Below are 222,847 nucleotides of genomic sequence, written 5' to 3'. Positions count from 1 at the left end.
TCGCGGTGCGCACGATGCGGCGCAGCACCGCGGGCAGCTCCAGCTCGCCGGTGATGTTCACGACCGCCTGGAGCAGCTCCTGCAGGGTCCGCTGGGCGCGGGCCAGGGCGTGCAGCTGCTCGCCGATCCGGTTCAGGTCGGAGCTGAGCGGCAGGTCGAGGAGCGAGGCGTACGGCTCGTCGGCGCCGCCTTGGCCGGGGGCCGCTGCGGGACCTTCCCCGGAGCCCTCCCCGGAGGCCGCTGCGGGCCCCTCCCCGGGGTCCACGCCGGGCCCCTCGCCGGGGTCCGCGCCGGCCGGGGCCGGCTCGTTCGGCGAGCGCTGCCGTTCCTCCGCCATCACGCGTGCCTCGCCTCCCGCCGTGCGGTTCGCCCTCCGCCCACCCTCGCCCATCGGTGCGGGGCGTGCCGCCCGTCCACAGCCGGTCGGAGTAACCCGGCACCGCCCCGGTGCGACCGGGTTCGTCCCGGCGGATTCGGCCTGGCGGGTGGCTCGGGCGAGGATGGGCGGCATGCTGATGAGGACGGGACGGGCGCGACGCGCCCAGGGCGGGCCGACCGGGCCGCGCCGCCGCGGCGCGAGGAAGGCGAAGGCACGATGAGCACGCCGCTGTACCAGTTGAAGGCCGAGTTCTTCAAGACGCTCGGCCATCCGGCGCGCATCCGCGTCCTGGAACTGCTGAGCGAGCGCGAGCACGCGGTGGCGGAGATGCTCCCCGAGGTGGGGATCGAGCCGGCCCATCTGTCCCAGCAGCTCGCGGTGTTGCGCCGGGCGAACCTGGTGGTGTCCCGCAAGGAGGGATCGACCGTGTACTACTCCCTGACCAGCCCGCAGGTCGCCGAGTTGCTCAGGGTCGCGCGCGGCATCCTGTCCGGCGTGCTCGCCGGACAGGCCGAACTGCTCGCGGACCTCCGGGCCGGGCAGCCCGAGCCGGGGCCCGAGCGGGCGTAGGCCCGCGCGGCCGGTCACTTGTGGGCGTGTTCACCCACGTAGAAGAGCAGCCAGATGAAACCGGCGAGGACGTGCGTGCCGAAGATGTAGAAGCCCGCCCGGAGGGCGACACCGCGCTCGAACCGGCGCTCGTCGTTGCCGCGCCCGCTCATCGGACGGGCTCCGCGGTCCGCAGCTCTTCCAGCAGTCGCCCCTGGCCCGTGAGCAGCTCGGAGAGGATCCGCCGTGCGGTGGCCGGCAGCTCGGCGGCCTCCCCGCCGGCCGGTTCGTACACGACGTGGAGCCGGTACGGGGGGCGGTACGGGATCGGCATCTCGGTCACCTCTCGTCCGTCCGTGCGGTCCGTGGAGGATGTATGAATCAAGGCAACTGATGAATTGCGTAAGTCTGCAAGTCCTTCCCCACTCTATCGCCTGCCCGTCGTTCCGCCGTCGGGCCAGTACCGTGCACCCATGCCTGATCTGACCCCTTCCTCCCCCGCCGAGGCCTACGCGGCGCTGCTGCAGGGCAACGCCCGCTTCGTGAGCGGGGACCGTCTGCACCCCAACCAGGACGCCGACCGCCGGTCGGAACTGGCCCCGCGCCAGCATCCGTTCGCGGTGCTGTTCGGCTGCTCGGACTCGCGGCTCGCGGCCGAGATCATCTTCGACCGGGGGCTGGGCGACCTGTTCGTGGTGCGGACGGCCGGCCATGTGGCGGGCGCGGAGGTGCTGGGCAGCGTGGAGTACGGCGTCGCCGTGCTGGGCGCACCGCTCGTGGTGGTGCTCGGGCACGACTCCTGCGGCGCGGTCACCGCGGCCGCCGAGGCGGAGCGCGGCGGCACCGCACCGGCCGGATACCTGGGGGACGTGGTGGAGCGGGTGATCCCGAGCGTGCTCGCCGCGCGCGCCCTGGGCCGCACCCAGGTCGACGAGTTCGTGGACGAACACATCCGCCGGAGCGTCGACGGGCTGGTGGGCCGCTCGGCGCTGCTGGCGGCCGAGGTGGCCGCCGGCCGGTGCGCCGTCGTCGGCCTGTCCTACCGGCTGGCCGACGGAACGGTGAAGCGCGTGGCGGCCCACGGGCTCGTCGAGTAGCCGACGGACACCTGTGCCTCCGTGGCGCCACTCGTGGCACCACGGGGGCGCAGATTTTTTCTGCGGCGTTTCCGCAGGTCGGGGGCCTGCGGTTCACGGCCTCGGGGTCGTGATGTCGTTGTGCCTTGCGCGTGGCACCATCGTGGTGCCATCATGGCGTCATGGACCTCACCCCGTATGTCGACACACTTCGCCGTGAACTCGCGGTGGCCGCCGAAGCCGGGGGCGACGAAGCCCGCGAGCTGGCCGAGCGGCTCATCGCTCCGCTGGAGTCGGCGACCCGGCTGACCATGCTCAACGTGCTCTCCGCCGCGATGGACGAGATCACCCGCGAACTGGCCCCCGGTTCGGTCGACGTACGGCTGCGCGGGCTCGAGCCCGACTTCGTGGTGACGCCGCCGCCCACCGACGGCGGTGGTGCCACGGAGCAGGCCGCGCCCGTAGAGACGCTCAGGGCGCCGGCGCCCGCCGACGGCGACGAGGGCGGTACCGCCCGCGTCAACCTGCGCCTGCCGGCCCACCTCAAGACGCGGGCCGAGGAGGCCGCGAGCCGCGAGGGGCTGTCGGTCAACGCCTGGCTGGTGCGGGCCGTGTCGGCCGCCGTCGACGGCGGTGGCACCCCGCCCGCGCCGGAGCGGGCGCGCAACGTCGGACAGAGCTTCACCGGCTGGGTGCGCTAGCCACCCGTACCCGCACCGGCAGCCACCGGTACCCGCACCAACCCACACCACGTCCCACCAGCGGGGACGCCCCACGGACTCAAGAGGACGGTACAGCCATGCCTTCTTTCGACACTCCCCGACCGATCGCGGTGAACGCCCACGTGGGCGCCGGCTCCATCCGGTTCACCGCGAGCGACCGGTCCGACACGGTCGTCGAGGTGCGCCCCGGCGACCCCGGGCGGGACAAGGACGTACGGGCCGCCGAACAGACCGAGGTCTCCTACGCGAGCGGCGTCCTGACGATCAGTACGAAGGAGCGCCGTTTCATCGGCCCCACCGGCGCGGTCGAGGTGACGGTGGAACTGCCCGCGGGGTCGCGGGTGGACACGGTCGGCTCCTGGACCCAGGTCCTCGGCGAGGGCCGGCTGGGCGAGGTCCGGGTGAAGACCCCGGGCGGTGACGTGCGCCTGGACACCACCGGACCGGTCGAGCTCAACGCCTCCCACGGCTCGGTCACCGTGGACCGGGTCGAGGGCTCGGCCGAGATCACCACCAGCTCCGGCAGCGTGCGCGTCGGCGCCCTCGAGGGCCCCGCCGTCCTGAAGAACTCGCACGGCTCCACCACCGTGGGCGTCGCACTGGCCGACCTGAGGGTGAAGAACGCCAACGGTGACATCAACGTCGCCCGCGCCGAGGCATCGCTCACCGCCACCACCGCCCACGGCACCCTGCGGGTGGACGAGGTGGTCCGCGGCGAGATCCGGCTGGAGACCTCCTACGGCGCCATCGAGGTCGGCGTCCGCGAGGGCACGGCCGCCTGGCTCGACGTCCAGTCCAGCGGCGGGCTGGTGCGCAACACGCTCACCGCGTCCGGCAGCCCCGCCGGGACCGAGGAGACCGTCAAGGTCCACGCCCGCACCCGGTACGGCAACATCGACGTCCGCCGCGCCAAGGCCTGAGAGCCCGCCGACTCCGTCACCCCGGATCCGTCCCGCGAAACACCGGATCAGTCCCGCGAATCCGTCACCCCCGGATCCGTCCCCCGAATCCGTCATCCCCTCGAACGGGAGGGCTCCATGCCTTCGTCTGTCATGCCCACGACCACCTCGGGAGCCGGTCCGCAGGCCCCCGCCGCCGTCTCCGCCGCGAATCTGCGCAAGTCGTACGGCGCCAAGACCGTCCTCGACGGCATCGACCTGCGCATCCCGGCCGGGTCCGTGTTCGCGCTGCTCGGCCCGAACGGCGCCGGCAAGACCACCACCGTGCAGATCCTCTCCACCCTCATCTCCGCCGACGGCGGGCAGGCCCAGGTGGCGGGCCACGACCTCGCCACCGCCCCGCAGGCGGTCCGCGGCGCCATCGGTGTCACCGGACAGTTCTCGGCGGTGGACGGTCTGATCACCGGCGAGGAGAACATGCTCCTCATGGCGGACCTGCATCTGCTGCCCCGGCGCGAGGGGAAGCGGATCGCCGCCGAACTGCTGGAGCGCTTCGGCCTCACCGAGGCCGCGAAGAAGCCCGCCTCCACCTACTCCGGCGGCATGAAGCGCCGCCTCGACATCGCCATGACCCTCGTCGGCAGCCCCCGGGTCATCTTCCTCGACGAGCCCACCACCGGCCTCGACCCCCGCTCCCGCCACAACATGTGGCAGATCATCCGCGAACTCGTCACCGGCGGTGTCACCGTCTTCCTCACCACCCAGTACCTGACGGAGGCCGACGAACTCGCCGACCGCATCGCCGTGCTCCACGACGGCAGGATCGCCGCCGAAGGCACCGCCGAGGAACTGAAGCGGCTCGTCCCCGGCGGACACGTCCGGCTCCGCTTCACCGACCCGGACGCCTACCGCGACGCCGCCACCGCCCTGCCCGGCGGCACCGGGGACGACGACTCCCTCACCCTCCAGATCCCCAGCGACGGCAGCCAGCGCGACCTGCGCTCCGTCCTCGACCGCCTGGACGGCGCGGGCATCGAGGCGGACGAGCTGACCGTGCACACCCCCGACCTCGACGACGTCTTCTTCGCCCTGACCGGCGGCGCCGGCGTCCCCGCCCAAACCGACCGGACCGGCCAGTCCGACGCGACCAAGGAGACGGTCCGATGAGCACCCTCACCCTCGCCGTGCGCAACTCCTCCACCATGCTGCGCCGCAACCTCCTGCACGCCCGGCGCTACCCCTCCCTCACCCTCAACCTCCTGCTCACGCCGATCATGCTGCTGCTCCTCTTCGTCTACATCTTCGGAGACACGATGAGCGCCGGCATCGGTGGCGGCGGCGCCGACCGGTCCGCCTACATCGCGTTCATCGTGCCGGGCCTGGTGCTGATGACCATCGGCAGCACCACGGTCGGCACCGCGGTCTCCGTCTCCAACGACATGAGCGAGGGCATCGTCGCCCGCTTCCGCACCATGCCCATCCACCGCGGCTCGGTGATCACCGGGCACGTCATCGGCAGCGTGCTGCAGTCGGTGATCAGCGTGGTCCTCGTCGGTGGCGTCGCCGCGGCCATCGGCTTCCGCTCCACCGACGCCACCGTCCTGGAGTGGCTCGCCGCCTTCGCGCTGGTCGCCCTGTTCGCCACGGCGCTCACCTGGATCGCCGTCGGCATGGGCCTGATCAGCCCGAACGCCGAGGCCGCCAGCAACAACGCGCTGCCGCTGATCTTCCTCCCGCTCATCTCCAGCACCTTCGTGCCGATCGACGCCATGCCGGGCTGGTTCCAGCCGATCGCCGAGTACCAGCCGTTCACCCCCGCCATCGAGACCCTGCGCGGCCTGCTCCTCGGCACCGAGATCGGCCACAACGGCTGGCTCGCCCTCGGCTGGTGCCTGGCCCTCTGCGCGCTCGGCTACTTCTGGTCCAAGTCGGTCTTCAACCGCGAGTCGAAGTAGGCCGCCACGTCCGCGGGCGGCACCCGCGACCCGTTCCTCCCAGGGCGGCGCACCCGGCACCTCGTCGGATGCGCCGCCCTCGCCGTTGCCCTGCCGCCGGGCAACGGCGCGCATGGCGCCAGAAAATGGCTCCACATGGTGCCAGGTGTGTGCCATAGTGATGTCATCAACGGCACTACGGAGGGGGACGGTCCGACCATGGACGCAGTGCAGAGCCGTCGACAGGCCACGCCCGGCGCGCTCGCGGCCTTCGCCCGCTTCGTGCTCTGCGGGGGCGGCGTGGGCCTCGCCGCCGGCTTCGCGGTGGCCGGCCTCGCCTCCTGGATGCCCTGGGCCCTGGCCAACGCCCTGGCCACCGCGGCCTCCACCCTCCTCGGCACCGAGCTGCACGCCCGCTTCACCTTCGGCACGGGCGGGCGTACGACCTGGCGCCAGCACACCCAGTCCGCCGGATCGGCGGCGGCCGCGTACGCGGTGACGTGTGCGGCGATGCTCGCCCTGCACCAGGTGGTGGCGGCGCCCGGCGCGGTGCTCGAACAGGCCGTCTACCTGTCCGCCTCCGCGCTCGCCGGCATCGCTCGCTTCGTGGTCCTGCGCCTGGTCGTCTTCGCGCGGGGCGGGCGGCCCGCCGTCGCGGGAGACGCGGGGTCTCCCCTCGTCAGAGACGTGTCAAAGGCGCTCACGCCGCCGTATGGAAGCCGTCAACGGTGGCCGAATCCGGTCGGAACGGGGCTCTCATCTCCCTGTCAGCCTCTTTTCCGAACCTCACTAGGAGCCAGCGATGGCCGACCTGGCCTTCGTCGTCACCACGATCGCGGTGTTCGCGTTCGTGGCCCTTGTCGCCAAGGGGGTGACGAAGCTGTGACCGCGGAGAACATCGTCGGCCTGATCGTGGCCGTCGCCCTGCTCGGTTACCTCGTCCTCGCCCTGATCCACCCGGAGAGGTTCTGAGCACCGCATGAGCCCCGTCCTCGCCGGCGTGCTCCAGCTGCTCGCGCTCATGGCCGCGCTGGCGCTCGCCTACGTCCCCCTCGGCAATTACCTGGCCAGGGTCTACTCCTCGCCCAAGCACCTGCGGATCGAGAAATGGATCTACCGGGGCATCGGCGCGGACCCGGACACGGAGATGCGCTGGCCCGCCTACCTGCGCGGTGTCCTCGCCTTCTCCGTCGCCGGGGTCCTCTTCCTCTACCTGCTCCAGCGGCTCCAGGGCGTGCTGCCCGGCTCGCTCGGCTTCGCCTCCATCGACCCGGACCAGGCGTTCAACACCGCCGCGTCCTTCGTGGCCAACACCAACTGGCAGTCGTACTACGGCGAGCAGGCCATGGGCCACGTCGTGCAGACCGCCGGTCTCGCCGTGCAGAACTTCGTCTCGGCGGCCGTCGGTATCGCCGTCGCCGTCGCTCTCGTCCGCGGCTTCGCCCGGTCCCGCACCGGTGAACTCGGCAACTTCTGGGCCGACCTGGTCCGCGGTGTCGTCCGCGTCCTGGTGCCCATCGCCGTGGTCGGCGCGGTGATCCTGGTGGCCTGCGGTGTCATCCAGAACTTCTCCGGCATCCACGAGGTCGGCCAGTTCATGGGCGGCTCGCAGCAGTGGAACGGGGGCGCGGTCGCCTCCCAGGAGGTCATCAAGGAGCTGGGCACCAACGGCGGCGGCTACTTCAACGCCAACTCCGCCCACCCCTTCGAGAACCCGACGCCGTTCACCAACCTGTTCGAGATCTTCCTGATCCTGCTCATCCCGGTCGCGCTGACCCGCACCTTCGGCGTCATGACCGGCTCGGTGCGCCAGGGCTACGCGATCCTCGCCACGATGGCCACCATCTGGCTCTCCTTCGTCGCCCTGATGATGTGGACCGAGTTCGCCCACCACGGCCCGGCGCTGCAGGCGGCCGGCGGCGCGATGGAGGGCAAGGAGGTCCGCTTCGGCATCGGCGGCTCGTCGATCTTCGCGGTGTCGACCACCCTGACCTCCACCGGCGCGGTGGACTCCTTCCACTCCTCCTACACCGGCCTGGGCGGCGGCATCACCATGCTCGGCATGATGCTGGGCGAGATCGCGCCCGGCGGTGTCGGATCCGGTCTCTACGGCATGCTGGTCATGGCGGTCATCGCGGTGTTCATCGCGGGACTCATGGTCGGGCGCACGCCCGAGTACCTGGGCAAGAAGATCGGCACCCGCGAGATCAAGTTCGCCGCCTGCTACATCCTCATCACCCCGGCCCTGGTCCTGGTGTTCACGGCCGCCGCGATGGCCCTGCCCACGCCGGGCGACTCGATGACCAACAGCGGGGCGCACGGCTTCTCCGAGATCCTGTACGCCTACACCTCCGCCGCGAACAACAACGGCTCCGCCTTCGCGGGTCTGAACGCCGACACCCAGTGGTTCAACACCACCCTCGGCCTCGCCATGCTGCTCGGCCGGTTCCTGCCGATGGTGTTCGTCCTGGCCCTCGCGGGCTCGCTGGCCCGGCAGCAGCCGGTGCCCGTCACCAAGGGCACCCTGCGCACCGAGAAGCCCCTGTTCAGCGGGTTGCTGGTGGGCGCCGTACTGATCATCACCGGGCTGACCTACTTCCCGGCCCTCGCCCTGGGCCCGCTCGCCGAGGGGCTGGCATGACCACTCACACGCGGAAACAACAAGAGGACGCCATGTCCACCGTCACCACCCCGGACCGGGCGCCGCACGACGACGCGTCCACCGGGCACAAGCCCGACCAGGGCCGCGTCGGCGCGGGCCTCTTCGATCCGAAGCAGCTGGCCACATCGCTGCCCGACGCGTTCCGCAAGCTCGACCCGCGGGTGATGGTGAAGTCGCCCGTCATGTTCGTCGTCCTCGTCGGATCCGTCCTGACCACGGCCTTCTCCCTCACGGACCCCGGTGACTGGTTCGGCTGGACGATCAGCGCCTGGCTCTGGCTGACCGTGCTCTTCGCCAACCTGGCGGAGGCGGTCGCCGAGGGCCGCGGCAAGGCGCAGGCCGACACCCTGCGCAAGGCCAAGACCGACACCGTCGCCCGCCGGCTGGTCGACGGGCGCGAGGAACGGGTGCCCGGCACCGGGCTGGGCGTCGGCGACCTGGTGGTCTGCGAGGCCGGCGACATCGTCCCCGGCGACGGCGACGTCGTCGAGGGCGTCGCCTCGGTCGACGAGTCCGCGATCACCGGCGAGTCGGCGCCCGTCATCCGGGAGTCCGGCGGCGACCGGTCCGCGGTCACCGGCGGGACGAAGGTGCTCTCCGACCGGGTCGTCGTCCGGATCACCACGAAGCCGGGCGAGACCTTCATCGACCGGATGATCAACCTGGTCGAGGGGGCGGCCCGGCAGAAGACGCCGAACGAGATCGCGCTCAACATCCTGCTGGCCTCGCTGACCGTCGTCTTCCTGCTGGCCTGTGTCACCCTCCCGCCGTTCGCCGACTACGCGGGCACCGAGCTGACGACGGTCGTGCTGGTGGCCCTGCTGGTCTGCCTCATCCCGACCACGATCGGCGCCCTGCTCTCCGCGATCGGCATCGCGGGCATGGACCGCCTGGTGCAGCGCAACGTACTGGCGATGTCGGGCCGCGCGGTCGAGGCGGCGGGCGACGTCTCCACGCTGCTCCTCGACAAGACCGGCACCATCACCCTCGGCAACCGGCAGGCCGCCGAGTTCGTGCCCGTGCGCGGGGTGCCGGAGGCCGAGGTCGCCGACGCCGCCCAGCTCTCCTCGCTCGCCGACGAGACCCCCGAGGGCCGCTCCGTCGTCGTCCTCGCGAAGGAGAGGTACGGGCTGCGCGAGCGGCACCAAGGCGAACTCGTCGGCGCCGAATGGATCGAGTTCACCGCCCAGACCCGTATGTCGGGCGTGGACGTGGACGGCCGCAGGGTGCGCAAGGGCGCGGCCGGTTCGGTCGCCGCCTGGGTCCGGGAGCGCGGCGGCACGGTCGCCGACGACGCGGACACCGCCACCGCCCGCATCTCCGAGGCGGGTGGTACGCCGCTGCTGGTGGCCGTCGAGGACGACCGCGGCGCGCGCGTCCTCGGGGTGATCCACCTCAAGGACGTCGTCAAGGACGGCATGCGGGAGCGGTTCGAGGAGCTGCGCCGCATGGGCATCAAGACCGTCATGATCACGGGCGACAACCCGCTGACCGCCAAGGCGATCGCGGACGAGGCCGGCGTCGACGACTTCCTCGCCGAGGCCACGCCCGAGGACAAGATGGCGCTGATCAAACGGGAGCAGGCCGGCGGCAAGCTGGTGGCGATGACCGGCGACGGCACCAACGACGCCCCCGCGCTGGCCCAGGCGGACGTCGGCGTGGCCATGAACACCGGAACGTCGGCCGCCAAGGAGGCCGGCAACATGGTCGACCTCGACTCCAACCCGACCAAGCTCATCGAGATCGTCGAGATCGGCAAGCAGCTGCTGATCACCCGGGGGGCGCTCACGACGTTCTCCATCGCCAACGACGTCGCCAAGTACTTCGCGATCATCCCGGCGCTCTTCGCGGCCGTCCACCCGGGCCTGGACAAGCTCAACATCATGGGCCTGTCCTCCCCGTCCTCCGCGATCCTGTCCGCGGTGGTCTTCAACGCGCTGATCATCGTGGTGCTGGTCCCGCTCGCGCTGAAGGGCGTGCGCTACCGGCCCATGAGCGCCGACCGGATGCTGCGCCGCAACCTCGCCGTCTACGGACTGGGCGGCCTGGTCGCCCCGTTCGTCGGCATCAAGCTCATCGACCTGATCGTCTCGCTCATCCCCGGAATCGGTTGACCGCCATGAACACCTCCGTAAGCAACGCCGCCCGCCTCCTCGCGGCGGGACTGCGCGCCCTCCTCGTCCTGACCGTGGTCACCGGCATCGTCTACCCGCTCGCCGTCACCGGCGTCGCCCAGGGGCTGTTCCCCGGGAAGGCGAACGGCTCGGAGATCGAGGCGGACGGGAAGGTCGTCGGCTCCTCCCTCATTGGCCAGTCCTACAACCTGCCGCTGAAGGAAGGCCAGGAGACCCCGGAACCGGACCTGAAATGGTTCCAGGGCCGCCCGGCCAACGGCCTCGGCAGCAACAGCGTCAACACCCAGTACGAGCTGATCCTGTCCGGAGCCACCAACCGCTCCGCCGACAACCCGGAACTCCTCCAGTGGGTGAAGGACGCCAAGGCCGCCGTGGTGAAGGACAACTCCGTGCCCGGCCACCCCGTGCGGCCGTCCGACGTGCCCGCGGACGCCGTCACCTCCTCCGGCTCCGGCCTGGACCCGGACATCTCCCCGCGGTACGCCGACCTCCAGGTGCACCGGGTCGCCGAGAAGAACGGCCTGCCCGCCGACCGGGTCCAGAAGCTCGTCGACGAGCACACCACCCCCCGCACCCTCGGCTTCATCGGCGAACCGCGGGTGAACGTCCTGGAACTGAACATCGCGCTCAAGGACCTGGTGGCCCCGGCGGCCGGGCACTGAGGCACCGTTACAATCCGGGACATGGCCCTCACGGTGAGCGACGTGGAACGGTTCGAGGCCTCCAGGCACCGTCTGGAGGCCATCGCCTACCGCCTCCTCGGCTCCGCGAGCGAGGCGGAGGACGCCGTGCAGGAGACGTTCCTGCGCTGGCAGGCGGCCGACGTCGCACGCGTCGAGGTGCCCGAGGCATGGCTGACCAAGGTCCTCACCAACCTCTGCCTCAACCAGCTCACCTCGGCCCGCGCCCGGCGGGAGACCTACGTCGGCCAGTGGCTGCCCGAGCCGCTGCTCGCCGGCGACCCGATGCTCGGCCCCGCCGAGACGGCCGAGCAGCGCGAGTCGGTCTCCCTGGCGGTCCTCGCCCTGCTGGAGCGCCTCTCACCGGCCGAGCGGGCGGTGTACGTCCTGCGTGAGGCGTTCGCGTACGCGCACCGGGAGATCGCCGCGATCCTCGACATCACGGAGGACGCCAGCCAGCAGACCCTGCACCGGGCCAGGAAGCACGTCGCGCAGGGCAGGGCGCGTACGGAGGTCGACGGGGCCGAGGCCCGGCGGATCATCGACGAGTTCCTCGCGGCGGCCACCAGCGGCCGGACCGAACCGCTGGTCCGGCTGCTCACCGAGGACGCCGTGTCGATCGGCGACGGCGGCGGGAAGGTCCCGGCCCGCGCCAAGGCGTTCGAGGGCGCCCGCGCCGTGGCCACGTTCATGCGGGGCCTGTTCAAGCCCGGCAAGGCCAAGCGCGAGCTGACCGGCGGTCCCGCCGAGATCTACGCCGTCACCGCCAACGGCGACCCCGCCGTCGTGGCCGTCGTGCACGGCCGGGTCATCGGGATCATGTGCCTGGAGGTCACGCCCGAGGGGCTCGCGGGCTTCCGCAACCAGGTCAACCCCGACAAGCTCGAACGCGCCACCCGCCGGTGGGCGGCCACCGACCACGGGGAACCCCTGTTCCAGGTCTTCTGACCCTGCTGTGACGCAGGTCACCTCCTGCTCCTGTCAGGAATCCGCGGGCTGCCCGGTTCAAGGGGCGAGTCCCGCTGGAGAGAGCCCTCAGCGGCCGGACACAAGGGAGCACGTCATGCAGCACACCCCGCGGCACCGCATCGTCGTCCTGGGCGCCGGATATGCCGGAGCCGTCGCCGCCGGCCGTCTCGCCAGGCGGCTGCGGAGCGAGGACGCGGCCATCACCCTCGTCAACGCCGAGCCCCACTTCGTCGAACGGGTGCGGATGCACCAGCTCGCGGTCGGCCAGGACCTCAGGGCCCGGCCGCTCGACGAGATGTTCGCGCGCACCGGCGTCGACGTGCGGATCGCCAAGGTCACCGGCGTGGACGCCGACCGGAAGACCGTCTCCGTGACCGATGCGGACGGCACCGGTGAGCTGGCGTACGACACCCTCGTCTACGCGCTCGGCAGCGCCTGGAACCCCCAGGACGTCCCCGGTGTCGCCGAGCACGCCCACGAGCTCGCGGGCCGGCCGGGAGCGCTGCGGCTGCGCGAACGCCTGGCGTCTCTCGAGGCCGGCCGGTCCGTGGTCGTGGTCGGCGGCGGGCTCACCGGCCTGGAGGCCGCGTCCGAGATCGCCGAGGCCCGCCCGGACCTGGAGGTGTCGCTCACGGCGAGCGGCGGCCTCGGTGACTGGCTCTCCCACAAGGGCCGCCGCCACCTGCGGAAGGTCTTCGCCGCCCTCGGCATCACGGCGTACGAGGACGCCGCCGTCACGGCCGTGGCCGCGGACCGCGTCGTCACCGCCGACGGCACGGCCGTACCGGCCGACGTCACGGTGTGGACCGCCGGGTTCGCCGTCCACCCGCTGGCGGGAGCCACCACGCTGGAGGTCACGGACACGGGCCGGATCGTGGTCGACGGGACCATGCGCTCGGTGTCGCACCCGGACGTGTACGCCGTCGGCGACGCGGCGCTGGCCGCGGGCCCCGGCGACAAGCCGCTCAGGATGTCCTGCGCCTCGGGCGTCCCCACCGCCTGGCAGGCCGCCGACGCCATCGCGGCCCGGCTGACCGGCGGGAAGCTGCCGAACGTGACGCCGCGCTACTTCAACCAGTGCATCTCGCTGGGCCGCGGCCAGGGCCTGATCCAGTACGTGACCGCCGACGACCGGGCCGTGCGCGGGGCGCTGACCGGACGGCTCGCCGCCCTCTACAAGGAACTCGTCTGCAAGTCCGCGGCCTGGGGCGTCGCCAACCCGACCCTGGGCATGCCGACCCGGCGCCGTCCGGTGGTGGCCCGTACGCCGGAGCCCGCCCCGACGGTCTGAGCGGCGGTCACGCTCAGCGCACCGGGAACCCGAAGGTGCGGCCCTGCTCCTTCAGCCAGGGCAGGACCTGCCGCAGCGCCTCGACGGTCTGGGTGCGGTCGCCGCCGGCGTCGTGGAAGAGGATCGTCGGCCCGTTGGGCAGCTCCCGCTGGACGGTGGTGACGATGGCGTCCGTGCCCGGCCGCTCGAAGTCCTTGGTGTCCACGTTCCAGCCCAGCGGGCGCATGCCGTGGGAGGCGGCGAGCTTGCGGCTGTAGGGGGTGAACGCCCCACCGGGGGCCCGGTAGTACATCGGCCGGACGCCCCCGGACGCCTCGGTGATCATGCGCTCGGCGTCGAGGATCTCCTTGGACTGGTACGCCTCGGACTTCTTGTCCATGGCGGTGTCGTGCGAGACCGAGTGGTCGCACAGCCGGTGCCCGGCGGCGACGACGTCCTTCACGAGGTCCGGGTGGGCCTTGGCCTGAACGCCCGTCATGCAGAAGGTGGCCCTCACCCCGTACTCGTCCAGCAGGTCGAGCACCTGGGGTGTCCACGCCGGGTCGGGACCGTCGTCGATGGTGATGTTCACGCCGCTCGGCCCCGCGTCCGAGGCGTGCGCGATGCTGATGTCGACCGGCTTGGCATCGCCGCCCGGCGTGGCCGACGCGGAGGACGCGGGCTTCGCGCCGCCGCCGGAGGGATCGGCCTGCGCGGTCCACACCGAGGCGCCGACGGCGAGCATCGTCACACCGAGCGCCGCCCCGACGACCTTGCCGTACCAGCCCCGTCCACCACTGTGCCGCGCCATCTCCGCCGCCCCGCCTTCGCGTAGTCCCTCACCGCCGGCCCCCGATCACGTCGGGGACCACATGGCAGGACGGGAAAAGGCCCCGCGGGGATCCGTCCGTTACGGATCACGGACAATCCCGGGGGAGTTCGCGGACAACCGGGCTACGGCTCACCCCTGGGCGAGGTACTGCCAGAGGTAGGCCCCGACTCCCGTGCAAGCCGTGCCCGACCCTGCCATCCAGTACAGGGAGAAGGTGTTGAGGGGGACCTTGTCCCAGGGCTTCTCCTCCTGTTCCCGGATGTCGGCCGCGACCTTCCTGGCGATCGGCGCCAGCATGACGACGAACGTGAGCAGGACACCGCTGTAGATGAAGAGGGTGTGCGGGACGGAGTAGCCCTTCACCGTGGCGTTGGGCAGCAGGAACAGCCAGCCGGCCAGCGGGGCGGCGAACATGCGCAGCCGGGCCTTGCGCGTCGGCATGCACCAATACATCACGGCGGTGTAGACGACGGTGGCGCCGAAGGCGATGAGCCACCAGTCGTCCGTGCTCAGTCGGGCAGACATGATCGCGGCCCCCTTCCGGACGGAAGCCTAGGCAACCCGCCCGCCCCGGCGTGAGTGTGCCTTCCGGTACGGCAGACCGGCCGAAGCTGCCGTGTTCCGGCAACTTCAGGCGTTGTCCGCGCCGGTGGCCGTCTCGACGGCGTCGAGGGAACGCAGGATGCGGGCCAGGTCGGCCGGGGCCGCCGTGAGGCGGACCGGCTCGCCCGCGTCGTCGAGTTCGGCGACGTGCCAGCCGCGGGGCACGCCGTCGCCGTCGCCGCCGCGCGGACGCCGTACGCCCTTGACGGTGAGCCGGTGCGCGGGAACGGCCTTCGCCGCGAACCGCCCGGGCCCGGGGTGGGGGACGACGGCGGGCGGACCGTCGCCGAGCACGACATGGGTGCCGAAGTGGTTCGGGTTGTAGTCGGTGCTCTCCAGGAAGCGGGCGGCGAGGAACACGTCCTCTCCGGCGGCCTCCCGGGGCACCGCCCCGGTCGCCGCGGCCGTCGCGGCGACCTGCGGCGTACGGATCCGGGTCGCGCGCCACGCCAGGACGAGGAGGCCCAGCGTGACCAGGGACCCCGCGGCCGCCCAGGCGAGCGGCCCGGGGGAAGCCGGCGGGCCCATGGGGTGGACGTAGCAGAACGGCAGCAGCCACAGCGCGGTGACGACCAGGGCACCCGCGAACGGCAGCGCCGACGGCAGCACCTCGTCGTCGGGAAGCCGGCGCCCGCGCCGGCGCAGCAGCACCCGGGCACCGGGATACCCGGCCGCGAGTGCGAGCCCGGCCGCCACGACGGCCACCGAACCGGCGTCGGTGAAGTGCTCGCGCCACACGTGGTGTTCCCCGGCGACGACCCTCACCTGACGGCGCCACACGGTGAGTTCGACGCGGTCACCGGCCCGGAACCCCCGGGCGCCCTCCCGCGAGACGGTCACCCGGTCCACGGGCCGGCCGTCGGCGAAGTACAGCCTGCTGGGCCCCTTCCCGCTGTTCACCTCGGTCCGTGCGATCACGGCCGGCAGGGTGGTCAGGCACTCCGCGCGATCCGCGGGCGGCGCCTCGGCCGCGCACGGTGCGGCCGACTCCCACGCGTCCTTCGTCGCTCCCGTGACCGGCACCAACCACGCGGCGAGCCCCGCGCCCGCGAGCAGCAGCACGCAGAGGATCAGCGGCACGGCGGCGCCGCGCCCCGCGGTGCGTCTGGAGATGACGGCGAGGTGGTCCGACTCAGGTGCTCCGTGTCGACGGTGCAGGGCCCGCAGCTCGTCCAGTCTCGCGTCGAAGTCCGGCCGGTCGTCCCGGGACACGGACAGCGGCAGGGGCAGCCGCCGGGTCCGCCCGTCGCGCAGCAGCACGCCGACGCGGAAGTACTCCTCCCCGTGCCGCCCGTACTGGATGTGGACGCGCAGGTCGGCGATGTCCCCCCAGGGCAGGCTCCGGCGGCGGCGCACCAGCGAGCCGTACCGCACGCCGTACGCGTCGGCGCCCACCTCCAGGGTGACCGCGTGGAGGAACGCGACGCCCACGAGAGCGGCCGGCAGCCCTCCGCCCACCCACCAGTCCAGCTCACCCGTGTACGCCAGGCGCCCCGCGGCCAGGACGGCCCCGGTCGCGCCCAGCGCGACGAAGACCCACAGGGGCCGCGTGCGCAGGGGACGGACACTCACTTCCCGGCCGGTGTTCATGCCCGCATGGTGCCAGCGCCCACCCGGCCCCCGCCTGTACCGCATCCGGCAGTCTCCCGGCCCGCGAGACTGCCGGGACCCGTGGGCGGTCCGCCGCCGCAGACCACGCCCCTTGTACCGGAGGGCGGTCGGGTGGCACCGTGCAGCCCGACGGGGGAGACATGCGACCACCAGACGAACCGAGCACCGGCCAGGGTGCGGACGCGCGCGAGTTCGACGCCTTCTACGCCGAGAGCGTCGGTCGGCTGATCGGTCACCTGTACGCGATGACGGGCGACCTCGCCGAGGCGCAGGACGTGGTCCAGGAGGCCTTCGCCCGGGCTTGGGAACGGCGGGCCGAGCTGGACCTGAACGGCGCCCCCGAGGCGTGGGTGCGCACGGTCGCCTGGCGGCTGGCGGTCAGCCGATGGCGCAAGGTGCGCACCGCGCTCGCCTTCGCCCGGCGCCAGGGCCCGCCGGCCGCCGTACTGCCGCCGGAACCGCACCACGTGGTGCTGGTCCAGGCGCTGCGGCGGATACCCGAGACGCAGCGCCGGGCCGTGGTGCTCCACCACTTGTGCGACCTGACGGTCGAGCAGGTGGCTGCCGAGGTCGGTTGCCCGGTCGGTACGGTCAAGGCGCAGCTGAGCCGGGGTCGGGCGGCACTGGCACGGCTGCTGACCGACACGGAGCTGGACCCGCGGACGAGCCGCCCGCCGGAGGTGCGTCATGGCTGACAGGCCCGGACTGGTGCCCGGACCGGATGGGGGACTGGAGGAGTGCCTGGCCGACCTCGCCGAGTCGGGCCGCCGGCGGGCGGTGCCGCCGGCCGCGGAGCGGATCCGGGCTCGCGGTGAGCAGCGAGTACGCCGCAGGCGGGCCGCGCTGGCGTCCGGCGGCGCGCTCCTGATCGCGGCGGTGGCGCTGGGCGGGATCTCGCTGGTCCGGGCCGCCCGGGGCCCCGAGCCGCCGGCCGTCCACCCGACGGCGACGGCCTCGCGGTTCGTGCCGCCGGCTCCCGCTCCGGGGGAGGAGTACGCCGAGGAACTGGCCCATGTGTACGACCCGGTGGTGCGGGGCGACACGGTGCGGGTCACCGTCGAGCCGCTGCGCGCCGTAGGGGGGACCGCGACGCCCGCGGGTGAGGCGCACACGCTGACCCTGTCGCGGGGGACGCCGGTCGAAGCGCGGCGGCTGTCCGGCGGGGACCCGGCGGACGTGCGACTGGACGAGCTGCTGGACCGCCTGACCGCCGACCGGAAGTGGGCGTTCGTCATCGACTACGACGGCGAGGGCCGCGTGCACTCGCTGCGGGAGGCGTACTGGCTCGCGGACTGAGCCCCGGGGGTACTGGAAACCGGACGGGCGGTGGGCAAGCATTTCGCATCGCGGTGCAACCTGCCGGGTGGGGTGGCGCGTAGAGAGTGCGTATCCAGAACGCACCAGGTCCTTGGGGGGACTTCACCATGCGCGTCGTACACCGTCGGCCGGCCACCGTCCGCTGCCTCACCGCCCTCACCCTCGGCATGCTGGCCCTGACCGGGTGCGGCACCGACGACGGTCCGGCGGCCGCCACCGCGTCCGGGACGTCGGCGGCGCCCGCCCCGTCGCCGGACGGAACGGCCCCGAGCACCGCGCCGACCGACACCGCGCCGACCGACACCGCGCCGAGCGGGACCAAGCCGATCGGCACCGGGGCTCGTTGGGCGGGCACCAAGCAGTTCGTGCAGATCGACGACGCCCGGACCGCCGACGGACGGACCCACCTGTCGGTGCGGCCTGCCCAGAAGAAGCCCCACCCGCAGTTCGAGGCGTGGGTGATCGTCCCGGGCGAGGGCCCGTACACCGAGGTGAGCATGACCGAGGACGCCCAGGTGCTCCTGTCGGTCCCGCTCGGCGACGCCAAGCACCCCGCGTCGTACTCCCAGGCCGACTTCGTCGGCCGCCTGACGGCCCGGCCCTCCTCGGACCGCGCGCTCCTCGGCTACGACCTGAGCTTCGACGGCGAGGGGCGGGTCACAAGGGTGCAGTCGCTGTACACGCCCTGAGCCGGCTCGGCGGCGACGGTGCCGGCCGTGTTCACCGACGAGCGGCCAGCACCGCCCCGAGCCCGGCCCGCAGATCCTCGACGAAGTACTCGGGAACCTCCAGCGACGGGAAGTGTCCCCCGCGTTCGGCCACCGTCCAGTGGACGATGTTCCGGTACCGCTCCCGTGCCCAGGGGAGCGGGCACTTCTCGACGTCGCGGGGGTACATGCCGAGCGCCGACGGGACGTCGACCCGGAGTCCTGGGTCCAGCGAGTTGTGGCTCTCGTAGTAGATGCGGGCCGCCGACGCGCCGGTCCGCGTCAGCCAGTACAGGGTGACGTCGTCGAGGACCCGGTCCCTGGAGATCGTCTCGAACGGGCTGTCCTCGGTGTCCGACCACTCGGCGAACTTGTCGAGGATCCAGGCGAGGAGCCCGACGGGGGAGTCGACGAGCGAGTAGCCGATGGTCTGGGGCCGGGTGGCCTGCTGCTTCGCGTACGCCGCCCGGTGGCGCCAGAAGTCGCGGGTCTCCTCGACCCACCCGCGCTCGGCCGCGGTCAGCCCGTCCGTGGTCAGGCCGGGCGGCGCCTCGGCGAACGTGGTGTGGATGCCGAGCACGTGCGCCGGGAACCTGCCGCCGAGGACCGTGGTGATGTTGCCGCCCCAGTCGCCCCCGTGGGCCAGGAACTCGCCGTACCCGAGCCGCCCCATCAGCTCCACCCACGCGGCGGCGACCTGCTCGGTCCCCCACCCGGTGGTGGCCGGCCGGTCGCTGTGACCGAAGCCCGGCAGCGACGGGACCACGACGTGGAACGCCGGTGCGTCCGCGTCCCGCGGGTCAGCGAGCTCGTCCACCACGTCGACGAACCGGGCGACGCTGTCCGGCCAGCCGTGGGTCATGAGCAGCGGGGTGGCGTCCGCGCGCGCGGAGCGCCGGTGCAGGAAGTGGATGCCCAGACCGTCGACGGTCGTGCGGAACTGGCCGATCCGGTCGAGGCGCGCCTCGAACGCCCGCCAGTCGTAGCCGGTGCGCCAGTACTCCACGACGTCGGCGAGGTCGGCGAGCGGTACGCCCTGCTCCCAACGGCGCCGGCCGGGTGCGCCGGGTGGGACCGTCTCGGCCTCCGGCAGTCGCGCCGCGGCCAGTCGAGCGCGCAGATCGGCGAGGTCGGCGTCGGCCGCGCGGGCCTCGAAAGCATGCACATCGGCGTGCACCTCGCTGGTGGGGCGGGGCATGTTGCCTCCTCGGCATGGCGGAACCGTCTTAGCCGGTTCTACCAGCCTCCCGAGTCACGTGGCAACCGGCTATGGTGGTTCCATGCGTGCTGAGTTCCCCGACTTCCGCCTCGGTCAGGTGCTGGCGACGAGCTTCACGGGGACCTTGTCGGAGCGGCACGGCACCGCCGTGGAGCGCATCCCCACCCCACGGCGACTCGTCGACTGGCTGGCGGTGTACGGCCTCGTCGTGGACGCCTGCACCCCCGCCCAGCTCGGCCTCGCCCGGGAGCTGAGGGAGGCGATCCACGCCGCCGCGACGGCGGCCGCGACCGAGGACGCGCTGCCCGCGTCCGCCGTCCGGGTCATCAACGACCACAGCGCCCGGGGCGGGGCCGTGGCCGTCCTGACGCCCGGGGGCGAGCGGCGCTGGCGGCTCCGCCCGGCCTCCGGCGTGGCGGACGCCCTGGGCGTGATCGCGGCCGACGCGATCAGCGTCATCTCGGGCGAACGGGACGGCAGACTCGCCCTGTGTGCCTCACCGACCTGCCGAGCCGCCTTCTTCGACACCAGCCGCAGCCGCACCCGCAGGTGGTGCGACATGAACACCTGCGGGAACCGCGAGAAGAAGGCCCGCTTCCACGCCAACCGGCGCGGGAACCCGGGATCGGCGCTCTAGGACTGATCGCCGCCGACGAGGACGTGCTCCTTGAGGAACGCGCCCGCGTGGGCCGCCGCTTCCTCCGCGGTCGCGTACGGCGCCCCGTCGGGGGCCGTGCCGGCCGTCCCGTCGGCGCCCCGGCCGGTCCAGCCCCAGCCGCCGGAAGTCGACCGCACCAGCTCCGCGGTCCCTCCGAACAGTGCGAGCGTGCTGGTGCCCACGGTCGCGGGTGCGGTGCGGCTGACGGCGTCGGGCCACTTCTTGCGGGCACCCTGCCGGGTGATGCCCCAGACGGCGCCCAACTGCTCGTAGCTCGCGCCGTAGGAGCCGGCGGTGACCGCCGCCCGCTCCGTGAGCCGCTTGACCTCGCCGTCCATCACCTTCCACGCGGCCAGGACGGACAGGGCCACGTCGACCGGACTCGCGTCCCACATCCGCTCGGCGGACACCCCGCCCTCCCGGGAGCGGATGGCCGAGGCCAGCGGGTTCAGGGCGTCGTACAGGGCCTTGTCCAGCTCCGCCTGCTCTTCTGGGCTGATCTCAGGGGCTGTCATGCGACAACTGTAGTTTACTTAAAGATTCATGTAAACTAAAGTTTCCGTGCCGTGGTTCCTCGAAGTACGCGGCGCTCTCCGCGTCCGCGGGGTAGTACGACTCGACCGCGACCTCGTCCAGGGTGATGTCCATGGGAGTGCCGAACGTGGTGATGGTCGAGAACAGCCGGACCTCACGTCCGCCGAGACGAAGGACCATCGGGATCAGGACGTCGGATGCGACGGACGGGTCCGACGCGTCGGCGGAGCCGGGCTCCAGCAGTTCGTCGTAGAGCGCGGCGAGTTCGGCGTCGTGCGTGAGGGCGAGCTGGCGCGTGATGCGGGAGCGGAACACCGCACGCACGTCGGCCAGGTTGACGACCAGCGGGGCGAACCCGCGCGGGTCCAGCCCCAGCCGCACCAAGTTGACCGGCGGCCGCAGCAGATCGGGATCGACGTCCGCGAAGAACGGCTCGACCGCACGATTGGTCATCACGATGTTCCACCGGCGATCGAACGCCAACGCCGGGTACGGCTCATGCGCGCGGAGCACCCGCTCGACCGCGGCCCGGGCCGCCGACAGCGCGTCGTCGTCCAGTGGCCGCTCGGTGTACCGGGGTGCGAAGCCGGCCGCGAGCAACAGCGCGTTGCGCTCACGCAACGGCACGTCGAGCTGGTCCGCGAGCCGGAGGACCATGTCGGCGCTCGGGTTGGACCTGCCCGTCTCGACCAGGCTGACGTGACGGGCCGAGACGTCGGCCGCGAGCGCGAGATCGAGTTGGCTCAGTCGTCGGCGATGCCGCCACTGCCGCAAGAGCTCCCCAACGGTGTGCACGGTCGTCGACAGTACTCATCGTGGAGCCGTACGCCATGAAATCCGACTTCATCGACAAGCGGCACGCCCGCGGAAACACTGCGTCCATGACCACGGAGAACAAGACCTCGGAGAACAAGACCCTCGTCGGACGGGCACTGGCGGAACTGATCACGACGGGCGGCGTCGACGCGCTCGAACCGCTGCTGAGCGACGACTTCGTCCATCACCGGCCGGACTCGACCTCCTCGACGAAGGCACAGTGGCTCGCCGCCGTGCGGGAGGCACTCGTGCCGCTCGCCGGGATGCAGGTCGAGGTCGTCCACCTGCTGTCCGAGGGGGACCACGTCGTGATGCACTCGCGGCGACGGCTCCCCGCTGCCGGCCCGGAGATCGCGGTCGTCGACATCTGGCGCATCGAGGACGGGCTGATCGCCGAGGGCTGGGAGATCATCGAGCCGACGGCGCGGGCGGCCGCCAACCTGGTGTGGTGGGAGCCTGCCGAGCGCTGACCGGCCGTCACGACGACCGCCTCCGGAGGCGAGGTCGGGCGACGGCTCGCGATCAGTGGCAGTGACCGGGCTCGGTCGCCGGGCCGGTGCCGGTGCCGGTGCCGGTGTCGGTGCTTGTGCCTGCGCCGGTGGCGCCCAGGTCGTCGGAGTGTCCGGCGTCGATGCGGGGCCACTGTGCTGTGGGACGTCCGCCCGGCCACTCCCGCAGCGGGGGCCAGTCGGGAGCCCCGCCCAGGGTCCGTGTGGCGTGCCCGAGGCGCGGCCGGCCTGCCGGTGAGTCCTCCCAGTCCTCCTGACGCCCGAACGCCGTGAGATCCATGAGCGCGTAGCTGTAGTCCACCGCCTCGGCCCCGCGACGCTTGGTCCAGTACGTCTCGAAGACGCGGTCGCCGTCGCGCAGGTAGCAGACCAGGTGGAACAGGCCGAGCTCCCGGCCGACGAGGAGCGACTCGAGCGAGGGCTGGGCGGAGTACCACGGCATCGTCCAGCCCATGAAGGCGCGGTAGCGCAGGCTCTCCTCGTACGACGTCTGCGCGTCCCCGAAGCCGTAGGCCGTGTTCCGCCCCTGGCAGAACACGGCGAAGGTGATGTCGCGGGAGTGCAGATAGGACAGCTCGCCCACGTGGCTCATCACCCAGGTGCAGCCTTCGCACTGCTCGGCGGCAGGTCGGCCGGGCCACCACATGAAGTAGTAGGCGATCATCTGGCGTCGCCCTTCGAACGCGTCCAGGAGCGTCGTGGGGCCGTCCGGCCCCAGCAACGGGCTGTCCGCGGCCACCTCGACCATCGGGAGTCCGCGGCGCGCCGCGGCGATCGCGTCGCCCTCGCGGGTGTGGGCCTTCTCCCTCGCCCGCAGCCCGTCCAACCGCTGCTCGAAGGTCGCGCGGTCGACGACCGGGGGTTGCGCCGTGCTCGGGTTCTCGGACATCAGCGGCTCCTGGAATCGCTTCGGCCTGTTTCCATTCTCGCCGAGCACGCCCACGAACGCCGGGTGGGCCGATGTACCAAAACCGACGACAGGCGCGGGATCGTGAGGCAGGCTGCCGGGATGAAATCCCGAACCGACGGTATGTGGTGGGGAACGGCGATCGAGGCGCCGAACCCCGGCGGCCTGGCGAGGTTCTACGCCGAACTCCTCGGCTGGCACATCGAACACGAGGAAGCCGCAAACGTCGTCGTCGCCGCCTCACCACAAGGGCCGTTCTTCGTGTTCCAGCAGGCCGAAGGCTACCGGGCTCCGGTCTGGCCACCTGCCGACGGCGAACAGCGCCCGATGATGCACTTCGACTTCCAGGTCGGCGACCTGGACTCGGCGGTCGCCGAGGCGGTCGCCCTGGGCGCCACGTTGGCCGACGACCAGCCGCAGGAGAACGTGAGAGTGCTCCTCGACCCTGCCGGCCATCCCTTCTGCCTCTGTCTCGACGAAGGGTGACCGGCCCGCGCACCCGTCACGCGACGCACTGACGCAGGCACCGCTCCTCTTCTCCCCCGCCTGACGCGTGGACTCGCCCACGGGCACTGATGGACGCGGCCGCCTCGCGCGGCGTGTGCACCTCCGGCACCGTGGCCGTAGCACTGCCTCCGGGGGTGGCCACGCTTCCGGCTCAGCGGGAACGGAGCGGCGGATGGGTTCGACGCGGGGCACGGGCGGGACAGCGTCTGCCGGCGGGCTCCTCGACGTACGGGTCGGGGGGCGTGGGCGAGACCTCCCGGGTGGAGGCATCGGGTGAGCGGCTTCACTGCCGCGCCGGCCTTGCTGGGCCTGGCCCTGCTGGCGGTGGCCGGAGCATACGGAGCGGCCCGGGCGCTTCGGCTCTCGTCCGGTCCGCTGCCCGCGCAGCCGTTCGGGTCGGGACTGGAGCCGACGGAACACGCGGTCAGCCGCTTCCACCTGCGCTGGTACACCGTGACGATGCTCTTCCTGGCCTTCGACATGGAGATGGTCTTCATGTACCCGTGGACGCTGGTGATCTCGGCGATGGGGCCCGGTGCGGTGATCGAGATGTTCGTCTTCCTCGCCGTCCTGCTCACCGGTGTGGTCTACGCATGGCGGGAGGGAGCGCTGCGGTGGGCCTGACCGCCGTCCTGGCGCGTGCGGCGGCCGCCCGGCCTCGGGTCCTGCTGGTGACCACGCCGGGCGGTACCGGGGTGCGCCTCGCCGCCGAGCAGGAGCTGCGGTCCCGGGACTGGCCCTCGGCGTCGACCCCGGCCGGAGCCGACCTGATGCTGGTGGCGGCCCTGTCCCTCGTGCTGGGCATCGCCGGACAGGCCGTCCTCACCGTCGCCGAGCCGGACCTCCTTGCCGCGGACCGTACGCAACTCGCGTGAGGGGAAAGGGGATTGGACTACAGTTGGCCGTCCCATGCCTGATCTGTGCGGAATAAACCATCTGACCGTGTCCACGAGCGACCTCGACCGGCTCGTGACGTACTACGAGGAACTGCTCGGAGCGAGGCTCGCGTTCGAGCGCGCCGCGACCTCGACGGATCCGCGGATCGCGGTCGTCGACGTCGGCGGGGACGACCACCTGATGATCGTCGAAACCGCCACCGCCCCCCACACCGATCTCGACCCTCTGGGCCGGGCGGGATGGGGACTCCGCGTGGGAACCTACGCGCAGCTGCGTGAGGTCCGCGAACGCGTCCTCGGTGCCGGATGGCCGGCCGGAGAGATCGAGACACTGCCCACGCAGTGGACGCTGACCGTGCGCGATCCCGACGGCCGACCGGTGGACGTCCGAGCCCACCGTCCCCGCACAGCACCGTCGCCCACCGGCGGGCGCGCAGCCGGAAGCTGAGACCCCCGAGCCGCACGCCCACGCCCACTACCGGTACGAGGACGCCGGCGAGCCGGAGACGGTCGGCGGCGGGCAGCCCGAGTCACCGGACACAAGCAGCGGCCGGGTCCTCGATCCGTCAAGGGGTGACGACGGCGAAGTCCGGGTCGAAGTCGTCGAGGAGTCCGGCCAGGGTCGTCAGGGCGGTCTCGTCGCCGTCGAGGGTGATCTTCCCGGCCTCGACGAGGTGTTCCGCGTCGGCCGGCTTCAGGAGGCAGGCGACGAGGGCGGGCTTGGGGCCGCTGACCGTCAGGCGGGTGTCGGGCGAGGCGCCGCGACGGGCGTTGAGGACGCCTCGGCGGACCCACATCGTCCAGGTCTCGTCGGTGTCGGCGAAGCGGAAGTCGATCCGCAGGTCGGCCGTGGCGGCCTTGTCGCCGACGAGGTGGACGGCGGCGAAGTCGAAGAGGATGTCGATCGGCATGGCCAGGATCGAGTCCGGGCTGGCGGTGGCGAAGGCGGCCGGCGCGACGCCCTCGCGCAGTTCCTTGGCGGCGGTCAGGAAGATGCCGCGCCACTGCGGGCCCTCGGCCTGGTAACCCATCTGCTCGTAGGCGTCGGCCTGGAGGTCACGCGCCGCTTGGTGGTCCGGCTGGGCGAAGACCAGGGCGTGCAGGATCTGCGCCGCCCAGCGGTAGTCGCCGGCGTCGAAGGCCCGGCGCCCCTCGGTGAGGATCGCGTCGGGCCCGATCAGGTCGGTCAGACGGCGGGCGGTCTCCACTGACGGGTGCGGGTGGAGGGAGACCGGGTCGCCGTCCCACAGGCCGAGTTCCTTGGTGAAGACGGCGCGCACGTCGTGGTGGAGCGTGCCGTGGTAACCGCGGTTGAACCACTTGCGGCCCAGCTCATCGGGCAGCTCGACGACCTCGGCGGCCTCCAGCGGGGTGTATCCCTTGTTCGCCAGCCGCAGTGCCTGGTCGTGGATGTACTTGTAGGTGTCGCGCTGCGACTCCAGGAACGCGGTGATGTTCTCGTTGCCGAAGACGGGCCAGGTGTGCGGGCCGTAGTGCAGTTCCGCCTCGTCGCCCCACCGCTGGAGGGTCTCGTCCAGGTAGCGGGCGAAGTTGCGGGCGTCGCGGGTGCGGGCGCCGCGCAGGGTCTGGATGTTGTGCAGGGTGTGGTTGGCGTTCTCGGCGCAGGTGAGGGCCTTCAGCTCCGGGATCCAGATGTGCATCTCCTCGGGCGCCTCGGTGTCCGGCGCGTACAGGAACTCGAACTCCAGCCCGGCGAGTTCGCGCCGGGCGCCGGTCTCGGTGATCGGGTCCGTGGGGGAGAGGTACGACACGGTGGCACCGGAGGTGGTCGTGATGCCGATGCCGCTGGTGACGCAGCCGCAGGCGTTCTTGCCGAGGAGGCTGCCGAAGGCGTAACCGGCCCGCCGGGACATGGCGTTGCCGGCGATGACGTTCTCGCCGATGGCGTACTTGTCGAACGAGGCGATCGTGCCGGGCGCCAGGATCGGGACCCGGCCCGAGGCCACGTCGTCGGCGCTCACCACGCCCTTGACGCCGCCGTAGTGGTCTACGTGCGTGTGGGTGTAGACGACGGCGGCCACGGGCTGGTCGGAGACGTGCTCGCGGATCATGGACATGGACTGGGCGGCGGACTCGACGGAGCCCGTGCAGTCGATGACGACGAGGCCCGTGTGGCCCTCGATCACGGTGAGGTTGGCGATGTCGTTGTTGCGCACCTGGAAGACGCGCTCGGCGATCCGGTAGAGCCCGCTCTTGGCCATGAGCTGCGACTGGCGCCACAGGCTGGGATGCACGGAGTCGGGTGCCGGAGCGTCCTCCGCGAGGTAGTCGAACCAGCCCGGGTCGAAGATGATCCGGCCGTCGGCCGCCTCGACCTGTCCCGGCAGCGGGGCGATGAAGCCGTGGTCGTTGTCGGCGAAGTCCTGTCGGTCGTCCATGGCGTACCGGCTCACCGCGGCCCGGTTCGCCGCGACGGTGGCGGGGGTGGGGAGCTTCGCGTTGTCGGCCATGGCGACCTGACCTCTCCTGCGGCGACGGGTCGGGACAGCCACTCAAGGCTTTCCCGGAGCGGAGCGGTCGGCAACTCGGCGCCGAGGAGACCCCGGCGGGTCCGGCTCACGTACCGGGACCGGCTCACGTACCGGGTCCGGCGGCCTGCCGGTGGCCGGCCGGGGTCCGCGACGTCCGCGCCCGCGCCTGCGCGTGTGCTGCCTCCGGAGACAGCGCCTCCCCCTTCGTGAAGGCGTCCGTGAAGGCCGCCGCCCCCAGCGCGGCGGTCGCCGCGGCGGTGGTGCGGCCGACGTCCAGTCGCTCCGCGGCCGGCAGCGGCGCGCCCGTGGCGGCGCGCGCGGCGGAGGCGGCGCCGAGAAGGAGCGCCGCGGTCCCGGGGCCGTCCGCGAGGGCGTGAGCGGCGGCGAGGCCCTCCAGGGCCAGGGCGACCGCCCGGGGGTCGTCGGTGGTGAGGGCCGTTTCGTAGCCCTCCTCATGGTGGGCCAACGCACCGCGCGCGTCGCCGCGCAGCTCCGCGATGAAGCCCAGCTCGGCCAGGATCAGCGCGTTCGCCCCGTCGAGCCCGACCTGGCGGTGCCATTCCAGGACCGTACGCATCCGGGCCTCCGCCTCGTCGAGGAGCCCTTCGCGGCGCGCGCCGAGACCGAGCCCCAGCTCCGCGTTGATCTCGCCCGCGCGGAAGCCCAGTTCGGCGGCGAGGCGCCGGGACCGCTCGTGGTACTCCCGCGCCCTGCCGAGGTCGCCGGTGAGCAGTGCCGTCCGTCCGAGCCCGGACAGCAGGTCCGCGGCCAGGGTGGAGAGGCCGAACTTCTCGGCGCTGTCCAGCCCGGCCTGTCGCAGCCGGGCCGCGCGCTCGTAGTCGCCGTGGATCTCGGCGACCGACGCCAGCGGGTACACCGACCACAACTGGCCGCACGTGTCCCCGACGTCCCCGAACAGCCCCGCGCTGCGCTCCGCGTCCTCCCGCGCAGCGGCCAGGTCGCCCCGCAGCAGGCGCTGGACGGACCGGTCCGCCAACGCGGCCGCCTCTCCCCATGCTCGCGCTGGTCACGGCCCGGGCGCTGCTGCCCGAGTACCGTGACCCGGCCCCTGGCCGTCTGGACCCGGCGAGCGTCGCCCTGTTCCTGCTGGCCGTCCTGCCCGTGGTGTACGCCATCAAGAGCCTGGCCTCGGGTTCCCCCGCCTGGCAGCCCGCCCTCGCCTTCGCGGCCGGGGCGGTCTGCACCGCCGCGTTCGTACGTCGGCAGAACCGGCTGGCCACGCCGCTGCTGGAGCTGCGGCTCTTTCACGACCGGGCCTTCACGGGGGCGCTGCTCACGCTGCTGATCGGGATGACGGCCCTCAACGGCGTCGAGTATCTCGTCCCGCAGTATCTGCAGGCCGTGGCGGGACAGTCGCCGCTGGAGGCCGGGCTGTGGCTGTTGCCCGGAGCCGCGGGACTGATCGCCGGCTCCCAGCTCACCTCGGTCCTCGCCCGCCGGTTCCGTCCGGCGTACGTCCTGGCCGGCGGCCTGCTGCTCTCACTCCCCGGCTACGCGGTGATCGCCCTGTACGAGGGAGTCCTGACCGCTTCACTGGGCCTGACGGTGATCATGTTCGGCGTCGCCCCTATCAGCGTCCTCGGCACGGCCCTGGCGGTCGGCGCCGCGCCCGCGGAGAAGGCGGGTGCCGCCGCGGCGACCGGTCAGACCGCATACGACCTGGGCCTCGCCCTGGGTATCGCGATCACTGGCACTCTCGCGGTCGCGGCCTACCGCGGAGAGATCCCCGACGACGCACCCGCCGAGGCCAAGGACACCGTAGGCGGTGCGATCGCCGCCGCGGAACGCCTCCCGGACGGCGCCTCACTGCTGGCCACGGCGAAGGACGCCTTCACCACAGGGCTGCAGACGGCAGCCACCGTGAGTGCGGCTCTCATCCTCGTGACGACGGTCCTGGTGACGACACTGCTGCGCCACGTCCCGGCGATCGCGGCCACCCCCGCCGCGTCGGGTACGGAACCGCACCCGGAGGCCGCCGAACCGGTCACGGCGGCCAACTGATCACCAGGGGCACGGCGTTGCGCCCGGCCATCTCCCGACCGGTGGCCGGGCCGAGGAAGCTCAGTGAGCGGGGCGGGGCAGTACGGCGAGGGCCGTCCGGGCTATATCTGTCAGCGTTTCCTCGCTCGCTCCGGCCTTGCCCAGCGCTTCGATGCCGCGCAGTACGGCGAGCACCAGCGCAGCCAGCCTTCCCGGATCCGTGTCCGCGGCGATGTCGCCATTGCGCTGACAGGCTGCGATGTCGCTCTCCAGTAGCGCCTGCAGCGCCTCGATGGCCGCGCGCGCCCGCCCGGCCACCGTCTCGTCGTGTTCGGCCAGCTCGGCGGCGCCCTTGGCCAACAGGCATCCGCGGTGGGCGGTGTCCGCGGCAGTCGCGGCCGCCACCGCGTACACGTGGGCGGACAGCCGCGCGTAGGCGTCCTCGTCGTTGCCGCACAGCTGCCGGCTCACGGCCTCGACGACGGAGCCGCAGTAATCGTCGAACACCCGGTGGAACAGTGCCTGTTTTCCGCCGAAGGCGCCGTACAGGCTGCCTTTGCCGAGCCCTGTCGCCTCGGCGATGTCTTCCATGCGCGTGGCGGCGTACCCACCCGACCAGAACCGCTCCCGGGCAGCGTCCAGTACCTGCCGCTCGTCGAATTTCCTGGGGCGTGCCATGGCGGCAGTCTACCCATTCTTGACTGGTCCGTCCATAACGGCTAGCGTTATGGACGGACCAGTCAAGAACTGAGGAGTGGGTGCGCTATGGCGGGAGTACTCGCAGGCAAGGTGGCGGTGGTCACCGGAGCCAACAGCGGCATCGGGCTTGCCATCGCCAAGCGGTTCGCCGCGGAGGGGGCACGGGTGTTCCTGGCCGGTCGCCGTCAGGAGCCGCTCGACGCGGCCGTCGCCGAGATCGGTTCGGCGGCCACCGGTGTGCGGGCCGACGTTTCGGTACAGGCCGACCTCGATGATCTGTACTCGGTCGTGCGCGAGGAGGCGGGCCGCATCGACGTGCTTGTCGCCAACGCCGGCAGCGCTGTCCCGCAGCAACTCGGTGAGATCACCGAGGAAGCCATCGACGCCACCTTCGGTACGAACGTGAAGGGCACGGTCTTCACCGTGCAGAAGGCGTTGCCCCTGCTGTCGGACGGCGCCTCGATCGTGGTGACAGGGTCGACCAGCACCCTCCGCCCCGGACCGAGCCTGGAAATCTACGGCGCGTCGAAGGCGGCGGTGCGCAACCTGGTGCGCAGCTGGGCGCTCGGCGCGCGGGAACGCAAGTTCCGGGTGAACGTGCTGAGCCCCGGCCCGACCGAGACCCCGGGCCTGGTCGGCGCCGTGGGCCCGGACCACCAACTCGCCTCGCAGGTGCCGCTCGGCAGGATCGGCCGCCCGGACGAGATCGCCGCCGTGGCGACGTTCCTGGCCTCGGACGCCTCCAGCTTCGTCAACGGCGTCGACTGGTTCGTCGACGGAGGCCAGGCGCAGGTCTGACAGCGTCCCCGATTCGGTGGGCCTACCGGGCACCCCGGTCCACCGGACGACCTTGCGGGCATGGGGCCGGACCGCGAGGTCCCATCCTGGGTGCGAGGGCTGTCAGGCCACTCGCCGGCGGATCCACCAGGCGCAGAAGCCGGTCAGGGCCAGGGCGAGGCCGAGGTACAGCCCGGTCTCGGCCCACTGAAGGGCCCAGAAGTTGTCGGCGGGCTGGTACGTCACCTGCTGCTTGTAACCCAGGGCGCCGAGGTCGGCGACGCAGCCGTCGATCTGCTGCAGTGCGGGAGGACCGGACTCGGTGCGCAGGCAGTCGGCGAAGGACGACGGCACGGGGGCCGGTTGACCGGCGGCGTTCAGTGTCTGCTGGGAAGTGACCCAGGCCCCGGGTACGTCTTCGAGGTGCGCGACGATCTGCTTGGCGCCGTCCTGGATGCTGATGGGGCCACCGTCGGGTTCGATCGCCACGGTGGTCCGGCTCGCGGCGGCCAGGTGAGGCCGGAGCCACATCGGCACGGCGACCTGGACGACGGCGTAGAGGGTGAACGTGGTGGCCATCGCGGGCAGGGTGCGGCGGACGACCAGGCCGAGGGCGACGCCCAGGACGAAGGCGAAGGCGGCATGGGCCATGGGGACGACCCCCCGGGCGGCGAAGGCCACCGGGTCGAGCCGCGCGAAGTACGTGTCCGTCGCGCCGCCGCCGTTGACGGCCCGGTCGATGGGGCTGCTCCACCAGCTCACCGCGAGGCTGGTCAGTCCGGCAGCGGTCATGGAGGCAGCCGCACCGAGGCCGAGCCTGGTCGCCAGCCAGCGGGTGCGGGTGACGCCCTGGTTCCAGGCCAGGTAGTGGGTGCCGGTCTCCAGTTCCCGGGCGATCAGCGGCGCACCCCAGAACATCCCGATGACCGCCGGCACGGCATACACGACCAGCAGTCCGGTGTAGTAGAGCGTCTGGTCCGCACTGGAGACCTGGTCCACCAGGCCGCTGCCGGCCGTCCGGTAGAGATCGGCCAGCTGCGGTCCGGTGCCGGCGAGGATGACGGCGAGGACGGCCACCGCGGCGAACACCACGGCGGCCTGGGTGCGGAACTGGCGCCAGCTCAGCCAGATCATCGGAGTACCTCCAGGGCGGGCCGGGTGTCACGTACCGCGTCGGCGGGCCGGGTCATGTAGGCCAGGACGATGTCCTCCAGGCCAAGGGGAGTCACGGTCCAGGACGGATCGTGGACCGCGGTGTCGGTGCGCACCAGGAGGGTGGTCTGCCGTTCGGTGTGGCTGGCCGTGATGACGTGCTGGCCGGCCGGGAGCGTGGCCGGGTCGCGGCGCGGTCCGGTGAGCCGGTGGTGGCAGGCGACCAGGTCGTCGATGTCGCCGGCCACCTGCACCCGGGAGTCGACCAGGACGATGACGTAGTCGCAGGTCCGTTCCACGTCGGAGACGAGGTGGGAGGAGAGCACGACGCTCAGTTCGTGTTCGGCGACGGCCTCCATCAGGTCCTGCATGAACTCCCGTCGGGCGAGCGGGTCCAGGGCCGCGACCGGCTCGTCCAGGATCAGCAGTTCCGGGCGCTTGGCGATGCCCAGGGTGAGAGCGAGCTGCGCGCGCTGGCCGCCGGACAGCTTGCCGGCCTTCTGCTTGGGATCCAGGCCGAGGCGACGGATCCGGTCGCGAGCCAGGCCCTCGTCCCAGTTCGGGTTGAGGCGTTTGCCGAAGTCGAGGTGGTCGGCGACGCTCAGCGCGGCGTAGACCGGGGTGTCCTGGGCGACGAAGCCGACCTTGGCCAGCTGTTCCACACCCTCGGCAGGACGGCCACCGCACACCTCGATGGTCCCGGCCGACGGCCGCAGCATGCCGGAGGCCAGGTTCAACAGAGTCGACTTGCCCGCTCCGTTGGGGCCGACCAGGCCCACCACCCGGCCGGAAGGGATGTCCAGGTCGCAGTTCTGCAGCGCCCAGCGCTGCTTGTACCTCTTGCCCAGGCCCTGGGCGCGCAAGACGGCACTCACGCTACGTCCTCCCCGGCAGCGTTGCGGAACGTGCTCACGAACAGCGCCTCGATGCTCTCGTCGTCGAGCCCGGCCAGACGGGCTTTGGTCAGCCAGCGCTGCAGGTCCTTGCGCAGCGGTCCGTGCGCGGCGAGCGTGCCGTCGGCCAGCGTCCGGGTCACGAACGTCCCGACACCGGGACGAGCGGCCACCAGACCGTCGTGCTCCAGCTCCCGGTACGCCTTGAGCACCGTGTTCGGATTGACCGCCATCTGCCTCGCTACGTCCTTGACGGTCGGCAGCCGGTCCCCCTCGTTCAGCAGGCCGAGCCGCAACGCGTGCCTCACCTGCTGGACCAGCTGCTGATACGGGGGCAGCCCGGACCGGCTGTTCAGATGGAACTCAATCACCGGCTCCTCCATTTATCTAGCTTCCTAGCACTATAGCTTCATGCGGTAGCCCTTCGGCAAGGTGCGCGCTGCGAACGCCGGCTGCCCGGGCCCACGGGGAGTCAGCGCCTAGACATCAAGTAAGGCCCAGGTCGATGACCTGGGCCCTCTTCATGGAGACAGGTATCGGCGCCACCGAGGGGACGGCTGCACACGGTCCTCCAGTGCGGGGTTCAGCTGTTGAACGAGGCGTTGCGACCGCACTGCATTCACGAGCGCCTGACGCCGGGCCTCTGTCATTCGATCAGGGCCGCGCGGCGCCACTTTCCACCTGCTGTGCTATTTCGAATGGCATACTCGAAGTGTGACTGACGACGACGTTGACTTCCCGCCCGGCGACGGCCCCACCAGCGGTATCTCCGTCACCTTGGCCGCCGGAACCCTGCAGGCCATCCGTGAGCGGGTCGGCAAGCGAGGTGTCTCGGCCTACCTGGAGAAGGCGGCCCAGCGGCAGATCGAGCGCGACAATCTGGACGAGCTGATCGCAGACTTCGACAAGGTGCACGGTCCGGCCGATCCCGAGGCCGTGGCGGCCAAGCGTGCCCGGCTGACCGGAGGCGCCACGAACACCGGGGCGGCCGCGTGAGCGGTGCCCTGGTCCTGGACAGCGAGGGTCTGGCGAAGGCAGTACACCGGGATCGGGAAGTCCACGAGTGGCTGACGGCGGCTCGCGACGCGGATCTGCCCGTGATCACCTCGGCGGCCGTGTTGGTCGAGGTGATCCATCCGAAGATCGACGACGCCGCACTGAAGTGGACCCTGTCCCGCCTGAGCGTCGAGCCGGTGACCCAAGCCGTCGCGCAATCCGCTGCCGCCTTGCTGCGGGCAGCGGGGCTGCACGGCCACAAGTACGCCATCGACGCCATGCTGTGCGCGACCGCCTTGCAGCATCCCGGCCGGGTGACGATTCTGACGTCGGACGTGGAGGACATCGGGCTGCTCACTGCCGAACATCCGCGCCTGAGTGCGGAGAAGGTCTGAGCCGCGACGCCTTGTAGGGGCGGTGCTCGCCGTGCGGACTCGGCCGCCGCTCAGCGGTCTCCTGCCCAGCCGGCAGGCCGGCTGGGAGGACATACCCTCTCGGAAACGACTGAGGCCCAGGTCGGTAACCTGGGCCTTGTGGAGCGGGTGACGAGAATCGAACTCGCGCTCTCAGCTTGGGAAGCTGATGTTCTACCATTAAACTACACCCGCCTAAGACGCCGACCGAGGTCGGTGCCTGGACGCTCGCTCACTCTACCCCATGCCCGGCCCCCGGTGTTCGCACCGTGGGGCCGGTGGTCGTTCGGGGGTGGGGGACGAGGCTGCGGAGGCTCGGAGTTGGGGCGTACGGTGGGGGCCCTGAAGAGGGTGTGCGTGAGGGCGGAGTGCCGCCTGGAGAGTCGTCTCTTTCATCCCGTACTGTGGCTTTTGTCGTCAGGGTAGTAAGCCAGACGCGGCTCTTGGGGAAGGGACTTGAAGGACTTGATGGAGCGCACCGTCGTCCGCTGTGCCGATGGGCACGTGTTCACCGCCACCTCGTTCCCGATGCAGCAGGCCGAGCGACTCGGCCCCGGTCGGCTCGTCCGATGTCCGCGGTGTGCGCGGCTGCGGAGCGCCGTGCCCGTGGGCGCGGAGAAGCGGTAGCACAGACGCAGAGCGGGATCGGGCGCGCGGCGCGGCGGCGGTTGTCGCTGCTCCGCGCGCCTTGCGTATCCTCGGTGCGTGCTTCTCTCAGACAAGGACATCCGGGCCGAGATCGACAACGGGCGGGTGCGGATCGATCCGTTCGACGACTCCATGGTGCAGCCGTCGAGCATCGACGTGCGTCTCGACCGCTACTTCCGGGTGTTCGAGAATCACCGGTACCCGCACATCGACCCCTCCGTCGAGCAGGTGGATCTGACCCGGCTCGTGGAGCCGGAGGGCGACGAGCCGTTCATCCTGCACCCCGGCGAGTTCGTGCTGGCCAGTACGTACGAGGTCATCACCCTCCCCGACGATCTGGCGTCCCGGCTCGAGGGGAAGAGCTCGCTCGGGCGGCTCGGACTGGTCACGCACTCCACCGCCGGGTTCATCGACCCGGGCTTCTCGGGGCACGTGACGCTGGAGCTGAGCAATCTCGCGACCCTCCCGATCAAGCTGTGGCCGGGGATGAAGATCGGGCAGCTCTGCATGTTCCGGCTCACCTCGCCGGCCGAGCACCCGTACGGGAGCGAGCGCTACGGGTCCCGTTACCAGGGGCAGCGGGGGCCGACCGCCTCCCGGTCCTTCCTCAATTTCCATCGGACCCAGGTCTGAACCCAGTGACGAGCAGGATGAGCAGGGCGCGCGCATGAGTGATGTTCGGGAGAACCTGACCTACGAGCAGTTCGGCGTCGCCGTGCGGGAACTCGCACAGGCCGTCGCCGACGACGGGTACGAGCCGGACATAGTGCTGTCCATCGCCCGCGGCGGCGTCTTCGTGGCGGGCGGGCTGGCGTACGCGCTCGACTGCAAGAACATCCACCTCGTGAACGTGGAGTTCTACACCGGGGTCGGGACCACGCTCGACATGCCCGTCATGCTCGCGCCGGTCCCGAACGTCATCGACTTCTCCGACAAGAAGGTCCTGATCACCGACGACGTCGCGGACACCGGCAAGACGCTCAAGCTGGTGCGCGACTTCTGCCTCGACACGGTCGCCGAGGTCCGCAGCGCGGTGATCTATGAGAAGTCCCACTCCCTCGTCCAGTGCGAGTACGTGTGGAAGCGGACGGATGACTGGATCAACTTCCCGTGGTCCGTGCAGGAGCCCGTCGTGCGGCGGGCCGGGCAGGTCCTCGACGCCTGAGCGCCGTGAAGGACATGGTGTGTGAAGGGCCCCCGGCGTCGCGCCGGGGGCCCTTCACACACCATGCCGTCCCGTCAGAACGTGCCGAGCTTCACGATCGACAGCAGGGCGATCAGCTGGATGGCGGAGGCGCCGAGTGCCTTGGGCCAGGGCAGGTCGTGGGAGCGGCTGACCATCAGGGTGAGGAGGGCGCCGGCCGCGATCCAGGTGGCCCAGCCGAGGATCTGGACGAAGGGCGCGTCGCCGCCGGCGAACATCGCGACGACCAGGCGCGGGGCGTCCGTGAGGGACATGATCAGCATGGAGAGGCCGACCGTGGGCTGCCAGGCGCCGTCGCCGCCGAGCTGGCGGGCCAGGGTGTGGGTGACCACGCCCAGCACGAAGGCGCTCAGCACCAGCGCCACGGCCGTGGTCAGGACGATCGGGATGGCGTTCGAGAGGGTGGCGTTGATCGCCTCCTCGCGGGCGCCGTCGAAGCCGAAGACCGCCAGCAGGCCGTAGAGGAACGTCACGATGAGCGCCGGGACCCACATCGCGTAGTCCCGCATCTGGAGGAAGGTCTGGTTGGGGGCGAGGACGACGCCCCTCAGCAGGTCCTTCCAGTGCAGGCGGGGGCCGACCGGGCCGGGGGCCGGGGCGGAACCGGCACGGTAGGTGTCGCCCTGGTTGTAGGGGTCGTCCACCGTGAACGCCTGGGTGTGGCCCGGGTTGTTGGCCGCGTACGGGTCGTACGGTGCCTGCTGGGGGTGGCCGCCGGGGCCGCCCTGTCCGTAGCCGCCGTCGCCGAAGTACTCCGGCTCACCGTGCCCGCCTCTGTGACCTCCGTGTCCGCCGCCGGGTGCCTGCGGCCACGGGGAGCCGCCGGGCGCGGGGGCGCCACCCCCGTACGGCTGCTGCGGGTACGGGGGCTGAGGCGCCGCGGGACCGCCGTACGACGGTCCCTGGGGCGCCTGCTGTCCGTACGGGGGGCGTTGCGGTCGCGCGTTTGGAGCGCCGTTGTCCCGGCCGCGTCCGATCCTGAATCCAGCCACGCCTTCGAACGTACCTGGTCCCGGAGAGTGACGGGCGGGGCCCGGCCATTCGGGGGGTCCTTTGCGGCCGAGCTGTGACATCCCTTACGGGTGCTCCCTGAGGAGTCCCCGAGGCCCGACCGGTGGACCGGCGGTGGGTGCCCTCCGGCTCCCCACGGGGTCAGGAGCGGGTCAGGAACTGCGACGTCGAGAAGGTGACCGCGGCCCGTGCCGTCACGACGTCCTTCGGCGCGCCCCGGTGGACCTCGACGGAGTCCTCCGTGTCGCCCCGATGGGTGCGCAGCACCAGGTCCGCGAGGCCGTCGCCGTCGAAGTCGCCGACCGTCAGCACCCGCGTCGTGCCCGTCGCCGCGGGTCGCACCGTGACCGGGGCCCTGGTCGTGAGCCCGGACTCGCGGCCCGGGTGGACGCGTACTCCGGAGCCGCTGGAGACCAGGTCGCTCAGGCCGTCGCCGTCGAAGTCGGCGGCGTCGAGCATCGAACCGGGGGTGTCGAGGGCGCTGCGGGTCGCGGTGGGCAGGTCGTAGCGCATCGCGGTGTCGTCCAGGGTGCCCACGGCCGCGTCCAGCGCCTTGCCCTTGCCGAAGGCGCCCAGGGCGATGTCGACGCCGGCGGGGAGGGTGACCCCGGTGCGGGTCGGGCCGTCGGGGCCGCCCAGGACGAGGGCCGCCTTGCCGGGGCCCGCGGAGGTGCGGACGACCAGGTCGTCGTACCCGTCGCGGTTCACGTCGGCGGCGGGGCCGGTCGGGGCCTCGCCGGGGGACGGGACGGGCGCGCCGGCCTGGTGCGGGTCGCCCTTGCGGGTGAAGGGGCCGCGCAGGTAGCTGAGGCGGCCGGCGGAGGCGTGGACGACCAGGTCCTGGGCGCCGTCGCCGTCGAAGTCGCCGCAGACCGGCCGCTCGGGCCAGTCGTTGCCGTAGCGGGCCTTGTCGGGGACGGTCAGCGGGACCGCGCGGTCGGTCGGTCCCGCCGGGGAGCCGAAGAGGAGCTGGAGGGGGACCGGGGGGCGGCCCTGGCCGTCGTAGGGCGGGTCGGTGGTGACCACCAGGTCGGTGAAGCCGTCGCCGTCGAGGTCGCAGCTCGCCTCCGCCTCGAAGACGGCCGGCAACTGGCCGTCGACGCGTGCCGCGTGCTGCTTCGGCGTGAGCAACTGCCGGGCTCCCGGCACCAGTCCGCGGGACGAGCCGTAGACGATCCCGATGCCGGCGTCGTCGGCGTGGCTCTCCGCCTTGACCAGGTCGTCGAGGATCAGGTCGCGGTGGCCGTCGCCGTTGAAGTCGTCGGGGACCTCGCTGCCCTCGCCGTGCGGGACGGGGAGCAGGGCGGGCGCCTGGGCGGCGCGTACGGGGGTGGGGGCGGCGGCGTCCTCGGCGGCGGGCGCCTGGCCGTGGCCGCAGGCGGCGAGCAGCAGCAGGCAGCCGACGGCGGCTGTGCCGGTCAGGGTGGTGCTTCTGCGCAGGCGCACCGTTCACCTCGTCCGTATCGACCCGTATCACCATTACCGACAACGACCGGGTAATGATGCACGTGTTCGACATACGGCGACACCCCCGGGTCCGGGCGGACCTGGGGGTGTCGGCGGAGCGCCGGGTGCCGGGCGGCTGCTACTTCACCGGCTCCGGTGTCGGCTCGCTCTCCGGCTCCGGGTCGCCGGTCGGGTCGGCCGGGGTCTTGACGGAGTCCAGCAGGAGCTGGGCGACGTCGACGACCTGGATGGACTCCTTCGCCTTGCCGTCGTTCTTCTTGCCGTTCACGGAGTCCGTGAGCATGACGAGGCAGAAGGGGCAGGCGGTCGAGACGATGTCGGGGTTGACCGAGAGGGCCTCGTCGACGCGCTCGTTGTTGATGCGCTTGCCGATCCGCTCCTCCATCCACATCCGCGCGCCGCCCGCGCCGCAGCAGAAGCCGCGCTCCTTGTGGCGGTGCATCTCCTCGTTGCGGACGCCCGGGACGGCGGCGATGATCTCGCGCGGCGGCGTGTAGATCTTGTTGTGGCGGCCCAGGTAGCAGGGGTCGTGGTAGGTGATGATGCCCTCGACCGGGGTGACCGGGAGCAGCTTGCCCTCGTCGACGAGGTGCTGGAGCAGCTGGGTGTGGTGGATGACCTCATAGTCGCCGCCGAGCTGCGGGTACTCGTTGCCGAGGGTGTTGAGGCAGTGCGGGCAGGTGGCGACGATCTTCTTGGCCGACTTGGGCTTCGCCGACTCGGGCGTCACCTTGCCGTCGTCGTCCATCTCCTCGCCGAAGGCGGCGTTGAGGGTCATGACGTTCTCCATGCCGAGCTCCTGGAACAGGGGCTCGTTGCCCAGGCGGCGGGCGGAGTCGCCGGTGCACTTCTCGTCGCCGCCCATGATCGCGAACTTGACGCCCGCGATGTGCAGCAGCTCGGCGAAGGCCTTGGTGGTCTTCTTGGCGCGGTCCTCCAGGGCGCCGGCGCAGCCGACCCAGTACAGGTACTCGACCTCGGTGAGGTCCTCGATGTCCTTGCCGACGACCGGGACCTCGAAGTCCAGCTCCTTGAGCCACTCCAGGCGCTGCTTCTTGGCCAGGCCCCAGGGGTTGCCCTTCTTCTCCAGGTTCTTGAGCATCGTGCCGGCCTCGGAGGGGAACGCCGACTCGATCATGACCTGGTAGCGGCGCATGTCGACGATGTGGTCGACGTGCTCGATGTCGACCGGGCACTGCTCGACGCAGGCGCCGCAGGTGGTGCAGGACCACAGGACGTCGGGGTCGATGACGCCGTTCTCCTCGAGGGTGCCGATCAGCGGGCGCTCGGCCTCCGCGAGCGCGGCCGCGGGCACGCCGGCCAGCTGCTCCTCGGACGCCTTCTCCTCGCCCTCCATGGTCTTGCCGCCGCCGGCCAGCAGGTAGGGGGCCTTGGCGTGCGCGTGGTCGCGCAGGGACATGATCAGGAGCTTGGGGGAGAGCGGCTTGCCGGTGTTCCAGGCGGGGCACTGCGACTGGCAGCGGCCGCACTCGGTGCAGGTGGAGAAGTCCAGCAGGCCCTTCCAGGAGAACTGCTCGACCTGGGAGACGCCGAAGACGTCGTCGTCGCCGGGGTCGGTGAAGTCGATCGGCTTGCCGCCCGAGGTCATCGGGAGCAGCGGGCCGAGGGCGGTGCCGCCCTTGGCGTCGCGCTTGAACCAGATGTTCGGGAAGGCCAGGAAGCGGTGCCAGGCCACGCCCATGTCGGTCTTCAGGGCGACCGTGATCATCCAGATGAAGGAGGTCGCGATCTTCAGTCCGGCGAAGAAGTAGACGAGGTTCTGGAGCGTGCCGAGGTCCACGTCATGGAGCGCGGAGACGACCGGGTACGAGATGAAGAACGACGCCTCGTAGCCGTCCACGTGGTGGAGAGCGCCCTCCAGCGCGTGCAGCATGAAGATGCAGACGCCGACGACGAGGATGACGGCCTCGACGAAGTACGCCTGGCCGAAGTTGGAGCCCCCGAAGCGGGACTTGCGGCCCGGCCTGCGCGGGTGGCTGAGCTGCCGGATCACGATCAGGACCAGGATGCCGAGCACCGTCATCGTGCCGATGAACTCGACGAAGACGTTGTACGGCGCCCAGTCGCCGATGACCGGCAGGATCCAGTCGGCCTGGAAGAGCTGGCCGACGGCGTTGACGATGGTCAGCAGCAGGGAGAAGAAGCCCACCGCGACGAACCAGTGCGCCACCCCGACGATGCCCCAGCGGTTCATCCGGGTGTGGCCGAGGAACTCCCTGACCACGGTGACGGTGCGGTCGACGGGGTCGTTGGTCCGCGTTCCGGCCGGCACCGGCTGGCCCAGCCGCATGTAGTTGACGATCTGCAGGACGGCGCGGCCGAACAGTGCGACGCCGACCACGATCAGGACCAGCGACACGATGATCGCGGCGAGTTGCATTTGGGGGCTCCTCGGGCCTGCGAGGTTACGAGGGGGGCGGTGGTACTCGGTACTACTGGTATGGCTCGGTACTACTGGGTGGTGCTCGGTGGTGCTTGGTGGGACTCGTATTACTAAGCGGTAACTTAATCAGTCCGTTTGAGACTACCCCCATCCTCCGCCGCACTGTAGTCGGACGTGCGGTGATCTGCGTCGCTGAGGCAACCCTGGCCGCGACGCGCCGCACCCGCCCCCATTGCGCGTAAGGAACGGATAAGAGTTGAGCCTGGCCGACTCACCTCTGTTGACCCGTTGCCGGGTGTCGTGCACACTTGAGCCTGTTCCACTCAAGTCAGCTGGAGGTTATTCACCATGGCACGTGCGGTCGGCATCGACCTGGGCACGACTAACTCCGTCGTCAGCGTTCTGGAGGGCGGCGAGCCCACCGTCATCACCAACGCCGAGGGCGCCAGGACCACGCCGTCCGTCGTCGCCTTCGCCAAGAACGGCGAGGTGCTCGTCGGCGAGGTGGCCAAGCGTCAGGCGGTCACGAACGTCGACAGGACCATCCGCTCGGTCAAGCGCCACATGGGCACCGACTGGAAGGTCAACCTCGACGGCAAGGACTTCAACCCGCAGCAGATCAGCGCCTTCGTGCTGCAGAAGCTGAAGCGGGACGCCGAGTCCTACCTGGGCGAGAAGGTGACCGACGCGGTCATCACCGTCCCGGCGTACTTCAACGACGCCGAGCGCCAGGCCACCAAGGAGGCCGGTGAGATCGCGGGCCTCAACGTCCTGCGCATCGTCAACGAGCCGACCGCCGCCGCGCTGGCGTACGGCCTGGACAAGGACGAGCAGGTCATCCTGGTCTTCGACCTCGGTGGCGGTACGTTCGACGTCTCGCTGCTCGAGATCGGCGACGGCGTCGTCGAGGTGAAGGCCACCAACGGTGACAACAACCTCGGTGGTGACGACTGGGACCAGCGCGTCGTCGACTACCTGGTCAAGCAGTTCCAGTCCGGCCACGGCGTGGACCTGGCCAAGGACAAGATGGCGCTGCAGCGCCTGCGCGAGGCCGCCGAGAAGGCGAAGATCGAGCTGTCCTCGTCCACCGAGACCACGATCAACCTCCCCTACATCACGGCGTCCGCCGAGGGCCCGCTGCACCTGGACGAGAAGCTCACCCGCGCCCAGTTCCAGCAGCTGACCTCCGACCTGCTGGAGCGCTGCAAGACGCCGTTCCACAACGTCATCAAGGACGCCGGCATCCAGCTGTCCGAGATCGACCACGTCGTTCTCGTCGGTGGCTCCACCCGTATGCCCGCCGTCGCCGAGCTCGTCAAGGAGCTGACCGGCGGCAAGGACGCGAACAAGGGCGTCAACCCGGACGAGGTCGTCGCCATCGGTGCCGCCCTGCAGGCCGGTGTCCTCAAGGGCGAGGTCAAGGACGTCCTGCTGCTCGACGTCACCCCGCTGTCCCTCGGCATCGAGACCAAGGGCGGCATCATGACCAAGCTGATCGAGCGGAACACGACGATCCCGACCAAGCGCTCGGAGATCTTCACCACCGCCGAGGACAACCAGCCCTCCGTGCAGATCCAGGTCTACCAGGGCGAGCGAGAGATCGCGGCGTACAACAAGAAGCTCGGGATGTTCGAGCTGACCGGTCTGCCGCCGGCGCCGCGCGGCGTCCCGCAGATCGAGGTCGCCTTCGACATCGACGCCAACGGCATCATGCACGTGACCGCGAAGGACCTGGGCACGGGCAAGGAGCAGAAGATGACCGTCACCGGCGGCTCCTCGCTGCCGAAGGACGAGGTCGACCGGATGCGCCAGGAGGCCGAGAAGTACGCGGAGGAGGACCACGCCCGCCGCGAGGCCGCCGAGTCCCGCAACCAGGGCGAGCAGCTCGTCTACCAGACGGAGAAGTTCCTCAAGGACAACGAGGACAAGGTCCCCGGCGAGGTGAAGACCGAGGTCGAGGGTGCCGTCGCCGAGCTGAAGGAGAAGCTCAAGGGCGAGGACACCGCCGAGATCCGCACCGCCACCGAGAAGGTCGCCGCCGTCTCGCAGAAGCTGGGCCAGGCCATGTACGCCGACGCCCAGGCCGCGCAGGCCGCCGGCGGCGAGGCCCCGGGCGCCGACGCGGGTGCCGCCTCCGGTGACAAGGCCGACGACGACGTCGTCGACGCCGAGATCGTGGACGACGAGCGCAAGGACGGTGCCGCGTGACGGAGGAGACCCCGGGTTTCGACGAGAAGCCCGACGTCCCCTCCGGCGCCACCCCTGACGACGCCGAGCCGCAGGCCGCCTCCGAAGAGGGGGCGGCCCCGGCCGGGGACGCGAGCGAGAACGCGGGTCTGGTGGCCCAGCTGGACCAGGTGCGCACCGCGCTGAACGAGCGCACCGCGGACCTCCAGCGCCTCCAGGCCGAGTACCAGAACTACCGCCGCCGGGTGGAGCGGGACCGCGTCGCGGTCAAGGAGGTCGCCGTCGCGAACCTCCTGTCCGAGCTGCTTCCCGTGCTCGACGACGTCGGGCGCGCCCGGGAGCACGGCGAACTGGTCGGCGGCTTCAAGTCCGTCGCGGAGTCGCTGGAGACGGTCATCGCCAAGATGGGCCTCCAGCAGTTCGGCAAGGAGGGCGAGCCCTTCGACCCGACGATCCACGAGGCCCTGATGCACTCCTACGCACCGGACGTCACCGAGACGACCTGCGTGGCGATCCTGCAGCCCGGGTACCGGATCGGCGAACGCACCATCCGCCCCGCGCGGGTGGCGGTCGCCGAGCCGCAGCCGGGCGCCCAGACGGTCAAGCCGGCCGAGGCCGGCGCCGAGGGACAGGACGCCTCCGACGCGGAGGACAACGCCGGGACCAAGGAGAGCGGTGGCCCGGACGAGGGCTGAGCTTGAAGTGACGACACAGGCGCGAGAGGAGGGACGTCGGGGATGAGCACGAAGGACTTCATCGAGAAGGACTACTACAAGGTTCTCGGCGTCCCCAAGGACGCCACCGAGGCCGAGATCAAGAAGGCGTACCGGAAGCTCGCCCGCGAGAACCACCCGGACGCCAACAAGGGAAACGTCAAGGCGGAGGAGCGCTTCAAGGAGATCTCCGAGGCCAACGACATCCTCGGTGACCCCAAGAAGCGCAAGGAGTACGACGAGGCCCGCGCCCTCTTCGGCAACGGCGGGTTCCGCCCGGGGCCGGGCGCGGGCGGCGGCACCTTCAACTTCGACCTGGGCGACCTCTTCGGAGGCGGCGCCCAGGGCGGGGGAGGCCAGGGCGGCGCCGGCGGCTTCGGCGGCGGCCTCGGGGACGTCTTCGGCGGCCTGTTCAACCGCACCGGCGGCGGACCGGGCACCGGCACGCGCACGCAGCCGCGGCGCGGGCAGGACATCGAGTCCGAGGTCACCCTGAGCTTCACCGAGGCCATCGAGGGCGCGACCGTGCCGCTCAGGATGTCCTCGCAGGCGCCCTGCAAGGCATGTTCGGGCACCGGCGACAAGAACGGCACACCGCGCGTGTGCCCGACCTGCGTCGGCACCGGCCAGGTCGCGCGGGGTTCGGGCGGCGGCTTCTCGCTCACCGACCCGTGCCCCGACTGCAAGGGCCGCGGCCTGATCGCCGAGGACCCCTGCGAGGTCTGCAAGGGTTCCGGACGCGCCAAGTCCTCGCGGACGATGCAGGTCCGGATCCCGGCCGGGGTCCTGGACGGGCAGCGCATCCGGCTGCGCGGCAAGGGCACGCCGGGCGAGCGGGGCGGTCCGGCGGGCGACCTGTACGTGGTCGTGCACGTCAAGGAGCACCCCGTCTTCGGCCGCCGGGGAGACAACCTCACCGTCACCGTCCCGGTCACCTACGCCGAGGCGGGCCTCGGCGGCGAGGTCCGGGTCCCGACCCTGGGCGGTCCGCCCGTCACGCTGAAGCTGCCGGCGGGCACGCCCAACGGCCGCACCATGCGGGCCAGGGGCAAGGGCGCGGTCCGCAAGGACGGCACCCGCGGCGACCTCCTGGTCACCGTGGAGGTGAGTGTTCCGAAGGACCTGACGGGGAAGGCTCGTGACGCGCTTGAGGCGTATCGCGAGGCGACCGCGGACGAGGATCCGCGGGCGGAGTTGTTCCAGGCCGCGAAGGGAGCTTGACGGGAATGGACGGTCGTCGACGCAACCCGTACGAACTGACCGAGGACACCCCGGTCTACGTCATCTCGGTGGCGGCCCAGCTCTCCGGCCTGCACCCGCAGACGCTGCGCCAGTACGACCGTCTCGGCCTGGTCTCCCCGGACCGCACGGCCGGCCGGGGCCGGCGCTACTCGGCCCGCGACATCGAACTGCTCCGGCAGGTCCAGCAGTTGTCGCAGGACGAGGGCATCAACCTGGCCGGAATCAAGCGCATCATCGAACTGGAGAACCAGGTCGCCGAGCTGCAGGCCCGCGCGGCCGAGCTGGCCGCCGCGCTCGACGGCGCCGCCACGGCGATGCGTCAGCGCGAGGCCGCGGTGCACGCGTCGTACCGCCGTGACCTGGTTCCTTACCAAGAGGTACAGCAGACCAGCGCCCTGGTGGTCTGGCGTCCCAAGCGCCACGGCCAGTCCTCGGACTGACCCGGGCCGGCAGGCGGCACAAGGGAAGAACGGCAGCGACAGCCCCGGAGGACCATCCCGTCCTCCGGGGCTGGTTCACAACGGTGCTGTCTCATTGGTCTAGTACTTCTTGACGATTTGGTGAAGACAGCGTTGGCTTCCTTCACCGGGGTCACCTGGGTCACCTGGATACCAACTACTCCCGTGTGTCGGAAGGTCTAGCGCAGTGAGCAGCCGTGCCCGTCGTACCGCCATATCCGTGGCCGCGTGCCTGATGACCTTCTCGCTCGCCTCCTGTGGCGTGCTGGGCGCCTCGGAGAGCAGCGACGACGCGAGCCCGACCAAGGGCAACGACATCACCGTCGGCCTGCTGCTGCCGGAGAAGGAGAACACGCGCTACGAGCAGTTCGACTACCCCTTCTTCAAGGCGAAGGTCGGTGACCTCACGCGCGACGAGGGCAACGTCAAGTACGCCAACGCCGAGGCCAGCGCCGCCAAGCAGGCCGAGCAGATGCAGCAGATGGTCGACGACAAGGTCGACGTGATCGTGCTGGACGCGGTGGACTCGCACGCCATCGCGGACGGAGTGCAGAAGGCCAAGGACGCCGGCATCCCGGTGATCGCCTACGACCGGCTGGCCGAGGGCCCGATCGAGGCGTACATCTCCTTCGACAACGAACTGGTCGGCGAGGTCCAGGGCCGCTCCCTCATCGAGGCGCTGGGCGGTGACCCGGAGAGCTCCGACAAGGTCGTCATGATGAACGGCTCGTCCACCGACCCGAACGCCAAGCAGTTCAAGGCGGGCGCGCTGTCCGAGCTGAACGGCAAGGTGACGATCGCCCAGTCCTTCGACACCAAGGACTGGAAGCCGGAGAACGCCGAGGCCAACATGACCGAGGCGATCGAGAAGATCGGCAAGAACAAGATCGCGGGCGTCTACTCCGCCAACGACGGCATGGCGGGCGGCATCATCAAGGCCCTGGAGGACGCGGGCGTCACCGACCTGCCGCCGATCACCGGCCAGGACGCGGAACTCGCGGCGGTGCAGCGGATCGTCACCGGCGAGCAGTACATGAGCGTGTACAAGTCCTACCCGCAGGAGGCCGAGAACGCCGCGGAGATGGCCGTGGCGCGGGTCCAGGGCCGGGACATCCAGTTCGACGCGCTCGCCCGCGACAAGGTCGACAGCCCCACCCACAAGGGCATCCCCGCGCAGCTCGTCCCCGTCGTCGCCCTCACCAAGGCCAACATCGAGGAGACGGTCATCGCGGAGGGCTTCTACAAGGTCAGCGACATCTGCACCGCCAAGTACGCGGACGCGTGCGCGGAGCTCGGGCTGAAGTAGCCCGGGTGTCCCCCCGGTTCCACCTCTCGGGCATTACGGCTGAAACCGGCCCTTCTCGTTCCCTGTACGGGGCGGAGCCGTGTTGCGGAGCCGGTCCGGGCCGCGCATAGTTGCGCTGCGGAAGAGCCGGAACCGGGGGTGGGATGGGCGATGGCCGGGCACGGGGCTCAGGAGCACCCGCACGGGGCCGACCGGCTGTGCGCTGCCGGGGACCGCGTGTACTCCCGGGCCGTACGGCGGGGCCGCGTGCCGCGCCGGGACGCCGAGCAGGTCCCCTGCCTCCTGGAACTGGCCCTGCTGCACCCCGATCCCGACGACATGGACTGGCTGGTGCCGACCTCCCCGCAGGAGGTCATGACGCGGCTGCTGCGCGGGGTCCACGACGAGGTCAGCGCCAGTCAGCGGCGGGTGGGCTCGGCCGTGGAGGCCTTCGAGTGGTACGCGGACCTCGGCCGGCTGCTCCAGGCCCCGGCCGGCCCGGAGAGTACGGCGATCCGGGTCCTCGACGGGCTGTCCCGCATCCAGGCCGCGATGGACGAGGCGACGCAGGCGTGCACGACGGAGGTGCTCACCGTCCAGCCGGGCGGCATCCGGCGCGAGCACGAACTGTCCGAGGGCCTGCACCGGGCGCTGGCGCTGCGCGGGCGCGGGGTGCGGATGAGGGACCTGTACACGCACGTGGCCCGGCACGGGCAGGGCCTGCTCAACTACCTGGAGCTCATGGGTGACGCGGTGGAGGCCCGCACCCTCGACGAGGTCATCGACCGGCTCATCCTCTTCGACCGCACGGTCGCCTTCATCCCCGCCAACACCGACCGCACGATGGCCCTGGAACTGCGCCATCCCGCGCTGATCGCCTACCTGGTCACGGTCTTCGAACGCCTGTGGCGCCTGGCGATCCCCCTCACCGCCCCCCTCCCCGACACGGGCATCGAGGGCATCTCCCACCGGGAGCAGTCCATCGCGGCGCTCCTGGCGGAGGGCCACCAGGACGCGGTGATCGCGGAACGCCTCGGCATCAGCGTCCGCACGGCCCGCGCGCACATCGCCCGCCTCTCGGAAACCCTCGGCGCGGCCAGCCGCACCCAGCTGGGCGTCCGCATCGCCCAGGCCGGCCTGGACGGCTCCCCGCGCAGCGCCCCGGCCCCCGTCATCCTCCCTGATCGAGAATCCCCGACTGCCCGATGAGGTAGCCGAGCTGGGCCCGGCTTTCGCTGCCGAGGGTGGCGGCGAGTTTGGCGATGTGGACGCGGGCGGTGCGGACGTTCATGCCGAGGCGGTCGGCGATGTCGGAGTCGGTGTGGCCCTCGATGAGAAGGGCGGCTATGGCGCGTTGGCGGGGCGTGATGCCGTTGAGGGTGGGCTGGTGGACGGCTTGGGGGTGCATGGGAGTGGCGAGGTGCCAGAGGCGGTCGAAGGTGTTGGCGAAGTAGGCGATGAGGGCCGGGTGGCGGACTTCGAGGGCGAGTGAGCGGTCGGCGCTTGCGGGGATGAAGGCGACGGTGCGGTCGACGATGATGAGCCGTTCGGTGACCTCGTCGAGCGTGCGTGCCTCCACGTCGCCGCGCAGGAGCTCGTAGCGGGCCCGTGTGTAGGGGGCGTGACGGTTGGTGTGCTGGTAGAGGGTGCGGATGCGGGCGCCGCGGTCGAGGAAGGCCTGGTCCCGTTTCATGGCCCCTTCGAGTATGTCGGGGCGCTTGGTGACGTGTGAGTCGTGCGGCTGGATCGCGAGGAGTTCTTTCCTGCCCTCGGCCATGGCTTCCTCGATGGCCTGGCCGGTGCGCTCCTTGCTGCTGAGGATTCTGAGGGCCGGAGTGTCCTCGGTGGGGACATCGCGGCGGCCCAGACGCATGAGGGGCTCGAAGACATCGGCCATCCGCTGCCCGCGCCGTCTCTCGTCGGCGATGCGGTCCTCCGAGGACCGGAGCAGGCGTTGGAGCACGACGGTGGGCGGTACGGGCTCGAGGCGGTCCAGGTCCTCGACGGCCGGGTGGAGCACGCCGTTGTCGATCAGGCAGGGAGCCGCGGCTGCCTCGGCGCTGGGAAGGTGTCCTTCCCGCAGTGCACGGGCGTAGATCTCCAGGCCCGCATCACACAGCTCCTCCGTTCCGTGGTGATGCATCTCTCGGGTCACGTGTGGCTCTCTTCGTCGACCGGGATCAGTGATCCGTCTCCAGGATCCCCGACTGGGCTATGAGGTAGCCGAGTTGGGCGCGACTGCCACTACCGAGGGACTGTGCCAGTTTGGCTATGTGCGCTCGGCAGGTGCGTACGTTCATGCCCAGGCGCCGGGCGATGGCCTCGTCGACGTGTCCTTCGACCAGCAGCTTGGCTATGGAGTACTGGATGTCGGTGATACCACCCGGTGCGGGTTCGTAGGGCGCGCCGGCGTTCAGCGGGACGGACCGGCTCCACATGAATTCGAAGACCTTGATCAGGTAACGGACCAGGCCGGGATTACGGATCTCGAGGGCAACCTGCTGGTCGTCGCGCGTCGGGATGAACGCCACGGTCTCGTCGCAGACGATGAGGCGCTCCACGACCTCGTCTATCGTGCGGTACTCCGCCTTGCCGTTGGACAGCTGGGCGACGTAGGCGATCTTCTGTGGGCTGTACCGGGCCGTGTGCTGGTAGAGCGTGCGGATCCGCACGCCGCGCTCCGTCAGTGGCTTGTCCCGCTCAAGTCCCTGAATGAGGCTGCGTTCGGAGAACTGGTCGTCACTCGGCTGTACCGTGAGCATCTCCGTCTGGCACTGGGTGGTGGCCAGGTTGAGGGCCGCGTTGATGCGGTCACCGCCCTCCAGCACCGTGATGGAGTGCTCGCTCCGCGCCGGCTGGGTGCCGATGGCCATGAAAGGTTCGAACGCGTCCGCCAGCTCGATCGAGAGCCGCCGCCGTTCCGTGATCTCCCGCTCGAGGGGGTGCAGGCGCTGAGCCAGAGCGGCAGACGGAGGCACGGGGCGCAACCAGTCGGCATCGTCCGGATCCGGGTGTATCAGCGCGAGTTCCATCAGGCAGGGAGCGGATTCCACGTCCGCCCTCGCGATCCGTCCCAGGCGTAGGGCGTTCGCGTAGAGCCGGGTACCTTCGTCGCACAGTTCGGTCACCGCATGGGGATGCGACGCCTTAGTCTGATTTGCCACCAAATCTCCACCCCCCAGGGTCCTGAACATGCAGGAACATGATGCACCGATTGTGTGGCCATGAGGTGTTGGAATGAGCCATCGTCTTATCTGACGGGGGAAGAGGAGACTTACGAGTGAGGACGAAGCCGACCATGCGCAACAGACTGGTTCGCTCGGTGCTTGCTGGCGCCCTCTTCGCCGCCGCCATCTTCGGAGCGCTGAGCTTTCACTCCGATACGGAGGGCGATGTTCGGGCGGACAGTCACTGGCCATCGGGCGTTGCGAACTCGGGGGGCTGAAGTGACCACGCCACCCGACGACCGCTCCTTCCGTCGTGAAATGGCCACCGCCTACCGCTCCGGCTGGCACTTCATCGACCTGGTCACCGCGATCCCGCACGCCGGTGACTCCCTGATGGTGACCGTCTTCGGTGAGCCGGTCGTCGTCACGCTGGACGAGGACGGCGACGTGCGTGCGTACCGGTGTCTGCGGCGGCCTCGGGGGGCGCCGCAGCCCGTCCGGTGTGCCATCCGGTACGGAATGATCTTTGTGAACCTGGACCAGCGGGACCACCGGCTCGAGCAGCCGGAGATCCCCGAAGTGAGGACCATCTCGGCCACCCCCCGCAGTGCCTGACGCGATTCCCCCGTCGTAACAAATCGCTCAGGTGCTTCCCCCCGGCAGCGGCGTCACCGTGACCTGAACACGGTGACGCCGCTGTCGCATGTGCGGACATGTTGCGAAACCGGCCGGGTCCGCGTGTGGCCGAAAAGTGTCTCGTGCGGCGCGGTTCGCTCCCTCCGCGCTCCCCTCACGCCCTCCGTGCGACCACCCTGGTGTCCCCGGGCGGGCACACGTGTCCGGCTTCCTTGAGTGGAATAGGCTCAACTTTGTGTAGGTTGTATGAGTCAGCACTGGGAGACTGGAGACAGGCCGGACCGCCGACGGCCGACGCGAGGAGGAGAGCCAGAACGTGGACGCCGAGCTGACCAACCGGAGCCGGGACGCGATCAACGCGGCCAGCAACCGGGCCGTGACCGAGGGAAACGCCGACCTCACCCCCGCCCACCTGCTCCTCGCGCTGCTCCAGGGGCAGGACAACGAGAACATCACCGACCTGCTCGTCGCCGTCGAGGCCGACCTCGCCGCCGTGCGCACCGGCGCCGAGCGCATCGTCGCCGGGCTGCCCAGCGTGACCGGGTCCACCGTCGCGCCCCCGCAACCCAGCCGTGAGATGCTCGCCGTGGTCGCCGACGCCCAGGCACGCGCCAAGGAACTCGGGGACGAGTACCTCTCCACCGAGCACCTGCTCCTCGGCATCGCCGCGAAGGGCGGCGCGGCCGGTGAGGTACTGGAGGGGCAGGGAGCCAGTGCGAAGAAGCTGCAGGAGGCCTTCCGCAAGGCGAGGGGAGGGCGCCGGGTGACCACGCCCGACCCCGAGGGCCAGTACAAGGCCCTGGAGAAGTTCGGCACCGACCTCACGGCCGCCGCGCGGGACGGAAAGCTCGACCCCGTCATCGGGCGCGACCAGGAGATCCGGCGGGTGGTCCAGGTACTCAGCCGGCGGACCAAGAACAACCCCGTCCTCATCGGCGAGCCCGGCGTCGGCAAGACCGCCGTCGTCGAGGGGCTCGCCCAGCGCATCGTCAAGGGGGACGTGCCCGAGTCGCTGAAGGACAAGCGGCTGGTGGCGCTGGACCTCGGCGCCATGGTCGCCGGGGCGAAGTACCGCGGCGAGTTCGAGGAGCGGCTGAAGACCGTCCTCGCCGAGATCAAGGACTCCGACGGCCAGGTCGTCACCTTCATCGACGAGCTGCACACCGTCGTCGGCGCCGGCGCCGGCGGGGACTCCGCCATGGACGCCGGGAACATGCTCAAGCCCATGCTCGCGCGCGGCGAGCTGCGCATGGTCGGCGCGACGACGCTCGACGAGTACCGGGAGCGGATCGAGAAGGACCCCGCCCTGGAGCGGCGCTTCCAGCAGGTGCTGGTCGCCGAGCCGACCGTCGAGGACTCCATCGCCATCCTGCGCGGCCTCAAGGGACGGTACGAGGCGCACCACAAGGTGCAGATCGCCGACAGCGCCCTGGTGGCCGCCGCGAGCCTGTCCGACCGGTACATCACCTCCCGCTTCCTGCCCGACAAGGCCATCGACCTGGTCGACGAGGCCGCCTCCCGGCTGCGCATGGAGATCGACTCCTCGCCCGTCGAGATCGACGAGCTCCAGCGCGCCGTCGACCGGCTGAAGATGGAGGAGCTGGCGATCGGCAAGGAGACCGACGCCGCCTCCCTGGAGCGCCTGGAGCGGCTGCGGCGCGACCTCGCCGACAAGGAGGAGGAGCTGCGCGGCCTCACCGCCCGCTGGGAGAAGGAGAAGAAGTCCCTCAACCGGGTCGGCGAGCTGAAGGAGAAGCTCGACGAACTGCGCGGGCAGGCCGAGCGCGCCCAGCGCGACGGCGACTTCGACACCGCCAGCAAGCTGCTGTACGGCGAGATCCCGGACCTGGAGCGCGACCTGGAGGCCGCGTCCGAGGCGGAGGAAGAGGTCGCCCGGGACACCATGGTCAAGGAGGAGGTCGGCGCCGACGACATCGCCGACGTCGTCGCCTCCTGGACCGGCATCCCCGCCGGGCGCCTGCTCGAAGGGGAGACGCAGAAGCTGCTGCGCATGGAGGACGAGCTGGGCAAGCGGCTCATCGGCCAGACCGAGGCCGTACGCGCCGTCTCGGACGCCGTACGGCGCAGCCGGGCCGGCATCGCCGACCCGGACCGCCCGACCGGTTCCTTCCTCTTCCTCGGCCCCACCGGCGTCGGCAAGACCGAGCTGGCCAAGGCGCTCGCCGACTTCCTCTTCGACGACGAGCGGGCCATGGTCCGCATCGACATGTCGGAGTACAGCGAGAAGCACAGCGTCGCCCGGCTGGTCGGCGCCCCGCCCGGATACGTCGGGTACGAGGAAGGCGGCCAGCTCACCGAGGCCGTGCGGCGGCGGCCGTACACCGTCGTGCTGCTCGACGAGGTGGAGAAGGCGCACCCCGAGGTCTTCGACATCCTGCTCCAGGTGCTGGACGACGGCCGCCTCACCGACGGCCAGGGCCGCACCGTCGACTTCCGCAACACCATCCTGGTGCTCACCTCCAACCTGGGCAGCCAGTACCTGGTCGACCCGACGACCGGCGAGGCGGAGAAGAAGCAGCAGGTCCTGGAGGTGGTCCGGTCCTCCTTCAAGCCGGAGTTCCTCAACCGGCTCGACGACCTGGTGGTCTTCTCGGCCCTCAGCAAGGAGGAGCTGAGCCGGATCGCACGGCTCCAGATCAACGGCCTGGCCCGTCGGCTCGCCGAACGCCGCCTCACCCTGGAGGTCACCGACGAGGCCCTCGCCTGGCTGGCAGAGGAGGGCAACGATCCGGCCTACGGCGCCCGCCCGCTGCGCCGCCTGGTGCAGACCGCGATCGGCGACCGGCTCGCCCGGGAGATCCTCTCCGGCGAGATCAAGGACGGCGACACGGTCCGCGTGGACCGCTTCGGCGACGACCTGATCGTGGGGCCGGCGAGCGGCAAGACGCTGTAGCGGACCGCACGGCAACGTCCCGGCGACCCGTCCCACGGGTTGCCGGGGCCCCGCGCGGGTACCCGACTGGCCGGATCAAGTCAGCCCAGGGCTGACAGGCCCCCGACGGGCTTGCCACCCCCCTCCCCGCATGGGGGAGGATGGCCGGATCCGTACGAAGGGAAATTCACGGTGAGCATCGACCCGTCCTCGATTCCGAACTTCGGGGGCAAGCAGCCCGAGCCGCAGCCCCAAGGACCGGCGGGCCCCGTCGTCCCGGATCAGGATCTTGTGAAGCAGCTCCTCGAACAGATGGAGCTGAAGTACGTCGTCGACGACGAGGGCGACCTCGCGGCGCCGTGGGAGCAGTTCCGTACGTACTTCATGTTCCGCGGCGAGGGTGACCAGCAGGTCTTCTCGGTGCGGACGTTCTACGACCGGCCCCACCAGATCGACGAGAAGCCGCAGCTGCTCGAGTCGGTCGACGACTGGAACCGGCGCACCCTGTGGCCCAAGGTGTACTCCCACACCCACGACGACGGCACGGTCCGCCTGATCGGCGAGGCGCAGATGCTGATCGGCATGGGCGTCAGCCTGGAGCACTTCGTCTCCTCGACGGTCAGCTGGGTGCGGGCCGCCATCGAGTTCGACCGGTGGCTCGTGGAGCAGCTCGGCCTGGAGCAGGACGTCAACGAGGCGGAGAAGCCGACCGACGAGGACGGCGAGTAGTCCGCCCCCGCGGCTGAATCCACAAGAGCCCGGCACCCGCGACAGCGGGGGCCGGGTTTTCTCCTTCCCGCCCGGCTCACCCCGCCAGGGTCTTGAGCCGCTGTACCGCCTCCTGGAGCACCGGCAGCCGCTTGCAGAACGCGAACCGCACGAAGGGCGCGCCCTCCTCCCGGTGGTCGTAGAAGACCGCGTTGGGGACGGCGACGACGCCCGCGCGCTCGGGCAGGGAGCGGCAGAAGGCGAAGCCGTCGCGCTCGCCGAGCGGGCGGATGTCGGTGGTGACGAAGTACGTCCCGGCGGGCCGGTACACCCCGAAGCCCGCCTCGGCCAGCCCCGCCGCCAGCAGGTCCCGCTTCGCCTCCATGTCCTGCCGGTAGGCGGCGAAGTACGACTCCGGCAGCGCGAGCGCCTCGGCGACCGCGTACTGGAAGGGTCCCGAGGCCACGTACGTCAGGTACTGCTTGGCCGAGCGGACCGCAGTGAGCAGGGCGGGCGCGGCGGTGGCCCAGCCGACCTTCCAGCCGGTGAACGAGAACGTCTTGCCGGCCGACCCGATGGTCACCGTGCGCTCCCGCATCCCCGGGAAGGACGCCAGGGGGATGTGCTCGGCGGTGTCGAAGACCAGGTGCTCGTAGACCTCGTCGGTCACCACCAGCAGGTCCCGCTCCACCGCCAGCTCGGCGATCGCCGCCAGCTCCGGGCGGCTCAGGACCGTGCCCGTCGGGTTGTGCGGGGTGTTCAGCAGCAGGAGCCGGGTGCGGTCGGTGACGGCGTCGCGCAGCTCGTCCAGGTCCAGGCGGAACGCGCCTTCGTGCGGCCGCAGGGTCACCGGCACGCGTGTGCCGCCCGCCATCGCGACGCAGGCCGCGTACGAGTCGTAGTACGGCTCCAGCGCGACGACCTCGTCGCCGGGCTCCACCAGGGCCAGCAGGGCCGCGGCGATGGCCTCCGTGGCGCCGGCGGTGACCAGGACCTCGGTGTCGGGGTCGTAGGACAGGCCGTAGCGGCGCAGCTGGTGGTCGGCGACGGCGGCGCGCAGCTCCGGGACACCCGGGCCCGGCGGGTACTGGTTGCCGCGCCCGTCGCGCAGCGCCCGTACGGCGGCCTCGCGGATCTCCTCGGGGCCGTCGGTGTCGGGGAAGCCCTGACCGAGGTTGATCGCCCCGGTCCGCACCGCCAGGGCGGACATCTCGGCGAAGATCGTCGTCCCGAACTCGGCGAGCCGGCGGTTCAGGAGGGGACGGGCGCTGGAGCTCATCGAGGTCATACGAGTCATCCTGCGCCGAAGCTCTGGACTTCCTCAACTCTGCTTTGGGGCGTGGCGGCGAAGGGCATCTCCCGTGCACGCCGGTGAGCTTCACGGCGCGATCCACAGGCAAGCGACAGGCAATCGACACGCAGCGAGGCGTCCGACGGGGGATTGCTTCGGGGGACTTCCGGGCGCGGGCCCGGGAACGGAAGGAGGGTGGAGCCGTGGTCACAGGCATCATCCTGTTCGTGATCGCAGCCCTGGTGATCAGGGGACTCGTGGCGGGCCGGCGCACCTCGGGCGCGGCCCGGACCCGGGCCGGGCGGGGGCCGCGCCGGTCGAGCACCGGCGGGGGCGGCGACAGCGGCGGCAGCACCAACAGCTGGTGGGCGGGCGACGGGGACGGTTCGTCCTCCGGCGGCCACCACTCGGGCCACTCCTGCGGTGGCGGCTCGTCCTGCGGAGGCGGGTCGTCCTGCGGGGGAGGGGGCGGCGGCGGATGCGGCGGAGGCGGCGGCTGACACGGGGCAGCTGAGCCTGCGACCAGGGGGAACCGCATCCCCGCCACGGGGCCCGACCCTGGGACCGGGCCCCACGCCCCACCAGAGCGCCCGCCGGGCCACACTCCCGGTGGGCGCTCCCACGCCCCGGCGCACGCTGAACGGGCGGGGTGTGCGCCCTGGTTGAACAGTTGAGCTGTGGAGCCCCCTGAGGGATGGAAACGTCACGAAGTTGGGTAAAAACGCTGTGGCGGCGCCATCGTTCATGATTCGCTCTCCCTCATCAACGCAGCTCCTCGGACGACCTGTTGACCCCCCTCCTGACCGGCCGACTGGGCTGAGCGGGCCGCATCCCCGGCAGCGCCACGGATGCGCGGACCCCACACCTTCCTCTCCTTGTCTGCTTGCGGAGCCGATCCATGCTCACGACCCTCAAAACCGCCTACACCGACACCCGCGCCGCCGACCTGGCCTGGGCACTGGGGCGCGAGCCGCTGCCCGCGCTCGCCTGTCTCGACGTCGAACTGACGGACGCCCGGCTCCAGTTGAGGCTGCTCGGCGCCTCCCACCAAGTCCTGCTCGAGGAGGAGCGGGGCAGCTGCTCGGAGACGGTGGCGTGCATCCCCGGCAGCAGCACACCCCTTCCGCTGGGCGTCGCAAAGCGGGTGGGGGACTGGGAGTACGAGTTCGCCGCCCGGGTGGAGGTGCTGACGCCGGGCTCCTTCGCCGGACGCGCCCAGGAACTGCTGGCCCTGGTCTCCGACCACCCGCACGGCCTGGTCGGCGTCTTCCCCGGCAGTCCGCACGCCTTCACCGCGCTGCTGGCCCAGCGGCACGAGGGGCAGGTGCACTGGCGGACCTGGCACGCCTATCCGCAGGACGGCCAGCTGGTGGCGACCCGCACCCGGGTGGGCGTGCGGGTGCCGACGGCCCGGCTCAGCCCGTCCGCGGTGTGAGCGGGTGGGGCCGGATAAACCTGTGGTGCCCGGGCGGCCCGGAGTTTCACACGTGTGGGTGACGAAGCGCAGTGCTGGAGTGACGTAACGTCACTGCGTGATCGAACCGCACGCGCCCGCCCCGCCCGGCTCACCGCCGTCCTGGGGCGGCCCCTGCGGTCCCGAAGCGCCCGCACGGCTGCCCGTGCGCCCGGCCGTCGGGCGGTTCCTGGTGCTGGCCGGGGTCTTCGTCTGTGCGGCCTGCGGGCTCGTGTACGAACTCGAACTCGTCGCGCTCGCCTCGTACCTGATCGGCGACTCGGTCACCCAGGCGTCCGTCGTCCTGTCCGTCATGGTCTTCGCCATGGGCCTCGGCTCGCTGGCCGCCAAACGGCTGCGCGGCCTGGCGGCGGCCGGCTTCGGCGCGCTGGAGGCCGCGCTCGCCCTGGTCGGCGGCTCCAGCGCCATGCTGCTGTACGCGGTCTTCGCCTGGACCGGCGGCTGGGGCGGCCTGTGGGCCGACGGTCCGCGCCTCCTGCTGGTCGCCTTCTCGCTCGCCATCGGCGTGCTGATCGGCGCCGAGGTGCCGCTGCTCATGGAGCTGATCCAGCGGGTGCGCAGGCAGGACCCGGGCGGCGCCGTCGCCGACCTGTTCGCCGCGGACTACGTCGGCGCGCTCGTCGGCGGCCTCGCCTTCCCGTTCGTCCTGCTGCCCTTCCTCGGCCAGCTCACCGGCGCCCTGCTCACCGGCACCGTCAACGCGGTCGTCGGCGCCGCCCTGGTCCTCGGCCTGTTCCGGCGCGACCTGACCCGCCGGGCGCGCTGGCTGCTGCTGACCGCCAACGCGGTCGTCCTCGCCCTGCTCGCCACGGCGACCGTCCTCGCCGACGACTTCGAACGCGCGGCCCGGCACGCCGTCTACGGTCAGGACGTCCGCGTGGCCGTACGGACCGACGTGCAGGAGGTCGTCCTCACCGGCGACACCGACGGCCGGCCCCTCGACCTGTTCCTCGACGGGCGGCTGCGGGTGCGCGGCAGCGACGAGCGGCGCTACCACGAGGCGCTGGTGCACCCCGCGATGAGCGGCCCGCACGCGCGCGTGCTGATCCTCGGCGGCGGCGACGGCCTCGCCGCCCGGGAGGTGCTGCGCCACCCCGGCACGGTCCGCGTCGACCTGCTCGAAGCCGACCCGGGACTGGCCCGGCTGGCCCGGCACGACCCCGGCCTGTCCGCCCTCAACGAGCACGCCTACGGCGACGCGCGCGTCCACGTCCTCACCGGCGACGCCTTCCGCCGGCTGCGCTCGACACCGTCCGCGACGTACGACGTGGTGATCTCGGACCTGCCCGACCCGGGCCTCACGGCGAGCACGAAGCTGTACTCGCAGGAGTTCTACGGCCTGCTGCGGCGGGTGCTCGCGCCCGACGGGAGGCTGGCCGTCCACGCGGGCCCGGTCGCCGCGAGCCCCCGCGCCTTCTGGACCGTGGACGCCACCCTCCGCGCGGCCGGCCTGCCGGCCACCGCCTACCGTGTCGGCGCCCGCCACCCCGGCTCCGCGCCCGGCACCCACCGCGCGGCCGCCGACCGCCGCGCCCCCAGCGGCTGGGGCTTCCTCCTGGCCGCGCGCACCGCTCCCGCACTGCGCCTGGACCCGGCGGCGCCCCGCCCGCACACCCTCACGCCGGACGCGCTGGCCCGGGACGCCCGCGCCGCGGCCCGCACCCGGATCCCCGGTCTGCCGCCGTCCACGCTCCCGCACCCGCGGTACTGAGCCCGCGAGGGCGCCGCGACCGCGCCCCTCCCGCGTCCGTCCCGAGGTGGTGGCCCCCCGAGGTTGCCGCGAGTGTCGTCCCGCAGGTCCCCGTGCGGCGGCCCGACCCTCCCCCCGGGTGCGGGGCGGACCGCCACATCCCCCTGATCCCCCTGTGGATCGCCCGCACCGAGAACCTACGGCCGCACCGCGCGGCCCCGAATCCCGCGGTAGGTGGAGAACGGCGCCAACCCGGCGTGGTAGCCGCCCGGTTCCTGCAACTTCCGCGGTACCGCGGAAGGATGACGCCGACGCCGGGCGGGCGGACCTACGCTGCGGGAATGCGCCTGCACCCCTTGGCGGCCGACGGCCTGATCGCCGCGGCGCTGACGACCGTGGCGGTCCTGCTGGGCACCGAGGCCGTCGCCCAGGGGTGGCCCGCGCTCGACCCGCTCGCCTGGACGCTCGTCGGCCTGCTGACCCTCCCCCTCGTACTGCGCACCCGGGCCCCCGTCACCGTCTGCCTCGTCGTCCATGCCTGCTGGGCGGCCTACGTCACCCTCGACTACTGGCCCGTCGTCGGTTCCTTCGGCCCCATGCTCGCCGTCTACACCGTCGCCTCCCTGCGCCCCACCCGCACCGCGGCCGCCTGCGCCGCCCTCCTCGCCGTGGTCTGGATCTACGCCGGGCTGCGCAGCGAGTCCGGGGCGATGGCCTCGGTCGCGGGCCAGGCCGTGGGCTTCCCGCTGGTGCTGTGGCGGTTCGGGTACGTGGCCCGCAGGACCGGCGAACTGACGCTGCGGCTGCGGGCCGAACAGGCCGACCGGGCGCGGCGCGAGGTCGCCGAGGAACGCGTGCGGATCGCCCGCGAACTGCACGACGTGGTCGCCCACCACATCGCCGTCATCAACGTCCAGGCGGGCCTCGCCCGCTTCGTGTTCCACTCCGACGCCCGCACCGCGCGCGAGGCCCTGGACACCATCGAGGGCGCCAGCGGCGAGGCCCTGGCCGAACTGCGCCGCATGCTGGGCCTGTTGCGCGCCGACGGCGTGCAGGGCGCGGACGGCGCCCCCGCTCCCGGCCTCGGCCAGCTCGACGAGATGGTCACCCGGGTGCGCACCGGCGGCGTGGGCGTCGAACTGCGCGTCACGGGCACCCCGCGGCCGCTGCCGCCCGGCGTCCAGCTGTGCGTCTACCGGGTGGTGCAGGAGGCCCTCACCAACGTGCTCAAGCACGCGCCCGGCGCCGACGCCGCCGTCGAACTCTCCTACCGCGCGGGCGAGGTGACGGTGTCCGTGACCGACGACGGACCCGCCGAGGGACCGATTCCGGACACACCCGCCGAACGCGGCGGCCACGGCTTGATCGGGATGCGGGAGAGGGCCAAGCTCTACGGCGGGACGATCGCCGTCGGCCCGCGCGGCGAGGGTGGATTCGGCGTGCGCCTGACCCTGCCGACGCCGGTACAAGCCGCACGCCGAGGAGACACCGCCCGGGAATGAGCGACGCAGACCGAGACCGCCCGACGGACGGGCCGATACGCCTGCTCGTCGTCGATGACCAGTACCTCGTCCGCAGCGGCCTCGCCACGCTGCTGCGCGCCGCGCCCGGCATGGAGGTCGTCGGCGAGGCCGCCGACGGCTCCGAGGCGGTGGAGCTGGCCGCGCGGATCCGGCCGGACGTGGTCCTGATGGACATCCGCATGCCCGGCCTCACCGGCATCCAGGCCACAGAGCGGATCCTCGCCGAGGCGGTGGACCCCGCACCCCGCGTCCTCGTCCTGACCACCTTCGACCTCGACGAGTACGTGTACGGCGCCCTGCGGGCGGGCGCGTCCGGCTTCCTGCTCAAGGACGCGGGCCCCGAACGGCTGCTGGCCGCGATCACCGCGGTGCACGGCGGCGACGCGCTGTTCGCCCCCGCGGTCACCCGGCGCCTGGTGGAGGCGTTCACGCGGATGACGGACACGGGGCCCGGGACGGAGCGGGACGCCGGTCCGCCGCCCGCGCTGACGACGCTGACCGGGCGCGAGGCCGAGGTCCTGCGCCTGGTCGCCCGCGGCCTGAGCAACGCCGAGGCCGCCGACCGGCTGTTCATCAGCGAGGCCACCGTGAAGACCCACCTCAACCGCACGATGACCAAGCTGGGCCTGACCAGCAGGGCCCAGGCGGTGGTCGTGGCGTACGAGACGGGACTGGTGACGCCGGGGAGCGCGGGCGGCGGGTGACTTTGCCTCGACGGGGGGTGCGCCGGGCGCCCGCTGGGTAGGGTGCCGTGACATGGAGCATGAGGTGTTCGTTCCGGTTCCGGCCGAGCGGCTCAGGGACGTGCTGGCCGACCCCGTCCGGGTCGCCCGCGCGGTTCCGGGGCTCCAGCAGGACGCCGGGGCCGAGCCCGTCGCGGGCCGGCTGAAGGTGCGCATCGGCAGTCACTCCATCACCTACCGCGGCTCCCTGCGCCTGTCCGCGCGCCAGGACGGCACGTACGCCGTCGAGGGCGACGCCACCGAGTCGCGCGGCACCGGCGCGGTCACGCTCGCGCTGACGCTGCGCGCGGCCGATGCCGACGGCGGCGCCACCCTCACGTTCACCGGGACCGCCACCGCCGACGGGCGGGTCACGGAGCTGCCGCCCGAGTCGGTGACCTCGGCCACCACCCGGCTGCTGACCCGGTTCGCCGAGAACCTGGGCACGGCGGCGCGGACACCCCCCGCGGCGGACCCCGCACCGCGACCCGAACCGGATCCGCGGACGGAACCGGAGCCGGGGAGAGAGGGGAGAGAACCGGCGCCGGGGACGGAACCGGAGTCCGGGACGGATTCTGAGTCGGGGACCGAACCGGAGGCAGGGACCGAACCCGAGCCGGGGCGGGAATCCGAGGCGCACCCCGCCTCCGTCTTCGACACCGAGGTCCCCCCGCCCTCCCTCATGAACACGGACGAGGACGACGACACGGACGACGACGGCACGGACGCCGGGCCGGCCGTCCCGCCCCCCGCCGAGGCCGCGCACGCGCGCCGCACGATGATCGGCCGCAGCGCCGAGGAGGTGGACCACGCCCCGCCGCGCGGCCGGTACGCCCCCGTGCCCACCCCGCAGGCGAGCGGTGTCGGTGCCCCCTTGCGCTGGGCCGCACCCGCGGCGGCGCTGGTCGTGGCGTCGGCGATCGTGGTGGGCCGCGCGCTCCGCAAACGCCGCTGACCGCCGCCGGGTGGGGCGCCCTTGATCGCCCCAGTAGGGTCGTGGCGTGAGTAACGAACCCATCACGCTGACCGCGGGCGACGCGGAGGCGACCGTGCTGCCGGGCAACGGCGGCCGGATCGGCGGACTCCGCGTCGGCGGCACGGAGCTGCTCCGCCAGGGCGAGCGCTACGGCTGCTTCCCGATGGTCCCCTGGTGCGGACGCATCCGCGACGGCCGCTTCCGCGACGGCGCCGTGGTCCACCAGATGCCGCTGAACTCCCCGCCGCACGCCATCCACGGCACCGCCCGCGACGCCGCCTGGCGCACCGCCCGCGTCACCGCCGACGAGGCCGTCATCACCTACGACCTCGTCGATCCCTGGCCGTACCCCGGACGCGTCACCCAGGTGGTCGCGCTCGCCGAGGACGGGCTCACGCTGTCGATGTCCGTAGAGACGTACGAGTCGTCCTTCCCGGCGCAGATCGGCTGGCACCCCTGGTTCAACCGGACCCTCGACGGCGAGAACGGCACCGGCGTGGAGATCGCCTTCGACCCCGCCTGGCAGGAGGAGCGTGGCGACGACCACCTCCCCACCGGCAACCGGGTCGAGCCGAAGCCGGGCCCCTGGGACGACTGCTTCGGCATGCCGGACGGCGTCGACGTCACGCTGACCTGGCCGGGGCGGCTGGAGCTGAAGGTGACCAGCCGGGAGCAGTGGGCCGTGGTGTACGACGAGCAGGAGGCCGCCGTCTGCGTGGAACCGCAGACCGGCCCGCCCAACGGCCTGAACACCCTCCCCCGCCTGGTCACCCCCCTGGAGCCGCTGGAGGCCACGACGACCTGGGCCTGGCGCCGCCTTTAAGCTGGCGTACATGACGGATGTACGCGGCGAGCTGCTGCAGCAGATCAAGGACAAGGCCGTGGTGCACGGCAGGGTGACCCTCTCCTCGGGTCTGGAGGCGGACTACTACGTCGACCTGCGCCGCATCACCCTGGACGGCGAGGCCGCGCCGCTGGTCGGGCAGGTGCTGCTCGACCTGACCGCCGACCTGGAGTTCGACGCCGTGGGCGGCCTGACCATGGGCGCGGACCCGGTCGCCGCGAGCATGCTGCACGCCGCCGCCGCGCGGGGCCGGAAGCTGGACGCGTTCGTCGTCCGCAAGGCCGCCAAGGCGCACGGGCTGCAGCGCCGCGTCGAGGGCCCGGAGATCAAGGGCCGCCGCGTCGTGGTCGTCGAGGACACCTCCACCACCGGAGGCTCCCCGCTCACCGCCGTCGAGGCCGTGCGCGAGGCCGGCGCCGAGGTGGTCGCCGTCGTGACCATCGTGGACCGGGCGACGGGCGCCGCGGAGAAGATCCAGGACGGCGCGGGAGTGCCGTACCTGTACGCGTACGACAAGGACGAGCTGGGCCTGGACTGACACCAGGGGTACCAGGGGGTACCAGGGGATACCAGGGGCCGAGACGGGACCGGGGTCCGCTCGGGTATTCCCGTTCCGTCTGGAAGGATGGGGCCGACGATGACGTCGCCCCCCAGTCCTAGGTCAGGGCCATAAGCAGCAACACGCCCACCCGCACATACAAGGAGCGGACAGATGCCCATCGCAACTCCCGAGGTCTACAACGAGATGCTGGACCGGGCGAAGGCAGGAAAGTTCGCCTACCCGGCCATCAACGTGACCTCCTCCCAGACGCTGCACGCGGCCCTGCGCGGTTTCGCGGAGGCGGAGAGCGACGGCATCGTCCAGATCTCCACCGGCGGCGCCGAGTTCCTGGGCGGCCAGCACAACAAGGACATGGTGACCGGCGCCGTCGCCCTCGCCGAGTTCGCGCACATCGTCGCCGAGAAGTACGACGTCACCGTCGCGCTGCACACCGACCACTGCCCGAAGGACAAGCTCGACGGGTACGTCCGCCCGCTGCTGGCGGTCTCCGAGGAGCGGGTGAAGGCCGGCCGCAACCCGCTCTTCCAGTCGCACATGTGGGACGGTTCGGCCGAGACCCTGGCCGACAACCTCTCCATCGCCACCGAGCTGCTGGAGCGCGCCCGCGCCGCCAAGATCATCCTTGAGGTCGAGATCACCCCGACCGGCGGCGAGGAGGACGGCGTCTCCCACGAGATCAACGACTCCCTCTACACCACGGTCGACGACGCGCTCCGCACCGTCGAGGCACTCGGCCTGGGCGAGAAGGGCCGCTACCTGCTCGCCGCGTCCTTCGGCAACGTGCACGGCGTCTACAAGCCGGGCAACGTCGTCCTCCGCCCCGAGCTGCTGAAGGAGCTGAACGAGGGCGTCGCCGCCAAGTACGGTCAGCCGGCCGGCAGCAAGCCGTTCAACTTCGTCTTCCACGGCGGCTCCGGCTCCACCGCCGAGGAGATCGCGACCGCCCTGGAGAACGGCGTGGTCAAGATGAACATCGACACGGACACCCAGTACGCCTTCACCCGTCCGGTCGCCGACCACGTGTTCCGCAACTACGACGGCGTCCTGAAGGTCGACGGCGAGGTCGGCAACAAGAAGACGTACGACCCGCGCACCTGGGGCAAGCTGGCCGAGGCCGGCATGGCCGCGCGCGTCGTCGAGGCCTGCGGCCACCTGAGGTCCGCCGGTACGAAGATCAAGTAACGCTGAGCAGCACCCGGGGGAAGCCCCGGTCGTAGGACCGCTTCGCACGAGCCCGGCGCCGAACGCGCCGGGCTCGCCGCGTTCCCCGGTGTACACCCGGGTGTATATGTGGGGCCATGCCCGACGTCCGGCTGGCCTCACCGCAAGGCAGATGGATCCTGCTCACCACCGTCCTCGGATCCAGCATGGCCCTGCTCGACTCGACCGTCGTCAACGTCGCGCTGCCCCACATCGGGCGCGACCTCGGCGCGGACCTCGCCGCCCTCCAGTGGACCGTCAACGCCTACATGGTGACGCTGGCCGGCCTGATCCTCCTCGGCGGCGCCCTCGGCGACCGGTTCGGCCGCCGCCGGATCTTCGTCCTCGGCGTGCTGTGGTTCGCCGCCGCGTCCCTGCTGTGCGGTCTCGCGCCGAACGCCGGAGTGCTGATCGCGGCCCGTGCCCTCCAGGGCGTCGGCGGCGCGCTGCTCACGCCCGGTTCGCTCGCCCTCATCCAGGCGTCCTTCCACGCCGACGACCGGGGGAGGGCGGTGGGCCTGTGGTCGGGGTTCGGGGGCGTCGGCGCGGCGGTGGGGCCCTTCCTCGGGGGCTGGCTGGTGGACGGCGCGGGCTGGCGCTGGGTGTTCCTGCTCAACGTCCCGCTGGCGCTGCTGTGCGCCCCGATCGCGCTGCGGCACGTCCCCGAGTCCTCGGACGAGCGCGCCCACACCCGGTTCGACGTGCTCGGTGCGGCCCTGTGCGCGGCGGCCCTCGCACTGCTCACGTACGCGCTGATCGAGGCCCGTACGGCGTCCTGGGCGGTGGCGCTCAGCGCGGTGGCCGGGGTGGTGGCCGCCGTGGCCTTCGTCGCCGTCGAGCGGCGCGGCAAGGACCCGATGATGCCGCTGGACGTCTTCTCCTCCCGCCAGTTCACGGCGGTCAACCTGGTCACGCTGTGCGTGTACGCGGCCTTCGGCGGCTTCTTCTTCCTCGCCGCGCTCCAGCTCCAGGTCGTGGTCGGCTGGTCCGCGCTGGCCGCCGGTACGGCACTGCTGCCGACCACCGTCCTGATGCTGCTGCTCTCCGCGCGCTCCGGCGAACTCGCCGAGCGCCTCGGCCCGCGCCTCCAGCTCACCGTGGGGCCCCTGCTCTGCGCGGCCGGGATGGTGCTGATGCTGCGGGTCGGCCCGGGCGCCTCGTACCTCGCCGACGTGCTGCCCGCCCTGCTGGTGCTCGGCCTCGGCATGGTCACGCTGGTGGCGCCCCTGACGGCGAGCGTGCTGGCCGCGGTGGACACCGCGCGCGCCGGTCTGGCCAGCGGCATCAACAACGCGGCGGCCCGCGCGGCGGGGCTGGTCGCGGTCGCCGCGCTGCCACTGTTCACCGGCATGGGCGAGGAGGCGTACCGGTCGGCCGACGCGTTCGACGACGCGTTCGGACCGGCGATGCTGATCTGCGCGGGCGTCCTGGTGGCGGGCTCCGTGATCGCCTTCACCACCGTACGCCGCCCAGCCCCGGGCTGCCCCCGCCCCGAGTGCCGCACCCACGGCTCGGTACTGACACCCCCACTGGAGCAAGGGGCGCGAGGAACCGCGCACGGAAGGTGACGCAGGGCCCCGCCATGGCCGACGCCGAGGTCATGCCCTCAAGGGGCGCGAGGAACCGCGCACGGGAGGTGACACAGGGCACCTCCCCGGCCGACGCCGGGGTCATGCCCTCAAGGGGCGCGGGGAACTGCGCGCCCAGCCACAACGCACCCGCACCCGACAACGCACCCCACCCCACCTCACCGCACCCACAGCCCCGTCCAGCTGCCGCCGGCGATGCCGCAGACTTGTCCCATGGCCATTCACGAGAACCTCCTCGGGGGACCGCCCCCGACCCACCTCCCCGACGACCCCGGCCCGCGCGAGCTGCTGGCCGGCGGCACCACCCCCGCCGACGTCGCCGCGAAGTACCCGACGTCCTCGCTCGCCTGGGCCCGCCTGGCCGACGAGGCGTTCGAGCGGGGCAGCGTCGTGGAGTCGTACGCGTACGCCCGTACGGGCTACCACCGCGGTCTCGACGCCCTGCGCCGCAGCGGCTGGAAGGGGCACGGCCCGGTCCCCTGGGAGCACGAGCCGAACCGCGGCTTCCTGCGCGCCCTGCACGCCCTCGCCCGCGCCGCCCAGGCGATCGGCGAGAAGGAGGAGTACGAGCGCTGCAGCCAGTTCCTCAAGGACTCCTCGCCGGCCGCGGCCGAGGTGCTGGGCTGACCGGCCCCGACGCCTCCAGGCCCGTCCGCCGTGCGCGGGCGGGCCTTGCGGTTTCCTGCGACGATTGCGGAGGATGCCGTTGGGGACCGGGGCCCCGTGCCGGTAACGGCAGGGCGGACCGCTACCCGTGCACATCAGGAGACAGCGATGTCCCACGACGCCCCGAATCTCGACTTCGAGGGCAGCACGCCGTACGAGGACTACGTCAAGGCGGACGTGCTCACCCACCTCCAGCACACCCTCTCCGACGATCCCGGAGAGATGGTCTTCCTGGTCACGACCCAGGTCATGGAGCTGTGGTTCACCGTCATCGTCCACGAATGGGAGACCGCCGCCCGCGCCCTGCGCGAGGACCGGATCCCGGTGGCGACCGACGCGCTCAAGCGCTCCGTGCGGGAGCTGGAGGCGCTGAACGCCTCCTGGACGCCCCTGGCCCAGCTCACCCCGGCCCAGTTCAACTCCTACCGGTCCGCCCTCGGCGAGGGCTCCGGCTTCCAGTCGGCGATGTACCGTCGCCTGGAGTTCCTGCTCGGCGACAAGTCCGCGTCCATGCTCGTCCCGCACCGCGGCGCCCCGCGCGTCCACGCGGAACTGGAGAAGGCGCTGCACGAGCCGAGTCTGTACGACGAGGTGGTCCGGCTGCTCGCCCGGCGCGGGTACGACATCCCGGACGCCGTGCTCCAGCGTGACGTCACCCAGAAGTACGAGGCGGCACCCGAGGTGGAGGCGGCCTGGACGGCCGTCTACTCCGGCGACCAGAACGGCGAGCTGGCCCGCCTCGGCGAGGCCCTTACCGACGTCGCGGAGCTGGTCTGGCGCTGGCGCAACGACCACCTGGTCGCCACCCGCCGCGCGATGGGCTCCAAGACCGGCACGGGCGGCTCCGCCGGGGTGGCCTGGCTGGAGAAGCGGGCCCGGAACAACGTGTTCCCCGAACTGTGGACGGCACGGTCCTATGTCTGAACTCCAGCGGATCGCCGAGGAACTGGACGCCGCCGACCCGCTGGCCGGGGTGCGGGGGTCGTTCGTCCTGGACGACGTGACGTACCTCGACGGCAACTCCCTCGGCGCCCTCCCCGCGCACGTCCCCGCACGCGTCGAGGACGTCGTACGGCGCCAGTGGGGCGAGCTGCGCATCCGGTCCTGGGAGGAGAGCGGCTGGTGGACCGCGCCCGAGCGGATCGGCGACCGGATCGCCCCGCTGGTCGGCGCGGCCGCCGGGCAGGTCGTGGTCGGCGACTCGACCAGCGTCAACGTCTTCAAGGCGCTCGTCGCGGCGGTGCGCATGGCGCAGGAGGACGGTCGTAGCGGTGCGGGGGCCGGTCGAGTCCGGGACGAGATCCTGGTCGACGCCACCACCTTCCCCACGGACGGGTACATCGCCGAGTCGGCGGCCCGGATGACGGGGTGCGCCCTGCGGCCCGTGGCCCCGGCCGAGGTCCCCGGCGCCCTGGGCGACCGCACCGCCGCGGTGCTGCTCAACCACGTCGACTACCGCACGGGCCGGCTGCACGACCTGCCCGGACTCACGGCCGCGGTGCACGCGGCGGGGGCGTACGCGGTCTGGGACCTGTGCCACAGCGCGGGCGCGCTGCCGGTCGGACTCGACGAGCACGGCGTGGACCTGGCGGTCGGCTGCACCTACAAGTACCTCAACGGCGGCCCCGGCTCGCCCGCGTACCTGTACGTGCGCCGTGACCTCCAGCCCCGCTTCGACTCCCCGCTGCCGGGCTGGAACTCGCACGCCGAGCCGTTCGGCATGCGGTCCGACTACGCCCCGGCCTCCGGCGCGTTGCGCGGGCGGGTGGGCACGCCGGACATCCTCTCCCTGCTGGCCCTGGAGGCGGCGCTGGACGTGTGGGACGAGGACGGGGTCTCGGTGGCGGCGGTGCGGGCCAAGTCGCTGGCGCTGACGGACTTCTTCCTGCGCTGCGTCGAGGCGTACGTCCCGGACGGCCGCGTGGAGTCCGTGACCCCGGCGGCGCACGCCGAGCGGGGCAGCCAGGTCGCGCTGCGCTGCTCCCCCACTCTCGGCTCCGCTCGAGCGGGAGGGGCCCCCACCGCGGGCGAGGTGATGAAGCGGCTGATCGAGCGCGGGGTGGTCGGCGACTACCGCGCGCCCGACGTGCTGCGCTTCGGCTTCACCCCGCTGTACGTCGGTTTCGCGGACGTGGAGCGGGCGGCGCGCGTGCTGGCGCGGACGCTGGCGGGCTGAACCGCGGACCGGTGGCCCGGCCGCCGGGTGGGGGCCGGACGCGTCGTTCCGGCCCTCACCCAGCGTCACATCCCCATGTCCGCGCACGTCATCGGCCTGATAACGTCCCGCCAACGGCCGATTTCCTTCCCCGGTCCGCCAACACCGTTTCGTCGCTGAGAGGTTGAGCATGCCGGACGCCGCCGCAGAACCGGGCACCGCTGCCGCGAGGAACGCGGCGGAGGAGAAATCGGCCTTCTCCCACCCGGCGGTCGAGCCCGACTCCACCGCCGGTTACGGCGACCACCCCGACCAGGTGATCGACTTCTACGCGCCGCGCGGCGCCACGGGCCCGGGCGAGGCCGCTCCCGTCGTGGTGGTGCTGCACGGCGGCTCGTGGCGCGCCCCGTACGACCGGCGGCACATCAGCCCGTTCGCCGGCTTCCTCGCCGAACGGGGCTTCGCCGTGGCCAGTGTGGAGTACCGGCGCGGGGCGGAGGGGCCCGGTCTCGACGGTTCCGGGGAGCCCGTCGCGGGGCGCTGGCCCGACACGTTCGACGACGTGGCCGCCGCGCTGGACGCGCTGCCGGAACTGGTCCGGCAGCACCTGCCGCGGGCGGACGCGCGGCGCGTGGTGCTCACCGGCCACTCCGCCGGCGGCCACCTCGCCCTGTGGGCGGCCGCCAGGCACCTGCTGCCCGCCGACGCTCCGTGGCGGACCGACCGCCCGACGCCGCTGCGCGGCGTGGTCGCCCTCGCGCCGATCGCCGACTTCGAGGTCGCCGACAAGCTCGACGTGTGCGGTGGTGCGGCACGGCAACTGCTCGGCGACGGCGAGCTGTTCGCCGAGCGCCGCCCGTACGCGGACCCCGCCCTGCTGCTGCCCACCGGGATCGCCACGACCCTCGTGCAGGGCCGCGCCGACGTGGACGTCCCGCAGGCGGTCGCCGAGGCGTACGCCGACGCGGCGGCGAAGGCCGGGGAGGTGGTCGGGGTGACGCTGCTGGAGGACGTCGGCCACTACCCGCTGATCGACCCGGCGGCGGACGCGTGTGCGGTGGTGGCGGAGGAGATCGCGCAGTTGGCGTGGTAAGCGGGCGGCGGGTGTCGTCGTACCTGTAGTAGTCGTCGTACCCGTAGCAGTCGTCGTACCCGTAGTAGCGGATGTCGTCGTACCCGTAATACCTGAGAGCTACCCGCCAGGTGAGTTCCCTGGCGGGACGCGGGTTACCCAGCCCGATCCATAACTTCCCCTGTTGACGCACCCGGTGGGCGGGCGCGCTGGAGGGGGGCGGCCATGGGGCCCGGGACGAAGGTACGTTGGCGGCGGCGGGTGGGCGGATGGCGCCGCGCCGGTTGTGCCGCCCTCATCGCGGGTGCCGTGGCGCTTCCCCTCTCCGGGGCCGCGCGGCCCGAGATCCCCGCCCCGCCGCCCGCCGCGCTCGCGGCCCCGACGGCCGCCACGCTGGACGACGCGTACGCCGCCAACCGGGCCAACGCGGCCGAGGCATCCCGGATGGCCGCCGACCACGGCGACCGCCACCGCGCGGCGGCGGACCGCGCGATGGCCGACCGCTCCCGCCACCTCCTCGCCTTCGACGGCCGGGGCGCCGGACTGGCCACCGAGGTCCTCGGCGACCTGGCGCACGCCGACCGCGTCGCCGTCCTGGTCCCGGGCTCCGACACCGGCCTCGACACCTACGGCCGGTTCCGTGCCGCCGCCCTCGCCCTGCACCGGCAGCTCGCCGCCGAGGCTCCCGAGGGGACCCGCACGGCCGTTGTGGCCTGGCTGGGCTACGAGACGCCGGGCACCGTCAGCACCACCGTCGCCACCACCGACCGCGCCGACCGGGCCGCACCCGAGCTGCGCGACCTGGTCGACGACCTGCGCCGGATCACAGGCCCCGACACGGGCGTCGCCCTGCTCTGCCACTCCTACGGCTCGGTGGTCTGCGCCCGCGCCGCCGACGGCCTGGACGTCGCCGACATCGCCCTGGTCGGCAGCCCCGGCACCGGAGCCGACACCGCCGCGGGTCTGCACTCCGAGGCCCGGATATGGGCGGGGCGGGGCGCCGACGACTGGGTGGAGCACGTGCCGCACGTCAGCGCCGACCTGTTCGGCACCACCGTCGGCTTCGGCACGGACCCGGTCTCCCCGGGCTTCGGCGCCCGGGTCTTCGACGCCGGCGACGGCGGCCACAGCGACTACTTCGACACCGGCTCCCTCTCCTTGACGAACCTGGCCCGGATCGCCCTGGGCGAGACCACGGAGGTGACCCATGCCTGACCTCACCCCGACCCCGACCGTCATACCGGCGCTCCCGCGCGGCACCCTGCGCGAGGCCGCCGCCCGCATCGACGCGGCCACGCCCAGGGACCGCGACCGGGCCGTCGACGCCCTGCGTGCCTTCGCCATCCTCGGCGTGGTCCTCGGGCACTGGCTGGTGACGGCCCTGGTCGCCGACGGCACCAGCCTGCGTGCGGCCAGCCCCCTGGGGGACATGCCCTGGCTGGCCCCGGTCTCCTGGGCCTTCCAGACCCTCGCCGTGTTCTTCCTGGTCGGCGGTCACGTCGCCACGCGCGGCTATGCGTCGGCCCGGGCCCGCGGCGAGTCCTACGGCGGCTGGCTGAGAGCCCGGCTGTCCCGGCTGTTCCGACCGGTCGCGGCCGTCCTCGCCCTGTGGACGGTGACGGCGGCGCTGCTCCTGCTCACGGGCGCGGACTTCGGGACCGTCCACACACTGGTGAAGCTGGCGCTGTCCCCGATGTGGTTCCTGCTGGTCTTCGCCGCGCTGACCGCGGCGACACCGCTGCTGACCCGGCTGCACCCGCTGTGGCCGCTCGTCGTCGTCCTGCACGTGGACCTGCTGCGGTTCGGTCTCGGCGCCCCGGCCTGGCTCGGCTGGCTCAACCTCGCGGCCGGCTGGCTGGTCCCCTACGCCCTCGGCGCCGCCTGGACCCGCGGCGAGCTGGACCGGCGCCGCGCGGGCTGGATCCTGCTGACCGGCGGCACCGCCGCGACCGCTGCTCTCGTCGCCTGGGCGGGTTACCCGGCGTCGATGGTCGGCGTCCCCGGCGCGTCCGTGTCGAACCTCAACCCGCCGACCCTGGCCGCCGTCACCTTCGGCCTGGCCCAGTGCGGGCTCGCGCTGCTGCTGCGCGAGCGGCTGCGCCGCGGGATGCGGCGGCCCGTGGCCTGGGCCGCGATCGCGCTGGTCAACCTCTCCGCGATGACCATCTTCCTCTGGCACCAGACGGCCCTGATGGCGACCACGGCCACCGGCCTCCTCGCGGGCCGACTGCCCGGCCTGCACACGCGTCCCGACGGCCTGGACTGGGTGGCGGCCCGGCTCGCCTGGCTCCCGGTGTTCGCGCTGGTCCTGGCCGGCTGCTGGGCCACGTTCCGCTCCTGCGAGCAGCGCGGCCGACGACGGCGCCGTACCCGCGCTCGCGTCGTGCGCGCGCACCGCCCGCAGCGCCGGGCGACCACGACGGGAGTACGTCATGTCTAGGGTGGAGCCCGTGAAGCGATGGGGGAAACGGCAAGGGGCCTGGTTGTGGGCCCGGGCCGAGCGCATGCTGCGCGTGCTCCACGACGACCTGTGGACCTGGCGCGCCGATCCGCTGCCGCCCTCGGTGTGGCTGCGCTGGTTCCCGCACGGGGTCGTCCTCCTCGCCGCGTTCGGTGTGCTGGTCGGGGACGCCGCACAACTCGGGGACAACGGCGGGATCGAACCGGGGTTCGCCTTCCTCATCGCCGTCGCCCAGGCGGGCGCGATGGCGCTCGCGCTGTGGCGACCGGTCGCGGCGTGGTGGCTGTCGATGGCGGGCATGCTGGTCGGGGCCTTCGCCGTGCGGGCCGAGATGGTTCCGGGCGGCTACGAGTTCACCTGGCCGTGGACGGCCGCGGGGCTCATCGGGCACCTGTTCGTGATGCTGCTGCTCGCCCTGCGGGTGCGTACGCGTGTGTCCCTGGAGGCGCTGGCCCTGACCGCGCTCACCACCTACCTGGTGCAGGGCGTGATGGGCGCCGCGAACTACCTGCCGACCGGTCAGCTCGCCGTCATCCTGTTCACGGTCGTCGTCGTCCTCGGCACCGCCCTGCGAGGCCGCCGTGAAGCTCGCGACGAGCTGGCCGAGCAGACCACGCTCACGGCCGAGGAGCGGGCCCGGCGCACCCTGCTGGAGGAGCGCGGCCGCATCGCGCGGGAGCTGCACGACGTGGTCGCCCACCACATGTCGGTGATCTCCATCCAGGCCCAGGTCGCTCCCCTCCTCGTCGAGAACCCGTCGGACGAGCTGAAGGAGAACCTCGCCGGCATCCGGCAGAACGCCTTGGAGGCGCTCACCGAGCTGCGCCGGGTGCTGGGCGTGCTGCGTGCCGAGCACCCGGAGGTGCCGGTGGCCTCCGAGGCGGGCGACGGTGCCGCGCCGCACGCCCCGCAGCCGACGCTCGACCGGCTCGACGCGCTGGTGGACAACATCAGGGCGGCCGGCCTGATCGTGACCACTGACAGCAGCGGCACGCGTCGACCGCTGCCGCCCGGCGTGGAGCTGTCGGCGTACCGAATCGTGCAGGAGGCGCTCAGCAACGTGTTGCGGCACGCGCCGGGCGCGACTGCCCGGGTCCGCCTCGTCCACCTTCCGATCGGGCTGCGCGTGGAGGTCACCAACACCCGCCCGAAGCGTGTCCCGGCGCCCTCGCAGGGTGCCGGGCACGGGCTGCTCGGCATGCGGGAGCGGGTGGCGATGCTCGACGGCACGCTGACGGCCCACCCGACGCCCGACGGCGGCTACCAGGTGGCGGCGCTCCTGCCGGCCGACGGCCCGGACATGTCCAGCGCCTCCTTCCCTGCCCCTTCCACCGAGGACGACGCCCCATGACGACCAGCAGCAACGGCCGCGTGATCCGCGTGCTGATCGCCGACGACCAGCAGATGGTCCGGCAGGGTTTCACCGTGCTGCTCAACACCCAGCCCGACATCGAGGTGATCGGGCAGGCGGTGGACGGCCTGGACGCGGTCGCCAAGGTCGCCGAGCTGGCCCCGGAGGTCGTCCTGATGGACATCCGGATGCCCGAGCTGGGCGGCATCGAGGCCACCCGGCGGATCACCACGGCCACCCCGGAGATCCGGGTACTGGTGCTGACCACCTTCGACCTCGACGAGTACGTCTACGAGGCGCTGCGGGCGGGCGCCTCCGGCTTCCTGCTCAAGGACGCGTCCGCCGACCAGCTCGCCGAGGCGGTCCGGGTGGTGGCCGCCGGGGACGCCCTGCTCGCGCCGGGGATCACGCGACGGCTGATCGCGGAGTTCTCCCGGCTGGACGACCGCCCGCGGGCCCCGCTCAAGGTCCGCGTCGGCGAGCTGACCGAGCGGGAGACGGAGGTGCTCGCGCTCATCGCGCAGGGCCTGTCGAACGCGGAGATCGCCCAGCGTCTGGTGGTCGCCGAGCAGACGGTGAAGACCCATGTGGGCAGGATCCTGGTGAAGCTGGGCCTCAGGGACCGCACGCAGGCGGCGGTGTTCGCATACGAGTCGGGGCTGGTGCGCCCCGCGGGATACTGAGCGCCGTCGTCGTCTCCGTAGTACCTGAGACGGATGCCGCAGGACCCCTCTCACTGGTGACGACGTCGTACCTCGGCTGCGCCTACGGTTGCCAACGTGACCGAGACGACCCAGATCCGGACCGCGCCTCCCGGAGGCGGAAGCGGATCGCGCAGCCCCGAGTACCGGCTGGCGATGAACGCCCTGAGCGGGCTGCGCGAGGACCTCTTCCACGACGCCTTCGCCTACCGACCGCTGCCCCGCATGGGCACGGACGGCCCGGTGGCCCGCAGCCTGCCGGCCAGGCTGAAGCCCCACGCCGCCCGCATCCCGCACGCGGTGGTGGTGGCCCTCGCTCTCCTGTGCTTCTACGCCGGGACGGTCGAAGGAGTGCCCGACGGCCCGCTCAGCCTGCTGAGCGGGTTGGTGTGCGCGGTTCCGGTGCTGACCACACTGGTCCGGCCCGTCGGTGCCTTCTGGATGTCCATGGCGGCCACCCCCGTGGTCGCTCTGCTCGGCAGCAGCTATGCGAACTGGCCGTGGCTGCCCGGCGCGTTCCTGTGCCACACCGTGGTCATGCTGATCGTGGCGATACGCACCCGGCCTCGGACGGCCGCGTGGATGTGGGCCCTGACCGCGGCGTACGGATTCGTCAACGACTCCTTCTGGGGTGCCGGCCACTTCGGGAGCAATGCCACCCCGCTGCTGGTCCTCAACGCCTTCGGCCTGCTCCTGATATCGGTGTGGCACATCCGGCGTGAAGCCCGGCAGCAGGTCACCGCCGAGCAGACGGTCACCGCGCACGAGCGCTCCCGCCGCACCCTGCTGGAGGAGCGCACCACCATCGCCCGCGAGCTGCACGACGTGGTCGCCCACCACATGTCGGTGGTCGCCATCCAGGCGGAGGCCGCGCCCTACCGGGTGGAGAATCCGCCGGAGGAGCTGGAGCGGGCCTTCGCCACCATCAGGGAGAACGCGGTGGCGGCCCTCACCGAACTGCGCCGCGTCCTGGGCGTCGTCCGCGCCGAGGACTACGAGGCGCCGGACGCCCCGCAGCCGACGCTCGCCGACCTGGACGCCCTGCTCGCCAACGTGCGCGACGCGGGTCTGGCCGTGGACAAGGCGGTGACCGGCGCGGTGCGCGAGCTGCCGCCCGGCGTGGAGCTGTCGGCGTACCGGATCGTGCAGGAGGCGTTGAGCAACAGCCTGCGCCACGCGCCCGGCGCGACGGCCCGCGTCGAGGTCTCCTACGTCCTGGGCGGCCTGGGCCTGCGCGTGGTCAACACCGCCATCCCCCAAAACACCCTGGTCAAGCCGTCGCCCGGCGCCGGGCACGGGATCACCGGTATGCGCGAGCGCGTCTCGATGCTGAACGGCGAGATGACGGCGGGCCCGACGGACGACGGAGGGTACGAGGTGGCGGTGTTCCTGCCGGTCACCGTGCAGACCGAGGACGAGGCATGACGATCCGCGTACTGATCGCCGACGACCAGATGATGGTGCGCGAGGGCTTCTCGGTCCTGCTGAACGCGATGCCGGACATCGAGGTCGCGGGCGAGGCGGTCAACGGCCGCGAGGCGGTGGCGAAGGTCCGTGAGCTGGCCCCGGACGTCGTCCTGATGGACATCCGCATGCCCGAGCTGAACGGCATCGAGGCGACCCGGGAGATCGTCGCGGCGGACACCACGTCGAAGGTGCTGGTCCTCACCACCTTCGACCTCGACGAGTACGTGTACCAGGCGTTGCGCGCGGGCGCTTCCGGCTTCCTCCTCAAGGACGCCTCGGCCCGTCAGCTCGCGGACGGCGTCCGGGTGGTGGCGTCCGGGGAAGCCCTCCTCGCGCCCTCGGTCACCAAGCGCCTGATCACCGAGTTCTCCAAGCTGTCCGACGCCCCGCGCCTGATGCCCTCGGCCCAGGCGGCGTACGGCGACCTGACCGAGCGCGAGACGGAGGTCCTGGTGCTGATCGCGCAGGGCCTGTCCAACTCGGAGATCGCCGAGCGGCTGGTGGTCGCCGAGTCGACGATCAAGACCCACGTCAGCCGGATCCTGGTGAAGCTGGGCCTGCGCGACCGCACCCAGGCGGCCGTCTTCGCCTACGAGGCCCGACTGGTGACGCCGGGCTGACCGGTACCGACCTCGCACCACACGTATTTGCCCCGGTTGCCGAACCGGGAGAGCGGCTGCCACCCCCACAGGTCGGAGCAGGCTCTGACAAGGGCGAGCCCCCGGCCGCTCTCGCTGTCGGTCACGTCCGCCAACCGGGCAGGAGCGTCGGGCGGCCCGGGATCCGCGTCCCACGCGCCGATCCGCAGCGTCCCCGGCGGCGACCAGCGCACCCGCAACGCAGCCGGCCCCTTGGTGTGCAGCACGGCGTTGCCGATCAGCTCCGCCGCGAGGAGCTCCGCGACATCGACGAGGCGGATCAGTCCGTGCATGGTGAGAATCAGGCGCAGGGTGCGGCGACTGATCGTGACTGCGCGCGGGTCGTTGGGGATGTACAGGGAGTACTCCCAGGACTCGTCTTCGGGCATGCGTCGACTCCGTTCAGGTGAGGGGAGGGCGGTGAGAGAGGGCGCGGCCTCCGGGCGGTGTCCATGCCGCAGCCGTCATGGCAGGACGGTGCGGTGCGCTTCCGGTGCCCCGGGGCCCCGCAGCGTGTGCGTCGCGTCACTGACGGTAGGGCAACAATTATTGCCAGCGCAACTGGTTCCCGTAGTCTGACACTCGAATGAGGTGCGCCGACAAGGGTGTTGAGGAGGGCGGATGCCGCCGAGAAGTCATGCCACCGGGCGCCAAGTGCGCCTGGGCGTTGAGCTGCGACGTCTGCGTGAGGCGGCTGGGCTGAAGGCGCGCGAGGTAGCCGGTTTGCTGAATTCGACGTCGGCACAGATCAGCCAGATGGAGCTGGGCTTTGCCGGCGTCAGCGCAGAACGAGTGCGGCGGCTTGCGGCTCACTATGCGTGTACAGACGAGGCGTTGATCGATGCGCTCGTCGCTATGGCGACAGACCGCACGCGCGGTTGGTGGGAAGAGTACCGGGGAGTGCTGCCGCCCGTTTTCCAGGACACCGCTGAAGTCGAACACCATGCGACGTACCTACGTGAGGTCGTGATCACGCACGTTCCAGGGCTGTTGCAGACCGCCGACTACGCACGTGCGCTCTATACCTACGTGCATCCCGGCTTGCCCGAGAGCGAACTGATCCCTCGGGTGGAACACCGGATGAAGCGAAGCGCTGTTGTCACAGGTGACAATCCAACCCCCTATGAGACGCTGATCCACGAGTGCGCTCTTCGCGTTCGGGTGGCAGATCGCAGTGTTTGCCGCGCCCAACTCCAGCAGATTCTCAACCGGATCGAACAAGGGCACTCCAGGGTGAGGGTCATCCCGTTTGATCAGGACGGCTTTGGCGGTGCCGGGATCTCGATGATGTACGCGAGCGGTTCGGTGCCTCAATTGGACACTGGTCTCCGGGATGCTCCCACCGGAGTTGCCTTCATCGACGCGGGTGCGCAGCTGAAGCAGCTTCGAACGCTCTTTCTTAGAATGCAGGGCGCGTCGCTGGATCCCACCGCGTCGCGGGACTTTGTCCACCGCTTGACGAAGGAGCTGTGAAGCGAGACATGACCGAGAGCAAGCATTGGCGTAAGTCCACCTACTCGGGCGGCGGCGACGGCGACACCTGCGTCGAGATAGCGGAGTCGGTCACCCACATAGCCATCCGCGACTCGAAGGCGCCCGCCCGCGCCACCCTCTCCGTCCCTGTGACCTCCTTCGCCGCCTTCGTCGAGGGCATCAAGCGGCACTCCGGGGTGGTCCGTCCATGACGCCTCCGTCCGACCTCGCGTTCGACCCCTGGGACCCGGCGTTCGTCGCCGACCCCTACCCCGCCTTCGCCGAGCTGCGGGCCCGGGGGCGGGTGCTCTACTACGCGCCGAGCGACCAGTGGCTGGTCCCGCACCACGCGGACGTGTCGGCGCTGCTGCGCGACCGCCGGCTCGGCCGGACCTACCAGCACCGTTTCAGCCACGAGGACTTCGGCCGTACCCCGCCCCCGCCGGAGCAGGAGCCCTTCCACACGCTGAACGACCACGGCATGCTCGACCTGGAGCCGCCGGACCACACCCGTATCCGGCGTCTGGTGTCGAAGGCGTTCACGCCGCGCACGGTGGAGCGGCTGAAGCCGTACGTGCACGCGCTGGCCGACGACCTGGTGTCCCGGCTGGTCGAGGCGGGCGGCGGCGATCTGCTCACCGACGTGGCCGAGCCGCTGCCGGTCGCCGTGATCGCCGAGATGCTGGGCATCCCGGAGTCCGACCGGGCACCGCTGCGCCCCTGGTCGGCGGAGATCTGCGGGATGTACGAGCTGAACCCGTCCGAGGAGACGGCGGCGAAGGCAGTCCGGGCCTCGCTCGACTTCTCGGAGTACCTGCGCACCCTCATCGCGGCCCGTCGCAAGGAGCCCGGCGACGACCTGATCTCCGGTCTGATCGCGGCGCACGACGAGGACGACGACCGCCTCACCGAGCAGGAGATGATCTCGACCTGCGTCCTGCTCCTGAACGCCGGTCACGAGGCCACGGTGAACGCCACGACCAACGGCTGGCTGGCCCTCTTCCGCAACCCCGGCCAGCTGGCGGCGCTGCGCGCCGACCACTCCCTCGTCCCGTCCGCCGTGGAGGAGCTGATGCGCTACGACACCCCGCTCCAGCTCTTCGAACGCTGGGTCCTGGACGAGATCGAGATCGACGGGACGACCCTCCCGCGCGGAGTGGAGGTGGCGTTGCTGTTCGGCTCGGCCAACCACGACCCGGCGGTCTTCACCGACCCGGAACGCCTCGACCTCACCCGCCGCGACAACCCCCACATCTCCTTCAGCGCCGGCATCCACTACTGCATCGGCGCCCCGCTGGCCCGCATCGAGCTGGCGGCGTCCATGACGTCCCTGCTGGAGCGGGCCCCGGGCCTGCGCCCGGCGGCGGAACCGGAACGCAGGCCGAACTTCGTGATGCGCGGGCTGAAGGAGCTACGCGTGGAACTCTGAAGCCCTCGAAGACTCCGAGCGCCCCCGGCGCCGCCCCAGCAGCCAGACCCCGAGCCCCCACACCGCGGCGGGTACGACGGCCCCGGCGAGGAAGACGAACGGCAGCTCGGTGAGGACGGCGCCGAAGTCCTGCCCGTTGTTCTCGAACTCGTTGCCCAGGTGGCGCTGCGTGCGGTCCGAGGCCCCCCACAGCCATACGGCGCCCACGACACCCGCCGCCGACACCAGGCACCCGCCACCCGTCACCGCGTCTCGCTTCATGTCCGTCAGGACGTCCACGCCCCCCGCGCCGGTTTCACGTGGGGCGGAAGCGGCACGCGCGACGCCCTATGCCTGGGGCGGATCGTCCAGGAGGGCCACTCCGTACTCGGCGAGTGCGTCGACGTGCTCCGCGTCGTTACGCGCGTCGGCGAGCCCGACCGAGCGGAAGTAGCCTTCGATCGCCCCGGGGTTGTTGATGACCAGGACCTCCGCCGTCGTGGTGATCGGCTGGAGCGTGTGCGGCACCGACCGGGGACCGAAGACGTAGGTGCCCGGCCCGGCGTCGTGGACCTCGCACGTGTCGAGCGAGGAGGAGCCGATCCAGAAGCGGACGCGGCCGGACAGCACCACCCAGCTCTCGTCCTCACGGCTGTGGACGTGCAGGGGCGGTGCGTCCGCGCGGCGCATGGTCAGCCGCGCGACGCTGACCACTCCCTGCGTCTCGTTGGTCGACACGACCTGTTCCTGGACGCTGTCGTAGTAGCGGTAGTGGGTGCCTTCGCCGGGGTTGCGTACGAGCGCGACGCTCATGCGGGTGCTCCCTCTCTAAGTACACGTACGGGCGATGGCAGGGCGGGCCAGCCGGGGGTGCCGGCCGACGAGCTCTGTAGTTCATCGTTCAACTATTTCCGTACGGGCACCTCCGCGCAAGGCACCGCGGCGATCTGTCCGGATCTCGCGGGTCGCACCACCCCGGAGGCGTCAGGTCGTCAGGTCCCGCCGCCGCAGTCCCGCCAGCCCCGACCCGACCAGCGCGGCCGCGATCAGCACCAGCACCACCACCGGCGACCAGCTCATCTCCCCGCCCGGCAGCTTCGGCAGGTGCCCGTACGGGGACACGTCCAGGACGGTCTGCGGCACGTCCAGCGCCGGTCCGACCCACCCGAGCAGCAGCACCCCGCCCGCGACGGCCCACCCGGCCACCGCCGCCCGGGGCAGCAGCCCGTGCAGCAGCACCGCCGCCCCGCCGATCACCCACACCGCCGGCAGCTGCACCAGGCACGCACCCATGATCGCCCCGAAGTCCTGCCGGTACCCGGCGGCGAAACCGAGCCCGGCGAGCAGCATGATGAGCGCCGCGCCGCCGAAGGCGATCACCAGGTGGCCCGCGGCCCACCGCAGCCGGCCCACCGCACCCGCGAGCACCGGTTCCGCGCGTCCGGACGTCTCCTCGCCGCCGAGCCGCAGCACCGACGCCACGACGTACAGCGCGGCGATCAGTCCGAGCATCCCGATCATCGCCGACACGAACGCGTCGGTCAGCCCGGCCTGTCCGCCCATCCGCTCGATGATCTCGCGGGCCTGCTCGTTGTCCCCGACCAGATCGGCCGCGCCCTCCGTCATCCCGCCGTAGACGACCCCGGCGGCGAAGAAGCCGATGCTCCAGCCGAGGACGCTGCCGCGCTGCAGGCGCCAGGCCAGCGCACCGGCCGTCCGCAGGCGCCCGTCGGCCGGTCCCGGCCGGGTCGGCAGGAAGCTCATGCCGAGGTCCCGGCGCCCGGCGAGAGCGTAGGCCACGAACCCCTGCGCCACCGTGGCGCCCGCGATCAGCAGCAGCACCCACCACCGCTCGTCGGCGAAGGCCCGCAGGTTCTCCAGCCAGCCGAGCGGCGACACCCAGGTGAGGACGGAGGAACCGTCGTCCGTCGCGGAGTCGCCCGCCGCCCGCAGCACGAAGGCCCCGCCCAGCACCGCCGCCGTCAGGCCCCGGGCCAGCCGGGCGCTCTCGGTGAGCTGGGCGACGATCGCCGCCATGGTCGCGAAGAGCATCCCGGCGCCCGCGACCCCGAGGCCGAGGGCCAGCGCGCCGGCCGCCCCCTGCCCGGCCAGTCCGACGGCGATCAGCAGGGCCAGTACGGCGTTGGCGACCGCGGCCGCCAGCAGCGCCGCCGTGAGCGAGGCCCGGCGGCCGACCATTCCGGAGGCGACGACCTCCTGCCGCCCGCTCTCCTCCTCGTCCCGGGTGTGCCGTACGACGATCAGCAGGCTCATCACGGCGGCGAGCGCACCGGCGTACAGGCCGACGCGCCAGGCGGTGAGCGCGCCGAGACCGTCGTCGAAGACGGGGCCGACCAGGGCGCGCAGCGAGGCGTTGGTCTCCATCTGCCGCATCAGGTCGGCGCGTTCGGCGGCGGTGCCGTACAGGCCCTTGATGGTGCCCGGCATGGACAGCACCATCAGCGCGTTCACCGCGACCCAGACGGGGATCAGCACCCGGTCGCGGCGCAGGGCGAAGCGCAGCAGCGTGCCGGTGCCGGCCAGTTGGCGCGAGCCACCGGACCGGGCGGCGAAGGCGGGCGCGGCGGTGCCGGCGGTGGCGGTCATCGCGCCGTCACCTCCGCCCCGGACTCCGTGCCCTCGGCGTCCTCGGCCTGGTAGTGCCGCAGGAACAGCTCCTCCAGCGTCGGCGGCGTCGAGGTCAGCGACCGCACGCCCGTCTCGCTCAGCGACCTGAGGACGGCGTCCAGCTTGTCGGTGTCGACCTGGAGCCGGACCCGGTGGCCCTGGACGTCGAGGTCGTGCACGCCGGGCAGGCGGGTGAGGCCGTTCGGGGCGCCCGCGAGTTCGGCGGTGACGCTGGTCCGGGTCAGGTGGCGCAGGTCGGCGAGCGAGCCGCTCTCGACGGTCCGTCCCTTGCGGATGATGCTGACCCGGTCGCACAGCTCCTCGACCTCGCTGAGGATGTGGGAGGAGAGCAGCACCGTCCGGCCGCGTCCGCGCTCCTCCTCGACGCACCGCTGGAAGACCTCCTCCATCAGCGGGTCGAGCCCGGAGGTGGGTTCGTCGAGGATCAGCAGGTCGACGTCCGAGGCGAAGGCGGCCACCAGGGCCACCTTCTGCCGGTTGCCCTTGGAGTACGTGCGGCCCTTCTTGGTCGGGTCGAGTTCGAACCGCTCGACCAGCTCCGCGCGCCGCCGGGTGTCGAGCCCGCCGCGCAGCCGGCCGTAGAGGTCGATGACCTCGCCGCCGGAGAGGTTGCGCCACAGCGTCACGTCACCGGGGACGTACGCGATCCGCCGGTGCACCTGAACGGCGTCCGTCCACGGGTCGCGGCCGAGCACCTGCGCGGCACCGGCGTCGGCGCGCAGCAGTCCGAGCAGGACGCGGATGGTGGTGGACTTGCCGGCCCCGTTCGGCCCGAGGAATCCGTGGACCTCGCCGGTCTCGACCTCCAGGTCGAGCCCGTCCAGAGCGTGCGTGCGTCCGAACGACTTGTGGAGTCCGGAGACGCTGATTGCCTTCGTCATGATTTGGAAAGTACGCTTCTTTCAGAAACTTGTGAAGTTAAGAAACCGTCAGGATGATGGGCGACGCCGGGTGAGAGATGATCGACGGATGACGACGGAACCAGCGGAAGCGGGGCGCGACCCCGAGGCGGTGTCGAAGTTCGTGGAGGGCTTCGCGGCACAGCTCGTCGAGGCCGGGATGCAGCGCATGCCCGCCCGGGTCTTCGCCGCCCTGCTGGCCTCCGACTCGGGTTCGCTGACCTCCGCGGAACTGGGCGAGACCCTCCGGGTCAGCCCGGCCGCCGTCTCCGGCGCCGTGCGCTACCTCTCCCAGCAGCACATGGTCGCGCGCGAGCGGGAGCCCGGTTCGCGCCGGGAGCGCTACCGGGTGCACAGCAACCAGTGGTACGAGGCGCTCACCAACCGCGAGGCCGTCCTCAAGCGCTGGGAGAACGCGCTGAGCGAGGGCGTCACCAGCCTCGGCGCCGACACCCCGGCGGGCCGCCGCATGGCCGAGACGCTCGCCTTCTTCGAGTTCGTCGACGGCGAGATCGTCGCGATGATGGAACGCTGGCGGGTGCACCGGGAGGAGCGGTTCGGGCGGGGGTGAGCCACCGGCCGGTCCGGGCTGGGACGAACCACCGGCGGTCCGGGCGGGGACGGACGAACCCCTGACGAGGGCACCTATCCCGCCGGCAGCGTCAGCCCCCACGCACCCTCGCGCGCCACCCACGTCCGCGTCCCCACCGGCCCGCACACCACCGCGTCGGCCCGGTACCGGAAGTGCGCCCCCGACACGGTCACCGTCCGTCCGCTCGCCGTCAGCGGCGACGCCTGCGCGCCCACCGACAGCGGCCGCACCTCCACCACGGCCACCCCTCCGGCGCCCGGCATCACCGTCACCGCGTCCACGGGCTGGTCCAGGTCCACCAGCGTCGCCCCGTCGACCTCCACCCGCAGCCGGGCCGGACCGGCCGCCCCCGGCGTCACGGCGGTCCTGGCCGGACGCGAGGACGCCAGCGTCCGTACGAACGACTGACAGGTTCGCAGCCAGGGCCGGACCGTCCCCGGCCCGCCCGGTCCCGCGCCTGAACCGGTCCCCGCGTCCGACTCCGCCTCCGCCTGCCCCCGCGCCGGCACCGGCACGGGAGCAGGCGGGATCCCCACCGCCCCCAGCACCACCCCGTCGCTGTCGTCCACGAGCAGGTCCAGGCGCCGCTCCGCGCCGTCCAGCACGGCCCGCGCCGCCGCCACCGCACCCGTCGGCAGCCCCAGGGACCGGGCGAGGCCGAGCGCCGACCCCACCGGCACCACGGACAGCGCGCAGCCCGCCAGCTCCCGCTGCCGGTGCAGCAGGGCCACGGCCCGCAGCAGCGCGCTGTCGTCACCGACCACCACCGGGCGCCGCGAGCCGCGCCGCCGAAGCGCCCGCGCGAACTCCTCCGGGCCGTCCGGCAGGCACACCTTCGTATGCGCCGCGCCCGCGCTGAGCACGTCTTTCGCGATCCGGACGGACTCCCCGTCGAGCCGTCGGGCGACCGGATCGACGACCACCAGAAGCGAAACGGACCTCGCGGAAGAGTTCGCGGAAGAGCTCGCGGAAGTCGCCACCTCGGCCATGCCTCGCTTCCTCGGGTAGCATCTTTGTGCAAGAGCCCCTTGCGCTGTTGCGCCAGGGGCTTCGTCTATTCCGGGGCACCCGGTCCGACGGTTGGCGGCCAACGACGGTCGCGGTGTACGTGGCGGAAACCCGTCGCATACGCCCTCGACCATGGACATGCCCCGCCCGGAAGGGGTGTACGCGCGTGCCCGCACTTGTGCTGCTCGGTGCTCAGTGGGGTGACGAAGGCAAGGGAAAGGCGACGGACCTGCTCGGTGGTTCCGTCGACTATGTGGTGCGCTACCAGGGCGGCAACAACGCCGGCCACACGGTGGTCGTGGGCGACCAGAAGTACGCCCTGCACCTGCTCCCTTCCGGGATTCTCTCCCCCGGCTGCACGCCGGTCATCGGAAACGGCGTCGTCGTCGACCCGTCGGTCCTGTTCTCCGAGCTGAGCGGGCTGAACGAGCGCGGCGTCGACACGTCCAAGCTCCTGATCAGCGGCAACGCTCACATCATCACGCCGTACAACGTCACCGTCGACAAGGTGACGGAACGCTTCCTCGGCAAGCGCAAGATCGGCACCACCGGGCGCGGCATCGGCCCGACCTACGCCGACAAGATCAACCGCGTGGGCATCCGGGTCCAGGACCTCTACGACGAGTCGATCCTCACCCAGAAGGTCGAGGCGGCGCTCGACGTCAAGAACCAGATGCTCACCAAGCTCTACAACCGCCGCGCCATCGCCACCGGCCAGGTCGTCGAGGAGCTGCTCGGCTACGCGGACAAGCTCGCCCCGTACGTCGCCGACACCGTCCTGGTCCTCAACCAGGCCCTCGACGACGACAAGGTGGTCCTCTTCGAGGGCGGCCAGGGCACGCTCCTGGACATCGACCACGGCACGTACCCCTTCGTGACCTCGTCGAACCCGACCGCGGGCGGCGCCTGCACCGGCGCCGGCGTGGGCCCGACGAAGATCAGCCGGGTCATCGGCATCCTCAAGGCGTACACGACCCGCGTCGGCGCCGGACCCTTCCCGACCGAGCTGTTCGACGAGGACGGCGAGGCCCTGCGCCGCATCGGCGGCGAGCGCGGCGTCACCACCGGCCGCGACCGGCGCTGCGGCTGGTTCGACGCGGTGATCGCCCGCTACGCCACCCGCGTCAACGGCCTCACCGACTTCTTCCTCACCAAGCTCGACGTCCTCACCGGCTGGGAGCAGATCCCGGTCTGCGTGGCCTACGAGATCGACGGCAAGCGCGTCGAGGAGCTGCCGTACTCGCAGTCCGACTTCCACCACGCGAAGCCGGTCTACGAGACGCTGCCCGGCTGGAGCGAGGACATCACCAAGGCGAAGTCCTTCTCCGACCTGCCGAAGAACGCCCAGGCGTACGTCAGGGCCCTGGAGGAGATGTCCGGCGCCCCGATCTCCGCGATCGGCGTCGGCCCGGGCCGGGACGAGACGATCGAGGTCAACTCGTTCCTGTAGGAGCCGCACCGCGCACCGCGCACCGCGCACCGCGCACGCACACCGACGGCCGGGACCCCGCACGGGGCCCCGGCCGTCGGCGTGGGGGCGGCGGATACGCTGGCCGAACCAGCAGGGGCCGGGGCAACCCGGTCACCACGGACAGCACGGAGCGAGCGGAACATGCGGAAGCCCACCACCCGGACGTGGATCTGGCTGACCGTGGCGGTCGTCGCCGTGACCGGCGGCCTCTTCTACGTCGACGGCCACCGGGTCTCCGCCGCGCCGCACGCCGAGGACCCCAAGTGCGACAAGGTGATCTCCCGCCTCCCGGACGACATACCCGGCGCCTCCCGCGACTGGGCCCTGGGCGACGGAGTCGCCTCCTGGGGCGGCCAGAAGGCCGTGTTCCGCTGCGGTGCCGAGGAACTGCAGCCCAACGTCAACCTCTGCGTCACCGCGGACGGCGTCGACTGGGTCCTGGACGAGGCCCGGCTCAAGCGCGACGGCGTGAGCGTCCTGCGCACGTACGGCCGCTCACCGGCCGTGGAGTTCACGTACTCCGGTCCGCGCGAGGAGGTGGGCGGCATCCTCGCCGCACTGGATCCGGCCGTGAAGTGGATCCCGCAGCAGCGCAAGTGCATCGGCCTCGACGACGCCGCCACCGTCCTGTAGCCCTTCGTTCGGCCCCCTCCGCCGGGCGCCGGCGTGTCCGGTGGTGTCGGATCGGGGGCATGACCGACCGTGACCGCGCCGCCGTCTGCCAGGGCCCGTACGGCGGCGAGAACGGGGTCGACGACTGCGGCGACCCGGTCCGCTTCGAGGTCGCCCGGCACCTGCGGGCGCCGCTGCGGGTGTGCCCCGTGCACCTCGGGCCGTCGCTGCTGCTGGCCGCCGGGGTGCTGTGGCCGCCGGTGATCGTCCTGGTGCGGTGAGGGGCCGTCGCGGGGGCGCGGACGCCGGGATGGTTCACTGGGGCCGACACGCCCCGAAGGCGTGCGGAGGCGGAAGGAAGCCGTACGGTGCCCGCACGATCCGACGACATGGCCCGGCGGTTCGAGCGGGAGAGGCCCAGGCTGCGGGCGGTCGCGTACCGGATCCTCGGCTCGCTCGGCGAGGCCGACGACGCCCTCCAGGACGCCTGGCTGCGGGCCGACCGCGCGGACACCTCCGAGGTGGACAATCCCTCGGGCTGGCTCACCACGGTCGTGGCCCGGGTCTGCCTCAACCTGCTCCGCGCCCGGGACACCCGTCGCGAGGAGCCGCTGGACGACGGGGCCCGCAGGCAACCGACGGTCACCGGCACCGCGGCCGATCCCGCCGAGGAGGCGCAGCTCGGCGACGAGGTCGGTATCGCACTGCTGATCGTCCTGGACACCCTCGGCCCCGCCGAGCGGCTCGCGTTCGTCCTGCACGACATGTTCGACGTGCCCTTCGACGACATCGCCGCGATGCTCGACAAGACCCCCGCCGCCACCCGCCAGCTGGCCAGCCGGGCCCGCCGCCGGGTCCGGGGCGTCCCCGCGCCCGAGGCCGACCTGCCCCGCAGGCGCCGCGCGGTCGACGCCTACATGGCGGCCACCCGCGGCGGCGACTTCGACGCGCTGGTGGCTCTCCTCCACCCGGACGTCGTCCTGAGTGCGGACGCGGCGGTCGTCCCGACGTCCGAGCCCGTCACCGTCAGCGGTGTGGAGCGGGTGGCCAGGGGTGCGATGGCCTCGATGGCCCGGGCCAGGGCCGCCGCGGTCGTGCTCGTCGACGGCCGGGTGGGCATGGCGATGGCCGAGCACGGCAGGCTGCGCGTCGTGCTCCGCTTCGACTTCGCCGCCGACGGCCGCATCACCGGCATCGACGTGGTCGCGGAACCTGCTCGCCTGAACGAACTGGACATCACGGGCATAAGCTGAATACGTACACGTCGCGTCGGCAGAAGAAGGTGAGTGCGATGCGCGTGCTGCTCAAGGCGACGCTGGACACGGACCGGGCGAACGAGGCGATCCGCAGCGGGAAGCTGCCCGAGGTGATCAGCCGGACGCTGGACCACCTCAAGCCGGAGGCCGCCTACTTCGGTCCCCTCGGCGGACGCCGGACGGCCCTGTTGGTCTTCGACATGCAGGACAGCTCGGAACTGCCGCCCACCGGTGAGCCGTTCTTCACCGAGCTGGGCGCCGAGGTCGAGGTCTCCCCGATCATGAACGCGGACGATCTGCGCAAGGGCCTGTCCCAGCTCGGCTGACCGGCGCAGAAGAGCGGGTCAGCTGAAGACGATCATCGACCCCTGGGCCAGGCTCCGCGTCGCCGCCGCGTGCAGCCCCAGCCACACGTGCCGCTCCCGGGCGAACGGACTGGAGTCGTACGGCGCGGGCACCGCGGGCTCCTCCAGCTCGGTCGGAGCGAGCGGCGGTGCCGGGGGAGCCGGGGGGTTGGCCGGGTCGATGCCGAGCGCCGGGGCGACCGCCTCCAGTTCCCGCAGCAGGGTGTGCGAGGAACCCAACGGGCCGCCGCCCGCCAGGAGTTCGTCGTTGGCGAGCGGGTGCGGGAAGTCGACCGGGACGTAGGCGCCCGCGTGGTCGTAGTGCCAGACCAGGTGGGACTGCTGGGCCGTCGACTCGAACATCTCCAGCAACTGCTCGTAGTCGCCGCCGAGTTCGTCCACCGGCGTCACCGGGAGGCCGCACACCTGGAGGAGGTGTGCCCGGCGCAGGAAGTGCAGCGCGTCGTAGTCGAAGCCCGCCACCGGAGCGACCTCGCCGGAGAGCCCCGGCATGTACTGGTACACGGGCACCGGCGGCAGCCCGGCCTCGGCCAGTACCTTGTCGTATTGCGCGAGTTCCTCGGCGAACGGGTTGTCCGGCGTGTGGCACAAGACGTCGACGAGCGGTACCAGCCACAGGTCACAGGCCAAAAGAGGGCTCCTCACACAGCACGGTGGTCAGGGCAGCGTAGTCGGTGGTGGGCGGTGTGCGCCCACGTGCAGGACCCATACCCATCTGGGGGCGGGCAACGACACGTCCGGCGTTGGTCATCCGCCGGCGAGCCCCTCGACGAGGGCGAGCGAGTGGGCGTTGTAGGCGTCGACGAGTGAACGCGCGCCCGGGACGTCGCGCCGGGCCAGGGCGTCGACCAGTTCGGTGTGCCCGCACCACAGCGCGCCGCGCAGTTCGCTGAGCCGGCGCAAGTGCTGCACCGTGCACACCCAGCTCTGCACGCGCAGCCGGTGCAGGAAGTCGCAGAGGTAGGGGTTGCCGAAGAGGGTGGCCAGCTCCCGCCAGTAGCGCAGGTCGTAGCCGATCAGGACGGTCAGGTCCCCGGCCGCGGCGGCGCGCTGGGCCTCCTCGCCGCGCCGCCGGACCCCGGCGAGGGCGGCGGCGATGCGCGGATCGGCCGGGTCGGGACCGCCCGGCAGGTCGGCGGCCAGGGAGAGGAACATGCCGTCGGTCACCAGGCTGCGGGCCTCGATCATGCCGCGGAAGTCGTCGACCGAGTACTCGTGGACGCGGAAGCCGCGGTGGTGGTCGGCGTCCAGGAGCCCCTGCGCGGACAGGTCGACCAGGGCCTCGCGCACCGGCGTCGCGGAGACGCCGTACTGCTCGGCGATCTCCTTGACCGTGAACTCCTGCCCCGGCTGGAGCCGCCCGGCCAGCACCTCGTCGCGCAGGGCGTCGGCGATCTGCTGCCGCAGGGTGCTGCGCGTGACGGCACCGGTACCGCTGGGGCCGGGCATGGGCGGGTGTCTCCTCGTCGCGTCGGGGCGTCGCCGGAGGGCGCCGTCCGGGGGCGTGCTCGTACACGTGTCTACCGCTTGGCACATGTGTACCGCGTACGAGCACGCAACCCTACGCGCTCGGGGCCCGCGCCCCGCTCCGCCTACTGCGTGTACTCGTCCGCCACGGACAGTGCCGTGTCCAGGGCCGCCAGGCCCTCCTTCAGCTCCGCCTCGGAGACGTTGCACGGCGGGACCACGTGGGTCCGGTTCATGTTCACGAACGGCCACAGGCCGTGCGCCTTGGCCGAGGCGGCGAACGCGGACATGGGCGTGGCCGCCTGCCCGGTCGCGTTGTAGGGCACCAGCGGCTCCCGGGTCTCCCGGTTCCGCACCAGCTCCAGCGCCCAGAACATGCCGGTCCCGCGCACCTCGCCCACGCTCGGGTGGCGCTCGGCCAGCTCCCGCAGCGCCGGCTCGACGACCTCGGCGCCGAGCCGTGCCGCGTGCTCGACGACGCCCTCCTCCGCCATCACGTTGATCGTGGCGACGGCGGCGGCGCAGGCCAGCGGGTGCCCGGAGTACGTCAGCCCGCCGGGGTAGGGCCGCTCGGCGAAGGTCGCGGCGATCTCCGCCGAGATCGCGACGCCGCCGAGGGGCACATAGCCCGAGTTCACGCCCTTGGCGAAGGTCATCAGGTCGGGCACGACGTCGTACAGGTCGGCCGCGAACCAGGTACCGGTGCGGCCGAACCCGGCCATCACCTCGTCGAGCACGAACACGATGCCGTACTTGTCGCAGATCTCGCGCACCCCGGCCAGGTAGCCGGCCGGCGGCATCATGATCCCCGCGGTGCCCGGGATCGTCTCCAGGACGATCGCGGCGACGGTCCCCGGGCCCTCGAAGGCGATCGTCGTCTCCAGGTGCTCAAGGGCGCGCGCACACTCCTGCTCCTCGGTCTCGGCGTAGAAGCGCGAGCGGTAGAGGAACGGCGCCCAGAAGTGCACGACACCGGCGGTGCCGCTGTCGGAGGCCCAGCGGCGCGGGTCACCGGTGACGTTGACCGCCTGCTGGGTGCCGCCGTGGTACGAGCGGTAGGCGGACAGCACCTTGGGGCGGCCGGTGTGCAGCCGGGCCATGCGCAGGGCGTGCTCGACGGCGTCGGCGCCGCCGTTGGTGAAGAAGATCTTGTTCAGGTCGCCGGGCGTGCGCTCGGCGATCAGCCGGGCCGCCTCCGAACGCGCCTCGACGGCGAACGCGGGCGCGAACGTCGTCATCCGCGCCGCCTGCTCCTGGATCGCGGTGACGACCTTGGGGTGCTGGTAGCCGATGTTGGTGTAGACGAGGCCGCTGGAGAAGTCGAGGTAGCGCTTGCCTTCGTAGTCCCAGAAGTACGACCCCTCGGCGCCGGCGACGGCGAGCGGGTCGATCAGCTCTTGCGCTGACCAGGAGTGGAAGACGTGCGCGCGGTCCGCGGCCTTCACGGCGGCGCCGGCCTGGGGGGAGGGCTGAGGGGTCATGCGGCCGAGGGTAGATGTCCGCGATGCGGAAACGGAATCGGCGTCCTGTCTGCGGTCGGAGGCTTTCCACGACAGGTTGTCGACGCGTCGCCCCGCGGTGGGACCGCCGCCGTTACGCAACCGTGGACAAGCGGCGACTCACCGCGGGACCGCCCGCACTATCCTCACCGTGTTGTTGATGTTCGGGGGCGGGGAAGGCGGCGCGGCATGCGGACACTGGGGGACGGGGACCCACAGCACGTTGGGGTCTACCGGCTCTTGGGCCGGCTGGGTGCGGGCGGCATGGGACACGTCTACCTGGCCCGCTCGGACCGCGGGCGGATGGCCGCCGTGAAACTGGTGCGCGAGGAGCTGGCCGCGCTGGAGGAGTTCCGCGAGAGGTTCCGGCAGGAGGTCGAGTCCGCGCGCCGGGTCGGCGGGTACTGGACGGCGCCCGTCCTGGACGCGGACACCGAGGCCGCCGTGCCGTGGGTGGCCACCGGGTACGTCGCGGGGCCCAGCCTCCAGCAGGTCGTCGGGCACGACCACGGAGCGCTGCCGGAACGCTCGGTACGCACGCTGGGCGCCGGCCTCGCCCACGCGCTCCAGGACATCCACGCCGCCGGGATCGTCCACCGCGACCTCAAGCCGTCCAACATCCTGGTCACCATCGACGGCCCCCGCGTCATCGACTTCGGCATCGCCCGCGCCCTGCAGACGGTGACCGACGGCGGCCTCACCCGCACCGGCGCGCTCGTCGGCTCGCCCGGCTTCATGGCACCCGAGCAGGTGCGCGGCGACCGCGTCACGCCCGCCTGCGACGTCTTCTGCCTCGGCTCGGTCCTCACCTACGCCGCCACCGGCAAGCTGCCCTTCGGCCCCGCGAACAGCGGCGCGCACGCCCTGATGTTCCGCATCGCGCAGGAGGATCCCGACCTGACGGGCGTGCCCGAGGGCATCGCCGACCTCGTACGCGACTGCCTGAGGAAGGACCCCGCCGCGCGGCCGGGCCTCGCCGAGGTCCTGGAACGCACGGGCGCCCAGGACACGGTCACCGACGGCCGCTCCCGCGAACCCTGGCTGCCCAGCGCCCTGGTCGCCCAGCTCGGCCGGCACGCGGTCCAACTCCTGGACACGGAGACCCCGGAACCCCCCACCCACCCCGCGACCCCGGCCCAGCCGGACGCACGGGGGGCCGCAGCGACGGCCGCCGAGGGCATGGGCCCCGGCCTTGGCACGGGGTCCGGTGGTGCCGTGTCCGGTGGTGGAGCGCCCGGGGGAGCGGGGCCTGACGGCGCCGGGAGCGGTGATGCCGGGTCTGGTGGTGTGGGCATTGGCGGCTCGGGGCCTGGTGGTGTGGGCTCTGATGGTGCGGGGCCTGGAGGTGTGGGCCCAGGTGGCGCGGGCCCTGCTGGTGGTGCGGTGCCTGGAGCCGGGTGGCCCGGGGGCGCGGGGTCTGGTGCTGCCGGGCCCGGTGACTGGGGTCCCGGCGGTGCTGGTGCTGCCCCGGGTGGCGGCCCGGCGCCCGACCCGGCGCTCCACGACTCGGCGTCCGGCGACCGGGCGTCCGGCGGCCCGGCGTTCGGCGGCCCGCCGGCCGAGGGTCCGCCGCCCCCGCGTGAGCCGGGCCGGGGTGACGGTGACCCGGTGAACCACATCCCCACCCGGGTCGCGGGCCAGGACCCGCCCACGCCCCCGGCCACCGCCCCCGGGTATGCCCCGGGCCCGGCGTGGCACGCCTCGCAGCCCGGGAACCAGCCCCCGTACGGCGGCGGCTACGGCGACGGCTACGGCGGCGGCCTCGGCACCACCCCGCCCCAGGGGCCCCCGCCCCCGTACGGCGTGCCGTACGGGCCTCCTCACGAGCCGGCCCGGACCGGCCGCTCCACCGCGCTGCTGATCGTCGTCGCGCTGGTCGTCGCGCTGGGCGCGGGAGGCGCGGTCTACGCCCTGATGAGCGGCGACGGCGACGACCGTGCGGGCGGCGACCCCACACCCACGCGGTCCACCGGCGCGCCCCAGGACCCGGGGTCGGGCTCGCCGGGGGCCTCGGATCCGACGGCGGGCCCGTCGAGCGGTTCGACCGCTCCGGCCGCCGACGACGGCACCGTCCCGACCGGGTACGTCGGTGACTGGGCGACCGCCATCGACAACGCCTCCGGCACGCACCCCCGCAAGCTGACCATCACGCAGGGCGAGGTCGGCGACACGGTGCTGACCCTCGTGGCGGACGGGCCGACGGACACCGGCACGTACCACTGCGTTTTCGACGCCGCACTCACCGGCGAGCCGGGCGCCGACGGGCCGCTGCGGCTCGGCCCGTCCCAGGTCAGCGCGGGCCCCGCCAGCAGCTGCTCCCCGGGCGGGTCCAGCACGGTCACCCTGCTGCCGGACGGGAACCTGGAACGCACCAACGACGACACCGGCGAGTCCCTGGTCTACACCCGTCAGTGAGGGGACGTGATCCCGTCGCCGGGGTCACCGCGGCTCCGGCGGGCGCTGGCGGGGCATGTTCGGCCGGGTGCCGTTCTGCGGGGGGACCGCGAACCGGCTCGAGGCGCCCGCGCCCCCGCCGTCCGGGCGGGGCCCGTCGGCCGCCGCCGCGGCGTGCCGCCCCAGCGGCCCCGGCCCCGGGCGGAAGCACACCATCCAGTCCGCCGTCTCCGCCCGCACCAGCTCCGTCACGTCCTCCGAGAACCGCCGCAGCACCAGCAGGCACCGCTCCGCCGCCTCGCTCGCCGTCCCGTCCGCCGGCCCCAGCACCTCCCGCACGCTCTCCGACGCCCAGTCGAACTGGAGCGCCTGCAGCCGCCGCTGCACCGCCTGCGCCGTGGCCACGTCCCGCATCCACCCGGACGTGACCCCGAAATACCGGTCGCCCGCCACGCACGCCACCGCCCACAGCAGCGCCAGATACCCCCAGGGCGAGGCCCCGCCCACCGCCCCGGCCAGGTCGAGCAGCGGCAGCGCCGCCCCGGCGGCCGCCCCCGCCGCGGCCCCGCCCCGCAGCAGCACGGCGCCGCGCCGCTTCCACACCCGGTCCGCGAGATACCAGGCCGCCGTGTCCAGCGCACCCCGCTCCACCCACCGGTACAGCTCGTCGAGGCGCTCGGCGGGCAGCGCCCAGTCCCCGAGGGGAAACGCCCGCCCGGTCAGGTCGCCCGGCCGCGGCCCGCCCGTCCTCCCGCCGTCCCGCCCGTCCCGCGGCGGCCTCTCGGGCTGCATCTCCGGCTGACCCACCCGGCACTCCCTACTGCTCGCCACTGCTCGCCGCACCGCTCGCCGTCCGCGAGGACCCGTGCGCCGGAACCCCGCGCCGGAACCCTTCCTACCGCCCAATGGGTGGCGAAGAGCCGGGTTCCGCCGCTTTTCCGCCCGGAAGAGGGCGTTGATCAGGTATAGGGCTCCCGGGGTGTCACTCGAAAGAGTGCTGGAGCGAGGGCCGCCCGGACCACGTAGGCTCGTGCCGAACGGCAAAACCTCGTGACCGGACGTGATGGGAGCTGAACGTGATCCCCGGTGGTGGCCAGCCCAACATGCAGCAGCTGCTCCAGCAGGCCCAGAAGATGCAGCAGGACCTGGCGAAGGCCCAGGAGGAACTGGCGCAGACCGAGGTCGACGGCCAGGCGGGCGGCGGCCTGGTGAAGGCCACGGTCACCGGCTCCGGCGAGCTGCGCGGCCTGAAGATCGACCCGAAGGCGGTGGACCCGGAGGACACCGAGACCCTCGCCGACCTGATCGTCGCGGCCGTCCAGGCGGCCAACGAGAACGCGCAGAACCTCCAGCAGCAGAAGCTCGGCCCGCTGGCCCAGGGTCTGGGCGGTGGCGGCACCGGCATCCCCGGCCTGCCGTTCTGATCCAGGAGGGCCGCTCCGGGAGGACCGATCCGGCCCTTTCCCGGTTCGCCTTCCTCAGACCGGGCGAAGCCATCTACCGTACGTAGTGCACGAACCTCAGGAAGGACGGCAGTCCGTTGTACGAAGGCGTGGTCCAGGACCTCATCGACGAACTCGGGCGGCTGCCCGGCGTCGGTCCCAAGAGCGCGCAGCGGATCGCCTTCCACGTCCTGCAGGCGGAGCCGACCGACGTACGGCGGCTCGCCCAGGCCCTCATGGAAGTGAAGGCCAAGGTCCGCTTCTGCGCGACCTGCGGGAACGTCGCGCAGGAGGAGCAGTGCAACATCTGCCGTGACGCCCGGCGCGATCCCTCCGTCATCTGCGTGGTGGAGGAGCCGAAGGACGTCGTCGCCATCGAGCGCACCCGCGAGTTCCGCGGGCGCTACCACGTGCTCGGCGGCGCGATCAGCCCGATCGACGGGGTCGGCCCCGACGACCTCCGCATCCGTGAGCTGCTGGCCCGCCTGGCGGACGGCACGGTCACGGAGCTGATCCTGGCCACGGACCCGAATCTGGAGGGCGAGGCCACGGCCACGTACCTCGCCCGCATGATCAAGCCCATGGGCCTCAAGGTCACCCGCCTGGCCAGCGGCCTCCCGGTGGGCGGCGACCTGGAATACGCGGACGAGGTGACCCTCGGCCGCGCCTTCGAGGGGAGACGACTCCTAGATGTCTGACGCCACGCTGCACGCGACCGATCAGAACCCGGACGACTTCGCGGTCCAGATCGCCGACCAGATCGAGAGCTTCCTGGTGGCCGTCACCGAGGTGGCGAAGGGCGACGAGCCCGACTCGGCCGTCCCCTTCCTCCTCCTGGAGGTCTCCCAGCTGATGCTGGCCGGAGGCCGTCTGGGCGCCCACGAGGACATCGTCCCGGACGAGCGCTACGAGCCCGACCCGGGCCCGGAGCTGGACGTGGACGAGATCCGGGAGAACCTGGCCCGCATCCTCGACCCGATCGACGTCTACTCCGAGGTCTTCGACCCCTACGAGCCGCGCAAGGCCCCGGTCCCGGCCCGCATCTCCGACGACCTCACCGACGTCATCACCGACCTCCGCCACGGCATGGTCCACTACAAGGCCGGCCGCACCACGGAAGCCCTGTGGTGGTGGCAGTTCTCCTACTTCTCCAACTGGGGTTCCACCGCCTCCGCGACCCTGCGCGCACTCCAGTCCGTCGTCGCCCACGTCCGCCTCAACCAGCCCCTGGAGGAGCTGGACGGCCTCGACACCGACCAGGACCTCGGCGACGACGCCCTGGAGTCGGAGGCCGGCCGCGTCATGGTCCAGGAGATCGCGGGCCCGCTGGGGCTGCGCCCGGTCACCTGAGGGCACCGCTCGTCTCAGGTCTCCTCGCGGACGTCCGGTACGTCGAGCAGGCGGAGGAACGCGGTCGCCGCGGGTGTGCGGCCCCCCGTCGGCCAGACGACGTACTCGACGCGGGCCGGTGCGTCGGTGACCTCGAGCGTGGTCACACCGCTGAGCTGGGCCACGTACGCGTACGGCAGCATCGCGACGCCCAGGCCCTGACCGACCAGCCGGGCCAGGAAGTGGGTGTTGGTCACTTCGAAGGCGACGTCACGGGTGAGGCCGGCGGCGGCGAAGGCCAGGTCGGACTGGGCTCGGCCGGCGGTCTTCGCGGGCAGGTCCACGAACTCCTCCTCGGCGAGCCGCCGCAGATCGACCGTTTCCGCGCGGGCCAGCGGGTGATCGGGGGAGACCACTGCGACGAGCCGGTCACGCCCGAGCGCATGGGCCTCGACCCCCTGGGGCCGCGCCGTGGTCGGAAGCCCGAGGAAGGCGACCTCGATGTCACCCTCCCCGACCCGCTCGACGAGTTCCTCGCTGGCACCCACGCGCAGGCTGACGCGCACCTTCGGATACCGCCGCCGGAAGTCCCGCAGGGCGCGCGGGATGTCGACGGCGGCGACGGACGAGATCACGCCGACACGGAGCTGCCCGCGGACTTCACCGACGGCGGCGGCGACCTCGGCGACCGCGCGTTCGGCGGCGGCCAGGCACTGGCGGGCCGCCGGAAGGAACGCCTCTCCGGCCGGCGTCAGCCGCACCCGGCGGGTGGTGCGCTCGAACAGCCTGCTGCCCAGCTCCTGCTCCAGCCGCGCGACCTGGTGACTGAGGGCGGACTGCACGACGTGACACCGCTCGGCGGCCCGGGTGAAGCTCATGGTCTCGGCGACCGCGAGCACATAGCGCATCTGCTGGAGCTCCATGAGATCCATCGTGAATCACGATGAACGAGATGACAAACATGTGTTGGACTCATTGATCGGGCGCCAGCAGACTTCGTTGACATGTCCGCACACGTGCAAGAGACCTCGTCCTCGTCCCTGAAGGGATGGCTGGGTGTCGCCGCCATCACGGCCAGTCTCTTCGTCTTCCTGACCACTGAGCTGATGCCCGTGGGCCTGCTCACTCCGCTGAGCGAGGACCTGGACATCTCCGTCGGCGTCGCCGGTCTCATGGTCACCGCTCAGGGTGTGGCGGCGGGTCTCGGCGTGCCGTTCATCGTCGCCTGGACCCGGCGCGTCGACCGACGCCCGCTGCTCACCACGCTGCTCGCGGTGCTCGCCGTGGGCAACGTCATCACCGCCGTCTCGCCGAACTACGCGCTGATCCTCGGCACCCGGCTCGGCATGGGCTTCGCCAGCGGCGTCTTCTGGGCCATCGGCGTGAGCATGGCCATGCGGATCGTGCCCGAACGGCACGCGAACCGGGCCGCCGCGGTGGTGATGTCCGGCATCGCCATCGCCACGGTCGTCGGCATACCCCTCGGCACCGTCATCGAGGCGCAGACGGACTGGCGGACCACCTTCGGCATCTGGGCCGGCCTCAGCGTGCTCGTCCTGGTCGCGGTCGCGGCCCTCGTCCCGTCGATGCCGTCGCAGAACGCGGTGTCCGTCCGCGAGGTCTTCCGACTGCCGGTCAGGAACGGGCAGTTGCGCACGGTGCTGGTCATGGTCGTCTTCTTCGTGCTCGGCCACTTCGGCGCCTACACGTTCGTGCGCCCCTACCTGGAGGACACCGCGGGCGCGTCGTCCGGCTTCATCACCACCGTCCTGATCATCTTCGGTGTCGGCGGTGCGGTCGGTAACTTCATCGCCGGACACACGGTGAACAAGAGCCTGCGCGGCACCTTCGTCACCGGTCTCGTGGGGCTCCTGGCGGCCCTGTTGCTGTTGCGCTTCGTCGGGAACGGGGAACTCGGCGCCGTCGTCGCGCTGGTCCTGTGGGGGCTCTCCTTCGGTGCCGTGCAGCTGTCCCAGATCAACATGACGCTCGCCTCCGCACCCGACACCTTCGAAGCCGCCATGTCGCTCAACACCATGGCGTACAACACCTGCATCGCGCTCGGCGCGCTCTTCGGCGGCCTGCTCGTCGACCACGTCGGAGTCACGAGCGTCCTCTGGTTCGGCGTGACCCTGGCCGCGGCCTCCCTGCTGCTGCGGCTGGCCACCGGCCGGGGGACGAAGACCCCGGCCAACGCGCCCGACGACGACCTCGCCCCCACTGCCCGATGAGGAAGGGAAGACGCGGGGCAGGAGAACGCCCGGAGGACTGAGGACCGATGCCTGACGAAACGGCTCCGCTTCACTCGGCCGCCCGGCGCGCGGCCGGTGGAGCGGCGGTGCCCGCCGCCCGGGCACGCGCGTAACGCAGCGCCCTGACGACCCGCCCGTAGCGCTCCCTCTCCTCCTCGCCCCGGTCGGCGTGCCGCAGCGCGCAGCGCAGGGCCGTGTCCGTGGCCTCGGCCCCCCGCCGCAGCAGCACGACCACCGACTCGACGGACCCGCGGCAGGCAGCCCATTCGAGCGCCGTCCGTCCCTTCATGGCCCGGTCCTCCGGATCGGCCCCCCGGTCGATCAACAGAGCGACGGTCTCGGGATGGTTGTCGCCCGCGGCCAGCACCAGCGGCGTGTACGGGATCCGGTCCTGCGCCCCCATGGACACCCCGGCGTCCAGCAGCGCCGCGACGGCATCCGTGCTCCCGACCATCGCCGCGCAGGTCAGCGGGGTCAGGTCGTGGTACGGCCCGGCATGCGCCGCCGCGTCCGCACCGGCCGCGAGCAGCACCCGCACGACGTCGGCGTGGTTCTCCTGGGCGGCCAGGTCCAGCGCCGTACGCGCGTCGTCGTCGAGGGCGTCCACGGGCACCCCGGCGTCCAGCAGCCGGACTACTTCAGCCGCGTCCCCGCCTCGGGCAGCCCGCACCAGTTCGTTCGATCTCTCCACTCGCGCATCATTCCGGCGCGGCCGAAGTTGCGTGGCCCAATTACCTCAACCTTCCTGACGATTGGTGTCCGTCGAAGTGCACGCCGGTGAGGTGCAGTTGGTGCCGGGTCGGCGGGACCCATGAGGGGCGGTGAATTGTCTCCGTCATGGTCACAAGCTGGCACCGACAAAGCTACGCTCGGTAGTCAACGAGCAGTCGGAGGTGGGCGCCGTGCCGAAGCCGAACAGCAACTCCCAGCCACCCGCGGCCTGGTGCTACAGCGGCAACCAGATCAAACGCTGGCGCTCCATGGCCAACGTCAGTCGCGAGGCCCTGGCCACCGCCGCCAACTACGCCCCCGAGACCATCGCGTCCATGGAGCGCGGCGTACGCATGCCGTCGCCCCGCCTCCTGGACATCGCGGACGAACTGTGCGGCGCGCAGGGCATGCTGAGCGCGGCGAAGGAGTACGTGCGCAGGGAGCGGTACTCGGCTCGGGCGGTGGACTTCATCGAGCGGGAGCGGGAGGCGACGAGTCTGTGGACGTACGAAGTCGCCCTGATCCCCGGACTGTTGCAGACGAGGGCCTACGCGCAGGCGCTCATCGACAACCGCATCCCGCCCCTGGACGAGGAGACGGTGGAGGAGCGGGTCGCCGCCCGAATGGAGCGACAGGCGATCCTCACAGATCGGAAGCCGCCGGTGGGGTTGAGCTTCGTTCTGTACGAGGCGGTCCTGCGAAACCCGTGGGTGGACGAGGCGCAGTTGCAACGCCTGCTGGAGGTGGCAGGGCTGCGCAACGTGGTGTTGCAGGTACTTCCCTTCGGGCAGGCGATCGGCAATGCGCTGGAGGGCCCCATGGTCTTGGTGGAGGGGCAGGATCACGAGCGACTTGCCTTCATGGAGGGCGCGTTCGCCAGTGAGCTTTCGGCCGATGCGGGTGTTGTCAGCCGCGTGACTGAGCGGCTAAGCATGATCCGCACGCGGGCGCTCGATCCCGACGAGACTGCCCGTTTCATCGAGCGGATGGTGAGCCAGTCGTGAGCGACCAGTTGAAGTGGGTCAAGTCGAGCTACAGCGACAGCGAAGGCGGCAACTGCGTCGAGGTCGCGCGCTGCGGCGCGATACACGTCCGCGACTCCAAGACCGCCCCCGCGGGGCCCGAGTTTCAGGTCTCGGCCCCCGCCTGGTCGGCGTTCATCGCCGCAGTTCAGCCCGAAGCTTGAGCCCAGCCCCGGGACCCGAGCTCTTCCCTTGGGTTTCTGGTCTGGTCGAAATACCCAACTACTCAAGTCTGTAAGTGGGTTGAGACGCCGTACCTCGTAAAGGTGCTCCCGGCGGAGCACCCGCGCTACGGCCAGCAGGCGATGCGCACGTCGCTGACCCGCATCACCGAAGCCGGCCACCTGCGCTGGATCAGGGAACACCTCACAGTCGAGGGCAGCACCATGCGGTGGGTCACGCGGACGTACTGGTCGCGTACGCGCAGGTCGGCGGACTGGTGGGCGGAGTTCGCGCGGCAGCGCAACGGCCGGATCGTGCCCGGTGACCTCCGCCCCGGCCTGGCCCGCACCGACGAGCCCGAGCTGCCCGAACCGGAGCCCGAGCCGCGTCCCGGGACCGAGGCGGACCCGGAGTCCAGGACCTCGTACCTCGCCCTCGCAGCGATCCGCGACACAGAACCCCGCATGCGCCTGTCCGAGGCGGACTGCCGGTCCCTCGCATCCCTGGCCGAGGAATTGCTGACGCGGGGCGCGACACCCCAGGACATCACCCGCGCGGTGACCGACGGCCTTCCCGCGACCGTGAACAACCCGGGCGGACTCGCCCGCAACCGACTGGAGAACAGGATGCCCGCCACGGCCGCCTCGTACTCGGCGCGGCAGTCGGGGCACATGCCGTCCCTGATCTCCGTCGTCCGCTCGTCCGCGTCGCAGCTCATGCAGGCCATGACGGCGCGGGTCACCCGAGCCCGGCGCGGGGCTGCCTTCTGACGGATCTTCGCCTTCTTCGGGCGGCTGCCGGGATCCCGGTCTACCTCCTCATCGACCGGGAAAGCTGCTCTGTCGTCGTGTTCGATCAACCGGAGAACGGCAGCTACCAGCACGAGGAGAGGTTGCCCTTCGGCGCGACCGTGCACCTCCCCGCCCCCGTCGACATCACCCTCGACACCGAGCCCCTCAAGGAACTGGCGGACTGAGCACGGCCGGGGCGACGAGCCCCGGCCGGTCCGGTCAGGAAACCGACGTGACGTTCTGCTGGGCCGGAAACAGAGTGGAGATCTCGCGGGGGGCGAAGGGGGCGTGCCAGTCGCCGGTGCCCGCGTAGAAGTACCTCGTACCGTGGCTGCCGTAGGCGAACAGGTCGGCACGTCCGTCACGGTTGGCGTCGCCGATGCCGACGGTCTCCTGGTAGGCGCCCCAGCCGCCGCCGATGCGGGTGCGGGCGGCGAAGGTGCCGTCGTCCAGGCCCCGGTAGAGCCACAGCACGCCGGACTTGTCGCGGGCGACCATGTCGCCGGTCATGGCGCCGTCGAGCCCGATCGCGGTGAGCTGGTCGTAGATCCCCCAGCCGCCGCCGACGCGGGTGCGGTCGGTGAAGGGTGCCCGCCAGTTGCCGGTACCCCGGTAGAGCCACAGGACGCCGCTCTTGTCGGCAGCCAGCAGGTCGGCCTTGCCGTCGTTGTCGAGGTCGCTGCCCGCGGTGATCTTGTCGTAGACGCCCCAGCCGCCGCCGATGCGGCTGCGGCCGGCGAAGGTGCCGTCGCCCTTGCCGAGGTAGAGCCAGAGGACGCCGTCCTTGTCGCGGGCGACCAGGTCGCCGGTCGGGGCACCGCCGAGGTTGGCGGCCGCTTCGATCCGGTCGTAGACGTTCCAGCCGCCGCCCACGAGGGCGGTGTGTCCCGTGTGGTTCAGTACGCCCTCGCGGGAGAAGTGCGAGTCCTCGCGCCACAGGTGGCCCGAGGAGTCGCGCGCGAGAAGATCCGGGCTGCCGTTGTCGTTGAAGTCGTGCGGGGCGGCTCGCCAGCGGGCCACCTTGAACGTGCCGGTCCGGGTCAGTACCGGGCCGATGCCGTTGACCGGCCGGGCCGACAGCTCCCACGTGTAGTCGCCGTTGTAGGCGCTCAACGTCCCTCGGTCGAGGTCGCCCGGCCAGGCGATGGAGAACCTTGCCGGCTGCTCTCGGGGCCCCAGGGTGAACTCGGCGCTCTCTCCCGTGCGCTCATGGCGCAGGATCACCTTCACCTCGGCGTTGCCCCGCGACAGGTACCAGACCATGGCCTCAGAAGTGTCGGAGCTGAGGTCGACCACGGGGAGGACGTCGGACCGGCGGAGGGTGAGCTCGGTCGGCTCGCCGGTGCTCGCGACGAGCGCCGCGGTCGGTGTGCCGTCCGCGCCGGAGTCGACGCGGTAGACGCCTTCGCCCTCCGCGACCGTTCCGCCGCGGACGTAGAGCACGCCGGAGGGAGACGTGTCGGCCGAGACCACGTGGTCCAGGAGCTTGGTAGTGGTTCCGTCCTTGAGGCCGTAGGCGGTCAGGGCGTGGAGCGGATCCGATCCGCCGGCGGTGAGGCCGCCCTTCCGGGCGTAGGTCAGGTAGTCGCCCTGAAGGCCGATCTCGAGAGTCGTGGACAGGTTGTCACCCACCGGGATTCGTTGGGTCTCTCCGGTGTCGTGGGCGCGCACCACCACGCTGGTTCTGGCGCCGTCGCGTTCCACCCAGGCGGCGTGGGTCCGGGAGAGGGCCATGTCACCGGCAAGGTTGGCTCCGTTCGACAGGTCGGGCACTGTCGCGGCGCCGGTGGCCAGGTCCAGCAGGGCCAGGCTCCTTCCTGGCGTGTCCGTCTTGTACCTGACCAGCGCGTGGTCGGCCGTGCTGTTCAGGACGAAGTGATCGCGCGCGTCGTCCGGCAGTCCCGTCACCGCCACCGTGGTGCCGTTCGCCGTGTGCATCCACAGCTCGGCTCCGGCCGTCGCGTCCCTGTCCGTCGTGAAGACGGCCTCACCCGCGGCGCCGACGAAGTCGACACCCTCGGCCGAGTCGGTGGGGACGCTGAGCACCGTCCGACCGCCGGCCAGGTCCCGCACGTCGGCCCGGTCGGTGTTCCACACCGCAACCAGATCTCCTTGCCCGGTGGCCCGTACGGGGTCCTCTCCCAACTCGGTCACCGCCCCGTCCGAGGCCCGCACCCAGGACCTGGTGCGCATGGCCTGGTCCCTGACCACGTAACCGGACGCGGTCACGCCGGTGAGTTCCCGATCCACCGGGAACGGGGGGAGGGAATCGGAGGCAGCCTGGAGCGCTGTCGCCGTACTCGGTACCGCAGGCGCGGCCTGGGCCGGACCGGGCGTCCCGGTCAGACCGGCGGTGACGGCGAGAACGACGGTGACGGCGGCCGCGAACCTACGGCCGGACGGGCGTACGTGAGACAAGGCGGTGATCCTCCCCAGAGCGTGGCGCACCGCGCGCCACAGCCCTCAGACTCACCACCGGCCCCAAGGGTTGCACGTTCAACCAACCCGGCTTTCCACGTGGCGGGAAGCACTTGTGAACGTGTGACACACCGCACTTTCCCGAGTGACCGGCGCCGCGATGGGCATGAGCCACCCCGAACAGTGGGTGGCCCGGAAGTCTCACCATGCGATACCGCAGGGGGGAAATCCGGACGCTCGGTAAAATGAGCCGACCGCAGTACATATACGTACGTGCGGAAAGAGACGGATTGAGCGAGGAGCGCACGTGGGCCTTGTCGTGCAGAAGTACGGAGGCTCCTCCGTAGCCGATGCCGAGGGCATCAAGCGCGTCGCCAAGCGGATCGTGGAAGCGAAGAAGAACGGCAACCAGGTGGTCGCCGTCGTTTCCGCGATGGGCGACACGACGGACGAGCTGATCGATCTCGCCGAGCAGGTTTCCCCGATCCCTGCCGGGCGTGAACTCGACATGCTGCTGACCGCCGGAGAGCGTATCTCCATGGCGCTGCTGGCCATGGCGATCAAAAACCTGGGGCACGAGGCCCAGTCGTTCACCGGCAGCCAGGCCGGAGTCATCACCGACTCGGTCCACAACAAGGCCCGGATCATCGACGTCACGCCGGGCCGCATCCGCACCTCGGTCGACGAGGGCAACGTCGCCATCGTGGCCGGCTTCCAGGGCGTCAGCCAGGACAGCAAGGACATCACCACGCTGGGCCGCGGCGGCTCCGACACCACGGCCGTCGCCCTCGCCGCCGCGCTCGACGCGGACGTCTGCGAGATCTACACCGACGTCGACGGCGTGTTCACCGCCGACCCGCGCGTGGTGCCGAAGGCGAAGAAGATCGACTGGATCTCCTTCGAGGACATGCTGGAGCTCGCTGCCTCCGGCTCCAAGGTGCTGCTCCACCGTTGCGTGGAGTACGCCCGCCGGTACAACATTCCGATTCACGTGCGGTCCAGCTTCAGCGGACTGCAGGGCACGTGGGTCAGCAGCGAGCCGATCAAGCAAGGGGAAAAGCACGTGGAGCAGGCCCTCATCTCCGGAGTCGCGCACGACACCTCCGAGGCCAAGGTCACGGTCGTCGGGGTGCCCGACAAGCCGGGCGAGGCGGCCGCGATCTTCCGCGCCATCGCCGACGCCCAGGTCAACATCGACATGGTCGTGCAGAACGTGTCCGCCGCCTCCACCGGCCTGACGGACATCTCCTTCACGCTGCCGAAGAGCGAGGGCCGCAAGGCCATCGACGCGCTGGAGAAGAACCGCCCGGGCATCGGCTTCGACTCCCTGCGCTACGACGACCAGATCGGCAAGATCTCGCTGGTCGGCGCCGGTATGAAGAGCAACCCCGGCGTCACCGCCGACTTCTTCACCGCGCTCTCCGACGCCGGGGTGAACATCGAGCTCATCTCGACTTCCGAGATCCGTATCTCGGTCGTCACCCGCAAGGACGACGTGAACGAGGCCGTGCGCGCCGTGCACACCGCCTTCGGGCTCGACTCCGACCGTGACGAGGCCGTGGTCTACGGGGGCACCGGGCGCTGATGTCCGCCAGGCAAGACACCGGCCGGGACGGCGGCCGTACCGGTCGGCCCACGCTCGCAGTCGTGGGCGCGACCGGTGCCGTCGGCTCGGTCATGCTCCAGATCCTGTCCCAGCACGCGGACGTCTGGGGCGACATCCGCCTGATCGCCTCCCCGCGCTCGGCCGGCCGCAAGCTGGCCGTGCGCGGCGAGGAGGTCGAGGTCGTCGCGCTGAGCGAAGAGGCGTTCGACGGGGTCGACGTCGCCATGTTCGACGTGCCCGACGAGGTCGCCGCCCAGTGGGCGCCCGTCGCCGCCGCCAAGGGCGTGGTGGTGGTCGACAACTCCGGCGCGTTCCGGATGGACCCGGACGTGCCGCTCGTCGTGCCCGAGGTCAATCCGCACGCGGTGCGGATGCGGCCCCGCGGCATCGTCGCCAACCCGAACTGCACGACGCTGTCCATGATCGTGGCGCTGGGCGCGCTGCACGCCGAGTTCGGGCTGCGCGAGCTGGTCGTCTCCTCGTACCAGGCGGTCAGCGGAGCCGGGCGGGACGGCGTGGACACGCTGCGCCGGCAGCTGTCGCTGGTGGCCGGGACGGAGTTGGGGACGCACCCCGGCGACGTACGGCGGGCCGTCGGCGACGACACCGGGCCGTTCCCGGAGCCGGTCGCGCTGAACGTCGTACCGTGGGCCGGGTCGCTGCGGGAGGACGGCTGGTCCTCGGAGGAGATGAAGGTGCGGGACGAGTCCCGCAAGATCCTCGGACTGCCGCGGCTGCCGGTCGCCGTGACCTGCGTACGGGTCCCCGTGGTCACCACGCACTCGCTGACCGTCCACGCCCGCTTCGAGAGCGACGTCACCGTCCAGGGGGCCCGGGAGATCCTGGCCACCGCACCGGGCGTCGTCCTCTTCGACAACCCGGCCGCGGGGGAGTTCCCGACGCCCGCCGACGCGGTCGGCACCGACCCGACCTGGGTCGGCCGGGTGCGCCGGGCCCTGGACGATCCGACCGCACTGGAACTCTTCGTGTGCGGGGACAACCTGCGCAAGGGTGCCGCCCTGAACACGGCACAGATCGCGGAGCTGGTCGCGGCCGAGTTCGGCTGAACCGGGATCAGCTAGGCAAAAGCCCCCGGACGCTGTGGGTTTCGTTTGTAGAATCCATGGACGAGATGTGATCCGGAAGTTGGTCCGGACTACTTGTACCGGACACCCGTGCCGTCGGAAGATTTCCTTCCCCGCCCTCCGCAACCGCGCGAGCGGCGGGGAGCGTCTTTGCGGTCACCCATTCGGGGCGCGGGGCGCGGGTCGGCGTGGGGACGCCGAGTGCGGGCGTGGGGACGTCCGTTCACATGGGACGCAGGGGAAGAGCGGACGATGAGGGCCTATGACGCACCGTCAGCCGGGTGGCCGCCCAGACGGCTGTCCGACGGACTCGGGAACGTGACGCCCGGCACGTACAACCCTCACGGGGTCGGACGTGTCCAACTGGCGTGGCAGAGGTTCTCGAATTCACCGCAGGGGCACGCGGTGCGGCACTGCGCCCGCCCGTCCCGCCCGCCCGGTCCGTCCGTCCCCGTGTGGCCGGCGCGGCCGGTGGCATGCCGGTGATCGCGCCCATGCCCGCAGCGCGGCCGGCCCGCATATCGAACCAGCGCGACGGCGCGGAAGAGGACGTGGCGGCGGGTACCACCGTCGACCACCTCACCGAGACCTACCGGGTGCACTACCGCTCGCTGCTCGGCCTCGCCGCCCTCCTCCTCGACGACACGGCCTCCTGCGAGGACGTGGTCCAGGAGGCGTTCATCCGGGTGCACTCGGCCCGCAAACGCGTCCGTGACCCGGAGAAGACCCTGGCGTACCTGCGTCAGACGGTCGTCAATCTCTCGCGTTCGGCGCTGCGCCGCCGCATCCTCGGCCTCAAGCTCCTCTCCAAGCCCATGCCGGACATGGCGAGCGCGGAGGAGGGGGCCTACGACCAGTTGGAGCGGGACTCCCTGATCAAGGCGATGAAGGGACTCCAGCGCCGGCAGCGCGAGGTGCTGGTCCTGCGCTACTTCGCCGACATGACGGAGGCCCAGGTCGCCGAGACGCTCGGCATATCGCTGGGCTCGGTCAAGGCGTACGGGTCGCGCGGGATCGCGGCGCTCAGGGTGGCCATGGAGGCCCCGGCATGAGCGACGGCAACGACACGCGCCCGGACGCCCACGAGGGCCAGGGCTCGCGCCCGGACGCCCTTGAGGGGCAGGGCGCGCGACCGGACGACAGGGAAGGGCACGATCGGGAAGGGCCCGATCCGCGCCCGGAGGCCCGTGAGGGCCAGGGCCCGCCGCCGGACGCCGGGGAAGGGCACGCCGCGCGATCGGAGGCCCGGGAAGGGCACGAGCCGCGCCCGGACACCCGCCAAGGGCATGACGCGCCCGCCGGACCGGCCGGGCGAGAGCAGCAGAAGCACACGCACGCTGGGAACGGAACTGTGAACCACGGCCCCGCCGCGCCGGGCCCCGACGATCCGGCGGCCGACGGTCCCGCCTCCGACGAGGCCGTCCTGCGCGCGATGATGCACCGGGCGGTCGGCGAGTTGGAGCCGAGCGACGGCACCCTGGAGCACCTGCGGCGCGCGGTGCCCGCCCGGCGTGCCCGCAAGCGCCAGGCGGTCGTCGGCGTCGCGGCCGCCGCCCTCTTCCTCGGCACGGCGGTCCCGGCCCTCGTGCACGTCTCCAACTCCACCGGCCCCGGTGCCGACCCGTCCGTCGCGGGCAACGCCTCACAGGCCCAGGGCGGCGCCTCCCAGGGCAAGGACCCGGCCGGCGGCCAGAGCGGCATCGCCGGTTCCGGGGACACCGCCGAGGGCAAGGACAAGGCCGACCCCAAGGAGACACCCGGCGGCAAGGAGTCCGGCGCCGCGACGGGCTCGGCCCCCTCGGGCGTGCCCAGCGCCAGCAGCCCCGCCGACGTCCCCGCCTGCGGGCCCGGGTCGCTCGGCCCGGCCGTCGCCAGCAGCGCGGCTCCCGACTCCACGGGCGTGGTCTACGGCTCCTTCCGGGTCACCAACGTCTCCTCGGACGGCTGTACCGTCACGGGTCCCGGCAACGTGGTCACCACCTCGCTGGGCGCGGCGGACGCCGGACGGATCGGCACCGCACGGCACGCCGCCGGTGACGCCGCGGCCGGCCTGCCCGACCCGTCGCTGGAGGCCGCCTCGCTGACGCTGGCGCCGGGCGCCGCGTACGAGGTGCAGTTCGCCTGGGTGCCCTCCGAGACCTGTCCCACCACCGGCGGCACCAACGGGGGCAGCACCGGCGGGCCCTCGCCCGACCCCTCGCCCACCGGGGACACGACCGCCGCGGGCGGCGCCTCCGCCGGCGGAGGCGGCGGCGAGGCCGGGCCCACGACCCAGCTGATCACCGAGGACGGTCCGGCCGAGGGAAGCGTGTCGGTCACCTACAGCCCGCAGGGCGGTTCCGGCTCGGCGACGGCCACGGTGTCCAACGCGTGCGTGGGGACGGTGTACTGGACGGGCCTGCTGGCGGACTCCGGCGCGGGGGCGTAGCCGAGGGCGGGCAGTCCCGCGGTCAGGAGACGAGCCCGGCCCTCGCGCCCTTGTTCTCCTCGTCCCCGGCGTCCCCCGCGTTCTTCTCGTCTTCGGCGTTCTCCGCGTCCCCCGCGTTCTCGTCGTCCCCCGCGTTCTCGTCGTCCCGCGTGACCAGGCCCAGCTCGGCGTCGCGGGCGAGTTCGACCTCGCGGCGCAGCAGGCGGAACCACATGAAGACCACGAAGCCGACGAAGGCGAACCACTCGCCGGTGTAGCCGAGGTTCTGGAAGGCCTTCAGGTCGAGCCCCGTGTTCTGCGGCTCGCTGACCGGCACGGCCCGCATCCCGGAGTCGCCCTCGTTCAGCGTGACCCACGCGTCGTACACGTCGTACGGCACCAGGTTCAGCAGGGTCGCCGCGCTGATCGCGCCGGTCTGCCCGGCGGGCCAGCCGGATCGGCCGCTGACGCCGTTCGCGCCGGGGGACTCGGCGGCCTGCAGCGCGCCGGTGACGGTGACCTCGCCGGTGGGCGGGGCCGGGGCCTTCGCCGGGTCGGGCTCGCCGGGCAGCCAGCCGCGCACGACCGGCACCGCCTCGCCGCCGTCGGTGCGCAGGAGGGTGAGGACGTAGAAGCCCTCCCGGTCGTCCAGCTTGCGCTCCGGGACCAGGAGCTGATCGTCGTACCGGCCGGTCACGGTGGTCTGCTCGCCGACCGTCGCCTTGTCCACGGGCAGCAGCTCGGTCAGCGGGCGCGCCGCTTCCCGGCGGGTCGACTCGTGCTGTGTGGAGGCGGTCTCGTGGTCCTGCACCCGGTCCTCGAACCGGCCGAGCTGCCAGGAACCCATGAAGATGCAGAAGGGGATGGCCAGGACGACGAAGACGTTGATCCCCCACCATCGGGGCGTCAGCAGAAACCGGTACACGCCCTCCACGGTACGGTGCGCGCCCCGAGGACCCAGCCGCGGGGCTGTGGAAAACGAGGGGGAGGACGGGGGAGGACGGGGGAGCGGCGCACGGACGGTGGAGGTTGTCCACAGGCTGGGGATCTCTTCTGCGCGTTGTCGCCCGGTCGGGGCAGTATGGGGCCATGACTGAGAGCAACGGGTCCGTTCCGCCGGACATGGATGCGGCCGTGGACGTGAACATGGACATGGACGGGCGGGCCGCGGAGGCCGCGGACGGGCGGCAGCCGCGGGACGAGCAGGTGCCGGACTGGGAGAAGCGGTTCCGGGCGCCGAGGGTGTCGCTGCCCGACTGGGCCGAGGACGCCCCGGACCGCTCCCTGTTCGTGTCGAACGCGACGGGGACGTACGAGCTGTACGCCTGGGACCGGTCGAGCGGCGAGCAGCGCCAGGTCACCGACCGGCCCAACGGCACGACCGACGGGGTGCTCGCACCCGACGGCGAGTGGATCTGGTGGTTCGACGACAAGGACGGCGACGAGTTCGGCGTCTGGCGCCGGCAGCCCTTCGCGGGCGGTGCGGACGAGGAGGCCGTGCCGGGCCTCGACCCCTCCTACCCTGCGGGCCTCGCCGTCGGACGGGACGGCCGCACGGCGGTGATCGGCCGCTCGACGGACGAGGACGGTACGACCATCCACCTCGCGCGCCGGGACGGCGGCGCCCCGGTGGAGATCTACCGGCACCGCGAGTCCGCGGGCGTCGGCGACCTCTCCCACGACGGGACCCTGATCGCCATCGAGCACACCGAGCACGGCGACGCCATGCACTCGGCGCTGCGCGTCCTGCGCCCCGACGGCACCACGGTCGCCGAGCTGGACGACACCCGGGGCGGCGAGAAGGAGCTGGGCCTGGAGGTCCTGGGCTTCGCACCGGTCGACGGCGACACCCGACTGCTCATCGGCCACCAGCGCCGGGGCCGCTGGGAGCCCCTGGTGTGGGACGTGGCGACCGGGGAGCAGACCGACCTCGCGCTGGAGCTGCCGGGCGACGTGAGCGCGGAGTGGTATCCGGACGGTTCCGCCCTGTTGATCGTGCACGGCTTCGAGGCCCGCAGCGAGCTGTTCCGCTACGACTTCGCCGAGCGCGGCCTGACCGAGATCGACACCCCGGCCGGCACCGTCTCCGGGGCCACGGCCCGCCCGGACGGCAGCGTGGAGTACCTGTGGTCCTCGGCCGCCGAGCCGTCGGCCGTCCGCTCCACCACCGGCCGCGTCGTCCTCGACCCGCCCGGCCTGAAGTCGCCCCGCTCGGTCCCGGTGGAGGACGTGTGGGTGGAGGGTCCGGGAGGCCGCATCCACGCCCTGGTCCAGAAGCCGGCCGGGGCGGCCGGTCCGCTCCCGACGGTCTTCGACATCCACGGCGGCCCGACCTGGCACGACAGCGACGCCTTCGCCGCGGGCCCGGCCGCCTGGGTCGACCACGGCTACGCGGTGGTCCGCGTCAACTACCGGGGCTCCACCGGTTACGGCCGCGCCTGGACCGACGCCCTCAAGCACCGGGTGGGCCTCATCGAGCTGGAGGACATCGCGGCGGTGCGGGAATGGGCGGTCACCTCGGGCCTCGCCGACCCCGAGCGCCTCATCCTCACCGGCGGCTCCTGGGGCGGCTACCTCACCCTCCTCGGCGTCGGCACCCAGCCCGAGGCGTGGACGCTGGGCATCGCGGCCGTGCCGGTCGCCGACTACGTCACCGCGTACCACGACGAGATGGAGGGGCTGAAGGCCCTCGACCGCACCCTGCTGGGCGGCACCCCCGAGGAGGTCCCCGAGCGCTTCGAGGCGTCCTCCCCGCTGACCTACGTCGACGAGGTCAAGGCCCCGGTGTACATCTCGGCGGGCGTCAACGACCCGCGCTGCCCGATCCGCCAGGTCGAGAACTACGTCAAGCGCCTGGAGGCCAGGGGCGCCGTCCACGAGGTCTACCGCTACGACGCGGGCCACGGCTCCCTGGTCGTCGACGAACGCATCAAGCAGGTCCGCCTGGAACTGGACTTCGCGGAGAGGCACTTGCCGAAGAGCGCCTGACGGCGGGCAGTCGTGCCGCTGGGGCGGCACGGGTGGGCGCAGGCGGCACCCCGCCAACGCGGGCGAGTGCTCCCCACCCACCCCCAGGCACTGCAACGGTCACCTGCTACCCAGGGGACTGTTGCCGCGCCCGCCGCCCCAGCAACTCCGCCAACCCCCGCCGAGTCGCCGCCAGCACCACCCGGTCCGAGCCCCGCAGGACATACGTATCGGGCAGCTCCCACACCAACCGCGACTCCCGCGCCCCCTCCGACGGTGAGTCGGCACCCGCCGCCCGCTCACCGTCGGACACCTCGAGCGCCAGCACCCGCCACGCCCCCGCCCGGAAAGCCTCCCCGACCGTCTTCCCCTCCAGCTGCGGATGCCCCGCCACCTCCACCGCCGCGAACAGCAGCACCCGCCGCTCCACGGGGATCGCCCCGAGGATCTGGCGGCCCATCATCGCCCCGGCGAAGGACGGCGCCGCCAGGTGCGTCACGCTCCGGCTCCGGGTGAGCGCGCGCGGGTGCGCGGCACGCAGGGTGCGGTACACGGCGGTCGCGAAGTCGTCGTCGTACAGGCGCAGTACCACCCGCAGCCGCGACCGTACGGAGCGGGCGTACAGCACCGCCTCCAGGTTGGTGGTGTCCACGCTGGTCAGAGCCAGCAGCGAATGCGCGCGGTGGATCTTGGCGGCCTCCAGCACGCCCTCCTGCGTGACGTCCCCGAGCACCACCGGTACCCGCAGCCGTCGCGCCGTCGCCATGCCGCGCGCCTCGGGATCGGCCTCGACGCACACCACGGGGATGTCCATCTCCCGCAGCCGGGTCAGGACGCGCGTGCCGATCTTGCCGAGACCCAGCAGGACGACGTGCCCGCCGAGTCCGCGCGGCGGCTTGCGCAGGGTCGAGGCGCTGCGGAAGGTTCCGAGCGCCTCCAGTACGGCCGCCAGCAGGACGGGCAGCAGCAGCAGGCCGACGAAGCCGGACAGCAGCTGGAGGATCTGCCGCCCGATGTCGGCGTTGTGCGCGGGCTCGTTGATGGAGAACAGGTCGAGCAGCGTCACGTAGGTGGCGTGCAGCGGATGGTCGCCGGTGACCACCATCAGCGCCACGGCGAGAGCGACCACGCACGCCGCCAGACCGGCCAGCGACCACCGCAGCCGCCGTGAGAACAGCTCCCCGAAGGCCGGCACGCCGGCCCGCCCGGCGGGCAGCGGCGGCCCGGAGTACGACACCTGCTCCAGGGCCACGGTCCCGCGTCCGGTGGCCGCTTCCACCGCCGCCGCGTCGGGCAGCAGTTGCGGACCGTTCTCGCCACTGTCCTCCGAACCGTCCGCGCCGGCCGGGTCGTTGCTCGTCGCCGACAGCAGCGCGAGCGTGCACAGCCCCGGGTCGGCCACCTCGCCGGGCCGCGGCGGATTGCGTTCCACGGCGCGCAGCAGCAGGCCGTCCGTCTCGACGACCTTGCTGGTGCCGACGAGAGCGGTGGCCGCCAGCGCGGGCGCGGCCGTGTCGGCGTCCGACAGCACGGTCGTGGACCCGGATCCGGAGCCGGGGCCGCCGCCGGAGGCCAACGCGGCGCTCTGGTCGAGGAGTTCCTCGATGTGCTGGCCCAGACGCCGGTTGTACAGGCGCAGGACCAGCTGCAGACGCGGGTTGAGCCGTCGCGCGGTCAGGGCGGCCCGGATGTTGGTCTCGTCGTCGTCGTACACCAGCGCCAGCGCGGTGGCCCGCTCGACACCGGCGTCCGCGAGCACGTCCTCGGTCGGCTCGGTGGCCTCCAGTTCGCGGCCCGTGCCGCCCGTGGCGTCGCTGTTGCCCGTCCGGTTGACCGCCGCGTTGACCATGTCCCGCAGGGCCGCGGAGGCGGCGCGGGCCCGGCCGACCACCGGCTGGCGCACCCGGCGGCCGGAGGGCGGGACGACGAGTGTGACCTGTTCGCGGTAGACGCCGCGCAGTTCGGCGGCCAGCCGGTGGGCCAGCCCGTCGTCCCCGCACACCACCATGTGCGCGTACCCGTCGCCCGGCGGAACCTGGTTCGGAACGCTCCCCGTATGAGTCCCCATCAAGAGAAGGACAGTACAGGCACCGCCCGCGGTTCCCGGAGCGCCGGTGCCGGCCGAGGGCGGCATCAAAGACGCGTAAAGATTGCCGGAACACGGCAATGACCTGCGGACGTGCCACGTGTGAACATTCATTTCACCGAAGCTCAGCGACGGGCGGGAGGGGGACGGCACGCATGGCCTGGTTTCTCGGGCTGGGTATCACGGGGGTCGTGCTGCTCGCCCTGTCGCTGGTCTTCGACGGAGTGCTGGAAGGCGCGTTCGGGGGAGCGCTGGACGGCCTCCTGGAGGGGTGGCTGTCGCTGCCGGTCGTCGCCGGGTTCACGGCGATGACCGGCTTCGCCGGCGCCATCGCCCTCGGCACCGGCGGGACCGGCCCGGCGGGCGCCGCCGGGGTCGGCGCGGTCGCCGGAGTGGGGGCCGGCTGGCTGACGTACCGCTTCAGCCGCGCCCTGATGCGCGACCAGACGGCCGTCACGCCCCGTACCGACGACCTCCTCGGCACATCCGGCAAGGTCGTGACCGCCATCCCGGCGGACGGCTACGGCGAGGTCCTGCTCCGGCTGGCCGGCCAGCCGCTGAAGTGCGCGGCGCGCAGCGCGGTGCCGGTGGCGCGGGGCGCCGAGGTGTGGGTCGAGGCGGTGCCGACGGGAACGTCGGTCGTGGTCCGCCCGGTGGACCGCTGACCGTCCCCCGCCGGACGCCTGCTTCCCCCCCCGCTCCTGCCTCTGCCCCTACGCCTGCTCCTGCTCTCGTTGTCGTTCTTGCTCTTGTTCTTGTTCCTGTTCGTCCGTACCTCTCTGTGATTCGGGGGCGTTGCCATGAGTCCTGTAGTCATCGCGGTGCTGGGGGTCGTCGTACTCCTGGTGCTGCTCGCGCTGGTGGTGGTCAGCCGGTACAAGGTGGCCGGCCCGAGCGAGGCGTTCATCGTCACGGGACGGCGCGGCAAGAAGTCCACCGATCCGGAGACGGGCCGCGTCTTCACCGACAACAGCGGTCAGAAGGTCGTGGTCGGCGGCGGCGTGTTCGTCGTCCCCTTCGTGCAGCAGCGGTTCACCCTCGACCTCTCCTCGCGGCACATCCCGGTCGCCGTGCGCGGCGCGGTGACGCTGCGCGGGGTGAAGGCCAACCTCGAGGGCGTCGCCATCGTCAAGGTCGGCGGCACCGAGGACGCGATCCGCGCCGCCGCGCAGCGGTTCCTGATGCAGCAGGACGGCATCGTCGGCTTCACCCAGGAGGTGCTGTCCGGCGCGCTGCGCGCGATCGTCGGCCGGATGTCCGTCGAGGACGTCATCCGGGACCGTGCCGCGTTCGCCGGCCAGGTCGCCGAGGAGGCGGAGGCGAGCCTGTCCGGGCAGGGCCTGGTGCTCGACGCCTTCCAGATCCAGGACATCACCACCGAGGGCTCCTACCTGGAGGACCTCGGCCGACCCGAGGCGGCGCGGGCCAAGCAGGAGGCCGACATCGCCGAGGCGGTGGCCCGGCGGGCGGCCGAGCAGGCGCGGCTGAAGGCGGAGGAGGAGATCGCCGTCGCGCAGCGGACCCTCTACCTGAAGCAGGCCGAGATCAAGGCCGAGACCGACCAGGCCGCGGCCCGCGCCAACGCCGCGGGGCCGCTTGCCGAGGCCGCCCGCCAGCAGGACATCCTCGCCGAGCAGGAGAAGGTCGCCGAGCGGCAGGCCGCGCTGAAGGACCGCCAGCTCGACACCGAGGTCCGTAAGCCCGCCGACGCCAAGCGGTACGAGGCCGAACAGGAGGCCGAGGGCCGCCGGGTGGCGCGGGTGAAGCAGGCAGAGGCCGAGCGCGCCGCCGAGATCGCGGGCGCCCAGGCCGAGGCCGAGCGGGCCCGGCTCACCGGTGAGGGCGAGAAGCAGCGGCGCAGCGCGCTGGCCGAGGCGGAGGCCATCGAGGGCCTCAAGCAGGGTGAGGCCGAGCGTTCCCGGCGTGCGGCCATCGCCGAGGCCGTACGGCTGGAGGGTGATGCGGAGGCCGCCGCGATCGGCGCCAAGGGCGCGGCCGAGGCCGAGGCGATGGAGAAGAAGGCCGACGCCTTCGAGCGGTACGGCGACGCGGCCGTGATCCAGATGCTGGTCGAGGCGCTGCCGCAGGTGGTCGCCAAGGCGTCCGAGCCGCTGTCGGCCGTGGACAAGATGACCGTCATCTCCACGGACGGCGCGAGCCGCCTGTCCCGCACGGTCGCCGACAACGTGGCCCAGGGCATGGAACTGCTCGGCTCCACCACGGGCGTCGACCTGGCCGCCCTGCTGAAGAACCTCACGGCGAAGGGCGCCGAGGAGCCGCAGCCCGGTCCCGACCAGCGCAACGGCAAGGTCGAGATCACCGGTTGACCGGAGGAGGAGGGCAAAGGCGCCCCGGCGGGTCCGCTCAGATCTCCTGGGCGGGCCAGCCCAGCAGCCGGGCCCCGATGACCGCGGTCTGCAGCGTGTAGCGGTGCACCGGGTCGGAGGCGTCCGCCCCGGTCAGCTGGTGGATGCGGTCCAGCCGGTAGGTGAGCGCCCGCACGCTGAGCGTCAGCCGCCGGGCGGCCTCGGCCGCGGTGCAGCCGGCGTCGAAGTACACCTCCAGGGTCCGCAGCAGCGGCTCGGCACCGCCGCGGGCCTCGCGCAGCGGACCCAGCACGCTCAGCACCAGGTCGGCCATCGCCTGCCGGTCCCGGGCGAGGACCGGGTAGACCAGCATGTCGGCGGCGCGCACCACGGGCTCCTCGAGGCCCAGCCGGTCGGCGAGTTCGAGGGTGCTGAGCGCCTCCTCGTAGCTGTGCACCACGCCGCCCGCGCCGCTCTGCGGGCGTCCGATGGCGACCCTGCTGCCGTCGGTGGCGGCGTACGCCTGCTTGGCGAAGAAGGACAGGACGTCGTCCTGGTCGCCGGGCGCGATACAGATCAACTGCCCGTTCTTGGTGGTGATCAGCACCCGCCGGTCGCCGAAGCGGGAGATGAGCGCCGTCTCCACGATCCGGGTGACCGGGGCGGTGTCGTCGTACGCCTCCGGCCCCTGGGCCACCGCGACGGCGTGGGCGCGGGAGAGGACGAGTCCGAAGCGCTCGGCCCGTTCGGCGAGGCGGCCGAGATCGCTGCGCCCGTAGAGCAGGTCGTCGATGAACTCCCGCCGCGCGGCCTCCTCCTGGCGTACGGCGAGCCGCTGCGCGCGTTCGTAACCCTCCGCGAAGGCGTCCACGGCCTGGGCGACGGCGGCGAGCACGGTGCCGGTGGCGTCCGGGCCGGAGCCCGTCGAACCGCCGCCAGGCCAGGACGTGCGCGTGGCATCCAGATGCAGCCGCACGAGGCTGCGCAGACTGTGGCCCGCCTCCGCGGCCTGCTCACCGAAGAGCCGCCGCTCCTCCAGCTCGTCGCGGGTGAGCCGGCGCCCGGTGTCGGCGACTCCGGCCAGGATCTCGGCGTACCCGGTCAGGTACGTCTCCCGCTCGTCCGTCTGCTGCTTGCCTGCCTGCCGCTGGTCCGTCTGCCGTTGGTCCGTCTGCCGTTGGTCCGTCTGCCGTTGGTCCGTCTGTCGTTGGTCCGTCTGCAGGTCCGTCACCCCGCGCCTCCCCTGCCGTTCACGCCCGGTGCGCGGTGTCCGGCAACGTGAGGGTAGTCAACACTGCCGGAAACCGGCAACGCGCGGGGGAGGGTGCGGAGGCTACCCTCCGCCGCCGGTCCGTGCCTGTCCGCTCCCGCGGTGCCGCCTGCCCCCTACGGCCGCTGGTACGGCTGCTGCCCCGCCGGCCCGTACGCCTGACCGCCGGCCTCCTGCGCCTGGAGCTGCTCCGCCTGCTCCCTGGTCATCTGCTGCTCGGCGCCGCAGAACGTGCACTGGGTCGTGTACTTCGTGGAGAAGGGGAACAGCGGCACGAAGAACAGCGTGAACTTCGTGACGCGCTTCCTGAGCGTGTGCGCGGCGGGGTTGCCGCACCGGGCGCACACCAGCGTCAGTATCGCGAGCTGGTAGAGGTATCCCTTGGTGCCGAAGATGATCACGAGCTGGGTCCTTCCCGGTCGGCCCCCTGCGAACGCGCAGGACACCCCGATCCTCTCTCAGATCCCGGCCCCCGACAGGTCGTGCCTACAGGTCGCACGCCGCCCCATTTGGGTGCCGCCCCGGATGGCCACGACGGGCCCGTGCGGGCGACGCTGGAGCCCACTCCCCTTACCCGGCCGCTCCGTCCTGGTGTGATCGCGATGCCCCACCCCGCAAGGAGAGCACATGGCCCGCCCCGCTGACCGCGTCGCCCGCCCAGGGCTCCGCGTCGGGAGGAGGACCCCATGCCCGTACCCGAAGACCGCAGGCTCACCGAGATCGAGTCCCGGCTGCACCGCGAGGACCCGCAGTTCGCCAGGGCCTTCGCCGACGGCCGCCCCCGCCGCCCGCGCGAGTACCGGTACCACCGGGCCTGGCTGCTGCTCGCCGTCGCCCTGGGCGCGCTGGCCACCGGTATGTTCCTGGCCCACGGCCTGCTCATCGCCGCCGGGCTGGTCTTCGCCGGGGTCGCCGGTGAACTCTTCGACCCGCACCGGCGCGAGCGCGGCACCCGGAGCCCGCCGCGCGAGTCCTGACCCCGGCGGACGGGGCCCGGCCGCCCGCGTGGCCGCGTACGGGACTGTGTGCGGGACCGCGACTGTGGCCGCGTACGGGACTGTGCGCGGGATCGTGACCGTGGCCGCATACGGGACTGTGTATGGGGCCGCGACTGTAGCTGCGTACGGGACCGCGAATGGGGCCGCGACCGGGGCTGCCTACGGCCCGGAGCCTGCCCGATGACCCTGTCCGAGCTGTACGTGATGCTGCTGATCGGCGGCACGGTGCTGCTGGCCAGCATCGCCGCCGCCCGCGCCGCCCACCGCGTCGGGCTGCCCAGCCTGCTGCTGTTTCTGTGCGTCGGCCTCGTCGCCGGCGAGGACGGTCTCGGCCTGCGGTTCGACGACGCCCAGCTGGCCCAGGCGCTGGGCGCCGCCGCCCTCGCGCTCATCCTCGTCGAGGGCGGCCTGACCACCCGCTGGCGCGATGTACGGCGCCTGCTCGCCCCCGCCGGTGTACTCGCCACGGTGGGTGTGGCGATCTCCGTGGCGGTGACCGCGGCGGGCGCGCACTGGCTGCTGGGGATCGACTGGCGGCTGGCCCTGCTGATCGGCGCGATCGTCTCCTCCACCGACGCCGCCGCCGTCTTCGCCGTACTGCGCGCCCTGCCGCTGCCGCGGAAGGTGAGCGTGCTGGTGGAGGCCGAGTCCGGCTTCAACGACGCGCCCACCATCATCCTGGTCCTGCTCTTCTCCACCACCGCCGAACTGCCAGGACCGCTCCCCGTCGTGGGCAACCTCCTCTTCCAGCTCGTGGTCGGCGGCATCCTGGGCGTGGCCGTCGGGTGGCTGGGCGTCGCGGCGCTGCGGCACATCGCCCTGCCCGCGACCGGCCTGTACCCGCTGGCCACCGTCGGTTTCGGGGTCATCGCCTTCGCCGCGGCCGGAGCGCTGGGCGCCAGCGGCATCATCGCCGCCTACCTCTCCGGCCTTGTCCTCGGCAACGCCAAGCTGCCCCACCGCGCGGCCACCCGCTCCTTCGCCGAGGGCGTCGGCTGGCTGGCCCAGATCGGGCTGTTCGTCATGCTCGGCCTGCTCGTCGACCCGTCCGAACTGCCCGCCGCGGTCCTCCCGGCCCTGGTCGTCGGCCTGGTCCTGCTCCTGCTCGCCCGGCCCGTCTCGGTGCTGCTGTGCCTGCTGCCGTTCCGGGTGCCCTGGCGCGAGCAGGTCTTCATCTCCTGGGCCGGTCTGCGCGGCGCGGTCCCCATCGTGCTCACGACCTTCCCGGTGGTGGCCGGGGTGACCGGTGCGCGCGACGCCCTGAACATCGTGTTCGTCCTCGTCGTCCTGTTCACGCTGCTCCAGGGGCCGACGCTGCCCGCCGTCGCCCGGTGGACGAGGGTGACCCGTCCGGACGCGCTGCGCGAGATCCAGGTCGAGACCGCGCCGCTCGACCTGCTGGACGCCGACCTGCTCACCGTGTCGGTCCCGCCGGGTTCGCGGCTGCACGGCGTCTCCGTCTCCGAACTGCGGCTGCCGCACCCGACGGTCGTCACCCTGGTCGTCCGCGGCGGCACCAGCCTCGTACCCGACCGCGACACCGTGCTGCGCGCCGGCGACGAACTGCTGCTCATCACCACACCCCGGGTCCGGGAGGCGGCGGAACGCCGGCTGCGCGCCATCGGCCGCCGCGGCAGACTGGCCCGCTGGCTGGGCGAGCACGGCGCTCCGGAGTCGGAGCACGCCGGCGCGTGAGGGCGTGAGGGCGGGTGCGTGTGAGGGCCGGGGGGTGTCGTTCTCGTTCTCCTCGCCCTCAGGTCCCGGTCACTGCGTACCGCCCTCCTTGTCCGGCATGACGACGAGACTGATGAGGTGGCGCAGGCGGCCGTCGTCCGGTCTGCGCTCGGTGCGCCGGGCGACCACGGCCTCCAGCTCCTCGACGAGCGCGGTGAACTCGTCGTCGGTCAGCCAGACCGCGCCCTGCCGGTAGAGGACGCCTTCGCGGGCGGGCTCGGTGTCGTCGCGGCTGAGGTAGCGGTCGAAGTCGGCCATGAGGGCGCCGGTGAAGACGGTGAATGCCTGCCGGTGGTCGTCCTTGGTCATGGTGGCCCGGGCGTCCTCGTCGACGAGGGCCTCGTCCTGGCGGACCCGGTAGCTGCGTTCGACGGTGCCGCGGACGCGCCTCTCGTGGCTGACCTCCAGGACACCGGCCTCGGTGAGCGTGGCCATGTGCCGGTACATGGAGGCGGGCGAGACGTCGGGGAGCCGTTCGCGCAGCTGGGCGGTGGTCAGTTCACCGGCGCCGACCAGGGTCTGCAGGATGCGCATGCGGACGGGGTGGAGGAGGAGATTCGAGGTAGCCATGAGACTCATGTTCTCACATCTGATAACGTTCTCGTAGTTGAGAGCGATCGAGAGAGGCGGAGCCTTGCCCGAAACCGACCTGACGGTCACCGCGGACGACGGGACCCTGCTGGCCGGCACCCTGAGCCTTCCTACCGGCCCTGGGCCCTACCCCGCCGTCCTCCTGCTGCACGGTTCGGGCCCTCTGGACCGCGAGGGCAACACGCGCAAACTGCCGCTGAACCTGGGGCGCCCACTGGCCGACGCCCTGGCCGCGGCGGGCATCGCCACGCTGCGCTACGACCGGCGCGGCGCGGGAGACACCCCCGGCGTCTGGGAGGAGACCGGCTTCACCGACAACCGCCAGGACGCGAGCGCCGCCCTGCGTACCCTCGCCGCCCACCCGGACATACACCCCGACGCCGTCGGCGTCGTCGGCCACAGCGAAGGCGCCCTGCATGCGATGACCCTCGCCGCCCGACACGAGGTGGCGGCGGCGGTACTGCTGGCCGGGTTCGCCCGCGAGGGCGAGTCGGCCTTCCGCTGGCAGGCGGCGTCGGTCTTCGGCGGTCTACCCGCCCCGGTCCGCCTGCTGCGCCGCCCCCTGGGCGCCCTGGGCGAGCGCGTCCTGGCCCGCGTCAAGCGCACCCGCACCGACGTGGCGCGGATCGCCGGCCTCCTCCCGCTCAACGCGCGCTGGATGCGCGAGATGCTCGTCCACGACACCCGTGACGACCTGGTCGCCGTCCCGGCCGTGGTCCCCGTCCTTGCCGTCACCGGCGACAAGGACATCCAGGTCCCGCCCGCCGACCTCGACGAGATCCGACGCCTGGTGCCCGGCGGCGACACCGAGATCCACCGCGTCCCCGACCTGACCCACGTACTGCGCCGCGACCCGGACCGGCCCACGCTCCGTGCCTACCGCCGGCTGCTCCGTGAACCGGTCGACCCCGAGGTGCTCACCCTCGTCGCGACCTGGCTCCAGGTTCGCCTGCACGAGCCCTCGGGCACTCCCGCGGACGAGCGGCCCGCGACCCGCCCCTGACCCGCTTACGCGCCTTACGCACGACGCCACACGCACGTTTGACACCCCATGGCCACGGACGACCGAAGGTTTGGCATGCCCACTTCACGAAGCACGTCGCACGGCACTCCTTTCACCGCCCCTGCCCCTCCCCCTGACTCCGCCTCCGTCCCTGCCTCCGCACCCGCTCAGAACGCCGCCCCGGCGCCCGTCCGCGACTACCGCTCCGACCTGACCCTCTTCATGGTCATCGCCTTCGCCGTGAGCTGGCTCTCCTGGGGCGCGGCGATCGCGCTGGGCGGCACCGAGACGAACGAAGCCGCCAACGCCCCGTACATGCTCGGCGCCTTCGGCCCGCTGGTAGGCGCCCTCGTGCTCCGCGTCCGCCGCCGTCGACGCGGCGAACCGGTCCCCGAACACGTGGTCCCCTTCCGCCCGGCGCACCTGCTCAAGGCACTGCTCCTGCTGGTGCTGGGCTCGGCGACCGTCCTGGCCGCCGCCCTGCTCGCGAGCCGTGCGGGCGGCCCCGAGCTGAGCCTGGACGTCGCGAAGGACGCCATCGACGACTTCGGCGGGCCCGCGGCGTTCCTCGTCGGCATGCTGGTCAGTGGCCCGCTGTCCGAGGAGCCGGGCTGGCGGGGCACCGCGTACCCGAGGCTGCGTCAGAAGCTGAGCACCTTCCGGGTCTGCCTGGTCCTGGGCGTCACCTGGGCCGTGTGGCACCTCCCGCTGTTCTTCATCGACGGCACCGTCCAGCACGACCTCGGTCTCGCCACCCCGAGCGGTGTCCTGTTCGTCGCCAGCAACATCCCGATGGCCATGCTGGTCACCGCCGCCTACGAGCGCGCCGGCATCGTCGCCTCCATCGCGGTGCACTTCGCGGTCAACGCGACGATGATCCTGCTCGCCGTGGAGGAGCCGAAGGTCCAGGCCATGATCCTCGGCATCCAGACCCTCACGGTGACGGCGCTCCTCCTCACCCACCGCACGGGACGGCGGCGCTCGTAGACTCCGCGGCCACGCGGGCGGGCAACTCGGCCCGCTCGCCTGGACACGCTATGGGGAAGTCGAAGTAGGTGTCCGGGTGGGGTTCGTCCCTCAACGTGTAGTGCCACCACTCGCAGTCGTAGGAGTCGAAACCGCTGGCATCCATGATCGAGCGCAGATGCCGGCGGTTCGCCGCCTCGACCCGCGAGATTCCCGGTGCGTCATGGTGTGAGACCGCGTCCATGAGGTCGTGGCCGCCGCCCACGGCGGCGAGTTCACCGGTGGTCAGGTGGTACAGCGTCAGGTCGACGGTGCCGCCCCGGCTGTGGCCCGATCTGGCCGCCACGTATCCCCGGTCGAACATCTCGGCCCTGCCGATGTTCGGATAGTGCCGCGCCTTGGTCAGGCCGTCCTCCGGCTGTCGGGACCAGCGGAGAAAGCAGTCCACGGCCCGCTGCGGGCGGTAGCCGTCCCACAGGAGCAGCCCGAAACCGAGGGACTCGGCACCCTCCTCCGCCCGTCCCAGTGCCGCGCACAGGGCCTTCGTGCCGACGATCCGGTTCGCCAGGTAACCGTCCACCGGCTTGCCGGTGAAGTTGTCCCAGGTGGCGTACTTGGCGTCCCACCGTATTCCGGGCACCAGCTCGTCCACGAAGGCGAAATCCCCGGTCATCGGAGCTTCCCCGTCAACGCCAGCGACACCGTCCGGTCGATCACCTCGGAGAGTGGCAGCCCGGCGGCCGCCATCATCCTCGGATACCGGCTGTACGAGGTCATGCCCGGCAGGGTGTTGACCTCGTTGAGGACGACTTCACCGTTGTCCTTGAGGAACATGTCCACCCGCGCCAGCCCTGTGCATCCCAGTGCCCGGTACACGTCCTTCGCGGTCTCCTGGACGAGTGCCCGCGCCTCGGCCGGGATGTCGGCGGGCACGATCGCCGTCGAGTTCTCCGAGCCGCTTTCCGGCTCATCCTCCTGGTGGATCCGGAAGAACCCGTGGGAGAGCGCGATGCGGTCCACCTCACCCACGACCAGTTCCGTGTCGTTGCCCAGGACGGCGCAGCCGATCTCGCTGCCGACGACGGCCTCTTCGACCAGCACCTTCGTGTCGTACCGCCGAGCGGCCGCCACCGCCGCCGGCAGATCCTCCCGCCGGGACACCTTGGTCACGCCGAAGGACGACCCGGAACGGGCCGGCTTCACGAAGACGGGGTACGCCACCCGGTCGGCATCGAGGTACTCGTCCCCCGCCACGGTCCGGAATCTCGGCGTGGCGATCCCCGCGCTCCCGGCGACGACGTACGCGAGGGACTTGTCCATGCACAGGGCGGAACTCTGCACGTCGCAGCCCACGTACGGAATGCCGGATAGCTCCAGCAGACCCTGCGTCGCCCCGTCCTCGCCGAGGGTGCCGTGCAGGACGGGCAGGACGACGTCCAGGCGTATCGTCCGGTACCGCCCCTGCTCCAGCACGAGCAGCCCGTGGACGCTCCGGTCCGGCGACAGCACGGCCGGACGGCAGTCGCCGTCCTCCCAGTCCGGTCCGGGACCGTCGCAGAGCTTCCACGCGCCGTCCCTCGTGATTCCCACGAAGAAGGGCTGGTACTTCTCGGTGTCGAGGCTGCGAGCGATCTCCTGGGCCGACTTGACGGAGACGGCGTGTTCTTCGGATGAGCCTCCGAATACGATGCCGATCTTCAACTTGGCCGACTCGTCCGACTTAGCCATGCTGTTTCCTGCTTTCGAAATTCAGGCAGTTGACGATGGAGTTCTCGACCGTGTCCCGCAGGGCATGGTCGGTGTAATAGGCGGTGTGCGGGCTGATGAGCACGTTCGGCATGCTCTGCAGCCGCGGTATCAGGGTGTTTTCAATGGGTCTGTCTCTGCAGTCGGCGTAGAAGATTCCTTCCTCGCCTTCGACGACGTCCAGTGCCGCACCGCTCAACCGTCCGCTCTCCAGTGCCGAGAGCAGGGCCCCGGTTTCGATGAGCGGGCCGCGCCCCGTATTGATGACGAACGCGCCTCTTTTCATCTGCCGAATACGTCGCTCACCCAGGAGGTGATGGGTATCCGGACTCAGCGGAACGTGCAGCGTCACGATGTCGCTCGACCGCAGCAATACGTCGAGAGGTACGTAATCTGCCGTCGTCGTGGACCGGCTACCGTGCGCCAGGACACGGGAGCCAAAACCCCGCAGCCTGTCCACGACCGCCGCGCCGATACGCCCTGTTCCGATCACCCCGACGGTCAGATCGCGCAGCTCCTTGCCCCGCGCCTCGTTCAACCGGTAGTCGTGCAGGTCCGCGCGGCGGACGGTGGCCTTCGCGTTCCGCACTGCCATCAACATGAGCATCAGGGTGTAGTCGGCCACGCTGTCGGGGGAGTAGATGACGTTCTCCACCGTGATGCCGATACGTGTCGCGTATTCCACATCGATGTGATTGCAGCCGATGCTCCGGGTGGATATGTACGTCACGCCGGCTCGACGGAGCGAAAGAAGAACAGCGGGCGCGACAGGCGTCTTGTGCCCCACGCTGACGCACTGGCTTCCGGAGGCCAGCTCGGCATTGACTTCGGACACCCCGGCCTCGGTGAGCGTCGTCCTGACACCGAGACGGGGTGCCATCTCGCGGAACAGGACTGCCTCGTCCTGCCCGCAGCCGTACACAGTGATTCCCGTCGTCGGAACGGACGGGGAGATCGACGGTGCGGAGGAGGCCGGGGACACCGGGGAAAAGGTCATGCCCCCATTCAAGGCGACCTGACGTTGTCGGCGCGTATGCGCTTTTCGATATCCTGACGATAAACTACCGGACGGTAATGCCCGGGCGGGCACTGCGAGACGGACCTCATCGCCCACGTCGTTTCATGTAGAGGTCGAAGGTCCGGTAGACCAGCGGTCGCAGCGGCAGGTCCCACTCGCCCACGTACCGCACCGCCTGGCCTCCGGTGCCGACCTTGAACTGGACCAGCCCGACGTGCGGGTCGTCGGCGTCGAGGGTCGGCGTGATGCCGCGCAGGTCGTAGACGTCGCAGCCGGACGCGAGCGCGTCGCGGATCATCGCCCACTGGCAGGCGTTGGAGCCCCGCACCTCACGCTTCTCGGTGGACGAGGCGCCGTAGGCGTACACCGCGTGGGTGCCGACGCGGACCATGACGGTGGCGGCGACGAGGTCGCCCCGGTGGCGGGCGAGATAGAGACTGACCCGCTCCGGATCCTCGGCGCCCAGCACCGCGAACATGGTCTCGAAGTAGCGCAACGGCCGGGGCGTGAAGCGGTCGCGCTCGGCGGTGTGGACGTAGAGATCGTGAAAGGCATGGAGATCCTCCCCGCTCAGGTCCTGACCCTCCGCGTCGCGCCCGGTCATGCCGCGCCGGGTCGTGCCTTGCCCGCCTGTACCCCGCCCATCCGTGACCTGTTCGCCCGCGACTCGGCCGGCCGTGACCTCGACGCCCTCCTTGGCCGCCTTCCGGACGTTGCGCCGCCAGAGCTGGTTCATGCCCTTGAGCAGGTCGTCCTCGGTTCTCCCGGCCAGTGGGACCTCATACTTGAACTGGGGATGGCCGACCCCGAATCCGTCCTCCGGACTCTGCGGCAGCCAGCCCGCGTCCCTGAGCCGACCGGCCACGCCGACGCCGACCGGGTCGGTCCAGTGGGCGTTCACATCGGTCAGGCGCCGCGTGCCCCTGTCGGCGATGCCCTCCTTGACCTGGCCGGCGCTCCAGACGTTCGTGCGCACGGGCGGACCGAGCCGGATCGCGAACGCGCCCCGCGCCTTGAGGTATGCGGCGAGCGGGTCGAGCCACGCGGCGATGTCGCCGGTCCAGTCTATGACCGGGCCCTCGGGGAGATAGGCCAGCGTGTAGCGCTGGAGTCGCGGCACCGGCCGGTGCAGGACGAGCCCGGCGCCGACCAGTCGCGGGCCGTCGTACCAACCGAGCGACTCGCTGCGCCACTCGGTCTTGACGCGCCCCCATGCCGGGGTCTGCAGGAAGCTGACCGAGCGCTGCGCGCGCACGAACGCCAGGTGCTCGGTAGCGCTGATCGGCCGGACGGTCGGGTGCACGCCCGCGGTCCTGGCCGGGTGGCTCCCCGTCGGGTCAGCTGTTGGTACTGGTTCGCTGTAGGCCATGCAGCCAGTGAAGGCGGCGCCGTGTTGCCGACGCGTATGCGGTTTCCGATACACCGACGATATGTGCCGGGCGAGGCGGGCAGGGGCGGTCCCGGACACCTCGTCGGACGACCCCGGCACCTCGTCGGACGCCGCCTACCAGCTGACTCCGGCGGCCACCGGCAGATGGTCGCTGCCGGTGGCGGGCAGCGTCCACGAACCGGTCGGCTCCACGCCGCGCACCAGGATCTGGTCGATCCGCGCCACCGGGAACTTCGCCGGCCAGCTGAAGCCGAACCCGTCACCGGCCGCGTCCTGAACCGAGTCCAACTGCGAGGTGATGCCCGCCAGCGCGCGGTCGTCCAGGGTGCCGTTCAGGTCCCCGAGCAGCATCACCCGCTCACTCCGGTCGGCGGCGAGAACCGTGCCGAGCGCCTGTGCGTTCCGGTCGCGGGAGTCCGTCCAGAAGCCGGCCCGGGGATTGAGCCGTACGGATCCCAGGTGAGCCACGTACACCACCAGCGGGCCCTGATCCGTGGTCACCGTGGTGCGCAGCGCGCGATTGCCGGCCAGCTGGACGTCGGCCGGTTTGGTGTCCGCGAGCGGCCCGTAGTCCGTGGCGATGTCGACCGGCCGGGTGCCCGACAGCGGCAGCTTGCTCCACAGCCCGACCGTGCCCTGCACCGTGTGGTACGGGTACGTCCCCGCCAGCTCCTTCTCGTACACACTCCGGTCCTCGTCGGTGATCTCTTCCAGGGCCAGCACGTCCACCCCGGAGGCGACCAGGTCGTGGGCGGTGCCGGCCGGGTCCGGATTGTCGGCGCCGACGTTGTGGGTGGCCACGGTGAGGTCGCCGCCCGGTTCGGACTTGTCGACGAGCAGCCCGCCGAAGAGGCTCAGCCATGCCGTGACCGGCAGCACCAGCGCGATCATCGCGGAGACGGAACGGCGCCACAGCGCTCCGGCAGCCAGCACGGGGATGAATACCGCGAACCACGGCAGGAAAGTCTCCACCAGACTGCCGAGGGACCCGACCCGGTTCGGGATCTGGGCGTGCAGCAGCATGACCAGACCCAGCAGGAGCGCCGCCGCCGTGAGCACGGGCCCCCGCTTCCACACCTCCGGTCTGAGCACCCGGCGGAACGCGCGGCGCGGCAGCGGACTCCGCACGGCGGCTATAGCGGCTGTTGCCTCGGCCCCTGTCCCTGTCCCTGCCCCGCTTCCTGTTTCTGCTTCTGCTTCTGTCCCTGCTGCCGACGATGGAGCTGGTGGTGAGATGTGACGCATGCGGTCAGTGAAGGCGAGGCGGCGTTGCCGGCACGTATGCGGATTTCGATATGCCGACGATATGTGCCGACTCGTAACCTCGACATCATGCGTGTGCTGATTGTCGAGGACGAGCCCTACCTGGCGGAGGCGATCCGCGACGGCCTGCGCCTGGAGGCGATCGCGGCCGACATCGCCGGTGACGGCGACACCGCCCTGGCACTGCTGAGCATCAACACCTACGACATCGCCGTCCTCGACCGCGACATCCCGGGCCCGTCCGGCGACGAGATCGCCGCCCGCATCGTCGCCTCCGGCAGCGGCATGCCGATCCTCATGCTCACCGCGGCCGACCGCCTCGACGACAAGGCATCCGGTTTCGGCCTCGGCGCCGACGACTACCTGACCAAGCCGTTCGAACTGCAGGAGCTGGCGCTCAGGCTCAGGGCACTCGACCGCAGGCGCGCCCACAGCAGGCCGCCGGTGCGGGAGGTCGCCGGTCTGCGCGTCGACCCGTTCCGCAGGGAGGTCTACCGGGACGACCGATACGTAGCGCTGACCAGGAAGCAGTTCGCGGTTCTCGAAGTGCTGGTAGCGGCCGAGGGCGGTGTCGTCAGCGCCGAGGAACTCCTGGAACGCGCGTGGGACGAGAACGCCGACCCGTTCACCAACGCCGTCCGCATCACGGTCTCGGCCCTGCGCAAGCGCCTCGGCGAACCAGGGATCATCGCCACCGTGCCTGGCGTCGGATACCGCATCGACACGGCACCCGTCACCGAGCAGGCGGGCGGCGACAGTGGATAGGAGACCCGGCCTGAGCGTCCGCCTGAAGCTCACCCTCAGCTACGCCGGATTCCTCATGCTCGCGGGAGCCCTGCTGCTCGTGGCGGTAGGCGTGTTCCTCGTGCGACAGGGATGGTTGATCACCAACGAATGGGGGGCGGTGAGAGCGACTCCGGGCACGATCTTCCTCCGCAGTTTCGCCCCCACGGCAGCGTGGGTCATGGCGTTTCTCCTGGTGTTCGGCCTCGTGGGCGGATGGTTCCTCGCCGGACGGATGCTTGCCCCTCTGGACCGCATCACGGAGGCCACCCGCACGGCAGCGACCGGATCCCTCTCCCACCGCATCCGGCTGCCGGGCCGCAGGGACGAGTACCGCGAACTCGCCGACGCCTTCGACGAGATGCTCGCCCGCCTCGAAGCCCACGTGTCCGAACAGCGGCGCTTCGCGGCCAACGCCTCGCACGAGCTGCGCACCCCGCTGGCCGTCTCGAAGGCCATCCTCGACGTGGCCCGCACCGACCCGCACCAGGACCCCGGCGAGATCATCGACCGCCTCCACGCCGTGAACACCAGAGCGATCGACCTCACCGAGGCCCTGCTCCTGCTCAGCCGCGCCGGCCAGCGCTCCTTCGCCCGGGAACAGGTCGATTTGTCCCTCCTTGCGGAGGAGGCCACCGAGACACTGCTCCCCTTCGCGGAGAAGCACGGGGTCACCCTCGAAACCAGCGGCGACGTGACCCCCGCCCTCGGATCACCGGCCCTCCTCCTCCAACTGACCACGAACCTCGTCCACAACGCGATCGTCCACAACCTCCCCGGCCGGGGCAGGGTCTGGATCCACACCACCGCCGGCCCCCGCACCACGCGGCTCGTCGTCGAGAACACCGGCGACCTGATCAGCCCCCACCGGGCCTCGACCCTCACCGAACCCTTCCAGCGCGGTACCGAACGCGTACACACCGACCACCCCGGCGTCGGCCTGGGCCTGGCCATCGTCAACACCATCACCCAGGCCCACGACGGCACCCTCACCCTCACCCCACGCCACAGCGGGGGCCTCCGCGTCACGGTGGAACTACCGACGAGCGCCCCGCGCACCACCAAGTAGCCAGCGAGCAACCATTGCACGGCCGGGATCGTCGTGCTGCCGGGCGAGCGACGGCTCAGGGCCGGTATGTGGCGTCTGGGCCGTTGCCGGGTTCGCCCTCCGGCTGGTGATCCCCCTCGAGAGTGGCGGCCCAGCTGGCGAGCAGTTTGAGGCCGTCGGCCGATGGGGTGCCGGGCCCGGCACTCATGGCGGTGAGGGTCAGACCGGGGTCGGTCGGTACGGGGAGCGCTTCGAAGGCGAGTGTGAGGTCGCCGACGGCGGGATGGTGGAAGCGTTTGAGGCCGGTGTGGTGCAGGCGCACGTTGTGCGCGGCCCACAGCGAACGGAAGTCCTCGCTGCGAGTGGAGAGTTCGCCGATCAGGTCGCTGAGGTCGCGGTTGTAGGGGTCCTGTCCGGCCTCGGTGCGCAGGAGGGCTGCGGCTGCGGCCCGCTGGTGGTCCAGTTCCGTCATGTACTGCTCGGCGCCGGGGTTGAGGAACTGGTAGCGGGCCATGTTGACCGGCCGGGCGGGGTCCTGGAACAGCGGCCAGTACAGGGCCTTGCCGAGACGGTTGGTCGCGAGGATGTCGAGGCGGCCGTTGCGGATGAAGGCGGGCGCGTCGGTCATCGCGTCGAGGAGCTGCTGCAGGGCGGGCCGGATGGGCTGTGCCGTGCGGCGGCGTGCGGGCCGGCGGGTGGTACTGGCGCTCCTGGCCAGGTCCATCAGATGGGCACGCTCGGATTCGTCGAGCTGCAGCGCCCGGGCCAGGGAGTCCAGGACGGCTTCGGAGGTGCCGGAGAGATTCCCACGTTCGATGCGGGCGTAGTACTCGGCGCTGACACCGGCGAGCATCGCGACCTCTTCGCGACGCAGCCCTTTGACCCGCCGGTGTCCGGAGGCCGGCAGGCCCGCCTGCTGTGGCGTGATCCTCGCGCGGCGGCTGGTGAGGAACTCGCGGACCTCACTGCGGTTGTCCATGTCTTCGAGGCTACGACGATCGCGGGGCAGGAGGGGTGCCCTGCCAGTACACGTAACAGTGGGTCCTTCCGCACACGCGTGACCTGCCGTTTCATCGATATCAGGCCGGTGGTCGGCAACCGCCCCCGCCACAGACGGCCGCCCCTGCGTCGGTGATGGCGGAACACAAACAGCCCGAGGGACGACGAGTCCCGGTCCCTGCCGCCCCGACCGCAGCTCCTGACCCTCTCCGGGCCCGGAACCATCCAGCTCCCCGCACTCCTCCCCCAACGCTACGGAAAAGACCATGCGCGCAACCGTCCTTCACGCTCCCTACGAAGTACGGGTCGAAGACCGGCCCAAGGCCGCCCTCCAGCAGCCCACCGATGCGGTCATCCGCACCGTCGCCACCTGTGTGTGCGGCTCGGACCTCTGGGACTACCGAGGCGTCAACGAAGTCGCCGGGCCCATGCCCGGCGGCCACGAATACGTCGGCCTCGTCGAAGAAGTCGGCAGCGAGGTGACCAGCGTCAAGCCCGGCCAGCTCGTGGTCGGTTCGTTCTTCGCCTCCGACAACACCTGCCCCAACTGCGAGAACGGCTACCAGACCAACTGTCTGCACCGCGAGTTCGTCGGCGGCTGCCAGGCCGAGTACGTCCGCGTCCCGCTCGCCGACGGCACCCTCGTCCACGTCCCCGGCGAGGTGGCCGAGGAGCACATCCCCAGCCTCCTGGCCTGCTCCGATGTGATGGGCACCGGCTGGTACGCGGCCGTCGCCGCCCAGGTCGGGCCCGGTGACACCGTCGCGGTGGTCGGGGACGGAGCCGTCGGCCTGTGCGCCGTCATCGCCGCCAAGGAACTCGGAGCGACCCGCATCATCGCCATGTCCCGCCACACCCCGCGCCAGAATCTGGCCCGCGAGTTCGGCGCCACCGACGTTGTCACCAAGCGCGGCGACGAGGGCGCTGCCCGGATCAAGGAGCTGACCGGCGGCATCGGCGCGGACGCCGTCCTGGAGTGCGTGGGCAACCCCGAGTCCATGCAGCAGGCCCTCCACTCCACCCGCCCCGGCGGAAACGTCGGCTTCGTCGGCGTCCCGCACGGCGTGCAGATCGACGGGGAGGAGCTGTTCTTCTCCCATGTGGCCCTGCGCGGCGGCCCGGCCCCGGTCCGCGCCTTCCTGCCCGACCTTGTCGAGCGCGTCCTCACCGGCCGGATCAACCCGGGCAAAGTCTTCGACCTGGAGCTTCCCCTGGACCAGGCCGCCGAGGGCTACCGGGCCATGGACGAGCGCCGCGCCATCAAGACCCTCCTGCGCCCCTGAATCAACCGTCGGCACGTCCGCCGCGCCGAGAAGCGGCTGCCCCGACCCCCAGCACGAGGCGGCGCCCTGACACCGAGCCCGCCTGCCACAGAGATAGGACCCCGAGCATGAACCCGCAGTACAACTTCGAAGGCCAGGTCGCCCTGGTCACCGGCGCGGCCTCCGGCATGGGACTGGCCGCCGCCCGCTCCTTCGCCCAGGCCGGCGCGGCCGTCGTACTCGCCGACATGAACGAGACCGCCGTGCAGACGGCGGCGAAGGAACTCACGGACGCCGGACACCAAGCCATCGGTGTGGTGTGCGACGTCACCGACGAGGACCAGGCCGCCGCCATGGTCCAGCGCACGGTGGACACCTACGGACGCCTCGACATGGCCTTCAACAACGCCGGTATCCAGGTCCCGCCCTCGGACGCCGCCGACGAGACGGCCGAGAACTTCGACCGCGTCAACGGCGTCAACCTGCGCGGTGTGTGGGCCGCCCAGAAGCACGAGCTGCGCCAGATGCGCACCCAGGGCTCCGGCGCCATCGTCAACTGCTCTTCCCTCGGCGGGCTGGTCGGCCTGCCCGAGCGCGCCGCCTACCACGCCTCCAAGCACGGTGTGATCGGCCTGACCAAGAGCGCCGCCGTCGAGTACGCGCCCAAGGGCATCCGTATCAATGCCGTCTGCCCGGGCGTGATCGAGACGCCGATGGTCGCCGACATGCTCGAGGGGCAGGCCGAAGCCATGGCCGCGATCATGAACGACCAGCCCATCGGGCGCCTCGGCCAGGCCGAGGAAGTCGCCGCTGCTGCCCTGTGGCTCTGCAGCCCCGGTGCCAGCTTCGTCATCGGCGTCGCCCTGCCCGTCGACGGCGGCTACACCACGCACTGACCCCAGGACCGCCAGAAACCACTCAGGGGCCCGACCCGCTAAGCGGATCAGGCCCCTGATCTGGTACTTCACTGTCGGGGTGGCGGGATTTGAACCCACGACCTCTTCGTCCCGAACGAAGCGCGCTACCAAGCTGCGCCACACCCCGATTGTCGCTGCTCGTCGCGGCGACGTCGTTTACTTTAGCCCACCGGTGGCCGGAGACGAAATCCGGTTTATCGGGGGCGGCGGAGCGGGTCCGGGCGGATGTGGTCCAGGGCTACGAGGAGTACGGCCAGGGCGTAGAGGGCGAGGCCGACGAGGAGGGCGTTGCCGAGGACGATCTTGTAGCCGTGCTGGGCGACGTCGAGGAAGGGGTAGAGGTAGCTGTCCTGGGAGCCAGGGGCGAGCAGCTCGCCGCGGGCCAGGGTGAAGGCGAGGTAGGCCAGGGGGTACAGGAGCCACACGGGGGCCTGGCGCAGGTGCAGGTGGCCGGCCGGGGTGAGCAGGAGCCAGTCCAGGATCGCGGCCACCGGTACCGCCGTGTGGAGGATGTGGGTCGCGGCGGTCTGCCAGACCATGCCGCTGTCGCCCTGGACGGCGAACGGGCTCGACGCGTGGGCCAGGAGCACGTGGTGGACCAGGCTCGCGGCGACGACGTAGAACAGGGCCGCGCCCGTGAGAGCCCCCGGCAGGGGGTGGTGGGCGGACCAGGCGCACCGGGCGGAGACGAGCATGACCAGCGCCAGCAGGATGCCGCTCTGGATCGTGAAGTGGCTCAGGGCCGTGGTGGGCGCACCGTCGGCGAGCAGCTCGATCGCCACGCCGGTCAGGGCCAGCAGGGCGATCAGGCCGCGGAAGGCGGCGACCGTGCGCCGGCGGGCCGGGATCAGTACGGCACGGGCCGGCACGACGGTGGGCGGCAGGACGACGTGGCCCGGGATCGGGGGGAGGTCCGGGATGTCCCTGGGTATCGGGGCTGTCATGGCCCCAACGTAGGCAAATCGGACATGGCGGGCTATGTGGGTGGGCCGTGTGGGGTACGCGGTTGCCCTCGGTGACCGTGTGGATTCGCCCGCAGGCTCCCCCTGGGGGCCTCTGGTCGTCAGCTCCCCGGGGCCCGTGGCCGTCAGCTCTCCCGGGCCTCTGGCCGTCAGCTCGCCGCGGGCCTCTCGCCGTCAGCTCTCCCGGCCCACCAGCGTCAGCAGCGTCGCCTCCGGTGGGCAGGCGAAGCGGAACGGGGTGTATCGGTTCGCGCCGCAGCCGGCCGAGACGTGGAGGTAGGACGTGTGGCCACCGGACGTGTGCCTGGACAGGCCCTTCACGCGGTCGGTGTCCAGGTCGCAGTTGGTGACCAGGGCGCCGTAGAAGGGGATGCAGAGCTGGCCGCCGTGGGTGTGGCCGGCCAGGACCAGGGGATAGCCGTCCGCCGTGTAGGCGTCCAGGACGCGCAGGTACGGGGCATGGACCACGCCCATCGAGAAGTCGGCCGCGCCGGACGGGCCGCCGGCCACCTCCGCGTACCGGTCCCGCTTGATGTGCGGGTCGTCCAGTCCCGTCAGCTCGACCGACACGCCCTCGATCTTGAGCGTGCCCCGGGTGTTCGTGAGGTTCTGCCAGCCCGCGGAGTCGAAACCGTCGCGCAGGTCCTCCCACGGGTTGTGGACGGCACCGACGACCGGCGGGTTGCCGTTGAGACCGTGGCGGCCCTGGACCTTCTCGAGCAGGTACCGGGCGGGGTTGCGGGGCCGCGGCCCGTAGTAGTCGTTGGAGCCGAAGACGTAGGCGCCCGGGAACTCCATCAGGGGGCCGAGCGCGTCCAGGACCTCGGGGACGCCCTCCGGGTCGGACAGGTTGTCGCCGGTGTTGATCACGAGGTCGGGGCGCAGCCCGGCCAGTGAGCGCAGCCAGCGCTGCTTCTTGCGCTGACCGCCGACCATGTGGATGTCGGAGACCTGGAGCACGCGCAGCGGACGCATACCGGACGGGAGGACGGGGACCGTCACTCGTCGGAGGCGGAAAGCGCGGGGCTCGATGCCCGCCGCGTAGATCAGACCGGCGGCGCCAACCGCCGTGATTCCCAGGGGTACTCCGTATCGCGCGCGCATACGTCCATCGTGTCAGAAGCGGCTGGAGAGCGACGGACGCGGTGGTGGGCGGGCCCTCCGCGGCCACCTGGACCGGCGGCGCGCAAATCGACGGGCGCCGGTACCCGCGCACCTGCGACAATCAGGTCCATGACCACGCTCAAGTCGAAGCTGCACGACGACCTCAACTCCGCGATCAAGGAGCGCGACGAGCTCCGCTCCTCGACGCTCCGGCTGACGCTGGCCGCGATCACCAAGGAGGAGGTCGCGGGGAAGGAGAAGCGGGAGCTCTCCGACGACGAGGTGCAGAAGGTGATCACCCGCGAGGCGAAGAAGCGCCGCGAGGCCGCCGAGGCATTCGCCCAGGGCGGCCGCGCCGAGCAGGCCGAGCGGGAGAAGGCGGAGGGCGAGGTGCTCGCCGCCTACCTGCCGAAGCAGCTCTCCGACGACGAGCTGAACGCGATCGTCGCGCAGGCCGTCGAGGAGGCGAAGGCGGCCGGTGCCGAGGGGCCGCGGGCCATGGGTGCCGTGATGAAGATCGTGAACCCGAAGGTGGCCGGGCAGGCCGAGGGCGGCCGGGTCGCCGCCGCCGTCAAGAAGCTCCTGGCCGGCTGAGTCGCCGCCGCGTTCCTGCGACGCGGGTGGAACCGGCTGTGCCGGTATCGCCGGTAACACCTGCGGAACCGGCTGTGCCGGAAACGCCGGCACTACCTACGGAACCGGCTGTGCCGGTACGCCGGTAACACCTGTGAGGGCCCTCTCCGCAGTCGCGGCGAGGGCCCTCGTCAGGTCGAAGGAAGGTGTCAGCGGCGTCCGCCGGGGCCGTTGCCCGGGCCCTGGATCAGGTTCCCCGGGAAGCCGCCGTCCCCGCCGCCGTTGCCGTTGCCGCCGTTGGTCAGGCCGGCGATGAAGCCCTCGTCGTCGCCGTTGTTCCCGTCGTCGGGCTTGTCCTCGTCGCGGCCCTTGTCCTTGTCCTTGTCCTTGTCCTTGTTCTTGTCGCCGTCCGGGATGTCGACGAGGTTGAACGAGGGGGAGTCCTTGCCCTCCAGGGCGCCGGTCATGGCGTCCTTCCAGATCGGGCCCGGGACCGCGCCACCGAAGACGAGGGGGTGGTAGACGCCGCCGATCGTGATGTTCTTCATCTCGACCTTCTGGCTGGCGCTGCCGACCCAGACGGCGCCCGACATGTTCGGCGTGTAGCCGACGAACCAGGCGTTCTTGCGCTCGTCGGTCGTACCCGTCTTGCCGGCGTTGGCGCGGTCGCTGAGACCTGCCGCTTTACCGGTACCGGAGTCGACCACGCCCTGCAGCAGGGTGTTCACGCTGTCCGCGGTCTTCTCCGTCATGGCGCGGGAGCACGTCGACTTCGGCACCTCCAGCGACTTCTGCTTGTTGCCGACCTTCTGGGTGATCGACTCGATCGCGACCGGCGTGCAGTACATGCCGCGCGAGGCGAAGGTGGCGTAGGCGCTCGCCATCGTCAGCGGCGACATACCGACCGAGCCGAGGGCGAGGGCGGAGGGGTTCTGCGGCAGCTTGTCGCCGTTGCCCTGGTGGACGTGGAGCTTGTCCGCCATGGACGCGACCGGGCACAGACCGATGTCGGCGAGCATCTGGACGAAGTAGGTGTTGACCGACTTGGCCATCGCCTCCTTCAGCCGGTACGGGCCGACCTCCGACTCGTTCTCGTTCTCGAGCCGGTAGCCCGAGTCGTTGATCCAGGGCTTGTCACAGGTCTGGATGGGGCTCGGGTAGTCCATGTCGTACGGCGACGAGTACTCCTTCGTCGCCGGCACGTTCTCCTCCAGGGCCGCGGCCGCGAGGAACGGCTTGAACGTCGAACCCGTCGGGAAGCCGTAGTTGGAGCCGCCCACGGCGTGGTCGACCGAGTAGTTGATCTCGGTCTCGTCCTTGCCGTAGCCGTACGGCTTCGACTGGCCCATCGCGACGATCCGGCCGGTGCCGGGTTCGACCAGCGTGCTCGCCGCGGCGACCGAGTCCGACTTGTTGACGTGGTCCTTGAGCGACTGGTGCACCGACTCCTGGGCCTTCGGGTCCAGCGTCGTACGGATGGTGAGGCCGCCCTGGTTCCAGATCTTGGCCCGGTCCTTGCGGGTCTTGCCGAAGACCGGTTCGCTCAGGAACACCTCGCGCACGTAGTCGCAGAAGAAGCTCGCGTCGTTCACGGCCGTGATGCAGCCGTTCTTCGGCTTGCTGACCTTCAGCCCGAGCGGTGCCTTCTTCGCCTTCTCGGCCTCGGCCGTGGAGATGTCGCCGACCTGTGCCATGCGGTTCAGGACGATGTTGCGGCGCTTGGTGGCCTCCGCCTCGTCGTTGACCGGGTCGTATCGGCTGGGCGACTGGACGATGCCGGCCAGGAGGGCGGCCTCCTGGACGTTGAGGTCCTTGGCGTGCTTGGAGAAGTAGCGCTGGGAGGCCGCCTCGACGCCGTACGCCTGCTGGCCGAAGAACGTGATGTTCAGGTAGTTCTCGAGGATCTTCTTCTTGCCCAGCTCCTCCTCGACCTGGATCGCGAGCTTCAGCTCCTGGATCTTGCGGCCGATGGTCTGCTGGGTGGCCTGGGCGACCTTCGTCGCGTCGTCTCCCGCCTCCTCCACGAAGACGTTCTTGACGTACTGCTGGGTGAGCGTGGAGGCGCCCTCGGAGACCTCGCCGCTGCGCGCGTTCTTGTTGAGGGCGCGCAGGACGCCCTTCAGGTCGATCGCGCCGTGCTCGTAGAAGCGGGAGTCCTCGATCGCGACGATCGCCTTCTGCATGTACGGCGAGATGTCCTTGAGGTCGACAACCGTCCGGTCGCGCGAGTAGACCGTGGCGATGGTGCCGCCCTCGGCGTCGAGGATGGTGGTGCGCTGGCTCAGCGGGGGAGTCTTCAGGTTGGTCGGGAGGGCGTCGAAGCCCTCCACCGATCCCTTGGCGGCCAGCCCCAGCGCGCCCACGGCGGGCAACGCGATGCCGGCCAGCACTGCTCCCGCGAGGACACTGACACCGAGGAACTTGGCGGCCTGCTGCGTTGGCGACAGACCACCGCCCGAGCGCTTCTTTGGCATGGAGGCAGCCTACGTTCTCATTCGCCGGACACGCGTATATGCCTTGGCCTAAGCTGCACTCAACTGTCACAGCAGTGAGGCCACGTATCAATACGTCCGGCGACCCCGAATCGTTCCGGATCCGCTCGAGTTTTTTCCGAGGGGCCCCGCTGGGGGGCGCGTTGGTGCGTACCGGCGCGTGCCGCGGCGTGTGGAGTGCGTGTCCGAATTTGCCTTGTGTGTCAATCGGTGTCCGTTGTGGCGCAACAGAGATGACCCGAATGTCGGGATCGTCGCGCATGTCGCCAGCTCACTCCCCCGGGTGATCTGCCGCTTACCCATAGTCCGTTCGGGCCATTCAAGATTGGGCCCGAAGGGGGTGTTGCGCTGTGCCCACCTTCCGTAACGTCCTCAACTGGCGGCGGTGAATATGCCGCTGCCGCCGTGGGGGAGCCTCGATTCGGGAGAGGACGGCGCCGGTATGGGCTGGGTAACCGACTGGAGTGCGCAGGCCGCCTGCCGCACTACCGATCCGGACGAACTGTTCGTTCAGGGAGCAGCGCAGAACAGGGCCAAGGCGGTGTGCACCGGATGCCCGGTGCGGACCGAGTGCCTGGCCGACGCGCTCGACAACCGCGTCGAGTTCGGCGTGTGGGGAGGCATGACCGAACGGGAACGCCGCGCACTGCTGCGCAGGCGGCCCACCGTGACCTCCTGGCGCCGGCTGCTCGAGACGGCGCGGACGGAGTACGAACGAGGGGTCGGCATCGTGCCCCTCGAGGACGACGAGGTGTACGAGAACTACGCGGCCGTGGGCTGAGCCCCGTACGGCGGCACTGAGCGGCTGTGGGCTGAGCCCTCGTACGGCAGGCAACCACGCTGCCGTGGGCCGAGCACGTACGACGGTCCGATGCCGTACGGCCGGATCAGGCGCCCGGCTCGGGCCGGCCGGTCGCCAGGCGTGCCCCGATGTCCCGCAGTCCCGCGAGGTCGTGCACGTCGCCGGGCAGCGCGGCCACCTCGGTGACCGCCACCTCGGGATGACGCGCGGTGAAGCGGTCACGCGTGCGCTGCTCGCGGGCGAGCAGGTGCATGCGCTCGGCGTGCAGGCGCAGCAGGCCCGCGGCGAGGGCGTCGACGGACCGCTCCGGTGCGTCGGGAGCCTCGGCGGGGGTGACCTCCGAGGAAATCTCCGAAGACGTGTCGGGAGCCTCCGGAGCGGTGTCGGGGGCCGCGTCGTCGGGGACGGAGTCGGCCGATCCTGAACTGCCGTGCGGGTCGGGAGAGTTGCCGGGAGAGGTACGAACTCCAGCTTTCCCGCCGTCCTGATCCACAATGCGGGGATCCTCAAGATTTTCCGCGGCGGCGAGTGCCCGCTCGGCCGACAGCCGGTCGGCGCCGCTGCCGTGGACCCGGTTGAGCACCAGACCGGCCAGCGGCATGTCCTCGGCGGCCAGCCGTTCCACGAAGTACGCGGCCTCGCGCAGCGCGTCCCGCTCCGGGGCCGCGACCACCAGGAACGCCGTCCCGGACGCCTGGAGCAGCTTGTACGTCGCGTCCGCGCGCGTACGGAACCCGCCGAACATCGAGTCCATCGCGGCCACGAAGGTCTGCACGTCCTTGAGGAACTGCCCGCCCAGCACCTTCCCCAGGACGCCGGTCATCATCGACATGCCGACGTTCAGGAACTTCATGCCCGCCCGGCCGCCGACCTTCGCCGGTGCCAGCAGGACGCGGATGAGCTTGCCGTCCAGGAAGGAGCCGAGGCGCTTGGGGGCGTCCAGGAAGTCCAGCGCGGAGCGGGACGGCGGCGTGTCGACGACGATGAGGTCCCACTCGTCCTTCGCCCGCAACTGCCCCAGCTTCTCCATCGCCATGTACTCCTGCGTGCCCGCGAAGCCGGCCGACAGGGACTGGTAGAAGGGGTTGCCCAGGATCGCCGCGGCCCGTTCGGGATCCGCGTGGGACTCGACGATCTCGTCGAAGGTCCGCTTCATGTCGAGCATCATGGCGTGCAGCTCACCGCCCGCCGCGTCGTCGACGCCCTTCACCCGGCGCGGGGTGTTGTCCAGGGAGTCGATGCCCATGGACTGTGCGAGCCGCCGGGCCGGGTCGATGGTGAGGACGACCACCTTGCGGCCGCGCTCGGCCGCGCGCAGGCCCAGCGCCGCCGCCGTGGTCGTCTTGCCGACCCCGCCCGAACCGCAGCACACCACGATGCGGTTGTGCGGGTCCTCCAGCAGGGCGTCGACGTCGAGCACCCGCGCGGGGGTCAGACGGCGCGCGCCCTCGGGGTGGCGGGCCGGGTCGTCCGGACTCATGCGATCCCCTGCTTCCGCAGCTCGGTGGCCAGTTCGTACAGGCCCGCCAGGTCCATGCCCTCCGCGAGCAGCGGCAGCTCGTGCGTCGGCAGGCCCAGCTCACCGAGGGCCGCCCGCTGCTCCTCCTCCAGCGCGTGCCGCTCGGCGTACTCCCCGGCCTGGGCGAGGAGCGGGTCCACCAGCCGCTCGGCGTGCCCGCCCCGCCGTGCCCCGCCGAGCCCCGCACCGGACAGCGACCGGGCCAGCTCCGCACGCGGTGTCTCCCGGACCAGCTCCAGGTCGGTGGCGTCCAGGACCTGCGGCCGCACCATGTTGACGACGACCCGGCCCACCGGGAGCCGCGCCGTCCGCAGCTCGGCGATGCCGTCCACGGTCTCCTGGACCGGCATCTCCTCCAGCAGCGTCACCAGGTGCACCGCGGTCTCCCGCGACTTCAGCACCCGCATCACGGCCTGCGCCTGATTGTGTATGGGGCCGACCTTCGCGAGCCCGGCCACCTCGTCGTTGACGTTGAGGAAGCGCGTGATGCGGCCGGTCGGCGGGGCGTCCATGACGACGTAGTCGTACACGAACCGTCCCCGCTTGTCCTTGCGCCGGACCGCCTCGCACGCCTTGCCGGTCAGCAGGACGTCCCTGACCCCCGGCGCGATGGTGGTCGCGAAGTCGATCGCGCCGAGCTTCTTCAGGGCCCGTCCGGCACCGCCCAGCTTGTAGAACATCTGGAGGTAGTCCAACAGGGCCAGTTCGGCGTCGATGGCGAGGGCGTACACCTCCCCGCCCCCCGGAGCGACGGCGATCTTCCGCTCCTCATAAGGCAGCGCCTCCGTTTCGAAGAGCTGCGCGATGCCCTGGCGGCCCTCGACCTCGACGAGAAGCGCGCGCTTCCCCTCGGTGGCCAGGGCCAGCGCGAGGGCCGCGGCCACCGTGGTCTTGCCGGTACCGCCCTTGCCGCTGACGACCTGGAGCCTGCTCACGCCTTCGAGCGTAACCAGTCCGCGCGCCGAGTACGCCGGAGGCTGTGGACAACGTCGCCGCGACCGGCCCGCGGAGGGGGCCCGGCAGCGGCTGCGGACGGCCACCGGAGCGCGGTGGCGAAGGGCCCCGGACAGCGGCTGCGGAGGTGCCCCGGCCAACGGCTAGAGTCGGCCGCATGACCAAGTGGGAATACGCAACCGTGCCGCTGCTCGTCCATGCCACGAAGCAGATTCTGGACACCTGGGGCGAGGACGGCTGGGAGCTCGTCCAGGTCGTGCCCGGGCCGAACAACCCCGAGCAGCTCGTCGCCTACCTGAAGCGGGAGAAGCAGGCATGAGCGCCGTCGAGGCGAAGCTCGCCGAGCTCGGTCTGACCCTGCCCGAGGTCGTCCCGCCGCTGGCCGCCTACCAGCCGGCCGTGCAGTCCGGCCCGTACGTCTACACCTCGGGCCAGCTGCCGATGCTCGGCGGCAAGCTTCCGGTCACCGGCAAGGTCGGCGCCGAGGTCACCCCGGACGAGGCCAAGGAACTGGCCCGCACCTGCGCGCTGAACGCCCTGGCCGCCGTGAAGTCCGTCGCCGGCGACCTCGACCGCGTCGCGCGTGTCGTCAAGGTCGTCGGCTTCGTCGCGTCGGCTGCCGACTTCACCGGCCAGCCCGGTGTGATCAACGGCGCCAGCGAACTCCTCGGCGAGGTCCTGGGCGACAAGGGCGTCCACGCCCGCAGTGCGGTCGGCGTGGCGGTGCTCCCGCTGGACGCGCCGGTGGAGGTCGAGGTCCAGGTGGAGCTGGTCCAGCCGTAACGGACCGGGCCTCCCGCGGCCGACGGGGCGGGGATTCCCGCCGTACGCCGAAGGAGCGGGCTTCCCGCCGTACGCCGAGGGAGCGCGGGCGGACGCCGGGTGCGGCGTGCGTTGCCAGGCCGGCAACAAACCTCGCCCCGGCCGCTCCGACCTCGCAGGATCGGTTCCATGCCCCGTACGGGGCGGGAGCCGGCCCCGGTCGGCGGTCCCGGCCCGTACCGGGGCCGTACCGACCGTATGCGCCAGGAGGAGCCATGCCGCAGCCGCCCGTGACCGACCAGCAGGCCCACCGACCCGACCAGGCCGTCCACGCGCCCGCAGGCCGGCCCGTCCACCGTCTGGTGCCCGCACCCGCCGGCCGGATCCACCTGGTCGAGCAGGGCAGCGGGCCGCTGGTCCTGCTCGTGCACGGCTTCCCCGAGTCCTGGTACTCCTGGCGCCACCAACTGCCCGCCCTTGCCGCCGCCGGGTTCCGCGCGGTCGCCGTCGACGTACGCGGCTACGGGCGTTCCTCGCGACCGGACGCCGTGGCGGCGTACCGGATGCTCGACCTGGTCGCGGACAACGTCGCCGTGGTGGAGGCCCTGGGGGAACGCTCCGCCGTGGTCGTCGGCCACGACTGGGGCGCGAACATCGCCGCCCACTCCGCGCTGCTGCGGCCGGACGTGTTCCGCGCGGTGGGCCTGCTGAGCGTGCCGTACACCCCGCCGGGCGGCCCGAGGCCCAGCGACGTCTTCGCCGGCATGAGCGACCCGGCCGGGCCCTTCGCCGGTCAGGAGTTCTACGTCTCATACTTCCAGGAGCCCGGCCGCGCCGAGGCCGAGATCGAGCCCGACGTGCGCGGCTGGCTCGCCGGCCTCTACGCCGCGCTGTCCGCCGACACCATGCCCGGCCCTCAGGATCCCGACCCGCACTTCGTCGCTCCGGGCGGCCGGATGCGCGACCGGTTCCCGGCCGCCGGGCGGCTGCCCTCCTGGCTGACCGAGGAGGACCTGGACGTCTACGCCGGGGAGTTCGAGCGCACCGGCCTGACCGGCGCCCTGAACCGCTACCGCAACATGGACCGCGACTGGGCCGACCTGGCCGCGCACGAGGGCGCCCCGATCACGCAGCCGTCGTTGTTCCTCGGCGGCGGCCTGGACGCCTCCACCACCTGGCTGACCGACGCGATCGAGGCGTACCCGGCCACCCTGCCCGGTCTGAGCGCCTCGCACATCCTCGACGGCTGCGGCCACTGGCTCCAGCAGGAGCGCCCCGAGGAGACCAACCGGCTGCTCACCGAGTGGCTGACCGGCCTGCCCTCCTGAGGCCCACGGGGCCCCGGGGGCCACTCGAACATCCGCCCGTCACCGGATAGCCTCCGGCCATGGCGAATGGTCGGGCGAGTGGTCAGGCGAACGGTCAGTGGTACCCACCGGAGTGGCCGGACCGCATCCGCGCGCTGGCGGCCGGCACCCTCACGCCGGTCACCCCGAAGCGTGCGGCCACCGTCATGCTCCTCAAGGACACCGGCACCGGCACCACGGGGCCCGGGTCCGGACCCGCCGTCCACATGCTGCGCCGCCGCACCTCCATGGCGTTCGCCGGGGGCGCGTACGCCTATCCGGGCGGCGGGGTCGACCCGCGCGACGACGACCGTGCCATCGGCTGGGCGGGCCCCACGCGCGCGTGGTGGGCGGACCGGCTCGGCGTCGACGAGGCGGGCGCCCAGGCGATCGTCTGCGCGGCCGTACGGGAGACGTACGAGGAGGCCGGCGTCCTGCTCGCCGGACCCACCGGCGACTCGGTGGTCGGCGACACGACGGGCGCGGACTGGGAGGCCGACCGGGCCGCCCTGGTCGACCGAGAGCTGTCCTTCGCGGAGTTCCTGGACCGCCGGGGCCTCGTCCTGCGCTCCGACCTGCTGGGTGCCTGGGCGCGCTGGATCACCCCGGAGTTCGAGTCCCGGCGCTACGACACGTGGTTCTTCGTGGCCGCGCTCCCCGAGGGCCAGCGCACCCGCAACGCCTCCACGGAGGCCGACCGCACGGTGTGGATCACGCCGGCGGACGCGACCGCCGGGTACGACCGGGGCGAGCTGCTGATGATGCCGCCCACCGTCGCGACCCTGCGCGGGCTGGCGGAGTGCGCCACGGCGGCCGAGGCGCTGGCGTCGGCTACCGGCCGCGACATGACACCGGTACTGGCTCGCGCGCGGATGTCCGGCGACGAGGTCGTCCTCTCCTGGCCGGGACACGACGAGTTCACCAAGCGCGTCGCGAGTGCGACGCCGGCGACACCTTCCGACCCGACCGGGGGAGCTCCCGCATGACGGACGCAACAGCACTGCCAGGACAGCCGCGAGGCGGTGTCCTGTCGGGTCCGGCCACCGCGCGCGCGGTGAACGTCCTCGCGCCCAACGCCTCGGCGATGACCCTGGACGGCACCAACACCTGGATCCTCGCCGAACCCGACTCCGACCTGGCCGTCGTCGTCGACCCGGGGCCGCTGGACGACGCCCACCTGCGGCATGTCGTCGACACGGCCGAGCAGGCCGGCAAGCGGATCGCGCTGACGCTCCTGACGCACGGTCACCCGGACCACGCGGAGGGCGCGGCGCGCTTCGCCGAGCTGACCCGCACGAACGTACGGGCCCTGGACCCCGCGCTGCGGCTGGGCGACGAGGGGCTGGCCGCGGGTGACGTGATCGGGGTCGGCGGCCTGGAGCTGAGGGTGGTGGCGACACCGGGGCACACGGCGGACTCGCTGTGCTTCCATCTCCCGGCCGATCGGGCGGTCCTGACGGGCGACACCGTCCTGGGCCGCGGCACGACGGTGGTGGCCCACCCCGACGGCCGTCTCGGCGACTACCTGGACTCCCTGCGCAGGCTCAGGTCGCTCACGGCCGACGACGGGGTGCACACGGTGCTCCCCGGCCACGGGCCCGTCCTGGAGGACGCGCAGGGCGCCGTGGAGTACTACCTGGCCCATCGCGCCCACCGGCTCGCCCAGGTCGAGACGGCGGTGGAGGACGGCCACCGCACGCCGGGCGAGGTCGTCGCCCACGTGTACGCGGACGTCGACCGCTCCCTGTGGCCGGCGGCGGAGCTGTCGGTGCGCGCGCAGCTGGAGTACCTGGGCGAGCACGGGATCGTCCAGCTGCCCGAATAGGAGCCCCGGGGGAGGCCCCGAGGCGTTTGCAGACCCGTCCGGGTCTGCGGGGCGGTGGATCAGCGGGAGCGCTTGGCCAGCCGCTCCACGTCCAGCAGGATCACCGCGCGGGCCTCCAGGCGGAGCCAGCCGCGCTGGGCGAAGTCCGCCAGTGCCTTGTTGACCGTCTCGCGGGACGCGCCGACCAGCTGGGCCAGCTCCTCCTGGGTCAGGTCGTGCACCACGTGGATGCCCTCCTCCGACTGCACGCCGAAGCGGCGGGAGAGGTCCAGCAGGGCGCGGGCGACGCGGCCGGGGACGTCCGAGAAGACCAGGTCGGACATGGCGTCGTTGGTCTTGCGCAGGCGGCGCGCGACGGCGCGCAGCAGCGCGGTGGCCACCTCGGGCCGGACGTTCAGCCAGGGCTGGAGGTCGCCGTGGCCGAGGGCGAGCAGCTTGACCTCGGTCAGCGCGGTGCCGGTCGCCGTGCGCGGGCCCGGGTCGAAGAGCGACAGCTCGCCGATCAGCTCGCTGGGGCCGACGACGGCCAGCATGTTCTCGCGCCCGTCGGGGGACGTGCGGTGGAGCTTGACCTTGCCTTCCGTGACCACGTAGAGGCGGTCTCCGGGGTCCCCCTCGTGGAACAGGGTGTCGCCGCGGGCGAGGGTCACCTCACTCATGGAGGCGCGGAGCTCCGCGGATTGCTCGTCGTCGAGCGCCGCGAAGAGCGGGTTGCGCCGCAGAACGTCGTCCACGAGTTCTCTCCTTGTCGACCGGCTCAGAGGATCTTGTTCCCCCGGTGTACCAGGGGTCCGTGGTGCCCATTTTGCCGGACAGTCCAAACAGTGTGATCTGTCACAAGGATGCCGCACTGATGTCCCGGGGTACGCGGCAGGGGTCCAATTGGACGTCGATCTTCGAGGTCCGGGGCGGATGTCGGTGCCGGGTCGTAGGCTGGCCGGGTGTCCAAATCGCCGGTGAGAGCACAGGCTCAGGGGGCTGCGCGGGTGAGTGTACGTCGCGATTCCGCTGTGGGCGAACAGGGTCCCGATGGCGGTAGGAAAACGGCGAAACCGACAAAGAAGGCAGTGCCTGCCAAGAGGGTGACTGCGGAGAAGGGTGCCGTGAAGAAGACCGCCGCGAGCAAGAAGTCGGCCGCGGCCGACAGGGCCTCCACGACCGAAGAGGCCCCCGCGACCGAAGAGGCCCCTGCGGCCAGGAAATCCGCCGCGGCCAAGAAGGCGGCCACGGCCAAGAAGAGCCCCGCCAAGAAGGCGGCCACGGCCAAGAAGGCCCCCGCCAAGAAGGCCGCGCCGCTGAAGAGGCAGGCGCCCGCCAAGAAGCCGGCCGTCGTCCCGAAGAAGGCCACCGCCGCCGTCAAGGGCGTCGCCCCCGCGAAGACCGTCGCCCCGAAGCCGCCGCGCGGCGAGTCGCGCACCGCTCTGGTCCGCCGCGCCCGCCGTATCAACCGCGAGCTGGCCGAGGTCTACCCGTACGCGCACCCGGAGCTGGACTTCGAGAACCCGTTCCAGCTCGTCGTGGCCACGGTGCTGTCCGCCCAGACCACCGACCTGCGCGTCAACCAGACGACGCCCGCCCTCTTCGCCAAGTACCCCACCCCGGAGGACCTGGCGGCCGCCGTCCCCGAGGAGGTCGAGGAGATCCTGCGCCCGACCGGCTTCTTCCGGGCCAAGACCAAGTCGGTCATAGGGCTCTCCAAGGCCCTGACGGAGGACTTCGGCGGCGAGGTCCCCGGACGCCTCGAAGACCTCGTCAAGCTGCCCGGCGTCGGCCGCAAGACCGCCTTCGTCGTGCTCGGCAACGCGTTCGGCCGCCCCGGCATCACCGTGGACACGCACTTCCAGCGCCTGGTGCGCCGCTGGCGGTGGACCGAGGAGACCGACCCGGACAAGATCGAGGCCGCCGTCGGCGCGCTCTTCCCGAAGAGCGACTGGACCGACCTCTCCCACCACGTGATCTGGCACGGCCGCCGCATCTGCCACGCCCGCAAGCCCGCCTGCGGCGCCTGCCCCATCGCCCCGCTGTGCCCGGCGTACGGCGAGGGCGAGACGGACCCGGAGAAGGCGAAGAAGCTGCTGAAGTACGAGAAGGGCGGCTTCCCGGGACAGCGGCTGAGTCCCCCGCAGGCGTACCTGGACGCGGGCGGCAAGCCGGCCCCGCCGCTGGGGGCCGGGTGACGGAACGATCTCGGGGTCGTCGGGCGTTGGAGTCGGCAGGACGGGGGTGGAGATGACACGGGCGAGTGACACGCAGGGTCCCGCCAGGGACCGCACTCGGGACGGCGCGGTCCTCAGCAAGGAGGGCCTGCCCGGCTGGCTGGACCCGGTGGTGCGGGCCGTCGAGACGGTCCGGCCCACCCAGCTGAGCCGCTTCCTGCCGCCGGCCGACGGCGCCGGCCGCCAGTCCGCCGTCCTGATCCTCTTCGGCGACGGCACCCGCGAGGGCGAGGGCGGCAAGGAGGCGGGCCGCGGCCCGGAGCTGCTGCTCATGGAGCGCGCCGGTTCCCTGCGCTCCCACCCCGGCCAGCCCGCCTTCCCGGGCGGTGCCCTCGACCCCGAGGACGGTGACCCGCGCGGTGACGGTCCGCTGCGGGCCGCCCTGCGCGAGGCCGAGGAGGAGACCGGGCTCGACCCGGCAGGCGTCCAGCTCTTCGGAGTCCTGCCCAAGCTGTACATCCCGGTGAGCGGCTTCGTCGTCACCCCGGTGCTGGCCTGGTGGCGCGAGCCCTCCCCGGTCGGCGTCGTCGACCCGGCCGAGACCGCGCGCGTCTTCACGGTCCCCGTGGCGGATCTCACGGACCCCGCCAACAGGGTGACGACCCTCCACCCCAGCGGCCACCGGGGCCCGGCATTCCTGGTCGAATCGGCACTCGTCTGGGGCTTCACCGCCGGCATCATCGACCGGTTGCTGCACTTCGCGGGCTGGGAGCGGCCGTGGGACCCGGACAAGCAGGTCCCGCTGGACTGGCGCGCATGACAGGGTGGCCTGCGTACCGCAGACGACAAGGCGAGGCCTGAATCAGTGAACGTGCTGGACATCCTGTTGCTGCTGGCCGCCGTCTGGTTCGCGATCGTCGGCTTCCGGCAGGGCTTCGTCGTCGGCATCCTGTCGGTGATCGGCTTCCTCGGCGGCGGTCTCGTCGCCGTCTACCTGCTGCCGGTGATCTGGGACGCGCTGACGGACAACGCGGAGGTGAGCACGACCGCCGCCGTCGTCGCGGTCGTCGTCGTCATCGTGTGCGCCTCCGTCGGCCAGGCCCTGACGACCCATCTGGGCAACAAGCTGCGCCGCTACATCACGTGGTCCCCGGCCCGTGCCCTGGACGCCACCGGCGGCGCCCTGGTCAACGTCGTCGCCATGCTGCTGGTCGCCTGGCTGCTGGGCTCCGCGCTCGCGCGGACCACGATGCCGACGGTCGGCAAGGAGGTGCGGCAGTCCGCGCTGCTGGCCGGAGTGCAGGAAGTCCTGCCGGCGGGTGCCGACAACTGGTTCGACAGCTTCACCTCGGTCCTCGCGGAGAACGGCTTCCCGCAGGTCTTCAGCCCGTTCGGCGACGAGTCGATCCCCGACACGCTGCCGCCCGACCCGGCGCTGGCGAACAGCCCGGTCGCCGTCAGCGCCAAGCGCTCCATCGTCAAGGTCATGGGCACCGCCCCCGACTGCGGGAAGGTCCTGGAAGGCACCGGTTTCGTCTTCTCCGACCGCCGCGTCATGACCAACGCCCACGTCGTGGGCGGCGTCGACGAGCCCACCGTGCAGATAGGCGGCGAGGGGCGGAAGTACGACGCGACGGTCGTCCTCTACGACTGGCGGCGCGACATCGCCGTGCTGGACGTGCCCGAACTGGACGCGCCCGCGCTGCGGTTCACCGACGAGGACGAGGACGCGCAGGACGACGACGGCGCGATCGTCGCGGGCTTCCCGGAGAACGGGGCGTACGACGTCCGGGCCGCGCGGGTGCGCGGGCGCATCACGGCCAACGGGCCGGACATCTACCACCGCGACACCGTCCGCCGGGACGTCTACTCGCTGTACGCGACCGTCCGGCAGGGCAACTCGGGCGGCCCGCTGCTGACGCCGGAGGGCGAGGTGTACGGCGTGGTCTTCGCCAAGTCCCTGGACGACCCCGACACCGGCTACGCGCTCACCGCGGACGAGATCCGCGAGGACATCAGCAAGGGCCGCACCGCCGGCCAGCAGGTGGACAGCGACAGCTGCGCGCTCTGAACGTACCTACGCCTCAGGTCCGTGGATGGCGCAGGCGTACGGAGACCCAGCGGGCCCGGCGGCGCAGGATGCGCGGAATTCCCACTCGTAGGTCCGCACCCGCGAGTTGCGGGGTGCCGCCGCGTCGGTGGGTACTGCTCACGCCGCTCGTGGAGCGGCCGTCGCGTGCTACGTCACTGTAGTCGTGCGTCCAGCCCATACCCGGACGTGTGCCCCCGCCCCAAGGTCGATAACCGTTCCCGGGGCCCCCAATTGGCCTATGCGCCGGGCAAGTGGCCGTTCATAGGACAAGCGTTCCGGTTCGGATACCGGGCGCGTCCGTTCGGTGACCGATCGCTCACCAAACCCTCACCGGTCGGGTTCGGGATCCTTCAGCCAGTTGATCAGTTCGGTCGAGAAGGCGACCGGATCCTCTTCGTGCGGGAAGTGCCCGAGTCCGTCGAACAGCCGCCAGCGGTACGGCGCTTCGACGTACTGCCCGGACCCGGCGGCGCTGCGCGTGCGCATCACGGGGTCCAGGGAGCCGTGCAGGTGCAGGGTCGGCACGCGCACCGGCCGCTTCATCCGGCGGTAGAACTGGATGCCGTCCGGTCGGGCCAGCGAGCGCACCAGCCAGCGGTACGGCTCGACCGAGCAGTGCGCCGTGGAGGGGATGCACATGGCGCGCCGGTACGCCGTCACCGCCTCGTCGTCCAGGAGCCGCGGCCCGGACCAGTCGTGCAGCAGCCGGCCGACCAGCGCTCCGTCGTCCGCGGTCAGTTGACGCTCCGGCACCCAGGGGCGCTGGAAGCCCCAGATGTAGGAGCCCGCCCGGCTCTGGCGGACGTCCCCGAGCATGGCCGAGCGCCAGCGCCGGGGGTGCGGCATCGAGGAGACCGCGAGCCGCCGTACGAGCTTGGGACGCATCGCGGCGGCCGTCCAGGCGAGGTAGCCGCCGAGGTCGTGGCCGACCAGCGCGGCGTCCGGCTCGCCGAGGGAGCGGACCACGCCGGTGATGTCGAGGGCGAGGCCCGCGGGGTCGTAGCCGCGCGGGGTGCGGTCGCTGCCGCCGACGCCGCGCAGGTCCATGGCGACCGCGCGGAAACCGGCGTCGGCGAGCGCCACCAGTTGGTGCCGCCAGGTCCACCAGAACTGCGGGAAGCCGTGCAGCAGCAGCACCAGCGGCCCGTCGCCCAGCTCGGCGATGTGGAAGCGGGCGCCGTTGGCCGCGACGTCCCGGTGGGTCACCTCGGGGCCGCCCGGGATGCCGAGGCGTACGACCGAGGTGGGATTGGGGTGCTGCGGCGAGGGGGAGTGCCCCGAAGGGGTGGTGGAGCCCGTCATGAGGTCGAGCGTGCCACAGCCTCGATAGCTTCGGGGGACCGGTCCGCGGGCAGTTCCGGACGCGGGTGCGGCTTGGCGTTCTGCAGTACGCCCGCCGTCTGCTTCACCGAGGCGGCGACCTTCTGGGGCCCGCGGCCCTTCTTGGCCTTCTTCGCGAAGACGATGCCGATCATCGCGAGGAGGCCGGCGACCAGAACGTTCGCGGCGAAGGACAGCAGGAAGCAGACGGCCATGTTCCAGCCGCTCCAGGTCCGGATGCCGTAGGCCAGCGCGAAGCTCAGCATCGGCAGCGAGAAGAGCAGGAGCAGGCCCGCGGCGGAGAACGCGCCGCCGCTCGTCGCGCCGCGCTTGACGTCCTGCTTCAGCTGCGCCTTCGCCAGCGCGATCTCGTCGTGCACGAGCGCCGACATTTCGGTGGTCGCCGAGGCGAACAGCTGGCCGATGCTGCGTTCGGTGCCGACCGGGCTGCCGTCGGGTGCGCTCATCGCGGTCTCCCTCTTCTGCTGGCTCATCTGAGTACGGTTCCGTCTTTTGTACCGTCTCGTCAGATCATGCCGGACGGTCGTCCTCATCGCCTGCCCCGCCCGCCACTTCGGCAAGCCGCGCCGACTCCATCTCCTCGGCGATCCGGCGGTGCTCGGCGGCCTTCCTCTCGTAGACGGCGGCCACCCGCAGGTGGTAGGCCGGGTCGTCCTCCTCGTAGATGTCCGGCACACCGCTGAGGTCGTCGTCGCGCTCCTCCTCGGCGACCATCCCCCGGTACTTCGCGTTCCGTATCTTCAGCAGTACCGTCGCCAATGCCGCCGCGACGAGCGAGCCGGTCAGTACGGCGGCCTTGACCTCGTCGGTCATCGCCTGGTCGCCCTCGAAGGCCAGCTCGCCGATGAGCAGCGAGACGGTGAACCCGATGCCGGCCAGGGTCGCCACCGCGAACACGTCCGCCCACTGGAGGTCGTCGCTGAGCGAGGCCTTGGTGAAGCGCGAGGTGAGCCAGGTGCCGCCGAAGATGCCCAGCGTCTTGCCGACGACGAGTCCGAGCACGACGCCGAGGGTCTCCGGCTTGGTGAAGACGTCCGCCAGCGCCCCACCGGAGATGGCCACCCCGGCGCTGAACAGCGCGAACAGCGGAACGGCCAGGCCCGCCGACAGCGGGCGCACCAGGTGCTCGATGCGCTCGCCGGGGGAGTGCTCCTCGCCGTCGCGCCGGTGGCAGCGCAGCATCAGGCCCATCGCGACACCGGCGATGGTGGCGTGGACGCCGCTGTTGTACATCAGGGCCCAGATCACCAGGCCGAGCGGGACGTACACGTACCAGCCGCGCACGCCCTTGCGCAGCAGCAGCCAGAAGACGACGAGACCGACGGCCGCGCCGCCCAGCGCGGCGAAGTTCAGGGTGTCGGTGAAGAAGACCGCGATGATCAGGATGGCGAACAGGTCGTCGACGACGGCGAGCGTCAGCAGGAAGGCCCGCAGGGCGCTCGGCAGCGATGTGCCGATGACGGCGAGCACGGCCAGCGCGAAGGCGATGTCGGTGGCGGTCGGCACGGCCCAGCCGGCCAGGGAGCCGCCGCCCGCGGTGTTGGTGACGGTGTAGACGAGTGCCGGTGCGACCATGCCGCACAGCGCCGCCACCACCGGGAGCGCGGCGGCCTTGGGGTCCTTCAGGTCACCGGCGACCAGTTCGCGTTTGAGCTCGATGCCGGCGACGAAGAAGAAGATCGCCAGGAGTCCGTCGGCGGCCCAGTGCGCGACCGACAGATCGAGTCCGAGCGCCGCGGGGCCGAAGTGGAAGTGGCTGACGCTCTCGTAGCTGTCGTGCAGCGCCGGTATGTTCGCCCACACCAGGGCGGCGATCGCGGCGGCGAGCAGCAGGACGCCGCCGACGGTCTCGGTGCGCAGCGCGTCCGCGAGGTAGGTGCGCTCCGGAAGGGACAGCCGTCCGAAGGCCTTGCGGGGGGTGCGGGGCGCGGTCACGAGGGGAACCTCCGGTGGGTGGGCAGCACGGAACACATGCCGACCAGACTTCCCGGCGCACCATGAGGATCTTGATGACTCTCTTACGTCCGTCCAGCTTACCCGGGCCACGGGCGCCGCACAGGGCGAGGGCACCCGGCGCGCGTCCGGCGCCGGGTGCCCTCGGTGTGCTACGTGTCCGCGATGTGCGTGACTCAGTCCTCGCTGGACGCCGCCGGGAGCTTCGACTGGATGAGGTCCATGACCGTCGAGTCCGTGAGGGTCGTGACGTCCCCGAGCTGGCGGTTCTCCGCGACGTCGCGCAGCAGGCGGCGCATGATCTTGCCGGAGCGGGTCTTCGGCAGCTCTCCCACCGGCAGGATCCGCTTGGGCTTGGCGATCGGGCCGAGAGTGGCGCCCACGTGGTTGCGCAGCTCGGTGACCAGGTCCTCGCTCTCCGCGGCCGTGCCGCGCAGGATCACGAAGGCCACGATGGCCTGGCCGGTGGTCTCGTCCGCCGCGCCGACCACGGCCGCCTCGGCGACCGACGGGTGGGAGACGAGGGCCGACTCGACCTCGGTGGTGGAGATGTTGTGGCCGGAGACGAGCATCACGTCGTCGACGCGGCCGAGCAGCCAGATGTCGCCGTCGTCGTCCTTCTTGGCGCCGTCGCCCGCGAAGTACTTGCCCTCGAAGCGCGACCAGTAGGTGTCGATGAACCGCTGGTCGTCGCCCCAGATGGTGCGCAGCATCGACGGCCACGGCTCGGTGAGGACCAGGTATCCGCCGCCGCCGTTGGGCACCTCGTTCGCCTCGTCGTCGACGACGGTGGCCGAGATGCCGGGCAGCGGGCGCTGGGCGGAGCCCGGCTTGGCCTCGGTGACGCCCGGCAGAGGCGTGATCATCATCGAGCCGGTCTCGGTCTGCCACCAGGTGTCGACGACCGGGGTGGCGTCCGCGCCGATGTTCTTGCGGTACCAGATCCACGCCTCGGGGTTGATCGGCTCGCCGACCGAGCCGAGGACGCGCAGCGAGGACAGGTCGAACTTGGCGGGGATGTCGTCGCCCCACTTCATGAACGTCCGGATCGCGGTGGGCGCGGTGTAGAGGATGGAGACCTTGTACTTCTGCACGATCTCCCAGAACCGGCCCTGGTGCGGGGTGTCCGGGGTGCCCTCGTACATGACCTGCGTGGCGCCGTTGGCGAGCGGGCCGTAGACGATGTAGGAGTGCCCGGTGACCCAGCCGACGTCGGCGGTGCACCAGAAGACGTCGGTCTCCGGCTTGAGGTCGAAGACGGCCCAGTGCGTGTACGCCGTCTGTGTGAGGTAGCCGCCGGAGGTGTGCAGGATGCCCTTGGGCTTACCGGTCGTGCCGGACGTGTACAGGATGAACAGCGGGTGCTCGGCGTCGAACGCCTCGGGCGTGTGCTCGGCGGACTGTCCGTCGACGGCCTCGTGCCACCACTTGTCGCGGGAGTCGTCCCAGGCGACCTCCTGGCCGGTGCGGCGGACGACGAGCACGTGCTCGACGATCCCGGCGCGCTCCACGGCCTCGTCGACGGCCGGCTTGAGCGCGGACGGCTTGCCGCGCCGGTAGCCGCCGTCGGAGGTGATGACGACGCGGGCGTCGGCGTCCTGGATGCGGGTGGCCAGCGCGTCCGAGGAGAAGCCGCCGAAGACCACCGAGTGCGCGGCGCCGATGCGGGCGCAGGCCAGCATCGCGATCGCCGTTTCGGGGATCATCGGCATGTAGATCGCGACCCGGTCGCCCTTCTGCACGCCCAGCTCCAGCAGGGCGTTGGCGGCCTTGGAGACCTCGTCCTTGAGCTGGGCGTAGGTGAGGGCGCGGCTGTCGCCGGGCTCCCCCTCGAAGTGGATGGCGACGCGGTCGCCGTGGCCGGCCTCCACGTGCCGGTCCACGCAGTTGTAGGCGACGTTCAGCGTGCCGTCCTTGAACCACTTGGCGAACGGCGGGTTCGACCAGTCGAGCGTCTCGGTCGGTTCCTTCGCCCAGGTCAGACGGCGGGCCTGCTCGGCCCAGAAGCCGAGCCTGTCAGCCTTGGCCTGTTCGTACGCCTCCGCCGTGACGTTGGCGTTCGCGGCCAGGTCGGCGGGGGGTGCGAACCTGCGTTCTTCCTTGAGCAGGTTGGCCAAGGATTCGTTGCTCACGACATCTCCCTTTCTCAGGGTTGTCCGTTGTGTCCCAGGCCACAGCTCATCAGACCCGGGGGGCCGATGACAAGGGTCGACGGGCAAATGGTTTAGACCTGTTCTGGTCGCCGCCGACCCCGTGTCTCCTTCGTGGTCCGTGGTCACCCGTACCCACGGAAGCCGACGACGCGGGGTTCAGCGTGTGTAACGCCTCTCACACGCCGGCCCGCGCCGCGGCTGTCCCGGACCACCCCGGGCTCTGGGGAGGTCAGGCGGTCAGGCCGTCAGGTTCGTCTCCCGGACCAGCTCGAACACGCCGCCCTCCGTGTCCTCGGACAGCAGGTACGACTGGGCCTCGCCCACGTGGAAGTACATGCCCTGCAGCTCCAGGTCGCCGGCGCCCAGCGCGCGGGCCACCGACTCGTGGGCGCGCAGGTGCTCCAGCTGCTGGACCACGTTGGCCAGGCACAACCGCTCGGCGGCGTCGGCGGGTGCGCGCCCGGCCAGCCGGGGTCGTTCGCGGCCGTCCTCGGCCGCGTCCGCGGGTACGCGATCCAGGCTCGGCAGTCCGTGCCGCAGCCACCGCTGGAGCGGGGTGCGTGCGCCTGCGGGGTCGGCGCCGAGCAGCGCCTGCATCGCCCCGCACCCGGAGTGTCCGCACACCGTGATGGACCGCACCTTCAGCACGTCCACGGCGTACTCGATCGCGGCGGCCACCGAGTCGTCGCCGCTCTCCTCGCCGGGCAGCGGTACGAAGTTGCCGACGTTGCGCACGACGAAGAGGTCGCCGGGGCCACTGGAGGTGATCATCGACGTGACCACCCGCGAGTCGGCGCAGGTCAGGAACAGTTGGGAGGGCTGCTGTCCCTCCCGGGCCAGTCTGGCCAGCTCGCGGCGCATCAGTGGGGCGGTGTTGCGGTGGAAGGCGCTGATGCCACGGGCGAGTTCGTGTCCGCGGCGCTGGTCGGTCCCACCGGTCCCACCGGTCGCGGCGGGCGCGCCGTGTGTGCCGGGAACACCGGATTCACCGGATGTGCCGGAGGCGTTCGGGCCGGTCGTGGTGCCGGGGGATTCCCCGGTGGGTGCGCCGGCGGCGGCCCGTCGGTCCGTGCCGGGCGCCGGTGCCTTCGACGGGCGTTCGCACTGGTGGTTGCGCCAGGGGGTCCAGGGACGGCAGCGGCAGCCGTCCACCTCCGCCGGTTCGGAGATGCGGGTGCCGGGCCGGCGGCCGGTGATGTCGACGGCACCGCCCTGCGCGGTGTGCGTCTTCTGCCAGTCCTGGAGCGTCTCGTACGCCGCGTGGTCCATGAAGGACCCGTCCAGCTCCACGACGGCGTCCGCCCCGTGCGGCACCTGGTGCAGGACCCGGCTGAGCCGCGGCACGGCGAGGAAGGTCAACTGCCCCCGCACGTGGACGTGGTGGACTCCCTCGACGTCGTCGTGGGTGATCCGGGTGCGGGTGAGGCGGTGCAGGGCGACGCCGACGGCGACGGCGATGCCCAGCACGACGCCCTCCAGGACGCCGAGGAACACCACGCCGCAGGTGGTGACCGCGTAGACCAGCACCTCACGGTGGCGGGTCACCGTGCGAATGTGGTTCAGCGACACCATCTTGAGGCCGACGGACATGACCAGGGCGGCGAGCGAGGCGAGCGGGATGAGCTCCAGGGCCGGGACCAGCAGCAGTGCGGCGATCACTACGAGAACGCCGTGCAGCATCGTGGAGTTCCGGCTGACGGCACCCGCCGCCACGTTCGCCGAACTGCGCACGGCCACACCGGCGATGGGCAGCCCGCCGAGCGACCCGGAGACGATGTTGGCGGCGCCCTGACCGAGCAGTTCCCGGTCGAGGTCGGAGCGCTTGACGCGACCGGTCAGCGCGGGCCGGGCGGCGACCAGTTTGTCCACGGCGACCGCGCCGAGCAGGGACTGTACGCTGCACACGAGCGTGGTGGTGAGGACGGCGGCGACGAGACCGAGTACCGGTCCTTCGGGCAGCGAGGCCAGGGCGTGGCTGCTCCAGGAGGGCAGGTCGACCTTGGGCAGCCGGAGCCCGGTGAGGGCGGCGACGGCGGTGGCGCCGCCGACGGCGATCAGGGCGGCGGGCAGCTTGCCCAGGACGTCCCCGGCGCGGCCGGGGAGGCGGGGCCAGAGCAGCAGGAGGGTCAGGGTCAGCACGCTCACGGCCACGTCGGCGGGGTGGAGGTTCGCCAACTGGGCGGGCAGCGCGACCAGGTTGTCGGGCACGGAGCTCTGCGGGGTGCCGCCGAGGACGATGTGCAGCTGGGCGACGGCGATCGTGACGCCGATGCCGGCGAGCATGCCGTGCACGATGGCGGGGCTCACGGCGAGTGCCGTGCGCGCCACGCGCAGGCAGCCGAGCCCCAGCTGGGCGATCCCGGCGAAGACCGTGATGGCGCAGGTCGTACGCCATCCGTACTGCTGGATGAGGTCGGCGGTGACCACTGTGAGTCCGGCGGCGGGGCCGCTGACCTGGAGTGGGCAGCCGCCGATGCGTCCGGCGACGATCCCGCCGACCGCGGCGGCGACGAGGCCGGCCTGGAGGGGCGCGCCGGTGGCCAGGGCGATGCCCAGGGAGAGGGGCAGGGCGATCAGGAAGACCGCGATCGAGGCCGAGACATCGGCACCCGCGACGCGGAAGCGCCGGGGGCCGCCGGGCGGCGGACTGTGAGGTGGATGGACGTGCTTGGTCCGGGCCGAATCGGCGCGGGCGGGGACGCAGGCTGACATGTTCCCGTCTCCTGAGGATCCGTCGATTACAGCGAGTAAATAGAGAGTAATTCAGAGTAAAGAAGAGGCATAGGTTTTTAGCGCGAATGGAGTAGTGCCCGGCGTATTCGGGTGAACTGAGAATTTCATCGGCTTGTCGTACTAATTCCTTCTCATTTCCGTGTCACCTTGACGGCGCTGACGGCACGGCCCGGCTCAGCACCCGACATCGCCTAGTCGGCGTTGGCCCGAGAGAAGGAAGAAGGTGGGCGGACATGGCCGCCACCCGCAGGATGGCCTCCCACAGGACGGCCGCGCTCGCCGTGGTCGCCGCGGTCTGCGCGGCGGCGCTCGCCGGTTGCGCGATCGACAACGGCACCGGTTCCGGCGAAGGGACGCACGGTCCGGAGAAGGAGAAGGGGAAAGCGGCACCGGCGCCCAAGAACGCGGTCCGGCTGATCGGTGACGGTTCCACCGCGTACACCGGGGCCCAGCCGCACCTGCCCCGACCCGAACGCCTCAAGCCCGGCCAGAAGCCCCCGCAGTTCGTGGTGTTCTCGTGGGACGGCGCGGGTGAGGACAGCCAGAAGCTGTTCTCCCACTTCCGCGAGGTGGCCAAGGAGAACAACGCCACGATGACGTACTTCCTGAGCGGCGTGTACATGCTGCCGTCCGAGAAGCGGGACCAGTACAGCCCGCCCCAGCACTCCCCGGGCCGCTCCGACATCGGCTTCAACGACGAGCAGGGCATCGCCGACACCGTCAAGCAACTGCGGCTGGCGTGGCAGGAGGGCAACGAGATCGGCACCCACTTCAACGGGCACTTCTGCGGTGCGAACGGCGGGGTCGGCGAGTGGTCCGTCGAGGAGTGGAAGGAGGAGATCAAGCAGGCCAAGCAGTTCGTGAAGACCTGGAAGACCAACACCGGGATGAAGAACGCAGCGCCCTTGCCCTTCGACTACGAAAAGGAGCTGATCGGCGCCCGCACCCCGTGCCTGGAGGGCCAGAAGAACTTCGTGAAGGCCGCTAGCCAGATGGGCTTCCGCTACGACAGCAGCGGGGTCAACAACCAGGTCTGGCCGTCGAAGAAGGAGGGCCTGTGGGACCTGTCGATGCAGCTCGTGCCGTTCCCCGGCCACTCCTACGAGCAGCTCACCATGGACTACAACTACATGGTCAACCAGTCGGGCACCGCCACCCAGGGCGACCCCGCCAAGCGAGAGTTCTGGGGCGACCAGATGCGTGACAGCCTGCTCCAGGGCTTCGAGCGGGCCTACGACGGCAACCGCGCGCCCCTGATCATCGGCAACCACTTCGAGTCCTGGAACGGCGGCACCTACATGCGCGCCGTGGAGGAGGTCGTCGAGACGGTGTGCACCAAGAAGGAGGTGCGCTGCGTCTCCTTCCGGCAGCTCGCGGACTGGCTGGACGCCCAGGACCCCAAGGTCCTGAAGAAGCTGCGCACCCTCGGCGTCGGCGAGGCTCCGAAGAAGGGCTGGGCGTCCCTCCTCTCGGCCGCGCCCGCACCGGCGCCGAAGGGCGTGCCCGGGGCCCCGGCCGCCAAGCCGTAGCGTCCCCGCACTCCAGCGGGGCCTCGCGAACGGTCACGCGGGGGCGGCGACCTCCTCGCCGAGGACGAAACCGGGGTCGACCTGCGCCGCCAGGTCGTCCCCGGTGCGCTCGTTGCCCCAGCTGTGGGCGTTCTTCAGATGGAAGTGGACCATCTGCTGGGTGTAACGCGACCAGTCCCGCAGCTCGTACGTCGCGTCGACGGCCGTGTGCAGAGTGCGCAGCGCCCGGCCGTTGGTCTCCTCCAGGAGCTCGAACCGGGGCGGGCGGCCCTTCTCCATGGCGCGCACCCAGTCCGAGTGCCCGACGGTGACCAGCAGGTCGTCCCCGACCTGGTCGCGCAGGAAGTCGAGGTCGTCCTGCCCCTGCACCTTGTTGCCGACGACCTTCAGGGTGACGCCGAAGTCGCGGGCGTACTCCTTGTACTGGCGGTAGACGGAGACCCCCTTCCGGGTCGGCTCGGCGACGAGGAACGTGATGTCGAAGCGGGTGAACATGCCGGAGGCGAACGAGTCCGAGCCGGCGGTCATGTCCACCACGACGTACTCGTCGCGGCCGTCGACCAGGTGGTTCAGACACAGCTCCACGGCGCCGGTCTTGGAGTGGTAGCAGGCGACTCCCAGGTCGGCGTCCGTGAAGGGCCCGGTGACCATCAAACGGACGGCTCCGCCGTCGAGTTCCACCGGCCGGGCGCAGGCGTCGTAGACCGGGTTGTCCTCGCGCACCCGCAGCAGGCGCGAGCCCTCGCCGGGCGGCGTCGTTTTGATCATCTTGTCGGCGGAGGCGATGCGCGGGTTGCTGCCGCGCAGATGGTCCTTGATCAGCGGGAGGTGCTCGCCCATCGCGGGCAGCCCGGCCGCCTCCGCGTCGTCGAGGCCCAGCGCGGCCCCCAGGTGCTGGTTGATGTCGGCGTCGATCGCGACGACGGGTGCGCCGGTGGCGGCGAGGTGGCGTACGAACAGGGAGGACAGGGTGGTCTTGCCGCTGCCGCCCTTCCCGACGAAAGCAATTTTCATGTTCACCAAGCGTAGTGGCTCGATAGCTGTAGGTGGCATACGGGACGGGTGAGGGGTGAAGAAGACCACTCATTCGTGGGGCGCGGCGCAGGGTTGCGTAGGGTCTTACTCATGAGTACGACAGGCGCGAACGCCGATCCGCTCGCGGCCCTGGGCGCCCTGCCCGGAGTGGCCGAGTCCGTGGAGTCCGTACGCAAGGCCGTGGACCGCGTCTACGGCCACCGGATCATGCGGCGCCGCAGCAACGAGATCACCGGCGAGGCGGCACTGCGCGGCGCCCGGGGCTCGGCGGCGCTGTCCGGCGCGGACTGGGCCCTGGAGGAGGTGCGCCGGCGCAGCGACTTCAGCGGCGACGGCGAGGCGCGCGTGGTGGGCGCCGCGCTGCGGCTGACCGCCGAGGCGGGGCAGCTGCTGTCCATCTGGCGCCAGTCGCCGCTGCGGGTGCTGGCCCGGCTGCACCTGGTGGCCGCCGCGGACCAGGCCGACGAGGTGGGTCGCCCCCGCCAAAAGGGCGAGCCGGTGGACGAACCGCTCGTCGAGCTGCCGCTGCCCGACGCCGAGGAGGCACACGGTCGTCTGGAGGGCCTGGCGGCGCTGGTCACGGCCGGCGGTTCGGCGCCGGCGCTGGTGACGGCCGCCGTGGTGCACGGCGAACTGCTGGCGCTGCGCCCCTTCGCCTCCCACAACGGACTGGTCGCGCGCGCCGCGGAGCGCATCGTCCTGGTCGGCAGCGGGCTGGATCCCAAGTCGGTGTGCCCGGCCGAGGTCGGCCACGCCGAGCTGGGGCGCGCGGCCTACCTCGCGGCGCTCGACGGCTACGTCTCCGGGACCCCGGAGGGCATGGCCGCCTGGATCGCCCACTGCGGCAGGGCCGTCGCGCTGGGAGCCCGCGAGTCGACGGCGGTGTGCGAGGCGCTCCAGCGCGGGGCGGCGTAGGGCGAACGGCGGGTCGTGCGGCGGACTCCACAGAAATGCGGCGGTACGAGTGCTCGTACCGCCGCTGGCACGTCCGCCGGGTTACCAAGCGTCCTCGTTATGTGCCCATCAGGTCGGGAACTTCGCCCGTCACCTGGTGCGGCTGGCCCGTAATCGACGGGTCGACGTCGCGTGGGTGCCCGGTGTCCGTGCTCGGTCCGTGGGGCCAAATGCGCGTTTAAGGTGATCCTTTCGGATGTCCTTGGTCTCGCGGGCCGTTGAAACCTTTGTACTACTGGGCCCGGGGAAGCGGAAGTGCTTGCTGCACTTCTTTACTTTTGCGCTCATACACGGGTGAAAGGGTCAATCGGCCGGCCGGTCGGCAGTTGAGGGGGCCGGTAGGGCGGTCGCCCGGCTGGGACCGTCAGGCCGCCGATCGGGCTGCCGTGGACCGTCGTCGGCTCGCGTACCAGACGAGGCCCGCGGTCGCGGCCGCGGCGCCTATCGCGGCCGCGGCGACGAGCGCGGGCCGCGGCGGCACGGAGAATCCGCCGATCCGCTGCTTGAGCCGCACCGGGCGGTGGAAATCGAGGATCGGCCACTCGCGCGCGAGTGCCTCCCGGCGCAGTGCCCGGTCCGGGTTGACCGCGTGGGGGTGGCCGACGGCCTCCAGCATCGGCAGGTCGGTGGCCGAGTCGCTGTAGGCGTAGCAGCGGGCCAGGTCGTACCCCTCGGACCCGGCCAGCTCCCGGATCGCCTCCGCCTTGGTCGGGCCGTACGCGTAGTACTCCACCTCTCCGGTGAAGCATCCGTCGTCCCCCACGATCATGCGGGTCGCCACCACCCGGTCCGCGCCGAGCAGCTCACCGATCGGTTCGACGACCTCGGCGCCCGACGTGGAGACGATCACCACGTCCCGCCCGGCGGTGTGGTGCTCCTCGATCAGGGAGGCCGCCTCGTCGTAGATGATCGGGTCGATCAGGTCGTGCAGGGTCTCGGCGACCAGCTCCTTGACCAACTGGACGTTCCACCCCCGGCACAGCGCGGAGAGGTACTCGCGCATCCGCTCCATCTGGTCGTGGTCGGCACCGCCGGCGAGGAAGACGAACTGGGCATATGCGGTACGCAACACAGCCCTGCGGTTGATCAGCCCGCCTTGGTAGAACGACTTGCTGAACGTGAGCGTGCTCGACTTCGCAATGACCGTCTTGTCCAGGTCGAAGAAGGCCGCCGTGCGGGGCATGGAGTGAGGCGCCGAGTGGGGTGAGGAGTGGTTTTCCACAACCCTGAGCATAGGCGCAGCCCATTCGGCGTAAGGTGGGGCGCGTGGGTTTGCCTGAGAAGGCTCTCGGGTACACCATGGAAGTCACGGATCGTTCGCGACCGTGCTAACCCGGTCCGACTCCTCCCCCCCCGAGTCGGCCGTGGAGACGACCCCCGCTCTCCCCCCCCGGCGGGGGTCGTCGCATGTCCGGGTGGGTTTCTTCGCTCTTTCCATGATCTGGGCCCCGCGCCGTGGTGGCGCGGGGCCCAGCTGTCGTCGCGGCCGGATTCGACTACGCAGCGTAGTGGTCGGACTGCTCTGCGGGAGTCGCACGCGGGGCGTAGAGGGGCCGGTCGAGGCTCACCGGTTCGGGTGAGTCGATATTCACAATCGTCGAGTTGTCCACAGTTTTTGACCAAGATCCACACGATTTCCCGGATCGCTGCACCGTGATTCCCATGCGTCCGGGCCGTGCCGAGTTCCATGGCCGGAACTGTTTGCCGGACGCGTGCTGCGGGCCGCTCGTGCGGAGACCGGTTTCCGGTTCTTCACGCGGCCGCACATCGCGGGGCCGTGGGGGCCGTGCGAGAGACCACGAGACAGCGGGCGCGACCGCGGGAGCCGCGCCGAAGGGGGAAAGACCATGACCGGAACCATCACGCACGACCCGCCGCCCACCCCCGGAGGACGGCAGGGCGGACCCCTCATCGTCACCGAGGACACGGAACTCCTCGACGACCTGCTGCGCCTGTGCGCCGCCGCGGGCGCCACACCGGAGGTGCACCACTCGGTGCCCGTGCCGCGGCCTTCTCCGCCTCCGGCCCCGACCGGGACGGCCACGTCCCCGGCACCCCCGGGGACCGGGCGGCGGACCGGATGGGAGACCGCGCCACTGGTCCTCGTCGGGGACGACGCGGCCCGGCGCGTGCGCGGAGCGGTGCGCAGGCGGGGAGTGGTCCTCGTGGGCCGCGACCAGGACGACTCGGGGATCTGGCAGCGGGCCGTCGAGATCGGCGCCGACCACGTACTGATGCTGCCCGACGGTGAGCAGTGGCTGGTCGACCGCATCGCCGACGTGGCCGAGGGCGTCGGCCGCCCGGCCCTCACCGTCGGTGTCATCGGCGGCCGGGGCGGCGCCGGAGCGTCCACGCTGGCCTGCGCGCTCGCCGTCACCTCCGCGCGGGAGGGGCTGCGCAGTCTGCTGGTGGACGCCGATCCGATGGGCGGCGGCCTCGACGTCCTCCTCGGCGGCGAGACGGCCGACGGGCTGAGGTGGCCGGCGTTCGCGGCCTCGCGCGGGCGGGTCGGCGGCGGTGCCCTGGAGGAGTCGCTGCCCGAGCTGCATTCGCTGCGGGTGCTCAGCTGGGACCGGGGCGACTGCGTCGCGGTACCGGCACCGGCCGTACGCGCGGTGCTGGCGGCGGCCCGGCGAAGGGGCGGCACGGTCGTCGTGGACCTGCCGCGCCGCGTCGACGACGGCGTCGCCGAGGTCCTCGCACAGCTCGACATCGGGATCCTCGTGGTCCCCGCCGAGCTGCGGGCCGTCGCGGCGGCGGGCCGGGTGGCGGCCGCGGTCGGCATGGTCCTGCGTGACCTCCGGGTCGCGGTGCGCGGGCCCTACGCCTCCGGACTCGACGACCGCGAGGTGGCCGGGTTGCTCGGCCTGCCCCTGGTCGGTGAGGTGCCCGTCGAGTCGGGGCTCCTGCGCGCCACGGAGAGCAGACGACCCCCGGGCACACCCTCCCGAGGCCCGCTGGCGCGCTTCTGCCGGGGGTTCTGGGAGCGGGCGCTGGCGGAGACGGACGGACGGGGCGGGAGCGGTTCATGAGGTGCGTGACGGAGTCGGTCGTGAGCGGTGGAAGGCGGGACGGGGTGCACGGAGTGGACGGGGCGGACATCGTGATCGCGGGGGAGCAGGACCGGGCCTCGGGCACTCCCGCCGGGCCGGTTCCGGGGAAGGGAACGGGCGGCACGGGGCTGGAGGCGTTCGACGGTCCGGCTGCTCGGACGGGTTCGGGCCGGGCAGTCCGGCGGTGGAGCGGATCGCCCGGGGAAGCCACTGCCGCAGGGACAGCGCGCCGGACCTCCGGGGCATCGATGGGACCGGCATCCACCGGATCGCCGGGCTGGGCGTCCGGGCGGGCCCGGACGCAGGCGCGGAATGCCGGGCGGTCACCGGCGGCGACCGCGCAGCGGAGCCCGGGCACCGCGTCCGGGATGCTCGACGGTGTACGGCGGTGGCTCGCCGAGAGCGGGGCGGAGCCGACGCCCGCGCGTGTGGCACAGGCACTGCGGGAACAGGGGCGGGTGCTGGGCGACGCCGAGGTCCTCGGTGCCGCCGAACAGCTCAGGTCGGAGCTGGTCGGCAGCGGGCCACTCGAACCGCTGCTCGCCGACCCCTCGGTGACCGACGTCCTGGTGTCCGCACCGGACCGGGTCTGGGTGGACCGCGGCGGTGGCCTGGAGCTGGCGCCGGTCTCCTTCCCCGACGCGGGGGCGGTGCGGCGGCTCGCGCAGCGCCTCGCCACCGTCGCCGGGCGCCGGCTGGACGACGCCCGGCCCTGGGTGGACGCCAGGCTCCCCGACGGCACCCGGCTGCACGCGGTGCTGCCACCGGTCGCCGTCGACTGCACCTGCCTGTCGCTGCGGGTGGTGCGGCCGCGCGCCTTCACCCTCGACGAGCTGACCGCGGCGGGCACCGTGCCGCCCGGCGGCGACCGCGTGCTGCGCGCCCTTCTGCGGGCACGGCTGTCCTTCCTCGTCAGCGGCGGTACCGGCAGCGGCAACCCCAATATGGTGCTATGACGCCTCTAGCGAGTGATCACTTTATGAGCACACGTAAAGCGATCGGAAGGCGCTCTGACCTGCGGCTTTGTGGCCCGATTCGGTGCGGCGCGCGATCGCCTTCGAATCCAAGGTGAGGACAGAAAGCGGCCCCGGACAGCGGTTCAGGTCGCTGTCCGGGGCCGCGTGGGGGTGCCGCTCAGGCGCGCGCCCGGACGATGAGGGTGCCCGTCGTCCGCTTCCCCGGCGGCGCGGCGAGCACCTCGGCGGTCACGTCGGTGAAGCCGTACTCCTTCAGCAGCCGCTCCCACCCTTCCGGCTCGTAGTCCCACCGCTTCACGACGAGCGGGTCCTCGTCGTCGCCGCGCGGGATGTACGAGGCTTGGCAGCCGTAGCAGCCCTCCACCGGCGGCCGCTGGGAGAACACCAGCCGACCGCCCGGGTACAGCCGCTCACGGATCGCGGGCAGCAGCCGGGTCGGGTCGGTGAACCAGACCGCGCCGTACACCGAGTACATGGCGTCGAAGCCGTCCCGGTCCTCACGCAGGAAGGCGACGGCCTCCACCTGGCGCAGGTCCAGCCCCGGCGCCTGGCCCCACCGCTCGCGCGCGGCGGCCAACTGCTTCGGCGACACGTCGACGCCGACCGCGCGGTGGCCGAGCGCGGCGAGGTGCGCGGCGTTGCCGCCCTTACCGCAGCCGAGGTCCAGGACCCGGCCGCCGGCCGGTACTTCGAGGAGTTCCGCGCCTGGCCCGTGGTCGGGGTACTGGGTCCAGTTGAACCAGGTCGTCTCCCCGGCTGCGTTCGTCGGCCGGCGTTCGGGGCGCTGCCGTGAGTAGGTGTCCCAGGCGATCGCGGTGTCTGTCACGTGGTGCTCCGCTCATAGGGCCAGCCGCCCGGCTGTGACGCCGGACGGCTGGAGTCTTGCACGATGGGCGTGGTGCGGTGTGCTACTTCCCCTTGCCGCTGTTGGGGCTGTCGGTGCACCCGGCGTGGCACTGGCTGCAGTCGGCCATGTCCGGCCACAGCTCCTCGTCCACGGTGTACCCGGCGGCCGTGATGGCGGCGAGGGTCCGCTCGCGGGTGGCCTGCGCCCCGCCCGGCATCTCGTCGCCCTCGTCCGTGGGGACGTGGTGGACGAAGCCACCAGCGACCCGCTCGCAGAACTCGGCGTAGTCGACGGTGTGCAGGATGAACGCGTGCCAGCCGTAGTCGACCAGCTTGCTCGGCGCGAGGGACTGGCCGGGCTGCTGGCCGGAGGCGGCGACGAACGCGGCGGCCTGGCCGACGATGCGGCCCGCGGTCGCCTCACTGATCTCCGGGTGGTCGGTGGTGATCCGGCGGGCGAGCCGCTCGGTCACCTCAGGGCCGACGAGGGCGGCCGGGTCGGTGGTGCCCACGGGGTGCTCTAACGCGATGGTCACGTCTTCCTCCTGTTGTGGACGTCGCCTCCGGGTGGAGGCGTCTGGCCCGCCCGCTGGTAGAGGGCGGGAGTCAAGGTGAGGCACGCTGGCCCGCAGCCCGACAGGGGCGGGCAGGCAAACACCTCGGTGCTGAGGTCGTGGACGCCGGAGCGCCCCTCGGCGCGGCCGACGGACACCCCGCCCGTCGTCGCGAGAGAGGCGCCGCACAGGGCGCAGGCCCAACCGGCGTACTGCGCCCACGACAAGGCGGTGGCGGCGGGAAGGCTGTTCATCTCGACTGGCCTCCCAACTGCCCCCACAGCCCCCGCTCGTCGGTGGTGAGTCCGGCCCTGCTGCAGAGGCCGGTGAGGATCGACCAGCCGGGGCCGTGGCTGTTGATGAGGGGGAGCGGGTCAGGCCCTTCTGCGGTGATGCGGATGCGGGCGCCCGCGGTGGAGAGCGTCATCTCGACGACGGGAGCGCCGGAGCCAAGGACGGCGACGAACAGTTCGTCGGCGATGAGCGGGGCGTCCGGGTGCTCGACGCGGCCACGGGTCCAGAGGCGGACGTGAGGCGCCTCGATGGGATCGCCCTTGAATGCCTTCTGCCACGTGTGACCCGATTCGGGCATGACTGTACCCCGCAGACGGTGGCTATCTGTGTACGGATAGTGCTTATCTGTACTCAGATTGTCGACGGAGTTGGCGCTGGTCAAGAGGGAAGGGAGAGTATGTGTACTCAGATTGACGCGATCACGTGGAACGGTGGTACGGCAGTGGCACAGCCCGAGTACCTGCGCATCGCCGCTGAGCTGCGGCAGCGCATCGCCTCCGGCCAGCTCGCACCCGGCGACCAGCTGCCGACCCTGCCCGCCCTGTGTGCGTCATATGGCGTATCCGAAACCACCATCCGCAACGCGCTCCGGCTCCTCGCCACAGAGGGCCTCATCGAAACCCGGGCCCGTGCCGGCACCCGCGTCCGGCCGCGGCCGCCGATCCACCGCATGGCCGCCGACCGCTACCGGACCACGCCCGGCGCCAAGTCCACGCCGTACACCCGCGATCAGGGCATCGGCTGGTCCGAGTACCGGCTCGACAAGCGGTTCGAGCGCGTGAAGGCCGACGCCGAACTGGCTGGCCTGTTCGAGTGCGAGGTGGGCGAGCGGCTACTGGCCCGGCACTTCGTGTTCTACGACAACGACCAGGCCACCCAGATGTCCACCAGCTACGTCCGCTGGTCCGACGTCGCTGGCACCCCGGTCGCCGACCCGATCAACGAGCCCTGGCCGGGCGGCACTCGCGCCCAGCTCGGCAGCCTCGGCATCCGCGTCACAGCGATCACGGAGTCCTTCACGGTGGGCATGCCCACCGAGCTGGAGGCGGCCACCCTTCGCATCGGCGGCGGCGTGCCCGTGCTGCGGTACACGCGCCGGCACATCTCCGACACCGGACGGGTCGTCGAGGTCGCCCATCCGATCGTGCGCCGCGGCGACACCACCATCGTCGACTTCCGCATCGACCTCGATGACTGACCCCGGACGCACGAAAGCGGCCCCGCTCTCCGTCGCGGTGACGGAGAGCGGGGCCGCGGTCAGTTGAGGAAGCCGAGGAGAGCGACGACCAAGGCGCCGATCCCGGTCAGGGCTGCCAGGCTGGGCAGTGGCCAGCGGGCGCGTTCCAGGGTGGCGACGCGGGGCTCGATCTCGCTGGACTTCGGCATGGCCTCCAGCGCGCGCAGACGGGCCTCGTGGTCGGCGAGGTCGGCGCGGATGTCCCGCGTCTCGTTCAGCACGCCGTCGATCTTCGCTTCGATCCGGCCGACCGTCTTCGCCAAGTCGCGGACCTCCTGGTACATCTGGGCGTTGCTGATGACCACGCCCTGCTCGGGCGTAGCCACTAGACCCCCTTGGCCAGCGACGCCGAGTTGGTGACGTCGCGCCAGCGGGCGACGAGGCCCTTGCCGAGAGCGAGGACCGCGCCGACCCCGCCCGCTCCGGCGGCGTACCACATGGAGCCGTCCAGCGGGGTAGTGACGACGATGCCGCCGATGAAGCTCTGCAGGAACGTCGACAGCACGCGCTCCAGGAGGTCGCGGCCGAAGGTGGACGCGGTCTTCACGACGGTCTCGCCGTCGAAGTGCAGCTCAGGCATGGGTCAGGACTCCTTCTTGAGGGCGGCGACATCGGCGCGCAGGGCGGCGACGTCCTGGCGGAGCGCAGAGAGTGCGCCGGGCAGGCCAGCCACCGCGTTGTAGATCGAGCGGATGTAGCTGGACGCGGTCCACTTCGGGTTCTTCTTCACGTCCGGCGCGAACTCGGGCGCCGGCAGGCCATCGGTGTCCCACGTCGCGTTGAAGACGTCACCCTTGTCCATGTCGGAGTTCTCCTTGCTCGGGGTGGTCGGGGTGTAGCCCTTGGCGCGGGCGAGGATGGCGCCCATGGGCAGCAGGCCCGGGTCGCCGTGGTCGTTCTCGGGGACGTGCTGGTGCCCGCAGTGCCCGCGGTAGCTGTTCCACTTCCCGCCGGACATGCGGACGCCGTTGGAGCCGTAGCTGGACGGGTACGCCTTGAAGGTCACGCCGCTGGTGAGCGGGACGCCGTGGTGGTCGTGGGCCCACTTCGCGAACGCGGCCAGGTCGCGGACGGCCCAGTCGGGCAGGTCCGGCGTGTACAGGTGCGGGGTGCTGCCCCACTTCTTGTGGGTGGCCGGGTCGCAGGTGCCGACGATCTCCACCTGCACCACGTTCAGCGTGTTCGTCTCCACGCCGCCGGCCTTGTTGACGAGGGCGCGTGAGGACACGTCGAAGTCGAAGTGCTGGTACCAGACCAGCCGCTTCGCCGTGAAGTCCGGCTTCGCGGTGAAGTTCGGGGCGCTCGCCCCGCCGCCGTAGGACGGCAGTGACGTGCCCTCGGTGGTGTGCCAGACGACGACGTTGGACTCCATGGCGTCGCCGCCGTAGCGGGACTGGTGCCAGTAGGCGGTGGACGCGCCGGGGTAGCGCTGGGGACCGGTCTTGGCCACGGGGCCTCCAGAGATGAGGAAAGCCCCGGGCCAGGACGGCGCGGGGCGTGCGGGACAGGGCGGCTACGCGGGCTCGTACAGGACCCAGCCGACGACCGAGGTGTCCGCGTTGCTGCTGGACGTGATCGTGAAGCTGGTGCCCGCGACCTTGGTGGTGGACAGGTGACCGAGCGTGCCTCCCGCCGCCTGCCGGAACGTGGCTACGCGGGTGTTGGCCGTGACGCTCGTGTTGGCCACGGTCACGGTCCCGGCCGCCAGGGTGCTCACGCCCATGCGGGCGTTGGCGCCCTCGGCGATCGCGATGCCGCCGCCTGCCCCTCCGAGGTTGAGCGCCTTGGCCTGGCCTGCCCAGATGTTCCACTGCCCGGCCGACTGCCCGGAGGCGAGTGCCGCGTAGCCGCCGACGTTCAGGTTCCCAGCGACGTCGGTGGGCGGGGCGAACGCGTCGACCGGAGCGTTCGTCGGTCCGGTGCGCTCGGCGATGTTCAGGCCGCGGCGCAGGATCGTGTTGTCGCCCGCGTCGGACCAGCCGGCCGTGGCGGCGTGCAGGAACCCGGAGTCCACGGACACGTAGGTGCAGCCGGTGAACCGGGCCCCGAACTCTGGTGAGTTCGTCTGGGTGCCGTCGTCGTCGACGCCGGGGTAGCAGGTGACCATGCCGACCAGGACGGGGACGGTGGCGCCGTCGCAGGCGAGGCCGGCGTACCCGCCGCCGCCCGCTCCGTTGTTCCGGCCGTCCCGCCGGACGTGCAGGTTCTCAATCTGGATCGGTGGGTTACCGGTTGCGTCGACCAGGACGCCGTTGGCGCCGTTGCGGTCCGTCGAGCAGCCGCCGATCAGCATGCCGCCGCTGCCGGTGCCGACGGCCCAGTCGCCCGTGATGTGGATGCCGTTGCCGACGTTCCACTCGGCGCGGCAGCCGAGCATGTGCGAGTTCGCCGCGTTGGCGATCTCGAACCCGGAGGCGCCGCAGCCGATCGCCTGGCAGTCCATGAGGGTGATGTCCGTCATCACCTCGAACGCCATCCCGTGCCAACCCGTGTTGTCGACCATGACGCGCTGGAGCCGCCAGCTGTACGGGAACTTCCCCTCGTTGGCCTCGGTGTGGACGCCGGCCCCGGTCACCCGGCGCACGGTGACGTCCCTGAGCTGCACGTTCTGGATGTTGCCCGCGGCCCTGACCCCATCGACACCCGGGGCGGTGACGTCCGCGCCGTCGATCATCACGGACACGATGCGGTGCTCGGCGGAGATGGTGGCGTAGCCCCCATCGATCTCGTCGAGGAACGAGATCACCGCGTCGCCGACGAAGCTGGCGAGAGGCTTGATGTAGCACTGCGGGTCCGTGAGCCCTGGCACTGCCATCAGGTTGGAGTGGGTGCCCTGCAGCGTGACGCCGGGCGGGATCGTGAGCGGCGCGGAGGTGCGGTAGCCGCCGACGGGTAGGTAGACGATCCCGCCCATCACGCAGTTGTTGAGGGCGGCCTGGATCGCGACGGTGTCGTCGGTGACGTTGTCGCCGACGGCCCCGTAGTCGCGAACGTTCAGCCAGTCCCGGACTGATCCGGGCGGGGCGTCCGTGCCGCCGGTGCCGGTGGTGTGCGCTTCCATCCACGCGCGGCTGACGCCGCCCGCGTCCGCCCACATCCCGACCACGCCGTCCGGCCCGTAGAAGGTAGGGACCAGGCCCTGATCGTCGGCGGTGACCTGGGTGATCGGAGTGCTGAGCGCGTCTTGCAGGTCGGTGTACTGGGTGCCTCCGTCGGCTGCCGACCAGAAGGTGAGGACCGCGCCGGGGGCGACGGACCACAGTCCGTCAGTCGGCCGGACCACGTAGTCGGCGATGCCTCGCCCGAACTCGTACCTCATCAGTCCACCACCCAGCTCGGTCCGGACTGCGTGAGCACGTAGTCGCCGATGGGGATCGTCGGGTGCTGCACCAGCCACACCTGGCCCGGCTTGTCCGATGCCTTGGAGTAGATCGTGATCCTCCCGATGGACACGCCTTCGATGTAGGCGAGGGCATACTGGTCGCGGTTGCGGTGCTGGAAGGCTGACGGGATCTGGGCGGGCAGCCGGGACTCCGAGCTGCCGGCGAGGTTGCCGACCTTCCGCTGGAAGCTGCCGAGCCGCAGGCACACGATGCCGTTGCGGCGTTCGATCACCGGTGTGACACCGATCGACCACGCCGGGGTCAGCAGGCTGATTTCGATGTCGCCCGTGTCGTCGAAGACCAGCTTCCACGCGCTGCCAGTCCAGATCCTCTTGGCGCCCGTGTCGGTCTCGAAGCACTCCTCACCCAGCCTGGGGTTCGGGTTGCGGGTGGTCGAGGTTGCCGGGCGGCAGCGGGTGCCGACGTACAGTTCCGCCCTGGTGACGGTGACCGAGGAGGCCCCGCCGAGGATGCGGGCCTGCGCGAGGGGGATCTCGTAGACGCCGGTGGTCCCGGTCTGCTGGGTCAGGGCGGGGGCGCCGGAGCCGGGGGTGCCGCCGACGACGGCCACGCGCACTGTCCAGTCGGAGCGGTCCAGGCGCAGGACGATCCAGTCGATGCGCGGCTGGCTGGAGATGTTCGCCGACAGGGGCACGGCGGTCGTGGTGCTGCCGGAGTACCAGCCGTGCCCGCGGACGCTGCCGGCGGCGTCCGGGCGGACGTTGACGGACAGGCCGGTACCGGCCGTGATGACCTGCGTGTCCGTGGGGTCGCCGTAGATCCCGTCGTCGGAGAACCGGCTGGCGAGCAGCTCGTGTTCGTCGTCCGTCACCGCCCGGCTGTTGTGCCCCGGGCTCGGGTAGGACTCCTCAGCCACGGCCCCTCCCTTCGAGTTGCCCCAGCCGGTAGGCCAGGTCCCGCACGGTCCACACCATGCGGGTGGTGGTCGTCTTGTCGTTGTTGCCGATGACGGTGGTCACCAGCTCGCCGGAATCCGGCTCGGCGGCCAGGCCGATGGACTGCACCACATCGGCGATCTCCAGCCCGGTCGGCAGGACGACGGCGACCAGGTCGCCGAGGCCGAAGTCCCGGCCCGCCTTCAGGTCCTCCGTGTCGACCGTGACCGTGCTGAGGCTGGCGGTCGGGTTGTCGTTGCCGAAGGCGAGGACGCCGGCCTGCGTCAGCTCTCCCTCCGAGTCGTCGTCGACGCCGGACTTCTCGATGAACTTCTCTACCCGCCACCAGTCCGTGTGGAGGTTGGACGTGACCTCAACGTAGACCCGCTGGTAGGCGGGGTCCCCCTCGGGCGGGTCGTCGGCGGGATCGTTGCCGCCCATGACCAGTTCGGACGTGGCGGTCGGGGCGCCGAGCGTGAAGGCGGCGGACCGGAGGTTGCCCAGGCCGTCGGAGAACCGGGCCGTGCCGGTGAGGTCCCGCGGGGCGTACACCCCGAACCGGATCTCGTTGCCGACCTGCCGGGTGCGGAAGCCGAGCTTGTCGCTGACGGCCGCCGTCCGGCACGCGTCCAGCAGCGGCTCGAACCGCGTGGACACGGTCTGAGCGGTGCCGACCCCGGCGACCGTGTCGAGGACCAGTTGCTCGATGCGGCGCGCGGCCAGGGCGCCGGGCCCGCAGTTCTCGTTGACCAGCGTGCGGATGATCGTCTCCGCGTTCGTAGCCGTGAGCTTCCGGACCACGTCGGCGGTCTTGGTCTGCGTCGCGAACGACTTAGCGGGCTCCGGGTAGGTGAGGTAGCCGGCGACCCGGGCCAGGTCGTCGGAGAACCGGCATGTGACCGTGCCCACTCCGGCGTTCGACTCCAGGTCCCACGTGTAGTCCTGCGGTTCCTCCATCGGCCCGGCGCACCAGATCTCCCCGTCACGCAGGACCACCATGCGGTTGCCGGGCTGCAGCAGCTCCATGACCTCCGGCTGCGCGGGCAGCTGCACCGACCCCGACGCGGGTGCGTTGAAGTTGAGGTCGCAGGCGAGCTTGGTCCAGCCGGTGATCGGGTCGCCGAGCCAGTTGAGGTTGCGGTCGGTGACCAGCAGTTGCACCGTCATGCCGTCTCGTACCTCGGGTAGTAGGTGAGGTCGACGGCCGACCCTGCTTCGGCGCCCGCCAGCTGGAAGGTGACGGGCGTCTCGCCGGGCGGGATGCTCCACAGCACGGCCTCGGGCCAGTTCAGCCCGGCGACGAGGTTCTCCCCGGTGCCGGACCGTGCGCGCGGCGGATCCGTGGAGATCGTCACCGTCTCCCCAGCGAGGAGGGCGCCGTGAGGCGTGGCCTCCATGTCCAGGGTGAAAGCCTGGCCGGTGTCCTCGCGGGTGAAGGTGATGGAGGTGGCCGGTCCGGTGATGTGCCACTCCGGCCACACGTCGACGTCGCCGCGGTTCTCCACGGTGGTGGCGCCGAGGACCTGCGAGCTGGACACCGACGGGTACGGGGCCAGGTAGTCGACGCCGGCCCCGGTCTCCCGGTGCACGGTCTGCGGGTGGACGTCCAGCCAGTACGGGTCTTCGCACCACAGGGTGACGACGGCGCTGTCCCAGGTGATGCCGGTCGCGGTACGGCCCTGCCCGTCCCACCCCTGGCTGTAGTAGACGGCGATCCGACGCGCGGACCCGTCGGGCCGGGCCACCTCCAGCCAGCCGGGCCCTTCGCGCAGTGTCCGTGCGAAGGCCCGTGCGAGCGCCCGCCAGTTCGCCGTGAAGGTGGTGTGGTCGGTGCCCTTCACCAGGACGGGCCACACGATGTTCCTCGCCTGCGGCTGGACGTGCCGCAGACGGGACCCGCCCCGCGGGTGCGGGTCTGCCGTCAGCTCGTAGGGCGCCGCCCCCAGCCCGGACACGCCCTCGGCGAGCGTGTACCACTCGGCGGCCAGGTCGGTCATCGGCCACCGCTTCCCGGTCGGGTCCACGTAGGTGATCGACGCGAACCCGATTTCCGGCACATCGACCGGGGGGACTTCCGGGACCTCGGGGCTGGTGACCGGTGCGGTGATGATGGGCATCTATCGCGGCCTCCCCACACGCATGCGCGCCTCTTCCTGCCGGGTGATCAGTTCGAGGTCCCGGGCGTCGATCACGCTCTTGCGGGGCTGCACGATGTACGTCACGGACGGCCGGGCGTATCCAGCCATCGGCGCCGCGGGCTGCGGAGCCGACCTGCCCGGCGACACCGCAGCCCGCCCCGCCGGGGCGACCAGCGCCGCCAGCGCGGACGGGTCCAGTTGTTTCGCGTTGAGTGCGTCGAACAGGCCCTGCCCGTAGTAGTCCACGGCGGCCGCCCGCGTCATGTACTCGCCGGCGGACCCCCACAGCAGGATGTCGTCGGACGTCGGCGTGCCCGGCCCGGCCAGACGCCCCCCGTCGGGGAAGCCCGGGATGGGCCCGCCCCGTGCCCGTCGGATCAGACCGCCCTCGGCGTAGCCCAGCTCGGCAGCATTCTTCGCGGCCTGGTTGGATCCGCCGGACTGCTGCACCGACTTGAAGATGGTCATGCGGATGGTCGTGATCGTGGTGGTCGCCGTGTCCCCGTCCAGCTCACGCAGCGCCTTGTCGACGGCCCCGATGTTGCCGAGCGCCGTTTTATTCGCCGTGAACACCTCGGTGCTGCCGTCCGGCAGCCTGCGGGTCTTCAGCCCGACCGCTTCCAGCGCGGCGATCGCCGCGGCGTTCAGCGTGTCCACGGTGACCGTGTGGGAGTTCGGCGTCTTGTCGATCTCCGTCTGCACGGCGACCAGGCCCTCGATCGCCTCCTGCTTCTCCAGCTCCACCGTGGTGCGGATGCTGTCCGGCGTGCCGAGCAGCGTGGAGACGTACTCGCGGGCCTCGGCGTCGGTCATACCCGTCTGCGTGGCCAGCTCGATCATCTTCGCGCGGAGCTGCTCGGACTTCTCCGTCATCGACCCCAGCGACTCGCCGGCCGCCAGGCCGGACGCCAGCATCTCGTCGTGCGCCTTCGCCGCCGCCGACATGGCCTGCGCGTTCTCCCGGCCCTTCTCCGAGTTCAGGTCGAGCGTCGCGCCGTTCTCGGTGAAGCTCTCCGTGAGCGCGTCGAGGCTGGCCTCGAACCCGATCTGCGCGTCATACGCCGACCGGTTCGCGTCGTTGAGAGCGAGGATGCTCTCCCTCAGCCCATCCGCGCTCTGCTTCTGCGCATCGAGCTGAGCCTGCACCTCGATGGCCTGATCGCCGAAGATGCCCATGGACTGGGCGGCCAGTTCCTGCTCAAGGGCCTGCGCGGCGAGCGCGTCCTTGTAGTCGTTGAGCTCGCCCTCCACCTCGTCCGCCGAGAGGCCCTGGTCCTGCAGCTTGGCGCTGACGCGTTCCAGCGCTGCTGCTGCGAGGTCCGCCTGCCCGTTGGACACCATGTCGGCGAGCGCCTGGTCGAGCGCGTCGACGTTCTCCTTCGCCTCCTTCACCGGCGTGCTGTCGGTGCCGAAGAAGCTGATGATGGCCTGTTGTACTCGGTCAACGCCCTTCGGGTCGACAACCTTCTGGAAGGCGTCGGCCAGCCCTGACAGGTCGTCGCCGTAGGCGCGGACCGCCTCGCCGCCGAGTTCGCCCGAGTTCCCTAGCTCCGTCAGTGACGTGGCGAGTTTGTCCACGTCCGGCTTCGGCTTCTGGCTCTTGGACGACAGCATGTCCAGGCCGATGAGCAGCAGCCCGATCCCCGTGCCTGCCATGGCCAGCTTGGCCGTGCGGGACAGGGCACCGACCGCTGCCGTGGTGCCAGCGAGCACGCCCGTCGATCCAGCGGCGGCGGTCGACATGATGCCGATCTGCACGCCGAGCCCAGCCATCACCGCCCGCGCGGCGTCGACTCCGACCGCGGCCAGCTTCACGGCCTTGAGGGCGATCGCCAGCTGCAGGATCGTTGCGACTGCTTCCGGCGGGACCGCGGACACGATGCCGGTCAGGACGTTGACGACATCCAGCATGCCCACGCCGACGTCGGCCCCGGCCTCCAGCACGTTGAGCAGGGCGTCGCCGATGTTCTCCAGCGTGTCCCACACCTCGGGGCCGGCGTCGCGCGCGTAGTCGAAGAACTCGGCGACGCCGCCGCCGTCGTACTCGCCCGCGTCGAGCTTGGCCAGGAAGACCGTCAGCTGGTCGATGCCGTTGTCGAGGGTGTCGTTCGCGAAGGTGGTGAACCGCTGGTTCATCGCGTCGAACCCGGGCGTGCTGATCCCACCCGCGACCATGGTGATCAGCCGGTCAAACTGCGTGGACGCGCCCTTGACCAGGCCGGTCGTCTCCGGGAGCAGCGCGTTGGCGACGCCGACGCCCTTGATGAACGGGCCCATCACGTCGCCCGACAGGCTGTCCGACCACTGGTCGTAGCCGTCCTTCAGCAGGCCGACCGCGATCGCGGCCTCCCGCGTCTCCGGCGACAGCTCGGCGAGCCGCTGCTCGTACTCCAGCGCCGCCTTTCCCGCCTCGGCGCTGCCCGCCCCGGACGTGCGCAGCGCCTCATCGAGCTTCTCCTGCGCGTCGATGGCCTCGCCGATCTTCCCGATCTGCGGGCCAAGTGCCAGCGCGTAGGCGCCGGCCGCGACACCGACCGCGCCGAGCTGCCCGGCGAGGACAGTGGCGCTGCTGGCCAGGCTGGCGGCCATCGGGATCGCAGCGGGCAGCAGCGAGATCAGGTTCGCCTTCAGCGACGACCCGAGCTTGTCGGATGCCTCGCCGAGCGTGTTGAAGCTGGTCCGCGTTCCACCGGCCGTGGCGTCCAGGCGGCGCAGCGCGTCGTCCGTGGTGAGCAGGTTGCCGTGGAGGTCGCGCAGCCGCCCGTCGGCGTCCGCGGTGATGCCGGCCATCCGCAGCCGCAGCCGGTCCGCAGAGGACGCGGTGCCGTTCAGGACGCGGGACAGCTCGTCGCGGCCGGTCAGGGTGAAGGTGAGCCGCTCAGCCACGTGCCGGTCACCCCCTCAGTGTCGAGACGTGCCGGTCCAGCCAGGCGACCAGGCGCAGGAAGCGGGTGACCGACAGCCGGTCGATCTCCGAGGGCTGCATGTGCAGGTAGTGCATCAGCAGCGGCTCGTACTCGTGGATCAGTCCTCGGAGTCCCGGCGCCGGTGTACCAGGTGGCCTTTTCCCAGCCCGTCCAGCGCGGCGTCCACATCGGCCGGGGTATGGGCGAGCTTCCGCAGGTGCGGTGTCACCAGGTCGATCTGGGTGTCCTCGGCCTGGCTGCTGAGGGCCTGGACCATCAGGTTGTTCAGGGCGTCCTCGATCTCACCGCGGGTGATCCGCGCTTTGACCCGTCGGCGCCAGCCGGGCAGGTCGAAGTCGGCGAACGCGAGGTCCGGCTGGGCGCGGCGCCGGTGCGCCCAGACGACGGCCCGCAGCGCGGTCGGGTCCTGCAGCTGGAGAAGGGCCTCGATGCGCTGCCACTGCGCACCGCCCATCGCCTCCTCGATGGCGGCCGCCTCCAGAGCGGACAGCTCATCCGTCGACAGCTCTTCGACGGTGCCGTCGTCCTGCGCGATGGAGATGATCACTCTTGGTTCCTCTTCTCACTCAAGGTCCCGTCGCACGTCGCGCAGGACCCGTTCGACTTCTGCGCGCATGCGCGGTGTGCCGGCCTCCACCGTCTTGGACCACCAGCCCGGCGGCCTGGCCCACTGCGTCGCCCACCGCTTCCGGTTGCCGAACACCGGGTGGCGGACCCGGCCGTCGTTGATCACCCACGGCATGTTCCGCAGGTCTTCCGGCAGGCGGCCCTTGTCGATCCAGATCCGGGCGCCCGGGTTGGCGCCGGACCGGACGCTGATCCGGATGCTGCCCGCGAGCGTGGACCGCAGCGGCCGTGTGGTGGGCGACGGGCCGCCCCGCTTCCCGCCCTTGCGGCCTTCCGAGACGAGCGGCTGGGTGCGGATCGCCTTCTGCAGGTCCTTGTGCAGGGGCTCGGCGGCCCGCCGGACGCGGCGGGAGAAGTTCTGCCGCAGCCGGGGGCCGCCAGCTGCCCGCATCCGCCGGGAGAGCGTGAGCAGCTGGCCGGTGCCCAGGATCTGAACGCTGCCCGCCATCGGATCAGGGGGTGACGGCGGGAATGTCGACGTTCTCGGCGGGCTCGCTGGTGATGGCGAACTGGCACATGATCTGCGCCGCCTGGTCCAGCTCGCGCACCTTGGCCTGCGAGGTGACGGTAACGGGGTAGACGTCCATCGGCTGGGTGGGCACGTCGCCTTCGTCCATCCACACGATGTTGCCGGTGGCTTCGCGCACCAGCAGCTGGCGAACGTCGTCGCCGTCCTTCGACGCCCAGAAGGTGAGCGAAGAGTCGGAGGCGGTGATCTCGCCGCCGACCACCGGCGTGAACCGGCTGCCCAGCGCGGGGGTGGGTACGGTGCCGGAGGTGGTCTGCCACCCGGACATCGCCCCGGTCTCGGCCTCCAGCGCGGTGCCGGCGTCCAGTTCCGCACGGGTGGGCGCGTTCTTGTTCGCGATTGTCGGCACCCACAGCACGCGGGTGACGCCGCGCCGGTAGTACCGGGTCGACGCCTGGATCGGAGTCGCCATCAGCTCTCATCTCCTTCAGCCCGACGGCGCTTCGCCGTGGTCGTCTTCTCCTCGATCGGCTGGCCGTCGTCGCCGACGACTTTCCAGCCGGACCGCTTGTACTGCTCGACCGAGATCTCCGGGACCTCGATCTCCTGCTCGATGCCGTCGTGCCGCATCCGCACCGCCACCGCGGGCTCCTCTCTACGTGAATCCACGGCCGGCCACCGTCAGCAGCAGGGTGGCCTTCGCGCCCTTGTCGGTCTGGTCCTGGGTGAGCTGGCTCGCCTCGATCGCTGCCTCCAGCTCGGGCAGGCCGATGCTCGGGTCGGCCGCGAACCACGCCTCCACGGCGTAGGCGATCTCGTAGGCCCGTTCTCGGGCGGCCCGCACGTCGGTGTCGCCGTTGAAGGCGATCACCGCGACGGTGATCTGGAACTGTTCCTCTCGGCGGGAGCCCAGCCCTGCCCAGCCGCCGAGGGTGCTTGCTGCCTGGTAGTCCCCGTTCGGGTCCGCGTCCCAGCCTGGGATGAGCCACTCTGGATCGTCGTCCTCGGTCAGCTCCGGACCGTCCGAGACCCGTACTCCCTTCAGGGCGCTGTCGGCTGCGCCGAGCGCGAGGAGACGGTCGATGACTTCGGGTACACGTGAGCCCATCAGGCCACTCCGGGGGGAAGGAGGTCTGGCTGCAGCAGCTGCAGCGCGCGGTTGGGGATCGCGTAGCCGAAGCCGGGGATCGGCTCGGACACGCTGTAGTCGTCGCCCCCGCCGGCCAGGCCGCCGCGGCCGCCGCGCTGGGTACGCCACAGGTGATCGAGGATGATTCGGGCGGCGGCGGTGACGTGCTCGCCGATGACCGTGCGCCCGGCCCGGTAGGTGATCCGCTGCGGGCCGTGGAACATCCCTCCGCCGGTGAGCCACAGCGCCCCCGTCGCCCCGTCCAGGCCCAGCGCGGAGGCGTCGTAGACGATGCCGTTGTCCACCAGCGGGGCGAGGCTGATGACCTCAAGGGCGGGCACCTGCCGCACCACCAGGATCATGGCCAGCCCGAAGTGATGGTCCTCCGTCACGACCCGGGGCGTGACCGGGCCGATCAGGGCCTCCACGCCCCGGGTGGCGGTCGCGTTCCAGAACCGGACCTCGTCGTCGTCCGTGGTGCTCTTGAGGTTGAGGTGCGCACGGGCGTCGGCCAGGGACAGCACCGCGACGGGCACGGCGTCCTGCACGTCCAGGACGTCGGTGTACGCGTGCGCCGGCGCTGTGAACACCCAGCGGACCGTGTGCCGTCCGGGCACCGTGGTCGGGTAGTCGGACTGGTACTCCCCGGGGGCGTTCTCCGTGGCGGCCGGGGTGGCGGTGCTGCCGTCCGGCAGGGTGACCGTGCACACCGCGGTTCCGGCCGTGGCCAGGCTGCCGTCGGGGTTCTTGCACTGCGCGGTGAGGCGGGCGGTGGACCCGAGGTCGTAGGGCACGCCGCCCTCCTCAGCGGGTCTCGGGCTTCGCGGCGCGGCCGCCGCCGCGTGAGCGGGACGCGGCCTTCTCCGTGCGGCCCTGCGGCTTGGGGTCTTCGACCAGCTCGGCGCGCACGCCGTCTGCCCACGCCTTCGCGGTGGCGGCGTCGACGTCCACGATCTGGCCGGGCGTCCACGAGAAGTCCAGGCCGCCGACGGACTGCAGGACTCGGATGCGGGGCATCCGGTGCTCCTTCCATGGGGCGGCCCCCGACGGTGCCGGGGGCCGCGGGGTCGGGCAGGGGTCAGGCGGCCGGGTGCTCGTAGGTGCGGAACGCGGCGCCGTCGTCCGGCACTCCGTCGAAGCGGAGGAAGCCGAGGAAGCCGACCTGGAGGTAGTCGGCGTACCGCTCCTCCAGGCGCATCATCTGGCCGCCGGCGACCTGGCGGGCGACGTAGGCGGCGCGCAGGTCGCCGTAGCCGATCGACGCGGCGGACGCGGCCGGGGCCGGGATGCCGTTGTCGATGACGACCGGGGCGCCGAGCAGCGTGGACGGTACGCCGGCCTGGACGGACGGCTCCCACAGCGGGCGGCCCTGCTCGTCCTTCAGCTTCCGAACGACCTTCAGCCCGGAGTCCGAGGTGGCCCACTTCGCGGTGCCGCGGTAGGCGGGGTCGACGGAGTGCTGCAGGTCGATCAGGTCGTCGTAGGTGACGGAAGTGACCTGCCCCGCGGCGCCGGTGACCCCGGCGGTGGCGTTGGTGAACAGGCCCTCGGGCTGGTTGGTGCCGGTGCCGGTGGCCAGGTGCGCGGCGATCGCGCGGCCGATGCGCTCGCCGAGCTTGCGGGCGATGAACCCCTCGGTGTCGAACGCGGAGTCCTGCAGCAGGGCCAGGGACGCGCGGATCATCTTCGACGTGTACGTGTACGCGCCGAGGTCCTTCTGACCGAGCGTGATGTCCTGCTCGGTGACCTGGGAGTTCTCGGTGAGGATCGCGCCGACGTTCGCGGTGTCGTCGTTGGTCGGCCAGTTCAGCGGGTTGCCGGACGCCGTGGTGATGACGTTGACCTCGGACAGCAGACCGCCGTACACCTTCAGCGTCTCGGTGATCTTGTTCAGGGTGTCGGTCGGGATGAAGTAGCCGCCCGCGCTGCCCGGGGAGGTGGCCTGCGCCCGGATCTCCGAGTGGTTCGCGAGCATCAGCTCGCGCTGGTCGTTGGACAGGACGGTCATGCCCCGGCGCAGGAACCGGCCGAACGCGTCGCGGTAGGCGGCGTCCTGGTCGGCCTCGCGGTTCTCGCCGCCCTCCGGGTTGCCGCCGGTGGTGACGATGGCCTGGTCGCGCTGGACGGCGTCCATGCGGGCGGAGCGCTCCATGCGCTCGATGTCCTGGGAGGTGGCCGTCAGGTCGGCCTCCATGCGGTCCCAGGATTCCCGCTCCTCGGCGGTCAGCGCGTCGCGGTTCTCCGACTCGGCGCGGGCCTGGATCTCCTGCATCTGGGACCAGAGGTTGGCCCGCTTCTCCAGGGCCCGGGTGAGCAGTGCGGTCATGGCGTCTGTGTCCTTTCACGGCACGCCGAACAGCCCACCGGCGGCGGGCTGCAGGGAAGGGTTGGTCAGATCAGCGCGGGAGCCCGTAGCGGGCGGCCAGCGCGTTCATGCGCATCGACAGGGGCAGGCCCGTCGGCTGAGTGGACACGGCCGGCTCAGCGGGGTCTTGCGTGCCGCGAGTGGACTCACCCGGCTCGCGGTCGATGTGCACCAGGTCGAGCAGCTCGGGCCGAAACTTGGCCCGGGCCTCCACGGCGGCGTACTCGCCGCGGTGGTCCAGCGCCCGGGCCACGGCCTTCAGCTCGGCCTCGGTCTCGGGGTAGGCGGGGAACGTCACCGCGGACACCTCGATGAGGCGTACCTCGCGGATGATCCGGACGTCGACCTCTACCGGGTCGGCGCCCTCCACCTCGATCGGCTCGGAGTTCCACTCGTCCTTGATGACGTAGAACCCGAAGGACATGCCGGTGACGTTGCGGTTGTCGAGGTTCACCGCCAGGTCCTGCACGTAGGACAGGCGGGTGTCCAGCGCCGAGTCGACGGACAGGCCCTTGTCGTCCTCGGCGAGGGTCAGGCTGCCGGCCGACGTCCGCGACACGACGTAGTACGAGTCGTGATCGATGAGCATCCGGGCATCGCCCTCGGTCAGCGTCTTCGCGAAGGCGCCCGGCGCGATCTCCTCGTAGAACCCCCAGCGCAGCGGGTTCCCGATCGCCGTCCGCGAGTTGAACACGGCGGCGTACCCGGCGAACCGCTGGCCGTCCCCGTCCGCGCGGACACTCACCCCGGCCGCGGACAGCGCCAGACGGCGCCGCTCCTCACCCGTCATCGTCGTCGGCATGGTCGCCTCCTTGCTCAGCGTGCTGGGCCAGCAGGCGCCGCGCCTCGGCCATCAGGGCGGCCGCGCGGGCGGGCAGTGCCCCGCCGTCTTCGGCCAGTGGGTTGGACCCCAGCGGGGCCATGTACGTCGGCTGCAGGTAGGTGTCGCCCTCGGGCCCCGGGATCGGCGGCATCTCTTCCAGGGCGCGGATGTCGTTCGCGGACATCACGCCTGTGTCGCGCATCGCCCGGTAGAACGTCGCCCGCGCCGAGCTGTCGCCGCGCAGCAGGCCCTGCACCGCGTAGTGCGCGTACTGGCCGGGTGGCAGCAGCTCCTTAGTGATGCGCTGCTCGGTCGGTCCCAGCCACGTCGGCGCCAGGTCGAACGTGATCCAGCCCTGCGCCTGCTGCTCCAGGCCGGTGCCCCACGACGTGCTCTTGGACGTCTCCATCAGCAGGAACAGCGGGACGCCGAACATGCGGGCGATCTCTGGGATCTGGAACTCGCGGGACTCCAGGAACTGGGAGTCCTTCAGCGGCATCGTCACCGGCTTGAAGGAAGCGCCAGCGTCCAGGACGGCCACCTCCTGGAAGTTCTCGACCCCGGCCAGCTTCGCCTGGAACCGGGTCTTCAGTGCGTTGGCCTGGTCGGCGTTCAGCTTCTGCTCGGTCTCCAGCACACCGGACAGGACGTTGCCGCGGCCGAACAGCTTCGCCGCCCCCTTCTCCGCAGCCTGCGCCAGGCCGATGCCCTGCCGTGCCATGGCGATCGGAGACAGGCCCTTCAGCCCGTCGTAGCCGAGGCCGGGCAGGTGCAGCATCTCCCGGGGCGTCAGCGCGTGCAGGACCCCCCAGTCGTCCGTCGCGAAGAACCACTTCCCGGTCGGGTTGCCGTCGCTCGGCTTCAGCCTCTCCACCGTCACCCGGTCCGGGGAGACGGGCCACAGCTCCTTGACCTGGCCCGACGGCGCACGCAGCTTCTGCAGGTAGCCGTTGCCCCACAGCACGCGGTGCACGTAGGCCAGCCGCCACAGCTCCAGCGGCGTCAGCTCTGGGTGCGGATCGTCCAGCAGCGGCGTCGTCACCCGGTCCCGGCTCCCGGTCCGGTAGACGTGCAGCGGCAGCGACGCGGACACCCCGGCCACGACGGCGACCGCCCGCCACACCGTGGGCGTGCGCAGCGCCGATTCCTCCGACACCTGCACGCCGGCGTCCGACTGGATCCCGCCGAACGCCTCCAGCAGCGAGGCGTCGGTCAGCGGTACAGCCGGGTTCTCCAGCGATGGCGCGCGTCGTTCGAACAGCCCGAACAGGCTCATCGCTTGGCCCCCTCACGCGGCAGCCCGGCCAGGGTCCGCTCCACCGCCACGACCCCCAGCACACCGCCCAGGATCAGCGCGGCGGGCACGGACCACAGGCCCACCCCGAGCAGCAGCGCGAGGACGAACACGACCTCCAGCACATTCAGCACGCGGCGCGTCACCATACGTCCGGCACCTCCTCTGCCTCTTCGACCTCGGCCGCCAGGCCCCACCGGGCGAACGTGGCCGCCACCAGCGGGCTGATGTCCACCGACGCGATCCGTCGGGCCCACGCCCACGCGTCCCCCAGCGGCCGCTTCTGAGCGCCCGCCAGGGCCGACGCCAGCGGCGCCTGGTCGAGATGGGAGAGGGTCTGCTCGGTGACCGCGTCGTAGAACTGACCGCAAGCCTGCGCGATCTCCCGGGTCTTCGGCTGCACCACAGTGATGCCGAGCCCCTTCTCCTCGTCCTCCAGGTCCGGGATCAGCGACCCGGCCGGCCCGCCCCCGTCGACGACCCAACACCGCGGCCCCCACTTCGCATGCAGCTCCTTGGCCCGCTCCAGGACCCAGCCCGTACCGGGCCGGTGGTCGACGACCTCCACGTGCACGCCGCCGCGCCACTCACCGGCCACGCAGATCGCCGCGTGCGACCGCTCCGGCGTCATATCGATGGAGAACGCGACCGGGTCGGCCGGGGCGCTCTCGGCGGCCGCCAGGGCCCGCCACGCGTCCTCCCCGATGACCTGCCACGTGTCGGCCTCGTCCGTCGGGTAGTCGCCGACCCCGAGCCGCTCGCGGGCGTACCCGGCCTTGCTGAGAGTGGCCCGCTCGTTGGCGGTCTTCTCCAGCGTCAGCCGGTAGCCGACTGCGGGGTTCGCCTTCAGCACCGCCTCGTCCGACCCCGCGTCGTCGTGCTCCGTACAGCCGCGCGGGCACTCGTCGACATGCAGGTCACACGACCACTCGAAGTAGGCCAGCGACGGGTCCGGCGTGCCGGACTCCAGCGCGGCCAGCGCGCGGCGCCGCAGCCGCCCCAGCTGGACGGACAGGGCGCCGATGCCGGCCGATCCCAGGTACCAGATCTGCGGGTTGTCGACGGCCGCCATGGTCGGCAGCAGCGCGTCCATCGCGTCGTCGCCGAGGATCATGTCCTCGTCGAGGATGTTGCAGTCGCCGGTGAAGCCGCGGCCCGACCCCTTCGACCGGGCAATGAACCGCAGCACCTGCCCGGAGTACAGCTCGATCGACTCCTCACCGACCGTGTACCGGAACGCCTTCACACGTTTGTGCAGGTCAGGGCATCCTCGGATGAGGCGTTCCACCCGCTTGAAGGCGGCCTTCGCCGTCTTGAATTCGTGCGCCGAGTGGAGGATCAGCTGCTCGCCGCCGATGAACAGGCCCCACAGTTCGCGGGCCTCGATGATCCCGCCCTTGCCGTTCTGGCGGGGCACGTTGACGCAGACCTCGAACGCGGACCACGAGCCGTCAACGTCCTCGCCCATGCCGCGGCGCAGGACGTGCTGCTGCCACGGGTCGAGGTGCAGGCCCGCCTTCGCGGCCAGGTCGATTGCCTCTTGACCTGCACTGGTGACGGACGGTGGAACGGTCTCGATGGGCGGTGTCTGCCAGCCGTGCACCGGACCGTCAGCCGCCGGCGGCCTGCTCTCTGGCAGCTGCGCGGCGCTTGGCTCGCTGAGCAGCGATGTCATCGACGCTGTCCCCCTCCTCCCCGACGGGGGCCAGCTTGCGGAGGTCGGCCATCACTGCGCGTAGCTCTCGTCCGGCTACGGCGATGGCGGTCGGGGCGTCGGTGCCGTCGATGGCCCGGGCGAGGCTGAGCGCGAGTTCGCCGAGGCCAGGTGCGGTTTGGTCGGCGTGGAGCTTGACAAGCTCGGCCTCGGTTGCATCGGTTACGGCGCCCATGATCACCGCCCTTACGCAGAGTGATGTAACGCTGAGTGATCGCCGCTAAATGGGTCGAACTGAGTTCGCGTGAAGTAGATCTTGAATCGGGGCCGCGCAAAAAAACGGGCGACAAGGGCTTTTGGGTCGCCCGGCCAAGAGCCGGACTTTGGACCCACTCCCCCCTGTTGATCATGATCGGGGCGGCGCCGAGGAGCGCTCGCGCTCGCTGTTCACGCTGAGTTCGCAGCGCTCAGCGACGCTGTGTCACCAGGACCGCGACGCCTGTGGCATGGCCTCTCGGGGCCTGCCCTGCCGGGCCCGGTACCACCGGGTGGCCACCCTCTCCATGGCAGGGGACCGCATGGCCTGGATGCGCTGCATGACGATGGCCTCGCCGGGGTCGACCACCACGATGCGGGCCTTGTGCCGCTTGTACTTGGCCAGCGCCTTCGGGCTCGGCATGGTGTGGATCAGGTACACGTCCAGCTGGTGCAGGTGCTGCAGCGCCTCGTCGATGGCTGCGTAGCGAGCGCGCTGAGCGACGCGCTGCTGCAGCGGTGCGTGGTTCCAGTGCGGTGCGCCTGGGCCGGTGAGGGCGACGGTGATGCGGTCCAGGTCGATCACGATGTCCTGGGGCTTGGCGTGCGACTCGATCCAGCTGCTCTTGCCCGCGGCCGGCGGGCCGGTGATGACGTACAGCACGGTGTCACCGGCCCGACAGATCGACCAGGTAGCGGATGCTCTCTCCCTCGCCCTCGTACTGGAGGGGGAGCGTGATGCCGCCGATCTCGATGTTGTCGGTTCCGTAGGCGCAGAGCGTGACGCCGGTCTGCTTGGTCGTCTCGCTGAGGAGGTCGAGCGCGTCGGCGAGCCGTCGTAGCTCTGCTGCACCCATCAGGCTCTGCATGGTCACCACCTCCGTGACGCTCGCTGTGGTGCTGCCTTAGGCGGGGTGCCCTCGCGGTTGCCGCGGCTGCTGTTGCAGCGGCGGTGTGCCGGCCGGGCGTTGGCCGGGTCGAGGAGGGAGCCGCCGCGGGACAGGGGCTGCTCGTGGTCGAGGGTGAAGGACAGCGGGTGCCGGGCGTCCAGCTCGTAGCTGATGTTGTGGCCGCACAGCCAGCAGGGGAGGCGCTGGGCTCGGAGCCAGGCTGCGAGGCGGCGGTAGCGGCGCCCGTTGCGGGGGTTGCTGGCCACGGGCGCCACCTCCTACGCGTCGTCGCCGAGGACCTCGCGGCGTGCGGCGGCGGCCTTGCGGTTGAGGGCGCCGGTCATGCGGAACAGGGCGACGGTCAGCGCGAGGAAGCCGACGACCAGGAGCACCTGGGTGGCGACGCTGAGGATGCGGACGTCTTTGGTGCCGTTGGCGAGGATCACGAGGATGACGTTGCCGCAGATCCAGGCGAACCAGATGCGGAGCTTCTCGACTCTGACGGCGGTCTGGACGTCGCGGTAGTTGCTCATGGGGCCCCCACGGTTGCTGATGCTGGCCTGGGCATCATGCGTCGTGTGGGGGCGGTGTGGAAGCGGTGTGGCTGTCCTGTGACGTTGGGGGTCCGCGCAGGGCGCAGCGCCAGCAGCAAACCCGCTCGGTGTGAGCGATGGGGGTTGCCCTGCGCGGACGTGTAGGCACGACGAAGCCCCGACCGGGAACCCTGCGGTCGGGGCTTCGTCGTGTGTCTGTGGTGCCGTCTGCGGGCACAAGTGTTCACCGGGATCGTTGCACGCTGTCTGACCTGGGGTCAAGCGGAGGCTCGGGTGGCGCGTTGGGCGGCGAGGGCGGCGACGTCTTTGGCGGCGTACCAGGGCTGTCGGGGGGTGCCGCCGGAGCGGGTGAGTTGGCCGCGGTGGACGATGGAGCGGAGGCCGGCCAGGCCGACGCCGAGGAGCTGTGCGGTCTGGTGGGCGGTGAGGTGGCCTGGGCGGCTCATCTGCGACTCCATGACCCCATGATGCCGTCCTACGGCCGCCACGCCTCGCGGTAGCCGGGCCGGTCCGCGTAGGGGAGCGCGAGCAGCTTGAGGACGTCCAGACCCCAGGGAGTGCCCTCACCGGGCACGAACGACTTCTCGGTGTCGCCGGGGCCGGTCACGTCGACGAGCGGCGGCTCGCAGAGGGCGATGGTCTTCCGCTTGGCATCGATCTCGCGCAGCACCCGCGCCGGATCATGCCGGACGATGTGGTCGGCGTTGGCAGTGTCGCACTCGGCGCGATGCGCGCTGGCCTCCGGCTCCTGGGTGGCGATCGCGTAGGTCCACTCGGCGATCGGATAGGCGCGGGCGGGCGCAACGAGTTCGTGGTCCTGGCCGTTCCACCTAGTGGACCAGGGGCCTGCTGAGGCGGCCTGAGCGGTCTGCTCGTCGTCGTCGAGCTGCTCGCGCAGCCACTGCACCAGTTCGTCCATGGGGTCATCCTCTCGCAGTGAGTGAGCCTGCGTGGGGCGTTCGGCAGGTCGCTCCAGCGCCTTGTAGGAGGGCACTTGTAGCGGCTTCGCTGCCTCACTTGATCGCCATTTCCGCTGATCAAGGGCAGTGAGGCGGGGCAGTGACCTTCGAAGTGGAAAGTCACTGCCCACTGCCGGGTCACTGCGCCTCGGCGAGCTGTTCCGCGCGCCGTTCGAGGGCGCGTTCGACGCTCTCCAGCTTAACGACGGGGTAGCCGTCGAGCTTGCCGGGCTCCTCGTCCCACTCGGCGAGGAGGGCCTTGAGGCGGGCGCCGGTCCAGTGTTCGTAGACGTCGTGGCGGCGGGTCTTGAGCCGGTGAAGGACCTCGGTGGTGCGGACGCGGCTCTCGCGGCCGACGACGGCGGCGAGGTCGGCGAGGTGGTCGACGGGGGCGACGGCTTCGAGCTGGTGGACGGTGGCGACGCCGTCGCGCAGCTGCTTGGCGCGTTCGGTGAGCACGAGGGCGTCCTCGCCGCTGATGAAGTGGGTGCGGACGGTGACGGAGGACTGGCCGGCTTCCAGGGGGATGCCCTCACCGGCGACAACGAGGGTTCCGCGGTCCTTGCCTCGGCGCAGCTTGTGGGGGGCGGCACCGGCGTCGACGGGGGCCTCGCCGAGGGCCATCTTGGCCTGGGACTCGGTGCCGAGGACGAGGGAGCCGCGGATGTGGTTGCCCTCTCGGGACCGCTTGGGCAGGTTTTCGTCGGTGGGGTCCTGGGTGCCTTCCCAGATGGTGACGTTCACGGCGCGGCCCTGGTCGTGGATCTTCTTGACGGCCTGGAAGTAGCGGCTGGTGGCCCTGCTGCCGCCGTAGGGGCGTCCGTCGGGGCTCTTGGCGCCGCAGCCGTAGGCGACCTGGGCTTCGTCGACGATGAGGACGACGGGCCGGAAGCGGGGGTCTGTGCGGGCCATCTCGCGGGTGACGCCGTCGGTGGCGCCGGACTCTTCCAGCAGGGCGATGCGGGTCTGCATCTCGGTGACGCCCCACTCGACCATGTCGGTGGCCTGAGCGACGTGGTCGTCGGTGGGGCCCTGGATGAGGAGCTGGGCGAGGCCGTCGAAGGCGCGCCAGTCGCCTACGCCCTTGAGGTCGGCGACGTAGAAGTCCACGGTCGGGTCGAAGGCGAGCCAGAGGGCGAGGGCGCGCAGGGAGGCGGTCTTGCCCTGGTTGGAGAGGCCGGTGAGGAGGATGTGCCGCTGGAAGACGCTGACGCCGACGGCGTCGCCGCGCAGGTCCTGTCCCCAGGGGGCAGAGCCGGTGTAGTAGTCGGCGGTCGCGTCGTCGTCGAGCAGCAGCGGGGAGGGGCCGATGGGCTCGTCCAGGGCGCCGCTGTCGGCGATCCACAGGCGGACGGTCCGCGGGGAGGGCGGGATGGTGATGAACACCTCGTGTTCGTGCCGGTTGAGGTTCTCGGCGAGCTTGCGGCGGCGGCCCTGGATCTCCTCGGTGGAGACGCCGGTGGGCAGGTGAACGTCCAGTTCGACGCCGCATCCGGCGATGCGGATGGGGCTGAGGAGGGCGGCGCCGGCGTCTCCCATAGCGTCGATGGCCTTGCGGAGTGGGGAGATGCCCAGGTCGCGGAAGGCGACGACGACGGTGGAGGGGGTGATGGCGGCGCCGAGGTCGCGGGCCTGGACGGGCAGGGCCCACTGGGGTGCGGTGTGGCGCTGCTGGCCGATGGTCCAGACGGCGGCGAGGCCGATCCAGGGTGCGGCGAGGAGGAATGGGCCCCAGACGACGCCGGCGAGGAACGCGACCCAGCGCACGAGTTCGACGACGGCCTCGGTGGGGGCGAGGACGGTGTGGGGGTCGCCGGTGCCCCAGGCGAGGAGGATGCCGAGGAGCATCAGGACGCCGAAGCCGCTGACGAGGGCGAGGCCGAGGGCCTTGGGGAGCTGTACGGCGGCCTGGAGGAGCTGGAGGCGGCGGGTGTGCCGGGCGGCCCGGTAGGCGGCGGCGCGCTGCTCCCATTCCTTGACCTCGTCCATGAGGCCGGCGGCTTCGGCGGCGCGGATCATCCGCTCGTACCGGGAGGCGGTGCGGCCGTCCCAGATGCGGCGGGCGGCGATCTTCGTGCCGCCGATCATGTAGGAGCCGTGGCGGACGGCGAGGCGTCCCGCGGTACGCACGCGCTCGTCCTGGAGGGCGGCCTTGGCGATGCGCCGGTACCGGGCGCGGCGACGTTCGGGACGGGTGGAGGACGCCCCGGACGCGGGGGCGTCCTGCGCGTCCTGTGGCGGCTTGATCAGGTGAACGGTCATGCTGGGGCTTCCTGCCTCTTGCTGGGGTGCGGAGGCCCGGGGACGGCGGGCTGCTTGGCGGTAGGACGCCGTCCCCGGGGCCGAGCTACTTCTTGCGGCCCTGCTGCTTGCGCTTGCGGGCCTGGTCCTGGATGCGGTCGAACTTGCGCTGCAGGCCGGACTGGTCGACGTTGCCGGTGCCGTCGTCGGCGATGCCGCGCTTGGCCATGCGGGCGATCAGCCAGGTCAGGCGGGCCTTCTCACCGGCGGTGTAGTCGCTGGCGTTGAGGTCGAGGGCGGCCATGGGTCAGCCCTCCGTGCGGGTGAGGGCGGCGGCGATGATGTCGGCGTGGTCGAAGGCCAGCGGCGGCAGGGCGGCGAGGGGCCACCACTGGACGTTGACCGCGTCGTCACCGGCCTCGATGGGCAGACCGGGGATGACGGTGAAGCGGTAGGCGACGGTGACGTACCGGCCACGAGGGTCGCGGTCGGGGGCGTCGAATACGCCGACCTGGACCAGCTCCTCCGGCATGGCGTACAGGCTGGCCTCTTCGGCGAGTTCGCGGGCGGCGGCGTGCCGGCTGGTCTCGCCGGGGTCGACGTGGCCGCCGGGAAGCGCCCACTGGCCCTTGTGCGGGTCCCACCCCCGCTCGATCAGCAGGACGTACCCGTCGGTCGTGGTGACGACGACGTCAGCGGTGAAGCGGATGGTCTCGAAGGTTTCGGTCACGGTGTCCTCCCTGAGGTAGCCGGGCTGTCCGGCTCCCCTCACCGCCCGTCACACTCGGGCGGATCGGGCAGCCGTCAGCGGCTCTTCCGGGCGTCGGTCCACATCGAGCGCAGGACCAGGACGACGATGGCGGCGGTGCCGCCGAGGATGGCCAGGGCGAGGGAGGCGAAGGCGATGCCGACGCCGCCGACGCACACGGCGCAGGCGATGCCGATCCACTCGCCGGCCGATCGCCGCGGCTTGTGCGGGTGCTCGCACTGGTGGTGTTGCGGGGTGGCCTGCGCCTGCTGCTGCGCGGCCTTGGCCAGCTCCATGGCGGCGAACGCCAGTTGCACGGCGGCGGTGTCGGTCGACGCCTCGCGGACCGCGGCCTCGGCTTTCTCCAGGGCGTCGCTCATCGCGTCCACCTCCGGGCGAGGGCCGGACGCGCGAGGACGCCGAGGACGAAGGACAGGACGAGGGGCTGAGCGAGCAGGTACGCCAGGCTGGCGACGGCGATCTGCAGCGTGGACGGCCACAGCACCAGGGCCAGGCCGAGGAGGGCACCGAACAGAAGCGCCTTCATACCGGCACCGCCACCTGGAAGTTGGGCAGGTCGTTCGGGTGGAAGAGGTTCCGGCCGGACGCGTCCTTGGAGTGCACGGGGATGTGTCCTGCTGCCACCCAGTTGCGGACCGTGGACGGCTTGATGCCGTAGTGGTCGGCGACGTCCCGGGACGTCATCAGGGGCGGCTCGGGCGGGGGCCCATCCTCGTGGTCCTCGGCGTCCTCGGGCGCGTCCTGGCCGTCCTGCGGGTCGGGCGCCGGAGCCGTGGGGCGGGCGACGATCGGCAGGAGCCGGGCCCCGGGCGGGACCGGGCGGGGAAAGGGCGGGACGGACGGGGACGCGGGCGCGTCCTCGGCGTCCTGGGTGTCCTCGGGGGCGTCCTCCCACGGTGACGCCAGCTCGATCGTGGCAAGGGCGGCGGCGTGCCGGCGGGCGGCGAGCAGGTCGAGGAGCTTGGCCCGCTGCTCCTCGGACGCGCCCGCCTGTGCCTTGCCGACGGCCACGGACAGGCGCCGCGCGGTACGGGCCCGGCCGCGGGCGCCGGGCTTCATGTCGGCGAGCTTCGCGGCGAGGGCGACGGCGCGGACGGTGGCCCGGTCGCGGGTGATCTGCTCGGCGCTGCGGTCCCGGACAGCCAGGCCGAGCCGGGACAGGAGCCGCTCCCGCAGCTCCCGGGCGATCAGGGCGGGCAGGGACTGCGACGCGGCACCGGGCTGGCCGTGCCGGAGTTCGATGCCCATGGCGAGGTGCCAGAGCAGCGCGGCGAGGATCGGGCCGACGACGGCGCGGACGGTGCCGCCGACGATCCCGGACTCGCTGTAGGCGGGGATGACCTGCACGCCGGTGATGACCCAGACCAGGACGCCGGGCGTGCCAGGCGTGCCCTGCGGGGAGCGGAGGTTCTGGCGGGCCATGAGGGCGCAGGAGAACAGGGCCAGCTCGGCGGCGGCGAACATCGCGCCGCGCTCCAGGTCGGAGGCCATGCCGAGGCGGTGCTCGGCGAACCGCCAGCTGGTGTCGGCGCTGTACGCGGTGCAGGCCATCGCGGCGAGAGAGGCGACCGCCACGGCGGCCGGCGTCTTCCGCAGCGACCGCAGCAGCCAGACCAGGAGCGCCAGGGCGACGACGCCCGCGGCGGCCGCGACGAGCGGCTGGGAGATGAGGGCGCTCATCGCTGCTCACCTCGCAGGTGGGCGAGGTCTGCGATGGCCCGTTCGATGCGGGCGATGCTGATGCGGAGGGCCTGGGTGATGTGCCGGGCGTCCTCGGGGACGACGGTGACGTCGACCTCGAGACGGATGGACAGCAGGGGCGCCATCTCCCGCAGCCTGTCGCCGTGCGGGAAGTGCGTGAGGTGCGTGTCGAGGACGGGGATGTGCCCGTAGCGGGCGGTGACGGCACCGGCGGTGCTGGAGGGGCCGTGGTGCTGGATGTCCACGAAGTCGCCGACGTGGTCGTCGTCGTGGCCGACGCACCAGCTGGGCTCGGCGATGGTGACGTCGCCGTGGTCGAGGGTCTGGAGGGTGACGGAGCCCTGGCTGTACCGCGGGTCCTGCGGGATGCGCGGGGCCGGGGCGGGCCGGGTGTAGGCGCGGTCGATGGCGGCGTCGAGTTGGGCGGTGTACTCGGGCGTGAGCCGCTCGGTGACGGTGGGCGTCTCGTCGTCGACGGCGACGACGGCGCCGGCGGCGAGGTGGCCCTCGATCTCGCGGCGGACGTCGAGGACGCTGATGTCGTCGAGCGGGGGCTGGCCGGCCATCTCGGCGTGTCCGGCGGCGAGTGCGGTGCGCAGCTGCTCGCGGGTGACGGTGATGGCGATGGCGGCGACGGCGAGCGGGGTGGCGTTCTCGTCGGCCGGGATGGTGTCGGTGGGCCCGAAGACGGGCGGCTTGGCGCTCACTGGCTGGCCTCCGTCTCGGCGTCGAGGGCGCGGAGGAGGAGGCGGAGCGACTCGGAGAGGGCGCCGTGGGCGCGGGCGTAGGCGAGGAGGTCGGCGTCGACGGTGCCGTACTCGTCGAGCATGCGCCGGGCGACGTGGATGGCGGTGCTCAGCGCCGGGAGCTGGCGGAGCTGGTCGCGGACGGCGACGGCGGCGGCCCCGTAGAGGGGCTGACGCACGTTGATCTGCGCGCTTTCCGGCGCGCTAAGGTTCTGGTGGTCCATGACGAGGTCCGATCTCGTTCGTGGGCTGGAGAGGTCGGGCGGTGCGCGCGCCGGGGGCTGCAACCCCCGAGCTGCTGCCCGGCCTCTCGTCTATGTGGTTGTGGTGCTGTCGGCCTTCCGGCGTTCGTACTTCTTGATCGCCTTGTCGACGGCGTTCCAGCTGAGGCCGAGGTCGCGGGCGACGTCGGCGACGGTGCCGAGGTCGGCCACTCCTTCGAGTAGCGCCTCGGCGCGACGGTTGGCGGCGTCGGTGACGAGGCCGTTGAGCTGCTGCAACAGCGCGTCCTCGCCTCGAACCCGATCCCGCCAGGGCATCGGTTCCATCGCCACTACGGTAGTCCAACCCGGGGTTGGATTCAAGGTCTTCACGCCGCCGCCTTGGGCTGGAAGTGGAGCAGCGTCAGCCAGTCCTGCTCCGACTCGTACCGGTAGCCGCACCACCGGCACGCCACCCGGGACTGCCCGGGCAGTCGGGAGATCACGGCCCCGCACACCACGCCCTCGCCGTCGACCGCCACGCACGTCCCCAGCCGCTGCGGGCGGGGCGCCGGATCACCGACGATCGACCGCGCGGCCAGCTCCAGCTCGCGCACCTCCCGCGCCAGGTCGCCAGCCGCCGGGTAGTGCTCGACGATCCACTCCAGCTCCATCGCGAGCCACCGGCAGTCCGCGGCGAGCCCGGCCGGGGCGGGCGCCCCGTGGTGCGGCCAGCGGACGCGCTGCACGTCCACCCGCCACAGGTGAGTCACCTCGGCGGCCCGCGCGGTGTTCACCTCGTCAAGGACGGACTCGTCGAGCGGCGACCGCGGGCCGGCCGAGGCCGCCGAGACGAACTCGGCAGGCCCGGACCGGCGGGGCACCAGGCACTCGGCGACCTCGTCGTACAGGGTGGGCAGGTCGGCCAGGCGGGCGGCCAACTGCTCGGCGTGACGGCCGCACAGGTACCCGTCCGTCTCCGTCCCGCACACCTCGCACTCGTTCACGGCGTCTCCTCGTAGCTGATGTTGACGGTCGGGCACGGCCACCTCATCGGCCCGCACACGGCGCAACCCGGCGGGATACCGGCCTCGGCCGAGGCGTACACCTCCGTCGGGTGGTGGCGGCCGCGGATGAGAGCGTGGGCCACGTCGACGGCGCCCCGCCGGAACGGGGACGCCAGCGCCAGATCGGGATGGGACCGGGTCACGTAGTCGTGGGCGATCTCCAGCCAGGCAGCGAGCGGCTCCGCGACCCGGGCCGGTATGACACCGCCCTGCACGGCCACCGGGTCCCCGGACGGCACCGACCGCAGCTCGGCGACGGCCGCGGCGAGCACCTGCGCGGCGGTCATGACCGCGTCCCGGTGCGCTGCTGCAGCCGTTCCAGGCGGAAGGTGTTCAGGTCCCGGTCGCCGATGCTGCGCTTGAGGGCGGTTTCTGCGGCGGCCGCGTCCCGGCGGGCGTCCTGGCTGGCCCAGTAGGCGTGCATCAGGTTCGTGAGCTGGGCGCCGGTGAGCAGGCCGACCGCCAGCATCAGGATCTCGTTCGAGGTCATGCGGCAAGTCCTTCCAGGATGGGCCACTGGCTTCCGTCGAGGCCGCGGCGGTGAGTGTCGGGGACTACGGCGAGGGGCCAGCCGAGGTGGTGCAGGCCCATCGCGAGGAGGGTGTAGGCGTCGGCCTGGTCGTAGCGGCCGGGCCCGTCGCAGTCGACGCCGTATCGGGTGCGTACTGCGTCCCGGACTGCACCCTTGGATCCGGAGCCCTTGCCGGTGGCGTACAGAGCCCGGCAGGACGGCGGGACGACCGCGTAGGGGATCTGGCGGCGCCAGCAGGCGTGCCGGACCATGACGCGGAGCCCGGCGAGATCCTCGTGCCGGTGGGCGACCCCGCCGCCGAACGACGGGCCTTCAATGACGACCAGGTCGGCGCCACCGATGTGGTCGGCGACTCGGTCGACGATGAAGGCGAGCCGCGGGTGGCCGCGGACTCCGGTCCGGGGCCGGATGATGTCGGTCCACCCTTCGCCGGCAACGCCGGTGCAGGTGAGGCTCAGGTCGAGGCCGATCACCTTCGGGATCGTGGTGCTCTGCACGGTGTCTCCCTTCATGCCGCGGCGAGGGCGGTGAGCCGGTAGAGGATGGTTGAGAACTGGTGAACGGCCTGGAGGTCGGACACCTCGCCGGCGGTGCTGCCGGTCGGCACCGCGATCTGGTTCATCCGGCAGAAGTTGAGCTGCTTCACGCTGGCCGGCCGGTTCCGCCACGACGCCGAGCGGGTGGCAAGCCACCGGCTGCCCATCGCCTTCGCCTGCTGTTCCAGCCACGCCTTCGCCTCCGGCAGCGGCATCGGCACGTCATTCTTCGGGCCGACCACGCCGTTGGCGGTGTCGAAGCGGCGCAGCCAGTACGTCCGGTCGCCCGGGTTGCGGAGGAGGAAGACGTAGGTGGAGTCCGTGACGGGGATGAACCAGACGCCCGTCTCAGTCTTCAGCCAGCGGACCGTCGAGCCGTGGAAGAGGTCGATCTCCTCGACCTGGATCCGCGACAGGTCCAGGCGCCGCTTTGCCTTCTCCTCGGCCTCGCGCACGGCCTCCCGCAGCGTCTGGTCCTCGTCGGGCATCACGACGTCGCGGCCGGTGAGGTCGACGATGGAGGCGAGCTTGTGGCGGGTGGAGGCGCCCATCACGTCGAGGATCAGCGCATCCTTCTTTCCCTCCCACAGCCGGAGCGCTCGGCCCGCCATCTGGCAGTACAGGCCTGCGGACTTGGTCGGGCGGGCGATGACCGCGCACGACGTCCACGGGGCGTCGAACCCCTCGGTGAGCACCATGCAGTTGGTCAGGACTTGGACGTCGCCGCGCCGGTACTTCTCCAGCGTGGCCGCGCGGTCGTCGCGGGGCATGTCGCCCCAGACGGCGGCCGCGGGGAGGCCGGCTGCGGTGAACGACTCGGCCATGGACTGGGCGGTGTCGACGGTCGGGGTGAAGACGACGCCCGCGCGGTCTCCGGCGTGCAGGCGGTACGCCTCGGCGACAACCTCGGCGGCGCCAGAGTCGTCCAGGGCCTGGCCGAGCTGGCCGTCCTGGAGGTCGCCGGCACGGGACTTCACGGCGTCCAGGTCGAGGCCCTCGACGATGACGCGCTTGCCGCGGACGTCGCACAGATAGCCGTCCTCGATCATCTCCAGGATGTCGAGGGTGAAGACGACCTCTTCCCAGACGTCGGCCAGGCCGCCGTCGGTGCGGGTCATGGTGGCGGTGAAGCCGGCGACGGGAAGGCCGCGCCAGGCGCCGAAGTGTTCGAGGACGGTCATGTAGCTGCGCGCGGCGGCGTGGTGGCACTCGTCGACGATGACGACGCCGATGTTGGTGATGGCGTTGCGGCGCCGTTCGACGGCCAGGGTCTGGATGGAGGCGACGATGACGTCGGCGTCCTGGTGCTCGTCGCGTTCGGCCTTGACGACGCCGACCCGCAGGTCGGGGCGCACGGCGCGGATCTTCGCGGCGGCCTGCTCGATGAGTTCTTCGCGGTGCGCGATGACGAGGGCGCGGCCGCCGTTCAGCTGCGGCAGCAGCTCGTCGATGAGGTTGGCGAAGACGACGGTCTTGCCAGCGCCGGTCGGGAGGACGACGGCGAGCCGGTTGTGCGGGCCCTGCCAGGCGGAGATGAGGGTCTTGATGGCCTCGGCCTGGTACGGACGGGGCGTGAACGTCTCGGGCGTATCAGACATGCCGGTCACCTCGGCTCTCCGTTGCGGGGTTCTGCGGGGATGTTGCGGGGATGTGTGCGGGGTTCTTCTCGAGGCCCCTGCCGCGCGCTGACCTGCTGGTCTGCGGGGTTTGCGGGTAAGTGCGGAATGTCTTTTGGGTCTGACGTATGAGGCTGAGATCTTTTGGAACGCGGCGCATGCACAGGTGTGTTGCGGGTGGTGTGTATGAGGGGGTTACGTATACGGGGGAATAGCTCCCGATCCCGCACATCCCCGCATCCCCGCGAAACCGCAGGTCGGAGGACATTTCTCTTCCCCGCAACTTCCCCGCAGTCTGCGGGTATGTGGGGATCACCGGCCCTCCCCGTACTTGGCGACGCGCCAAAGGTTCTGCTTCCGGTGCGAGTCGGGGACGCGGACGACCTTGAGGTCGTCGTAGTAGCGGCCCTCCCGGGCCTTGAGCCAGTGCCCGAGCTGCTTCGGAGACGGGAGGTCGCCGTTGTGGAGGCGGGGCACGTCCTCCTTGAGGCCCAGGAGTTCCTTGGTGGGGACCGCGCGGCCGTCGGGGATCGTCTCGTGCCAGGCGGTCAGGAACGCCGCCCACTCTTCGGCCTCGTCGTCGAGGACGGCGGCCGCCGCCTCACGATTGGCGAGCCAGCCGGGGACCTCCAGGTAGGCGAGGATCCCCGCCATCACGGAGGCCCACCTGGAGTAGTCGCCCATGCGGGTGTTGACCGTCTTCGCGCCGTCGGCGAGCCACCCGCGGACCATCGTGACGAGTGCGGCGACGACCGTGGACGCGTTGTCGGTGAGCCAGGCACGGAGGTCGCCGACGGCGAAGTCGTCACGCTGGTCGGGGTTGGGGCAGTCAGGGTCCAGGCGGACCCAGAGGGTACGACGGGCGTTGTCCCCGCCGGTGCGCAGGTTGTTGCCGGTCAGAACCCACAGCCGGTCGTTGGGGATGCTGACACTGCTGGTGGAGCCCAGGAGCCGGTCACTCCAGTTGGCGGAGGTGACGAGGGACGACAGGATCGGCGACTTGATGATGTGGCCGTTGGGCAGGTTGTCCATGGCGATCACCGGGTCACCGCAGTCCCACAGCTTGGCGGTGATCGCCTTGCGGAGTTCGGCGTCATTCTCCGGCCACGGCGTTTCAGCGAGCCCGTAGACGTAGCCGAACGCGTCCTTCAGGAGCGTCTTGCCGGAGCCCTGCGAGGTGCTGGTGATGACGACGACGGGTGTCGGCCCGGGGACGTAGGGCCGGATGATCGGGGAGAGCAGGGCGCCGAGGTACTGCGCGAGGTCGGAGGCGTCGACGAACGGGAAGTCGGCCAGCATCTGGTTGAGCACGATGTCCTTGGCCCGCTCGACGGACTCCTTGGACACCTGCGGCTGCAGCCGCCGGAGCGGCACCCGCGGGTGCATATACAGGCCGGTGCCGCGGTCGTAGCCCGGCGCCTTCACCAGCGTTCCGTCCGGACGGACGACCGGAGACGTGACGATTCCCCGCAGCGGCAGCAGCGGCCAGTCCCTGCGTCCCAGGATCGTGCCGCAGGTCTTGGGCATGACCAGCTCGCGGACTTCCTTGGTGCCATCGGTGAACGGGTCGCGCACGATCTGGAAGGTGGTGACGTGCTCGGCGAGGTAGGCCCGCAGGTTGTCGGTGCCCAGCTGCTTGACGAGCGGGTTGCCCTGGTCGTCCTCGTAGACCCAGCACGGGCCGGTGGACCGCTTGTACAGGCCGGGCATCTGCTCGTTGGCCATGATGTCGAGCAGGCCGTCGATGGCGTCGGCCTCGTTGGTGATGTCCAGCTCCGGCTTGCTCCGGACGATCCGGAGGTCCGGTCCGCCGGCCATCTCCTGCTCGTCCGGCGCCGGGATGGTGTCCGGGTCGAGGGCAGACGATCCGTCGTTGAACGGCCCGGCCTGCCGGGGAACGGAGCTGAGGCGCTGCCGGGGCGGTTCGGAGCCGTATCCCTGCTGGCGCAGGTCGGCAGCCGCCCGCTTGAACGCATCAGCGCTGGTACCGCCCTGCGTCAGCAGGGTGTAGGCGGCGAACTTGTCGTAAGGCGTCTCTGCTTCGAACACGGTGGACGTGCTGAAGACGTACAGCCGGTCGCGGTCCGCTGAGTGGCCGGTGGTCGCGGAGATCCCGCGGGGCTTGTCCTTGCGCCGCCAATAGGTAGTCCGGCCCCGCGTGAAGATCGGGTCGAACTCCTTGCCGATGATCTCGGACCAGTCGGTCTTGTCCTCGAAGTCGTCGCCCGGCCGCACGTGTCCGGCGGGCAGCTCACGCCTCGGCCGCGGGGCGGTCTTCGCCCTCTCCTCGGTGGGCATGGCGTCGAAGGCGCGGCACAGGGTGTACAGCGCTTCGAGGTCTTCCGGCCCTACGACGGCCATGGTGGAGGGGCCCCCGGCCAGACGGACGTAAGGCTCGCCGCTGGGGTGCGTGGACCCGTGCGACGGCGCCACGACGACGAATCCGCCCTCGCCCCGGGTTTCGATCAGGACCCGCACGATCTTGACGTTGGGGCGCTCTGCGACCCGCTGCCGTTCCTCCGGGGTGTACTCGTCTTCGCGGGCGAGGCGTCGGGCGAGCTTGGTGTTTCCGGCTGCGGGCTGCCCCTCGACGATGACCTTGTAGTGAACGCCGCCGGACGGGGATTGGTCGGCCCAGCCCTTTGTGACGGCCTCCCAGAGGTCGCCGAGCCCGCTGTTGTGCGCGAGTTCTGCGACCTCGGCAAGGATCCCCTCGTTGACCGCCAGGCCTTCAAACTCGATGAGTTCGATGTTGCCGGAGACTGCGCCGGTGACGATGCCGATGCCGGTGCGGCGGCCGTCGCTGAACCACTGGTCGTGTTCTTCGGGGGTGGAGCGGTTGACCTTGTACTGGGTCCAGCTGCGGACGTCGGGGGCCTTGCTTCCGTCGGGGCGGACGGGCAGCACGCACAGGCCGGCGTCGTCCATCTCGCGGGCGGAAGCCCGGAGGTCGGGGGTCTGTGCGTCGTTCAACGGGGCACTCCAGTGCAGCGTGCTGGGTGATGGGTGCGGATGGTGTCGACGAAGGGCTTGACGTCGTCGCCGTAGACGGGGCCTTCGAGGGGCTGCGTGCAGCCGGGGCGGAGGCACTCGTAGCGGGCGCGGACACCTTCGAGGTCGACGTACAGGGCAGCGGTCACAGTGCTCACGCCGCCTCCCGGGTCGCAGTGCGGGCGACGGGAGCGAAGATCCCGCGCAGGATGGCGATCTGCTCGTCGGTGAGCGGCGGCGCCTGGTCGACGCACCGGTCGATACGGGCCCAGTACGCCGCGTTCCGGGTCGGGTCCTCGAAGCGGACCGGGCGGGCCGGGGGTGTAGCTACACCCCAGGCCGCCGGCGCGTTGGTGGGCGCGGTCACTTCTGGTCCTGCATGTGGTCGATGAGGGCGACGAGGGCGGCGAGTCGCGCGGTGGGCTTCTGGCCGGTGGGGACGACGGCGAGGGTGCGGCCGTCCTTGTGGACGGCGGCGAAGGCGTGGAAGCCGGCGGCCAGCTTGGGGTTGGACTGGAAGAGGCTGGCGGGGTCGAGTTCTTCCAGCTCGATGCCGTATTCGTCGAGGAACGGGGGGAGGAGCACCTTCTCGGCGTACTCCTGGGCGAGGGCCTCTATCTGGTCGAGCTGGGCGCGCTGCCGGTTCACCATCTGCAGCAGGGCGCGGGGGCTGATCACCTGAAGATCAGCCGCATTGCCGAGCGTGCTTGCGAGGAGGGTGAGCTGTCCGTCGTCGGCGTCGGCCATCACCTCGGCGGTGAGGCTGGCGACGATGCACTGCTCGGGCAGGGCAGGTGACGTCGTTGTCGCCTGTGGGATGCTGGTCATAGAGCTCTTCCGATCTGCTTGCACGTGGTTTCGCGAATTGCTCGACAGAGGCGGCCCGGCTGGACCCCGGGTCGCTTCGTCGTTTCCGGTGGACGCTTCCGACTGGACCTCGAAAGCGGCACCGAAGTGGGTGACCTGTGGCTTTGCCGCAGTCACGCCGTTTCCCTCTCGTCGGTGGACGAGGACCGCAGGCGGAGTGACTCGATGAGTTCCGCGTATGCAAGCGCAGCTACTCCGCGCGGCTTGCGTACACCGTTCTCCCAGCGCCAGACCGTGGACTGATCCACGCCGCACGCTCGAGCCACCTCGCCAATCGACAGCTGTGCATCAACTCGCAGGCGCTCGGCTTCCCCGCTAGACAGGGCCGAGCGCATGTCAGCAAGTCGCAGCGCTTGCGCTTGTGCCATGCCCACACCCTAGCCATTGCTTTGCCATTCACACAATGGGAGTTGTCAAAGTGGCGTGCCGTTTACTGTCCGTGCTCTTGCCGTACCCTTGCCAGGGCGGGCAGGATGGGAGCCATGGATGACGCCCTCAAGCCCCCCGGCGGCTGGAAGATCGCAGCCTTTCCGTGGTTTGCCATGGATGAACCGACTGAGCTACCTCGCCTGTTGCGGGTGGGCTCCGTTCTCCTGCCTGAGTTCTTTCACCTGGTCATCGCGCCGCAAGACGCCTGGCGCACCTACCGGGATGGCTCGGAGGGTGCAGAAGGCTGGCGGGCTCCCGTCCTCTTCCTGAACTTTCAGGTCTACGAGGGGGAGCTGGAGATGACGGAGGCACGCTCCGCCTACCAGGACATCGGAACGGTCATGGAGACGGTGCGCAAGGTCATCAAGCCGGACAAGTGGAAGCTACTGGGTATCCACTACATGACCCAGTACCTGCTGCAGTTCATGGACGAGGGCGGCCGGCCGGAGTCTGACCCTGCGCGAACTGGCGGGGACTGGCCGGTGGTCTCTGCGGACGAGTCGGATCCGTATGGGAACCGCCCAAAGGCGGCTATCGAATGGTTGGACCAGCTGCAGAGTCACGCCGCTGAGGCATACGCATCAGCGCGGGGGACGCCGAATCCGAGGCGTAAGCGCCAGCGAATCACCGACGACTTCCTGAAGAAGGTCGCCCGTGTCTACGCGATCTCGGAACGGGCGGGCATGGCCCCCACTCGAGAAGTGGCTAACCAGTTCAAGGCGCCGCACTCTACTGCCGCCAAGTGGGTGGCGTCGGCGCGCCGCAAGAAGTTCCTCCCACCTGCGGGTACACCCGTGGACGGCGCCTACGACCCGACAATCGAGCGGCGGCTGGAGATCGAGCACGAGCTGTACGACAGCCTGAAGGACCACACTCCGGCAGAGCGCCATGCGCTTGAGGTGGAGCTGCAGAGTTTGGGTGGTGAGGTCCCCGGCCGCGAAGGCTAGAGCTGGCCTCGCTTCCAGGTGAATACGACGGCGTCGTAGTCGAAGTACCCGCCGTCCGGCATCCGCCCCGGCCGCGGCGTCTTCAGCGTCACCTCCACCAGGGCCCGCAGCACCGACCGCTTCCGGTCCAGCTCCAGCGCCTTCCACGCCGCCCGCACGTCCGGCGCCCCCACCAGGCCGGCCAGCGGATCCGCGGTCACCGCGCGCGCCAGCTGCCGCGTCACTCCGTCCAGCTGCGCGCGGGCCATCTCCATTCCCTCCGTGAACGGGCCCAGCTCGAGCTGGCCCGCACCGAACAGGCCGCCGAGGTCCCGCATCCGCGCGCGGATCTGCTCGCCCTCCGCCTGCAGCGCGGCCACGTTCACGCCCTCCGGGGCGGGCTCCAGCAGCTCGTGCGCGTCCGGCCGTGACAGCCGCTCCACGATCGTGTCCTCGACGTACTGGTCGACGACCTCGGCGCGCCGGCCGCCGCCGTGCCCGGTCTGGCACCGGTACGACGGGAACCGGCGGCCGCCGGACTGGGTGACGAACACGTACTCGGTGCAGTCGCCGCGGCCGCACCGGTACAGCAGCGAGCCCAGCCACTTCGGCGAGGCGCCCGGCGTCGTCCGGCGCCCCGGATCCTTCAGGATCGCCACGACGGCCCTGTACTTCGCCTCGTCGACGATCGGCTCCCATTTCCCCCGGCCGACCTCCTCGCCCTTGTAGACGGCGATTCCGGCGTTCCTTGGGCGCAGCAGCATGTCGCGCATGTCGGTGTGGGAGACGGCGTTCCCTCGCGTGGTCAGGACACCCTTGTGCGCGCACCACTGGACCAGGGACCGGATCGAGGCGCCGGAGAGGATCTCGTCCGTCCAGAAGCGCAGCGCCTCGGCCTCCTCGGGCACGGCCTTCGTCATGTCCAGCTCGGGGACTTCGATCTCGTCGCCGGTCTTCCGGTCGAGCTTCCTCTTCGTCTCGCCGGTGGGCACACCCCAGCCGAAGGGGCGGATGCCGCCCGCCCACTCCCCGGCCATGGCCTTCTGGCGGCGCTTGCGGGCGATGCGGTCGCCCTTGTGCTCCGACTCGTAGCGGGCGATGATGCCGAGCTGCCTGGCCAGCATCCGGCCGGTGGGGGAGGCGAGGTCGATCTCGCCGGCCTGCACCGTGTGCGTGAAGACGCCCCGCCGCTCGCACAGGTTCATGTACTTCTCCAGCTCCAGGACCGAGCGGTGCAGGCGGTCCGTGTGCCAGACGATGACGACGGTGGCCTTGCCGTCGTCGAGGTCGGCGAGCATTCGCTCGTAGTCCTTGCGCTTCTTCCCGGAGAAGGCGCTCACGTCGTTGTCGACGTACACCTCGATGACTTCCCAGCCGTTCCGCTCGGCGAGGGCCTCACAGTCCTCACGCTGCCGGTCGACGCCGAGGCCGGCGCCCGTGCGGTCCTGGGAGATCCGGCAGTAGATGACCGCGCGCGTCCGGGCGTCCCCCGTCTGGGTGCTCTTCATGTCCTGAGTCTGCCTCAGTAGGGGCGTCATTGTCCCGGGTTCGGGAAGACGACGCTGCTCAGCGCCCTGCTCGGGCTCGTCGGACCGGACGAGCGCATCGTGCTGGCCGAGGACTCGGCGGAACTGCGGCCCGACCATCCGCACGTCGTCCGTCTGGAGACCAGGCCGGCGAACCAAGAGGCCGCGGGGCTGGTCACCCTGGAGGACCTGGTGCGCCAGGCACTGCGCATGCGGCCGGACCGGCTGGTCGTGGGCGAGGTGCGCGGACCCGAGGTGGTCCATCTGCTCGCCGCGTTGAACACGGGCCACGAAGGCGGGTGCGGGACGGTGCACGCCAACGCGGCCGTTGACGTACCGGCCCGGCTGGAGGCGCTCGGCACGGCCGCGGGCCTGGACCGGGCGGCTCTGCACAGCCAGCTCGCGGCGGCCCTCTCCGTGGTCCTCCACCTGGTCCGTGACCGCGCGGGACGGCGCCGGATCGCCGAGGTGCACGTACTGGAACGGGACCCGTCGGGGCTGGTGCGGACGGTGCCGGCGCTGCGATGGGGCGCGGAGTCCTTCGTCGCCGAACGCGGCTGGCCGCGGCTGCGGGCGCTGCTGCGCGGTGCGGGGCCCGAGGAGCGGGCCGTCGGACGGGAGGCGCAGGGATGCTGAGCGCGACGGGGACGACGGGCGTGCCCGGGGCGGGCGAGCTGTCGATGGGCGTGGCCCTGGTGTGCCTGGGATCAGCCGCCTGGTTGGCCGGCGGGTGGCACTCAGGCGTACGGCGGGCGCGGACGGTCCTCGTCGAAGGCCGGAGGGGCGGATCGCGCGGGGCGATCGGGGCGAGCGGGCCCAGTGGGACCAGCAAGGCTGACGGGGCTGACAGGGCTGACGGGACTGGCTGGTCGGGCGTAACGGGCAGTATAGGGCCGCCTCCGGCGCGCCGGATGGCGGACGGGTTACGGCGCGTGCGAGGCCGGTTGCGACCCGAGTGGTGGTCGGCGGCGGCCGGGCTGGTGCTGGCGCTCCTGGGTAACTCGGTGCTGCCGATCGTCGCGGGCGCGGCCGGAGTGCCGGTGCTGCGGCGGGTGCGCCTGGCCGGCCGGGAGCGGCGGGCCAGGGAGCGCCGGCAGGACGCGGTGATCGCCCTGTGCGCGACGCTTGCCGGGGAGGTGCGGGCGGGGCGGCAACCGGGCGAGGCGCTCCTGTACGCCGCGCAAGACTCCGGCGGGCTCGGTGACGCCCAGGCGGCGGTGCTGGCGGCGGCCCGGTTCGGCGGGGACGTCCCCGGCACGCTGGCGGCGGCGGCCGGGCAGCCCGGGGCCGAGGGGCTGCGCGGACTCGCGGCGTGCTGGCGGGTTGCGGTCGACCAGGGGGCCGGACTCGCGGCCGGCCTCGACCGGCTGGAGGGCGCGCTGCGCGCCGAGCGGGACCAGCGCTCCGACCTCCGCGCCCAGTTGGCGGGTGCGCGGGCCACCGCCGTGATGCTCGCCGGCCTGCCGGTTCTCGGCCTCCTGCTCGGCGTCGCCCTCGGGGCCGACCCGCTGCACGTGCTGCTGCACACCGGAGCCGGGCTGGGCTGTCTGCTGGCCGGTGGGCTCCTGGAGGGCCTGGGCGTGTGGTGGGTGGCGCGGATCGTGCGCGGAGCGGAGGCGGCGTCGTGAACGGCGACCTTGTCCACAGGCTGGGGGCAGTGGTGGGGGCGGTGCTGACCGTCGGCTGGCTGGCGCGCGGTCTCGGAGCCGCGCGGCGGCAGCGGGCGGTTCGCAGACGGCTCACGGGCCTGCTGGCACCGGAACCGGTCCGACCCGCCGCACGACGCGCCGAGGTGCTGAGCACCGTCCGCCCCTGGCTGCCGCTGGCCGGCATGTTCGGCGCCGGTTGGGCCGTGGTCGGCGGTGCGGCCGGGGTCCTGGTGGGGCTGGTCGGCGCGGCCGCACTGTGGCGTTGGAGCGCCCGGCGTGCGGCGGCCGGTGCGTCGGCGGCGGAGGCCGCTGCCGGTGCGGCCGCCCGTCAACTGCCGTTGGCGGCCGATCTGCTGGCGGCGTGTGTCGCGGCGGGCGCGAGCCCGGTCGCCGCGGCGCGGGCGGTCGGTGACGCTCTGGGCGGACCGGTCGGGGACGCGCTGGGGCGCGGCGCCGCGGAGGTGCGCCTGGGCGGCGAACCGGACGGTGCCTGGCGCGGGTTGGCCGCCCTCGCGGGGGCCGCTCCCCTGGCACGGCTGCTGGAGCGGGCCGAGGTGTCCGGCCTGGCCGCGGCGGGTCCGGCCGCCCGGCTCGCCGCCCAGGCCCGTGCCGACTGGGCCCGCACCACGGCGGCCCGGGCCCGTCAAGCGGCCGTCATGGTCACCGTGCCGGTGGGGCTGTGCTTTCTGCCGGCGTTCATCGCGGTGGGCGTGCTGCCGGTGGTCATCGGGCTGGCCGGCGGGGTGCTGGGACATGGGGGAGGCGGTGGCTGACGGGTCGGGTCGGGCCGGCGGCGGGGCCGGCGAGTGGGTGTCCGGCGCACGAGCGACGGGCGAGCGAGTGAACAACGGGATCAAGCCTTATGGGGGTTGCGATGTATCAGGTGGTGCGGGCACGGCTGTGTGCCCTGGCAGGCGGGGTCGGTGCGGCGCTGCGGAGGCGGGCCGCGCGGCAGGGCCTTCGGAGGGACGACGCCGGAATGGTCACGTCCGAGTACGCGATGGGGATCGTCGCCGCGGTGGCCTTCGCCGTCGTCCTCTACAAGGTCGTGACGAGCGGCGCGGTCAGCGCGGAGTTGCAGGGCATCGTGAAGGGGGCACTCGATGCGCGGATGTGAGCGGGCGGCCAGGATGCGGGCACGGGTATGGGCCCGGGCACGCGGCAGCGGACCGGACAGCGGCTTCGTGACGGCGGAGGCGGCCGTGGTGCTGCCGGTGCTGGTGGTGTTCGCGATGGCGCTGGTGTGGGGACTGCTGGTGGTGGCCGCCCAGATCCAGTGCGTGGACGCGGCCCGGACGGGCGCCCGCGCGGCGGCACGGCAGGACCCGGCCGACGAGGTCGTACAGGTCGCCCGCGAGGCGGCCCCGAGCGGAGCGCGGGTCACGGTGAGCCGGGAGGCGGGGCTGGTCCACGTGGTGGTGGTCGCCGACCCACCGGCTCTGCACGGGCTGCCGTTCCAGGTTCGGGCGCAGGCCGTGGCTTCGGCGGAGCAGATGCCGGGGCCGGAGACTGAGTCGGCGGCCGCGACAGCGGCGCGGACGCGGGTGGAACGGTGAGGGGCGGTGCCCCGCCCCGGTCGGCAACCGGCCGGGGCGGCACCGGAGCGGCAGCGGGGGCCGCCCCAGCCCCTGCGGGCGGCCACGATCAGGTCTCCGGGTCCGGGGACGGCCCCGTCTCCGGGATTGGCCACGATCAGGGCCGCGTGTCCGGGGACGGCACCGCCCTTGGGAGCGGCCACGATCGGCCTTCCGCCCCCACACCTGCCCCTGCCCCCACACCTGCCTCCGTCCCCGCACCTGCTTCCGCGCAGGCGTCTGCCCTCCGCACCGGCTCCGACCGGGGCTCGGCGACCGTGTGGAGCGTTGTCGTCATCGCCGTTCTGTCTCTGGTGTTCGGCGTGGTGCTGGCCCTGGGGCAGGCCGTCGTGGCCCGCCATCGCGCGGCCGGCGGTGCCGATCTGGCGGCACTCGCGGCGGCGGACCACTGGGCACAGGGCGGCACGGCGGCGTGCGAGCGGGCGAGCCGGGTCGCGCGGGCGCAGCAGGTGCGGCTGGTGAGGTGTGTGATCACCGGGCAGGTCTCGGACGTGACGGCGGCGTCGGGCAGGGGTCCGTTCACGGCGGAGGTCCGGGCGAGGGCGGGCCCGGCCGCCTCGCTCACGTCACCGGCACCGGTCCCGCCGCCCCCGCCCTCCGCACCGGCCCCGCCCTCCGCACCGACTGTGCCTGACGCACCGCCTACCCCGCCTCCGCCGCCCCCCGCAGCAGCACCGTGAGGAGTCGCACGGCCCCCCGCTTGTGCAGCGGATCGTTGCCGTTGCCGCACTTGGGGGACTGGATGCAGGACGGGCAGCCCGCGTCGCACTCGCAGGAGGCGATGGCCTCCCGGGTGGCCGTGAGCCAGTCGCGGGCGGTGTGGAAGGCGCGCTCGGCGAAGCCCGCCCCGCCGGGGTGGCCGTCGTACACGAAGACCGTTGGCAGCAGCGTGTCCGGGTGGAGGGGGATCGACACGCCGCCGATGTCCCAGCGGTCGCAGGTCGCGAACAGGGGCAGCATGCCGATCGAGGCGTGCTCGGCGGCGTGCAGGGCCCCGCCGAGGATCTCCGGGTTGATCCGGGCCGCGTCCAGCTGGTCCTCGGTGACCGTCCACCACACGGCGCGCGTGCGCAGCGTCCGGGGAGGCAGGTCGAGCTTCGTCTCGCCCAGGACCTCGCCGGTGATCAGGCGTCGGCGCAGGAAGGAGACGACTTGGTTGGTGACCTCGACGGAGCCGTAGCAGAGGCGCCCGTCGCCCCAGGGGACCTCGATGTCGGTCTCCAGGACCGAGATCGCCGTCGTGTCGCGAGCCACGGTCGAGTAGGCGGGGGTGGCCTGCTCGACCAGCGCGACGGAGTCCTCCAGGTCGAGGGAGCGGACGAGGTACGTGCGCCCCTGGTGGAGGTGGACGGCGCCCTCGTGGACGCTCGTGTGGGCGGCTCCGGCGTCCACGGTGCCCAGCAGCCGTCCCGTGCCGTCCTCGACGACCTGGACCGGACGTCCGCCCTCGCCGCGGATGTCCGTGAGGTCGGCGGCCCGCTCACGGCGTGTCCAGTGCCAGGCACGGGTCCGTCGGCGCAGCAGCTTCGCCGCCTCCAGCTGGGGCAGCAGTTCCTCGCAGGCCGGACCGAAGAGCTTCAGGTCCTCCTCCGTCAGGGGCAGTTCCGCCGCCGCCGCGCACAGGTGGGGGGCGAGGACGTACGGATTGTCGGGGTCGAGGACGGTGGACTCCACCGGCTGGTCGAACAGCGCCTCCGGGTGATGGACGAGGAAGGTGTCCAGCGGGTCGTCACGGGCGACCAGCACGGCCAGCGCCCCCTGTCCGGACCGGCCCGCCCGTCCCGCCTGCTGCCACAGCGAGGCCCGCGTGCCCGGGTACCCGGCGATCACCACGGCGTCCAGGCCGGAGATGTCGAGGCCGAGTTCCAGGGCGTTCGTCGCCGCGAGGCCGAGGAGGTCGCCGGAGTGCAGGGCGCGTTCCAGGGCGCGGCGCTCCTCGGGGAGGTAGCCGCCGCGGTACGCGGCAACACGCCCGGCCAGGGAGCGGTCGACCTCGGCCAGCCGTTCCTGGGCGATGACCGAGATCAGCTCCGCGCCGCGCCGGGACCGTACGAAGGTGATCGAACGCATGCCCTGCACGGTGAGGTCGGTGAGCAGGTCGGCGGCTTCGGCGGTGGCCGTACGGCGGACCGGCGCGCCCTTCTCGCCCTCCAGTTCGGTCAGCGGCGGCTCCCACAGGGCGAACACCAGTTCACCGCGCGGTGACGCGTCGTCGGCGACCTCGATCACCGGGAGCCCGGTGAGCCGGCGGGCCGCCACCGCGGGCTCGGCGGCTGTGGCGGAGGCGAGCAGGAACACCGGCGACGCGCCGTACCGGGCACACAGTCTGCGCAGTCGGCGCAGCACCTGGGCGACGTGGGAGCCGAAGACGCCACGGTAGGTGTGGCACTCGTCGATGACGACGTACTTCAGCGCCTTCAGGAAGGACGACCAGCGGGGGTGCGAGGGCAGGATGCCGCGGTGCAGCATGTCCGGGTTGGTCAGCACGTACGTCCCGTACTGGCGGATCCACTCGCGTTCCTCGAACGGGGTGTCGCCGTCGTAGACCGCGGCCCGGACGGATGTGCCCAGAGGTTGTGAAAGTTCCTTCACCGATCGGCACTGGTCGGCCGCCAGCGCCTTGGTGGGGGCCAGGTAGAGGGTGGTGGCGCCGCGCCCGTTCGGCGCCTCGGAGCCGTCCACGAGGCTCGACAGGACCGGCACCAGATAGGCCAGGGACTTGCCCGACGCGGTGCCCGTGGCGACGACCACCGAATCGCCGTCCAGGGCGTGCTCGGCCACGCGTGCCTGGTGGGCCCAGGGGTGTTCGATGCCCGCGGCCCGCACCGCGGCCAGCACCTCCGGCCGAATCCGGTCCGGCCAGACGGCATGACGGCCCGCACGCGGGGGCAAGTGCTCCGTATGAGTGATGCGCGCAGCCCGGCTCGGTCCCGCGGCGAGCCGGTCCAGGAGCATGCCCGGTTCCGGCCGGGAGCCGGGCTCCGCCGGGGATCGATCGGGTCGGTGATTCTTGGCCATCGGCACCGAGTCTGTCACTGGCGTGACGGACAATGGGACCAAGGCGTCGTGCACGCCTGCCGGTAAGTGATTGAATGCCATCGCGGCTGGCGAACCGTCCTGGGGGCTTCAAGCCGAGGTGTCCCGAGGGACGACCGCTCGATAGCAAGGTGCTGGAGGATCCGTGGACCTGTCCCTGTCGACCCGTACCGTCGGCGATCGTACGGTCGTCGAGGTCGGTGGCGAAATTGACGTATACACCGCGCCCAAGCTGCGTGAGCAGCTGGTCGAGCTCGTGAACGACGGGAGTTTCCACCTCGTCGTCGACATGGAGGGCGTGGACTTCCTCGACTCCACAGGGCTCGGCGTGCTGGTGGGTGGACTGAAGCGGGTGCGTGCCCATGAGGGCTCGCTGCGGCTGGTCTGCAACCAGGAGCGCATTCTCAAGATCTTCCGTATCACCGGCCTCACCAAGGTGTTCCCCATTCACACCTCGGTCGAGGAAGCGGTGGCGGCCACCGACTGACGACCGGCCCCGGGTCCTGTGCGGCCCGGGGCAGCAAGAGAACGAAGGGGGTCCGGGCTGTCGGCGGCCCGGACCCTCGAAAGCACGCCCGTAGTTCCGAGGGGGATGCATGGCCACCGTCGAACTCCGCTTCAGCGCGCTGCCCGAGCACGTCCGGACCGCCCGTCTGGTGGCGGCCGCGGTGGCGCGCAGGGCCGGAGTGGACGAGGCCGTCCTCGACGAGGTCAGGCTCGCCGTCGGTGAAGCCTGCACCCGAGCCGTGGGTCTGCATCAGCACGTCGGCATCACGGCGCCGGTCAAGGTGGCGCTGATCGAGGAGGAGAAGCAGTTCTCCATCGAGGTCGGCGACGAGGCGCCGCACGCCGTCCCCGGGGTCAAGACCTCGGGGGACGCCGCCGACGAGCTGGAGGCCGAGGAGGACGAGATGGGTCTCGCGGTCATCAGCGGACTCGTCGACGACGTGGAGGTCACGGCGGGCGAGTCCGGCGGGCTGATCCGCATGACCTGGCCGACCGCACCGGCGGTGCTGCCGCCGGTCTGACCTCTCCCGCGTCACCCGGAGGGCCCCACCTGGTGGGGCCCTTTGCCATGCGCGGACATACATTGGGGTCGTGCGGACGTTAAGTGAATTCATTCACGATCAATGGCATGGAAAATCGATCACCGAGCTGTTCGTGAAACGGATCACCGAGCGGATCGCGGAATTAATGCCGGAGGGCCATTACTACTTCCGGTGCCCTTGTGGTTGACAGAGCAATTCCTTTTGTCGTGCACTGTTTTGATCGGCTTCCGGTACCTACAATCCCGTCCACATCTTGAGCTCAGCCCAAGCGTCAAGGAGGACGAATGGCGGAGCTTCCTACCTCTCATCTCGCGGCTGCCGTGCTGACCGACGGAAACCGCGCGCTGGTCGCGGTCATCGCGGTCGTCGCGCTGGCCGCGCTGGTGCTCGCCGGAGTCCTGGTGCGCCAGGTGCTCGCGGCGGGCGAGGGAACCGACAGCATGAAGAAGATCGCGGCGGCCGTCCAGGAAGGCGCGAACGCGTACCTGGCCCGGCAGTTGCGCACGCTCGGCGTATTCGCCGTCGTCGTGTTCTTCCTGCTCATGCTGCTGCCCGCGGACGACTGGAATCAACGTGCCGGACGTTCGATCTTCTTCCTGATCGGCGCCGCGTTCTCGGCGGCCACCGGCTATATCGGTATGTGGCTCGCCGTGCGCAGCAATGTACGCGTCGCCGCGGCGGCGCGGGAAGCGACACCGGCACCCGGCGAACCGGAAAAGGATCTCACTCTCGTCGCGCACAAAGCGACGAAGATCGCGTTTCGCACGGGCGGCGTCGTCGGCATGTTCACGGTGGGGCTCGGCCTGCTGGGCGCCTGCTGCGTGGTGCTGGTGTACGCGGCCGACGCGCCGAAGGTCCTGGAGGGCTTCGGCCTCGGTGCCGCGCTGATCGCGATGTTCATGCGGGTCGGCGGCGGCATCTTCACCAAGGCCGCCGACGTCGGCGCCGACCTGGTCGGCAAGGTCGAGCAGGGCATTCCGGAGGACGATCCGCGCAATGCCGCGACCATCGCAGACAACGTGGGCGACAACGTCGGCGACTGCGCGGGCATGGCGGCCGACCTCTTCGAGTCGTACGCGGTCACCCTGGTGGCCGCGCTGATCCTCGGCAAGGTGGCGTTCGGGGACTCCGGGCTGGCGTTCCCGCTGCTGGTCCCGGCGATCGGCGTGCTCACGGCGATGATCGGCATCTTCGCGGTGGCGCCCAGGCGGTCCGACCGCAGCGGCATGAGCGCGATCAACCGGGGCTTCTTCATCTCCGCGGTGATCTCGCTGGTGCTGGTGGCGGTCGCCGTCTTCGTCTACCTGCCCGGCAACTACGCCGACCTGGACGGCGTCACCGACGCGGCGATCGCGGGCAAGAACGGCGACCCGCGGATCCTCGCACTGGTCGCGGTCGCGATCGGCATCGTGCTCGCCGCCCTGATCCAGCAGCTCACCGGCTACTTCACCGAGACCACCCGGCGCCCCGTCAAGGACATCGGCAAGACCTCGCTCACCGGTCCCGCCACCGTCGTCCTCGCCGGAATCTCGCTCGGCCTCGAATCCGCCGTCTACACCGCCCTGTTGATCGGCCTCGGCGTCTACGGGGCGTTCCTGCTCGGCGGTACGTCGATCATGCTGGCGCTGTTCGCGGTGGCGCTGGCCGGCACCGGCCTGCTCACCACGGTCGGCGTGATCGTCGCCATGGACACCTTCGGGCCGGTCTCCGACAACGCGCAGGGCATCGCCGAGATGTCCGGCGACGTCGAGGGCGCCGGCGCGCAGGTACTCACCGACCTGGACGCCGTCGGCAACACCACCAAGGCCATCACCAAGGGCATCGCCATCGCCACCGCCGTACTCGCCGCCGCGGCCCTGTTCGGGTCGTACCGCGACGCCATCACCACCGGCGCGGCGGACGTGGGCGAGAAACTCAGCGGCGAGGGCGCGCCGATGAACCTGATGATGGACATCTCACAGCCCAACAACCTCGTCGGGCTCATCGCCGGAGCGGCGGTCGTCTTCCTCTTCTCGGGGCTGGCGATCAACGCGGTGTCGCGGTCGGCGGGCGCGGTGGTCTACGAGGTGCGGCGGCAGTTCCGGGAACGGCCCGGAATCATGGACTACAGCGAGAAACCCGAGTACGGCAAGGTCGTCGACATCTGTACCAGGGACGCCCTGCGGGAACTCGCCACGCCCGGACTGCTCGCCGTGATGGCGCCCATCTTCATCGGGTTCACGCTCGGCGTGGGCGCGCTCGGCGCGTTCCTGGCGGGCGCGATCGGCGCGGGCACGCTGATGGCTGTGTTCCTCGCCAACTCCGGAGGTTCCTGGGACAACGCCAAGAAACTCGTCGAGGACGGCCACCACGGCGGCAAGGGCAGTGAGGCCCACGCCGCCACCGTGATCGGCGACACGGTCGGCGACCCGTTCAAGGACACCGCGGGTCCGGCGATCAACCCGCTGCTCAAGGTCATGAACCTGGTGGCGCTGCTCATCGCGCCCGCGGTGATCAAGTTCTCGTACGGGGCCGACAAGAGCGTCGGCGTACGGGTGCTGATCGCCGTCGTCGCCTTCGTCGTCATCGCGGCGGCGGTCTACGTGTCCAAGCGGCGCGGGATCGCGATGGGCGACGAGGACGACACCGACCAGGAGCCCAAGTCGGCCAACCCTGCCGTGGTTTCGTAGCTGCCGACCTGAACACCGCAGTACGGCCTCGCCCGGGGCTTGGTTCAAAGGACGGGCGGACGGCGCGTGTTGACGCGTCGTCCGCCCGTTTCGCGCGTGCGCGCACCCGTCACCGTGAGCCTTCTCTCTCTTGGTGCAAATGGCTTCAATACGGTCTTAACGGATGTTCGTCCGGTGGATGTCCTCCATCCGGCGTGTATGTTCCGGGGCCGAGAGCCATGGAAGGGACCAATCCGGTGAACAAGAAGCTCGCGGCCGCACTGTCCGGCGGTGCGGTACTGGTACTGGCGCTGACGGGATGCAGCAGCAGCGACGACAACGAGAAGCTGGACTCCTGGGCCAAGGAGGTCTGCGAGGGCGTGCAGCCGCAGGCCAAGAAGATCGAGGCGGCCAACGCGGCGATCCAGAAGGAGACCTCGGACAGCAGCACCCCCGCCGAGGTTCAGAAGACCGACGCCAAGGCGTTCCAGGACATGTCCGACGCCTACAAGGCGATGGGCGCCACCGTCCAGAAGGCCGGCCCCCCGGACGTCGACGACGGCGAGAAGAAGCAGAAGGACGCCGTCACCGAGCTGAACGGCCTCTCCTCGTCCTACGCCTCCCTGCGCAAGCAGGTGGAGGACCTCAACACCAAGGACCAGGCCGAGTTCGCCGACGGCCTCAAGGACATCGCCACCGAGCTGAACAAGCTCAGCAAGAGCGGCAGCAACGCGCTGAAGACCCTGGAGGAGGGCGACGTCGGCAAGGCGATGGCCAAGCAGCCCAGCTGCAAGTCGGCCTCGGTGACCCCGTCGGCCGCCCAGGGCTGACGGACCGACGTCCCCGCGCGGGCACGGGGCGGGGCGGTGACGGCCGGGCCACAATGGGGGTGTGAGTAACGCCAGCCTGTCCCCCCTGCCCTCCGCCGACCGCCCCGACGTCACCGCCCGGCTGCGGGACGCCCTGCTCGGGGCGTCCTTCACCGCCGACGGACTGCTGGAGCTGCTCGGCGCCCCCGCGTACGCGGCGCTGTCGCGCAGCGAGACCGTGCCCGCGCTCCGGGCGACCCGCGGCGACACGCCGCTGGAACTGCTCGTCCGGCTGTTCCTGCTCCAGCAACCCGTCCCCCACGCGCGCGTGGCGGACGTCCTGCCCGTCGACGCCTGCCTGGAGAGCGGCTGGCTCGACCGCGCGGGCGACGACGAGGTCGCGGCCACCGTGGACGTGCGGCCCTACGGCGGCCCCGGCGGCGAGGACTGGTTCATCGTCTCCGACCTCGGCTGCGCGGTCGGAGGCGCGGGCGGCATCGGCAACCACGCCGAGGGTGTCGTCCTGGGCGTCGGCGGCGCCTCCACGACCCTGGCCGGCCTCACCGTCCGTACGCCCGTCTCCGCCGCCCTCGACCTCGGCACCGGCTCCGGCATCCAGGCGCTGCACGCCGCCGCGCACGCCACGCGCGTGACGGCCACCGACGTCAACCCGCGCGCGCTGCACATCGCCGCGCTCACCCTCGCCCTGTCCGGAGCCCCGGCCGCCGACCTGCGCGAGGGCTCCCTCTACGAACCGGTCGCCGACGACGAGACGTACGACCTGATCGTCTCCAACCCGCCGTTCGTGATCTCGCCCGGTGCCCGGCTCACCTACCGGGACGGCGGGATGGGCGGGGACGATCTGTGCCGCTCGCTCGTTCAGCAGACGGGGGAGCGCCTGAACGAGGGCGGGTTCGCGCACTTCCTCGCCAACTGGCAGCACGTGGAGGGGGAGGAGTGGACGGACCGGCTGCGCTCCTGGGTGCCGCGCGGCTGCGACGCCTGGATCGTGCAGCGCGAGGTGCAGGACGTCACCCAGTACGCCGAGCTGTGGCTGCGGGACGCGGGCGACCACCGCGGTGATCCCGCCGACTACCAGGCGCGGTACGACGCCTGGCTGGACGAGTTCGAGGCACGTAAGGTCAAGGCCGTCGGCTTCGGCTGGATCACGCTGCGCCGGACCGGGGCCGCCGAGCCCTCGGTCGTCGCCGAGGAATGGCCGCACCCGGTCGAGCAGCCGCTCGGCGAGACCGTGCGCGCCCACTTCGACCGCGTCGACTACCTGCGCTCCCACGACGACGCGGCTCTGCTGGAGGCGCACTTCACGCTGTCCGGCGAGGTCGTCCAGGAGCAGGTCGGACTGCCCGGCGCCGAGGACCCGGAGCACGTCGTCCTGCGCCAGAACCGCGGCATGCGCCGGGCCACCCGGGTCGACACCGTCGGCGCCGGTTTCGCGGGTGTCTGCGACGGCACCATGAGCGCGGGCCGGATCCTGGACGCCATCGCCCAGCTGGTCGGCGAGGACCCGGTGGCCCTGCGCGACCGTACGCCCGCGCAGATCCGGCTGCTGGTGGAGCAGGGCTTCCTCGAACCGGCGTAGCGCGGCCCGGCCGCCGGGCGTGGGTGGGCGCACCCATTTTCTTTTCCGCGGCCGCCCGCGCCGCCGGCCCCGCCCGACGTACGGGGAACCGGCCACGCCCGACGACATCCGGCGGATCCGTCGGCTCCCCGTTCACCTCGGGTTCGTCTCTCCGCCGCCCGCGCGTGACAGCCTCCCGGAGGCTGGACACGCGCGGGCTGGAGAAAAGGGGCACGGGGACCATGGAGAGCGGGCCGGCGATCTTCGCGGGATTGGTGTTCGCCCTGTTCGGGGCCAGTCTGCTGGTGTGGACCACGACGCGGGTCCGGCACGGCCGGCCCGTCGCGCACGGTGTGAGCCCCGTCGCATCGGCGACCGTCGCGGGCGTCGCCGCCGTGGTCGCCCTGGCCCTCGGGGCCTGGTGCCTGATCCAGGTGTGAGGGGCCGGTTCCGGACCCGGACGGGGCGCGGCCCGGGTAATCGGGGGATCGCACTCCGGATACGCGCGTCGGGGCAGGTGAGCACTCCGGGCGGCAGGAACAGGGTTCGTCGGGTTACCGTTCGAGTGGCCGTTGCGGGCTTTTCCCGTTTGACACGGGGGCGGGAGGTACCGTCACACTCCGCAGCGTCACGATCGAAACACAGAACGACCCGACCCGGGACCACGGCCTGGGGAGGCCCAGCGTCGACCGGAGAGAAGAGCGAAGTTGTCCCCGACCAGCGAGACCGCGAAGGGCGGCCGCCGACTCGTCATCGTCGAGTCGCCTGCCAAGGCGAAGACGATCAAGGGCTATCTCGGCCCTGGCTACGTCGTCGAGGCGAGCGTCGGGCACATTCGCGACCTTCCCAGCGGCGCGGCGGAGGTGCCGGAGAAGTACACCGGCGAGGTCCGCCGCCTCGGTGTGGACGTCGAACACGACTTCCAGCCGATCTACGTGGTCAACGCCGACAAGAAGTCCCAGGTCAAGAAGCTCAAGGACCTGCTGAAGGAGTCCGACGAACTCTTCCTCGCCACCGATGAGGACCGCGAGGGCGAGGCCATCGCCTGGCACCTGCAGGAAGTCCTCAAGCCGAAGATCCCGGTCAAGCGCATGGTGTTCCACGAGATCACCAAGGACGCGATCCGCGCCGCCGTCGCCAACCCGCGCGAGCTGAACCAGAAGCTCGTCGACGCCCAGGAGACCCGCCGCATCCTCGACCGCCTCTACGGCTACGAGGTCTCGCCGGTCCTGTGGAAGAAGGTCATGCCGCGCCTGTCGGCCGGCCGCGTCCAGTCCGTCGCCACCCGCCTCGTCGTCGAGCGGGAACGCGAGCGCATGGCGTTCCGCTCCGCCGAGTACTGGGACCTCACCGGTACCTTCGCGACCGGCCGCGCGGGAGACGCCTCCGACCCGTCGTCGCTGGTCGCGCGCCTCCAGACGGTCGACGGACGGCGTGTCGCGCAGGGCCGCGACTTCGACTCCCTGGGACAGCTCAAGAGCGCGAACACCCTCCACCTCGACGAGGCGAACGCCCGCGCGCTCGCCGCCGCCCTGGAGAACACGCGCTTCGCCGTCCGCTCGGTCGAGTCCAAGCCGTACCGCCGCTCGCCGTATGCCCCGTTCCGTACGACGACGCTGCAGCAGGAGGCATCGCGCAAGCTCGGCTTCGGCGCGAAGTCGACCATGCAGGTCGCCCAGAAGCTGTACGAGAACGGCTACATCACCTACATGCGTACGGACTCCACGACCCTGAGCGACACGGCGGTCTCCGCCGCCCGCGCCCAGGTGACGCAGCTGTACGGCGCCGACTACCTGCCGCCCCAGCCGCGCACGTACGCCGGCAAGGTCAAGAACGCGCAGGAGGCGCACGAGGCGATCCGCCCCTCCGGCGACCGCTTCCGCACGCCCGCCGAGACCGGCCTGACCGGCGACCAGTTCAAGTTGTACGAGCTGATCTGGAAGCGGACCGTCGCCTCCCAGATGAAGGACGCGACCGGCAACAGCGTCACCGTGAAGATCGGCGGCGCCGCTTCCGACGGCCGGGACGTCGAGTTCAGCGCCTCCGGCAAGACCATCACCTTCCACGGCTTCCTCAAGGCATACGTCGAGGGCGCCGACGACCCGAACGCCGAGCTGGACGACCGTGAGCGGCGCCTGCCGCAGGTCGCCGAGGGCGACGCGCTGACGGCCGAGGAGATCACGGTCGACGGCCACGCCACCAAGCCCCCGGCCCGCTACACCGAGGCGTCGCTGGTCAAGGAGCTGGAAGAGCGCGAGATCGGCCGCCCGTCGACGTACGCGTCGATCATCGGCACCATCCTGGACCGCGGCTACGTCTTCAAGAAGGGCACGGCCCTCGTCCCGTCCTTCCTCTCCTTCGCCGTGGTCAACCTCCTGGAGAAGCACTTCGGGCGGCTCGTCGACTACGACTTCACCGCCAAGATGGAGGACGACCTCGACCGCATCGCCCGCGGCGAGGCCCAGTCGGTGCCGTGGCTGCGGCGCTTCTACTTCGGCGAGGGCGACGGCGTGGGGGGCGGCGGTGCGGCCGACGCGGGCAACGGCGACGGCGACCACCTCGGCGGCCTCAAGGAGCTGGTGACCGACCTCGGCGCGATCGACGCGCGCGAGGTGTCCTCCTTCCCCGTCGGCAACGACATCAAGCTGCGCGTCGGCCGCTACGGCCCCTACGTCGAGCGCGGCGAGAAGGACGCCGAGAACCACCAGCGCGCCGACGTCCCCGAGGACCTGGCCCCGGACGAGCTGTCCGTGGAGCTGGCGGAGGAGCTGCTCGCCAAGCCGAGCGGCGACTTCGAGCTGGGCACCGACCCGGCCACCGGCCACGCCGTCGTCGCCAAGGACGGCCGCTACGGCCCGTACGTCACCGAGGTGCTCCCCGAGGGCACCCCGAAGACCGGCAAGAACGCCGTGAAGCCGCGCACCGCCTCGCTGTTCAAGTCGATGTCGCTGGACACCGTGACCCTCGACGACGCCCTCCGGCTGATGTCGCTGCCCCGTGTCGTCGGCACCGACGCCGAAGGCGTCGAGATCACCGCGCAGAACGGCCGCTACGGCCCGTACCTGAAGAAGGGCACGGACTCGCGGTCCCTCCAGACCGAGGAGCAGCTCTTCGAGATCACGCTGGAGGAGGCGCTGGCGATCTACGCCCAGCCCAAGCAGCGTGGCCGGGCCGCGGCCAAGCCGCCGCTGAAGGAGCTGGGCACCGACCCGGTCAGCGAGAAGCCGGTCGTGGTCAAGGACGGCCGCTTCGGCCCGTACGTCACCGACGGCGAGACCAACGCGACCCTGCGCTCCGGCGACAGCGTCGAGGAGATCACGCCCGAGCGGGGCTACGAACTGCTCGCCGAGAAGCGTGCCAAGGGGCCCGCCAAGAAGACGGCGAAGAAGGCCGTGAAGAAGACGGCCGCCAAGAAGGCCCCGGCCAAGAAGGCGACGGCCACCAAGAAGACGGCCGCCGCCAAGACCACGGCGGCCAAGAAGACCGCCGCCAAGAGCACCGCGAAGAAGACGACCGCCAAGACGGCGACGAAGAGGGCGACCGCGTCGAAGACGTCGGAGGACTGAGGCCGGTTCAGAAACCCCCGAACCGCTGAGCGGCGCCCCTTCCGCGCCGTGCACGCTCTTCGCAAAACGAACGCCCCGGCATCATTTCGGTGTCGGGGCGTGCGTACGTTCGGCCGGGCACACCGGACTGTCGGCGGCGACCGATAGGCTGAACGCATGACGCGAGCCGAGCAGCCAACGGCCCCTCACCCGGCCCCGGACGACGCCCTGGTCGCGGACTCCCGCGAGCGCGCCGTCCGCGCCCTGCTGCGCCGTCCGCAGCTGAGGCGTTTGTGGAGCGCACAGCTGGTGGGGGGTGTCGGCGACATCCTCGCCCTGCTGGTGCTGGTCCTCCTCGCCGTCCAGGCCGCGATCGGCGCGGGCTCGTTCGGCGGGGGCTACCGGGGCGTGGCGTTCGCAGTGGCGACCGTTTTCGGCGTCCGCATCCTGGCGACGCTGCTCTTCGGCGCCGTTCTGCTCGGGCCCCTGACCTCACTCACCTCGCAGGACGGTCCGCTCGACCGGCGCTGGACCATGGTCGGCGCCGACGGGCTGCGGGCCGCGCTGCTGATCGTCGCGCCCCTGTGGATCGACTGGACGCCCGACGACGCGCTCGCCGTCCTCCTGGTGACCGTCTTCGTCACCGGCGTCGCCGAGCGCTTCTGGACGGTGTGCCGGGAGAGCGCGGCCCCGGCGCTGCTGCCCGCCCCGCCCCTGGAGGGCGCGACGGTACGGCCGCTGCCGGACCACATGGACGCGCTGCGCCGCCTCTCGCTGCGCACGAGCTTCGTGGCGATCCCCCTCGCGGCCGCCGTGCTGGTCGTCGCGGGGCTCCTGAACAACCTCCTGGGTGCCGGCGTCGACTGGTTCGCCGAGCACCAGGCGGCGCTCGGCTCGTACGTGGCGGCCGGGCTGTTCGCCGCGTCCCTGTCCGTGGTGACCTTCCTGGAGCTGCCCGCGATGCGCACCCCGCGCGCGCGGTCGCCGCTGGAGGGCATGCGCCGCCCCAAGAGCGGCAGCGGCGTCGACAAGGGCCGCACCGGCGCGCTCCCGCTGCTGGTGTTCGCCTGCGCCGCGGTCGCCGCGGTGGTGGCCGCCACGGTCGCCGTCGCGGTGCTGCACGCCAAGGACCTGGGCGGCGGCCCGGTGCTCTACGGTCTGGCCGTGGGCGCGCTGACCGGCGGCGTCGTCGTCGGCATCCGCACCGCCCCCGCCCTGCTGCCCTCCCTGTCCCGGCGGCGGCTGCTCGCCCTGGCCATCGCCTTCGCCGGCGTCTCCCTGCTGGCCGCCGGACTCGTCCCGGACGACACGACCGTCCTGCTGCTCCTCGCGCTGGCCGGCGTCGGCGCGGGCGTGGCCGCGAACACCGGGCACGCGCTGCTCGACCAGGAGACCGAGGACCACCGCCGGGCACGGACGACCGAGCACCTGCACGCGGTCGTCCGGGTCTGCGTGGCGCTCGGTGCCGTCGTCGGTCCTGTCGTGGCCGCGGCGATCGGACCGCACCGGCTGGAGAACGGCAAGTTCGTCTTCGCCCACGGCGGCGCCGCGTTCGTCCTCATGCTGCTCGGCGCGCTGCTGCTGCCGCTGGCCGCGCTGGTCCTGGCCAAGGTCGACGACCGCTCCGGCGTGCCGCTGCGGCACGACCTGCGGGACGCGCTGCTCGGCGGCGACGACCCGGTGCCGACCCCCGCCGCGACCGGCTTCTTCATCGCCCTGGAGGGCGGCGACGGCGCCGGCAAGTCCACCCAGGCCGAGGCCCTCGCCGAGTGGATCCGCGGCAAGGGACACGAGGTGGTGCTCACCCGGGAGCCGGGGGCGACGCCGGTGGGCAAGCGCCTGCGCTCCATCCTGCTGGACGTCTCCAGCGCGGGACTGTCGCATCGCGCGGAGGCCCTGCTGTACGCCGCCGACCGCGCGGAGCACGTCGACACCGTGGTCCGGCCCGCCCTGGAGCGCGGCGCCGTGGTCATCTCCGACCGCTACATCGACTCCTCGGTCGCCTACCAGGGCGCCGGACGCGACCTGTCGCCCACCGAGATCGCCCGGATCAACCGCTGGGCCACCAACGGGCTCGTACCGCACCTGACCGTCCTGCTGGACGTGTCGCCGGAGGCCGCCCGCGAGCGGTTCACCGAGGCGCCGGACCGCCTCGAGTCGGAGCCCGCCGAGTTCCACGCGCGCGTGCGCTCCGGTTTCCTCACCCTGGCCGCCGCCGACCCCGGGCGCTACCTCGTCGTGGACGCCGGTCAGGAGGCGGAGGCCGTCACCACCGTCGTACGGCACCGGCTGGACCA

Annotated in this window: 229 protein-coding genes, 2 tRNA genes and 3 pseudogenes (2 of these 234 only partly in view); 120 read left to right on the top strand and 114 right to left on the bottom strand. The window is 71.6% G+C overall.

All coding sequences use genetic code 11. The features are described from left to right. Window positions 1-337, bottom strand: the start of a protein-coding gene (locus IE258_RS06465) for a GAF domain-containing SpoIIE family protein phosphatase (RefSeq protein ID WP_189740090.1). It extends 1,145 nt beyond the left edge of the window; only the first 337 of its 1,482 coding nucleotides appear in the window; its start codon is at window positions 335-337; the stop codon falls past the left edge of the window. Window positions 338-595: 258 nt separating this feature from the next. On the opposite strand from IE258_RS06465, the gene IE258_RS06460 reads away from it, so the two are divergent. Then, window positions 596-949, top strand: coding sequence for an ArsR/SmtB family transcription factor (locus IE258_RS06460; RefSeq protein WP_189740087.1), 354 nt, complete (start codon window positions 596-598; stop codon window positions 947-949). 14 nt (window positions 950-963) lie between these two features. Here the strand turns inward: IE258_RS06460 and IE258_RS06455 are convergent, their stop codons facing one another. Beyond that, window positions 964-1,101 carry a DUF6126 family protein gene (locus tag IE258_RS06455; RefSeq protein ID WP_164883916.1) on the bottom strand — a complete coding sequence of 46 codons (138 nt, stop codon included), beginning with the start codon at window positions 1,099-1,101 and terminating at the stop codon, window positions 964-966. Continuing rightward, window positions 1,098-1,262: a hypothetical protein gene (locus IE258_RS06450; RefSeq protein ID WP_373309725.1), complete on the bottom strand. Its 165-nt coding sequence runs from the start codon at window positions 1,260-1,262 to the stop codon at window positions 1,098-1,100. The genes IE258_RS06455 and IE258_RS06450 overlap by 4 nt, the downstream gene beginning before the upstream one ends. A 139-nt stretch (window positions 1,263-1,401) precedes the next feature. On the opposite strand from IE258_RS06450, the gene IE258_RS06445 reads away from it, so the two are divergent. The 12 genes and pseudogenes from IE258_RS06445 (at window position 1,402) to IE258_RS06390 (ending at window position 13,296) form a co-directional block, all read left to right on the top strand. Beyond that, complete coding sequence (locus IE258_RS06445) at window positions 1,402-2,025, top strand: carbonic anhydrase (protein WP_189740084.1); 624 nt, start codon at window positions 1,402-1,404, stop codon at window positions 2,023-2,025. Window positions 2,026-2,186: 161 nt separating this feature from the next. Beyond that, window positions 2,187-2,705, top strand: coding sequence for a hypothetical protein (locus IE258_RS06440; RefSeq protein WP_189740081.1), 519 nt, complete (start codon window positions 2,187-2,189; stop codon window positions 2,703-2,705). A gap of 98 nt (window positions 2,706-2,803) precedes the next feature. Beyond that, window positions 2,804-3,646 (top strand): DUF4097 family beta strand repeat-containing protein, encoded by an 843-nt coding sequence (locus IE258_RS06435; protein WP_189740078.1) that lies wholly within the window; start codon window positions 2,804-2,806, stop codon window positions 3,644-3,646. A gap of 117 nt (window positions 3,647-3,763) precedes the next feature. Further along, window positions 3,764-4,792 (top strand): ATP-binding cassette domain-containing protein, encoded by a 1,029-nt coding sequence (locus tag IE258_RS06430; protein ID WP_373309724.1) that lies wholly within the window; start codon window positions 3,764-3,766, stop codon window positions 4,790-4,792. Continuing rightward, the gene (locus IE258_RS06425) at window positions 4,789-5,580 is read left to right on the top strand and encodes an ABC transporter permease (protein ID WP_189740074.1); all 792 of its coding nucleotides are present in this window, start codon (window positions 4,789-4,791) and stop codon (window positions 5,578-5,580) included. The genes IE258_RS06430 and IE258_RS06425 overlap by 4 nt, the downstream gene beginning before the upstream one ends. 198 nt (window positions 5,581-5,778) lie before the next feature. Next, window positions 5,779-6,196, top strand: a pseudogene (locus IE258_RS06420) (GtrA family protein); the annotation flags it as partial. A 245-nt stretch (window positions 6,197-6,441) separates the two neighbouring features. Beyond that, window positions 6,442-6,531, top strand: coding sequence for a K(+)-transporting ATPase subunit F (gene kdpF / locus IE258_RS06415; protein ID WP_037922167.1), 90 nt, complete (start codon window positions 6,442-6,444; stop codon window positions 6,529-6,531). 7 nt (window positions 6,532-6,538) lie between these two features. Beyond that, entirely contained in the window at window positions 6,539-8,200 is a 1,662-nt protein-coding gene (gene kdpA, locus IE258_RS06410) for a potassium-transporting ATPase subunit KdpA (RefSeq protein ID WP_189740072.1), read from the top strand. 32 nt (window positions 8,201-8,232) lie between these two features. Beyond that, entirely contained in the window at window positions 8,233-10,335 is a 2,103-nt protein-coding gene (gene kdpB, locus IE258_RS06405) for a potassium-transporting ATPase subunit KdpB (RefSeq protein ID WP_373309734.1), read from the top strand. A 5-nt stretch (window positions 10,336-10,340) separates the two neighbouring features. After that, complete coding sequence (locus tag IE258_RS06400; RefSeq protein WP_189740065.1) at window positions 10,341-11,018, top strand: potassium-transporting ATPase subunit C; 678 nt, start codon at window positions 10,341-10,343, stop codon at window positions 11,016-11,018. A 21-nt stretch (window positions 11,019-11,039) separates the two neighbouring features. Then, on the top strand, window positions 11,040-11,984 hold the full coding sequence (sigJ, locus tag IE258_RS06395; RefSeq protein ID WP_159325070.1) for an RNA polymerase sigma factor SigJ: 945 nt from the start codon (window positions 11,040-11,042) through the stop codon (window positions 11,982-11,984). A 115-nt stretch (window positions 11,985-12,099) separates the two neighbouring features. Then, the gene (locus tag IE258_RS06390; RefSeq protein ID WP_189740062.1) at window positions 12,100-13,296 is read left to right on the top strand and encodes an NAD(P)/FAD-dependent oxidoreductase; all 1,197 of its coding nucleotides are present in this window, start codon (window positions 12,100-12,102) and stop codon (window positions 13,294-13,296) included. Window positions 13,297-13,309: 13 nt separating this feature from the next. Here the strand turns inward: IE258_RS06390 and IE258_RS06385 are convergent, their stop codons facing one another. From IE258_RS06385 to IE258_RS06375, 3 genes are all read right to left on the bottom strand, one after another. Further along, a complete protein-coding gene (locus tag IE258_RS06385) occupies window positions 13,310-14,086 on the bottom strand; it encodes a polysaccharide deacetylase family protein (RefSeq protein WP_189740059.1) in 777 nt (258 codons plus the stop codon). 150 nt (window positions 14,087-14,236) lie between these two features. Continuing rightward, window positions 14,237-14,632 carry a hypothetical protein gene (locus IE258_RS06380; RefSeq protein WP_229891959.1) on the bottom strand — a complete coding sequence of 132 codons (396 nt, stop codon included), beginning with the start codon at window positions 14,630-14,632 and terminating at the stop codon, window positions 14,237-14,239. A 105-nt stretch (window positions 14,633-14,737) separates the two neighbouring features. Next, window positions 14,738-16,300 (bottom strand): PH domain-containing protein, encoded by a 1,563-nt coding sequence (locus IE258_RS06375; RefSeq protein WP_189740056.1) that lies wholly within the window; start codon window positions 16,298-16,300, stop codon window positions 14,738-14,740. A gap of 161 nt (window positions 16,301-16,461) precedes the next feature. Between IE258_RS06375 and IE258_RS06370 the strand changes: the two genes are divergently transcribed. From IE258_RS06370 to IE258_RS06360, 3 genes are all read left to right on the top strand, one after another. Then, window positions 16,462-17,016, top strand: a complete 555-nt coding sequence (locus IE258_RS06370) for a SigE family RNA polymerase sigma factor (RefSeq protein ID WP_189740054.1) — start codon at window positions 16,462-16,464, stop codon at window positions 17,014-17,016. Continuing rightward, window positions 17,009-17,617, top strand: coding sequence for a hypothetical protein (locus IE258_RS06365; protein ID WP_189740051.1), 609 nt, complete (start codon window positions 17,009-17,011; stop codon window positions 17,615-17,617). The genes IE258_RS06370 and IE258_RS06365 overlap by 8 nt, the downstream gene beginning before the upstream one ends. 128 nt (window positions 17,618-17,745) lie before the next feature. Beyond that, window positions 17,746-18,327 carry a hypothetical protein gene (locus IE258_RS06360; RefSeq protein ID WP_189740048.1) on the top strand — a complete coding sequence of 194 codons (582 nt, stop codon included), beginning with the start codon at window positions 17,746-17,748 and terminating at the stop codon, window positions 18,325-18,327. Between the two features lie 31 nt (window positions 18,328-18,358). Here the strand turns inward: IE258_RS06360 and IE258_RS06355 are convergent, their stop codons facing one another. Continuing rightward, window positions 18,359-19,543 (bottom strand): epoxide hydrolase family protein, encoded by a 1,185-nt coding sequence (locus IE258_RS06355; RefSeq protein ID WP_189740045.1) that lies wholly within the window; start codon window positions 19,541-19,543, stop codon window positions 18,359-18,361. Window positions 19,544-19,625: 82 nt separating this feature from the next. On the opposite strand from IE258_RS06355, the gene IE258_RS06350 reads away from it, so the two are divergent. After that, window positions 19,626-20,201, top strand: a complete 576-nt coding sequence (locus tag IE258_RS06350) for a CGNR zinc finger domain-containing protein (protein ID WP_189740042.1) — start codon at window positions 19,626-19,628, stop codon at window positions 20,199-20,201. Here the strand turns inward: IE258_RS06350 and IE258_RS06345 are convergent. After that, entirely contained in the window at window positions 20,198-20,737 is a 540-nt protein-coding gene (locus tag IE258_RS06345; protein ID WP_229891958.1) for a hypothetical protein, read from the bottom strand. The genes IE258_RS06350 and IE258_RS06345 overlap by 4 nt on opposite strands. Then, window positions 20,724-21,551: a helix-turn-helix domain-containing protein gene (locus IE258_RS06340; RefSeq protein ID WP_229891957.1), complete on the bottom strand. Its 828-nt coding sequence runs from the start codon at window positions 21,549-21,551 to the stop codon at window positions 20,724-20,726. Before IE258_RS06340 ends, IE258_RS06345 begins: the two co-directional genes overlap by 14 nt. Window positions 21,552-21,637: 86 nt before the next feature. Here IE258_RS06340 and IE258_RS06335 point away from each other — a divergent pair, with 86 nt between their 5' ends. After that, complete coding sequence (locus IE258_RS06335; protein WP_229891956.1) at window positions 21,638-22,042, top strand: nuclear transport factor 2 family protein; 405 nt, start codon at window positions 21,638-21,640, stop codon at window positions 22,040-22,042. A 52-nt stretch (window positions 22,043-22,094) separates the two neighbouring features. On the opposite strand, the gene IE258_RS06330 is transcribed toward IE258_RS06335, so the two are convergent. Continuing rightward, the gene (locus IE258_RS06330; RefSeq protein WP_189740036.1) at window positions 22,095-22,970 is read right to left on the bottom strand and encodes a DUF899 family protein; all 876 of its coding nucleotides are present in this window, start codon (window positions 22,968-22,970) and stop codon (window positions 22,095-22,097) included. A 120-nt stretch (window positions 22,971-23,090) separates the two neighbouring features. Between IE258_RS06330 and IE258_RS06325 the strand changes: the two genes are divergently transcribed. From IE258_RS06325 to IE258_RS06310, 4 genes are all read left to right on the top strand, one after another. Then, on the top strand, window positions 23,091-23,474 hold the full coding sequence (locus IE258_RS06325; RefSeq protein ID WP_229891955.1) for a VOC family protein: 384 nt from the start codon (window positions 23,091-23,093) through the stop codon (window positions 23,472-23,474). Window positions 23,475-23,768: 294 nt separating this feature from the next. Further along, window positions 23,769-24,119: an NADH-quinone oxidoreductase subunit A gene (locus IE258_RS06320; protein WP_189740033.1), complete on the top strand. Its 351-nt coding sequence runs from the start codon at window positions 23,769-23,771 to the stop codon at window positions 24,117-24,119. Beyond that, window positions 24,110-24,370 (top strand): hypothetical protein, encoded by a 261-nt coding sequence (locus IE258_RS06315; protein ID WP_189740029.1) that lies wholly within the window; start codon window positions 24,110-24,112, stop codon window positions 24,368-24,370. Before IE258_RS06320 ends, IE258_RS06315 begins: the two co-directional genes overlap by 10 nt. A 67-nt stretch (window positions 24,371-24,437) precedes the next feature. Then, a complete protein-coding gene (locus IE258_RS06310; RefSeq protein WP_229891954.1) occupies window positions 24,438-24,839 on the top strand; it encodes a VOC family protein in 402 nt (133 codons plus the stop codon). A gap of 118 nt (window positions 24,840-24,957) precedes the next feature. Here the strand turns inward: IE258_RS06310 and IE258_RS06305 are convergent, their stop codons facing one another. Both IE258_RS06305 and IE258_RS06300 read right to left on the bottom strand, forming a co-directional pair. After that, window positions 24,958-26,862 (bottom strand): alkyl/aryl-sulfatase, encoded by a 1,905-nt coding sequence (locus IE258_RS06305; RefSeq protein ID WP_189740024.1) that lies wholly within the window; start codon window positions 26,860-26,862, stop codon window positions 24,958-24,960. A 124-nt stretch (window positions 26,863-26,986) separates the two neighbouring features. After that, on the bottom strand, window positions 26,987-27,880 hold the full coding sequence (locus tag IE258_RS06300; RefSeq protein ID WP_189740021.1) for a tetratricopeptide repeat protein: 894 nt from the start codon (window positions 27,878-27,880) through the stop codon (window positions 26,987-26,989). A gap of 17 nt (window positions 27,881-27,897) precedes the next feature. On the opposite strand from IE258_RS06300, the gene IE258_RS06295 reads away from it, so the two are divergent. After that, the gene (locus IE258_RS06295; protein ID WP_189740018.1) at window positions 27,898-28,905 is read left to right on the top strand and encodes an MFS transporter; all 1,008 of its coding nucleotides are present in this window, start codon (window positions 27,898-27,900) and stop codon (window positions 28,903-28,905) included. Between the two features lie 60 nt (window positions 28,906-28,965). Here the strand turns inward: IE258_RS06295 and IE258_RS06290 are convergent, their stop codons facing one another. After that, the gene (locus IE258_RS06290) at window positions 28,966-29,562 is read right to left on the bottom strand and encodes a TetR/AcrR family transcriptional regulator (RefSeq protein ID WP_189740015.1); all 597 of its coding nucleotides are present in this window, start codon (window positions 29,560-29,562) and stop codon (window positions 28,966-28,968) included. A gap of 87 nt (window positions 29,563-29,649) precedes the next feature. Between IE258_RS06290 and IE258_RS06285 the strand changes: the two genes are divergently transcribed. Further along, window positions 29,650-30,381, top strand: a complete 732-nt coding sequence (locus tag IE258_RS06285; protein WP_189740011.1) for an SDR family NAD(P)-dependent oxidoreductase — start codon at window positions 29,650-29,652, stop codon at window positions 30,379-30,381. Between the two features lie 102 nt (window positions 30,382-30,483). Here the strand turns inward: IE258_RS06285 and IE258_RS06280 are convergent, their stop codons facing one another. Genes IE258_RS06280 through IE258_RS06270 form a run of 3 tightly spaced genes read right to left on the bottom strand, consistent with a single transcriptional unit; the run spans window position 30,484 to window position 32,788 of the window. Then, window positions 30,484-31,494: an ABC-2 membrane transporter-related protein gene (locus tag IE258_RS06280; protein WP_189740008.1), complete on the bottom strand. Its 1,011-nt coding sequence runs from the start codon at window positions 31,492-31,494 to the stop codon at window positions 30,484-30,486. Further along, on the bottom strand, window positions 31,491-32,387 hold the full coding sequence (locus tag IE258_RS06275; RefSeq protein WP_189740005.1) for an ABC transporter ATP-binding protein: 897 nt from the start codon (window positions 32,385-32,387) through the stop codon (window positions 31,491-31,493). Before IE258_RS06275 ends, IE258_RS06280 begins: the two co-directional genes overlap by 4 nt. Then, a complete protein-coding gene (locus IE258_RS06270; protein WP_189740002.1) occupies window positions 32,384-32,788 on the bottom strand; it encodes a GntR family transcriptional regulator in 405 nt (134 codons plus the stop codon). The genes IE258_RS06275 and IE258_RS06270 overlap by 4 nt, the downstream gene beginning before the upstream one ends. 331 nt (window positions 32,789-33,119) lie before the next feature. Here IE258_RS06270 and IE258_RS06265 point away from each other — a divergent pair, with 331 nt between their 5' ends. Further along, the gene (locus IE258_RS06265) at window positions 33,120-33,401 is read left to right on the top strand and encodes a hypothetical protein (RefSeq protein ID WP_189739999.1); all 282 of its coding nucleotides are present in this window, start codon (window positions 33,120-33,122) and stop codon (window positions 33,399-33,401) included. Then, window positions 33,398-33,796, top strand: a complete 399-nt coding sequence (locus tag IE258_RS06260) for a PIN domain-containing protein (protein ID WP_189739996.1) — start codon at window positions 33,398-33,400, stop codon at window positions 33,794-33,796. The genes IE258_RS06265 and IE258_RS06260 overlap by 4 nt, the downstream gene beginning before the upstream one ends. A 139-nt stretch (window positions 33,797-33,935) precedes the next feature. On the opposite strand, the gene IE258_RS06255 is transcribed toward IE258_RS06260, so the two are convergent. Beyond that, window positions 33,936-34,009, bottom strand: a tRNA-Gly gene (locus tag IE258_RS06255). A 510-nt stretch (window positions 34,010-34,519) separates the two neighbouring features. On the opposite strand from IE258_RS06255, the gene dcd reads away from it, so the two are divergent. Both dcd and IE258_RS06245 read left to right on the top strand, forming a co-directional pair. Next, window positions 34,520-35,095, top strand: a complete 576-nt coding sequence (gene dcd / locus IE258_RS06250) for a dCTP deaminase (RefSeq protein ID WP_127892587.1) — start codon at window positions 34,520-34,522, stop codon at window positions 35,093-35,095. Window positions 35,096-35,129: 34 nt separating this feature from the next. Then, a complete protein-coding gene (locus tag IE258_RS06245) occupies window positions 35,130-35,627 on the top strand; it encodes a phosphoribosyltransferase (protein ID WP_159325101.1) in 498 nt (165 codons plus the stop codon). Between the two features lie 74 nt (window positions 35,628-35,701). Here IE258_RS06245 and IE258_RS06240 read toward each other — a convergent pair whose 3' ends face one another. From IE258_RS06240 to IE258_RS06230, 3 genes are all read right to left on the bottom strand, one after another. Then, entirely contained in the window at window positions 35,702-36,739 is a 1,038-nt protein-coding gene (locus IE258_RS06240) for a Yip1 family protein (RefSeq protein ID WP_189739993.1), read from the bottom strand. 79 nt (window positions 36,740-36,818) lie between these two features. Continuing rightward, window positions 36,819-38,123 (bottom strand): FG-GAP repeat domain-containing protein, encoded by a 1,305-nt coding sequence (locus IE258_RS06235; protein ID WP_189739990.1) that lies wholly within the window; start codon window positions 38,121-38,123, stop codon window positions 36,819-36,821. Between the two features lie 139 nt (window positions 38,124-38,262). Further along, window positions 38,263-40,545, bottom strand: coding sequence for a heterodisulfide reductase-related iron-sulfur binding cluster (locus IE258_RS06230; protein WP_189739987.1), 2,283 nt, complete (start codon window positions 40,543-40,545; stop codon window positions 38,263-38,265). Between the two features lie 351 nt (window positions 40,546-40,896). Here IE258_RS06230 and dnaK point away from each other — a divergent pair, with 351 nt between their 5' ends. From dnaK to IE258_RS06200, 6 genes are all read left to right on the top strand, one after another. Next, window positions 40,897-42,756, top strand: coding sequence for a molecular chaperone DnaK (dnaK, locus tag IE258_RS06225; protein ID WP_189739984.1), 1,860 nt, complete (start codon window positions 40,897-40,899; stop codon window positions 42,754-42,756). Then, window positions 42,753-43,430: a nucleotide exchange factor GrpE gene (gene grpE / locus IE258_RS06220; RefSeq protein WP_087808189.1), complete on the top strand. Its 678-nt coding sequence runs from the start codon at window positions 42,753-42,755 to the stop codon at window positions 43,428-43,430. The genes dnaK and grpE overlap by 4 nt, the downstream gene beginning before the upstream one ends. A 42-nt stretch (window positions 43,431-43,472) precedes the next feature. After that, entirely contained in the window at window positions 43,473-44,669 is a 1,197-nt protein-coding gene (dnaJ, locus tag IE258_RS06215) for a molecular chaperone DnaJ (protein ID WP_189739980.1), read from the top strand. A gap of 5 nt (window positions 44,670-44,674) precedes the next feature. After that, entirely contained in the window at window positions 44,675-45,130 is a 456-nt protein-coding gene (locus tag IE258_RS06210) for a heat shock protein transcriptional repressor HspR (RefSeq protein ID WP_059299450.1), read from the top strand. Between the two features lie 205 nt (window positions 45,131-45,335). Continuing rightward, on the top strand, window positions 45,336-46,454 hold the full coding sequence (locus IE258_RS06205; RefSeq protein ID WP_189739976.1) for a sugar ABC transporter substrate-binding protein: 1,119 nt from the start codon (window positions 45,336-45,338) through the stop codon (window positions 46,452-46,454). Between the two features lie 150 nt (window positions 46,455-46,604). Then, window positions 46,605-47,642 carry a helix-turn-helix transcriptional regulator gene (locus tag IE258_RS06200; protein WP_189739973.1) on the top strand — a complete coding sequence of 346 codons (1,038 nt, stop codon included), beginning with the start codon at window positions 46,605-46,607 and terminating at the stop codon, window positions 47,640-47,642. Here IE258_RS06200 and IE258_RS06195 read toward each other — a convergent pair. Further along, entirely contained in the window at window positions 47,605-48,576 is a 972-nt protein-coding gene (locus IE258_RS06195) for a helix-turn-helix transcriptional regulator (RefSeq protein WP_189741117.1), read from the bottom strand. The two genes, IE258_RS06200 and IE258_RS06195, sit on opposite strands and share 38 nt — an antisense overlap. Before the next feature lie 37 nt (window positions 48,577-48,613). Continuing rightward, window positions 48,614-49,627 carry a helix-turn-helix domain-containing protein gene (locus tag IE258_RS06190; RefSeq protein ID WP_164883350.1) on the bottom strand — a complete coding sequence of 338 codons (1,014 nt, stop codon included), beginning with the start codon at window positions 49,625-49,627 and terminating at the stop codon, window positions 48,614-48,616. A gap of 252 nt (window positions 49,628-49,879) precedes the next feature. On the opposite strand from IE258_RS06190, the gene IE258_RS06185 reads away from it, so the two are divergent. The 3 genes from IE258_RS06185 (at window position 49,880) to IE258_RS06175 (ending at window position 53,858) form a co-directional block, all read left to right on the top strand. Continuing rightward, window positions 49,880-50,215, top strand: coding sequence for a Rieske (2Fe-2S) protein (locus IE258_RS06185; RefSeq protein WP_003975277.1), 336 nt, complete (start codon window positions 49,880-49,882; stop codon window positions 50,213-50,215). A gap of 337 nt (window positions 50,216-50,552) precedes the next feature. Continuing rightward, window positions 50,553-53,150, top strand: coding sequence for an ATP-dependent chaperone ClpB (gene clpB / locus IE258_RS06180; protein ID WP_127892855.1), 2,598 nt, complete (start codon window positions 50,553-50,555; stop codon window positions 53,148-53,150). Between the two features lie 171 nt (window positions 53,151-53,321). Beyond that, window positions 53,322-53,858 carry a YbjN domain-containing protein gene (locus IE258_RS06175; protein WP_104636093.1) on the top strand — a complete coding sequence of 179 codons (537 nt, stop codon included), beginning with the start codon at window positions 53,322-53,324 and terminating at the stop codon, window positions 53,856-53,858. A 76-nt stretch (window positions 53,859-53,934) separates the two neighbouring features. On the opposite strand, the gene IE258_RS06170 is transcribed toward IE258_RS06175, so the two are convergent. Continuing rightward, a complete protein-coding gene (locus IE258_RS06170) occupies window positions 53,935-55,125 on the bottom strand; it encodes a pyridoxal phosphate-dependent aminotransferase (RefSeq protein ID WP_189739971.1) in 1,191 nt (396 codons plus the stop codon). A 206-nt stretch (window positions 55,126-55,331) separates the two neighbouring features. Between IE258_RS06170 and IE258_RS06165 the strand changes: the two genes are divergently transcribed. The 20 genes from IE258_RS06165 (at window position 55,332) to IE258_RS06070 (ending at window position 76,201) form a co-directional block, all read left to right on the top strand. Further along, window positions 55,332-55,628, top strand: coding sequence for a hypothetical protein (locus IE258_RS06165; protein ID WP_189739968.1), 297 nt, complete (start codon window positions 55,332-55,334; stop codon window positions 55,626-55,628). Window positions 55,629-56,026: 398 nt separating this feature from the next. Next, on the top strand, window positions 56,027-56,563 hold the full coding sequence (locus IE258_RS06160) for a DUF2617 family protein (protein WP_189739966.1): 537 nt from the start codon (window positions 56,027-56,029) through the stop codon (window positions 56,561-56,563). A 97-nt stretch (window positions 56,564-56,660) separates the two neighbouring features. Beyond that, a complete protein-coding gene (locus IE258_RS06155; RefSeq protein ID WP_189739964.1) occupies window positions 56,661-58,313 on the top strand; it encodes a polyamine aminopropyltransferase in 1,653 nt (550 codons plus the stop codon). Between the two features lie 320 nt (window positions 58,314-58,633). After that, the gene (locus tag IE258_RS06150) at window positions 58,634-59,794 is read left to right on the top strand and encodes a sensor histidine kinase (RefSeq protein ID WP_189739961.1); all 1,161 of its coding nucleotides are present in this window, start codon (window positions 58,634-58,636) and stop codon (window positions 59,792-59,794) included. Next, window positions 59,791-60,519 (top strand): response regulator, encoded by a 729-nt coding sequence (locus IE258_RS06145; RefSeq protein WP_127896633.1) that lies wholly within the window; start codon window positions 59,791-59,793, stop codon window positions 60,517-60,519. The genes IE258_RS06150 and IE258_RS06145 overlap by 4 nt, the downstream gene beginning before the upstream one ends. Window positions 60,520-60,571: 52 nt before the next feature. Beyond that, window positions 60,572-61,492: an SRPBCC domain-containing protein gene (locus tag IE258_RS06140; protein ID WP_189739958.1), complete on the top strand. Its 921-nt coding sequence runs from the start codon at window positions 60,572-60,574 to the stop codon at window positions 61,490-61,492. A gap of 46 nt (window positions 61,493-61,538) precedes the next feature. Further along, window positions 61,539-62,336, top strand: coding sequence for an aldose epimerase family protein (locus IE258_RS06135; protein ID WP_189739955.1), 798 nt, complete (start codon window positions 61,539-61,541; stop codon window positions 62,334-62,336). A 10-nt stretch (window positions 62,337-62,346) separates the two neighbouring features. Next, complete coding sequence (pyrE, locus tag IE258_RS06130) at window positions 62,347-62,895, top strand: orotate phosphoribosyltransferase (protein WP_087808145.1); 549 nt, start codon at window positions 62,347-62,349, stop codon at window positions 62,893-62,895. 174 nt (window positions 62,896-63,069) lie between these two features. Then, window positions 63,070-64,101, top strand: coding sequence for a class II fructose-bisphosphate aldolase (gene fbaA, locus IE258_RS06125; RefSeq protein WP_127895366.1), 1,032 nt, complete (start codon window positions 63,070-63,072; stop codon window positions 64,099-64,101). Window positions 64,102-64,217: 116 nt separating this feature from the next. Continuing rightward, window positions 64,218-65,687 carry an MFS transporter gene (locus tag IE258_RS06120; protein ID WP_189739951.1) on the top strand — a complete coding sequence of 490 codons (1,470 nt, stop codon included), beginning with the start codon at window positions 64,218-64,220 and terminating at the stop codon, window positions 65,685-65,687. Between the two features lie 234 nt (window positions 65,688-65,921). After that, complete coding sequence (locus IE258_RS06115) at window positions 65,922-66,335, top strand: DUF3151 domain-containing protein (protein ID WP_189739948.1); 414 nt, start codon at window positions 65,922-65,924, stop codon at window positions 66,333-66,335. 147 nt (window positions 66,336-66,482) lie between these two features. Next, window positions 66,483-67,298, top strand: coding sequence for a tryptophan 2,3-dioxygenase (locus IE258_RS06110; RefSeq protein ID WP_189739945.1), 816 nt, complete (start codon window positions 66,483-66,485; stop codon window positions 67,296-67,298). Beyond that, on the top strand, window positions 67,291-68,550 hold the full coding sequence (gene kynU, locus IE258_RS06105; RefSeq protein ID WP_189739943.1) for a kynureninase: 1,260 nt from the start codon (window positions 67,291-67,293) through the stop codon (window positions 68,548-68,550). The genes IE258_RS06110 and kynU overlap by 8 nt, the downstream gene beginning before the upstream one ends. Before the next feature lie 169 nt (window positions 68,551-68,719). After that, window positions 68,720-69,622, top strand: a complete 903-nt coding sequence (locus IE258_RS06100; RefSeq protein WP_189739940.1) for an alpha/beta hydrolase — start codon at window positions 68,720-68,722, stop codon at window positions 69,620-69,622. 204 nt (window positions 69,623-69,826) lie between these two features. Beyond that, window positions 69,827-70,816, top strand: a complete 990-nt coding sequence (locus tag IE258_RS06095; protein WP_189739937.1) for an alpha/beta hydrolase — start codon at window positions 69,827-69,829, stop codon at window positions 70,814-70,816. After that, entirely contained in the window at window positions 70,809-72,041 is a 1,233-nt protein-coding gene (locus tag IE258_RS06090; protein WP_189739934.1) for an acyltransferase family protein, read from the top strand. The genes IE258_RS06095 and IE258_RS06090 overlap by 8 nt, the downstream gene beginning before the upstream one ends. Next, the gene (locus IE258_RS06085) at window positions 72,034-73,413 is read left to right on the top strand and encodes a sensor histidine kinase (protein WP_189739931.1); all 1,380 of its coding nucleotides are present in this window, start codon (window positions 72,034-72,036) and stop codon (window positions 73,411-73,413) included. The genes IE258_RS06090 and IE258_RS06085 overlap by 8 nt, the downstream gene beginning before the upstream one ends. Next, window positions 73,410-74,096 (top strand): response regulator, encoded by a 687-nt coding sequence (locus IE258_RS06080; protein WP_159325138.1) that lies wholly within the window; start codon window positions 73,410-73,412, stop codon window positions 74,094-74,096. Before IE258_RS06085 ends, IE258_RS06080 begins: the two co-directional genes overlap by 4 nt. A gap of 96 nt (window positions 74,097-74,192) precedes the next feature. Then, window positions 74,193-75,539 carry a sensor histidine kinase gene (locus IE258_RS06075; protein ID WP_189739928.1) on the top strand — a complete coding sequence of 449 codons (1,347 nt, stop codon included), beginning with the start codon at window positions 74,193-74,195 and terminating at the stop codon, window positions 75,537-75,539. Then, the gene (locus IE258_RS06070) at window positions 75,536-76,201 is read left to right on the top strand and encodes a response regulator (protein WP_189739925.1); all 666 of its coding nucleotides are present in this window, start codon (window positions 75,536-75,538) and stop codon (window positions 76,199-76,201) included. Before IE258_RS06075 ends, IE258_RS06070 begins: the two co-directional genes overlap by 4 nt. Here the strand turns inward: IE258_RS06070 and IE258_RS06065 are convergent. Next, window positions 76,171-76,608, bottom strand: a complete 438-nt coding sequence (locus IE258_RS06065) for an ATP-binding protein (RefSeq protein WP_189739923.1) — start codon at window positions 76,606-76,608, stop codon at window positions 76,171-76,173. The two genes, IE258_RS06070 and IE258_RS06065, sit on opposite strands and share 31 nt — an antisense overlap. Before the next feature lie 232 nt (window positions 76,609-76,840). Here IE258_RS06065 and IE258_RS06060 point away from each other — a divergent pair, with 232 nt between their 5' ends. The 3 genes from IE258_RS06060 to IE258_RS06050 are packed head-to-tail and all read left to right on the top strand — an operon-like array spanning window position 76,841 to window position 79,121. Continuing rightward, the gene (locus tag IE258_RS06060; RefSeq protein WP_189739920.1) at window positions 76,841-77,692 is read left to right on the top strand and encodes a helix-turn-helix domain-containing protein; all 852 of its coding nucleotides are present in this window, start codon (window positions 76,841-76,843) and stop codon (window positions 77,690-77,692) included. An 8-nt stretch (window positions 77,693-77,700) separates the two neighbouring features. Then, window positions 77,701-77,904, top strand: a complete 204-nt coding sequence (locus tag IE258_RS06055) for a DUF397 domain-containing protein (protein WP_189739917.1) — start codon at window positions 77,701-77,703, stop codon at window positions 77,902-77,904. After that, window positions 77,901-79,121 (top strand): cytochrome P450, encoded by a 1,221-nt coding sequence (locus IE258_RS06050; protein ID WP_189739913.1) that lies wholly within the window; start codon window positions 77,901-77,903, stop codon window positions 79,119-79,121. Before IE258_RS06055 ends, IE258_RS06050 begins: the two co-directional genes overlap by 4 nt. Here IE258_RS06050 and IE258_RS06045 read toward each other — a convergent pair. The 4 genes from IE258_RS06045 to IE258_RS06030 all read right to left on the bottom strand — a co-directional run bounded on the left by IE258_RS06045 (window position 79,104) and on the right by IE258_RS06030 (window position 82,630). Continuing rightward, window positions 79,104-79,382: a hypothetical protein gene (locus IE258_RS06045; RefSeq protein ID WP_189739909.1), complete on the bottom strand. Its 279-nt coding sequence runs from the start codon at window positions 79,380-79,382 to the stop codon at window positions 79,104-79,106. The genes IE258_RS06050 and IE258_RS06045 overlap by 18 nt on opposite strands. Window positions 79,383-79,448: 66 nt before the next feature. After that, window positions 79,449-79,913: a cupin domain-containing protein gene (locus IE258_RS06040; RefSeq protein ID WP_189739905.1), complete on the bottom strand. Its 465-nt coding sequence runs from the start codon at window positions 79,911-79,913 to the stop codon at window positions 79,449-79,451. A gap of 171 nt (window positions 79,914-80,084) precedes the next feature. Further along, window positions 80,085-81,707, bottom strand: coding sequence for an ABC transporter permease (locus tag IE258_RS06035; RefSeq protein WP_189739902.1), 1,623 nt, complete (start codon window positions 81,705-81,707; stop codon window positions 80,085-80,087). Continuing rightward, on the bottom strand, window positions 81,704-82,630 hold the full coding sequence (locus tag IE258_RS06030) for an ABC transporter ATP-binding protein (protein ID WP_189739899.1): 927 nt from the start codon (window positions 82,628-82,630) through the stop codon (window positions 81,704-81,706). The genes IE258_RS06035 and IE258_RS06030 overlap by 4 nt, the downstream gene beginning before the upstream one ends. An 88-nt stretch (window positions 82,631-82,718) precedes the next feature. On the opposite strand from IE258_RS06030, the gene IE258_RS06025 reads away from it, so the two are divergent. Further along, a complete protein-coding gene (locus IE258_RS06025; protein ID WP_189739896.1) occupies window positions 82,719-83,219 on the top strand; it encodes a GbsR/MarR family transcriptional regulator in 501 nt (166 codons plus the stop codon). A 74-nt stretch (window positions 83,220-83,293) separates the two neighbouring features. On the opposite strand, the gene IE258_RS06020 is transcribed toward IE258_RS06025, so the two are convergent. Continuing rightward, the gene (locus IE258_RS06020) at window positions 83,294-84,229 is read right to left on the bottom strand and encodes a diacylglycerol kinase family protein (RefSeq protein WP_189739893.1); all 936 of its coding nucleotides are present in this window, start codon (window positions 84,227-84,229) and stop codon (window positions 83,294-83,296) included. A gap of 185 nt (window positions 84,230-84,414) precedes the next feature. Here IE258_RS06020 and IE258_RS06015 point away from each other — a divergent pair, with 185 nt between their 5' ends. The 5 genes from IE258_RS06015 to IE258_RS05995 all read left to right on the top strand — a co-directional run bounded on the left by IE258_RS06015 (window position 84,415) and on the right by IE258_RS05995 (window position 87,913). Continuing rightward, the gene (locus IE258_RS06015; RefSeq protein WP_189739890.1) at window positions 84,415-85,698 is read left to right on the top strand and encodes an adenylosuccinate synthase; all 1,284 of its coding nucleotides are present in this window, start codon (window positions 84,415-84,417) and stop codon (window positions 85,696-85,698) included. A 162-nt stretch (window positions 85,699-85,860) separates the two neighbouring features. Next, a complete protein-coding gene (locus IE258_RS06010) occupies window positions 85,861-86,352 on the top strand; it encodes a DUF3515 family protein (RefSeq protein ID WP_189739886.1) in 492 nt (163 codons plus the stop codon). Window positions 86,353-86,411: 59 nt separating this feature from the next. After that, window positions 86,412-86,612, top strand: a complete 201-nt coding sequence (locus IE258_RS06005; protein ID WP_159327155.1) for a hypothetical protein — start codon at window positions 86,412-86,414, stop codon at window positions 86,610-86,612. An 87-nt stretch (window positions 86,613-86,699) separates the two neighbouring features. Further along, a complete protein-coding gene (locus IE258_RS06000) occupies window positions 86,700-87,584 on the top strand; it encodes a sigma-70 family RNA polymerase sigma factor (RefSeq protein ID WP_229891953.1) in 885 nt (294 codons plus the stop codon). Between the two features lie 38 nt (window positions 87,585-87,622). Then, entirely contained in the window at window positions 87,623-87,913 is a 291-nt protein-coding gene (locus IE258_RS05995; protein WP_087808118.1) for a hypothetical protein, read from the top strand. A gap of 18 nt (window positions 87,914-87,931) precedes the next feature. Here the strand turns inward: IE258_RS05995 and IE258_RS05990 are convergent, their stop codons facing one another. The 3 genes from IE258_RS05990 to IE258_RS05980 form a co-directional block, all read right to left on the bottom strand. Continuing rightward, window positions 87,932-88,582 carry a putative DNA-mimic protein gene (locus IE258_RS05990; RefSeq protein ID WP_127895274.1) on the bottom strand — a complete coding sequence of 217 codons (651 nt, stop codon included), beginning with the start codon at window positions 88,580-88,582 and terminating at the stop codon, window positions 87,932-87,934. A 117-nt stretch (window positions 88,583-88,699) separates the two neighbouring features. Further along, window positions 88,700-89,401: a GntR family transcriptional regulator gene (locus IE258_RS05985; protein ID WP_189739884.1), complete on the bottom strand. Its 702-nt coding sequence runs from the start codon at window positions 89,399-89,401 to the stop codon at window positions 88,700-88,702. Window positions 89,402-89,544: 143 nt separating this feature from the next. Next, complete coding sequence (locus IE258_RS05980; protein WP_189739879.1) at window positions 89,545-90,900, bottom strand: aspartate aminotransferase family protein; 1,356 nt, start codon at window positions 90,898-90,900, stop codon at window positions 89,545-89,547. A 207-nt stretch (window positions 90,901-91,107) separates the two neighbouring features. On the opposite strand from IE258_RS05980, the gene IE258_RS05975 reads away from it, so the two are divergent. Then, on the top strand, window positions 91,108-93,333 hold the full coding sequence (locus tag IE258_RS05975) for a serine/threonine-protein kinase (RefSeq protein ID WP_189739876.1): 2,226 nt from the start codon (window positions 91,108-91,110) through the stop codon (window positions 93,331-93,333). A 24-nt stretch (window positions 93,334-93,357) separates the two neighbouring features. Here IE258_RS05975 and IE258_RS05970 read toward each other — a convergent pair whose 3' ends face one another. Continuing rightward, window positions 93,358-94,119, bottom strand: a complete 762-nt coding sequence (locus IE258_RS05970) for an SLATT domain-containing protein (RefSeq protein WP_189739873.1) — start codon at window positions 94,117-94,119, stop codon at window positions 93,358-93,360. A 269-nt stretch (window positions 94,120-94,388) separates the two neighbouring features. On the opposite strand from IE258_RS05970, the gene IE258_RS05965 reads away from it, so the two are divergent. The 3 genes from IE258_RS05965 to IE258_RS05955 all read left to right on the top strand — a co-directional run bounded on the left by IE258_RS05965 (window position 94,389) and on the right by IE258_RS05955 (window position 96,104). Further along, a complete protein-coding gene (locus tag IE258_RS05965; protein ID WP_087808112.1) occupies window positions 94,389-94,736 on the top strand; it encodes a YbaB/EbfC family nucleoid-associated protein in 348 nt (115 codons plus the stop codon). Window positions 94,737-94,852: 116 nt separating this feature from the next. Beyond that, entirely contained in the window at window positions 94,853-95,452 is a 600-nt protein-coding gene (recR, locus tag IE258_RS05960) for a recombination mediator RecR (RefSeq protein WP_159327162.1), read from the top strand. Then, window positions 95,445-96,104, top strand: a complete 660-nt coding sequence (locus tag IE258_RS05955) for a DUF5063 domain-containing protein (protein WP_159327163.1) — start codon at window positions 95,445-95,447, stop codon at window positions 96,102-96,104. Before recR ends, IE258_RS05955 begins: the two co-directional genes overlap by 8 nt. A 14-nt stretch (window positions 96,105-96,118) precedes the next feature. On the opposite strand, the gene IE258_RS05950 is transcribed toward IE258_RS05955, so the two are convergent. Further along, window positions 96,119-97,006, bottom strand: a complete 888-nt coding sequence (locus IE258_RS05950) for a LysR family transcriptional regulator (protein WP_189741111.1) — start codon at window positions 97,004-97,006, stop codon at window positions 96,119-96,121. An 81-nt stretch (window positions 97,007-97,087) separates the two neighbouring features. On the opposite strand from IE258_RS05950, the gene IE258_RS05945 reads away from it, so the two are divergent. Then, on the top strand, window positions 97,088-98,314 hold the full coding sequence (locus IE258_RS05945) for an MFS transporter (protein ID WP_189739870.1): 1,227 nt from the start codon (window positions 97,088-97,090) through the stop codon (window positions 98,312-98,314). Window positions 98,315-98,384: 70 nt separating this feature from the next. On the opposite strand, the gene IE258_RS05940 is transcribed toward IE258_RS05945, so the two are convergent. Beyond that, window positions 98,385-99,026 (bottom strand): ankyrin repeat domain-containing protein, encoded by a 642-nt coding sequence (locus IE258_RS05940; protein ID WP_189739867.1) that lies wholly within the window; start codon window positions 99,024-99,026, stop codon window positions 98,385-98,387. Window positions 99,027-99,237: 211 nt separating this feature from the next. Here IE258_RS05940 and IE258_RS05935 point away from each other — a divergent pair, with 211 nt between their 5' ends. The 4 genes from IE258_RS05935 to IE258_RS41105 all read left to right on the top strand — a co-directional run bounded on the left by IE258_RS05935 (window position 99,238) and on the right by IE258_RS41105 (window position 101,206). Continuing rightward, window positions 99,238-100,050 carry a helix-turn-helix domain-containing protein gene (locus tag IE258_RS05935; RefSeq protein ID WP_189739864.1) on the top strand — a complete coding sequence of 271 codons (813 nt, stop codon included), beginning with the start codon at window positions 99,238-99,240 and terminating at the stop codon, window positions 100,048-100,050. Next, complete coding sequence (locus IE258_RS05930; protein WP_189739861.1) at window positions 100,047-100,232, top strand: DUF397 domain-containing protein; 186 nt, start codon at window positions 100,047-100,049, stop codon at window positions 100,230-100,232. Before IE258_RS05935 ends, IE258_RS05930 begins: the two co-directional genes overlap by 4 nt. A gap of 102 nt (window positions 100,233-100,334) precedes the next feature. Continuing rightward, window positions 100,335-101,000, top strand: coding sequence for a hypothetical protein (locus IE258_RS05925; protein ID WP_189739858.1), 666 nt, complete (start codon window positions 100,335-100,337; stop codon window positions 100,998-101,000). A gap of 77 nt (window positions 101,001-101,077) precedes the next feature. After that, complete coding sequence (locus tag IE258_RS41105) at window positions 101,078-101,206, top strand: hypothetical protein (RefSeq protein WP_229891952.1); 129 nt, start codon at window positions 101,078-101,080, stop codon at window positions 101,204-101,206. A 34-nt stretch (window positions 101,207-101,240) separates the two neighbouring features. On the opposite strand, the gene IE258_RS05915 is transcribed toward IE258_RS41105, so the two are convergent. Next, window positions 101,241-103,439: an FG-GAP repeat domain-containing protein gene (locus tag IE258_RS05915; RefSeq protein WP_189739855.1), complete on the bottom strand. Its 2,199-nt coding sequence runs from the start codon at window positions 103,437-103,439 to the stop codon at window positions 101,241-101,243. Between the two features lie 307 nt (window positions 103,440-103,746). Between IE258_RS05915 and IE258_RS05910 the strand changes: the two genes are divergently transcribed. From IE258_RS05910 to IE258_RS05895, 4 genes are all read left to right on the top strand, one after another. Continuing rightward, on the top strand, window positions 103,747-105,024 hold the full coding sequence (locus IE258_RS05910; protein ID WP_031042983.1) for an aspartate kinase: 1,278 nt from the start codon (window positions 103,747-103,749) through the stop codon (window positions 105,022-105,024). Beyond that, a complete protein-coding gene (locus tag IE258_RS05905; RefSeq protein ID WP_159327170.1) occupies window positions 105,024-106,112 on the top strand; it encodes an aspartate-semialdehyde dehydrogenase in 1,089 nt (362 codons plus the stop codon). Before IE258_RS05910 ends, IE258_RS05905 begins: the two co-directional genes overlap by 1 nt. Window positions 106,113-106,606: 494 nt before the next feature. After that, on the top strand, window positions 106,607-107,182 hold the full coding sequence (locus IE258_RS05900; RefSeq protein WP_189741105.1) for a SigE family RNA polymerase sigma factor: 576 nt from the start codon (window positions 106,607-106,609) through the stop codon (window positions 107,180-107,182). Then, window positions 107,179-108,558 (top strand): hypothetical protein, encoded by a 1,380-nt coding sequence (locus IE258_RS05895; RefSeq protein WP_189739852.1) that lies wholly within the window; start codon window positions 107,179-107,181, stop codon window positions 108,556-108,558. The genes IE258_RS05900 and IE258_RS05895 overlap by 4 nt, the downstream gene beginning before the upstream one ends. 22 nt (window positions 108,559-108,580) lie before the next feature. Here the strand turns inward: IE258_RS05895 and IE258_RS05890 are convergent, their stop codons facing one another. Further along, window positions 108,581-109,462: an SURF1 family protein gene (locus IE258_RS05890; RefSeq protein WP_189739849.1), complete on the bottom strand. Its 882-nt coding sequence runs from the start codon at window positions 109,460-109,462 to the stop codon at window positions 108,581-108,583. A 221-nt stretch (window positions 109,463-109,683) separates the two neighbouring features. Here IE258_RS05890 and IE258_RS05885 point away from each other — a divergent pair, with 221 nt between their 5' ends. Then, window positions 109,684-111,525, top strand: coding sequence for a S9 family peptidase (locus IE258_RS05885; protein WP_189741099.1), 1,842 nt, complete (start codon window positions 109,684-109,686; stop codon window positions 111,523-111,525). A 106-nt stretch (window positions 111,526-111,631) separates the two neighbouring features. On the opposite strand, the gene IE258_RS05880 is transcribed toward IE258_RS05885, so the two are convergent. Then, window positions 111,632-113,512, bottom strand: a complete 1,881-nt coding sequence (locus IE258_RS05880) for an NAD-binding protein (protein WP_189741102.1) — start codon at window positions 113,510-113,512, stop codon at window positions 111,632-111,634. A gap of 233 nt (window positions 113,513-113,745) precedes the next feature. Between IE258_RS05880 and IE258_RS05875 the strand changes: the two genes are divergently transcribed. Next, entirely contained in the window at window positions 113,746-114,255 is a 510-nt protein-coding gene (locus IE258_RS05875) for an NfeD C-terminal domain-containing protein (protein ID WP_189739846.1), read from the top strand. 135 nt (window positions 114,256-114,390) lie between these two features. Next, window positions 114,391-115,917, top strand: a complete 1,527-nt coding sequence (locus IE258_RS05870; protein WP_189739843.1) for an SPFH domain-containing protein — start codon at window positions 114,391-114,393, stop codon at window positions 115,915-115,917. Window positions 115,918-115,954: 37 nt separating this feature from the next. Here IE258_RS05870 and IE258_RS05865 read toward each other — a convergent pair whose 3' ends face one another. Beyond that, window positions 115,955-117,001, bottom strand: coding sequence for a PucR family transcriptional regulator (locus IE258_RS05865; RefSeq protein ID WP_189741096.1), 1,047 nt, complete (start codon window positions 116,999-117,001; stop codon window positions 115,955-115,957). A gap of 281 nt (window positions 117,002-117,282) precedes the next feature. Continuing rightward, window positions 117,283-117,567: a zinc-ribbon domain-containing protein gene (locus IE258_RS05860; protein ID WP_189739840.1), complete on the bottom strand. Its 285-nt coding sequence runs from the start codon at window positions 117,565-117,567 to the stop codon at window positions 117,283-117,285. 285 nt (window positions 117,568-117,852) lie between these two features. Between IE258_RS05860 and IE258_RS05855 the strand changes: the two genes are divergently transcribed. Beyond that, the gene (locus IE258_RS05855; RefSeq protein WP_127891828.1) at window positions 117,853-118,143 is read left to right on the top strand and encodes a DUF3040 domain-containing protein; all 291 of its coding nucleotides are present in this window, start codon (window positions 117,853-117,855) and stop codon (window positions 118,141-118,143) included. 201 nt (window positions 118,144-118,344) lie between these two features. Next, on the top strand, window positions 118,345-119,859 hold the full coding sequence (locus tag IE258_RS05850; RefSeq protein ID WP_189739837.1) for a potassium/proton antiporter: 1,515 nt from the start codon (window positions 118,345-118,347) through the stop codon (window positions 119,857-119,859). Window positions 119,860-119,928: 69 nt separating this feature from the next. On the opposite strand, the gene IE258_RS05845 is transcribed toward IE258_RS05850, so the two are convergent. Beyond that, the gene (locus IE258_RS05845; protein ID WP_189739834.1) at window positions 119,929-120,468 is read right to left on the bottom strand and encodes a helix-turn-helix domain-containing protein; all 540 of its coding nucleotides are present in this window, start codon (window positions 120,466-120,468) and stop codon (window positions 119,929-119,931) included. A gap of 64 nt (window positions 120,469-120,532) precedes the next feature. Between IE258_RS05845 and IE258_RS05840 the strand changes: the two genes are divergently transcribed. Further along, the gene (locus tag IE258_RS05840; protein ID WP_189739830.1) at window positions 120,533-121,492 is read left to right on the top strand and encodes an alpha/beta hydrolase family protein; all 960 of its coding nucleotides are present in this window, start codon (window positions 120,533-120,535) and stop codon (window positions 121,490-121,492) included. A gap of 75 nt (window positions 121,493-121,567) precedes the next feature. Beyond that, window positions 121,568-122,479: a CPBP family intramembrane glutamic endopeptidase gene (locus IE258_RS05835; RefSeq protein ID WP_229891951.1), complete on the top strand. Its 912-nt coding sequence runs from the start codon at window positions 121,568-121,570 to the stop codon at window positions 122,477-122,479. Here the strand turns inward: IE258_RS05835 and vanX are convergent. The 5 genes from vanX to IE258_RS05810 all read right to left on the bottom strand — a co-directional run bounded on the left by vanX (window position 122,448) and on the right by IE258_RS05810 (window position 127,857). Continuing rightward, a complete protein-coding gene (gene vanX / locus IE258_RS05830; protein ID WP_189739826.1) occupies window positions 122,448-123,131 on the bottom strand; it encodes a D-Ala-D-Ala dipeptidase VanX in 684 nt (227 codons plus the stop codon). The genes IE258_RS05835 and vanX overlap by 32 nt on opposite strands. Beyond that, the gene (gene vanA-Sc / locus IE258_RS05825; RefSeq protein WP_189739825.1) at window positions 123,128-124,186 is read right to left on the bottom strand and encodes a D-alanine--(R)-lactate ligase VanA-Sc; all 1,059 of its coding nucleotides are present in this window, start codon (window positions 124,184-124,186) and stop codon (window positions 123,128-123,130) included. The genes vanX and vanA-Sc overlap by 4 nt, the downstream gene beginning before the upstream one ends. After that, complete coding sequence (vanH, locus tag IE258_RS05820; protein WP_189739820.1) at window positions 124,179-125,201, bottom strand: D-lactate dehydrogenase VanH; 1,023 nt, start codon at window positions 125,199-125,201, stop codon at window positions 124,179-124,181. Before vanH ends, vanA-Sc begins: the two co-directional genes overlap by 8 nt. Before the next feature lie 106 nt (window positions 125,202-125,307). Continuing rightward, window positions 125,308-126,591, bottom strand: coding sequence for a lipid II:glycine glycyltransferase FemX (locus tag IE258_RS05815; RefSeq protein ID WP_189739817.1), 1,284 nt, complete (start codon window positions 126,589-126,591; stop codon window positions 125,308-125,310). Between the two features lie 135 nt (window positions 126,592-126,726). Continuing rightward, a complete protein-coding gene (locus IE258_RS05810) occupies window positions 126,727-127,857 on the bottom strand; it encodes an endonuclease/exonuclease/phosphatase family protein (RefSeq protein WP_189739815.1) in 1,131 nt (376 codons plus the stop codon). A gap of 87 nt (window positions 127,858-127,944) precedes the next feature. On the opposite strand from IE258_RS05810, the gene vanR-Sc reads away from it, so the two are divergent. Together vanR-Sc and vanS-Sc are read left to right on the top strand one after the other, a co-directional pair. Then, a complete protein-coding gene (gene vanR-Sc / locus IE258_RS05805; RefSeq protein WP_159327182.1) occupies window positions 127,945-128,640 on the top strand; it encodes a VanSc-type vancomycin resistance response regulator transcription factor VanR in 696 nt (231 codons plus the stop codon). After that, window positions 128,633-129,727 (top strand): VanSc-type vancomycin resistance histidine kinase VanS, encoded by a 1,095-nt coding sequence (gene vanS-Sc, locus IE258_RS05800; RefSeq protein WP_189739811.1) that lies wholly within the window; start codon window positions 128,633-128,635, stop codon window positions 129,725-129,727. Before vanR-Sc ends, vanS-Sc begins: the two co-directional genes overlap by 8 nt. 55 nt (window positions 129,728-129,782) lie before the next feature. Here the strand turns inward: vanS-Sc and IE258_RS05795 are convergent, their stop codons facing one another. Continuing rightward, entirely contained in the window at window positions 129,783-130,685 is a 903-nt protein-coding gene (locus IE258_RS05795; protein WP_189739808.1) for a helix-turn-helix transcriptional regulator, read from the bottom strand. Between the two features lie 286 nt (window positions 130,686-130,971). Here IE258_RS05795 and IE258_RS05790 point away from each other — a divergent pair, with 286 nt between their 5' ends. Together IE258_RS05790 and IE258_RS05785 are read left to right on the top strand one after the other, a co-directional pair. Next, window positions 130,972-131,988, top strand: coding sequence for a zinc-dependent alcohol dehydrogenase family protein (locus tag IE258_RS05790; protein WP_189739805.1), 1,017 nt, complete (start codon window positions 130,972-130,974; stop codon window positions 131,986-131,988). 107 nt (window positions 131,989-132,095) lie between these two features. Beyond that, window positions 132,096-132,863 carry a glucose 1-dehydrogenase gene (locus tag IE258_RS05785; RefSeq protein ID WP_189739802.1) on the top strand — a complete coding sequence of 256 codons (768 nt, stop codon included), beginning with the start codon at window positions 132,096-132,098 and terminating at the stop codon, window positions 132,861-132,863. Window positions 132,864-132,937: 74 nt separating this feature from the next. Here the strand turns inward: IE258_RS05785 and IE258_RS05780 are convergent. The 3 genes from IE258_RS05780 to IE258_RS05770 all read right to left on the bottom strand — a co-directional run bounded on the left by IE258_RS05780 (window position 132,938) and on the right by IE258_RS05770 (window position 134,950). Further along, window positions 132,938-133,011 (bottom strand) — tRNA-Pro (locus IE258_RS05780). A gap of 67 nt (window positions 133,012-133,078) precedes the next feature. Continuing rightward, window positions 133,079-133,828, bottom strand: a complete 750-nt coding sequence (locus IE258_RS05775; RefSeq protein ID WP_189739799.1) for a Pr6Pr family membrane protein — start codon at window positions 133,826-133,828, stop codon at window positions 133,079-133,081. A 192-nt stretch (window positions 133,829-134,020) separates the two neighbouring features. After that, window positions 134,021-134,950: a metallophosphoesterase gene (locus IE258_RS05770; RefSeq protein ID WP_189739796.1), complete on the bottom strand. Its 930-nt coding sequence runs from the start codon at window positions 134,948-134,950 to the stop codon at window positions 134,021-134,023. Window positions 134,951-135,079: 129 nt separating this feature from the next. Between IE258_RS05770 and IE258_RS05765 the strand changes: the two genes are divergently transcribed. Next, on the top strand, window positions 135,080-135,544 hold the full coding sequence (locus IE258_RS05765) for a GatB/YqeY domain-containing protein (protein ID WP_052836419.1): 465 nt from the start codon (window positions 135,080-135,082) through the stop codon (window positions 135,542-135,544). 188 nt (window positions 135,545-135,732) lie between these two features. Here the strand turns inward: IE258_RS05765 and IE258_RS05760 are convergent, their stop codons facing one another. Further along, window positions 135,733-137,997, bottom strand: coding sequence for a transglycosylase domain-containing protein (locus IE258_RS05760; RefSeq protein WP_189739793.1), 2,265 nt, complete (start codon window positions 137,995-137,997; stop codon window positions 135,733-135,735). A gap of 460 nt (window positions 137,998-138,457) precedes the next feature. On the opposite strand from IE258_RS05760, the gene wblA reads away from it, so the two are divergent. Further along, complete coding sequence (gene wblA / locus IE258_RS05755) at window positions 138,458-138,796, top strand: transcriptional regulator WblA (RefSeq protein WP_179235539.1); 339 nt, start codon at window positions 138,458-138,460, stop codon at window positions 138,794-138,796. Between the two features lie 106 nt (window positions 138,797-138,902). Here the strand turns inward: wblA and bagB are convergent, their stop codons facing one another. Both bagB and bagA read right to left on the bottom strand, forming a co-directional pair. After that, the gene (gene bagB, locus IE258_RS05750) at window positions 138,903-140,297 is read right to left on the bottom strand and encodes an ATPase BagB (protein WP_189739790.1); all 1,395 of its coding nucleotides are present in this window, start codon (window positions 140,295-140,297) and stop codon (window positions 138,903-138,905) included. Then, window positions 140,294-141,271: an ATPase BagA gene (gene bagA, locus IE258_RS05745; protein ID WP_189739788.1), complete on the bottom strand. Its 978-nt coding sequence runs from the start codon at window positions 141,269-141,271 to the stop codon at window positions 140,294-140,296. Before bagA ends, bagB begins: the two co-directional genes overlap by 4 nt. Window positions 141,272-141,447: 176 nt before the next feature. Between bagA and sp36 the strand changes: the two genes are divergently transcribed. The 5 genes from sp36 (at window position 141,448) to IE258_RS05720 (ending at window position 145,223) form a co-directional block, all read left to right on the top strand. Beyond that, window positions 141,448-141,609, top strand: coding sequence for a Sp36 family protein (sp36, locus tag IE258_RS05740; RefSeq protein WP_003975360.1), 162 nt, complete (start codon window positions 141,448-141,450; stop codon window positions 141,607-141,609). Further along, window positions 141,606-142,073, top strand: coding sequence for a RidA family protein (locus IE258_RS05735; RefSeq protein ID WP_059301710.1), 468 nt, complete (start codon window positions 141,606-141,608; stop codon window positions 142,071-142,073). Before sp36 ends, IE258_RS05735 begins: the two co-directional genes overlap by 4 nt. A gap of 254 nt (window positions 142,074-142,327) precedes the next feature. Next, the gene (locus IE258_RS05730) at window positions 142,328-143,380 is read left to right on the top strand and encodes an alpha/beta fold hydrolase (protein WP_229891950.1); all 1,053 of its coding nucleotides are present in this window, start codon (window positions 142,328-142,330) and stop codon (window positions 143,378-143,380) included. Between the two features lie 59 nt (window positions 143,381-143,439). After that, entirely contained in the window at window positions 143,440-144,384 is a 945-nt protein-coding gene (locus tag IE258_RS05725; RefSeq protein WP_189739785.1) for an NUDIX hydrolase, read from the top strand. Continuing rightward, the gene (locus tag IE258_RS05720; protein ID WP_189739782.1) at window positions 144,381-145,223 is read left to right on the top strand and encodes an MBL fold metallo-hydrolase; all 843 of its coding nucleotides are present in this window, start codon (window positions 144,381-144,383) and stop codon (window positions 145,221-145,223) included. Before IE258_RS05725 ends, IE258_RS05720 begins: the two co-directional genes overlap by 4 nt. A gap of 59 nt (window positions 145,224-145,282) precedes the next feature. Here IE258_RS05720 and IE258_RS05715 read toward each other — a convergent pair whose 3' ends face one another. After that, window positions 145,283-145,957 (bottom strand): Crp/Fnr family transcriptional regulator, encoded by a 675-nt coding sequence (locus tag IE258_RS05715; RefSeq protein WP_003975365.1) that lies wholly within the window; start codon window positions 145,955-145,957, stop codon window positions 145,283-145,285. 369 nt (window positions 145,958-146,326) lie between these two features. Between IE258_RS05715 and nth the strand changes: the two genes are divergently transcribed. Genes nth through IE258_RS05700 form a run of 3 tightly spaced genes read left to right on the top strand, consistent with a single transcriptional unit; the run spans window position 146,327 to window position 149,450 of the window. Continuing rightward, entirely contained in the window at window positions 146,327-147,400 is a 1,074-nt protein-coding gene (nth, locus tag IE258_RS05710; RefSeq protein ID WP_189739779.1) for an endonuclease III, read from the top strand. Between the two features lie 52 nt (window positions 147,401-147,452). Continuing rightward, window positions 147,453-148,199, top strand: coding sequence for an NUDIX hydrolase (locus IE258_RS05705; protein ID WP_159327223.1), 747 nt, complete (start codon window positions 147,453-147,455; stop codon window positions 148,197-148,199). A 45-nt stretch (window positions 148,200-148,244) separates the two neighbouring features. Beyond that, window positions 148,245-149,450 carry a MarP family serine protease gene (locus IE258_RS05700; RefSeq protein ID WP_159327224.1) on the top strand — a complete coding sequence of 402 codons (1,206 nt, stop codon included), beginning with the start codon at window positions 148,245-148,247 and terminating at the stop codon, window positions 149,448-149,450. A 13-nt stretch (window positions 149,451-149,463) separates the two neighbouring features. Here IE258_RS05700 and IE258_RS41100 read toward each other — a convergent pair whose 3' ends face one another. The 6 genes from IE258_RS41100 to IE258_RS05675 all read right to left on the bottom strand — a co-directional run bounded on the left by IE258_RS41100 (window position 149,464) and on the right by IE258_RS05675 (window position 157,630). Further along, a complete protein-coding gene (locus IE258_RS41100) occupies window positions 149,464-149,649 on the bottom strand; it encodes a hypothetical protein (RefSeq protein ID WP_078582024.1) in 186 nt (61 codons plus the stop codon). A 149-nt stretch (window positions 149,650-149,798) separates the two neighbouring features. After that, a complete protein-coding gene (locus tag IE258_RS05695; protein WP_161381924.1) occupies window positions 149,799-150,773 on the bottom strand; it encodes an alpha/beta fold hydrolase in 975 nt (324 codons plus the stop codon). Continuing rightward, entirely contained in the window at window positions 150,770-151,258 is a 489-nt protein-coding gene (locus IE258_RS05690; RefSeq protein WP_189741087.1) for a phage holin family protein, read from the bottom strand. Before IE258_RS05690 ends, IE258_RS05695 begins: the two co-directional genes overlap by 4 nt. Before the next feature lie 64 nt (window positions 151,259-151,322). Continuing rightward, on the bottom strand, window positions 151,323-152,747 hold the full coding sequence (nhaA, locus tag IE258_RS05685) for a Na+/H+ antiporter NhaA (RefSeq protein WP_189739776.1): 1,425 nt from the start codon (window positions 152,745-152,747) through the stop codon (window positions 151,323-151,325). A 194-nt stretch (window positions 152,748-152,941) separates the two neighbouring features. Beyond that, complete coding sequence (acs, locus tag IE258_RS05680) at window positions 152,942-154,897, bottom strand: acetate--CoA ligase (protein ID WP_189739773.1); 1,956 nt, start codon at window positions 154,895-154,897, stop codon at window positions 152,942-152,944. Between the two features lie 258 nt (window positions 154,898-155,155). Then, a complete protein-coding gene (locus IE258_RS05675; RefSeq protein ID WP_189739754.1) occupies window positions 155,156-157,630 on the bottom strand; it encodes a SulP family inorganic anion transporter in 2,475 nt (824 codons plus the stop codon). Window positions 157,631-157,884: 254 nt separating this feature from the next. On the opposite strand from IE258_RS05675, the gene IE258_RS05670 reads away from it, so the two are divergent. After that, on the top strand, window positions 157,885-159,180 hold the full coding sequence (locus IE258_RS05670; RefSeq protein ID WP_189739751.1) for a polysaccharide deacetylase family protein: 1,296 nt from the start codon (window positions 157,885-157,887) through the stop codon (window positions 159,178-159,180). Between the two features lie 33 nt (window positions 159,181-159,213). Here the strand turns inward: IE258_RS05670 and IE258_RS05665 are convergent, their stop codons facing one another. Further along, window positions 159,214-160,194, bottom strand: a complete 981-nt coding sequence (locus IE258_RS05665; RefSeq protein WP_189739748.1) for an ATP-binding protein — start codon at window positions 160,192-160,194, stop codon at window positions 159,214-159,216. 111 nt (window positions 160,195-160,305) lie between these two features. Between IE258_RS05665 and IE258_RS05660 the strand changes: the two genes are divergently transcribed. Then, window positions 160,306-161,130, top strand: coding sequence for a Fic family protein (locus tag IE258_RS05660; RefSeq protein WP_189739746.1), 825 nt, complete (start codon window positions 160,306-160,308; stop codon window positions 161,128-161,130). A gap of 403 nt (window positions 161,131-161,533) precedes the next feature. On the opposite strand, the gene IE258_RS05655 is transcribed toward IE258_RS05660, so the two are convergent. Next, on the bottom strand, window positions 161,534-162,403 hold the full coding sequence (locus IE258_RS05655) for an HAD family hydrolase (RefSeq protein WP_189739744.1): 870 nt from the start codon (window positions 162,401-162,403) through the stop codon (window positions 161,534-161,536). Between the two features lie 613 nt (window positions 162,404-163,016). On the opposite strand from IE258_RS05655, the gene ssd reads away from it, so the two are divergent. Both ssd and IE258_RS05645 read left to right on the top strand, forming a co-directional pair. Continuing rightward, window positions 163,017-164,201, top strand: coding sequence for a septum site-determining protein Ssd (gene ssd, locus IE258_RS05650; RefSeq protein WP_189739741.1), 1,185 nt, complete (start codon window positions 163,017-163,019; stop codon window positions 164,199-164,201). Window positions 164,202-164,470: 269 nt separating this feature from the next. Next, window positions 164,471-165,172, top strand: a pseudogene (locus IE258_RS05645) (ATPase, T2SS/T4P/T4SS family); the annotation flags it as partial. 184 nt (window positions 165,173-165,356) lie between these two features. On the opposite strand, the gene IE258_RS05640 reads toward IE258_RS05645, so the two are convergent. The 4 genes from IE258_RS05640 to IE258_RS05630 form a co-directional block, all read right to left on the bottom strand. Beyond that, a complete protein-coding gene (locus IE258_RS05640) occupies window positions 165,357-166,025 on the bottom strand; it encodes a class I SAM-dependent methyltransferase (RefSeq protein ID WP_189739735.1) in 669 nt (222 codons plus the stop codon). An 82-nt stretch (window positions 166,026-166,107) separates the two neighbouring features. After that, window positions 166,108-166,581, bottom strand: a complete 474-nt coding sequence (locus IE258_RS05635) for a glycine-rich domain-containing protein (protein ID WP_229891949.1) — start codon at window positions 166,579-166,581, stop codon at window positions 166,108-166,110. Next, window positions 166,578-166,853 (bottom strand): hypothetical protein, encoded by a 276-nt coding sequence (locus IE258_RS41095; RefSeq protein WP_229891948.1) that lies wholly within the window; start codon window positions 166,851-166,853, stop codon window positions 166,578-166,580. Before IE258_RS41095 ends, IE258_RS05635 begins: the two co-directional genes overlap by 4 nt. Next, complete coding sequence (locus IE258_RS05630) at window positions 166,850-167,191, bottom strand: hypothetical protein (protein ID WP_189739732.1); 342 nt, start codon at window positions 167,189-167,191, stop codon at window positions 166,850-166,852. The genes IE258_RS41095 and IE258_RS05630 overlap by 4 nt, the downstream gene beginning before the upstream one ends. A gap of 144 nt (window positions 167,192-167,335) precedes the next feature. On the opposite strand from IE258_RS05630, the gene IE258_RS05625 reads away from it, so the two are divergent. Continuing rightward, complete coding sequence (locus IE258_RS05625; protein ID WP_229891947.1) at window positions 167,336-168,091, top strand: GntR family transcriptional regulator; 756 nt, start codon at window positions 167,336-167,338, stop codon at window positions 168,089-168,091. A gap of 59 nt (window positions 168,092-168,150) precedes the next feature. Here IE258_RS05625 and IE258_RS05620 read toward each other — a convergent pair whose 3' ends face one another. From IE258_RS05620 to IE258_RS42000, 46 genes are all read right to left on the bottom strand, one after another. After that, window positions 168,151-168,456 carry a hypothetical protein gene (locus IE258_RS05620; RefSeq protein ID WP_189739726.1) on the bottom strand — a complete coding sequence of 102 codons (306 nt, stop codon included), beginning with the start codon at window positions 168,454-168,456 and terminating at the stop codon, window positions 168,151-168,153. After that, window positions 168,456-168,710, bottom strand: coding sequence for a hypothetical protein (locus tag IE258_RS05615; protein WP_189739722.1), 255 nt, complete (start codon window positions 168,708-168,710; stop codon window positions 168,456-168,458). The genes IE258_RS05620 and IE258_RS05615 overlap by 1 nt, the downstream gene beginning before the upstream one ends. A gap of 3 nt (window positions 168,711-168,713) precedes the next feature. After that, a complete protein-coding gene (locus tag IE258_RS05610; protein WP_189739719.1) occupies window positions 168,714-169,580 on the bottom strand; it encodes a hypothetical protein in 867 nt (288 codons plus the stop codon). 63 nt (window positions 169,581-169,643) lie between these two features. Continuing rightward, window positions 169,644-171,449: a right-handed parallel beta-helix repeat-containing protein gene (locus IE258_RS05605; protein WP_229891946.1), complete on the bottom strand. Its 1,806-nt coding sequence runs from the start codon at window positions 171,447-171,449 to the stop codon at window positions 169,644-169,646. Continuing rightward, a complete protein-coding gene (locus IE258_RS05600; protein ID WP_189739715.1) occupies window positions 171,449-172,390 on the bottom strand; it encodes a hypothetical protein in 942 nt (313 codons plus the stop codon). The genes IE258_RS05605 and IE258_RS05600 overlap by 1 nt, the downstream gene beginning before the upstream one ends. Further along, the gene (locus IE258_RS05595) at window positions 172,383-173,576 is read right to left on the bottom strand and encodes a siphovirus ReqiPepy6 Gp37-like family protein (protein WP_189739712.1); all 1,194 of its coding nucleotides are present in this window, start codon (window positions 173,574-173,576) and stop codon (window positions 172,383-172,385) included. The genes IE258_RS05600 and IE258_RS05595 overlap by 8 nt, the downstream gene beginning before the upstream one ends. Next, window positions 173,573-174,526: a phage tail family protein gene (locus IE258_RS05590; RefSeq protein WP_189739707.1), complete on the bottom strand. Its 954-nt coding sequence runs from the start codon at window positions 174,524-174,526 to the stop codon at window positions 173,573-173,575. Before IE258_RS05590 ends, IE258_RS05595 begins: the two co-directional genes overlap by 4 nt. Beyond that, complete coding sequence (locus IE258_RS05585) at window positions 174,527-177,433, bottom strand: PspA/IM30 family protein (RefSeq protein ID WP_189739704.1); 2,907 nt, start codon at window positions 177,431-177,433, stop codon at window positions 174,527-174,529. Between the two features lie 138 nt (window positions 177,434-177,571). Next, complete coding sequence (locus tag IE258_RS05580) at window positions 177,572-178,021, bottom strand: hypothetical protein (RefSeq protein WP_189739701.1); 450 nt, start codon at window positions 178,019-178,021, stop codon at window positions 177,572-177,574. Window positions 178,022-178,036: 15 nt separating this feature from the next. After that, window positions 178,037-178,549 (bottom strand): hypothetical protein, encoded by a 513-nt coding sequence (locus tag IE258_RS05575; protein ID WP_189739689.1) that lies wholly within the window; start codon window positions 178,547-178,549, stop codon window positions 178,037-178,039. Window positions 178,550-178,553: 4 nt separating this feature from the next. After that, complete coding sequence (locus IE258_RS05570; protein WP_229891945.1) at window positions 178,554-179,042, bottom strand: phage tail tube protein; 489 nt, start codon at window positions 179,040-179,042, stop codon at window positions 178,554-178,556. Next, window positions 179,042-179,239, bottom strand: coding sequence for a hypothetical protein (locus tag IE258_RS05565; RefSeq protein ID WP_189739686.1), 198 nt, complete (start codon window positions 179,237-179,239; stop codon window positions 179,042-179,044). Before IE258_RS05565 ends, IE258_RS05570 begins: the two co-directional genes overlap by 1 nt. After that, window positions 179,226-179,678, bottom strand: a complete 453-nt coding sequence (locus IE258_RS05560; RefSeq protein WP_189739682.1) for a hypothetical protein — start codon at window positions 179,676-179,678, stop codon at window positions 179,226-179,228. Before IE258_RS05560 ends, IE258_RS05565 begins: the two co-directional genes overlap by 14 nt. Next, window positions 179,678-180,493 carry a hypothetical protein gene (locus tag IE258_RS05555; protein WP_189739678.1) on the bottom strand — a complete coding sequence of 272 codons (816 nt, stop codon included), beginning with the start codon at window positions 180,491-180,493 and terminating at the stop codon, window positions 179,678-179,680. The genes IE258_RS05560 and IE258_RS05555 overlap by 1 nt, the downstream gene beginning before the upstream one ends. 10 nt (window positions 180,494-180,503) lie before the next feature. Next, entirely contained in the window at window positions 180,504-180,716 is a 213-nt protein-coding gene (locus IE258_RS05550) for a hypothetical protein (RefSeq protein WP_189739674.1), read from the bottom strand. 61 nt (window positions 180,717-180,777) lie between these two features. Continuing rightward, window positions 180,778-182,025, bottom strand: a complete 1,248-nt coding sequence (locus IE258_RS05545) for a phage major capsid protein (protein WP_189739671.1) — start codon at window positions 182,023-182,025, stop codon at window positions 180,778-180,780. A gap of 70 nt (window positions 182,026-182,095) precedes the next feature. Further along, window positions 182,096-182,866: an HK97 family phage prohead protease gene (locus tag IE258_RS05540; protein ID WP_189739667.1), complete on the bottom strand. Its 771-nt coding sequence runs from the start codon at window positions 182,864-182,866 to the stop codon at window positions 182,096-182,098. Continuing rightward, the gene (locus tag IE258_RS05535) at window positions 182,844-184,163 is read right to left on the bottom strand and encodes a phage portal protein (RefSeq protein WP_189739663.1); all 1,320 of its coding nucleotides are present in this window, start codon (window positions 184,161-184,163) and stop codon (window positions 182,844-182,846) included. Before IE258_RS05535 ends, IE258_RS05540 begins: the two co-directional genes overlap by 23 nt. Next, window positions 184,160-184,330: a hypothetical protein gene (locus tag IE258_RS05530; protein WP_189739660.1), complete on the bottom strand. Its 171-nt coding sequence runs from the start codon at window positions 184,328-184,330 to the stop codon at window positions 184,160-184,162. The genes IE258_RS05535 and IE258_RS05530 overlap by 4 nt, the downstream gene beginning before the upstream one ends. Then, window positions 184,324-185,856, bottom strand: coding sequence for a terminase large subunit domain-containing protein (locus tag IE258_RS05525; protein WP_229891944.1), 1,533 nt, complete (start codon window positions 185,854-185,856; stop codon window positions 184,324-184,326). The genes IE258_RS05530 and IE258_RS05525 overlap by 7 nt, the downstream gene beginning before the upstream one ends. Further along, window positions 185,792-186,070: a hypothetical protein gene (locus IE258_RS05520; RefSeq protein ID WP_229891943.1), complete on the bottom strand. Its 279-nt coding sequence runs from the start codon at window positions 186,068-186,070 to the stop codon at window positions 185,792-185,794. Before IE258_RS05520 ends, IE258_RS05525 begins: the two co-directional genes overlap by 65 nt. Before the next feature lie 246 nt (window positions 186,071-186,316). Next, the gene (locus tag IE258_RS05515; protein ID WP_189739657.1) at window positions 186,317-186,754 is read right to left on the bottom strand and encodes an AAA family ATPase; all 438 of its coding nucleotides are present in this window, start codon (window positions 186,752-186,754) and stop codon (window positions 186,317-186,319) included. Window positions 186,755-186,758: 4 nt separating this feature from the next. Further along, on the bottom strand, window positions 186,759-186,959 hold the full coding sequence (locus IE258_RS05510; protein ID WP_189739654.1) for a hypothetical protein: 201 nt from the start codon (window positions 186,957-186,959) through the stop codon (window positions 186,759-186,761). A gap of 2 nt (window positions 186,960-186,961) precedes the next feature. Further along, window positions 186,962-187,246 (bottom strand): HNH endonuclease, encoded by a 285-nt coding sequence (locus tag IE258_RS05505; protein WP_189739650.1) that lies wholly within the window; start codon window positions 187,244-187,246, stop codon window positions 186,962-186,964. Between the two features lie 12 nt (window positions 187,247-187,258). Then, window positions 187,259-187,513 (bottom strand): hypothetical protein, encoded by a 255-nt coding sequence (locus tag IE258_RS05500; RefSeq protein WP_189739647.1) that lies wholly within the window; start codon window positions 187,511-187,513, stop codon window positions 187,259-187,261. A 278-nt stretch (window positions 187,514-187,791) separates the two neighbouring features. Then, window positions 187,792-187,992 carry a hypothetical protein gene (locus tag IE258_RS05495; protein ID WP_189739643.1) on the bottom strand — a complete coding sequence of 67 codons (201 nt, stop codon included), beginning with the start codon at window positions 187,990-187,992 and terminating at the stop codon, window positions 187,792-187,794. Between the two features lie 17 nt (window positions 187,993-188,009). Beyond that, window positions 188,010-188,453: a DUF6221 family protein gene (locus IE258_RS05490; RefSeq protein ID WP_189739640.1), complete on the bottom strand. Its 444-nt coding sequence runs from the start codon at window positions 188,451-188,453 to the stop codon at window positions 188,010-188,012. Window positions 188,454-188,631: 178 nt separating this feature from the next. After that, window positions 188,632-190,755, bottom strand: coding sequence for an FtsK/SpoIIIE domain-containing protein (locus IE258_RS05485; RefSeq protein WP_189739638.1), 2,124 nt, complete (start codon window positions 190,753-190,755; stop codon window positions 188,632-188,634). An 85-nt stretch (window positions 190,756-190,840) separates the two neighbouring features. Then, window positions 190,841-191,038 (bottom strand): DUF6257 family protein, encoded by a 198-nt coding sequence (locus tag IE258_RS05480; RefSeq protein ID WP_189739635.1) that lies wholly within the window; start codon window positions 191,036-191,038, stop codon window positions 190,841-190,843. Between the two features lie 3 nt (window positions 191,039-191,041). Further along, on the bottom strand, window positions 191,042-191,464 hold the full coding sequence (locus tag IE258_RS05475; protein ID WP_189739633.1) for an NUDIX domain-containing protein: 423 nt from the start codon (window positions 191,462-191,464) through the stop codon (window positions 191,042-191,044). A 74-nt stretch (window positions 191,465-191,538) separates the two neighbouring features. Beyond that, complete coding sequence (locus tag IE258_RS05470) at window positions 191,539-191,862, bottom strand: hypothetical protein (protein WP_189739629.1); 324 nt, start codon at window positions 191,860-191,862, stop codon at window positions 191,539-191,541. Beyond that, window positions 191,859-192,029 (bottom strand): hypothetical protein, encoded by a 171-nt coding sequence (locus IE258_RS05465; RefSeq protein ID WP_189739626.1) that lies wholly within the window; start codon window positions 192,027-192,029, stop codon window positions 191,859-191,861. Before IE258_RS05465 ends, IE258_RS05470 begins: the two co-directional genes overlap by 4 nt. Further along, complete coding sequence (locus IE258_RS05460) at window positions 192,026-193,183, bottom strand: helix-turn-helix domain-containing protein (RefSeq protein WP_189739623.1); 1,158 nt, start codon at window positions 193,181-193,183, stop codon at window positions 192,026-192,028. The genes IE258_RS05465 and IE258_RS05460 overlap by 4 nt, the downstream gene beginning before the upstream one ends. Continuing rightward, window positions 193,180-193,911, bottom strand: a complete 732-nt coding sequence (locus tag IE258_RS05455) for a DUF6907 domain-containing protein (protein ID WP_189739621.1) — start codon at window positions 193,909-193,911, stop codon at window positions 193,180-193,182. Before IE258_RS05455 ends, IE258_RS05460 begins: the two co-directional genes overlap by 4 nt. After that, window positions 193,908-194,174: a hypothetical protein gene (locus IE258_RS05450; protein WP_189739617.1), complete on the bottom strand. Its 267-nt coding sequence runs from the start codon at window positions 194,172-194,174 to the stop codon at window positions 193,908-193,910. The genes IE258_RS05455 and IE258_RS05450 overlap by 4 nt, the downstream gene beginning before the upstream one ends. Window positions 194,175-194,264: 90 nt before the next feature. Continuing rightward, complete coding sequence (locus tag IE258_RS05445; protein ID WP_189739614.1) at window positions 194,265-194,498, bottom strand: hypothetical protein; 234 nt, start codon at window positions 194,496-194,498, stop codon at window positions 194,265-194,267. A gap of 41 nt (window positions 194,499-194,539) precedes the next feature. After that, window positions 194,540-195,157, bottom strand: a complete 618-nt coding sequence (locus tag IE258_RS05440) for a hypothetical protein (protein ID WP_189739611.1) — start codon at window positions 195,155-195,157, stop codon at window positions 194,540-194,542. After that, the gene (locus IE258_RS05435) at window positions 195,154-195,504 is read right to left on the bottom strand and encodes a hypothetical protein (RefSeq protein ID WP_189739608.1); all 351 of its coding nucleotides are present in this window, start codon (window positions 195,502-195,504) and stop codon (window positions 195,154-195,156) included. Before IE258_RS05435 ends, IE258_RS05440 begins: the two co-directional genes overlap by 4 nt. Continuing rightward, on the bottom strand, window positions 195,501-195,707 hold the full coding sequence (locus tag IE258_RS05430; protein WP_189739605.1) for a hypothetical protein: 207 nt from the start codon (window positions 195,705-195,707) through the stop codon (window positions 195,501-195,503). Before IE258_RS05430 ends, IE258_RS05435 begins: the two co-directional genes overlap by 4 nt. Continuing rightward, a complete protein-coding gene (locus IE258_RS05425; RefSeq protein ID WP_229891942.1) occupies window positions 195,704-196,246 on the bottom strand; it encodes a hypothetical protein in 543 nt (180 codons plus the stop codon). The genes IE258_RS05430 and IE258_RS05425 overlap by 4 nt, the downstream gene beginning before the upstream one ends. A gap of 11 nt (window positions 196,247-196,257) precedes the next feature. After that, window positions 196,258-197,883, bottom strand: a complete 1,626-nt coding sequence (locus IE258_RS05420) for a DEAD/DEAH box helicase (protein WP_229891941.1) — start codon at window positions 197,881-197,883, stop codon at window positions 196,258-196,260. 330 nt (window positions 197,884-198,213) lie between these two features. Beyond that, window positions 198,214-200,874 carry a bifunctional DNA primase/polymerase gene (locus IE258_RS05415; RefSeq protein WP_189739597.1) on the bottom strand — a complete coding sequence of 887 codons (2,661 nt, stop codon included), beginning with the start codon at window positions 200,872-200,874 and terminating at the stop codon, window positions 198,214-198,216. Beyond that, window positions 200,871-201,050: a hypothetical protein gene (locus IE258_RS05410; protein WP_189739594.1), complete on the bottom strand. Its 180-nt coding sequence runs from the start codon at window positions 201,048-201,050 to the stop codon at window positions 200,871-200,873. Before IE258_RS05410 ends, IE258_RS05415 begins: the two co-directional genes overlap by 4 nt. After that, window positions 201,047-201,259, bottom strand: a complete 213-nt coding sequence (locus IE258_RS05405; protein ID WP_189739591.1) for a hypothetical protein — start codon at window positions 201,257-201,259, stop codon at window positions 201,047-201,049. The genes IE258_RS05410 and IE258_RS05405 overlap by 4 nt, the downstream gene beginning before the upstream one ends. Then, window positions 201,256-201,720: a hypothetical protein gene (locus IE258_RS05400; protein WP_189739589.1), complete on the bottom strand. Its 465-nt coding sequence runs from the start codon at window positions 201,718-201,720 to the stop codon at window positions 201,256-201,258. The genes IE258_RS05405 and IE258_RS05400 overlap by 4 nt, the downstream gene beginning before the upstream one ends. A 152-nt stretch (window positions 201,721-201,872) precedes the next feature. Then, window positions 201,873-202,094 (bottom strand): helix-turn-helix domain-containing protein, encoded by a 222-nt coding sequence (locus IE258_RS42000; RefSeq protein ID WP_373309733.1) that lies wholly within the window; start codon window positions 202,092-202,094, stop codon window positions 201,873-201,875. Between the two features lie 147 nt (window positions 202,095-202,241). Here IE258_RS42000 and IE258_RS05390 point away from each other — a divergent pair, with 147 nt between their 5' ends. Beyond that, window positions 202,242-203,135 (top strand): hypothetical protein, encoded by an 894-nt coding sequence (locus IE258_RS05390; RefSeq protein WP_189739583.1) that lies wholly within the window; start codon window positions 202,242-202,244, stop codon window positions 203,133-203,135. Here the strand turns inward: IE258_RS05390 and IE258_RS05385 are convergent. Continuing rightward, window positions 203,132-204,622, bottom strand: coding sequence for a recombinase family protein (locus tag IE258_RS05385; RefSeq protein WP_189739580.1), 1,491 nt, complete (start codon window positions 204,620-204,622; stop codon window positions 203,132-203,134). The two genes, IE258_RS05390 and IE258_RS05385, sit on opposite strands and share 4 nt — an antisense overlap. A 36-nt stretch (window positions 204,623-204,658) precedes the next feature. On the opposite strand from IE258_RS05385, the pseudogene IE258_RS05380 reads away from it, so the two are divergent. The 6 genes and pseudogenes from IE258_RS05380 to IE258_RS05355 all read left to right on the top strand — a co-directional run. Next, window positions 204,659-205,276, top strand: a pseudogene (locus IE258_RS05380) (TadA family conjugal transfer-associated ATPase); the annotation flags it as partial. Window positions 205,277-205,296: 20 nt separating this feature from the next. Then, window positions 205,297-206,268 (top strand): type II secretion system F family protein, encoded by a 972-nt coding sequence (locus IE258_RS05375; protein ID WP_373309732.1) that lies wholly within the window; start codon window positions 205,297-205,299, stop codon window positions 206,266-206,268. After that, complete coding sequence (locus IE258_RS05370) at window positions 206,265-207,062, top strand: type II secretion system F family protein (protein ID WP_189739574.1); 798 nt, start codon at window positions 206,265-206,267, stop codon at window positions 207,060-207,062. The genes IE258_RS05375 and IE258_RS05370 overlap by 4 nt, the downstream gene beginning before the upstream one ends. Before the next feature lie 101 nt (window positions 207,063-207,163). Continuing rightward, window positions 207,164-207,406, top strand: coding sequence for a DUF4244 domain-containing protein (locus tag IE258_RS05365; RefSeq protein WP_189739571.1), 243 nt, complete (start codon window positions 207,164-207,166; stop codon window positions 207,404-207,406). Continuing rightward, the gene (locus IE258_RS05360; protein WP_373309721.1) at window positions 207,393-207,845 is read left to right on the top strand and encodes a TadE family type IV pilus minor pilin; all 453 of its coding nucleotides are present in this window, start codon (window positions 207,393-207,395) and stop codon (window positions 207,843-207,845) included. The genes IE258_RS05365 and IE258_RS05360 overlap by 14 nt, the downstream gene beginning before the upstream one ends. Window positions 207,846-208,141: 296 nt before the next feature. After that, entirely contained in the window at window positions 208,142-208,564 is a 423-nt protein-coding gene (locus IE258_RS05355; protein WP_229891939.1) for an Rv3654c family TadE-like protein, read from the top strand. Here IE258_RS05355 and sftH read toward each other — a convergent pair. Next, window positions 208,527-210,983 carry a DEAD/DEAH box helicase gene (gene sftH, locus IE258_RS05350; protein ID WP_189739565.1) on the bottom strand — a complete coding sequence of 819 codons (2,457 nt, stop codon included), beginning with the start codon at window positions 210,981-210,983 and terminating at the stop codon, window positions 208,527-208,529. The genes IE258_RS05355 and sftH overlap by 38 nt on opposite strands. An 82-nt stretch (window positions 210,984-211,065) precedes the next feature. Between sftH and bldG the strand changes: the two genes are divergently transcribed. The 8 genes from bldG to tmk all read left to right on the top strand — a co-directional run. Then, window positions 211,066-211,407, top strand: a complete 342-nt coding sequence (gene bldG / locus IE258_RS05345) for an anti-sigma factor antagonist BldG (protein ID WP_003975386.1) — start codon at window positions 211,066-211,068, stop codon at window positions 211,405-211,407. A gap of 109 nt (window positions 211,408-211,516) precedes the next feature. Continuing rightward, entirely contained in the window at window positions 211,517-211,948 is a 432-nt protein-coding gene (locus tag IE258_RS05340; RefSeq protein WP_127893666.1) for an ATP-binding protein, read from the top strand. Between the two features lie 305 nt (window positions 211,949-212,253). Further along, a complete protein-coding gene (locus IE258_RS05335) occupies window positions 212,254-214,638 on the top strand; it encodes a sodium-translocating pyrophosphatase (RefSeq protein WP_189739562.1) in 2,385 nt (794 codons plus the stop codon). 218 nt (window positions 214,639-214,856) lie between these two features. Continuing rightward, on the top strand, window positions 214,857-215,447 hold the full coding sequence (locus IE258_RS05330; RefSeq protein WP_189739559.1) for a small secreted protein: 591 nt from the start codon (window positions 214,857-214,859) through the stop codon (window positions 215,445-215,447). Window positions 215,448-215,508: 61 nt separating this feature from the next. Further along, window positions 215,509-217,026: a DUF7059 domain-containing protein gene (locus tag IE258_RS05325; protein WP_159327241.1), complete on the top strand. Its 1,518-nt coding sequence runs from the start codon at window positions 215,509-215,511 to the stop codon at window positions 217,024-217,026. 221 nt (window positions 217,027-217,247) lie between these two features. After that, entirely contained in the window at window positions 217,248-217,445 is a 198-nt protein-coding gene (locus IE258_RS05320) for a hypothetical protein (RefSeq protein ID WP_189739556.1), read from the top strand. Between the two features lie 267 nt (window positions 217,446-217,712). Then, window positions 217,713-220,571 (top strand): type I DNA topoisomerase, encoded by a 2,859-nt coding sequence (topA, locus tag IE258_RS05315; RefSeq protein ID WP_189739553.1) that lies wholly within the window; start codon window positions 217,713-217,715, stop codon window positions 220,569-220,571. Between the two features lie 156 nt (window positions 220,572-220,727). After that, on the top strand, window positions 220,728-222,847 hold the 5' portion of the coding sequence (gene tmk / locus IE258_RS05310; RefSeq protein WP_189739549.1) for a dTMP kinase. Its footprint extends 1,195 nt past the window's final position; 2,120 of the gene's 3,315 nt are visible here — the first part of the coding sequence; its start codon is at window positions 220,728-220,730; its stop codon lies beyond the right edge, outside the window.

Source organism: Streptomyces tendae, from assembly GCF_014650435.1.
GTDB lineage: Bacteria > Actinomycetota > Actinomycetes > Streptomycetales > Streptomycetaceae > Streptomyces > Streptomyces tendae.
This window is presented reverse-complemented; position numbering and strand designations above follow the sequence as displayed.

Excerpts from the sequence above, each read along its gene's own strand:
- IE258_RS05450 (WP_189739617.1), bottom strand. The coding sequence starts at position 194,174 with ATGGACCACCAGAACCTTAGCGCGCCGGAAAGCGCGCAGATCAACGTG.
- IE258_RS05995 (WP_087808118.1), top strand. The coding sequence starts at position 87,623 with ATGCGCGTGCTGCTCAAGGCGACGCTGGACACGGACCGGGCGAACGAG.
- IE258_RS05435 (WP_189739608.1), bottom strand. The coding sequence starts at position 195,504 with ATGACCGCCGCGCAGGTGCTCGCCGCGGCCGTCGCCGAGCTGCGGTCG.
- IE258_RS05575 (WP_189739689.1), bottom strand. The coding sequence starts at position 178,549 with ATGGCGGGCAGCGTTCAGATCCTGGGCACCGGCCAGCTGCTCACGCTC.
- IE258_RS06160 (WP_189739966.1), top strand. The coding sequence starts at position 56,027 with ATGCTCACGACCCTCAAAACCGCCTACACCGACACCCGCGCCGCCGAC.
- IE258_RS06390 (WP_189740062.1), top strand. The coding sequence starts at position 12,100 with ATGCAGCACACCCCGCGGCACCGCATCGTCGTCCTGGGCGCCGGATAT.
- IE258_RS06270 (WP_189740002.1), bottom strand. The coding sequence starts at position 32,788 with ATGGAGGAGCCGGTGATTGAGTTCCATCTGAACAGCCGGTCCGGGCTG.
- IE258_RS06140 (WP_189739958.1), top strand. The coding sequence starts at position 60,572 with ATGGAGCATGAGGTGTTCGTTCCGGTTCCGGCCGAGCGGCTCAGGGAC.
- IE258_RS06305 (WP_189740024.1), bottom strand. The coding sequence starts at position 26,862 with ATGGCCGACAACGCGAAGCTCCCCACCCCCGCCACCGTCGCGGCGAAC.
- IE258_RS06045 (WP_189739909.1), bottom strand. The coding sequence starts at position 79,382 with ATGAAGCGAGACGCGGTGACGGGTGGCGGGTGCCTGGTGTCGGCGGCG.
- IE258_RS06335 (WP_229891956.1), top strand. The coding sequence starts at position 21,638 with ATGACCACGGAGAACAAGACCTCGGAGAACAAGACCCTCGTCGGACGG.
- IE258_RS06360 (WP_189740048.1), top strand. The coding sequence starts at position 17,746 with ATGCGCGTCGTACACCGTCGGCCGGCCACCGTCCGCTGCCTCACCGCC.
- IE258_RS05765 (WP_052836419.1), top strand. The coding sequence starts at position 135,080 with ATGACCACGCTCAAGTCGAAGCTGCACGACGACCTCAACTCCGCGATC.
- IE258_RS06295 (WP_189740018.1), top strand. The coding sequence starts at position 27,898 with ATGCTCGCGCTGGTCACGGCCCGGGCGCTGCTGCCCGAGTACCGTGAC.
- IE258_RS05320 (WP_189739556.1), top strand. The coding sequence starts at position 217,248 with ATGGAGAGCGGGCCGGCGATCTTCGCGGGATTGGTGTTCGCCCTGTTC.
- IE258_RS06290 (WP_189740015.1), bottom strand. The coding sequence starts at position 29,562 with ATGGCACGCCCCAGGAAATTCGACGAGCGGCAGGTACTGGACGCTGCC.
- IE258_RS05495 (WP_189739643.1), bottom strand. The coding sequence starts at position 187,992 with ATGGAGTCGCAGATGAGCCGCCCAGGCCACCTCACCGCCCACCAGACC.
- IE258_RS05770 (WP_189739796.1), bottom strand. The coding sequence starts at position 134,950 with ATGCGCGCGCGATACGGAGTACCCCTGGGAATCACGGCGGTTGGCGCC.
- IE258_RS05420 (WP_229891941.1), bottom strand. The coding sequence starts at position 197,883 with ATGTCTGATACGCCCGAGACGTTCACGCCCCGTCCGTACCAGGCCGAG.
- IE258_RS05400 (WP_189739589.1), bottom strand. The coding sequence starts at position 201,720 with ATGACCAGCATCCCACAGGCGACAACGACGTCACCTGCCCTGCCCGAG.
- IE258_RS05785 (WP_189739802.1), top strand. The coding sequence starts at position 132,096 with ATGAACCCGCAGTACAACTTCGAAGGCCAGGTCGCCCTGGTCACCGGC.
- IE258_RS05385 (WP_189739580.1), bottom strand. The coding sequence starts at position 204,622 with ATGAAGAGCACCCAGACGGGGGACGCCCGGACGCGCGCGGTCATCTAC.
- IE258_RS06095 (WP_189739937.1), top strand. The coding sequence starts at position 69,827 with ATGGGGCCCGGGACGAAGGTACGTTGGCGGCGGCGGGTGGGCGGATGG.
- IE258_RS05735 (WP_059301710.1), top strand. The coding sequence starts at position 141,606 with ATGAGCGCCGTCGAGGCGAAGCTCGCCGAGCTCGGTCTGACCCTGCCC.
- sp36 (WP_003975360.1), top strand. The coding sequence starts at position 141,448 with ATGACCAAGTGGGAATACGCAACCGTGCCGCTGCTCGTCCATGCCACG.
- IE258_RS06145 (WP_127896633.1), top strand. The coding sequence starts at position 59,791 with ATGAGCGACGCAGACCGAGACCGCCCGACGGACGGGCCGATACGCCTG.
- IE258_RS06345 (WP_229891958.1), bottom strand. The coding sequence starts at position 20,737 with ATGACAGCCCCTGAGATCAGCCCAGAAGAGCAGGCGGAGCTGGACAAG.
- pyrE (WP_087808145.1), top strand. The coding sequence starts at position 62,347 with ATGACGGATGTACGCGGCGAGCTGCTGCAGCAGATCAAGGACAAGGCC.
- dnaK (WP_189739984.1), top strand. The coding sequence starts at position 40,897 with ATGGCACGTGCGGTCGGCATCGACCTGGGCACGACTAACTCCGTCGTC.
- IE258_RS05490 (WP_189739640.1), bottom strand. The coding sequence starts at position 188,453 with ATGGACGAACTGGTGCAGTGGCTGCGCGAGCAGCTCGACGACGACGAG.
- kdpA (WP_189740072.1), top strand. The coding sequence starts at position 6,539 with ATGAGCCCCGTCCTCGCCGGCGTGCTCCAGCTGCTCGCGCTCATGGCC.
- vanA-Sc (WP_189739825.1), bottom strand. The coding sequence starts at position 124,186 with ATGGCTAAGTCGGACGAGTCGGCCAAGTTGAAGATCGGCATCGTATTC.
- IE258_RS06085 (WP_189739931.1), top strand. The coding sequence starts at position 72,034 with ATGTCTAGGGTGGAGCCCGTGAAGCGATGGGGGAAACGGCAAGGGGCC.
- IE258_RS05810 (WP_189739815.1), bottom strand. The coding sequence starts at position 127,857 with ATGCGTCACATCTCACCACCAGCTCCATCGTCGGCAGCAGGGACAGAA.
- IE258_RS05500 (WP_189739647.1), bottom strand. The coding sequence starts at position 187,513 with ATGAGCAACTACCGCGACGTCCAGACCGCCGTCAGAGTCGAGAAGCTC.
- IE258_RS05835 (WP_229891951.1), top strand. The coding sequence starts at position 121,568 with ATGCCCACTTCACGAAGCACGTCGCACGGCACTCCTTTCACCGCCCCT.
- IE258_RS05895 (WP_189739852.1), top strand. The coding sequence starts at position 107,179 with ATGAGCGACGGCAACGACACGCGCCCGGACGCCCACGAGGGCCAGGGC.
- IE258_RS05545 (WP_189739671.1), bottom strand. The coding sequence starts at position 182,025 with ATGACCGCACTGCTCACCCGGGCCCTGGAGAAGCGGGCCAACCTCTGG.
- IE258_RS06050 (WP_189739913.1), top strand. The coding sequence starts at position 77,901 with ATGACGCCTCCGTCCGACCTCGCGTTCGACCCCTGGGACCCGGCGTTC.
- IE258_RS05655 (WP_189739744.1), bottom strand. The coding sequence starts at position 162,403 with ATGCTCAGGGTTGTGGAAAACCACTCCTCACCCCACTCGGCGCCTCAC.
- IE258_RS05670 (WP_189739751.1), top strand. The coding sequence starts at position 157,885 with ATGGCCGCCACCCGCAGGATGGCCTCCCACAGGACGGCCGCGCTCGCC.
- IE258_RS05485 (WP_189739638.1), bottom strand. The coding sequence starts at position 190,755 with ATGACCGTTCACCTGATCAAGCCGCCACAGGACGCGCAGGACGCCCCC.
- IE258_RS06055 (WP_189739917.1), top strand. The coding sequence starts at position 77,701 with ATGACCGAGAGCAAGCATTGGCGTAAGTCCACCTACTCGGGCGGCGGC.
- IE258_RS05775 (WP_189739799.1), bottom strand. The coding sequence starts at position 133,828 with ATGACAGCCCCGATACCCAGGGACATCCCGGACCTCCCCCCGATCCCG.
- IE258_RS05985 (WP_189739884.1), bottom strand. The coding sequence starts at position 89,401 with ATGCCCGGCCCCAGCGGTACCGGTGCCGTCACGCGCAGCACCCTGCGG.
- kdpB (WP_373309734.1), top strand. The coding sequence starts at position 8,233 with ATGTCCACCGTCACCACCCCGGACCGGGCGCCGCACGACGACGCGTCC.
- IE258_RS06325 (WP_229891955.1), top strand. The coding sequence starts at position 23,091 with ATGAAATCCCGAACCGACGGTATGTGGTGGGGAACGGCGATCGAGGCG.
- IE258_RS05725 (WP_189739785.1), top strand. The coding sequence starts at position 143,440 with ATGGCGAATGGTCGGGCGAGTGGTCAGGCGAACGGTCAGTGGTACCCA.
- IE258_RS41100 (WP_078582024.1), bottom strand. The coding sequence starts at position 149,649 with ATGGGCTGGACGCACGACTACAGTGACGTAGCACGCGACGGCCGCTCC.
- IE258_RS05530 (WP_189739660.1), bottom strand. The coding sequence starts at position 184,330 with ATGGTGACGCGCCGCGTGCTGAATGTGCTGGAGGTCGTGTTCGTCCTC.
- IE258_RS06080 (WP_159325138.1), top strand. The coding sequence starts at position 73,410 with ATGACGACCAGCAGCAACGGCCGCGTGATCCGCGTGCTGATCGCCGAC.
- IE258_RS06365 (WP_189740051.1), top strand. The coding sequence starts at position 17,009 with ATGGCTGACAGGCCCGGACTGGTGCCCGGACCGGATGGGGGACTGGAG.
- IE258_RS05660 (WP_189739746.1), top strand. The coding sequence starts at position 160,306 with ATGAGTACGACAGGCGCGAACGCCGATCCGCTCGCGGCCCTGGGCGCC.
- vanR-Sc (WP_159327182.1), top strand. The coding sequence starts at position 127,945 with ATGCGTGTGCTGATTGTCGAGGACGAGCCCTACCTGGCGGAGGCGATC.
- dnaJ (WP_189739980.1), top strand. The coding sequence starts at position 43,473 with ATGAGCACGAAGGACTTCATCGAGAAGGACTACTACAAGGTTCTCGGC.
- IE258_RS05815 (WP_189739817.1), bottom strand. The coding sequence starts at position 126,591 with ATGGCCTACAGCGAACCAGTACCAACAGCTGACCCGACGGGGAGCCAC.
- IE258_RS05850 (WP_189739837.1), top strand. The coding sequence starts at position 118,345 with ATGACCCTGTCCGAGCTGTACGTGATGCTGCTGATCGGCGGCACGGTG.
- IE258_RS06040 (WP_189739905.1), bottom strand. The coding sequence starts at position 79,913 with ATGAGCGTCGCGCTCGTACGCAACCCCGGCGAAGGCACCCACTACCGC.
- IE258_RS06370 (WP_189740054.1), top strand. The coding sequence starts at position 16,462 with ATGCGACCACCAGACGAACCGAGCACCGGCCAGGGTGCGGACGCGCGC.
- IE258_RS05465 (WP_189739626.1), bottom strand. The coding sequence starts at position 192,029 with ATGAAGGCGCTTCTGTTCGGTGCCCTCCTCGGCCTGGCCCTGGTGCTG.
- IE258_RS05905 (WP_159327170.1), top strand. The coding sequence starts at position 105,024 with ATGTCCGCCAGGCAAGACACCGGCCGGGACGGCGGCCGTACCGGTCGG.
- IE258_RS05955 (WP_159327163.1), top strand. The coding sequence starts at position 95,445 with ATGTCTGACGCCACGCTGCACGCGACCGATCAGAACCCGGACGACTTC.
- IE258_RS05675 (WP_189739754.1), bottom strand. The coding sequence starts at position 157,630 with ATGTCAGCCTGCGTCCCCGCCCGCGCCGATTCGGCCCGGACCAAGCAC.
- IE258_RS06230 (WP_189739987.1), bottom strand. The coding sequence starts at position 40,545 with ATGCAACTCGCCGCGATCATCGTGTCGCTGGTCCTGATCGTGGTCGGC.
- IE258_RS05705 (WP_159327223.1), top strand. The coding sequence starts at position 147,453 with ATGACACGGGCGAGTGACACGCAGGGTCCCGCCAGGGACCGCACTCGG.
- IE258_RS06020 (WP_189739893.1), bottom strand. The coding sequence starts at position 84,229 with ATGGCCGAGGTGGCGACTTCCGCGAGCTCTTCCGCGAACTCTTCCGCG.
- IE258_RS06460 (WP_189740087.1), top strand. The coding sequence starts at position 596 with ATGAGCACGCCGCTGTACCAGTTGAAGGCCGAGTTCTTCAAGACGCTC.
- kynU (WP_189739943.1), top strand. The coding sequence starts at position 67,291 with ATGTCTGAACTCCAGCGGATCGCCGAGGAACTGGACGCCGCCGACCCG.
- IE258_RS05855 (WP_127891828.1), top strand. The coding sequence starts at position 117,853 with ATGCCCGTACCCGAAGACCGCAGGCTCACCGAGATCGAGTCCCGGCTG.
- IE258_RS06425 (WP_189740074.1), top strand. The coding sequence starts at position 4,789 with ATGAGCACCCTCACCCTCGCCGTGCGCAACTCCTCCACCATGCTGCGC.
- IE258_RS05540 (WP_189739667.1), bottom strand. The coding sequence starts at position 182,866 with ATGCCGACGACGATGACGGGTGAGGAGCGGCGCCGTCTGGCGCTGTCC.
- IE258_RS06375 (WP_189740056.1), bottom strand. The coding sequence starts at position 16,300 with ATGAACACCGGCCGGGAAGTGAGTGTCCGTCCCCTGCGCACGCGGCCC.
- IE258_RS05335 (WP_189739562.1), top strand. The coding sequence starts at position 212,254 with ATGGCGGAGCTTCCTACCTCTCATCTCGCGGCTGCCGTGCTGACCGAC.
- IE258_RS05445 (WP_189739614.1), bottom strand. The coding sequence starts at position 194,498 with ATGGAACCGATGCCCTGGCGGGATCGGGTTCGAGGCGAGGACGCGCTG.
- fbaA (WP_127895366.1), top strand. The coding sequence starts at position 63,070 with ATGCCCATCGCAACTCCCGAGGTCTACAACGAGATGCTGGACCGGGCG.
- IE258_RS06240 (WP_189739993.1), bottom strand. The coding sequence starts at position 36,739 with ATGTCACAGCTCGGCCGCAAAGGACCCCCCGAATGGCCGGGCCCCGCC.
- IE258_RS05470 (WP_189739629.1), bottom strand. The coding sequence starts at position 191,862 with ATGAGCGACGCCCTGGAGAAAGCCGAGGCCGCGGTCCGCGAGGCGTCG.
- IE258_RS06210 (WP_059299450.1), top strand. The coding sequence starts at position 44,675 with ATGGACGGTCGTCGACGCAACCCGTACGAACTGACCGAGGACACCCCG.
- IE258_RS05510 (WP_189739654.1), bottom strand. The coding sequence starts at position 186,959 with ATGCAGAGCCTGATGGGTGCAGCAGAGCTACGACGGCTCGCCGACGCG.
- IE258_RS05605 (WP_229891946.1), bottom strand. The coding sequence starts at position 171,449 with ATGAGGTACGAGTTCGGGCGAGGCATCGCCGACTACGTGGTCCGGCCG.
- IE258_RS06025 (WP_189739896.1), top strand. The coding sequence starts at position 82,719 with ATGACGACGGAACCAGCGGAAGCGGGGCGCGACCCCGAGGCGGTGTCG.
- IE258_RS06120 (WP_189739951.1), top strand. The coding sequence starts at position 64,218 with ATGCCCGACGTCCGGCTGGCCTCACCGCAAGGCAGATGGATCCTGCTC.
- IE258_RS06060 (WP_189739920.1), top strand. The coding sequence starts at position 76,841 with ATGCCGCCGAGAAGTCATGCCACCGGGCGCCAAGTGCGCCTGGGCGTT.
- IE258_RS05875 (WP_189739846.1), top strand. The coding sequence starts at position 113,746 with ATGGCCTGGTTTCTCGGGCTGGGTATCACGGGGGTCGTGCTGCTCGCC.
- wblA (WP_179235539.1), top strand. The coding sequence starts at position 138,458 with ATGGGCTGGGTAACCGACTGGAGTGCGCAGGCCGCCTGCCGCACTACC.
- IE258_RS05630 (WP_189739732.1), bottom strand. The coding sequence starts at position 167,191 with ATGCCCGAATCGGGTCACACGTGGCAGAAGGCATTCAAGGGCGATCCC.
- IE258_RS05460 (WP_189739623.1), bottom strand. The coding sequence starts at position 193,183 with ATGAGCGCCCTCATCTCCCAGCCGCTCGTCGCGGCCGCCGCGGGCGTC.
- IE258_RS06330 (WP_189740036.1), bottom strand. The coding sequence starts at position 22,970 with ATGTCCGAGAACCCGAGCACGGCGCAACCCCCGGTCGTCGACCGCGCG.
- IE258_RS05550 (WP_189739674.1), bottom strand. The coding sequence starts at position 180,716 with ATGCCCCGCATCCGAGTCCTGCAGTCCGTCGGCGGCCTGGACTTCTCG.
- IE258_RS06030 (WP_189739899.1), bottom strand. The coding sequence starts at position 82,630 with ATGACGAAGGCAATCAGCGTCTCCGGACTCCACAAGTCGTTCGGACGC.
- sigJ (WP_159325070.1), top strand. The coding sequence starts at position 11,040 with ATGGCCCTCACGGTGAGCGACGTGGAACGGTTCGAGGCCTCCAGGCAC.
- IE258_RS06450 (WP_373309725.1), bottom strand. The coding sequence starts at position 1,262 with ATGCCGATCCCGTACCGCCCCCCGTACCGGCTCCACGTCGTGTACGAA.
- IE258_RS06170 (WP_189739971.1), bottom strand. The coding sequence starts at position 55,125 with ATGACCTCGATGAGCTCCAGCGCCCGTCCCCTCCTGAACCGCCGGCTC.
- vanH (WP_189739820.1), bottom strand. The coding sequence starts at position 125,201 with ATGACCTTTTCCCCGGTGTCCCCGGCCTCCTCCGCACCGTCGATCTCC.
- IE258_RS06280 (WP_189740008.1), bottom strand. The coding sequence starts at position 31,494 with ATGATCTGGCTGAGCTGGCGCCAGTTCCGCACCCAGGCCGCCGTGGTG.
- IE258_RS05900 (WP_189741105.1), top strand. The coding sequence starts at position 106,607 with ATGCCGGTGATCGCGCCCATGCCCGCAGCGCGGCCGGCCCGCATATCG.
- IE258_RS05665 (WP_189739748.1), bottom strand. The coding sequence starts at position 160,194 with ATGAAAATTGCTTTCGTCGGGAAGGGCGGCAGCGGCAAGACCACCCTG.
- IE258_RS05525 (WP_229891944.1), bottom strand. The coding sequence starts at position 185,856 with ATGACATCGCTGCTCAGCGAGCCAAGCGCCGCGCAGCTGCCAGAGAGC.
- ssd (WP_189739741.1), top strand. The coding sequence starts at position 163,017 with ATGACCGGAACCATCACGCACGACCCGCCGCCCACCCCCGGAGGACGG.
- IE258_RS05870 (WP_189739843.1), top strand. The coding sequence starts at position 114,391 with ATGAGTCCTGTAGTCATCGCGGTGCTGGGGGTCGTCGTACTCCTGGTG.
- IE258_RS06285 (WP_189740011.1), top strand. The coding sequence starts at position 29,650 with ATGGCGGGAGTACTCGCAGGCAAGGTGGCGGTGGTCACCGGAGCCAAC.
- IE258_RS05340 (WP_127893666.1), top strand. The coding sequence starts at position 211,517 with ATGGCCACCGTCGAACTCCGCTTCAGCGCGCTGCCCGAGCACGTCCGG.
- IE258_RS05760 (WP_189739793.1), bottom strand. The coding sequence starts at position 137,997 with ATGCCAAAGAAGCGCTCGGGCGGTGGTCTGTCGCCAACGCAGCAGGCC.
- IE258_RS06150 (WP_189739961.1), top strand. The coding sequence starts at position 58,634 with ATGCGCCTGCACCCCTTGGCGGCCGACGGCCTGATCGCCGCGGCGCTG.
- IE258_RS05975 (WP_189739876.1), top strand. The coding sequence starts at position 91,108 with ATGCGGACACTGGGGGACGGGGACCCACAGCACGTTGGGGTCTACCGG.
- IE258_RS06445 (WP_189740084.1), top strand. The coding sequence starts at position 1,402 with ATGCCTGATCTGACCCCTTCCTCCCCCGCCGAGGCCTACGCGGCGCTG.
- IE258_RS05365 (WP_189739571.1), top strand. The coding sequence starts at position 207,164 with ATGTATCAGGTGGTGCGGGCACGGCTGTGTGCCCTGGCAGGCGGGGTC.
- IE258_RS05880 (WP_189741102.1), bottom strand. The coding sequence starts at position 113,512 with ATGGTGGTGTGCGGGGACGACGGGCTGGCCCACCGGCTGGCCGCCGAA.
- IE258_RS05885 (WP_189741099.1), top strand. The coding sequence starts at position 109,684 with ATGGACATGGACGGGCGGGCCGCGGAGGCCGCGGACGGGCGGCAGCCG.
- IE258_RS06385 (WP_189740059.1), bottom strand. The coding sequence starts at position 14,086 with ATGGCGCGGCACAGTGGTGGACGGGGCTGGTACGGCAAGGTCGTCGGG.
- sftH (WP_189739565.1), bottom strand. The coding sequence starts at position 210,983 with ATGGCATTCAATCACTTACCGGCAGGCGTGCACGACGCCTTGGTCCCA.
- IE258_RS06190 (WP_164883350.1), bottom strand. The coding sequence starts at position 49,627 with ATGTTCAGGACCCTGGGGGGTGGAGATTTGGTGGCAAATCAGACTAAG.
- IE258_RS05945 (WP_189739870.1), top strand. The coding sequence starts at position 97,088 with ATGTCCGCACACGTGCAAGAGACCTCGTCCTCGTCCCTGAAGGGATGG.
- IE258_RS06070 (WP_189739925.1), top strand. The coding sequence starts at position 75,536 with ATGACGATCCGCGTACTGATCGCCGACGACCAGATGATGGTGCGCGAG.
- IE258_RS05720 (WP_189739782.1), top strand. The coding sequence starts at position 144,381 with ATGACGGACGCAACAGCACTGCCAGGACAGCCGCGAGGCGGTGTCCTG.
- IE258_RS06115 (WP_189739948.1), top strand. The coding sequence starts at position 65,922 with ATGGCCATTCACGAGAACCTCCTCGGGGGACCGCCCCCGACCCACCTC.
- IE258_RS42000 (WP_373309733.1), bottom strand. The coding sequence starts at position 202,094 with ATGCGCTCGGCCCTGTCTAGCGGGGAAGCCGAGCGCCTGCGAGTTGAT.
- IE258_RS41095 (WP_229891948.1), bottom strand. The coding sequence starts at position 166,853 with ATGAACAGCCTTCCCGCCGCCACCGCCTTGTCGTGGGCGCAGTACGCC.
- IE258_RS06090 (WP_189739934.1), top strand. The coding sequence starts at position 70,809 with ATGCCTGACCTCACCCCGACCCCGACCGTCATACCGGCGCTCCCGCGC.
- IE258_RS05980 (WP_189739879.1), bottom strand. The coding sequence starts at position 90,900 with ATGACCCCTCAGCCCTCCCCCCAGGCCGGCGCCGCCGTGAAGGCCGCG.
- IE258_RS06195 (WP_189741117.1), bottom strand. The coding sequence starts at position 48,576 with ATGCATCACCACGGAACGGAGGAGCTGTGTGATGCGGGCCTGGAGATC.
- IE258_RS05845 (WP_189739834.1), bottom strand. The coding sequence starts at position 120,468 with ATGGCTACCTCGAATCTCCTCCTCCACCCCGTCCGCATGCGCATCCTG.
- IE258_RS06350 (WP_189740042.1), top strand. The coding sequence starts at position 19,626 with ATGCGTGCTGAGTTCCCCGACTTCCGCCTCGGTCAGGTGCTGGCGACG.
- IE258_RS06430 (WP_373309724.1), top strand. The coding sequence starts at position 3,764 with ATGCCTTCGTCTGTCATGCCCACGACCACCTCGGGAGCCGGTCCGCAG.
- IE258_RS06440 (WP_189740081.1), top strand. The coding sequence starts at position 2,187 with ATGGACCTCACCCCGTATGTCGACACACTTCGCCGTGAACTCGCGGTG.
- IE258_RS05590 (WP_189739707.1), bottom strand. The coding sequence starts at position 174,526 with ATGCCCATCATCACCGCACCGGTCACCAGCCCCGAGGTCCCGGAAGTC.
- IE258_RS05570 (WP_229891945.1), bottom strand. The coding sequence starts at position 179,042 with ATGGCGACTCCGATCCAGGCGTCGACCCGGTACTACCGGCGCGGCGTC.
- IE258_RS05520 (WP_229891943.1), bottom strand. The coding sequence starts at position 186,070 with ATGGGCGCCGTAACCGATGCAACCGAGGCCGAGCTTGTCAAGCTCCAC.
- IE258_RS05615 (WP_189739722.1), bottom strand. The coding sequence starts at position 168,710 with ATGCCTGAGCTGCACTTCGACGGCGAGACCGTCGTGAAGACCGCGTCC.
- IE258_RS06355 (WP_189740045.1), bottom strand. The coding sequence starts at position 19,543 with ATGCCCCGCCCCACCAGCGAGGTGCACGCCGATGTGCATGCTTTCGAG.
- IE258_RS05690 (WP_189741087.1), bottom strand. The coding sequence starts at position 151,258 with ATGAGCGCACCCGACGGCAGCCCGGTCGGCACCGAACGCAGCATCGGC.
- IE258_RS06200 (WP_189739973.1), top strand. The coding sequence starts at position 46,605 with ATGGCCGGGCACGGGGCTCAGGAGCACCCGCACGGGGCCGACCGGCTG.
- IE258_RS06005 (WP_159327155.1), top strand. The coding sequence starts at position 86,412 with ATGACCGACCGTGACCGCGCCGCCGTCTGCCAGGGCCCGTACGGCGGC.
- IE258_RS06435 (WP_189740078.1), top strand. The coding sequence starts at position 2,804 with ATGCCTTCTTTCGACACTCCCCGACCGATCGCGGTGAACGCCCACGTG.
- IE258_RS05795 (WP_189739808.1), bottom strand. The coding sequence starts at position 130,685 with ATGGACAACCGCAGTGAGGTCCGCGAGTTCCTCACCAGCCGCCGCGCG.
- IE258_RS06110 (WP_189739945.1), top strand. The coding sequence starts at position 66,483 with ATGTCCCACGACGCCCCGAATCTCGACTTCGAGGGCAGCACGCCGTAC.
- IE258_RS06100 (WP_189739940.1), top strand. The coding sequence starts at position 68,720 with ATGCCGGACGCCGCCGCAGAACCGGGCACCGCTGCCGCGAGGAACGCG.
- IE258_RS06035 (WP_189739902.1), bottom strand. The coding sequence starts at position 81,707 with ATGACCGCCACCGCCGGCACCGCCGCGCCCGCCTTCGCCGCCCGGTCC.
- IE258_RS05535 (WP_189739663.1), bottom strand. The coding sequence starts at position 184,163 with ATGAGCCTGTTCGGGCTGTTCGAACGACGCGCGCCATCGCTGGAGAAC.
- vanX (WP_189739826.1), bottom strand. The coding sequence starts at position 123,131 with ATGACCGGGGATTTCGCCTTCGTGGACGAGCTGGTGCCCGGAATACGG.
- IE258_RS05695 (WP_161381924.1), bottom strand. The coding sequence starts at position 150,773 with ATGACGGGCTCCACCACCCCTTCGGGGCACTCCCCCTCGCCGCAGCAC.
- IE258_RS06065 (WP_189739923.1), bottom strand. The coding sequence starts at position 76,608 with ATGCCCGAAGACGAGTCCTGGGAGTACTCCCTGTACATCCCCAACGAC.
- IE258_RS06245 (WP_159325101.1), top strand. The coding sequence starts at position 35,130 with ATGAGTGATGTTCGGGAGAACCTGACCTACGAGCAGTTCGGCGTCGCC.
- IE258_RS05790 (WP_189739805.1), top strand. The coding sequence starts at position 130,972 with ATGCGCGCAACCGTCCTTCACGCTCCCTACGAAGTACGGGTCGAAGAC.
- IE258_RS05360 (WP_373309721.1), top strand. The coding sequence starts at position 207,393 with ATGCGCGGATGTGAGCGGGCGGCCAGGATGCGGGCACGGGTATGGGCC.
- IE258_RS06010 (WP_189739886.1), top strand. The coding sequence starts at position 85,861 with ATGCGGAAGCCCACCACCCGGACGTGGATCTGGCTGACCGTGGCGGTC.
- IE258_RS05730 (WP_229891950.1), top strand. The coding sequence starts at position 142,328 with ATGCCGCAGCCGCCCGTGACCGACCAGCAGGCCCACCGACCCGACCAG.
- IE258_RS05950 (WP_189741111.1), bottom strand. The coding sequence starts at position 97,006 with ATGGAGCTCCAGCAGATGCGCTATGTGCTCGCGGTCGCCGAGACCATG.
- IE258_RS05560 (WP_189739682.1), bottom strand. The coding sequence starts at position 179,678 with ATGGGCTCACGTGTACCCGAAGTCATCGACCGTCTCCTCGCGCTCGGC.
- bagB (WP_189739790.1), bottom strand. The coding sequence starts at position 140,297 with ATGAGTCCGGACGACCCGGCCCGCCACCCCGAGGGCGCGCGCCGTCTG.
- IE258_RS05430 (WP_189739605.1), bottom strand. The coding sequence starts at position 195,707 with ATGACCTCGAACGAGATCCTGATGCTGGCGGTCGGCCTGCTCACCGGC.
- IE258_RS05330 (WP_189739559.1), top strand. The coding sequence starts at position 214,857 with ATGGAAGGGACCAATCCGGTGAACAAGAAGCTCGCGGCCGCACTGTCC.
- IE258_RS06400 (WP_189740065.1), top strand. The coding sequence starts at position 10,341 with ATGAACACCTCCGTAAGCAACGCCGCCCGCCTCCTCGCGGCGGGACTG.
- IE258_RS05595 (WP_189739712.1), bottom strand. The coding sequence starts at position 173,576 with ATGACGGTGCAACTGCTGGTCACCGACCGCAACCTCAACTGGCTCGGC.
- IE258_RS05480 (WP_189739635.1), bottom strand. The coding sequence starts at position 191,038 with ATGGCCGCCCTCGACCTCAACGCCAGCGACTACACCGCCGGTGAGAAG.
- IE258_RS06455 (WP_164883916.1), bottom strand. The coding sequence starts at position 1,101 with ATGAGCGGGCGCGGCAACGACGAGCGCCGGTTCGAGCGCGGTGTCGCC.
- IE258_RS06380 (WP_229891959.1), bottom strand. The coding sequence starts at position 14,632 with ATGTCTGCCCGACTGAGCACGGACGACTGGTGGCTCATCGCCTTCGGC.
- IE258_RS05390 (WP_189739583.1), top strand. The coding sequence starts at position 202,242 with ATGGATGACGCCCTCAAGCCCCCCGGCGGCTGGAAGATCGCAGCCTTT.